The sequence below is a fragment of the Desulfovibrio sp. TomC genome, assembly GCF_000801335.2.
GTDB lineage: Bacteria > Desulfobacterota > Desulfovibrionia > Desulfovibrionales > Desulfovibrionaceae > Solidesulfovibrio.
On record NZ_JSEH01000002.1, the window covers coordinates 115,343 to 342,288 of the forward strand.

The 226,946-nt window shown below is 62.2% G+C and carries 217 protein-coding genes, 3 tRNA genes, 1 other RNA gene and 1 pseudogene; 115 read left to right on the forward strand and 107 right to left on the reverse strand.

Annotated features, from left to right (window positions below; all coding sequences use genetic code 11):
* Positions 1-17 precede the first annotated feature (17 nt).
* A complete protein-coding gene (locus NY78_RS02170) occupies positions 18-3,008 on the forward strand; it encodes an NAD-glutamate dehydrogenase domain-containing protein (protein WP_043631022.1) in 2,991 nt (996 codons plus the stop codon).
* Here NY78_RS02170 and NY78_RS02175 read toward each other — a convergent pair.
* The 4 genes from NY78_RS02175 to NY78_RS02190 all read right to left on the reverse strand — a co-directional run bounded on the left by NY78_RS02175 (position 3,005) and on the right by NY78_RS02190 (position 7,767).
* The gene (locus NY78_RS02175) at positions 3,005-3,742 is read right to left on the reverse strand and encodes a tetratricopeptide repeat protein (RefSeq protein WP_043631025.1); all 738 of its coding nucleotides are present in this window, start codon (positions 3,740-3,742) and stop codon (positions 3,005-3,007) included. The two genes, NY78_RS02170 and NY78_RS02175, sit on opposite strands and share 4 nt — an antisense overlap.
* 19 nt (positions 3,743-3,761) lie before the next feature.
* Entirely contained in the window at positions 3,762-4,841 is a 1,080-nt protein-coding gene (locus NY78_RS02180) for a tetratricopeptide repeat protein (RefSeq protein ID WP_043631028.1), read from the reverse strand.
* A 455-nt stretch (positions 4,842-5,296) separates the two neighbouring features.
* Entirely contained in the window at positions 5,297-7,198 is a 1,902-nt protein-coding gene (locus tag NY78_RS02185; protein WP_231583703.1) for a DUF2207 domain-containing protein, read from the reverse strand.
* Positions 7,195-7,767, reverse strand: coding sequence for a LemA family protein (locus NY78_RS02190; protein WP_043631031.1), 573 nt, complete (start codon positions 7,765-7,767; stop codon positions 7,195-7,197). Before NY78_RS02190 ends, NY78_RS02185 begins: the two co-directional genes overlap by 4 nt.
* A gap of 166 nt (positions 7,768-7,933) precedes the next feature.
* On the opposite strand from NY78_RS02190, the gene NY78_RS02195 reads away from it, so the two are divergent.
* From NY78_RS02195 to NY78_RS23460, 4 genes are all read left to right on the forward strand, one after another.
* The gene (locus NY78_RS02195) at positions 7,934-9,970 is read left to right on the forward strand and encodes a two-component system sensor histidine kinase NtrB (RefSeq protein ID WP_043631033.1); all 2,037 of its coding nucleotides are present in this window, start codon (positions 7,934-7,936) and stop codon (positions 9,968-9,970) included.
* A 79-nt stretch (positions 9,971-10,049) separates the two neighbouring features.
* A complete protein-coding gene (locus tag NY78_RS02200; RefSeq protein ID WP_043631036.1) occupies positions 10,050-12,005 on the forward strand; it encodes a molybdopterin-dependent oxidoreductase in 1,956 nt (651 codons plus the stop codon).
* Positions 12,002-12,328 (forward strand): antibiotic biosynthesis monooxygenase family protein, encoded by a 327-nt coding sequence (locus NY78_RS02205; RefSeq protein WP_043631040.1) that lies wholly within the window; start codon positions 12,002-12,004, stop codon positions 12,326-12,328. The genes NY78_RS02200 and NY78_RS02205 overlap by 4 nt, the downstream gene beginning before the upstream one ends.
* A gap of 246 nt (positions 12,329-12,574) precedes the next feature.
* Entirely contained in the window at positions 12,575-13,885 is a 1,311-nt protein-coding gene (locus NY78_RS23460; protein ID WP_082139860.1) for a HEAT repeat domain-containing protein, read from the forward strand.
* A 100-nt stretch (positions 13,886-13,985) separates the two neighbouring features.
* Here NY78_RS23460 and NY78_RS02210 read toward each other — a convergent pair whose 3' ends face one another.
* The 8 genes from NY78_RS02210 to NY78_RS02245 all read right to left on the reverse strand — a co-directional run bounded on the left by NY78_RS02210 (position 13,986) and on the right by NY78_RS02245 (position 22,037).
* Positions 13,986-14,291 carry a (2Fe-2S) ferredoxin domain-containing protein gene (locus NY78_RS02210; protein WP_043631043.1) on the reverse strand — a complete coding sequence of 102 codons (306 nt, stop codon included), beginning with the start codon at positions 14,289-14,291 and terminating at the stop codon, positions 13,986-13,988.
* 136 nt (positions 14,292-14,427) lie between these two features.
* Positions 14,428-15,813 carry a nitrogenase molybdenum-iron protein subunit beta gene (gene nifK / locus NY78_RS02215; protein WP_043631117.1) on the reverse strand — a complete coding sequence of 462 codons (1,386 nt, stop codon included), beginning with the start codon at positions 15,811-15,813 and terminating at the stop codon, positions 14,428-14,430.
* Positions 15,814-15,846: 33 nt separating this feature from the next.
* Positions 15,847-17,469, reverse strand: coding sequence for a nitrogenase molybdenum-iron protein alpha chain (gene nifD, locus NY78_RS02220; RefSeq protein ID WP_043631119.1), 1,623 nt, complete (start codon positions 17,467-17,469; stop codon positions 15,847-15,849).
* 52 nt (positions 17,470-17,521) lie between these two features.
* Positions 17,522-17,896 carry a P-II family nitrogen regulator gene (locus NY78_RS02225; protein WP_043631122.1) on the reverse strand — a complete coding sequence of 125 codons (375 nt, stop codon included), beginning with the start codon at positions 17,894-17,896 and terminating at the stop codon, positions 17,522-17,524.
* Between the two features lie 11 nt (positions 17,897-17,907).
* Positions 17,908-18,237, reverse strand: a complete 330-nt coding sequence (locus NY78_RS02230) for a P-II family nitrogen regulator (protein ID WP_043631125.1) — start codon at positions 18,235-18,237, stop codon at positions 17,908-17,910.
* Between the two features lie 55 nt (positions 18,238-18,292).
* Entirely contained in the window at positions 18,293-19,117 is an 825-nt protein-coding gene (gene nifH / locus NY78_RS02235) for a nitrogenase iron protein (protein ID WP_043631127.1), read from the reverse strand.
* 463 nt (positions 19,118-19,580) lie between these two features.
* Positions 19,581-21,731, reverse strand: a complete 2,151-nt coding sequence (locus NY78_RS02240) for a Tex family protein (RefSeq protein WP_043631130.1) — start codon at positions 21,729-21,731, stop codon at positions 19,581-19,583.
* A gap of 45 nt (positions 21,732-21,776) precedes the next feature.
* Complete coding sequence (locus NY78_RS02245; RefSeq protein WP_156180849.1) at positions 21,777-22,037, reverse strand: hypothetical protein; 261 nt, start codon at positions 22,035-22,037, stop codon at positions 21,777-21,779.
* Positions 22,038-22,313: 276 nt separating this feature from the next.
* Here NY78_RS02245 and NY78_RS02250 point away from each other — a divergent pair, with 276 nt between their 5' ends.
* Positions 22,314-22,802, forward strand: a complete 489-nt coding sequence (locus NY78_RS02250) for an SRPBCC family protein (RefSeq protein WP_043631132.1) — start codon at positions 22,314-22,316, stop codon at positions 22,800-22,802.
* Here NY78_RS02250 and NY78_RS25165 read toward each other — a convergent pair.
* The 8 genes from NY78_RS25165 to NY78_RS02285 all read right to left on the reverse strand — a co-directional run bounded on the left by NY78_RS25165 (position 22,792) and on the right by NY78_RS02285 (position 26,530).
* Positions 22,792-23,376, reverse strand: coding sequence for a DUF1571 domain-containing protein (locus NY78_RS25165; protein ID WP_197084193.1), 585 nt, complete (start codon positions 23,374-23,376; stop codon positions 22,792-22,794). The genes NY78_RS02250 and NY78_RS25165 overlap by 11 nt on opposite strands.
* An 808-nt stretch (positions 23,377-24,184) precedes the next feature.
* On the reverse strand, positions 24,185-24,568 hold the full coding sequence (locus tag NY78_RS25710) for a helix-turn-helix domain-containing protein (protein ID WP_082139861.1): 384 nt from the start codon (positions 24,566-24,568) through the stop codon (positions 24,185-24,187).
* A 43-nt stretch (positions 24,569-24,611) separates the two neighbouring features.
* Positions 24,612-24,884: a type II toxin-antitoxin system HicB family antitoxin gene (locus NY78_RS02260; protein WP_082139862.1), complete on the reverse strand. Its 273-nt coding sequence runs from the start codon at positions 24,882-24,884 to the stop codon at positions 24,612-24,614.
* Positions 24,881-25,099, reverse strand: a complete 219-nt coding sequence (locus NY78_RS02265) for a helix-turn-helix domain-containing protein (RefSeq protein WP_053062114.1) — start codon at positions 25,097-25,099, stop codon at positions 24,881-24,883. The genes NY78_RS02260 and NY78_RS02265 overlap by 4 nt, the downstream gene beginning before the upstream one ends.
* A gap of 31 nt (positions 25,100-25,130) precedes the next feature.
* Positions 25,131-25,472, reverse strand: a complete 342-nt coding sequence (locus NY78_RS02270) for a type II toxin-antitoxin system HicB family antitoxin (protein WP_043631138.1) — start codon at positions 25,470-25,472, stop codon at positions 25,131-25,133.
* 78 nt (positions 25,473-25,550) lie between these two features.
* A complete protein-coding gene (locus NY78_RS02275) occupies positions 25,551-25,937 on the reverse strand; it encodes a type II toxin-antitoxin system HicB family antitoxin (protein WP_043631141.1) in 387 nt (128 codons plus the stop codon).
* Between the two features lie 32 nt (positions 25,938-25,969).
* The gene (locus tag NY78_RS02280) at positions 25,970-26,188 is read right to left on the reverse strand and encodes a helix-turn-helix domain-containing protein (RefSeq protein ID WP_053062115.1); all 219 of its coding nucleotides are present in this window, start codon (positions 26,186-26,188) and stop codon (positions 25,970-25,972) included.
* A 9-nt stretch (positions 26,189-26,197) separates the two neighbouring features.
* Entirely contained in the window at positions 26,198-26,530 is a 333-nt protein-coding gene (locus NY78_RS02285; RefSeq protein ID WP_043631145.1) for a helix-turn-helix domain-containing protein, read from the reverse strand.
* 555 nt (positions 26,531-27,085) lie between these two features.
* Between NY78_RS02285 and NY78_RS24480 the strand changes: the two genes are divergently transcribed.
* The 16 genes from NY78_RS24480 to NY78_RS24485 all read left to right on the forward strand — a co-directional run bounded on the left by NY78_RS24480 (position 27,086) and on the right by NY78_RS24485 (position 38,103).
* On the forward strand, positions 27,086-27,535 hold the full coding sequence (locus tag NY78_RS24480) for a Rha family transcriptional regulator (protein WP_156180851.1): 450 nt from the start codon (positions 27,086-27,088) through the stop codon (positions 27,533-27,535).
* Complete coding sequence (locus tag NY78_RS22965) at positions 27,532-28,287, forward strand: antA/AntB antirepressor family protein (protein WP_053062116.1); 756 nt, start codon at positions 27,532-27,534, stop codon at positions 28,285-28,287. The genes NY78_RS24480 and NY78_RS22965 overlap by 4 nt, the downstream gene beginning before the upstream one ends.
* Positions 28,288-28,353: 66 nt before the next feature.
* A complete protein-coding gene (locus NY78_RS02295; RefSeq protein ID WP_231583705.1) occupies positions 28,354-29,322 on the forward strand; it encodes a replicative DNA helicase in 969 nt (322 codons plus the stop codon).
* Between the two features lie 9 nt (positions 29,323-29,331).
* Positions 29,332-30,963: a phage terminase large subunit family protein gene (locus tag NY78_RS02300; protein ID WP_043631148.1), complete on the forward strand. Its 1,632-nt coding sequence runs from the start codon at positions 29,332-29,334 to the stop codon at positions 30,961-30,963.
* Complete coding sequence (locus NY78_RS02305) at positions 30,960-31,616, forward strand: hypothetical protein (protein ID WP_043631151.1); 657 nt, start codon at positions 30,960-30,962, stop codon at positions 31,614-31,616. Before NY78_RS02300 ends, NY78_RS02305 begins: the two co-directional genes overlap by 4 nt.
* Positions 31,617-32,041: 425 nt before the next feature.
* Positions 32,042-32,599, forward strand: coding sequence for a transglycosylase SLT domain-containing protein (locus NY78_RS02310; RefSeq protein ID WP_043631154.1), 558 nt, complete (start codon positions 32,042-32,044; stop codon positions 32,597-32,599).
* Positions 32,592-33,122, forward strand: a complete 531-nt coding sequence (locus NY78_RS22970) for a hypothetical protein (RefSeq protein WP_053062117.1) — start codon at positions 32,592-32,594, stop codon at positions 33,120-33,122. The genes NY78_RS02310 and NY78_RS22970 overlap by 8 nt, the downstream gene beginning before the upstream one ends.
* Positions 33,112-33,591 carry a hypothetical protein gene (locus NY78_RS02320; RefSeq protein ID WP_043631157.1) on the forward strand — a complete coding sequence of 160 codons (480 nt, stop codon included), beginning with the start codon at positions 33,112-33,114 and terminating at the stop codon, positions 33,589-33,591. The genes NY78_RS22970 and NY78_RS02320 overlap by 11 nt, the downstream gene beginning before the upstream one ends.
* Positions 33,588-33,842, forward strand: coding sequence for a hypothetical protein (locus NY78_RS02325; protein WP_043631160.1), 255 nt, complete (start codon positions 33,588-33,590; stop codon positions 33,840-33,842). Before NY78_RS02320 ends, NY78_RS02325 begins: the two co-directional genes overlap by 4 nt.
* A 1-nt stretch (position 33,843) precedes the next feature.
* Complete coding sequence (locus NY78_RS02330) at positions 33,844-34,752, forward strand: patatin-like phospholipase family protein (protein WP_043631163.1); 909 nt, start codon at positions 33,844-33,846, stop codon at positions 34,750-34,752.
* Entirely contained in the window at positions 34,749-34,997 is a 249-nt protein-coding gene (locus tag NY78_RS02335; RefSeq protein ID WP_043631166.1) for a hypothetical protein, read from the forward strand. Before NY78_RS02330 ends, NY78_RS02335 begins: the two co-directional genes overlap by 4 nt.
* A gap of 1 nt (position 34,998) precedes the next feature.
* Positions 34,999-36,420: a hypothetical protein gene (locus NY78_RS02340; protein ID WP_053062118.1), complete on the forward strand. Its 1,422-nt coding sequence runs from the start codon at positions 34,999-35,001 to the stop codon at positions 36,418-36,420.
* On the forward strand, positions 36,417-36,755 hold the full coding sequence (gene gp10, locus NY78_RS02345) for a capsid staple protein (protein ID WP_043631169.1): 339 nt from the start codon (positions 36,417-36,419) through the stop codon (positions 36,753-36,755). The genes NY78_RS02340 and gp10 overlap by 4 nt, the downstream gene beginning before the upstream one ends.
* A complete protein-coding gene (locus NY78_RS02350; protein ID WP_043631172.1) occupies positions 36,745-36,990 on the forward strand; it encodes a hypothetical protein in 246 nt (81 codons plus the stop codon). Before gp10 ends, NY78_RS02350 begins: the two co-directional genes overlap by 11 nt.
* A 68-nt stretch (positions 36,991-37,058) precedes the next feature.
* Entirely contained in the window at positions 37,059-37,703 is a 645-nt protein-coding gene (locus NY78_RS02355; RefSeq protein ID WP_043631174.1) for a hypothetical protein, read from the forward strand.
* Positions 37,696-38,103, forward strand: a complete 408-nt coding sequence (locus tag NY78_RS24485; protein ID WP_043631177.1) for a helix-turn-helix transcriptional regulator — start codon at positions 37,696-37,698, stop codon at positions 38,101-38,103. The genes NY78_RS02355 and NY78_RS24485 overlap by 8 nt, the downstream gene beginning before the upstream one ends.
* On the opposite strand, the gene NY78_RS02365 is transcribed toward NY78_RS24485, so the two are convergent.
* The 3 genes from NY78_RS02365 to NY78_RS02375 form a co-directional block, all read right to left on the reverse strand.
* Positions 38,100-39,269, reverse strand: coding sequence for a tyrosine-type recombinase/integrase (locus tag NY78_RS02365; protein ID WP_043631180.1), 1,170 nt, complete (start codon positions 39,267-39,269; stop codon positions 38,100-38,102). The two genes, NY78_RS24485 and NY78_RS02365, sit on opposite strands and share 4 nt — an antisense overlap.
* Positions 39,270-39,375: 106 nt before the next feature.
* Positions 39,376-39,452: transfer RNA gene (locus NY78_RS02370), tRNA-Arg, on the reverse strand.
* Between the two features lie 88 nt (positions 39,453-39,540).
* Positions 39,541-41,040 (reverse strand): GGDEF domain-containing protein, encoded by a 1,500-nt coding sequence (locus NY78_RS02375; RefSeq protein ID WP_043631183.1) that lies wholly within the window; start codon positions 41,038-41,040, stop codon positions 39,541-39,543.
* A gap of 125 nt (positions 41,041-41,165) precedes the next feature.
* Between NY78_RS02375 and NY78_RS02380 the strand changes: the two genes are divergently transcribed.
* The 9 genes from NY78_RS02380 to rpoD all read left to right on the forward strand — a co-directional run bounded on the left by NY78_RS02380 (position 41,166) and on the right by rpoD (position 51,299).
* Positions 41,166-42,839: a glycosyltransferase family 4 protein gene (locus NY78_RS02380; protein ID WP_043631186.1), complete on the forward strand. Its 1,674-nt coding sequence runs from the start codon at positions 41,166-41,168 to the stop codon at positions 42,837-42,839.
* Complete coding sequence (rsmA, locus tag NY78_RS02385; protein WP_043631188.1) at positions 42,836-43,672, forward strand: 16S rRNA (adenine(1518)-N(6)/adenine(1519)-N(6))-dimethyltransferase RsmA; 837 nt, start codon at positions 42,836-42,838, stop codon at positions 43,670-43,672. Before NY78_RS02380 ends, rsmA begins: the two co-directional genes overlap by 4 nt.
* Positions 43,673-43,883: 211 nt before the next feature.
* Complete coding sequence (locus NY78_RS02390; protein WP_006918963.1) at positions 43,884-44,156, forward strand: HU family DNA-binding protein; 273 nt, start codon at positions 43,884-43,886, stop codon at positions 44,154-44,156.
* A gap of 21 nt (positions 44,157-44,177) precedes the next feature.
* Positions 44,178-44,360, forward strand: coding sequence for a hypothetical protein (locus NY78_RS02395; protein WP_043631191.1), 183 nt, complete (start codon positions 44,178-44,180; stop codon positions 44,358-44,360).
* Between the two features lie 153 nt (positions 44,361-44,513).
* Complete coding sequence (rpsU, locus tag NY78_RS02400) at positions 44,514-44,714, forward strand: 30S ribosomal protein S21 (protein ID WP_005990045.1); 201 nt, start codon at positions 44,514-44,516, stop codon at positions 44,712-44,714.
* Positions 44,714-45,160, forward strand: coding sequence for a GatB/YqeY domain-containing protein (locus NY78_RS02405; RefSeq protein WP_043631194.1), 447 nt, complete (start codon positions 44,714-44,716; stop codon positions 45,158-45,160). The genes rpsU and NY78_RS02405 overlap by 1 nt, the downstream gene beginning before the upstream one ends.
* A 28-nt stretch (positions 45,161-45,188) precedes the next feature.
* Positions 45,189-47,522 (forward strand): endonuclease MutS2, encoded by a 2,334-nt coding sequence (locus NY78_RS02410; RefSeq protein ID WP_043631197.1) that lies wholly within the window; start codon positions 45,189-45,191, stop codon positions 47,520-47,522.
* 287 nt (positions 47,523-47,809) lie between these two features.
* Positions 47,810-49,540 (forward strand): DNA primase, encoded by a 1,731-nt coding sequence (gene dnaG / locus NY78_RS02415; protein ID WP_043631200.1) that lies wholly within the window; start codon positions 47,810-47,812, stop codon positions 49,538-49,540.
* A complete protein-coding gene (gene rpoD / locus NY78_RS02420; RefSeq protein ID WP_043631203.1) occupies positions 49,533-51,299 on the forward strand; it encodes an RNA polymerase sigma factor RpoD in 1,767 nt (588 codons plus the stop codon). Before dnaG ends, rpoD begins: the two co-directional genes overlap by 8 nt.
* Positions 51,300-51,508: 209 nt before the next feature.
* On the opposite strand, the gene NY78_RS02425 is transcribed toward rpoD, so the two are convergent.
* Positions 51,509-52,234, reverse strand: coding sequence for an STM3941 family protein (locus NY78_RS02425; protein WP_043631205.1), 726 nt, complete (start codon positions 52,232-52,234; stop codon positions 51,509-51,511).
* 75 nt (positions 52,235-52,309) lie between these two features.
* Entirely contained in the window at positions 52,310-52,966 is a 657-nt protein-coding gene (locus tag NY78_RS02430; protein WP_043631208.1) for a TIGR00730 family Rossman fold protein, read from the reverse strand.
* Between the two features lie 160 nt (positions 52,967-53,126).
* Here NY78_RS02430 and NY78_RS02435 point away from each other — a divergent pair, with 160 nt between their 5' ends.
* Entirely contained in the window at positions 53,127-54,734 is a 1,608-nt protein-coding gene (locus NY78_RS02435; RefSeq protein WP_043631211.1) for an MBL fold metallo-hydrolase RNA specificity domain-containing protein, read from the forward strand.
* Positions 54,735-54,804: 70 nt separating this feature from the next.
* On the opposite strand, the gene infA is transcribed toward NY78_RS02435, so the two are convergent.
* The gene (gene infA, locus NY78_RS02440) at positions 54,805-55,023 is read right to left on the reverse strand and encodes a translation initiation factor IF-1 (protein ID WP_006918952.1); all 219 of its coding nucleotides are present in this window, start codon (positions 55,021-55,023) and stop codon (positions 54,805-54,807) included.
* Positions 55,024-55,202: 179 nt separating this feature from the next.
* On the opposite strand from infA, the gene NY78_RS02445 reads away from it, so the two are divergent.
* The 13 genes from NY78_RS02445 (at position 55,203) to NY78_RS02505 (ending at position 71,486) form a co-directional block, all read left to right on the forward strand.
* A complete protein-coding gene (locus NY78_RS02445; RefSeq protein ID WP_043631214.1) occupies positions 55,203-56,402 on the forward strand; it encodes an aminopeptidase in 1,200 nt (399 codons plus the stop codon).
* A 79-nt stretch (positions 56,403-56,481) separates the two neighbouring features.
* On the forward strand, positions 56,482-56,967 hold the full coding sequence (locus NY78_RS02450) for a hypothetical protein (protein WP_043631217.1): 486 nt from the start codon (positions 56,482-56,484) through the stop codon (positions 56,965-56,967).
* Between the two features lie 119 nt (positions 56,968-57,086).
* Complete coding sequence (locus NY78_RS02455; protein WP_024826793.1) at positions 57,087-57,563, forward strand: chemotaxis protein CheW; 477 nt, start codon at positions 57,087-57,089, stop codon at positions 57,561-57,563.
* Positions 57,564-57,734: 171 nt separating this feature from the next.
* Positions 57,735-61,184 carry a transcription-repair coupling factor gene (gene mfd, locus NY78_RS02460; RefSeq protein WP_043631221.1) on the forward strand — a complete coding sequence of 1,150 codons (3,450 nt, stop codon included), beginning with the start codon at positions 57,735-57,737 and terminating at the stop codon, positions 61,182-61,184.
* Positions 61,181-62,857: a peptidylprolyl isomerase gene (locus NY78_RS02465; protein ID WP_231583707.1), complete on the forward strand. Its 1,677-nt coding sequence runs from the start codon at positions 61,181-61,183 to the stop codon at positions 62,855-62,857. The genes mfd and NY78_RS02465 overlap by 4 nt, the downstream gene beginning before the upstream one ends.
* A gap of 185 nt (positions 62,858-63,042) precedes the next feature.
* A complete protein-coding gene (locus tag NY78_RS02470) occupies positions 63,043-64,050 on the forward strand; it encodes a SurA N-terminal domain-containing protein (RefSeq protein ID WP_043631223.1) in 1,008 nt (335 codons plus the stop codon).
* 67 nt (positions 64,051-64,117) lie between these two features.
* Entirely contained in the window at positions 64,118-65,554 is a 1,437-nt protein-coding gene (locus NY78_RS25715; RefSeq protein WP_043631226.1) for a RodZ domain-containing protein, read from the forward strand.
* Between the two features lie 169 nt (positions 65,555-65,723).
* Entirely contained in the window at positions 65,724-66,470 is a 747-nt protein-coding gene (recO, locus tag NY78_RS02480; RefSeq protein WP_043631229.1) for a DNA repair protein RecO, read from the forward strand.
* Between the two features lie 90 nt (positions 66,471-66,560).
* On the forward strand, positions 66,561-67,433 hold the full coding sequence (locus NY78_RS02485; RefSeq protein ID WP_043631231.1) for a glycine--tRNA ligase subunit alpha: 873 nt from the start codon (positions 66,561-66,563) through the stop codon (positions 67,431-67,433).
* A gap of 12 nt (positions 67,434-67,445) precedes the next feature.
* Positions 67,446-69,539, forward strand: coding sequence for a glycine--tRNA ligase subunit beta (gene glyS, locus NY78_RS02490; protein ID WP_043631233.1), 2,094 nt, complete (start codon positions 67,446-67,448; stop codon positions 69,537-69,539).
* 82 nt (positions 69,540-69,621) lie between these two features.
* The gene (rpsT, locus tag NY78_RS02495) at positions 69,622-69,891 is read left to right on the forward strand and encodes a 30S ribosomal protein S20 (protein WP_043631234.1); all 270 of its coding nucleotides are present in this window, start codon (positions 69,622-69,624) and stop codon (positions 69,889-69,891) included.
* Between the two features lie 350 nt (positions 69,892-70,241).
* Complete coding sequence (locus NY78_RS02500; RefSeq protein WP_043631237.1) at positions 70,242-70,778, forward strand: hypothetical protein; 537 nt, start codon at positions 70,242-70,244, stop codon at positions 70,776-70,778.
* A 135-nt stretch (positions 70,779-70,913) separates the two neighbouring features.
* Positions 70,914-71,486, forward strand: a complete 573-nt coding sequence (locus NY78_RS02505; protein WP_053062119.1) for a dienelactone hydrolase family protein — start codon at positions 70,914-70,916, stop codon at positions 71,484-71,486.
* A gap of 93 nt (positions 71,487-71,579) precedes the next feature.
* On the opposite strand, the gene selD is transcribed toward NY78_RS02505, so the two are convergent.
* Genes selD through NY78_RS02530 form a run of 5 tightly spaced genes read right to left on the reverse strand, consistent with a single transcriptional unit; the run spans position 71,580 to position 76,595 of the window.
* Positions 71,580-72,623, reverse strand: a complete 1,044-nt coding sequence (selD, locus tag NY78_RS02510; RefSeq protein WP_082139864.1) for a selenide, water dikinase SelD — start codon at positions 72,621-72,623, stop codon at positions 71,580-71,582.
* Positions 72,620-72,844: a hypothetical protein gene (locus tag NY78_RS02515; protein WP_043631626.1), complete on the reverse strand. Its 225-nt coding sequence runs from the start codon at positions 72,842-72,844 to the stop codon at positions 72,620-72,622. Before NY78_RS02515 ends, selD begins: the two co-directional genes overlap by 4 nt.
* A gap of 42 nt (positions 72,845-72,886) precedes the next feature.
* Positions 72,887-74,683, reverse strand: a complete 1,797-nt coding sequence (locus tag NY78_RS02520) for an ABC transporter ATP-binding protein (protein ID WP_047959987.1) — start codon at positions 74,681-74,683, stop codon at positions 72,887-72,889.
* Entirely contained in the window at positions 74,680-75,405 is a 726-nt protein-coding gene (locus tag NY78_RS02525; protein WP_043631241.1) for a hypothetical protein, read from the reverse strand. The genes NY78_RS02520 and NY78_RS02525 overlap by 4 nt, the downstream gene beginning before the upstream one ends.
* Complete coding sequence (locus NY78_RS02530) at positions 75,402-76,595, reverse strand: LeuA family protein (RefSeq protein WP_043631244.1); 1,194 nt, start codon at positions 76,593-76,595, stop codon at positions 75,402-75,404. The genes NY78_RS02525 and NY78_RS02530 overlap by 4 nt, the downstream gene beginning before the upstream one ends.
* A 140-nt stretch (positions 76,596-76,735) precedes the next feature.
* Between NY78_RS02530 and elbB the strand changes: the two genes are divergently transcribed.
* From elbB to NY78_RS02570, 8 genes are all read left to right on the forward strand, one after another.
* A complete protein-coding gene (gene elbB / locus NY78_RS02535) occupies positions 76,736-77,395 on the forward strand; it encodes an isoprenoid biosynthesis glyoxalase ElbB (protein ID WP_043631246.1) in 660 nt (219 codons plus the stop codon).
* A 30-nt stretch (positions 77,396-77,425) separates the two neighbouring features.
* Positions 77,426-78,202, forward strand: coding sequence for a carbohydrate deacetylase (locus tag NY78_RS02540; protein ID WP_043631249.1), 777 nt, complete (start codon positions 77,426-77,428; stop codon positions 78,200-78,202).
* Between the two features lie 52 nt (positions 78,203-78,254).
* Entirely contained in the window at positions 78,255-79,436 is a 1,182-nt protein-coding gene (gene ercA, locus NY78_RS02545; protein ID WP_043631252.1) for an alcohol dehydrogenase-like regulatory protein ErcA, read from the forward strand.
* Positions 79,408-81,126: a sensor histidine kinase gene (locus tag NY78_RS02550; RefSeq protein WP_043631255.1), complete on the forward strand. Its 1,719-nt coding sequence runs from the start codon at positions 79,408-79,410 to the stop codon at positions 81,124-81,126. Before ercA ends, NY78_RS02550 begins: the two co-directional genes overlap by 29 nt.
* A 78-nt stretch (positions 81,127-81,204) precedes the next feature.
* On the forward strand, positions 81,205-83,043 hold the full coding sequence (gene typA, locus NY78_RS02555; RefSeq protein ID WP_043631258.1) for a translational GTPase TypA: 1,839 nt from the start codon (positions 81,205-81,207) through the stop codon (positions 83,041-83,043).
* Positions 83,044-83,333: 290 nt separating this feature from the next.
* On the forward strand, positions 83,334-84,800 hold the full coding sequence (locus NY78_RS02560; RefSeq protein WP_331428902.1) for a PP2C family protein-serine/threonine phosphatase: 1,467 nt from the start codon (positions 83,334-83,336) through the stop codon (positions 84,798-84,800).
* Positions 84,801-84,864: 64 nt separating this feature from the next.
* A complete protein-coding gene (locus NY78_RS02565) occupies positions 84,865-85,785 on the forward strand; it encodes a hypothetical protein (protein ID WP_043631260.1) in 921 nt (306 codons plus the stop codon).
* Between the two features lie 10 nt (positions 85,786-85,795).
* Positions 85,796-86,617, forward strand: coding sequence for a nitroreductase family protein (locus tag NY78_RS02570; protein ID WP_043631262.1), 822 nt, complete (start codon positions 85,796-85,798; stop codon positions 86,615-86,617).
* A 200-nt stretch (positions 86,618-86,817) separates the two neighbouring features.
* Here NY78_RS02570 and NY78_RS02575 read toward each other — a convergent pair whose 3' ends face one another.
* Both NY78_RS02575 and NY78_RS02580 read right to left on the reverse strand, forming a co-directional pair.
* The gene (locus tag NY78_RS02575) at positions 86,818-87,546 is read right to left on the reverse strand and encodes a hypothetical protein (RefSeq protein WP_231583710.1); all 729 of its coding nucleotides are present in this window, start codon (positions 87,544-87,546) and stop codon (positions 86,818-86,820) included.
* A gap of 193 nt (positions 87,547-87,739) precedes the next feature.
* Positions 87,740-88,402 carry an NAD(P)/FAD-dependent oxidoreductase gene (locus NY78_RS02580; RefSeq protein ID WP_043631266.1) on the reverse strand — a complete coding sequence of 221 codons (663 nt, stop codon included), beginning with the start codon at positions 88,400-88,402 and terminating at the stop codon, positions 87,740-87,742.
* Between the two features lie 482 nt (positions 88,403-88,884).
* Between NY78_RS02580 and NY78_RS02585 the strand changes: the two genes are divergently transcribed.
* Entirely contained in the window at positions 88,885-89,409 is a 525-nt protein-coding gene (locus NY78_RS02585; RefSeq protein ID WP_043631269.1) for a hypothetical protein, read from the forward strand.
* A gap of 332 nt (positions 89,410-89,741) precedes the next feature.
* Here the strand turns inward: NY78_RS02585 and hisF are convergent, their stop codons facing one another.
* Positions 89,742-90,521 (reverse strand): imidazole glycerol phosphate synthase subunit HisF, encoded by a 780-nt coding sequence (gene hisF / locus NY78_RS02590; RefSeq protein WP_043631272.1) that lies wholly within the window; start codon positions 90,519-90,521, stop codon positions 89,742-89,744.
* A gap of 4 nt (positions 90,522-90,525) precedes the next feature.
* A complete protein-coding gene (hisH, locus tag NY78_RS02595; protein ID WP_043631275.1) occupies positions 90,526-91,155 on the reverse strand; it encodes an imidazole glycerol phosphate synthase subunit HisH in 630 nt (209 codons plus the stop codon).
* A gap of 138 nt (positions 91,156-91,293) precedes the next feature.
* Here hisH and NY78_RS02600 point away from each other — a divergent pair, with 138 nt between their 5' ends.
* Positions 91,294-91,641, forward strand: coding sequence for a hypothetical protein (locus tag NY78_RS02600; protein WP_043631278.1), 348 nt, complete (start codon positions 91,294-91,296; stop codon positions 91,639-91,641).
* A 145-nt stretch (positions 91,642-91,786) separates the two neighbouring features.
* Here the strand turns inward: NY78_RS02600 and glpX are convergent, their stop codons facing one another.
* The 6 genes from glpX to NY78_RS02630 all read right to left on the reverse strand — a co-directional run bounded on the left by glpX (position 91,787) and on the right by NY78_RS02630 (position 99,077).
* On the reverse strand, positions 91,787-92,770 hold the full coding sequence (glpX, locus tag NY78_RS02605) for a class II fructose-bisphosphatase (protein ID WP_043631280.1): 984 nt from the start codon (positions 92,768-92,770) through the stop codon (positions 91,787-91,789).
* Between the two features lie 150 nt (positions 92,771-92,920).
* A complete protein-coding gene (gene tkt / locus NY78_RS02610) occupies positions 92,921-94,912 on the reverse strand; it encodes a transketolase (protein ID WP_043631283.1) in 1,992 nt (663 codons plus the stop codon).
* Between the two features lie 33 nt (positions 94,913-94,945).
* Positions 94,946-95,401 carry a ribose 5-phosphate isomerase B gene (gene rpiB, locus NY78_RS02615; RefSeq protein ID WP_043631634.1) on the reverse strand — a complete coding sequence of 152 codons (456 nt, stop codon included), beginning with the start codon at positions 95,399-95,401 and terminating at the stop codon, positions 94,946-94,948.
* A gap of 40 nt (positions 95,402-95,441) precedes the next feature.
* Positions 95,442-96,266 (reverse strand): lipoprotein insertase outer membrane protein LolB, encoded by an 825-nt coding sequence (locus NY78_RS02620; RefSeq protein WP_043631286.1) that lies wholly within the window; start codon positions 96,264-96,266, stop codon positions 95,442-95,444.
* Position 96,267: 1 nt separating this feature from the next.
* Positions 96,268-97,971 (reverse strand): tetratricopeptide repeat protein, encoded by a 1,704-nt coding sequence (locus NY78_RS02625; protein WP_043631637.1) that lies wholly within the window; start codon positions 97,969-97,971, stop codon positions 96,268-96,270.
* Between the two features lie 77 nt (positions 97,972-98,048).
* Entirely contained in the window at positions 98,049-99,077 is a 1,029-nt protein-coding gene (locus NY78_RS02630; protein WP_043631289.1) for a sigma-70 family RNA polymerase sigma factor, read from the reverse strand.
* Positions 99,078-99,273: 196 nt separating this feature from the next.
* On the opposite strand from NY78_RS02630, the gene NY78_RS02635 reads away from it, so the two are divergent.
* The 7 genes from NY78_RS02635 to NY78_RS02665 all read left to right on the forward strand — a co-directional run bounded on the left by NY78_RS02635 (position 99,274) and on the right by NY78_RS02665 (position 106,178).
* A complete protein-coding gene (locus NY78_RS02635; protein WP_043631291.1) occupies positions 99,274-101,685 on the forward strand; it encodes a homocysteine S-methyltransferase family protein in 2,412 nt (803 codons plus the stop codon).
* Between the two features lie 86 nt (positions 101,686-101,771).
* Positions 101,772-102,245, forward strand: a complete 474-nt coding sequence (locus NY78_RS02640) for a TlpA family protein disulfide reductase (protein WP_043631294.1) — start codon at positions 101,772-101,774, stop codon at positions 102,243-102,245.
* Entirely contained in the window at positions 102,242-102,709 is a 468-nt protein-coding gene (locus tag NY78_RS02645) for an N-acetyltransferase (protein ID WP_043631296.1), read from the forward strand. The genes NY78_RS02640 and NY78_RS02645 overlap by 4 nt, the downstream gene beginning before the upstream one ends.
* Positions 102,710-102,747: 38 nt before the next feature.
* On the forward strand, positions 102,748-103,266 hold the full coding sequence (hpt, locus tag NY78_RS02650) for a hypoxanthine phosphoribosyltransferase (RefSeq protein ID WP_043631299.1): 519 nt from the start codon (positions 102,748-102,750) through the stop codon (positions 103,264-103,266).
* 61 nt (positions 103,267-103,327) lie between these two features.
* The gene (locus tag NY78_RS02655; RefSeq protein WP_043631302.1) at positions 103,328-104,377 is read left to right on the forward strand and encodes a DUF3426 domain-containing protein; all 1,050 of its coding nucleotides are present in this window, start codon (positions 103,328-103,330) and stop codon (positions 104,375-104,377) included.
* Between the two features lies 1 nt (position 104,378).
* A complete protein-coding gene (gene radA, locus NY78_RS02660) occupies positions 104,379-105,713 on the forward strand; it encodes a DNA repair protein RadA (RefSeq protein ID WP_043631304.1) in 1,335 nt (444 codons plus the stop codon).
* 306 nt (positions 105,714-106,019) lie between these two features.
* Positions 106,020-106,178: a hypothetical protein gene (locus tag NY78_RS02665; RefSeq protein ID WP_043631307.1), complete on the forward strand. Its 159-nt coding sequence runs from the start codon at positions 106,020-106,022 to the stop codon at positions 106,176-106,178.
* Between the two features lie 230 nt (positions 106,179-106,408).
* Here NY78_RS02665 and NY78_RS02670 read toward each other — a convergent pair whose 3' ends face one another.
* The 4 genes from NY78_RS02670 to rnpB all read right to left on the reverse strand — a co-directional run bounded on the left by NY78_RS02670 (position 106,409) and on the right by rnpB (position 110,583).
* Positions 106,409-107,143 (reverse strand): MBL fold metallo-hydrolase, encoded by a 735-nt coding sequence (locus NY78_RS02670; RefSeq protein WP_043631309.1) that lies wholly within the window; start codon positions 107,141-107,143, stop codon positions 106,409-106,411.
* A 116-nt stretch (positions 107,144-107,259) separates the two neighbouring features.
* On the reverse strand, positions 107,260-108,717 hold the full coding sequence (gene cysS / locus NY78_RS02675) for a cysteine--tRNA ligase (RefSeq protein WP_043631311.1): 1,458 nt from the start codon (positions 108,715-108,717) through the stop codon (positions 107,260-107,262).
* 267 nt (positions 108,718-108,984) lie between these two features.
* Entirely contained in the window at positions 108,985-110,187 is a 1,203-nt protein-coding gene (gene ispD, locus NY78_RS02680) for a 2-C-methyl-D-erythritol 4-phosphate cytidylyltransferase (RefSeq protein WP_043631313.1), read from the reverse strand.
* A 30-nt stretch (positions 110,188-110,217) separates the two neighbouring features.
* Positions 110,218-110,583: RNase P RNA component class A (gene rnpB, locus NY78_RS22980), an RNA gene on the reverse strand.
* A 129-nt stretch (positions 110,584-110,712) separates the two neighbouring features.
* On the opposite strand from rnpB, the gene NY78_RS02685 reads away from it, so the two are divergent.
* From NY78_RS02685 to NY78_RS24490, 3 genes and pseudogenes are all read left to right on the forward strand, one after another.
* Positions 110,713-111,114, forward strand: coding sequence for a surface-adhesin E family protein (locus NY78_RS02685; RefSeq protein WP_231583712.1), 402 nt, complete (start codon positions 110,713-110,715; stop codon positions 111,112-111,114).
* A gap of 190 nt (positions 111,115-111,304) precedes the next feature.
* Positions 111,305-111,508 (forward strand): annotated as a pseudogene (locus NY78_RS02690) (ArsR family transcriptional regulator); the annotation flags it as partial.
* Positions 111,509-111,741: 233 nt separating this feature from the next.
* Positions 111,742-112,971, forward strand: a complete 1,230-nt coding sequence (locus NY78_RS24490; protein ID WP_156180852.1) for a hypothetical protein — start codon at positions 111,742-111,744, stop codon at positions 112,969-112,971.
* Positions 112,972-113,380: 409 nt separating this feature from the next.
* Here the strand turns inward: NY78_RS24490 and NY78_RS02700 are convergent, their stop codons facing one another.
* The gene (locus NY78_RS02700) at positions 113,381-117,376 is read right to left on the reverse strand and encodes a hybrid sensor histidine kinase/response regulator (RefSeq protein WP_231583714.1); all 3,996 of its coding nucleotides are present in this window, start codon (positions 117,374-117,376) and stop codon (positions 113,381-113,383) included.
* Between the two features lie 373 nt (positions 117,377-117,749).
* On the opposite strand from NY78_RS02700, the gene NY78_RS02705 reads away from it, so the two are divergent.
* Both NY78_RS02705 and NY78_RS22845 read left to right on the forward strand, forming a co-directional pair.
* On the forward strand, positions 117,750-118,520 hold the full coding sequence (locus NY78_RS02705) for a DUF547 domain-containing protein (RefSeq protein WP_231583715.1): 771 nt from the start codon (positions 117,750-117,752) through the stop codon (positions 118,518-118,520).
* Between the two features lie 59 nt (positions 118,521-118,579).
* Positions 118,580-120,580 (forward strand): glycosyltransferase, encoded by a 2,001-nt coding sequence (locus NY78_RS22845; protein WP_047959989.1) that lies wholly within the window; start codon positions 118,580-118,582, stop codon positions 120,578-120,580.
* Here the strand turns inward: NY78_RS22845 and NY78_RS02715 are convergent.
* On the reverse strand, positions 120,562-121,104 hold the full coding sequence (locus NY78_RS02715) for a rhodanese-like domain-containing protein (protein WP_043631322.1): 543 nt from the start codon (positions 121,102-121,104) through the stop codon (positions 120,562-120,564). The two genes, NY78_RS22845 and NY78_RS02715, sit on opposite strands and share 19 nt — an antisense overlap.
* Positions 121,105-121,407: 303 nt before the next feature.
* Between NY78_RS02715 and NY78_RS02720 the strand changes: the two genes are divergently transcribed.
* From NY78_RS02720 to NY78_RS02750, 7 genes are all read left to right on the forward strand, one after another.
* Positions 121,408-122,187: a DsbA family protein gene (locus tag NY78_RS02720; RefSeq protein WP_043631324.1), complete on the forward strand. Its 780-nt coding sequence runs from the start codon at positions 121,408-121,410 to the stop codon at positions 122,185-122,187.
* A 90-nt stretch (positions 122,188-122,277) separates the two neighbouring features.
* Complete coding sequence (locus tag NY78_RS02725) at positions 122,278-123,630, forward strand: two-component system sensor histidine kinase NtrB (protein ID WP_043631327.1); 1,353 nt, start codon at positions 122,278-122,280, stop codon at positions 123,628-123,630.
* Between the two features lie 105 nt (positions 123,631-123,735).
* A complete protein-coding gene (locus NY78_RS02730; RefSeq protein WP_231583716.1) occupies positions 123,736-124,377 on the forward strand; it encodes a C40 family peptidase in 642 nt (213 codons plus the stop codon).
* A gap of 5 nt (positions 124,378-124,382) precedes the next feature.
* Positions 124,383-125,288 (forward strand): nitroreductase family protein, encoded by a 906-nt coding sequence (locus NY78_RS02735; protein WP_043631330.1) that lies wholly within the window; start codon positions 124,383-124,385, stop codon positions 125,286-125,288.
* 200 nt (positions 125,289-125,488) lie between these two features.
* Positions 125,489-126,388 (forward strand): L,D-transpeptidase family protein, encoded by a 900-nt coding sequence (locus NY78_RS02740; protein WP_197084194.1) that lies wholly within the window; start codon positions 125,489-125,491, stop codon positions 126,386-126,388.
* 63 nt (positions 126,389-126,451) lie between these two features.
* Positions 126,452-126,856 (forward strand): Hpt domain-containing protein, encoded by a 405-nt coding sequence (locus NY78_RS02745; protein WP_043631333.1) that lies wholly within the window; start codon positions 126,452-126,454, stop codon positions 126,854-126,856.
* 275 nt (positions 126,857-127,131) lie between these two features.
* Positions 127,132-127,833 carry an SPOR domain-containing protein gene (locus tag NY78_RS02750; RefSeq protein ID WP_231583717.1) on the forward strand — a complete coding sequence of 234 codons (702 nt, stop codon included), beginning with the start codon at positions 127,132-127,134 and terminating at the stop codon, positions 127,831-127,833.
* Positions 127,834-128,013: 180 nt separating this feature from the next.
* Here NY78_RS02750 and NY78_RS02755 read toward each other — a convergent pair whose 3' ends face one another.
* The 6 genes from NY78_RS02755 to NY78_RS02780 all read right to left on the reverse strand — a co-directional run bounded on the left by NY78_RS02755 (position 128,014) and on the right by NY78_RS02780 (position 132,829).
* A complete protein-coding gene (locus NY78_RS02755) occupies positions 128,014-128,943 on the reverse strand; it encodes a DMT family transporter (RefSeq protein ID WP_043631339.1) in 930 nt (309 codons plus the stop codon).
* Positions 128,944-128,979: 36 nt separating this feature from the next.
* Positions 128,980-129,840: an AraC family transcriptional regulator gene (locus tag NY78_RS02760; RefSeq protein WP_043631342.1), complete on the reverse strand. Its 861-nt coding sequence runs from the start codon at positions 129,838-129,840 to the stop codon at positions 128,980-128,982.
* A gap of 47 nt (positions 129,841-129,887) precedes the next feature.
* Complete coding sequence (locus NY78_RS02765; RefSeq protein ID WP_043631345.1) at positions 129,888-130,736, reverse strand: MlaA family lipoprotein; 849 nt, start codon at positions 130,734-130,736, stop codon at positions 129,888-129,890.
* Between the two features lie 134 nt (positions 130,737-130,870).
* Positions 130,871-131,461: a Tgt2/MlaC family protein gene (locus tag NY78_RS02770; protein WP_043631348.1), complete on the reverse strand. Its 591-nt coding sequence runs from the start codon at positions 131,459-131,461 to the stop codon at positions 130,871-130,873.
* Between the two features lie 50 nt (positions 131,462-131,511).
* Positions 131,512-131,961, reverse strand: coding sequence for an outer membrane lipid asymmetry maintenance protein MlaD (mlaD, locus tag NY78_RS02775; RefSeq protein WP_043631351.1), 450 nt, complete (start codon positions 131,959-131,961; stop codon positions 131,512-131,514).
* Between the two features lie 58 nt (positions 131,962-132,019).
* Positions 132,020-132,829 (reverse strand): MlaE family ABC transporter permease, encoded by an 810-nt coding sequence (locus tag NY78_RS02780; RefSeq protein ID WP_043631355.1) that lies wholly within the window; start codon positions 132,827-132,829, stop codon positions 132,020-132,022.
* 160 nt (positions 132,830-132,989) lie between these two features.
* Here NY78_RS02780 and NY78_RS02785 point away from each other — a divergent pair, with 160 nt between their 5' ends.
* The 4 genes from NY78_RS02785 to NY78_RS02800 are packed head-to-tail and all read left to right on the forward strand — an operon-like array spanning position 132,990 to position 136,676.
* Positions 132,990-133,640, forward strand: a complete 651-nt coding sequence (locus NY78_RS02785; protein ID WP_047959991.1) for a TetR/AcrR family transcriptional regulator — start codon at positions 132,990-132,992, stop codon at positions 133,638-133,640.
* Positions 133,637-134,620 (forward strand): HlyD family secretion protein, encoded by a 984-nt coding sequence (locus NY78_RS02790; protein ID WP_043631357.1) that lies wholly within the window; start codon positions 133,637-133,639, stop codon positions 134,618-134,620. The genes NY78_RS02785 and NY78_RS02790 overlap by 4 nt, the downstream gene beginning before the upstream one ends.
* Positions 134,617-135,534, forward strand: a complete 918-nt coding sequence (locus tag NY78_RS02795; RefSeq protein WP_043631359.1) for an ABC transporter ATP-binding protein — start codon at positions 134,617-134,619, stop codon at positions 135,532-135,534. The genes NY78_RS02790 and NY78_RS02795 overlap by 4 nt, the downstream gene beginning before the upstream one ends.
* Positions 135,534-136,676 carry an ABC transporter permease gene (locus NY78_RS02800; protein ID WP_043631362.1) on the forward strand — a complete coding sequence of 381 codons (1,143 nt, stop codon included), beginning with the start codon at positions 135,534-135,536 and terminating at the stop codon, positions 136,674-136,676. Before NY78_RS02795 ends, NY78_RS02800 begins: the two co-directional genes overlap by 1 nt.
* Before the next feature lie 127 nt (positions 136,677-136,803).
* Here the strand turns inward: NY78_RS02800 and NY78_RS02805 are convergent, their stop codons facing one another.
* Positions 136,804-138,480 (reverse strand): glycosyltransferase family 2 protein, encoded by a 1,677-nt coding sequence (locus tag NY78_RS02805; protein WP_043631365.1) that lies wholly within the window; start codon positions 138,478-138,480, stop codon positions 136,804-136,806.
* Positions 138,481-138,604: 124 nt separating this feature from the next.
* On the opposite strand from NY78_RS02805, the gene NY78_RS02810 reads away from it, so the two are divergent.
* Entirely contained in the window at positions 138,605-139,243 is a 639-nt protein-coding gene (locus NY78_RS02810) for an L-threonylcarbamoyladenylate synthase (RefSeq protein ID WP_043631368.1), read from the forward strand.
* Between the two features lie 74 nt (positions 139,244-139,317).
* Here the strand turns inward: NY78_RS02810 and NY78_RS02815 are convergent, their stop codons facing one another.
* Both NY78_RS02815 and NY78_RS02820 read right to left on the reverse strand, forming a co-directional pair.
* Entirely contained in the window at positions 139,318-140,136 is an 819-nt protein-coding gene (locus tag NY78_RS02815; protein ID WP_197084195.1) for a DUF2157 domain-containing protein, read from the reverse strand.
* Between the two features lie 368 nt (positions 140,137-140,504).
* Complete coding sequence (locus NY78_RS02820) at positions 140,505-141,437, reverse strand: glycosyltransferase family 9 protein (RefSeq protein ID WP_043631373.1); 933 nt, start codon at positions 141,435-141,437, stop codon at positions 140,505-140,507.
* A gap of 126 nt (positions 141,438-141,563) precedes the next feature.
* On the opposite strand from NY78_RS02820, the gene NY78_RS02825 reads away from it, so the two are divergent.
* The 5 genes from NY78_RS02825 (at position 141,564) to NY78_RS02845 (ending at position 148,258) form a co-directional block, all read left to right on the forward strand.
* On the forward strand, positions 141,564-142,031 hold the full coding sequence (locus tag NY78_RS02825; protein ID WP_043631374.1) for an NUDIX domain-containing protein: 468 nt from the start codon (positions 141,564-141,566) through the stop codon (positions 142,029-142,031).
* Positions 142,032-142,184: 153 nt separating this feature from the next.
* On the forward strand, positions 142,185-143,642 hold the full coding sequence (gene glgA, locus NY78_RS02830) for a glycogen synthase GlgA (protein ID WP_043631376.1): 1,458 nt from the start codon (positions 142,185-142,187) through the stop codon (positions 143,640-143,642).
* A gap of 215 nt (positions 143,643-143,857) precedes the next feature.
* A complete protein-coding gene (gene glgB, locus NY78_RS02835) occupies positions 143,858-145,786 on the forward strand; it encodes a 1,4-alpha-glucan branching protein GlgB (protein ID WP_043631378.1) in 1,929 nt (642 codons plus the stop codon).
* Positions 145,787-145,964: 178 nt separating this feature from the next.
* Positions 145,965-147,008: a 4-hydroxythreonine-4-phosphate dehydrogenase PdxA gene (gene pdxA, locus NY78_RS02840; protein ID WP_047959992.1), complete on the forward strand. Its 1,044-nt coding sequence runs from the start codon at positions 145,965-145,967 to the stop codon at positions 147,006-147,008.
* Positions 147,009-147,010: 2 nt separating this feature from the next.
* Positions 147,011-148,258, forward strand: a complete 1,248-nt coding sequence (locus tag NY78_RS02845) for an alginate lyase family protein (RefSeq protein ID WP_053062120.1) — start codon at positions 147,011-147,013, stop codon at positions 148,256-148,258.
* 39 nt (positions 148,259-148,297) lie between these two features.
* On the opposite strand, the gene NY78_RS02850 is transcribed toward NY78_RS02845, so the two are convergent.
* Both NY78_RS02850 and NY78_RS02855 read right to left on the reverse strand, forming a co-directional pair.
* Positions 148,298-148,786, reverse strand: a complete 489-nt coding sequence (locus NY78_RS02850; protein WP_043631380.1) for a universal stress protein — start codon at positions 148,784-148,786, stop codon at positions 148,298-148,300.
* 15 nt (positions 148,787-148,801) lie between these two features.
* The gene (locus NY78_RS02855; RefSeq protein ID WP_043631383.1) at positions 148,802-149,758 is read right to left on the reverse strand and encodes a serine/threonine protein kinase; all 957 of its coding nucleotides are present in this window, start codon (positions 149,756-149,758) and stop codon (positions 148,802-148,804) included.
* 281 nt (positions 149,759-150,039) lie between these two features.
* Between NY78_RS02855 and NY78_RS02860 the strand changes: the two genes are divergently transcribed.
* Positions 150,040-150,780: an SDR family oxidoreductase gene (locus NY78_RS02860; protein WP_053062121.1), complete on the forward strand. Its 741-nt coding sequence runs from the start codon at positions 150,040-150,042 to the stop codon at positions 150,778-150,780.
* Positions 150,781-150,891: 111 nt separating this feature from the next.
* Here NY78_RS02860 and NY78_RS02865 read toward each other — a convergent pair whose 3' ends face one another.
* Both NY78_RS02865 and NY78_RS02870 read right to left on the reverse strand, forming a co-directional pair.
* Positions 150,892-151,311 (reverse strand): PaaI family thioesterase, encoded by a 420-nt coding sequence (locus NY78_RS02865; RefSeq protein ID WP_043631389.1) that lies wholly within the window; start codon positions 151,309-151,311, stop codon positions 150,892-150,894.
* Between the two features lie 206 nt (positions 151,312-151,517).
* Positions 151,518-151,593, reverse strand: a tRNA-Ala gene (locus NY78_RS02870).
* A gap of 199 nt (positions 151,594-151,792) precedes the next feature.
* On the opposite strand from NY78_RS02870, the gene NY78_RS02875 reads away from it, so the two are divergent.
* From NY78_RS02875 to pgi, 3 genes are all read left to right on the forward strand, one after another.
* The gene (locus NY78_RS02875) at positions 151,793-152,242 is read left to right on the forward strand and encodes a 4Fe-4S binding protein (protein WP_043631392.1); all 450 of its coding nucleotides are present in this window, start codon (positions 151,793-151,795) and stop codon (positions 152,240-152,242) included.
* Entirely contained in the window at positions 152,229-153,995 is a 1,767-nt protein-coding gene (locus tag NY78_RS02880; protein WP_043631394.1) for an aldehyde ferredoxin oxidoreductase C-terminal domain-containing protein, read from the forward strand. The genes NY78_RS02875 and NY78_RS02880 overlap by 14 nt, the downstream gene beginning before the upstream one ends.
* A 417-nt stretch (positions 153,996-154,412) precedes the next feature.
* Positions 154,413-156,059, forward strand: a complete 1,647-nt coding sequence (pgi, locus tag NY78_RS02885; protein WP_043631396.1) for a glucose-6-phosphate isomerase — start codon at positions 154,413-154,415, stop codon at positions 156,057-156,059.
* A gap of 472 nt (positions 156,060-156,531) precedes the next feature.
* Here the strand turns inward: pgi and NY78_RS02890 are convergent, their stop codons facing one another.
* The 20 genes from NY78_RS02890 to NY78_RS02985 all read right to left on the reverse strand — a co-directional run bounded on the left by NY78_RS02890 (position 156,532) and on the right by NY78_RS02985 (position 176,047).
* Entirely contained in the window at positions 156,532-156,750 is a 219-nt protein-coding gene (locus NY78_RS02890) for a hypothetical protein (RefSeq protein WP_043631398.1), read from the reverse strand.
* 14 nt (positions 156,751-156,764) lie between these two features.
* On the reverse strand, positions 156,765-157,076 hold the full coding sequence (locus NY78_RS02895) for a type II toxin-antitoxin system HicA family toxin (RefSeq protein ID WP_043631400.1): 312 nt from the start codon (positions 157,074-157,076) through the stop codon (positions 156,765-156,767).
* Positions 157,077-157,305: 229 nt separating this feature from the next.
* Positions 157,306-157,962 (reverse strand): CBS and ACT domain-containing protein, encoded by a 657-nt coding sequence (locus NY78_RS02900; RefSeq protein WP_043631402.1) that lies wholly within the window; start codon positions 157,960-157,962, stop codon positions 157,306-157,308.
* Positions 157,963-157,987: 25 nt separating this feature from the next.
* Positions 157,988-159,778 (reverse strand): aldehyde ferredoxin oxidoreductase family protein, encoded by a 1,791-nt coding sequence (locus tag NY78_RS02905; protein WP_043631405.1) that lies wholly within the window; start codon positions 159,776-159,778, stop codon positions 157,988-157,990.
* 12 nt (positions 159,779-159,790) lie between these two features.
* Positions 159,791-160,501, reverse strand: coding sequence for an ABC transporter ATP-binding protein (locus NY78_RS02910; protein WP_043631408.1), 711 nt, complete (start codon positions 160,499-160,501; stop codon positions 159,791-159,793).
* A complete protein-coding gene (locus NY78_RS02915) occupies positions 160,488-161,216 on the reverse strand; it encodes an ABC transporter ATP-binding protein (protein ID WP_043631410.1) in 729 nt (242 codons plus the stop codon). The genes NY78_RS02910 and NY78_RS02915 overlap by 14 nt, the downstream gene beginning before the upstream one ends.
* Positions 161,213-162,217 carry a branched-chain amino acid ABC transporter permease gene (locus tag NY78_RS02920; RefSeq protein WP_043631412.1) on the reverse strand — a complete coding sequence of 335 codons (1,005 nt, stop codon included), beginning with the start codon at positions 162,215-162,217 and terminating at the stop codon, positions 161,213-161,215. The genes NY78_RS02915 and NY78_RS02920 overlap by 4 nt, the downstream gene beginning before the upstream one ends.
* Positions 162,218-162,227: 10 nt before the next feature.
* On the reverse strand, positions 162,228-163,112 hold the full coding sequence (locus NY78_RS02925) for a branched-chain amino acid ABC transporter permease (RefSeq protein ID WP_043631414.1): 885 nt from the start codon (positions 163,110-163,112) through the stop codon (positions 162,228-162,230).
* 66 nt (positions 163,113-163,178) lie between these two features.
* Positions 163,179-164,426: an ABC transporter substrate-binding protein gene (locus NY78_RS02930; protein ID WP_043631417.1), complete on the reverse strand. Its 1,248-nt coding sequence runs from the start codon at positions 164,424-164,426 to the stop codon at positions 163,179-163,181.
* Between the two features lie 52 nt (positions 164,427-164,478).
* Positions 164,479-165,804 carry a 4-aminobutyrate--2-oxoglutarate transaminase gene (gabT, locus tag NY78_RS02935; RefSeq protein ID WP_043631420.1) on the reverse strand — a complete coding sequence of 442 codons (1,326 nt, stop codon included), beginning with the start codon at positions 165,802-165,804 and terminating at the stop codon, positions 164,479-164,481.
* Positions 165,805-166,221: 417 nt separating this feature from the next.
* The gene (locus NY78_RS02940) at positions 166,222-167,922 is read right to left on the reverse strand and encodes a sigma-54 interaction domain-containing protein (protein ID WP_043631423.1); all 1,701 of its coding nucleotides are present in this window, start codon (positions 167,920-167,922) and stop codon (positions 166,222-166,224) included.
* Between the two features lie 119 nt (positions 167,923-168,041).
* Entirely contained in the window at positions 168,042-168,761 is a 720-nt protein-coding gene (locus tag NY78_RS02945) for an N-formylglutamate amidohydrolase (protein ID WP_043631426.1), read from the reverse strand.
* The gene (locus NY78_RS02950; protein ID WP_043631429.1) at positions 168,727-169,992 is read right to left on the reverse strand and encodes a carboxylate-amine ligase; all 1,266 of its coding nucleotides are present in this window, start codon (positions 169,990-169,992) and stop codon (positions 168,727-168,729) included. Before NY78_RS02950 ends, NY78_RS02945 begins: the two co-directional genes overlap by 35 nt.
* Positions 169,989-171,458, reverse strand: coding sequence for a RimK family protein (locus tag NY78_RS02955; protein WP_043631431.1), 1,470 nt, complete (start codon positions 171,456-171,458; stop codon positions 169,989-169,991). Before NY78_RS02955 ends, NY78_RS02950 begins: the two co-directional genes overlap by 4 nt.
* Positions 171,459-171,460: 2 nt before the next feature.
* Positions 171,461-172,225: a C39 family peptidase gene (locus NY78_RS02960; protein WP_156180853.1), complete on the reverse strand. Its 765-nt coding sequence runs from the start codon at positions 172,223-172,225 to the stop codon at positions 171,461-171,463.
* Positions 172,226-172,365: 140 nt separating this feature from the next.
* Complete coding sequence (gene fliM / locus NY78_RS02965; RefSeq protein WP_043631437.1) at positions 172,366-173,346, reverse strand: flagellar motor switch protein FliM; 981 nt, start codon at positions 173,344-173,346, stop codon at positions 172,366-172,368.
* Positions 173,347-173,505: 159 nt separating this feature from the next.
* Positions 173,506-174,087, reverse strand: a complete 582-nt coding sequence (locus NY78_RS02970) for an outer membrane beta-barrel protein (protein ID WP_043631440.1) — start codon at positions 174,085-174,087, stop codon at positions 173,506-173,508.
* 190 nt (positions 174,088-174,277) lie between these two features.
* Positions 174,278-174,934 (reverse strand): hydrogenase nickel incorporation protein HypB, encoded by a 657-nt coding sequence (hypB, locus tag NY78_RS02975; protein WP_043631443.1) that lies wholly within the window; start codon positions 174,932-174,934, stop codon positions 174,278-174,280.
* Between the two features lie 12 nt (positions 174,935-174,946).
* Positions 174,947-175,300 (reverse strand): hydrogenase maturation nickel metallochaperone HypA, encoded by a 354-nt coding sequence (gene hypA / locus NY78_RS02980; protein ID WP_043631446.1) that lies wholly within the window; start codon positions 175,298-175,300, stop codon positions 174,947-174,949.
* Positions 175,301-175,360: 60 nt separating this feature from the next.
* Complete coding sequence (locus tag NY78_RS02985; protein ID WP_043631449.1) at positions 175,361-176,047, reverse strand: DUF554 domain-containing protein; 687 nt, start codon at positions 176,045-176,047, stop codon at positions 175,361-175,363.
* 112 nt (positions 176,048-176,159) lie between these two features.
* On the opposite strand from NY78_RS02985, the gene NY78_RS02990 reads away from it, so the two are divergent.
* Positions 176,160-176,246, forward strand: a tRNA-Leu gene (locus NY78_RS02990).
* Between the two features lie 128 nt (positions 176,247-176,374).
* On the opposite strand, the gene NY78_RS25170 is transcribed toward NY78_RS02990, so the two are convergent.
* Together NY78_RS25170 and NY78_RS02995 are read right to left on the reverse strand one after the other, a co-directional pair.
* Positions 176,375-176,545, reverse strand: coding sequence for a hypothetical protein (locus NY78_RS25170; RefSeq protein WP_197084196.1), 171 nt, complete (start codon positions 176,543-176,545; stop codon positions 176,375-176,377).
* Positions 176,542-177,105: a hypothetical protein gene (locus NY78_RS02995; RefSeq protein WP_053062122.1), complete on the reverse strand. Its 564-nt coding sequence runs from the start codon at positions 177,103-177,105 to the stop codon at positions 176,542-176,544. Before NY78_RS02995 ends, NY78_RS25170 begins: the two co-directional genes overlap by 4 nt.
* A gap of 237 nt (positions 177,106-177,342) precedes the next feature.
* Between NY78_RS02995 and NY78_RS03000 the strand changes: the two genes are divergently transcribed.
* From NY78_RS03000 to NY78_RS03050, 11 genes are all read left to right on the forward strand, one after another.
* Positions 177,343-178,470, forward strand: coding sequence for a sensor histidine kinase (locus tag NY78_RS03000; RefSeq protein WP_043631451.1), 1,128 nt, complete (start codon positions 177,343-177,345; stop codon positions 178,468-178,470).
* Complete coding sequence (locus NY78_RS03005; RefSeq protein ID WP_043631454.1) at positions 178,467-179,147, forward strand: response regulator; 681 nt, start codon at positions 178,467-178,469, stop codon at positions 179,145-179,147. Before NY78_RS03000 ends, NY78_RS03005 begins: the two co-directional genes overlap by 4 nt.
* Positions 179,148-179,240: 93 nt before the next feature.
* Positions 179,241-180,152, forward strand: a complete 912-nt coding sequence (locus NY78_RS03010; RefSeq protein ID WP_043631455.1) for an ADP-ribosylglycohydrolase family protein — start codon at positions 179,241-179,243, stop codon at positions 180,150-180,152.
* 131 nt (positions 180,153-180,283) lie between these two features.
* Positions 180,284-180,589 carry a hypothetical protein gene (locus tag NY78_RS03015; RefSeq protein WP_043631458.1) on the forward strand — a complete coding sequence of 102 codons (306 nt, stop codon included), beginning with the start codon at positions 180,284-180,286 and terminating at the stop codon, positions 180,587-180,589.
* Positions 180,590-180,725: 136 nt separating this feature from the next.
* Positions 180,726-180,929: a hypothetical protein gene (locus NY78_RS03020; RefSeq protein WP_043631461.1), complete on the forward strand. Its 204-nt coding sequence runs from the start codon at positions 180,726-180,728 to the stop codon at positions 180,927-180,929.
* A 227-nt stretch (positions 180,930-181,156) separates the two neighbouring features.
* Positions 181,157-182,293, forward strand: a complete 1,137-nt coding sequence (locus tag NY78_RS03025) for an acyltransferase family protein (protein WP_043631464.1) — start codon at positions 181,157-181,159, stop codon at positions 182,291-182,293.
* Positions 182,294-182,440: 147 nt separating this feature from the next.
* Complete coding sequence (locus tag NY78_RS03030; protein ID WP_043631466.1) at positions 182,441-182,809, forward strand: response regulator; 369 nt, start codon at positions 182,441-182,443, stop codon at positions 182,807-182,809.
* 114 nt (positions 182,810-182,923) lie between these two features.
* Positions 182,924-183,685: an ABC transporter ATP-binding protein gene (locus NY78_RS03035; RefSeq protein WP_043631468.1), complete on the forward strand. Its 762-nt coding sequence runs from the start codon at positions 182,924-182,926 to the stop codon at positions 183,683-183,685.
* Positions 183,686-183,701: 16 nt separating this feature from the next.
* A complete protein-coding gene (locus NY78_RS03040; protein WP_043631471.1) occupies positions 183,702-184,859 on the forward strand; it encodes a SufB/SufD family protein in 1,158 nt (385 codons plus the stop codon).
* Positions 184,860-185,170: 311 nt separating this feature from the next.
* Positions 185,171-185,752: a DUF2087 domain-containing protein gene (locus NY78_RS03045; RefSeq protein WP_043631474.1), complete on the forward strand. Its 582-nt coding sequence runs from the start codon at positions 185,171-185,173 to the stop codon at positions 185,750-185,752.
* A 98-nt stretch (positions 185,753-185,850) separates the two neighbouring features.
* Positions 185,851-186,525, forward strand: coding sequence for an NlpC/P60 family protein (locus tag NY78_RS03050; protein ID WP_082139870.1), 675 nt, complete (start codon positions 185,851-185,853; stop codon positions 186,523-186,525).
* An 88-nt stretch (positions 186,526-186,613) separates the two neighbouring features.
* Here NY78_RS03050 and NY78_RS03055 read toward each other — a convergent pair whose 3' ends face one another.
* The 9 genes from NY78_RS03055 to NY78_RS03095 all read right to left on the reverse strand — a co-directional run bounded on the left by NY78_RS03055 (position 186,614) and on the right by NY78_RS03095 (position 197,097).
* Positions 186,614-187,456: a pseudouridine synthase gene (locus NY78_RS03055; RefSeq protein ID WP_197084197.1), complete on the reverse strand. Its 843-nt coding sequence runs from the start codon at positions 187,454-187,456 to the stop codon at positions 186,614-186,616.
* A gap of 3 nt (positions 187,457-187,459) precedes the next feature.
* Positions 187,460-188,593: a sensor histidine kinase gene (locus tag NY78_RS03060; protein ID WP_043631477.1), complete on the reverse strand. Its 1,134-nt coding sequence runs from the start codon at positions 188,591-188,593 to the stop codon at positions 187,460-187,462.
* Positions 188,594-188,709: 116 nt separating this feature from the next.
* Entirely contained in the window at positions 188,710-189,315 is a 606-nt protein-coding gene (yedF, locus tag NY78_RS03065; RefSeq protein ID WP_043631480.1) for a sulfurtransferase-like selenium metabolism protein YedF, read from the reverse strand.
* A 111-nt stretch (positions 189,316-189,426) separates the two neighbouring features.
* Positions 189,427-192,300, reverse strand: a complete 2,874-nt coding sequence (locus NY78_RS03070) for a fused MFS/spermidine synthase (RefSeq protein ID WP_043631483.1) — start codon at positions 192,298-192,300, stop codon at positions 189,427-189,429.
* A 75-nt stretch (positions 192,301-192,375) separates the two neighbouring features.
* A complete protein-coding gene (nth, locus tag NY78_RS03075; RefSeq protein ID WP_043631485.1) occupies positions 192,376-193,008 on the reverse strand; it encodes an endonuclease III in 633 nt (210 codons plus the stop codon).
* A gap of 67 nt (positions 193,009-193,075) precedes the next feature.
* Positions 193,076-193,630: a pyruvoyl-dependent arginine decarboxylase gene (locus NY78_RS03080; RefSeq protein WP_043631488.1), complete on the reverse strand. Its 555-nt coding sequence runs from the start codon at positions 193,628-193,630 to the stop codon at positions 193,076-193,078.
* 48 nt (positions 193,631-193,678) lie between these two features.
* Complete coding sequence (locus tag NY78_RS03085; protein ID WP_043631491.1) at positions 193,679-194,431, reverse strand: SPOR domain-containing protein; 753 nt, start codon at positions 194,429-194,431, stop codon at positions 193,679-193,681.
* Between the two features lie 55 nt (positions 194,432-194,486).
* Entirely contained in the window at positions 194,487-196,142 is a 1,656-nt protein-coding gene (argS, locus tag NY78_RS03090; RefSeq protein WP_043631494.1) for an arginine--tRNA ligase, read from the reverse strand.
* A 4-nt stretch (positions 196,143-196,146) separates the two neighbouring features.
* The gene (locus NY78_RS03095; RefSeq protein ID WP_043631496.1) at positions 196,147-197,097 is read right to left on the reverse strand and encodes an ACP S-malonyltransferase; all 951 of its coding nucleotides are present in this window, start codon (positions 197,095-197,097) and stop codon (positions 196,147-196,149) included.
* Between the two features lie 97 nt (positions 197,098-197,194).
* Here NY78_RS03095 and NY78_RS03100 point away from each other — a divergent pair, with 97 nt between their 5' ends.
* The gene (locus NY78_RS03100; RefSeq protein WP_043631499.1) at positions 197,195-197,890 is read left to right on the forward strand and encodes a 16S rRNA (guanine(527)-N(7))-methyltransferase RsmG; all 696 of its coding nucleotides are present in this window, start codon (positions 197,195-197,197) and stop codon (positions 197,888-197,890) included.
* Here the strand turns inward: NY78_RS03100 and NY78_RS03105 are convergent.
* Together NY78_RS03105 and NY78_RS03110 are read right to left on the reverse strand one after the other, a co-directional pair.
* Entirely contained in the window at positions 197,851-198,081 is a 231-nt protein-coding gene (locus NY78_RS03105) for a hypothetical protein (protein WP_043631502.1), read from the reverse strand. The genes NY78_RS03100 and NY78_RS03105 overlap by 40 nt on opposite strands.
* Positions 198,082-198,102: 21 nt before the next feature.
* Complete coding sequence (locus NY78_RS03110) at positions 198,103-198,567, reverse strand: 23S rRNA (pseudouridine(1915)-N(3))-methyltransferase RlmH (RefSeq protein WP_043631505.1); 465 nt, start codon at positions 198,565-198,567, stop codon at positions 198,103-198,105.
* Positions 198,568-198,711: 144 nt separating this feature from the next.
* Here NY78_RS03110 and NY78_RS03115 point away from each other — a divergent pair, with 144 nt between their 5' ends.
* From NY78_RS03115 to NY78_RS03125, 3 genes are all read left to right on the forward strand, one after another.
* A complete protein-coding gene (locus NY78_RS03115) occupies positions 198,712-199,284 on the forward strand; it encodes a DUF4390 domain-containing protein (RefSeq protein WP_156180854.1) in 573 nt (190 codons plus the stop codon).
* Positions 199,285-199,363: 79 nt separating this feature from the next.
* Entirely contained in the window at positions 199,364-200,293 is a 930-nt protein-coding gene (locus NY78_RS03120; RefSeq protein WP_043631511.1) for a TIGR01777 family oxidoreductase, read from the forward strand.
* Positions 200,286-201,638: an HD domain-containing phosphohydrolase gene (locus NY78_RS03125; protein WP_047959993.1), complete on the forward strand. Its 1,353-nt coding sequence runs from the start codon at positions 200,286-200,288 to the stop codon at positions 201,636-201,638. Before NY78_RS03120 ends, NY78_RS03125 begins: the two co-directional genes overlap by 8 nt.
* Here the strand turns inward: NY78_RS03125 and NY78_RS03130 are convergent.
* Positions 201,635-202,360: a polyphenol oxidase family protein gene (locus NY78_RS03130; protein ID WP_043631672.1), complete on the reverse strand. Its 726-nt coding sequence runs from the start codon at positions 202,358-202,360 to the stop codon at positions 201,635-201,637. The genes NY78_RS03125 and NY78_RS03130 overlap by 4 nt on opposite strands.
* Positions 202,360-202,995 carry a 5-formyltetrahydrofolate cyclo-ligase gene (locus NY78_RS03135; RefSeq protein ID WP_082139871.1) on the reverse strand — a complete coding sequence of 212 codons (636 nt, stop codon included), beginning with the start codon at positions 202,993-202,995 and terminating at the stop codon, positions 202,360-202,362. Before NY78_RS03135 ends, NY78_RS03130 begins: the two co-directional genes overlap by 1 nt.
* Before the next feature lie 73 nt (positions 202,996-203,068).
* Here NY78_RS03135 and NY78_RS03140 point away from each other — a divergent pair, with 73 nt between their 5' ends.
* The 3 genes from NY78_RS03140 (at position 203,069) to NY78_RS03150 (ending at position 206,380) form a co-directional block, all read left to right on the forward strand.
* Entirely contained in the window at positions 203,069-203,740 is a 672-nt protein-coding gene (locus tag NY78_RS03140; RefSeq protein WP_043631515.1) for a metallophosphoesterase, read from the forward strand.
* Between the two features lie 117 nt (positions 203,741-203,857).
* Complete coding sequence (locus tag NY78_RS03145; RefSeq protein ID WP_043631517.1) at positions 203,858-205,606, forward strand: response regulator; 1,749 nt, start codon at positions 203,858-203,860, stop codon at positions 205,604-205,606.
* 9 nt (positions 205,607-205,615) lie between these two features.
* Entirely contained in the window at positions 205,616-206,380 is a 765-nt protein-coding gene (locus tag NY78_RS03150; RefSeq protein ID WP_043631520.1) for an exodeoxyribonuclease III, read from the forward strand.
* On the opposite strand, the gene NY78_RS03155 is transcribed toward NY78_RS03150, so the two are convergent.
* On the reverse strand, positions 206,377-207,855 hold the full coding sequence (locus NY78_RS03155; protein ID WP_043631523.1) for a fused MFS/spermidine synthase: 1,479 nt from the start codon (positions 207,853-207,855) through the stop codon (positions 206,377-206,379). The genes NY78_RS03150 and NY78_RS03155 overlap by 4 nt on opposite strands.
* Before the next feature lie 217 nt (positions 207,856-208,072).
* Between NY78_RS03155 and NY78_RS03160 the strand changes: the two genes are divergently transcribed.
* The 3 genes from NY78_RS03160 (at position 208,073) to NY78_RS03170 (ending at position 211,300) form a co-directional block, all read left to right on the forward strand.
* Complete coding sequence (locus tag NY78_RS03160; protein ID WP_231583721.1) at positions 208,073-208,738, forward strand: carbonic anhydrase; 666 nt, start codon at positions 208,073-208,075, stop codon at positions 208,736-208,738.
* A gap of 84 nt (positions 208,739-208,822) precedes the next feature.
* The gene (locus tag NY78_RS03165) at positions 208,823-210,028 is read left to right on the forward strand and encodes an SLC13 family permease (RefSeq protein ID WP_043631529.1); all 1,206 of its coding nucleotides are present in this window, start codon (positions 208,823-208,825) and stop codon (positions 210,026-210,028) included.
* An 18-nt stretch (positions 210,029-210,046) separates the two neighbouring features.
* Entirely contained in the window at positions 210,047-211,300 is a 1,254-nt protein-coding gene (locus NY78_RS03170; RefSeq protein WP_043631532.1) for a diaminopimelate decarboxylase, read from the forward strand.
* Here the strand turns inward: NY78_RS03170 and NY78_RS03175 are convergent.
* From NY78_RS03175 to NY78_RS03185, 3 genes are all read right to left on the reverse strand, one after another.
* The gene (locus NY78_RS03175; protein ID WP_053062123.1) at positions 211,297-211,758 is read right to left on the reverse strand and encodes a hypothetical protein; all 462 of its coding nucleotides are present in this window, start codon (positions 211,756-211,758) and stop codon (positions 211,297-211,299) included. The genes NY78_RS03170 and NY78_RS03175 overlap by 4 nt on opposite strands.
* A 159-nt stretch (positions 211,759-211,917) precedes the next feature.
* Positions 211,918-212,724, reverse strand: coding sequence for a tetratricopeptide repeat protein (locus tag NY78_RS03180; RefSeq protein ID WP_043631535.1), 807 nt, complete (start codon positions 212,722-212,724; stop codon positions 211,918-211,920).
* A 31-nt stretch (positions 212,725-212,755) separates the two neighbouring features.
* A complete protein-coding gene (locus tag NY78_RS03185) occupies positions 212,756-213,358 on the reverse strand; it encodes a LysM peptidoglycan-binding domain-containing protein (RefSeq protein ID WP_043631537.1) in 603 nt (200 codons plus the stop codon).
* Positions 213,359-213,591: 233 nt separating this feature from the next.
* Between NY78_RS03185 and NY78_RS03190 the strand changes: the two genes are divergently transcribed.
* Positions 213,592-214,614 (forward strand): alpha-hydroxy-acid oxidizing protein, encoded by a 1,023-nt coding sequence (locus NY78_RS03190; protein WP_043631540.1) that lies wholly within the window; start codon positions 213,592-213,594, stop codon positions 214,612-214,614.
* Between the two features lie 227 nt (positions 214,615-214,841).
* Entirely contained in the window at positions 214,842-217,118 is a 2,277-nt protein-coding gene (locus tag NY78_RS22975) for a CHASE4 domain-containing protein (protein WP_053062124.1), read from the forward strand.
* A 63-nt stretch (positions 217,119-217,181) separates the two neighbouring features.
* Here the strand turns inward: NY78_RS22975 and NY78_RS03200 are convergent, their stop codons facing one another.
* The 8 genes from NY78_RS03200 to NY78_RS03235 all read right to left on the reverse strand — a co-directional run bounded on the left by NY78_RS03200 (position 217,182) and on the right by NY78_RS03235 (position 223,995).
* Entirely contained in the window at positions 217,182-217,445 is a 264-nt protein-coding gene (locus NY78_RS03200; protein WP_043631542.1) for an amphi-Trp domain-containing protein, read from the reverse strand.
* Positions 217,446-217,650: 205 nt separating this feature from the next.
* On the reverse strand, positions 217,651-217,971 hold the full coding sequence (locus NY78_RS03205) for a cupin domain-containing protein (protein WP_047959994.1): 321 nt from the start codon (positions 217,969-217,971) through the stop codon (positions 217,651-217,653).
* Positions 217,972-217,988: 17 nt separating this feature from the next.
* Positions 217,989-218,525: a GDSL-type esterase/lipase family protein gene (locus tag NY78_RS03210; protein ID WP_043631545.1), complete on the reverse strand. Its 537-nt coding sequence runs from the start codon at positions 218,523-218,525 to the stop codon at positions 217,989-217,991.
* A gap of 141 nt (positions 218,526-218,666) precedes the next feature.
* Entirely contained in the window at positions 218,667-219,905 is a 1,239-nt protein-coding gene (gene lysA / locus NY78_RS03215) for a diaminopimelate decarboxylase (protein WP_043631547.1), read from the reverse strand.
* A gap of 13 nt (positions 219,906-219,918) precedes the next feature.
* A complete protein-coding gene (gene mutS, locus NY78_RS03220) occupies positions 219,919-222,561 on the reverse strand; it encodes a DNA mismatch repair protein MutS (protein WP_043631680.1) in 2,643 nt (880 codons plus the stop codon).
* 36 nt (positions 222,562-222,597) lie between these two features.
* A complete protein-coding gene (locus tag NY78_RS03225) occupies positions 222,598-222,993 on the reverse strand; it encodes a LapA family protein (RefSeq protein ID WP_043631550.1) in 396 nt (131 codons plus the stop codon).
* Positions 222,994-223,006: 13 nt separating this feature from the next.
* On the reverse strand, positions 223,007-223,507 hold the full coding sequence (locus tag NY78_RS03230; RefSeq protein ID WP_043631553.1) for an HIT family protein: 501 nt from the start codon (positions 223,505-223,507) through the stop codon (positions 223,007-223,009).
* A complete protein-coding gene (locus NY78_RS03235) occupies positions 223,507-223,995 on the reverse strand; it encodes a TIGR00725 family protein (RefSeq protein ID WP_043631683.1) in 489 nt (162 codons plus the stop codon). The genes NY78_RS03230 and NY78_RS03235 overlap by 1 nt, the downstream gene beginning before the upstream one ends.
* Before the next feature lie 116 nt (positions 223,996-224,111).
* Between NY78_RS03235 and uvrC the strand changes: the two genes are divergently transcribed.
* Genes uvrC through NY78_RS03250 form a run of 3 tightly spaced genes read left to right on the forward strand, consistent with a single transcriptional unit; the run spans position 224,112 to position 226,892 of the window.
* Entirely contained in the window at positions 224,112-225,950 is a 1,839-nt protein-coding gene (gene uvrC / locus NY78_RS03240; RefSeq protein ID WP_043631556.1) for an excinuclease ABC subunit UvrC, read from the forward strand.
* Between the two features lie 52 nt (positions 225,951-226,002).
* Positions 226,003-226,689 (forward strand): class I SAM-dependent methyltransferase, encoded by a 687-nt coding sequence (locus NY78_RS03245; protein WP_043631558.1) that lies wholly within the window; start codon positions 226,003-226,005, stop codon positions 226,687-226,689.
* A gap of 5 nt (positions 226,690-226,694) precedes the next feature.
* Positions 226,695-226,892 carry a YwbE family protein gene (locus tag NY78_RS03250; protein WP_043631559.1) on the forward strand — a complete coding sequence of 66 codons (198 nt, stop codon included), beginning with the start codon at positions 226,695-226,697 and terminating at the stop codon, positions 226,890-226,892.
* The last annotated feature ends 54 nt before the right edge of the window (positions 226,893-226,946 follow it).

Here is a 226,946-nt window from a genome sequence, read left to right on the forward strand (position 1 = left end):
TCGCCAAGGAGCTGCCTGTGACCCTGCCTGAACGTCCCAATGCCGCCTCTTTCGCCCGGGTCGTCAACCGGGAACTGCGCAGCGAATCCGATGCACTGGTCCCCTGGTTTCTGGCCAACATGCCGGCCTATTATTTTCGCACCCACGCCCCGGCCGAACAGGCCCGCCATATCCGGGCCGTGATTTCCGGCGAGGTGCTCTCCGGCGGCCAGTCGGCCACCTTGTGGAATCACGAGCGGACCCGCGTCACCCGCATTGCCCCGGCCGGAACGCAAGCCCTGCTGGAGCATCTGGCGGAACGCGCCGGCGACAATATCCGCACCTCCCGCCTCTACGCCTCCCAGGATGGCCGGTTGCGCCTGGACACCTTTTTGCTGGAGCCGCAGGAGCCGGTCGGGAGCGGCAGCCGGGCCATGCGGCAGGCCGTTCGCCTCATGGAATCCGGCGGCCATCTCGACCCCAGGCTTCGCCAGGATTTCATCGCCTTTTTGCGCGGCGCACCGGCGGATTACGTGGAGAAGTTCGATCCTCTCCGGGCGGCCCGCCACTTTGCCCTGGCCAAAGAACTGGAAGGGGAGGACGGCGTGCGGGTTGAGCTGCACCTGCTGGCCGAAAATACCGAGAGCCGGCTGGTGGTGGCCATGCGCGAACCGCCGCGAAGCGGGCTGTTGTTGCAGGTGGCCCGCACGGTCCTGGCCGAGGAGCTCGACATCCTGCGCGGCTATTCCGACCGCTTTGTCCTCCCGGACGGCGATGTCTCGGTCATAAGCCTCTATGTGGCCAAGGACGGCCTGGCGATTGACGCCGGGCATCCAGCCTGGAAGCGGTTGCGGGTGCGCCTTCGCCGAGTCAAATGGACCGTGCCGATGGTCCTGGACGCCCTGACCCGGGAATACGGCCTGACCCCGGAAGAAACCGAGCTGACGGCTGCCGGGTGCGAATGCGTGCGCCAGTTTTTGGTCGGCCACAATCCCCATGCCTTTAGTTCCTACAACGTCAATCAGGCCGTGCTGCGTCATGTGCCCCAGATCCGGGCCTGTCTGGTCGCCTTCGACGCTAGGTTCAACCCGGCCCTGGCCGACCGCCATCGGCAGACCGAAGCCGCCGAGGCCGCAGCCCGGGCCGACATTGCGGCTGTCGAGGACGAGGTGGCCCGGCGCATCCTCTTGGGCCTGCTCGCTTTGTGGCGGCATACCCGGCGCACCAACGCCTACCTGCCAGAGCGTTTCGGACTGGCGTTTCGTCTCGACCCGGCGGTCATCGAGGCGATTTCCGGCCAATTGCCCGGAGATGGCGAGCAGCTGCCCCATGCCCTGTTTTATTTGAGCGGCCCGCACATGCGCGGCTTTCATGTGCGCTATCGGGAAATGGCCCGGGGAGGGGTGCGTCTGGTGCGGGCCAAAACCTCGGCCCAGCTTGAGGCCGAGGCCGGGCGTCTGTACGCCGAAGCCAAGAATCTGGCCCTGTCCCAGCAGTTTAAAAACAAGGACATTCCCGAGGGCGGGGCCAAGGCCGTGCTGCTGCTTGGTCCCGGGGCCGATGCCACGCTGGCGCTTAAAAGCGCTGTGGACGGCCTGCTCGACCTGCTGGTCCTGGATGAGGGCGGGGAGAAGAGCCTGCCTGGGGTGGTGGACCATCTTGGCCACCCGGAACTCGTCTATCTTGGCCCCGACGAAGGCATCACGCCGGATCACATCCGTTGGATCGTGCGCCGGGCCGTAGAACGCGGCTATGGCTGGCCGCGCACGTTTATGAGCTCCAAGCCCGAAGGCGGCATCAACCACAAACGCTATGGCGTCACCAGTCTTGGCGTGCTGGAGTTCGCCGATGCTTTTTTGCGCGAGGCCGGCATCAACCCCGACGCTGCGACCTTTACCGTCAAGCTGACCGGCGGACCGGCCGGGGATGTGGCCGGCAATGCTTTGCTTGAGCTTTTTGCCCGCTACGGCGACCGGGCCAGGGTGGTGGCGGTCAGCGATGGACACGGCGCAGCCTATGATCCGCGCGGACTGGATCATGCCGAACTGGCCCGCCTGGTTGCGGCCGAACACCACATTGCCGGCTTTTCCCCGGACCGGCTTTCCGGCGACGGCGCTTTTGTGGTGCGTTCCGACACCCCCGGCGGAGCCAAGATTCGCAGCAGCCTGCACAATACGGCGGCAGCCGATCTCTTCATTCCGGCAGGTGGCCGGCCCGACACCATAAACGACGGCAATTGGCGGGAATTTTGCGATTCTGCCGGCCGTCCTTCGGCCCGGGTCATCATCGAGGGGGCCAACCTGTTCCTGACCGGCCCGGCCCGACAGCATCTGGAAGCGGCCGGCGCGCTGATCGCGCCGGGCCCCTCGGCCAACAAGGCCGGGGTGATCTGCTCGTCATATGAAATCCTGGCCGGCATGGCCATGAGCGAGGCCGAGTTCGCAGCCTGCAAGCGCCGGTATGTCCCGGAGGTGCTTGCCATCCTGCGCCAGAAATGTCGGGCTGAGGCCGGGCTGCTGTTGCGCGAGCGGCGGCTTTCCGGCGGCCGGATCGGGCTTGTGGCTTTAAGCCGCGACGTCTCTGCCGAGATTACCGCCCTCAAGGACGCCATTGGTCAGGCCCTGGCCCGGGAGGCCCCGACCGTGGCCGACGTGATCGGCGACAAACTGCTGCGGCGTCTTGTGGCCGAACACTGCCCGCCGCTGGTGGCCGCCCGCTTTTTCGACCAACTGCTGGCCACGGCCCCGGCATCGTATCTCCATGCGGTCATTGCCGCCCATGCCGCTTCCAGCATTGTCTACGCCGAAGGGTTGGGCTGGCTGTCGCGGCTGGTCGGATTGCGGGATCTCATGTCCGTGGTGCGGACCTACTTTGCCACAGCCGACGTGTTGGCCGGCCAGCTTGCGGCCATTGCCAAGAGCCGGCTGCCGGGCCGTCTGGAGATAGCCCACGTTTTGGCCCGTACCGGGCACAAGACGCTGTGCGAGGAGGCGTTGGCTTTGGATGGTCCAAGGCCCGGAGAGGTTTAGATCTTGATCCGTGGAGTGTCCAGACGGACCGGGGTGTTCCAGATGCGTTCGAGCAGGCGTTTGGCCTCGGCCAGGTCGGGATTAAGCGCCAGGGCCTCTTTGGCCATGCCTTCGGCCTCGGGCAGCTGGTTTTGCTCGAAATAGACCCGGGCGATGTTGAGCAGAAGATGGTCGTCGTCGCGGGAGAGCTCGCGAGCCCGGAAATAGTACTTGAGGGCCTCGGCGAACAGGCCTTTTTTGCGCAGATTGATGCCGAATTCGTTGAACAGGTGCTTGTGCTGCGGTTCAAAGGCCTCTTCCAGCCGGACCAGTCGGTCGAAGATATAGGTGGCCTTGTCGGTTTTGTTCAAGGCCAGATAGACCAGTCCCAGGCCGAAATTGGCCCGGATGTTGTCTTCGTCGATGCGCTTGATCTTTTGATATTCCTGCTCGGCATTGGCGTACTTGGCCGTTGTGCGGTAGTGGTCGCCAACGAGCAGGGGCTGACTGAGCATGCGATAGCTCAGGTCAGGTTCGAGATGATATTCCTCAAAGAGCTTGTCGCGGGTGATGACAACGGCTTTGCCCTGGCGCTTGAAATCCATGTCCAGGCTTTGCACCTCGAACCGGTCATTGTCGATTTCCTTGACAAACCAATAGGTTTCGGAAAGGGCGGTATTTTTGGTAACGCCAAAACCGACCGTAATGGTCGTCTTGAGCGAAAAAATGCCGGTAATCCGGTTTTCCTGGGTCATGGGGGCGGCCTGTGTGTCCTCAGACGTCCATGGCCAGACGGTCCTGGCCGGCGTCGGTGGCAGCCGTTTTCGGGGGTGCGGAAAGTTGATCGTATTGCTTGGCGTGTAATTTGGCAAGGAGCTGGGCGGCTTCGGGGAAAGGATTGCGAACCTGGATGGCTCGCTCCAGATGCTTGATGGCCTGGGCATAGTCCTTGGCAAAAATGCAGGCCTTGGCGATGTTGTACAAGAGATTTTCGTCCTGGGGCGTCAGGGTCAGGGCCTGCGCATAGGCGTGCATGGCCCCGGCGTAGTCGCCCTTTTTGCGCAGGTCGATGCCCAGCGAATTGTATGGATTGATGGCGTCGGGATTGGCTTCAAGGATTTCGGCAAACAGTTCCTTGAGTTCGGCCAGGCGGTCCTGCAGGGCCAGAATTTCGGCTGATTTGTCCAGGAAAGCCCGGTAGTTGACATCGTCTCCCTTGCCTTTATAGGCCTGGGCCATGCCCTGGTAGGCCTCGGCGTACATGGAATTGAGGGCCACGGCCTTGTTAAAGGCCACGATGGCCTTGCCGAATTTCTGACGGTGCAGATAGTCCATGCCCTTGTCAAACCAGGCAAGCGACTCGTTTTCCTCTTCCACAATTTCGGAAAACTCCTGCAAGGCCTCGTCAAACTTTCCCTGTTGGACCAGTTCCTTGGCCGTATCCAGCTGTTCCGACTCGACGATGTCGGCGTTAGTCGTTTCAATAGCCAGCTGCAGATGGCGTTCAAAGGTGGTGCGGGAATAGGGTCGGATAATATAGCCGTTGCAACCAGCGGCAATGGCTTTGGTGACATGCTGAATTGTACTTTCCGGCGTGACCATGATGACGGGCAGCAGCTTGGATTTTGTGGCCTTTCGCAAGGCGCGCAGGCAGGCATACCCGTCCATGCCCTTGACTGCCGCATCGATGAGGACAACCTGGACCGTGTCTTCTTGAATCGGTTGGAGCAGGTCTTCCAGTTCATCGCTCACGAGAATGGTTTTGACCTTGAGCTCGAGACAACACTTCTTGTCTCTGGTGGCATGGTGCTGATTATTGGTCAGGATGGCGATGGAGAGGTCTTGCGTTTCCATGGTGCGCTCGGTTGGCCGGAGGATGTTTGTCCCTGTTGGTCTGGAGTCATAAGCAGGGGTAATCCCTGAAAAGAGCCCCGGAACCAAGGGAAAACCGGCAACCGTAGGCGAAAAACACTTTAGCATGGATTGCAGCGGAACCCAAGAGAAAAGCGAGAGCGTGCCTCACACCCGGGCCAGAGCCTCCTGCGCAAGCGCTGGTTCTGTCCTTGGCGCTGGATTCGTTTGTGTGGCAACCACCTCGTCTGAACTGCTGCAATCCCGCTTCGGCGTGCAGCACCGGCACAGTGCCAACGAGTCCCGATCTGTGCGTCGCTCTCCGGACGCACCGAGGCAAGGGGCTTCGTTACGCCAAGGCCGTACCTGCGGCATCCGTTCTTGAGACACACCCGGACGGAAGGATGGTCTTTGGGCGAAAGCAGGACTTTTGTTTGTTTCAGGAGCAGGCGGCGTACCTACCAACCGCCTCCACCTCCTCCCCCACCCCCGCCGCCGGAACTCCCGCCCCCGCCGCTGCCCGATACTGACCCCGGAGCTGTGGCCGAGGAACTGATGGCTGTGGAAAACCCCGAGCCCAGATTGTCGGCAAAGCCGGAGAAATCGCCCGAGGCAAACCCGTGGCCCACGTACCACGACGGGCTGTAGCCCTCGGCCGCTGCCCGGTTGAGGACATCGGCGAACTGGTCCGCCCAGGCGTTTTCCACATCCAGGGCCAGGGCGTAGGGCAGATAGCGCTCAAAAAGTTCCGGGGTGCGTTCGGGTGGGTTCAACAACTCCAGACGCTCGCGTTCCCCCACGGACAGGTACAGGCGAAAGCCTTCCAACGCGTCCATGATCCGGCGGCCTTCCTGGGTCGGGGCCTTGAGCAGATGCCAGAAGAGGGCGTTTAGCGCCGCGATAAGCATCAGACAGCCTGCGGCAGGGAGCGAAACGGCCACGGACAAAAAGGCCAGCCCGGCCACTTCGCCGATGAAAAACGGCACGGCGAGCAGGCAGGTGAAGACGGCGGCGAGAATGGTCATGAAACGTGGGCGCGCCCGGGCTCGGCGCAGGGCTCGCCAAGCCCGCAGGCCAAGTGCGGCCACGGCAAAGGTCCAAAAGCCGATCCAGGAAAAAAAGATGCCGGCCATTTCCGGGTCCTTGGCCCGAAATGCGGTCAGCCCGAAGGCGAGGAGCGACAGGGCCGCGCCCACGCAATAGAAACTCCGGTTGACCCGAAAAAACGACCCTTTATAGCTGCTCTGCAGGGCGCGTTCCAGACTTTCGCGGGCCTTGCGAATGCGGGCGTGATTTTCCTGTTCCATGCGCAAAGCCGGCAAGGCTCCCAGGAGGTCGTCGCGGATGTCGCGCTGCCAGGAGCCCTTGGGGAAGACGTTTTTGCCCCGGCCCACAATGTAGACGTCCTCGGCATCCTCAATGGTCACGCCGCCGGTCACGGCCATCTCCACCAGGCCGGCGGCAAAGGTTTTGTCGTCAAATCCCATGCGCCGCACATAGCGGGTAGCCGGGGCGGAAAGATCGGCCGGCGGGGTGAAAAGCGGGATGGTCAGGCCGCGCTTCGGGTCGCGCCCGACCAGATACCAGGCAGTCAGGAAAAAGACCGTCACCACCGCCAGACCGGCGGCTGCCATGTGAAAGGCCTGGCCGGACAGGGCTCGTTCCAGTGGCGTTGGCAGGGTGATAAAGCCTTTGGGAAAGGCCACGGCCACGGTCAGTCCCTGGCCGGGCGGCAGAGGCCGGGTTGTTTCGCAGAAAAAAATGCCCGGCGTGGTGTGGATGGTGTAGTCGCGGCCCTTGGCCCCGGCCGGGCCGGTGTAGGCGGCGGATTGCCTGATGTCGGCTCCGGGGGGCAGGTGGATTTCGGCGGCGGCCTTGTCGATGGGCAGGCGCCAGCCATTGCCGGTGACGTTCCAGTACAGTTCGTCGTAGCCGTCAAACAGGCCGATCTGGCCGTCGGTGGCGTAGGTCAGCTCGTAGACGTGCTCGCCTGGGGGAATGTTGACGCCTTTCTTGCCCATGTACACGTTGACGCCGTTTCCGGCGGACGCCGTATGATAGTCTTCGCTGTGGCCGTCGCGGCGCACGGACAGGACGCGAAAATCCACGGTCGCCGATTTGCCGTCGGGAGTGGTGTACCGGGTGGGAAATTCCCGGACGATGCCCTGGCGGATGCTGGCCCCGGTGGCCAGGACGCGGATGGTTTCGGTGACGGTCAGGTCCGCTGTCGCAGCGATGACGACGCGGCTGTCAAAGGACAGGATGCGTTCGGGGGCTGCGGCGGCCGGACCTGCCCAGGCCGCGGCGGGAAGGACGAGCGCGAAAAAGAGCTGGACGGCGGCGAAGGCGTTGCGGATCACGCCCCGGCTCCAGCATCGAAGCTGATGTGCGGGGCTGTTCGATCAGCCGGGTCGTCGAGTTCGAAATAGGGCAGAACGGAAAAACCGAATGGTCCTGAGACAAGATTGGCCGGAAATGTCTCGACTCGGTTGTTCTGGGCCCGAGCTGCGCCGTTGTAATAGCGTCTCGCCATCTGAATGTCCGTTTCGATGCTGGCCAGTTCCTGTTGCAAGGAAGCAAAATTCTCGCTGGCCCGCAGCTGTGGATAGCTTTCGGCCACGGCAAACAGTCGCCCCAGGGCCTGGGTCAGTTCGCCTTCCAGTCGGAAACGGGCACTGTCGTCCGGGGCGGCGGCAATTTTGGAACGCAGTCCCGTCACCGATTCCAGTACGCCGCGCTCATGCCCCATATACCCTTTGACGACGGCTACCAGATTGGGAATGAGATCGGCCCGGCGTTTGAGTTGCACGTCCACGCCGCTTTTGGCTTCCCCGGCCAGATTGCGGCCACGGACGAGACCATTGTACAGGGAAACGGCGTACAGGCCGAGCAGCACGAGAACGCCGAGAAGGACAAAAAGGGCGATCATGGGATTTCTCCTTGGCATAATGCTTGGGACAGGAACTCCGTTCTCTCTGTACGAGAAATCGGGGCGGCTGCGCAACTGGTGCGGCCTTGTGGGGAATTCTTCCCATGGCGGTCGACGGATGGTAGAGACCGAATGACGGGACGATCCGGCACAGGGGGCGGAAAACATGGGCGTTATCGGCATCTGGCCGGATGGATTGGAAGATACGGACGTGGCTGATCTGCTGCCTGCGGTCGGACACGAGATGATACGGATTGCGGTTGGTTCGGCTTTTCCCGGGGCCATTGACGTCCTCGTGGCCGACGTCCGGACCGTCCTGGCCCAGGCCGGCCAACTGGCTGCCTGCCAAGCCCGGGGTGGAGAACGCCATTTTTCCGTGCTCGCCGTCATGGCCGCAACAGCCAACGACGCTGCCGTGCAGGCCGTCTTGGCCGTGGCCGATGAAGTCATCCGCCGGCCGGTCGGAGCGGCGGAACTGACGGCCCGGCTTGGACGACTGCTTGCCTGTCGGGAACAGACCTTGGCCATGGGCAAACTGCGGGCATGCGGCGATGGCCAGCAGGCCGCTCTGGCAGCCGCCACAGCCGACCTGTCGCGTCGGGTCAAGGCCTTGCACTGCCTCTCCGAGGTCCACGCCGTGATCCAGCGTTTCGGCCAACCCCGGGAGCAGCTGTTCCAGGGAATCGCGGCCCTTATCCCGCCCGCCATGCACCGGCCCGAAGCGATCCATGCCCGGGTGTTGGCCGATGGCGGGCAGTTTGTCTCTCCGGACTTTCGCCAGGGACCGTGCCGGCTGCGCTTCCCGCTCGCCGGATCGGGGCAACCGGATGCCGCCCTGGAAGTCTTTTCCGACGAGGGAGATCCTGACTCCGTGGGGGGCTCCTTTCATGCGGACGAAGTCGAACTCGTGCGGCTCGTGGCCCAGCGGCTGGATCGCACCCTGGCCCGGCTGGGAGCCGAAGCCGCCTTGGCCCGGGAACGCGAATTTTCCGCCCTGCTCATGAACACTCTGCCCGGCGGGGTGGTGCGGCTCAACCGGGCCGGGGCCATTGTCTTTTGCAATCCCCGGGCTGCGGCTGTTCTCGAACTGCAAAATCGCAATCTCGGCTCTCCCGCATACGACGATCCAGGTTTCGGGACGAGGGATGTGGACGGAGGACCCCTGGCTGCGGGTGAGCACCCTTTTGCCCGGGTCCTGGCCACGGGCCGGCCGGTGTATGACATGGTGCTTTCCCTTGCCCGACCGGTGGGTGGCCGGCGTTTTGTCTCGATGAGCGCGGCTCCTCTGTTTGCCCCGGACGGCGCGGTGGATGAAGTCGTGTTGAGCCTTGTCGACGTCACCGGCCAGAAGTCCATGGAGCGCCAATTGGCCCATGCCCTCAAGATGGAGTCGCTTGGGCAACTCGCGGCCGGCATCGCTCACGAAATCAATACCCCGGTGCAGTATGTGGGCGGCAACCTGGAATTTCTGGGCAACACCTTTGGCCGTTTGCTGGAACTGCTCGACAAACTGGCGGCTTCGGCTCTGGCCGGGCAGGGGGAGCCACAGGGGAATCAGCGCCTGGCCGAGGAACTGGCCGAGCTTCTTGGCGACGAGGAATTGCGGTTTTTGCTGGAAGAAACGCCGGCCGCCATCCAGGAATCCAAGGAAGGCCTCGATCGGGTGGCTGCCATTGTCCTTTCCATGAAACGCTTTGCCCATCCGGGCAATGCGGCGGCCCTGCCTGTGGACGTGGCCCAGGCCGTGGCCGACACCCTGGCCGTTTCCCGCAGCGCCTGGAAGTTTGCAGCCGACGTCAGCGTGGAAATTGACGCCGATGTGCCGCCGGTCCTGTTTGTTCCGGGCGATTTCAATCAGATTCTGCTCAACATTGTGGTCAACGCCGCCCAGGCCGTTGAGGAAAAGTTCGCTCCAACCGGCCGCAAGGGCCATATCGCCATCCGGGCGGCGCAAAGCGCCGGCGGCGTGGAACTGGTCATTGCCGATGATGGTCCCGGTATTCCGGCCGCCATCCGCCAGCGAATCTTCGATCCTTTTTTCACCACCAAGCCCGTGGGCAAGGGGACCGGGCAGGGCTTGGCCATTGTCCACTCCCTTGTGGAGCGTCACAAGGCCGGGCTGGAGGTCCTCTCGAAGCCTGGGGAGGGGACCAGTTTCGTGTTGCGCCTGCCCGTGGCTGAGCAAGCCAAAATCGGCCTCTGATCACGGTTGCAGGCGGTCGCGCCGGCGGGTATCCTGGCCTGCGGCGTCGTGGCCTTTTGGGGCGACGCCAGGAGGATACATGCCAACCGGAGCAACTCCCGTTGTTGCCACCTGCACCCGCGATTGTCCGAGCGCCTGCGGGCTTCTGGCCCATGTCGAAAACGGCCGGGTGGTCAAACTGACCGGCAATCCCGACCACCCCGTCAACCTGGGCACGGTCTGCCGCAAAGTGCCGGCTTTTGTGCGCCGCATGAACAGCCCGCATCGGGTGCTCACGCCGCTTCGCCGCCGCAATGGTTCCTGGACGGCGGTTTCCTGGAAAGACGCCCTGGACGAGATGGCCGACCGGCTCAAGGATTGCGTGGAGCGGCTCGGGCCGGAGTCCATTCTCTATTATATGGGTTTCGGCGAGCGCACGGCGCTTAAAATCCTCAACGCCCGGTTTTTCGCCCATCTCGGAGGGGTCACCACCCTGCGCGGCACCTTGTGCGGCGGCACCGGCTACGCCGCCCAAAGCCTGGATTACGGTCCCCGCGTCTCCCACGATCCGGTCGATCTGGCCAATGCCCGCACCATCGTCTTGTGGGGCCGCAATCCCGCCGCCACCCAGTTCGGGCTTATGCCACACCTGCGTAAGGCCCGGCAGCGGGGCGCCAAGGTGGTGCTCATCGATCCGCGAAACAGCGAATCGGCCGCCTTGGCCGACGTCCATATCCGGCCAAAGCCCGGCCGTGACGCTTTTCTGGCCCTGGCCGTGGCCAAATACATCATCGAGCAAGGCTGGCAGGATCAGGAATTCCTGGCCAAACACACCGACAACCTGGAGGCCTTTTTTGACCTCCTGGCCCGGTTGTCCTTTGAGGAGTTGCTTGCGGCCTGCGATGTGGAGGCACTCGCCATTGACGCCCTGGCCCGCGACTACATCGTCGGACGGCCCACGGCCACGCTCCTGGGTTGGGGCCTGCACCGCTTCACCCTTGGCCATGAGATGATCCGGGCCGTGGACGCTCTGGGCGCGGTTTCCGGCAACATCGGCATCCCTGGCGGCGGCGTGTCCCAGGGCTTCGAGGAATGGGGACCCTACGATCAGGTGTTGTGGGGCACGAACCTCCATCCGCCCCGGCGCACTTTTCTCATGCCGCAGATCGGCCGGGAAATCCTGGAAGCGTCCGATCCGCCCGTGGCCATGGCCGTCATCTCCGCCGCCAACCCGGTGTGCATGGCCCCCAATTCCGATCTTGTGGCCCAGGCTCTGGACAGCGTGCCCTTTGTCGTGACCATGAACATGTTTTTAGACGACACGGCCGACCACGCCGACCTGTTTCTGCCCTGCGCCGCCTTTTACGAGCAGCGCGACATCGTGGCCAGCTTCGGCCACAACATGGTCGGGCCGCTTCTTCGGGCAGTCGATCCGCCGGGCGAGTGCCGCTCCCAGTTCGATATTTTCATGGATCTGGCCACGCGCTTCCCCTTTGCCGGCGAGTACGTCAAATCCGAAGAGGCATGGCTGCGTCTGCTTCTGCGGCCGCTCCTGGAAAAGGGCGTGGCCTGGGACGACCTGTGGCGCGGCCCGGTGCGCATCCCGGACACCCCGCTGGTTCCCTGGGCCGACGGCCGGTTCGACACGCCGTCCGGCCGCTTCCAGCTTTTGACCGAGGTCACGACTTGTGCCGACTGCCGCGATGCCGCCCGCTATCCCTACCATCTGCTGACGGTCGGCGGGGCGCGCCATCTGTGTTCCGAGCGCGAACCCGGCGACGGCGACGGCCCGGCCGATCTGTCCATGGCCTCCGAGGTGGCGCTGCGTCTGGGCATTGCCGACGGCAGCCCGGCCCGCCTGGTCAGTCCGCTTGGCAGCCTGATTGTGACCGTCCACCATGACGCGACCCTTCGCCCGGACGTCGTGACCTGTGCTCGTGGCGGCTGGCTCAAAGGCGGCCAGGGAATCAACCGGCTGATCCCGGACATGGTAAGCGAAGTCGGGCAGGGGACGCCGTATTACGAAGCCCGTGTGGATGTGGAGGCGCTGTCATGATCGCGCGAGAATGGAAATGCCTGTGTCCGGGGAAGCACCGCGACGGATTTCTCAAGCATCTCTACGCCACCGGCGTGGCCGAGACCGCGGCGCTGCCGGGCTTTTGCGGCTACCAGATTCTGGAGCGGGAGCTTGAAGGCGAAATGGAAGTGACGCTTGTCACCTACTGGACGTCGCTGGACGATGTGAAGACGTTTGCCGGCGAAGATATCGGGCGAGCGGTGCTGTATCCGGGGGATGAGGTGTACGAGATCGTGCCGGAGACGGTGGTGCGGCATTCTGGCGTTGTGGGGGCGGGGTGGCCGGCGGCAATGCAGAAATAGGCGCGGCCTCTCGACCAGCCTTAGAGATGCAGCGCCTAGCTGGAGATTCATTTTGTCAGCGCATCAAAGATGCCACTTGCGCCAAAGATAAGTTTTCCACCAAGTGAAAATAATAAAACTTCACAGTTGTTGTTTTTCTGGAAATTATTATTTATGTATTATTGTATGTAAATAGTCCATGGCTGTATTTTGTTGTATGTTGGTAAAATTTTTCTTCTTGCTTTGGTGCTGAAGGAGGTTTCTGGTATGTCATATGAATATGATGTTGTGCTCTCATTTGCCGGTGAAGATCGAGAGTATGTTGGTAAAGTTGCAGAATGTTTGCGAGTAAGTAGTGTGAAAGTTTTTTATGATGAGTTTGAAAAAGTATCGCTGTGGGGTGCGAACTTGTATGATAGGCTGCATGATGTTTACTGTAACAAATCTATATATATGGTCATGTTTGTGTCTTCTTTTTATGTGGATAAAAAGTGGACAAATCATGAACGCGTTGCAGCTCAGGAGCGGGCATTCTCAGAAAAAAATAATGAGTATATTCTTCCTGCAAAATTTGATGACGCTATTGTTCCAGGCTTGCCTAGAACAATTGGATATATCGATTTGAGAAAATTGTCTCCAGATGAATTTGCTGGTTTGATCGTTGATAAAATTAATTGTTATATGCCTGCTGCTGCCCGAGAACTAGTTTTGATGTTGCGCTCAGGAAGTGCAGCTGTTCGGAAAACTGCAGCGTCTGAATTAGGGGTGTTTAGAAATGCAGCTGTTGTGAACGAGTTGACTTGTTCTGTTGAAGATGCTGATTTCGAAGTTCGACTGGCTGTTGTTAACTCTCTTTTTCAGATAGGCGGTGAGGGCATAGCCGATCTGTTGCTTAAGTTGTTGTCTGATAGTGATGAAAGGATTCGCGGGAAATCTATTCAGCTCTTGGGGCGTATGAATAAACGCGAACATATTCAGAATGTGTTGTATCTGTTTAATGATGAATCGATTTTTGTTCGAACGAAAACAGCAGAATATCTAGGGGGATGTGATGATCCGACGGTTGTTCCAATGCTGGTTGGTATGATGAAAGACACTGATGTGAATGTTGCTTCGGCTGCAAGAGCTTCATTGAAGCAATTTGAGGATGAGGGAACTTTTCGATATATAGTGAATTTGCTGAATGATAAAGATGATATGGTTCGAGTTGATGCGTTAGAAATTTTGGAAGGTTTCGAAGAGATTTCCCCTTTTGAAGCTTTGATAGAGGCGTTGAAAGATTTTAGTCCGGTTGTGCGGAAAAGGGCTGTCAGAGCGATATGGTATGCTGATGATATTCGTGCTCTTCCTTTTTTATATAATGCTGTATGTGATGAAGATGTCGGTGTTGCAATGGCAGCGCTAGAATGTCTCGAGGACATTATTGAAGATCGATCTGTCGATGTTATAGAAAAAGCGACGGCTTCTGTTGATAGTAAAACTCTGTCTATTGTCGTTGATGCATTGGAAGAATTTGAAGAATCGTCAAATTTATCAATGTACATACAGCATTGTCGTAAGTCGCGTGTTGATAATTGATAGTTTATTGTAAATAAACCGCCCCGCTGCACTCGTGGCAGCAGGGCGGCCTCTCTCCAAAAAATCCAATCCAAGCCAAGCGGCTGGCAAACCGTCGTATCTAGGTGAACAAATAGTCTTCGCAGGCTTCGCCTTTTTCCAGGGCGTCGAGCAACTCATCCACTTTATCTTCGCTGTCGATCTCTTTGTACCACCAGTTGTTGGGCATAACGACCACAACCGGTCCGTCTTCGCACTGCTTCAGGCATCCGGTGCTGACCACCCGGGCGTCGATGTCCCGGTCGAGGATGCCTTCTTCCATGTAGCCAAGCAGGTTGTGCGATCCCTTTTTGTGGCAGATGCCCTTGGCCTCGCCCTTGACGCGAAAGCTCGCGCAGACGTTGATCAGGTATTGCGGCTTTTCCATGTTCCGTGCGTCTCCCTCATGTTGCGTCCAATAGAAATCCGACAGAATTTGAACTGGTGGAAACTTTGTCCCGGTGTGATGTCCTCGAAAGGGCGGTTTGCGCACTTCGAGGACATCACACCGGGCGTATTCGCTGTTACAGCTGGAGTTCGAACCGGGTCTCGGGGGCGTCGCGGTCCAGACGGTTCAGAAGGGCTTCCAGGAACTTTTCCATCAGCCGCATGGCTCCGGAGTAGCCGACGGTGGGGAAGTACTGGTGGCCGACGCGGTCAAGGATCGGGAAGCCGTGGCGAATGAGCGGGATGTCCTCATCGCGGGCGATGTACTTCATGTAGGTGTTGCCAATGAGCAGATCGACCGGATCGTTTTTCACCCACTGGTGCAGCAGGAACATGTCCGCTTCGCCGCCGCACTTGAACTTGCAGTCGTAGGGCACGTCCTTGAGCAGTTCTGTCATGCGCTCTTCAAAGTACTTTCCGGGAGTGCCCGTGACCGTGTAGGCCGGGATCATGCCCAGGGTGATGCAGAACTCGACCAGGGCCAGAAGCTGATCCGGATCGCCGGCCATGGCCACTTTCTTGCCGTAGAAGTACTGGCTGTAGTCGGAGAGAATGTCCACGACCTGGCCGCGCTCGAAGTTGATGGAGTCCGGCACGTCCTTGCCGGTCAGACGGCGCATCATGTCCACGAAGGCGTCGGTGGCCTTGAGGCCGATGGGCAGGGGCAGCACCTTGCCCGGAACCTTGAACTCGGAGTCGAGGTAGTTGACCGCCTCGGTGGTGGCCCAGCGGCCAAGGCCGATGGTGGCGATGGAGTCGCCCATGGTGGCGATCTCGGCCGGCGTGGCTCCGGCGTTGGGGTACATCTCGTAGTGGCCGGTCAGCGGGCCGTTTAAGACGCCGTTGGTGTCGGGCACCATGGTGATGTCGATGCCCATCATGGAGGCCAGGCGGCGCATCTCGGCCATGTCGGACGGTTCGCAAAAGCCCGGGATGATGTTGAGCTTGCCGTTGGGCGTACCGGTCTTTTTGACAAAGCCCTTGAGGATGCCCTTGACCATGTTGGCGTAGCCGGTGACATGGGTGCCGACGTAGCTCGGCGTGCTGGCATAGATGATGTGCTTGCCGTCGGGCACCTTGCCGTCGTCGATGGCCTTCTGGGAGATCTGGCGCAGATCGTCGCCGATGGTCTCGGAGAGGCAGGTGGTGTGGATGGCGATGACCGCAGGGTCATAGAGGGTGAAGATGTTGTCGATGGCCGTGATCAGGTTGGACTGACCGCCGAACACCGAGGAACCTTCGGTGAACGAGGAGGTCCCGGCCACGACCGGCTCCTTGTAGTGCCGGGTCAGGGCGGAGCGGTGGTAGGCGCAACAGCCCTGGGAACCGTGGCTGTGGGGGAAACATCCCTTGACGCCAAGGGCCGCGTACATGGCGCCGACAGGCTGGCAGGTCTTGGCCGGGTTGACGGTGAGCGCGGAGCGTTCCTTGATCTCGCCGGTGGTATGTCTTAAGAGAGCCATAATGCTTTCCTTTCTCGCAGATCGCGTTCGTTGCTAGGCCACGTAGGTGGCTTCGAGCTCGGGGCCGGTGGACTGCCAGGGGGCCTTGATAAGATTCCAGACCTTGGTGTTCACCATGCGGTCGATGTCGCGGTACCAGTTGATGGCTCCGTTGAACCCGGCGTAGGGACCGCCCATGTCGTAGTTGTGCAGCTGCTTCAGCGGAATGCCCATCTTCTGGACGATGTATTTTTCCTTGATGCCGGCGCAGAAGATGTCGGGCTTGTAGATCTCAAGGAGCTTTTCCGTCTCGTAGTGGTTGATGTCGTCGATGACCATGGCTTCTTTGCCCATGCCCTCGATCATGCCCTCGTAGCCCTTGAAGTCGACGCCCTGCTCGTTGAGCTTGGCCATCTGCGCTTCGGTCTTGCGGGGCTTGAAGCGCTCGGGATCGGGGAGGATCTCCAGTTCTTCGATGTTGCGCGAGTCGGCGTCGACCTTGATGCTGGGCAGGACGTGCCGGCCTTCATAGTCGTCGCGGTGGGCGAACTCGTAGCCCGCGCCCAGGATCTTCATGCCGAGTTCCTTGAACAATTCCTGGTAGTGGTGGGCCCGGGAGCCGCCGACAAACAGCATGGCGGTCTTGCCTTCGGTGCGCGGCTTGATTTCGTCCACGACCTTGTTGACGGCAACCAGTTCCTCGGCAATGACAGCCTCGACCCGGTCGATCAATTCCTGATCCTCGAAGTAGGCGGCCATGCGGCGTAGCGACTTTGCGGACGCTTCGGCCCCGATGAAGTTCACCTTGATCCAGGGAATGCCGAACTTGGTTTCCATCATCTCAGCCACGTAGTTCAGCGACCGGTGGCACATGACGGTGTTGAGGTCGGCGTTATGGGCCACCCGGAAATCCTGCACCGTGGAGTTGCCGGAGAAGGTGGCGACCAGGGTGAAGCCGCACTTTTCCAGAATACGCTCGATCTCGAAGGCATCGCCGCCGATGTTGTACTCGCCAAGCATGTTGACCTTGAACTTGCCTTCGATCGGAGTGGTGTCGTCCGTACCGATGACATGCTTCATGATCTGGTTGTTGGCGATGTGGTGGCCGGCGGACTGGGACACGCCCTTGTAGCCTTCGCAGGAGTTGGCGAAGATGGTGATGCCGAGTTCTTCCTGCATGGTGCGGGCCACGGCGTGGATGTCGTCGCCAATAAGGCCCACCGGACAGGTGGAGAAGATGGAAATGGCCTTGGGATGGAAGGTGTCGTAGGCTTCCTGGATGGCCGCGCGCAGCTTCTTTTCACCGCCGAACACGATGTCGTGTTCGGTCATGTCCGTAGAGAAGGAGTAGGGGATGAAGTTTTCGCCGTCCGGGCCGGCCTCGGTCTGGTTGCGGCGGGTCAGCCAGGAATAGAAGCCGCAGCCGATGGGACCGTGGGTCAGGTTGACGATGTCCCGGGAAGGGCCGAGAACGACGCCCTTGCAGCCGGCGTAGGTGCAGCCGCGCTGGGTGATGATGCCGGGGATGGTGCGGACGTTGGACTGTATTTCAGGAATCGGTTCGCCCATTTCGGTGCCCGGGAGGATGGACTTGGCCCGCTTGCGCGCAACCTTGGTGGGCATCTTGGCGATCAATTCCTTCTTGATCTCTTCGACATTGGTGGGCTTGGTGCTCATCTCGATGCTACCTCATTAGGTCTAAGGGGTCCGGGAACGTCCGCCGTGCCGGCTAGACGATAGCCGCTTCGCCGGCTTCGCCGGTCCTGACCCGGACAGAGTCGGAGACGGGCATCACAAAGATTTTGCCGTCGCCGGCCTGGCCGGTCTTGTTGACGCTTATAAGGGCGTCCACAGCTTCTTTGACCTGATTGTCCGGGACCACGATTGAAATGATGCGCTTGGGATAGAGGCGGCCCTTGGTGCCAAGAAGCGCAATGGCTTCCTCATTTCCGGCCGCCGCGCCGTCAAGCACGGCCTGATTGACCAGACCTTTGCCGCGTCCGTAGCCTTCGCGGGCCACGAAGGCCGGGATGCCGGCGTCGGCCAGGGCCTTCTTGGTCTGATTCATCTTGTTCATGCGGATAACCGCCATTATCTCCTGCATGACGCGCCCCCTTAGGCTTCCTTGACGCCGGAGGAGATGGTGTACATCTCGCCAACCGGGCTGATGAAGATCTTGCCGTCGCCGAAGGCACCCTTGGAGCCGGTGCGGGCGGCTTCCATGATGGTCTTGATCACGAATTCCTTGTCGCTTTCTTCCACGACGCAGATCAGCATGACTTTGGGAATTTCGTCGTACTGGATCTCGCCGATCTTGATGCCGCGCTGTTTGCCGCGGCCAGCCACGTTGAACTTGGTGACTGCGGGGAAACCGGCATCCATCAGGGCAGCCAGGACTTCATCGGTCTTCTCGGGGCGGACGATTGCTCTCACCATGGTCAGCATATCGAATACTCCTTACGTGTGTGCGTATGTGTTGCGTTGCAGGTCGGCGGCAGGCCTAGTTGGCGATGCCGAAGTCGACGAGCAGCTTTTCGAGCTGGGCCATTTCCAGGGGCTTGGGGATGACCAGCATCTTGTTTTCGTCGATCTTCTTGGCCAGGGCGCGGTATTCGTCGGCCTGGGGATGCTCGGGGGAGTAGTCGATGACGGTCTTGCGGTTGATCTCAGCCCGCTGCACCTGGTTTTCACGGGGCATAAAGTGGATCATCTGGGTACCGATCTGGCGGCACAGCTCTTCGATCATTTCCTTTTCGAAATCGACCTTACGACTGTTGCAGATGATGCCGCCCAGGCGCACGCCGCCGGTGTCGGCGTACTTGACGATGCCCTTGCAGATGTTGTTGGCGGCGTACATGGCCATCATCTCGCCGGAGCAGACGATGTAGATTTCTTCGGCCTTGCCGTCGCGGATGGGCATGGCGAATCCGCCGCACACAACGTCGCCGAGGACGTCGTAGAAGACATAGTCGAGGTGCTTTTCTTCCTCGTAAGCGCCGAGCTGCTCAAGGAGGTTGATGGAGGTGATGATGCCGCGACCGGCGCAGCCAACTCCGGGCTCGGGGCCGCCGGACTCGGTGCACATGGTGCCGCCGTAGCCTTCCTTGAGGATATCGTCGAGATCGACGTCCTCGCCTTCTTCACGCAGGGTGTCGAGAACGGTCTTCTGGGCCAGCCCGTGCAGGAGGAGCCGGGTGGAGTCGGCCTTGGGGTCGCAGCCGACCACCATGACCTTCTTGCCCATCTCCGCCAGGCCGGCGACGGTGTTCTGCGTGGTGGTGGACTTGCCGATGCCGCCCTTGCCGTAAATAGCGATCTTGCGCATTTTGTAATGCCTCCTGCTGCAAAGTTGGAATGTTCCTCCTTAGGCAAGAGTCATGCCAGCGCTGGTATGTCGTGATGTGTTTGATTTAAATATTTGATATTAAATGATAATTTAGTTTCAAACAAATTCTCGATGCTGGCGGCAGGGCGGCTTCGAACAAAATTGTCGGTCATGGCGCGACAAAATTGTTTGGTATTTGTGTAGGCTGTCGATGGCTTGTCGGGGTGGGGCGAAGCCGGGCTCCAGGGCCTGCGGTTTCAAACCTGCGCGGCACGCGACTGGCCTTCAGGGCTTTTGTCGTACTATTTTAGCAGGCTATGTATTTGAGCGGCTGGTGACAATGGCGCGACGCCGGGTCTTCGGCGTCGCGCCGTTGTTGTGGACGATGGGGAGTTTGCAAATTTGGGAAAATGTTGGATGAAGGAGCTTGCCCAGGACCAGCAACGGCTTGCCGCCCAGGGTGCTAGGCCCTGCCGCCCGCCTCGCCCAGAGGATCGCTTTTGAGACTCAGACTGATGCGTCCGCGCTCCCGATCGACCGCAAGGACGGTGACCAGCACTTCCTTGCCGACGCGCACCACTTTTGACGGGTCGGCCACGTAGGTGTCGGCCAGATGGCTCACATGGATCAGACCGTCGCGGTGGACGCCTATATCCACAAAGGCCCCGAAGCTGGCCACGTTGGTCACCAGCCCCGGCAGGCGCATCCCGGGCCGTAGATCGGCGATATCCTCCACGCCTTCGGCAAAGGAAAACGCATTGAAGGCCGGTCGGGGGTCACGGCCGGGACGGGCCAGTTCGGCCATGATGTCACTGAGCGTGGCGTCCCCCACGTCGTCGGAAACAAATTTCGCAACGTCGATGCGCGCCCGGGCTTCGGCATCGGCCACCAGCTCGGCCACGGCGCACCCCGCCTGGGCGGCCATACGCCCGACCAGGGCGTAGCGTTCAGGGTGCACGGCCGTGGCGTCCAGCACCGGCCCGCCGCGCAGCCGCAAAAACCCCGCCGCCTGCTCAAAGGCCTTGGGTCCCAGGCGTTTGACCTTGCGCAACTCGGCCCGTGACCGAAATGGTCCATGTTCCAGCCGGTAGGCCAGGATGTTGGCGGCCAGCGACGGCCCCAGCCCGGAAACGAAGGCGAGGAGCTCCAGGCTGGCCGTATTGAGGTCCACGCCAACGGCGTTGACGCAGCTGGCCACCACCTCGTCGAGGGCCTGCTTGAGGGCCGTCTGGTCCACGTCATGCTGGTATTGCCCGACCCCGATGGATTTGGGGTCGATTTTGACCAGTTCGGCCAGGGGGTCCATGAGGCGGCGGCCGATGCTCACTGCGCCGCGCACGGTCAGGTCCAGGTCGGGAAACTCCCGCCGGGCCACTTCCGAGGCTGAATAGATGGAGGCCCCGGCCTCGTTGACCATGATGACCGGCAACCCCAGACCAAGCCCGCCGACAAAACGTTCGGTCTCCCGGCCGGCCGTGCCGTTGCCGACCGCCACGGCCTGGATAGCGTATTTGGCGCACAACTCGCGCACGACGACCGCCGCCTCTTCGGCCTGGCGCGGCGAGCCGGTGGGATAGATGGCGGTATGGTGCAGCAGCGTCCCCTGAGCGTCGAGTACGGCCAGCTTGGCTCCGGTGCGAAAGCCCGGGTCCAGGGCCAGGACCCGGGACTGCCCCAGAGGGGCGGCCAGGAGCAGGTCGCGCAGATTGGCGGAAAAGACGCTGATGGCCTCGCTGTCGGCCCGAGTCTTGACCGCAGCGCGCAGTTCGTTTTCGAGCGACGGCCCAAGGAGGCGCTTGTAGCCATCCTCCACAGCCATGGCCACTTCCCTGCTGTCGGCCCTGTTGCCGGTGACGATCAGGCGATTGAGCAGGCCCAACGCTTCGGCCTCGGGCGGACGCAGACCGAGCGAGAGCACGCCCTCGCGCTCGCCGCGAAACATGGCCAGCACCCGGTGCCCGGCAATGGCCCGCACCGCCTCGTCCCAGTCGAAGAAGTCCCGGAAATTGGCCCCGGCGGCTTCCTTGCCCTTGACCACCCGGGAGATGAAGCGGCTTCGCCGCGTGAACAGCTCGCGCACGGCCCCGCGCACCCGGGCGTCCTCGGTGACCATTTCGGCGATGATGTCCCGGGCTCCGGCCAGGGCGGCGTCGTTGTCCGCCACGCCCTTTTCCAGGTCAACGAAGCGTCGGGCTTCGTGTTGCGGATCAAGGCCCTGCTGCACCAGCAGGGCCTTCGCCAGCGGCTCCAGGCCGCGTTCCCGGGCCATGGCCGCCCGGGTCCGGCGTTTGGGTCGATAGGGAAGATAAAGGTCTTCCAGCCGGGCCATATCCGGGGCGTCGGCGATGGCCCGGGCCAGAGCGTCGGTCAGCAGATCGCGTTCGCCCAGGGAACCGAGAATAGCTTCCCGGCGCTTGTCGAGTTCGGTGAGCTGGGCCAGCCGATCCCGGATGGAGGCCACGGCCACTTCGTCCAGGGAGCCAGAGGCCTCCTTGCGGTAGCGGGCGATAAACGGAACGGTGGCCCCGTCCGCCAGCAATCGGGCCACGGCCGCCACCTGGGCGTCCTTAATGGAGAGTTCCTGGGCGAGAAGGCGGGCGTACTTTTCAATCATGTGTGGAGAAACCTTTTTCAGTCTGTCGCCGACAGCAGGCGTTTATTAATCCATGTCCGGGAAAATGATGGTTGTGACAAATTTGCCGTCCGGGCCAATGGCGACTTTGAGCATCCGTCCGCCGGTATTGAGGATGCCGGTTTCCAGGGTAAAAACTTTGCCGTCAACGGAGTGCCACGCACCGACGTCATGTTTGGGTCTGTCGGTGTTCTTGTTTTTCTCGATGGTGTCCCATATCTCGCTTATATCTTGAGCATTTATTTCTAAAAAACACTGCATCAGCTTGTGAAAGTCTTTCGCGGCCACGGCTTCACCTCGCGTGTGTTCTGACGTTATCCGACTCCATGGGGCTGTTTGGGTCTTTTCCCGGCTGTCTTCGCCTTCCTGTCTGGCCAGTCGTTGACGAACTTGCCGGGCGTCTCCTGGTCACGAGGCCTGTGCCTTTGTCCCAGGCGCTTTGGACGGAGCGCAAGCAATCCAGCCAGATGAGAATTCTTAGAAAAAATTCCTGGTCATGACCAGTCAATTGGACGCATATGGGAGGGCAGTCTGGCTTTCCCGCTGCGGTCCGAGGGGTATGGTATGGTGCAATTTGATCTGGTCACGCTTTGGCGCATCGGCTCCGGCCTGACCGAAGTCTGGGACGCCATCACCCGGCCGGCGTCCTGGCCCCAATGGTGGCGCGGCTTGGAAGTTGCCGAGGAGTTGGACCGGGGCAGGGCGGACGGCATCGGAAACCGGCAGCGGTTCCAGTGGAAGGGGGCGCTGCCGTACCGGCTGACGACGGAACTGACGATCCGTCGGATCGACCCCCTGTCCATGATCCAGGGCGAAGCGTCAGGGGATGTGACGGGCACGGGGACCTGGCGGTTCGCCTGTGCAGACGGGATCACCCTGGTTCACCACGAGTGGCGGGTGCGCGCCACGGCTCCCCGGCTCAAGTTTCTGGCAAGCGTTGCCCGCCCGCTGGTCTGCTGGAATCACGGCCGGATCATGGCTTGGGGAGCCCAGGGACTGGCCCGTCATTTGGGGGCAACCTGCTTACGTGTGGAACGAAGGACTACGGCGTAAAAAAACGGTCGTCAAAGTGGACGTCGATTTGCAAGTCATCCATGAGCACTGCTTCGAGCAGCCTGTCTGCGGCGTCGTAGGTTCGTACCTGGAGCGGCAAAAACGTGTCTTTGTCGAGATTGAGGAGAAAGCGGTGCGTGCCATCCAGGGAGAAGCCATTCTGGCCTTCGATGCTGACCAGGATGGTCGATCTGCTCCCCAGCTTCTCTTCTCCCTGCACCGTCGCCTGCCCCTGGTTCTGGAGCAGGAGCGCCCGCCGCAGGAGCGCCCCAATGTCGGACTCGTTGACCTGATGGCCGGAGGGGCTTTTGATCAGCCGGCTGTCCGGACTCAGGGACAGGGCAAAGGCTTTGGAAATGCCGAACGGCTGGAGGCGGACCCGGTTGGTCGTAGGGTCGTACACCAGGACCGCACCGTTATGCGGTCGGATGAAATCCATGCGGACGAAGCCGGGCTTCTTGAAGGAATACGCAATGATCTCGTTGGATTTACCGTGCATGACCCGCAGGGTAACACGGTAGGAAACCACGTTTTCGTAGCTTTGAAGCGCGGCGGTCACCATGTCGCGCGGCATGGACGCCAAACTTGCCAGGAGGGCGAGGGCACAGAGCATGGGGTGGGTATCCGGGGTACTGTATTTCGAAGCGCAGCGCCGGGCAGTGGCGCAGCCCCGACAGCGACGGACGTGCGACTCGGCCGGATTGCGGGAGCGACTTTTCCGTTTATGTTCGGAGAATACGGGAGAGCGGCAGGGCTGTCCAGGCGTCAAGAAGGCGGCAGTCTGTAGCCCGTACGCCCTCGACCGGGAATGCTGGACTGGACTCGGCAACAGAGAGCGCAGGGCGCTGCTTTTCACGGATATTTGTTTGACCTGACACTCCTGGCCGGATTCCCTCTTTGAAGAAGGGCCTCGCCGCCCGCCAAACGCGCTCATGCCAAAGGATCCAATGCAGCCAACGCATATATTTCCGACGTCTCGACAACTTGCGATGAACACAGTCCACTTTGATCTTGCCGGGCAGGACGTTTTTTTATCCGGCGTCGTCGCCTGCGGTGAACTGCGTCTGTATCGCGCATCCGGGACCACCGACCCTGCTGCCGTGACCTGCCGACGCTGCCAGCGGACAAAGGTTTATCGAGCGGCCGTGAAGTGACATCGCAGAATTTGACATCGAAATGAGCCGCCAAAGAAAAAGGGCTGCGACTTTTGGTCACAACCCTTTGGAATCATTTGGTGGGCAATGTAGGATTCGAACCTACGGCCTTTGGCTCCGGAGGCCTGCGGGCGACTTTCCGACATTTCCCGAAAGCCACTGAAACAACTAGAATTTTTATCCATACCTCTGTGCCTGATTCGGGCATAGCAGGACACTTTTACATTGCTACTTATCCGCCTTCTTATCCACTGCCCAAACAACTGCATCCGCATCATGACGGCATGGTCGGGATATCATCGTGCGTGGCCTGATCGTCGATCTGTTTGCCGGGGGCGGGGGCGCGCTGGGCTGTTCCCATTCAACGCTCATGGCTTCCGCAATTATTTTCAGCGTTGCCACGCTGGGGCGTGCGTTGTTGGCCTCCATCTTTGCGTACGCCGGTTCGGAGATTCCCATGCGGCCGGCGACCTCGCGCGGCGAGAGCTTTAAATGCTCGCGCCAAGCGCGAATCAGGCTCCTACCGTGTTCGAGATGGAGGGTGACCACCTCATGGGGAATCCATATTTCCTCGTCAGGGCGGCCCCCAGGGGCAGCAGCATCAGAAACCATCGCCTACCTCGGCAAGAAAACCTTGTATGAGGTGTTCAGGGCCTTAGCCAAGATTTCGGTCAAGAAAGGACAGGTCCACTTCAACAAAGGCCAGGAGGCCGCCTTCGGCCTCGGCCATCCCCAGTACGTCAGTGGCCGGGCTGGCCTGGGGGGCTTCGTCGGCATCGAAGAGGCAGGCTTCCACCGCCTCTTGGACGGCGGCAAGAGCTTCGTCCAGGGAGTCGCCGGAAGTGAAGCAGCCGGGCAGATCGGGGATGGTCACGCCGTAGCCCGTGCCGTCGTCGGTGTGCAGGATGGCCGGATAGGGACGTTTCACAGAAAAACCTTGTACGAAGTGTTCAGGGCTTTGGCCAAACGCTCGGCCATGGCTTCGCCAATAGGACGCTTACCGGTTTCCATGGCGGAGATGTCTGCCTTGGTTACGTCGAGCATTACTGCAAGCTGTTCCTGGGTCAGCGCTTCGCGCCGTCGCATACCTCGCAAGATATTACCCGGACCCATGTCAGGAGAGGTGTCGGTGATGCCGTACATGCGGCCCTCCTACAAGAAAACCCGACAAAAATCACAGCACGGCATCCCGCGCCGCCCTTTCGGCTGCATCGACCACGAATTCGTTGAGGCTTTTGCCTTTGGCCTTGGCGGCGACGGCCAGAAGTCGATGGATTTCCGGAGACAGACGCAGCCGGAATTGCCCGGAGCAGGGCGTTTCAGGGGGTCTGCCTGCCTGGGCGCACAAGCCCAGATAATCCTCCACGGAATCGGCCAGGGCTTGCCGCAGTTCTTCGACCGAGCGGCCGGAGAAATGAATCACATCCCGGGTGCCTATCACCTGGCCGTGGAATTCATCGTCGCCGGGAATGAAATCAAAATATCCGGTGAAGCCCTTGTAAGTCATGGCGTTCATCGTTTTGGCCCTGGCGCTACGGCCTGCACCCGATTTGTCGAGTCGGCAACGAGTGTCCTGTTGGGGATGGCATATCGGCTATTGGCAGGCCATTTCACGCCGGGCTGCGCGGATCAGGAAAGCGGAGCGGTTGAGGCCGCGTCCTTTGGCGGCGCGGTCGATTTCCTCAAGTGTTCCGGCGGGAACCGTGATGTTCACCCGGACCGTGCGCTTATCCATGAACCCGAGATCCACATTGACCAAGGCCCACGCGGCATCCTTGTAAACCGGATCGTCCTTGTAGTGCTCCAGGCTGCTGGGAGCCGGCTTCTGGAAAGCGCCTTCAAGAATGAGTTCGACAGCTTCCGGGATGTTGCCCAGAGCTTCTTCCAGGGTGTCGCCGGCGGTGTTGCAGCCGGGGATGTCCGGCAGGGTAACGCCGTAGGCCTTGCCTTTTTCACTGAAGACAGCAGCGGGGAAATACATAACGCCCTCCTGCCTCTGTCGACTTTTTATTTCTACAGGAAAACCTTGTATGAGGTGTTCAGAGCCTTAGCCAAGCGCTCGGCCATGGCTTTGCCAATAGGACGCTTTCCTGTTTCCATTGCGGAGATATTGGCCTTCGTGGTTCCGATCTCTTCAGCCAGGCGTTCCTGGGTCAAGTCTTCGCGACGTCGCATGCCCCGCAAGATATTACCAGGACCCATGTCGGGAAAGGTGTCGGCGATGCCGTACATGCGGCCGTCCTACAAGAAAATCCGCCAGTTCATACCCAAGGCCTTGCCCAGTTTCTTGGCCATCTCCTTGCCAATGGGCCTCGTACCCCGTTCCATCCCGGAGATATGGGACTTGTGGACGCTGATGGCAGCCGCGAGCTGCACCTGGGTCATCTCGCGCAATCCGCGCGCGCCGGAAAGAATTTTCCCCGGCGTCGAGTCGGCAAAGAATTCCTCGGCAGGAATATTTGGTTCGGCAGCCTCTTCAATGGCCCGTGCCACAGCTTCTGCGCGATCCGCCGGAACGGCGGCGCTGACGATCACGTATCCGTCAGTACGGGGCGTTTTCGTGAGTTCCAACATAGGTCACCTCCACCAGTATGGCTACACTGCCCTTGACCTGCCAAACGACCACATAAGTGGGGCGGCCCTTGTTCAGGTGGCAATGGTATATTTCGCCTCGCTGGTTTTTGAGTTTGCCAAAATGAGCCATCGAGGGTTGCACTGGTCCTTCGAGAGCAATGAGCGCCCGCAAAGCGTCCAGGCGATTGCGGATGCGCTCGGGAAGTTTCGCGGCCTGCTTGGCAGCCTTGGGCGTAAGTTCAACTCTCCATACCATGGTTTGCAGGTAGTCATTTACTGGCTACCTGTCAACGCCGCCCTCTTGACGCCCCCGGCCCGCCTCATGCACGTTTGGTCAACCAATTTTGTGAGGCGTCCTGCCGCCTTGATCCGGTCCCAAGCCGGAACAATAGAGCGGGCTTTTTGCATTTGTCGCCCATGCACCTCCCTTCGGGGTGGGGCAATGAATTGGCGGTATGACGTCCGGGTGTCCGCGAGGCCCCGGCTGCTCGTAAGGCAGGGGAGCGTCATGCCGCCTTTTTTATTGCCCCAATCCCAACCTTACGGAGGTGCGCCATGAACAGTCTTTCCCCCAACCTGACCATCGTCGCGGGACGTCCGGTCGTCTCCAGCCTCACTGTGGCCGCGCATTTCGGCAAAGAGCATAAGAATGTTCTGCGGGATATCCGGGAACTCCTTGCCCATTTGCCCGACGAACTATGTGCGCTCAATTTTGAGCGCACGCAGGATGATTGCGTCCTCTTGACGCCCTCGGCCCGCCTCGGGCATGGTTGGCGTCCCTACAGTACGTGGCGTCCTGCCGCCACCGCCGTCCCTTCCCAGGGGGCAGCGAAAGAGCGGGATTTATTGTTTCGTCGCCCATGCGCCTCCCCTTTGGGGAAGGGCTCGTATTGGCGGCGGCATGACGTCCGGGTGTCCGCGAGGCCCCGGCTGCGTACTGCAGGGGAGCGTCATGCCGTCGCCTTTTTTCGTGCCCAAATCCCAACAGTACGAGGTGCATCATGACCAGACTCATCCCCATCCACTCCGGCCAGCTGGCCGGCGAAGTCGTCCAGACCATCTGTGCCCGTGACCTGCACGCTTTCCTGGAAGTCGAAACCCGGTTCGATGATTGGATCCGGCGTCGAATCGAGGAGTACGGCTTCGTCGAAAATCAAGATTTTGTAGCAGGGGATTTTTCCTCAAAATTGAGGAAAAATGGGCGAGGCCGGCCGGCCATCGACTACCACCTGTCCATCGACATGGCCAAGGAACTGGCCATGGTCGAAAAGACCGACAAGGGCCGGCAGGCCCGCCGCTACTTCATCGACTGCGAACGCCGGGCCAAGGCCGCTGCGCACCTCGCCTTGGGGCCTCAAACCCCATCCCACCCCGCCGAAAGCCCGTTGCTCATCCTGGAAGGCGAACTGGCCCGCATCCGGGCCAACGTCGCTTTTTTCAAGGACATGGCCGTGGTGCTCAACACCCTGGCCTTCACCCGCGACGCCGACGCATTTTCCAGAAGCATGGCCGGCGCGCTGAGGGACATCGCCCAAAGCAGCAGCGACATGCTCGGGCGGGTCGCCGCGGACGTGGGCCAAGTGCGCGGCCGGACGCTGGCAGCCGTCCAAACTGCCCTGGCTGTCGGTCTGGTCAGTCCGGCCGATGCCGCAGCTCGATCCGCCAAGGCAGCAAAAGCGGCCCGGGCGCGTTGGGACAAGGAACGGGATAAGAAAGCCGCCACGCCTAAAGGCAGGAAGGGCGGCACTGTGCATTAGCAGGGAGATTCCGCCCCGGCCGGTGGCTTTTGGGCCGGCCGGGGCGGGATAGCTAAGGGGGAGCGTATGGCCACGCCACGAAACCGGCGCCCTGAATCCGGGCCGGCAGACCTGACAGGGATGCTGCTGCGCAATGTGCCGCCGCACAACCTTGACGCCGAGCAGGCCGTGCTTGGCGGGGTGCTTATCAAACCATCGATCCTGGACAAACTGGGGATCGAACTGCGCCGTGTGGATTTTTACGATCCCAGCCACCAGATGATCTGGGACGCGATGGTGGGCCTGTGGCGTGAAAACAAGCCAGTGGATCTGATCACCTTGGCTACCGCGCTGACTGCCGCCGGGCAGCTCGAGAAAGCCGGCGGCCCGGCCTACCTGGGCCAACTGGCCGGCTGCATCCTTTCGGCCGCCAACACCCTGCACCATGCCGGCATTATGCGGGCCATGTCCAAGCGCCGGTCAATGGCGGTCATGGGCCGGCGCATCATCGAAATTGCCTACGATCCGGAGCGTGATCCGGCCGAGTTTGTGTCCATTGCCCAGACGGCGTCCGATGCGGTGCTCAAGGACCGGCTGGATACCCACGGCGAGACGCCGGATGAATTTCTGGACCCGTACACCGCGTACCTGGAGAAGCTCGAAGAGTCGGGCGGCGGCGGCGTTTCCACGCCGTTTTGGAAGCTCAACGGGCTTATACGCTCGTTCATGCCCGGGGAAATGATTGTCGTCGGGGCCCGGCCAAGCCACGGCAAGACGGCCCTGGCCCTGACCTTTGCCGAACACGCTATCGGGCTTGGGCATCCGACCGGGATTTTCTCCCTGGAGATGGGCAGGCATCAGCTGCTTAACCGCATGTTTTCCTCTGGGGCCGGGGTGGCGGCCCAGCGATTCCGGGACGGCAAATTTTCCGACGAGGACTGGTCCAGGATTTACGATCACTGCCAGCGCATGAAGCAGATGCCGCTTCGCATCTACGACAAGCCGGCGCGCAAACCTTCCGACATCCGGGCCGCCTACGCCTACGAGCTGGTGTGAGGAGGGATTATGGCTGGCAGCCGGCGGACATCGGGACTCATGGCAAAGGATGGGCGGTCGATCATGACCGACTTCCTGACCAAGGTGCAGACGGTGGTCCAGACGACAGAGCAGGCCCCCCCCGGAGGGGTGGGGGGGTGGGCCTGTCAGAAGGGGGTGGTGCTCGACCGGGGCCCCTTCTCCTTCTCCCGTCACGAATGTCTGCAGGAGCCGTATTCCGACGATCATCCCCGCCAGGTCGAAATGAAGTGCGCCCAGATGGGCAACACCACCCGGGCCATTTTGCGGGCGTTCTGGTGCGCCCTGTTCATGCCCTTTGTCGGCATCCTGTACCTGTTCCCGTCGTCCAAGGGCTCGGGCGACTTCTCGCGGACCCGCGTCGGGCCGCTGGTGGACCGTAACGCTGATACCCTGGGCAAGTGGGTGCAGAACACCGACTCCATCGGCGTCAAGCAGGTGCGGGGCAAAAACCTGCTGTTTCGCGGCACGAAGTCCACGGAAGGGTTGCGCTCGGACCCGGTGGACTTCGTGATCTACGACGAATTTGACCTGTTTCCGGCCGGAATCGACGCGGTGGCCCGGGAGCGCATGGCCCACTCGGACCACAAGTGGGAGCATTTCCTGTCCAACCCGACCCTGCCGGATTTCGGGATTGACCGCCTGTACCAGCTCACGGACCAGCGGCGCTGGCTGCTCAAGTGCCCGGCCTGCGGCGGCTGGACCGATCCGGTGGACGAGTGGGAAGCGGCGGCCTCTCCCCGGGAGCGTGGGGTGCCGGACCTTTTGTGGGAGCTGTCGGACGGGACGGTGGTGCTGCGGTGCATGCGCTGCCGCGACGGCGTGCTGCATCCGGCCCAAGGCGAGTGGGTGGCGCGCAAGCCCGGGGTGGCGGACTGGCGCGGCTACCAGTACAGCCAGCTCTTTTCGCAGTATGTGACCCCGGCGGAAATTCTCTCGCAGTACCGCACCACGCTTAGCATGTCCGCGTTTTACAACTACAAGCTCGGGCTGGCCTACGTCGAGGCGGATTGCCGCATCACCAAGGAGGAAGTGCTGGCCCTGTGCGGTTCCCACGGCATTGCCGCCTCGGACCAGGGGCCGTGCTGCATGGGGGTGGACCAGGGCAAAGGGCTGCATGTGGTCATCGGGCGGCGGGACGGCACCATCATCCACCTTGGCGAGTACCGGGATTTCGAGGAGCTTGATGGGTTGATGCGGCAGTTTAACGTGTCGCGGTGCGTTATCGACGGCATGCCCGAGACGCGCAAGGCCCGTGAGTTTGCAGCGCGTTTCCCGGGTCGGGTGTTCCTCAACTGGTACAGCCCGCACCAGAAGGGGGCCTATGCCTGGAACGAGGAGAAACTGCAGGTGTCGGTCAACCGGACGGAAAGCATGGACGCGGCCCATGAAGCCCTGACCGGAAAACGGCTGGTGCTGCCCAGACATTGCGGCCCGGTGGACGTGTTCGCTTCGCACTGCGCCGCGACGGCCAAGAAGCTGGAAGAAGACGAAGAGACGGGGAGCAGGACCTACACCTGGGTCAAGCTCGGGCCGGACCATTTTCGGCATGCGCTCAACTACTGGGGCATTGCGGCGGATTTCGCCAGCAACAGTTTTTATGCGGGGATGAACTTGCAATGAAGCTGGAAGCCTATGTCGAGCCGGTGAGCGGGCTGACGCGGATTCGGGACAGGGAGACCGGGATGCGGTTCACCCGGGTGGTGGCCGGGCTGTGCTGGCCCAAGGGGACCACGCCGGGTGCTGTGGTGGCCCTGGCCGAGGACGTGGCCGCCGATCCTGTAGATGGCTACCGCACGTTGCGGCTGGTGGACTACGAGTCCCACGCGGACGTGGAACGCCTCCTGGAGCTGGCGGCGGATGCGGCCCCCCTGGTGGGGGAGTGGGCCGGCCGCTCGGCGATAACGGTCTGGGTGGGCAACCCCTTCCACCCGTACGCCAAGCGGTTGCGGACGTTTAATGAGCGCCTGACGGCCAAGGGGCGGCCGCGCATCACCCTGCGCCCCGCCCCCGGGGTGGGGGCAGGGGGGCAGCTCCACGCCGACCTGGCTCCCTACCTGACGGCCCGGGTGGTGGGGCGCTCGGCCCTGGTTCTGGGCCGGCAGGACCTGGTTGCCCAGGTGGAGGATGCCGGCCGGGACATCCGGCGGCATATCGAGGATTTTCCGGCGGTGGCCGCATTGCTGTGGGGCATTGCCTACTGCGACGAACGCAAGCCGGCTATCGGGCGCAGGCAAACCCGGTCGGGTTCGGCCGATACTGTGGCGGGGTATTGAAATGGCGAAGCGCGACGTTAATGTGCTGGGGAGCAAAGAAGAGATTTGTAACGTACTTGGTATTGGACATCGACGGTTCAAACGATACTTCGGACAGGAGACATGTCCAATGCCGGTACGCTTTGATGGGTTTTCTTATGTCGCCGACAGGAGTGAGCTATTGACTTGGTGGCGTACATACACAGGGCAAGAAGGTAGTGCCATGAAATAATGTCAAGAAAAATCTTCATTGCCATTCTATACAATCTTCGCTTCATTCCCCCATTACTCCCCCACCATCCCTGACCGCTCGCGTGGTCAGGGATAAACCCATGGTACGGTTTGGCCTGCGAAAAGCGGGTCGCCAACCACACTTTTCATTGTTCCCTGTATCCATCGCCCTCTCCTGACCCTGGACATGGCGGCCGCCACTCAAGGAGGCCGCCATGTCCTTTTTTGTTGCTACTGAAGAACAGGTTCTCCAGATCGCGCATGAAGCGGCCAGCCGGCACGGGCTGCCGCCGCTCATGGTCCAGTCCGTCATCCAGGTCGAATCCGGGGGCGACGTCTGGGCCTGGAACCCTGAGCCACGCTACCGCTGGTTCTGGGACGTCCGGGCGGGCAAGCCGTTTCGCCCTGTCTCCGCCGCCGAACTGGCGGCCAAGGCACCGCCCAAGGATTTCAAAGCCTATCCGGGCGTGGACCCGGACGCCGAGTGGTGGGGCCAGCAGGCGTCCTGGGGCCTGATGCAGCCCATGGGGGCCGTGGCCCGGGAGCGCGGATTCACGGGCCGGTTCCTGAACGCCCTGCATGATCCGGTGGCCAACGTGGACATCGGGTGCAAGCACCTGGCTGCCTACGCCAAGAGCTACCTCGGCAAATACGGCTGGGCGGGCGTGCTTCGGGCCTACAACGGCGGCCCTTACGCTGCCGTGCACAATACCAATCCCGGATACCCGGCCAGGGTCTCCGCCCTCATCGACGGAGGGCTGCCCCATGCCTAGCCCCCTGGAATGGCTGCGGCATCGCTGCAACCCGCTGCATGTGTTTTGCCGGCTGAAGGATCTCGGATTTTCCGAGGCCGTTGCCCGGCGCAGTTGTGCGGTCTGGGAGTGGTTTTACACCCGGCCACGTGTGGCGCTGGTCGCCCTGGTCACAGCGATGGTGCTGTTCTCCTGCCAGTCGGCCCGGGCCGGGCATGACCACCTGGAGAAGTTCTATCAGGGCATCTGGTGCGCCGAGGCTGGCGGGGTGCTGGAGACACGGCCGCGCGACGGGCTGCGGGTGGATTGCGAGACGGCAACCCATGCCGTGGAATTCGATTTCGCCAGCAAGTGGGCGGAATCCATAGGCCAGTCCCTGGCCTATGCCGGGGCCACGGGCAAGCGGGCCGGGATCGTCCTGATCCTGGAACAGCCCGGCGACATCCGGTTTCTCGACAAGCTCCGGTTCACCATCGCGGCAAGCGGCCTGCCCATTGACGTCTGGGTCATGGGGGCGGGTGTGGAGGTGGGCGATGGACGCTAAGGCGTTGGCGCTCGGCTTGGTCAAGTCCAAGACGGCCTGGGGCGGCGTGGGGCAGTGGCTTCTGACGGCCGTTTTGGCCGCGCTGGCCTCGGGCCAGCCGCTTTTCGTTTGGTTCGGCGTGGACAAGGCCTCCGCGCAAGGCATTCGCCTGGATGCTCCGGTGCTTTTCGCCGTGGCCACGGCCCTGCTGGGGCTGGTGCTGTGGGGCCGCAAGACGGCCCGGGGTCCGTTGGGTGAGGCGGGGACAGAGGCTGCACAGCAGTATGGCAGCCTGCTTAAAGATTTTCAGCGCCATGTTGAGCAAGCCACCCCTGCATACCCTGCGTCGCCGCAGCCCCTAACGACGAGCGCCGACGTGGCCGCCGCTGTCTTCGGCCCTGCCGCTCTCCGCTGGCCCGAGCAGCGGTCCGCAGCCGATCCAAAACTCAAAATCGAGGGGAAGACCCTGGAGCAAGGAGCAACGTCATGAAGCGGTACGCCTCCCTTATCCTGATCGCCGTGCTGGTCATCGTCATGGGCGGTTGTGCCGGCATGGCCCCTGTATCCGTTGATGCCCTGGAGAGCCAGGCGTCCGGCGTTGTCGCGGCGCTGGAGGCGTTGCCCGCTGTCCCGGCCGACGCCAAGACCCAGGCCCAGGTGGACGGCTGGAAGCAGTGGCTGGTGTATCTGGCCAAGGTCGGTTCCACTGTGGCGGTGGCTGCGGTCAAGGCAGGGATGTGACGTGAAGATCCTCTCCATTGACGGCGGCGGCATGAAGGGGCTGGTTCCGGCCCTGGTGCTGGCCGCATTCGAAGCCAGCACCGGGCAGGCCGTTGCCGGGCATTTCGACCTCATCGCCGGAACGTCCACCGGGGGCATCCTTGCCCTGGGGCTGGCCGCCGGCATCCCGGCCGTCCGCATGGCCGAATTCTATCTGGAGCGGGGGCCGGCCATCTTCAGCCAAACCTTAAAGCAACGCTTGAAGTCTTTGGGTGGCATAGCTGACGAACTCTATGATGCCGGGGAGTTGGAGGTGGCCCTGTCCGATGTGTTCGGGGACCGTCTGCTTTCATCGACTAATACTCGGGCCATGGCCGTGGCCTACGACATCGAGGCCCGGGAGGTGGTGCTTTTTACGTCCTGGGGCGGTCGGGATGACTACCGGCTGGCCGACGTGGGCCGGGCGACCTCGGCTGCGCCGACATTTTTTGAACCCTTTGCCATCACCAGCCTGTCCGGACGGGTGACGCCTTGCATTGACGGGGGCGTGGTGGCCAACAACCCGGCGCGGCTGGCCCTGCTGGCCGCGATGGGGATGGATTCCCGCCTGGACGGCTTCGCCCTGATTTCCCTGGGAACCGGCCGTTGTGAAAAGCCCATTTTGTTCGAGGCGGCCCGGTCCTACGGACTGGCCCAGTGGGCACCGCAGCTGGTTGACGTCATGTTCTCGGGACAGTCCGAACTGGTGCATCAGGACTGCAAGGCCAGTCTGGCCGGGCAGTATGTCCGGCTCCAGGCCGAGCTTCCCGGTGTGGTGGACATGGACGCCACGGATGCCGGTTCCCTGGCAGTCCTGAAGCTCGCGGCCAAGCGGCTGGCTGAAAGCCCTGAGGCCGCCCGGGCCCTGGCCCTGGTGGGGGCGACGGCATGACCAAGGATGAGATTCAGTCGTGGGTCCGCGAGGCGGCCGGTGAAGCCGTTGCCGATGCCCTGAAGGCCGCAAACATTGTCGATGGCCCCACCCATCTGAAGCACCATCAATTCATCGAGGATTTTTGCTGTACCTATGGCCAGGTCAAGAAGGCCGGCATCACCGCCATTGTCACCGTAGTGGTGACGGGTGTGATTGCCCTGCTGGTTCTCGGGTTTACGCATTGGTCGGGGAAGGGGGCCTGACATGGCTGACGAACGTCTGCCGGCCCTGGCCAGGGAGCTGTCTTCCCAATTTGACGAAGACAGGCGCGACCGGGAACCGCTCGAAAAGCGGTGGCTGGAAGACTACCGCCTGTACATGGGCATCTACGATCCCGAAATCGAAACGGAAATCAAAAAGGGGCGCAGCCGGCTGTTCATGCGCCAGGCCAAGGTCAAGACGGATACCGTGGTGGCCCGGCTTATGGACATTCTCTTTCCCCGGGCCGGGGACCGGAACTGGGATTTGCAGCCCACGCCCGAACCGACGCTTGATGCGACGTTCATGGCCTACGTCGATTTTGTCCGCACATCGCTGGGCGAGGACCCGGTTGAGGAAGACTACTTCTGCAATGTCTGGCTGCTGGGCGACCAGATTATCAAGGCCGTGCGCACACCGATGCGCGGCGTCGAATTTCCCTTCCAGATTTTTTCCATCGAAAAAGACGAGTCCGGGCTTTGCGGCCAGGGCATTCCGCGCATCATGCGCGATCCGCACCGGGCCTACAATGCCACCATCCGCAGCATGATGGACAATGCGGCCCTGACCTCGGGTCCGATCGTCGGCATCAACATCGAGGCATTGCGCCAGGGCGAAGACCCTGACGACCTCTATGCACGCCGGATTCTCAAGTTCGATGACGGCAAGGACATGCGGGAAGCGCTCATCTTCTGGCAGGCCCAGAGCCATACCAGCGAGTTCCTGGCCATGGCCAAGCATTTTGAGGACGTCCAGGACGTGCTGACCGTGCCGCGCTGGGTGCATGGCGACGGCAATGTGTCCGACGCGGCCAAAACGCTTGGCGGGCTGTCCATGCTGATGGGGGCCATGAGCATCAATCTCGCCGAGATGGTCAAGACCTTCGACGACGACGTGACCAGCCAGTTCATCACCGCCCTCTATTTCTGGAACATGGACTTCAATTCCCGCGGCGACATCAAGGGCGATTTCAACGTGGTGGCCACCGGCTCCACGGCGCTCATGCAGAAGGAAGTCCAGTCGCAACGGCTTATGCAGTTCCTGTCCCTGGCCTCCCAGCCGGAGCTGGCCGGCATGATCAACTTTGCGGAACTGCTCAAGGAAATCGCCGTGTCCATGCAGGTGCCGGCCAAGCTCGTCAACGACGAGGCCACCATCCGGCAGAACCAGCAGCGCCAGATGGTCATGCAGGTCCAGGCCGAGCAGCAGTCGAAGCTGGAAACGCTGCTTAATGAAATGCACTCGCGCGGTATCGCGCCGGATGTTTCGTTGCAGCATCTGCTGGCCCGGGTGCTTGAACAGGCAGCCGGGGGCCAGGACGCAGCCGGTCCCGGGCAGCCGGCGGCAGTCGCCGGGATGCCCGGTGCGGGCTGGATGACTCAAGCCCTGCCGGCGGGATCGGAAGGGGAACCTGGGAGGGCGGCGTGAAGCAACTCGCCAGCATGGAACTGACCAAGGCCGAACGGAAACACGAGTCCGGCCTTGCGCCTGCCGCAGTGGATGAAAAACGGCAATTCCCCTGGGGTCTGTCGGTCAATCTCGACAAGACGGCGCTGAAAAAACTCGGCCGTACCGTCGGTGATTTTACGGCCGGCGGGTACGTGTTCCTGCTCTGCAAGGCCAAGGTCAGCCGCATCAATATTGAGGAAGCGGAAAGCAGCTCGGAAGGGCGTGTGGCCTTGCAGATCGAAGCCATGGATCTGCAGACCGAAGACGACAAGGCGGCGGCTGCGTTGCAGAAGGTCTACGGCCATGGCGATTGATACACGGACAGAATGCACGGCCAGGATCGCCAACAGCCGGTTTGATCCGTGCTGGCAGGCGGTCATGGACTTGGTCGAAATCGACCTGGAGCGTCTCCGCAGCAGACTGGAGACTGCCGTCGAAGCTGATGTGAAGCACCTGCAGGGGCGGATTTACCAGCTCAGGCAGCTTCGCAAGGCCATGATCGGCAGCCCCAGGGACGATGCCGCCAACCGGCCAGGCCGGAGCGAATAATACGGCACCTCGCAAGAGGCCCGAAAGTCCAGGCCCGGTCAACGGCACCTGGAATGATGGAGGCAGACATGAGCGAGCAAAGCGACAGCGCGGTCGAAGAGAAAGCCTTTGACAGCGTGTACGGGGATGCGGGCAGCGGCGCGGACAGCGACGCCCCGATTGTGCAGCCGCAAGACCAGGACAACGCCGCCGGCACGCAGGGCCTTGCGGCCGGGGGACCGGATGGCGGCGACGAAGATCCGGACGGCGACGATGATCCCGGGCAGGATCCTGATGCCGATGCGGACGACGACGATCCTGCCCTGGCCGATCCTGCGCAGTTGCGCGGGCACGCCAGAACAACCGCAGGCCGTTTGGCCGCCGCCAAGGCCGAGAAGGAACGCATCGAGGCCGAGAACCAACGGCTCCAGGACGAACTGGAGGCAGCCAGGTCCGGTCGGCCCGATTCCAAGGCTGCCGGCGGCGACACGGCCGCATCGGACAAACCGGCATTGGTGGAAATCCCCGAGGATCTCAAACACGATGTGGAAGAGTTCGACCAGCAGTTCCCCGAATTGTCGCCGTTGCTGCGCACGGCCGGCCCCCAAGGCGACCGGCTGCGGCGCGTGCTGCGGGATTCCGGTGCGGACATCGCAGGGATCATGGCCGAGAACATGCGGCTGCAGGCCCTGGTACCCGAAGAAGAAAACCGCGAGGAGGTTTCCCATGGCTGAGTCGCTCAAAATTGTCATAGAGTCCGTGCAAAACGGGGTGGTTGTCGATGCCAGCGGACGACGTATGGTTTACGAGCTGTGCCCGGGCCGACGCACTCAGGCGATGCATGATCTGTTGCTGGAACTGGCGGGAATCCTGGCCGCCCGTCTGGAGGTCCGGATTGAAGTGCGGGACAGGGATGGCGAGGAAGCGCCTGTTGAGGAAAGACCTGTGAAGTTGTCCCTGACCCAGGAGGATGTTGAAACGCTGTACGGTATCCCCCACAAAACCCTGGAGGACTGGCGGTGCTCCGGCAAGGGGCCTCGCTACATCAAGCCCGGTAAGCGTGTTTATTATCTGCGTGAGGACATTGAGGCTTTTATGAATGCCAGTGCGGTGGTCACAACCGGAAGGGTCTAGCTGTCATGATCAGGATCGAGCAGGGCATTGTCAATAATCGTCAATTTTTGCCGCTGACTGCTGGGAATGAGGTGTGCATAACGGATAGTCATCTCGATGCGTTTGTGACGCATGAGTCCCATAAGTTCATAGAGCGTGACCTGTCCGGATTGTGCCAACCAAGACGCAAACGTATGTCGTATCGTGTGAAAGCGTACGCGCCTTTTCGGATCGGTCAGCCCTTTATTGAAGCCCAGTTCGTCCACCACACGGTCGAAGGTTTCGGAAATGCCGTGCAGGATCGGGCCGCCGTTTTCCGACTGAAATACATGTTCACCCGGCAATCGTGGATAGGCGTACAATATGGCCAGAATGTCATTCGAAGCCTGTACGGTCTGCGCTTCGCCGCCTTTGGCAATGATGTGGATAACGCCGGCGGGTTTATCCAGATCCTGGCCACGAATGCCGAAAATTTCCGTCGCGCGCAGTCCGGTTTTAAGCGAGAGCAGCACCATGTCGTGAAGTTGCCGGGATCGCGGCCGCAAGGCGTCAAGCAGCAATCTGGCCTCCCGCCGCGTCAGGTAGCGGGTGGCCAGGTTGTCGGCTCGCGGCAATTTGAAAGATCCGTGACGCCTGATAGCGAATGGATTCTCTCCCTTCCAGAGGGCAACTTCAGTGGCGTGGTTGACTGCCCGTCGCAGCAATCCGAAACAATGCCGCACGGTTTGAGGCGACATCTGCCGGCGCAGGGACGTTTTGACATCCCAAAGCATTTGCAGGGTGATACTGCCAATGGGGACCGCGTCGAGGAGCGCTTTGAGGTGTTTCTCGTAACGATTTTTTTCCGGAGCAATATGTTTGGCTTCTGCCTCACCCCACTGGAAATAGCGGGCTATGGCCGTGCCAACTGTGCAGCTCCGTGGTTCGGCCGAGGCGGCAGTAGGGCTTTCCCGGTTATCAGGCCCCTGCGACTTATCCGACTTATCCGTAAGTTGCTTGCGGACCTCGTTGGCATAGGCGGCCCGGATGCCGTCCGAGTGCCAGCCCACGGTATGCCAGTGGGCTTTTCCTTGGGCGTCCGTGTACCAGACGACGTAGCAGCGGTCCGGCCCATAGGAGCAGGTTCGCGCGTTACTTTCCCGATAAAACACGCCCTTATGGCGCGTCTTGAGATACTTTCCGGCCATGGTTCCGGGATAGCGCGGGGGAAGAATTTTGGGAAGCTACTTATCCAAAACTTATCCGTCAACGCAAAAAGGGTTACGGCGTTAACCGTAACCCTTTGGAATCATTTGGTGGGCAATGTAGGATTCGAACCTACGGCCTTTGGCTCCGGAGGCCAACGCTCTATCCAACTGAGCTAATTGCCCAAAGAAAGATACACTTACGCCCCAGTCTGATCGCTGTCAACAACAACCTGATTTGGGCAGCACTTTTTCAGGCAGCCAACCCGGGGCGTCAGCCGGCCTGGGCCGCTTCCAGAGGCATTTCGCTAGCGCGGGATACGCCCCCAAGGGCCGTGCATACCTGATTGCGCCCCAGATGTTTGGCCTGGTACAAGGCCTTGTCCGCCTTTTCCAGCAACTCCTTGCGCTTGGTCAGCGCCCCGGGCAGGATGGTGGCCACGCCAATTGACACGGTGATGGCGAAGGGTTCGCCGTCATGGACGAACTGGGCCTCGGCAATCAAGCCGCGCAGACGCTCGGCCAGCAGGCGCGAGTGCTCCTCGACGGTCTGGGGCAAGATGACCACGAATTCCTCGCCGCCATACCGGGCCGTGAAATCCGTACTGCGCAGGGTGTCGGACAGGATGCGTCCGACCTCGCGCAACACGTGGTCGCCGACCAGATGGCCGTAGCGGTCATTAATGCCCTTGAAATGGTCGATATCAATCATGAGCAGGCTCATGGGGTGGTGGTAGCGCTGATGGCGGCGCAGCTCGTCGATGAGGCGTTCGTCAAAGGCCCGACGGTTATGGATGCGGGTCAGGCCGTCATGGTCGGCCCGGATTTTGACCTGACTGAACAGGGCGGCATTTTTAAGGGCCAGGGCAAGATGGTTGATGGAAGCGTAAAGCGCCTGGACCTGATCCTTGCCCAGCGGCCGCCCCTTGGCCCGGTATAGGACGAGCAGGCCGAACATTTGTCCGCCGGCCCGCAGCGGCAAGGTGATGAGTTCCTCGGGAGCGGCCGGTATGCCGACAGGAGCGTGATCCGGCGCGCCCTCCAGAAAGCTGGCCTTGTAGCTGTGAATGGGCTTGCCGGCGATTTTTGCCGCCTGGAACAGGAGCTGCTCGGTCCAGTGTTGTTCGGCGGCCTGTTCCATGTCGGGTTCGAGGAAGAGTTCCGCTTCCAGGTTTTCGGTGTCGCCGGTCTGCCAGAACGCGCCCATAAGCCCGTGCAGGGGCAGGAGCAGTTGCAGATCCTCCCGGGCGTTGTCCAGGATGACAACAGGGTCCAGCGATTCGCTGGCCCGGCTCAGGATGCGGTTTAAAAACAGCACCAAATCGGTCTTTCGGGCGAGCAGCTCCCGTTCGAGCATGATCTCGCGGGTCATGCGGAAAATATCGTCGTACAGGCTTTTGACTTCCTTGGCCCGAAAGATGACGTCGCGCACTTTCTTGTCGGTGAGCGGCTCGGAAATGGCGGAGAGAAACCCATTCTCCAGGACTTCCTCGAAATCGGCCACAGACTGGGACGCGCCAAGAACCAGGACGCGCTGGGGAATCTCCCACTCCTCAATGCCTTTGCGGGTGTCCGGCGGCAGGGCGTCCCAACCGTCCTTGACCACAAAGATGACCAGAGGGGTGGCCCGGGCGATGTCGCGCTCGGTGGGATGGGAACCGATAGGCCAGTTGCGAAGGACGTAGCCTGAGCCCAGGGCCGTGGAAACAGCTGTCCCGGCTTCGTCGGCAAGGCCGATGCCCCATACCTGTTCGGGTCGCAATCCGCGCGTCATGACAAGCCTCCTTGGGTCATGGACAGGAAGAAGATTCCTATCGGAAGTCCCATATGCAAAAGAGAGGCCATGGCAAATAAATAGAGCCATTTGACAACCGGCCACGGGTGTGGCTCCCTCACCGGATGCACACGCAACGCATTTTTGGCACCCTTGATCCGTTCATCGAATCCAGCGACATCATGGGCCGCAAGGTGGCCAATGCCGCCTTTTTGGACGCATTGATGCGGGCCGACCCGTATGACGCCTACCATTTTTTCATGCCGTCCAAGCACGAACGCATGAAACAGGAAACACTCCTGGCCGGGCGTTATCCCCAGGCGGCCGGGCGGGGCGCGTTCAAAGTTCTGACGCGCCAGGACCTGCCGCAAGCCTTGGCCGACACCGAGTACGCCGTCTTTCATCTCTCCGACTGCATAACGGCCCAGGCCCGGTTGGCCGCCGCCCGAAACGCCCTGGCCCGGTCGATCTTTCCCATTACCGGAACCACGCATTCACTCAGCAACGCTGTGTTTCAGCGGGATTTCTTGGCCCATCTCTGGCCCGGCACCACCCGGCGCGACGCCATTGTGACCACCTCGACGGCCGGCCGGGAAGCGGTGGCCGCGATCTTTGCCAGTCTGCGCCAGGGCTACGGCCTTTCCCCCGAGGCCTATCCTGCCCCCGAACTGGCCCATATCCCTTTAGGCGTTGATCCCGGCGACTGGTCGCGCCTGGAAGGGGAGGCCAGAAATAAGGCCCGGGCTGACTACGGCATCGACCCCGAGGCCACGGTGCTGCTGGTTTTCGGGCGTATCTCCCACAGTTCCAAAATGGACCTGCTGCCGCTTTTCCGGGCCGTGCAGCGGCTCATCGCCGCCGACGTCGACGTGTCGCGGCTCACCCTCGTCGTTGCCGGCTGGACCGACAGCGACGACGACAAGGACCAATTCCTGGTTACTCTGGCTAATCTGGCCGCCAATATCGGGCTGGCGCTGGTCCTGGTCCGCCGTCCGGACGAAGCGGCCAAGCGCCGGCTGTTCGGGCTGGCCGACGTGTTCGTGTCCCTGGCCGACAATCCGCAGGAAACCTTTGGCCTGACGTTGCTCGAAGCCATGGCCGCCGCGCTGCCGGTTGTCGCCTCGGATTACGACGGCTACCGCGACATCGTGGAGGAGGGCCGCACGGGCCTGCTGTTGCCCAGCCTGGGGCCTCCGGAGACCGGGCTGCGTGACGTGCTGGCTCCGCTTGGGTATGATAACCACACCCATCTGCGGCTGGCTCAGTCCCTGGCCGTCAGCATCCCGGCCCTGGCCGCAGCCCTGGCCGATCTGATCCGCAACCCCGGGCGCGGCCGGGCCATGGGGCAGGCCGGACGGGAACGGGCGCTTGGCCGGTTCACCTGGGACGTCTGCATCGACCGGCATCTTGCGCTGTGGGAGCGCCTTGGCCGCGAACCGGTTGCCGACCGGGAGCAATTGGCCCGGGTGCGCCATCCCCTGACCCTGGCTTACGGCGAAGTCTTTGCCGGCTATCCGACGGCCCGGCTGACCGATGAAATGTGTCTGGTCTGGACCAGGACCGGGCAGGCGGTCTATCATCGGCAGGATTTCCCCGTTATTTATCAGGAACTCGACGGGGAAATCCGGCCCGAGGCCCTTCGGGTTCTGGTCTTTCTGGCCCGGGGCGGCTGTCCCGGACTCACGTTGGCTAGGCGGCTGGCCGCCGCCGTATCCGGCCTCAACCCCCAGGCCGCGACATGGCATGTGCTGTGGGCGCTCAAACAGGATTTGCTGGAAGTGCAAAAGGAGTCTCTATGACGAGCCGGCAACGTGCCCAGGCGTCCGAGGGCCGGACCGGCGAGGCCTATGCCCCGGCCAAACGGAGCCTTGGGCAGAATTTTCTGGTCGATCCCAACATCGCAGCCAAGATCGTGTCCCGCCTGGGCATCACGGCAAAGGACACGGTTCTTGAAATCGGGCCGGGCCGGGGGGCGTTGTCCGGGGCTATCCTGGCCGCCGGCCCCCGGACCTATCTGGCCCTGGAAAAGGACCGGGAACTGGCTGCGCGTCTGCCCCTGGCCCATCCCGGAGCGCATCCGGCCCTGGTTGATGCCTTGCGCCTGGACTGGAGCCGGCTTGACCGGCTGCCCGGGATCAAGCTCATCGGCAATCTTCCCTATAATATCGCCTCGCCGTTGCTCTGGGACATTTGCTCCGGGTCGGCGCTGTTTGGGCGGGGCGTCTTTATGGTGCAGCATGAGGTGGCGCTGCGGTTGTGCGCCGCTCCGGGAGGCCGGCAGTATGGAGCCCTGACCGCCTGGACATCGGCTTTTGCCCGACTGGAATACGGCTTCAAGGTGCCGCCAACAGTTTTTCGGCCCCAGCCCAAGGTGGATTCCGCAGTGGTGGTGGTCACGCCGCTGCCGGTTGCAGAGCGTCCGGATGATCCGGCGAGCCTCTCCGCGCTGCTGAAGAAGCTTTTTTCCTTACGTCGGAAACAGTTAGCCGGTATTTTGAAACCGTATTGGACGGACTCGTTGCCGCAGGCCTGTGCCGACCTTGGCATTGATGGCAGGGACCGGCCCGAAGTTTTGTCGCCGAAGCAACTCAGCGCCCTGGCCAAATTGCTCAAAACGCGCCAGTCCCCTTGACTTTGCGCCTGAAATCGATTTTTGTTTGCCCACTCGTGCGCATCGCGTCTTGCCGGCTGCGGCAGCGCACCAGGGGCAGGAGGGCTGTCCTCGCCGCGGGGAGGCGAGGGGGGACGTCCCTGTTGACGTGTATGGATTGATGCGTCGGAGAGGTTCGGGAGCATTGCGCCGCCGCAGGGTCGGGGGCGATTAACAGAGGAGGAGAGGACTGATGACCAAGGCTGATCTGGTTGGAAAAATTGCCGAAAAGACCGGGCTGACCAAAGCCAATGCCGAGCGGGCGCTTAATGCCTTTATTGAGGCCATTGAAGAGACGCTGGTTGGCGAAGGTAAAATCACGCTGACGGGTTTTGGCACCTTTATGGTTGATGAGCGCAAGGCCCGCACCGGCCGCAACCCTCGCACCGGTGCCGAGATCAACATCCCGGCTTCCAAAGTAGTCAAATTTCGGCCGGGCAAGTTGCTGAAAGACGCCATCCAATAACCACTCTCGGGAGAAGTTTCCATGTTACACGGTGAAACCGTCCACAGCCCTTTGCCCCAGGATCTCCCCTGGTGGCAGCCTGATCATTTCGTTTTTTTCAGCGTGCTCTATCTGGTGCTTTTCATCATTGCCTCGGGCATGGGCTATTGCGTGTACAAGGCGTACTTGGATACCAAGAACGCTCCGGCTCACGGCCACCACTAAACCGTTGCCTGGTCACGGAAATCTGCCGCCGCCCGGTTCGCGCCGGGCGGTTTCTTTTGGCACTCCCAAGGCTGACGCTTGACAGTGGCGCGTCGCTCGGGTAAAAACACCGTCTTTGCCGCTAGGGAATTTTCCAAAGAGGGGGTGATGTAAATGCCCGGTGTCTATCTTGACGAATCCGACAACTTTGATGTGGCGCTTCGCCGCTTCAAGAAGCAGGTCGAAAAATCCGGGATTCTCTCCGAGCTGAAGAAACGTCAGCACTTTGAGAAACCCAGCGTCATGCGTAAGAAGAAAAAGGCCGCCGCCCGCAAACGGCTGCTTAAGAAAATGCGCAAAATCAATATGATGTAATGAATCTACAAGCCCGAATCGAATCCGACGCGCTGGCCGCCATGAAGGCCAAGGATGCCCTTACCCTGGGCGTTTTGCGAATGCTCAAGGCAGCCGCGAAAACGCTTCAGGTGGAGCTTCGCCGGCCTTTGACCGATGACGAGTTTTTTAGCGTCATGGCCAAGCAGGTCAAGCAGCGTCGGGAGTCCATCGATCTGTTCGCCAAGGCGAACCGGGCTGATCTGGTCGAAAAAGAGGAGCGGGAGTTGGGCGTCTTGTCTGCCTACCTTCCCGCTCCCCTGACCGACGACGAGCTTGCCGCCGCCGTCAACGCCGCCGTGGCCGAACTTGCCGCCAGCACCATGAAGGACATGGGAAAGGTCGTGCAGTCGGTTCTGGCCGCTCACAAGGGGCGGGTCGACGGCAAGCGAGTCAGCGACGCTGTCAAGGCGCGCCTCGCTTCCTGACTCCTCCCGCATCCACCCCCATTTTTCTATGGAATCCAGAACCCTTTCGTTGCTGGAGTTTCCGAAGGTTTTGGAACGTCTGGCCCAACTGGCCGCGTCCGAACCAGCCGCCGCCGCCTGTCGGGCCATAGTCCCGCTGGGCGACGTTTCGCTTGTGGCCAGGGAACAGCAAAAACTGGCTGAAGCGCTGCATCTGCGCCGGGACCGGGCCATTGTGTTTACGGCCTTCCCGGACATCGAACCGCTTTTCCCCATCCTCGACAGCGAGCGCCGGGTCCTCGACCTCGATGCCCTGGCGGCCTTGTTTCACGTCCTGTCCCGGGTGGCCGAACTGCGAGCGGCCCTGGGCCAGCCGGCGCCCGGCGACGAGGGCGCATCCGTGCTTGGGGCCATTGTCGCGGCCACGCCCTGGGCCAAAAAGACCCAGGCGGCCCTGGCCCGGTGTCTGGCTCCCGACGGACGGCTGCGCGACGAAAGTTCGCCCGAGCTCTTTTCCGTGCGCCAGGAAATCCGCACGATCAATCAGACGATCCTGACCAAGGTCAAGGAGTTCGTCTCCGAGCGCGAGATGGGACCGCTTTTGCAAGACGACTACGTCACCATCTCGTCGGACCGCTACGTCCTGCCGCTTCGGGCCAATTTCAAGGGCCGGGTTCCCGGCATCATCCACGACTATTCCCAGACCGGGGAAACCATCTACGTGGAACCGTTTTTTCTGGTGGAGATCAACAACCGCCTCCAGGAACTCAAAAACGAGGAGCGCGAGGCCGAGGCCCGGGTCATGGCCTTTTTAACCGGTCTGGCCCGTGATGAACGCCGCGAGATCATAGCCTCCTACCGGCTGCTGGTGGATTGCGACGTGTTGTGGGCCAAGGCGGCCCTGTGCGACGCCCTGGGCGGCACCTTGCCGGACGTGGCCGGCGGCCATGCCGTCCAGCTCCTGGCCGCCCGCCATCCGCTGTTGGCTCTGGCCGCTTCCGGCCCGGTGGTGGCCCAGGATCTGGTCCTGGATAAGGACCAGCGGGCGCTCATTGTCACCGGCGCCAATGCCGGCGGCAAAACCGTGTGCCTCAAAACCTTGGGCCTTTTGGCCGCCATGGCCCTGTCCGGCCTGCCCGTGCCGGCCGGGGAGGGCAGCAGCCTGCCCTTTTTCCGCAAGATTTTCGTCTTTCTCGGCGACGAGCAGAGCCTGGAAGACCATCTCTCCACCTTTACGGCCCAGATCCGGCATCTGTCGCGGGTGTGGCCCGCCATCGACGCCGACACCCTGGTGCTTCTCGACGAATTCGGGGCCGGCACCGACCCGTCCCAGGGCGCGGCTCTGGCCCAGTCCGTGGTGGACGGACTGCTGGAGCGGGGGGCCTATCTCGCTGCCGCCACCCATTTCCCGGCGCTTAAGGCCTACGGCCTGTCCCGGCCCGGGGTGCGCGCCGCCTGCATGCTGTTTGACCCGGCCACCAAAAAGCCGCTGTATCGCCTGGCCTACGATCAGGTCGGGGCGTCCATTGCCCTGGACGTGGCCCGGGAGCATGGCCTGCCCGAGGATATTCTGGACCGGGCCCACCGCTACCTGCTGCTCGACGGCAGCGATACCGGGCAGGTTTTCGACCGCTTAAACGAGCTGGCCCTGTGCCGCGAACGCGAACTGGAAGACATCGCCGCCAAGCGGCTGGTCGAAGAACAGCGCATCCAAAAGCTCAAGGACAACTTGAGAAAAGCCCAGGACAAGCTGGTCGAGGAGATCCGCGAACTGTCCCGGGATATCGTGCGCCGCCACGAAGCCGGACGTCTTGGCCGCAAGGAAGCCCAAAAGGCCCTTGCCGATGTCCGGAAAAGACTTATTGATGAGAGCAACGAATTGACTGGCGACCGGACAACCGATGCGCCGGTGGTTCCTTTTGATCTGGCGTCGCTTGCCCCGGGCGATACGGTCCTGGTCCTGAGTTGGAACAAACCGGCTATTGTGCGGGAAAAAGACCTCAAGCGGCAGGCCGCCAAGGTCGATATAGGCGGTGTGAGCCTGTGGGTTGGCGTGGCCGATCTGGCGGTTGGCGCGAAACCGGCCAAGGTTTCCGGGGGCACGGTCCTGGCCGTGGCCGCGTCCGACGCGGTCCGGGGGTCGGGGCTGGTCCTTGATTTGCGCGGGATGCGGGCGGATGCGGCCGAGAGCGAATTGGCCGCCTTTGTCGACAATGCCCTGCTTCGCGGCCACGGCGAACTGGAGATCATCCACGGCCGCGGCACCGGAGCCCTTCGCCGGGAGGTCCACCGGATGCTCAAGGAGCATCCCCAGGTGGCGGCATTTTCCCTGGCCCCGGAGGATCGCGGCGGCGACGGCATGACCATGGTGACGCTCAAATAAGGCGTTTTGGGCCGTTTCGGCGGTCTGTTTGGTTTTGCCGGCTGGGAGCCGGGGCAACGACTCTGGTGTAGGCTGTATTGCCGGGTTGTTTTCGGCGACCGGGGAATGGCTGGGACGTTTTGCCGGGCAACCGGCGGATGTGCGGCGGCCGGGCGAGACGGCCGGATGTTGCGAAAAAAACTGCATTTACCCTCCTTCCGCTTTGCGGGCATGCCGCCTTTGCGGCTGGAGGAGACGACGGGGGCCATGCGAGTGACCGACAAGGGTGATCCCGCCGGCCGGGCGCGATGAAAAACGATTCCGGCGTGGTGGCGGCGGTCAAGGCCCGGGCCAATATCGTCGAAATCGTTGGGCGTTACGTCAACCTGCGGCCTGTCGGCAGCCGGCTGGTTGGACCGTGCCCATTCCATCAGGAGACCAAGGGATCGTTTAACGTCCATCCCGACAAGGGTTTTTTCCACTGTTTCGGGTGTCAGGCCTCGGGGGACGTGATTGATTTTTATTGCCGTATAAACGGCCTGGAGTTTCGTGAGGGCCTGGAGCGGCTGGCTTCCGAACTGGGAGTGGATCTCGGCCGGGTGCGCAGCGATCCCCGGGCGGCGGCCAAAAAGCAGGCCCGCGACGCCTGTCTGGCCATGCACGAGCTGGCCGACCGGTATTTTCGTCATCTTCTGGGCCAGGGCGAGGGCCGTGTTGCCAGGGAATACCTGGAAAAACGCGGGGTCAGTCCCGAGATGATCGAGCGGTTTGCCCTGGGGGTCAGTCCCGAGGGGTGGCAGGGGTTGCAAAGCGTCCTGCGTTCGCGCGGATTTGACGACGACGGCGCGGTCACGGCCGGGCTGCTCACCCTGGGGAAAAACGGCCGGACCTGGGACCGGTTTCGCGGCCGGCTCATGTTCCCCATCCGCGACGGCGGCGGCCGGGTCATAGCCTTTGGCGGGCGGACCATGGGAGACGGCGATCCCAAGTACTTAAACAGCGCGGAAACGCCGATTTATACCAAGGGCCAGAACCTATACGGGCTTTTCGAGGCCCGGCCGGTGATGGCCAAGACACGGCGGGCGCTTTTGACCGAAGGCTACCTCGACGTCATTACGCTGCATCAGTACGGCTATGGCGAGGCCTGCGGCGTGCTCGGCACGGCCATGACCCATGAGCAGGCCCGGCGGCTGTCCGGGTTCGCTCCCCGGGTCGATCTGGTGTTTGACGGCGACCCGCCGGGACGCAAGGCCGCGCTTCGGGCTGCCCAGATGCTCTTAACCCTGGGCGGGGCCTGCCGGGTGGTGCCTTTGCCTGACGGCGAGGATGTGGACAGCCTGCTCCACGCCGCCGGTCGGGAAGGGTTTGAAGCGTGTCTGGCCCGGGCCGAGGACGGGTTGGGGTTTTGTCTGCGCATGGTGCGCGACGCTTTTTCGCCCAAGGAGATCATCACCTGGGCGATGGAATTTCTGGGCGGTCTGGCCGACGACGGCCTACGGGCTGTCTTTGTCCCGCGGGTGGCGTCAGGCCTTGGCCTGGCCGAGGTGGAGCTGCGGCGGATGCTGTCCGCGCCCGGCAAAAGGCCGCCCAGCGGCAATGTGGCGGCCGGCAGCGCGCCGCATCGCCCCCAGACCTTGGAACTGTCGTCCCGGGATGCCCAGATGTTGTCTTTTGCCGTGCGCCGTCCCGACTATGCCCCGTCTCTGGTCGAACAGGGACTGGCCGGGATGCTGGACAGTGCTGCGGCCCGGGATTTTTTCGCCAAGCTCGCCGGGGGGACCCCTGACGAGCCGGCTCCACGTTTGAGCGAAGCCGAAACGGCGTTTTGGACCAAGGCGCAGCTGGAGCCTGCCCTTGCTGACGAGGAAGCAGCCGCTTTTTTTGAGGAAATTTGCATATTTCTCCATGAGGCACGGGAAAACGACCGTCGGAGGGCCATCATGGAAGCCATCCGACGGGCGCAGCAACAGGGAGCAAGCGACGAAGCCCTGCGGCTTCTCGGGGAACTACAGGCCCTTTCCGGGAGGGGAGATGAGTAATCTCAAAGAGATACAACAAATCAAAAGCCTCATTGTCAAAGGCAAACAGAAAGGCTTTCTCACTTTCGACGAGGTGAACAAAGCCCTGCCTTCTGAGGTCAACAATCCAGAGCAACTCGAAGAGGTCATTGCCATCTTCGACCAGCTCGACATCAACCTTGTCGATACGGACAAAGACGGCCGCAAGATCGAAGCGGCTGTTGCCGAGCCAGACGACGCCCCGGACGCCGATCTGGAGCTGACCGAGAGCGAGGATTCCCTCGACTACTCCTCGCGCAGCACCGACCCCGTGCGTATGTATTTGCGCGAAATGGGGGCCGTGCCGCTGCTTGACCGCGAGGGCGAGGTGGTCATCGCCAAGAAGATCGAGAACGGCGAAATGGAGGTCCTCTACGCCCTGGTGGAAGTGCCGGTGGCGGTTGAGGAGCTCATTCAGGTGGGCGAAGACCTCAAAATCGGGCGCATCAAGCTCAAAGACGTGGTCAAGACCATCGAGGAAGACGATCCTTCAGAAGACGAGATGAACCAGCGCCAGCGGGTTATTTTCCTGCTGGAAGAGGTCAAGACGTCGTTTCGCAAGAAGCGCAAGATCTACAGCAAGTTCGATCAATGCGCCTGCCTGGACCGCCGGGTCTTCGGCATTCAGAAAGAGATCATGGTCTTTAAGGAAGAGATCGTCACGCGCCTGCGCGACATCAAGCTCGAAAAGACCTTGATTGATCGCATCATCGAGATCGTCGAGGACTACGTGCGGCAGATGCACAACTGCCAGCGCGACTTGTCCGCCTACATCCTCTCGGTTGGCAAGTCCCACTCCGAGATCCAGGAGATGTTCGCCCAACTCGACGCGCGCTCGGTCAACCCGATGGTTGCGGCCGAATCCCTTGGGCTGACGGTGGAAGAGCTGTTTTCCTTCAAGGAAATGCTCTCGGCCAAGATGGAGATTCTCGACCGCCTGCAGGACAAGTGCTGCCACAATGTCCACGAACTGGAAGAGGTGTTGTGGCGCATCAAGCGCGGCAACAACGCGGCCCAGCGGGCCAAGCAGGAGCTCATTCGGGCCAACCTGCGCCTCGTCGTGTCCATTGCCAAAAAGTACACCAACCGTGGCTTGCAGTTTCTCGATCTGATCCAGGAAGGCAACATCGGTCTGGTGAAGGCCGTGGATAAGTTTGAATACCAGCGCGGCTACAAGTTCTCGACCTACGCCACTTGGTGGATCAGGCAGGCCATCACCCGGGCCATCGCGGATCAGGCCCGCACCATCCGCATCCCGGTGCATATGATCGAGACGATCAACAAGTTGATCCGCACCTCGCGCTACCTTGTCCAGGAGCTCGGACGCGATCCTACGCCGGAAGAAATCGCCGAGCGTATGGATTATCCGCTGGAGAAGGTCAAAAAGGTGCTGAAAATCGCCAAGGAGCCCATCTCCCTTGAGACGCCCATCGGCGATGAGGAAGATTCGAGTCTTGGCGACTTCATTGAGGATAAAAAGGCTCTGGCTCCGGCCGAGGAAGTGGTCAACACCAAGCTTGGCGAGCAGATCGGCAAGGTACTCTCCGACCTGACCCCGCGCGAGGAGCAGGTGTTGCGCAAGCGTTTCGGGCTTGGCGAGAAGTCGGACCACACCCTTGAGGAAGTGGGCAAGCTTTTCAACGTCACCCGCGAGCGCATCCGCCAGATCGAGGCCAAGGCCCTGCGCAAGCTGCGCCATCCGGTGCGCAGCCAGCATCTGCGCTCGTACTACGAGGGCTAGGAGCTGGCCGGCGGCGGCAAGACGCCGGCAAACAGGCTGCTTGTATCGACGTCCCCCGGTCCTTGGCGACCGGGGGACGTTTTTTTGTAAGGGCAGCTGACAAAATGGGAACAATCACGCCTGCGGCAACGGCCGAATTGTCAGGGCAAAGTTCAAGAAACCGGATGGATGGTGTCATAGCGAACCGAACAGGTTCTCATTCGACGTGTTCAACGCTCCACGCCTGACGCCCGGTGTGACTCGGTCAGATAGTCTTCAAGAATTGCGACGAGCTCCTCGGCGGGCCGGCCGATCTCCTTGCTCGAGAGCGTCAGATCGTAGCCGGTTGAGAGCCTGGAGAAAAGCAGCGTCTGGACCATGAGGCCCACTGTCCCCGTGCCGGCGAAACCGGCCGGAATATCGAGACCAGCAAACCCGGACCAGAGTGAGGGCGGGGTCTGATTTACGAGCAGGGCCGGATTGCGGGAAAACACACGTCGGCTAAGTGGCGTAAGCCTGAGTCGCCGCAAGACCCACGAGAAGAGCAGGCCGCCTTCATAGGGTCGCTCGTAGATCAAGTACTGCATCAAGGTGGGAGGCATGCCCTCCAGATATCGATTATAACTGTTGAGTCGGATGCCAACCATAGTGTTTGTCGCGAACGAATACGTGCCGACTGCCTGAACATCAGGCCAGGGAATACGCACACTTCCTTGGTCGTATTGAAATTCCAGACCTTCGGGAGTGATCCTCAACGAGACGGTCTTTGGACTTCCAAACCTCTTGAGAATCAGCACAATGGCGAAAAGGGCGATGGGTAGGGAAATTATGGTGTTGCGAATCGGTTGGTCGATGTGCAGGCGGTACATGAGCAGGGCCGTGAAGGCCAGGCAGACGACAAGGAGGAACCAGTATTTTTTCTCTCTCGGGGCGATAGCGAGGGATTGCCATGCCATGCCGGTTGCTCCATAGGAACGTGCTGGCCTGTCGGGGCGTGTCCGGTGGTTGCCATTGGGACCGGCCCCGCCGGTCTAAATAATCACGTGCCGCCGGATATACGTCACTGCCTCTTCCGGGGTGTCGAGCACCGTAAAAAGCTCCAGGTCGTCGGCCGAGACATAGCCTTTGTCCAGAAGCGTCCCCTTGAACCAGTCAAGCAGCCCGCCCCAGAAATCCTTGCCCATGAAAATGATGGGGAAGGGCTTGATGCGCCGGGTCTGGATGAGCACCAAGGCCTCGCTGACCTCGTCAAGGGTGCCGAAGCCGCCGGGCATGGCGATGTAGGCCATGGCGTATTTGATGAACATGAGCTTGCGGATGAAAAAATAGCGGTAGTCGCTGCGGATGGTCAGGTACTTGTTGGGCTGCTGCTCCAGGGGCAGATGGATGTGCAGGCCGACCGATTCGCCGCCGGCCTCGTTGGCCCCCTTGTTGGCCGCTTCCATGAGCCCGGGGCCGCCGCCGGTGATGACCGAATAGCCGGCCCGGCAGAGCATATCGGCCAGTTTCGTGGTCTCCTGGTAGATGGGATCGTCAGGCAGCGCCCGGGCCGAGCCGAAAATGGACACAGCGGGTTTGAGGTCGCCGAGCTGCTCGAATCCATCTACGATCTCGGCCATAATCTTGAAAAGCCGCCAGGATTCGGACATGGACAGGTCGTTTATGAGATACTGGCGCGAAGCAGGCATAAAGGCTCCTTTGGTCGGGGTGGGGGCAGGTCTTCTCAGCGGCGTCGAAAGAGGGTAATTGGTGTTTACGGTGAAGGCATGACGCTCTCGCCGCTACTTGCCCGCTTGGGCGAGGTTAATCAAGACGTGGCCGGCTGCCCGGCCAATCTCCGGAGGCTTCATGAAGGTCAAGTTCCTCGGCGCGGCCGGCACTGTCACCGGTTCCTGCCATTGCATCGAAACTGCCGCCGCCCGGTTCGCCATCGACTGCGGCATGCACCAGGGCAACGAAACCATCGAGCGCCGAAACCTCGATACCTCGATCTACGATCCACGCCACATGGATTTTTTTATCCTGACCCACGCCCACATCGACCACACGGGACTCTTGCCGCGCATGGTCAAGACCGGCTTTTCCGGCAAGATCTACTGCACGCCGCCCACCCGGGATTTGCTCGGCATCATGCTTGAGGACAGCGCCCATATCCAGGAAATGGAAGCCGAGTGGGCCAGCCGCAAAAGCCGCCGGCATGGCGGGCGGGTGGTAGAGGCCCTTTACACCCAGGCCGACGCCCAGGCTGCGACCGATTTGCTCGTCCCCGTGCCCTACGGCCAGCCCTTTTCCCCGGCCCCGGGCATCACGGCCATTTACCACGACGCAGGGCACATCCTCGGTTCGGCCTTTATCGAGCTGACCCTGGAGGAAGACGGCAAGCGTACCCGGATGCTCTTTTCCGGCGACCTTGGCCGTCCCGACCAATTGCTGGTCAGCGATCCGGACAAGCCAGTCGACACCGATTACCTGTTCCTGGAAGGCACCTACGGCGACCGCGACCATAAAAACGTGGACGACAGCCGCGAGGAACTGGCCGAGGCCATCCGGATCAGCTATGAGCGCGGGGGCAAGGTCATCATTCCGGCCTTTGCCGTGGAGCGCACCCAGGAGATCCTTTTCTGCTTGCACAAGCTGCTCAAGGAGGGCCGGATACCATCCGACATGCCGGTCTACGTGGACAGCCCCCTGGCCATCAAGGCAACCGAGATTTTCAAGCGCAATCCCAGCTATCTCGACGAGGAGACGCGGGCCTATATCGACCGGGGCGAGGACCCGCTGTCCCTGCCCAATCTGCGCTTTACCCTGTCAACCGATCAGTCCCGGGAGATTAACGACCGGTCCGGTCCGGCCATCGTCATCGCCGCCAGCGGCATGTGCAACGCCGGGCGGATCAAGCACCACCTGCGCCACAACCTGTGGCGGCCCGAGGCCAGCATCGTGTTTGTCGGGTTCCAGGCCATGGGCACGCCCGGTCGCAAGATCGTGGACGGGGCGAAAAAAATCCGCATCCTGGGCGAGGAAGTGGCGGTCAATGCCCGCATCTTCACCATCGGCGGCTTTTCCTCCCACGCCGGGCAGAGCCAGATCCTCACCTGGCTGTCACACTTCAAGGTCAACCATCCCCAGGTGTTTTTGGTTCACGGCGAACAGAAGGCGCTGGATACCCTGGCCGGGCTTGTGCGGCAGCAGTTCGGGCTCAAGGTGCGTATTCCCCAGTATCTGGAAGAATACACCCTGACGCCCGGAGTCGAACCGACGGTGGCGGTGGACGAGGAAAAGGCCCGCCCGCATATCGATTGGGCGGTGCTTTTCACCGAGATGGAGGGCCGCCTGTCCCGGATGCGGGAACACACCACAGCGTTGGCCGGACGACCGGTCGAGGAACAGGCGGAAATGCGCCAGCGGCTTTTGGCCCTGGACCGGGAGTTGCTGGAGCTGCTCTCGGAGATGTGAGCCGGGGGAGCGGGCGCGGCTTCGGGAATAGTCCCGGGGCCGCGCCGCCCGCCGATGGGGGTGGGCGGCGTTACTTGAGGCGGTAGGTGATGCGGCCGCGGGTGAGGTCATAGGGCGAAAGCTCGACCTTGACCCGGTCGCCGGGCAGAATGCGGATGTAGAACTTGCGCATTTTGCCGGAAATGTGGGCCAGTACTTCGTGCCCGTTTTCCAGCTCGACGCGGAACATGGCGTTGGGCAGTGCTTCCTGCACCACGCCGTCAACCTCGATTGCGCCTTCTTTGGCCATAATCAGTATCCTCCTGACGGCGCGCCGGATGGGCACGGCCGTTCTGGTCGCGTTGTCGTGAACGTAGTACAATAGTCGTTTCTTCTAGAGATGGCAAGGGGCAGGGCGCGGATGTGCGCACAGTCCTTGCCGCGCCCCTGGCTTTCGGACTATAGACTGAGAAAAAAGGATAAACTGCCGTGCTTACGCGCCCTCAACTCGAAAAATACGCCGACGTCCTCGTCTGGGGACTGACCACCTCGCGCACCGAGCCCTACAAGCCCGGCGACGTCATTCTGGTCCAGTATGAATTGGCCGCCCTCAAACTGGCCGAGGCCGTCTACGCCAAGCTTCTGGCCCGGGGGCTCAATCCCGTGCCCCGTCTGGCGCTTACCCCGACCATGGAAACCGCCTTTTACGCCACGGCCGACGAGGCCCAGTTGGTATTTCAGGCCCCGGGCCAGGTCGAGCTCAACGAAAATCTGCACGGCGCCATGCATCTGCTGGCCCCGGACAGCCTCATGCACTTAAGCGGCATCGACCCCAAACGTATTGCTACGGCTGCCCTGGCCCGAAAACCCCTGCGCGACATCCTGGTCGGCCGGGAGGAGAAGGGCGAATTCGGCTGGACGTTATGTCTGTATCCCACCGCCGAACTGGCCGGCAAAGCCGGCATGACGAAAAAGGAATACGCCGCCCAGGTCGTGTCGGCCTGCTTTCTCAAGGACGCCGATCCGGTGGGGCGCTGGCGCAAACTGTATGACGAAGCCCGGGAGATCAAGGCCTGGCTGGGGAGTCTTGCGGCCGAATACCTGCATGTCGAGTCCGACAATGTGGACCTCAAGGTTACGCCCGGGGCCAGACGTCGCTGGCTGGGACTGTCCGGCCACAACATCCCGAGTTTCGAGATCTTCACCTCCCCGGATTGGCGCGGCACCTCCGGGCGGTACTATGCCGACCAACCCTCGTACCGCAGCGGCAATCTCGTTCGCGGCGTGCGTCTGACCTTTGCCGATGGTCAGGTGACGGAAATCGCGGCCGAGCAGGGGGAGTCGTTTGTGCGCAAACAGCTGGCCATGGACCCGGGGGCCTCGCGCCTGGGCGAATTTTCCCTGACCGATCGGCGTTTTTCCCGCATCGACCGCTTCATGGCCAACACCCTCTATGACGAAAATTTCGGCGGACCGAACGGGAACTGCCACGTCGCCGTGGGAAGCTCCTATTCCGACACCTACGCCGGTGATCCATCTGGTCTTGATGCCGCCAAAAAGGCCGCCCTGGGGTTTAATGATTCGGCCCTGCACTGGGATCTGGTCAACACCGAAGCCAAGCGCGTGCGTGCCCATCTGGCCGACGGCAGCGATGTGACCATTTATGAAAACGGACAGTTTGCATATTGACGCCTGAGGCAATGCGCCGTAATCGCGGCAAAGACGCGGCTTGATGATCGGTTCGCGAGGACGTTTTAAGGAGATGGGTATGCGCAAACTGGCGGTGTTGGCAGTTGTGGTGGCGGTGATGGCGCTGGCCGGTCTGGTCCAGGCCGGGTCCAAGGCCAATCCCGATCTCAAAGGTTGGGAGCGTGGCGGGGAGTACGACAGGCTTTTCGATGCCAAGGAAGCCGACGCCATCAAGGGGCGGGTGGTCAAAATTTACGATATCGTGCCGTCGCCGGGAATGGCCACGGGGATTGCGCTTCAGGTCGAGGACAAAAAGGATAAGACCCTGGAGGTTGTTCATCTGGGACCCAAGGATTTTGTTGATTTGTCTTCCATCGGTCTCAAGGAGGGCGATCAGGTCAAGGTGGCGGGTGTCTGGGCTGAATTTGACGGGCAGGATGTGCTGCTTGCCGTCAAGGTCAAAAAGGGTGAAGATAGCCAACTCAAGGTTCGTCGCACCAAAGACGGCTTTCCCTTTTGGAGTATGACCCCTGAGGAGCGACTGCGAGAAACCTCCGGGGACTAGTTTTTTTTGTGTCGCCTCGGATCTGTCTTGCGTTTTGCATGCCGTTTTCGATAGAAGGTTTTTAAGAGATGTACTTTGCCGCCAACGGTGCGGCCACACTATAAACGGGAGCTTGCCGCATGGAGGAAACCCTCAAGAAACAGGATGCCGAACTGCTTCAGCTCGTCACGTTCAGTATTGGCGAGGAAGAATTCGGCGTTGATATCCTCAGCGTGCAGGAGATCATCCGCATGATGGATATCACCAAGGTCCCGCGCGCCCCTGACTTCGTCGAGGGCGTCATCAACCTGCGGGGCAAGGTTATTCCCATTATCGATCTCAGGCGTCGCTTTGGCCTGTCTACCCGCGACCACGACAAGCACACCCGCATTATTGTCATTGAGATCAATAATATGATCGTGGGGTTTGTGGTCGATTCCGTCTCCGAGGTGCTGCGCATACCCGCCAGCACGGTGGAACCGCCGCCACCGGTGGTTTCCGGCCTGGAGTCCGAATACATCAGCGGCGTGGGCAAGCTTGAGGATCGGTTGCTTATCCTTTTGGATCTCAACAAGCTGCTTTCCGGCGAAGAACGCGACATGCTCGGTTCCTTCTAGGCTGCATCCGGCGTGGCTCGTCAGCGTCAGGAGTGGCGAGTCAGACGATTTGTGCGGCAGCGTCCTATCGTGTTCGACCGGCAGATTGGGCCGGCGAAGCGCAGATTGATGTCACGGCCGTCGTCACAGGTGTGACGGCGGCCATCCCGTATTTCCCCCACGAGGCCTGTCTTGTCCCGCATTCCCTCCCCATTGTCTGATCTCCTGGCTGGAACCGATTCCGCTTCCGTCTATAAAAGCGGTCCGGCCACGCTGGCCTTCCTGGCGGCCGAGTCCCTGGCCCGGGGCCAGTCCGCCGTGGTGGTCGCTCCCGGGTTGCACGAGCTGTCCCGCATAGCCGCCCTGCTCGAACTCCTGGCCCCGCCCGCGCCAGGCACCCTTTGGGGCGCGCCCTATGCCATGTTGCCGTCGTATGCCCCGGGGCGGCCAAGCGGGGCGTTTTGGGCCCGTCGCATGGCCTTTCTGGCCTTTGCCGCCATGGGCCGCGGGCCGCGGGTGCTCCTGGTCTCGGCCGACAACCTGCTCCCCAAATGGCCGCCGCTGCGCGCCCTGGAGGGCAACATCCTGAATGTGGCCCTGGGCGAGGAACTCCCCCGGGATCTCATTGCCGAGCAGGTCGTCTTGTGGGGCTACAAGCGTTCCCCCATGGTCACCAATCCCGGGGAATTCGCCCTTCGCGGCGACATCCTCGACATTTTTCCGCCGGGCTACGACAGCCCGCTGCGCCTGGAGTTTTTCGGCGACACGGTCGAGGCCATTCGCCGGTTTGACGCCGGGACCCAGCGGTCTCTGGCCGAACTGACCGAGGCCGCCTTGCTGCCGGCCGCCCCGGCAGTGCTCTCGGACACCTTCATGGACGAGGCGCGCACCTTGTGGGAGTCCATTGCCGGCACCGGCGAACTCCACCGGACGGCCAAGCAGCACCTGGAGACCTGCCTGGAAGCTCGTGACGGCGGCATCTGGCCGGGAATGTTTTACGAAAAACCCGTGGAACTGTCCGCCTGGTTTCCCGAAGACGCCGCCTACATCGTGTGCGATCCCACCAAGGTCAAAGAACGCCTGGAGGAAGCCGAACACGCCTGGCGGCGTTTTTTTGAGGCCGAAACCAAGGAACGCGGCCATCCCTGGCCGAACTCCCGGGTGCTGTGGCCGGAGAACATGGCCCGCAAGTCCCTGGTGGCCGGCCGGCGCATCCTGTTTGAGGATCTGGTTATGGGCCGGGGGCGCCATGGTCCGGATCTGCCGGAAAAGGCCGTCGAGCGCTTCGGCGACATTTTCTGGAAACCCGGCTCGGACAAACGCCCATGGACCACCCTGGTGGCGGCGCTCAAGGAGTGGAACGGCCAGGGCCAGACCGTCCTGTCGTTTCATGGCGAGCGGTCGCGCAAGAAATTTCTGCAGATGATCGAACCCGAGGGCTTGGTCTTTCGCACCAGCTACTCCCCGGGGGAGACCGGTCTTTTTGCCCTGCTTTCGTCGCTTCGCCACGGCATGGAACTGTCCTGGCGCGACACCCGCATCCTGGCCGAGGATATACTCCACCCCGAAGCATCCAAAGCCGGGGCAGAGCAGGGCAGCAAGAAGGATTTCAAGGGGCTGGCCTCTTTTGACGACATCAGGTCCGGCGATCTGGTGGTCCATCGCGACTACGGCGTGGCCACCTTCGAGGGATTGACCCGTATGACCGTGGACGCCACGGGCGGCGATTATCTGCTGCTGGTCTTTGCCGACGAGGACAAGCTCTACCTGCCGGCCGACCGGCTGGGGCTCATGCAACGCTACAAAGGCCCCGAAGGCATCTCGCCGCCGCTTGATCGTCTGGGCGGCGCGCGCTGGAAATCCGTGCGCGAACGGGCCAAGAAGGCCATTGAGCGCATTGCCGCCGATCTGGTCGAAATGTACGCCTACCGGCAGGTGGCCAAGGGCTATGCCTACGGTCCGACCAACGAACTCTATTTGGAGTTCGAGGCCACTTTCGGCTTTGAGGAGACGCCGGATCAGGAGCGGGCCATTGCCGAAGTCCTGGCCGATATGGAACGCCCCGAGCCTATGGACCGGCTGGTCTGCGGCGACGTGGGCTTTGGCAAGACCGAAGTGGCCCTTCGCGCCGCCTTCCGGGCCGTGCTCGACGGCAAACAGGTGGCCATGCTGTGTCCGACCACCGTGTTGGCCGAACAGCACTACCAGAATTTTGCTTCCCGCCTGGAAGGGTTTCCGGTGCGCGTGGAGATGCTCTCGCGTTTTGTTTCTCCCAAGCGGCGCAAGGTGGTCCTGGAATCCGTGGCCCGGGGGCAGGTCGATATCCTGATCGGCACCCACCGCATCCTGTCTTCCGACGTGACCATCCCCAACATCGGTCTGCTCATTCTCGATGAAGAACAGCGGTTTGGCGTCAAGCACAAGGAACGCCTCAAGGCCTTTAAAAAGAACATCGACGCTTTGACCCTGACCGCCACGCCCATCCCGCGCACCCTGCAGCTGTCGTTGTCCGGGGTGCGCGGGCTGTCGGTCATCGAGACCCCGCCGGTGGACCGCAAGACCGTGGACACGGCGCTCATCGAGCGCGACGAGGGGCTTTTGCGCGAGGTCATAAAACGCGAGCTGGAGCGCCAGGGGCAGGTGTTTTGGGTGCACAACCGGGTGCAGGGCCTGGAGGACGTAACAGCCTACGTCAAGACCCTGGCTCCCGAGGCCAAGGTGGCCATGGCCCACGGCCAGATGTCGGAAACCGCCCTGGAAGAGGCCATGCACGGCTTCTGGCATGGCGAGACCGATATTCTCGTGTGCACCTCGATCATCGAATCGGGTCTGGATTTTCCCCGGGCCAATACCCTTATCGTGGACAACGCCCACATGTTCGGCTTGGGCCAGCTCTACCAGCTGCGCGGCCGGGTGGGGCGATCACCCCGGCAGGCCTTTGCCTATTTCGTGGTGCCAAGCATCGAAAAAGTGCCGGAACTGGCCCGAAAGCGTCTGCGCGTGATTCTCGACATGGACTATCTCGGGGCCGGGTTCCAGGTGGCCATGGAAGATCTGCGCCTGCGCGGGGCCGGCAACATCCTGGGCGAGGCCCAGTCGGGCCATATCGCCCGCATCGGCCTGGACATGTTTCTGGAAATGCTGTCCGAAGAAGTGCGCCGGCTCAAGGGCGAGCCGCTCAAGGAGCGCACCGAACCGGAACTGACCCTGGGACTGGCTGCCCGCATTCCGGAACGCTATGTGCCTGAGGCCTCCGACCGGTTGCGGCTGTACAAGGCCTTGTCAACGGCCCGCACCGAAGAGGGGTTGGCCGAACTGGCGGCTGAAATGCGGGACCGGTTTGGACCGCCGCCGCCGGAAGTGGACAATTTCCTGGCGGTCCTGGGGGTCAAGCAGGTGCTCGCCCGCCTGGGAGTGGTCAAGGCGGAAATTACCCCGACAAAGCTGACCGTCTCCTTTGAGGGCGACGGCGTGGTCGTGACCACACAACGTCTGGTGGCCTTTGTGGGAGAACGAGACGGGCTGCGGCTGTTGCCGCCAGGAAAAATCGTCATGCCCCTGGACCAGAGTCTGCCCCTTCCCGACGCCCTGGCCGCCTGGGCCAGGGAACTGGCCGGTCTTGGCGATGAGGCGGCCGCGTGAGGCTGGCCCTTGTCCGGGCGTTGCGGGCCGTCCTCTGCCTGGGCCTGACCGCCGGGTTGCTTGGCGGCTGCCTGTGGGACCAGCTGGACGAGGCCGGGGTGGTGGCCGTAGTGGGCGGCTCGCCCATTCGCCTGGCTGAACTGGAGGCGCGATACGATCTCGGCCGACTGGGCCTGCCGCAGGTGGACAATCCAGCGGTGGAGGAACTGCGCCGCGAGTATGGGGCTTCACTGGCCGAATTGATCGTGGCCCGGCTGGTGGGCCAGGAACTGGACCGACGGAAGCTGGCTCTTTCCGCCCCGGAGCTTGCTGCCGCAGAAGAGGCTGTGCGGGCCGATTATCCGGGCGACGCCTTTGACGCCATACTCCTTGAGGAACATATTGACCTGCCGCATTGGCGGGAAATGCTGGCTGATCGGCTGCGCCTGGAGAAATTCACCCGGGATGTCCTGCGTCCTAACGTCCGGGTGGGCGTTTCCGAGGCAGCCAATTATTACAAAGAACACCTCGACGCCTTCACCCGACCGGCTTCGGTGCGGCTCCTGGTGGTGAACGGTCGGGATGCCGAAAGCGTCAAGGCGGCCTTGGTTGCAGTCCGCAAGGCCGATACACCCCAGAACACCGCCGGTGTCCATGAGGTCGTCCTGCCCGAATCCGGGCTGCCGCCAGCTTGGCGGGAGGCTTTGAAAGCGCGCAAGCCCGGCGAGGCAACACAGCCTCTGGCGGATGGGCATGACTTTCTGGGCTTGGTGCTGGTTGCGCGCCTGCCTGCCGCAGTCCTGGACCCAGCCAAGGCCTATGTCCGGGTTGAGTCCATGCTGACAACGGAAAAGCTGGCCAAGGCTTTTGATGCCTGGTTGGCCGAGGCCCTGGCCGGGGCGACCATCCGGGTCAACCGCCGCCTGTTCTCGGAAGGGCAGCCGGCCGATGCCGTGGCGGGCCAGGATGCGGCCAATGCCGACCAGGCGGAACGGCATGCCGCCAGATCCCAGAGGCAGGCCAGCGACGCGCTTGCGGACTCGGCCCGCAAGGTCCTGGCCGAAAAACAGGCCCCCCCCCCGACAGAGGGGCAGCAGCCGACACCGCCTGCGCCTGAAGTTGTCCCGGCTGCGGACATGCCCCGGTCGCCCGGAATCGAGGAGACCTCGTCCCCGGTTGCGCCGCCGGTTCCCGAAGCGCCGGCCGTCCAGACGCCGCCAGCCCCGTTGTCGGCGGAGCAGCCGGGTGTGGTGGCAGAGCAGCCGCCGGCCGCTGTCCCGCCACTTTCAGACAATGTTTTGCCGGGAGAACCAGAGCGTGGCGGGACGCCGGTCGGGGCTCCCGATCCGACCCTCGCTTCCGGTTCGCCTGAGGCATCGGTCCCGGCCGCCCCGGCGACCCAGGCAGGGGCCGCCCCAGCCGGATCCTCCCCCCCGCCGGTTGCTGGACAATCCCAATCCGGCCCGGGAGAAGTTGAATTCAACGCGGTCAAGGCGAGCTGGATATTGTATATCGTGGACGACGGGCGAGAAGAGCGGGTGTATCTCAAACCCGGCAAGCCCCACCGCATTGCCTACGCCCGTCGGCTGACCGTGCGGCTTGGCAGTCCGAGCGAAGTGGCCTATCGTGCCGGATCCCGGGAAGAGACCGTGGAAGTCGGGAAAAAAGAGAGCCGTGTGCTGGAATTTCCCTGACCCTTCCGTCCGGACGGGCTTGGGCCGTGATTGCCTGGGGTGGCAAAAATGTTTATAGGCCCCGGATGCGCGGCCGCGTCGCTCTGGGAGGAGATTGGAACGACCGCGCGAGTTTCCGGGGCGTCGCCGGACAGGTGCGACGTGTCCTTTGCACGCAGCCTGCCAGTTCTACCATGGAGGACACATTGCCGCATCTGCCTAAATTTTTCTGTGCGTTGGCACTTCTGGCCGCCCTGGCCGCACCGGCCGCACCGACCAGAGCCGCTGAACTGGTGGACCGGGTGGTGGCGGTGGTCAATGGCAAGCTCATCACCTTGTTTGACGTCAATACCCAGGTGGTGGATCTGGTCGCGCGCACGCAGGGTGTGACGCTCAAGCCAGGAGACCCCCGTGGAGACGAATTGCGCCGACAGGTGCTTGAAAGCATGATCACCGATCTGCTGATCGAACAAGAAGCGAACAAGCTGAAAGTGAATGTTTCTGAAACGGAAATCGATTCCCAAATCGACGAGTTAAAGAAAAAGAACAGCCTCACGCAGCAGCAGCTTGTGACAGAACTGGCCAAGGAAGGAATGACACTGAAGCAGTTCCGCGAAAAGATGCGTACTGATAGCATCAAGAAACGTCTGCTGGGATTTATGGTGCATCGCAAGGTGTTGGTCACCGATGATGAGATCCGTGATTACTACGAAAAGAATAAGGACAACCTGTCCACAACAAAATCGGTGCTTGGCCCGAAAGTCTCCGGTGGGTTGGGATTTATCATGGTCCCGTCCAAGAAGCAGGCCGAAGAACTGCGTGACAAGATCAATTCCGGTTCCATGACCTTTGCTGATGCTGCCAAGAAATTTTCCATCGGTCCCGGCCGGGATCAGGGCGGTGATCTTGGCGATGTGCAGGCCAAGGATCTGGCCGCCCCACTGCAGGCTGCCCTGTCGGCTGCGCCGGCCGGACAGGTCAGCGAGCCGGTCATGCTTGATGGCAAGGCCGTGCTGCTCATGCAACGCTCGGCCCAGGCCGCGCCGGCCAAGCCGGCCAAACCGGCCGCGCCTGCTGTCGCCGCCGGCGGCGCATCCTTTGAGGCAGCCAAAGACCAGATTCAGGAACTGTTGTACAAGCAGAAGTTTGATAAACTCTTTCAGGATTATATCGACAATCTGCGGTCCAAGGCCGTGATCGAAGTCAAGCTGTAGGACTTTCGATCCGGTCGTCCGGGAGTCCTCCCGCTCCCGGCGTGGCGGGCATAGAGGAGTTTTTTATATGGATTTGCGCGAGCTAGGGACGATGCTGCGTGAGGAGCGGGAGCGACAAGGCCTGTCTCTCGACACTGTGGCCGATAAGATCAAGATATCGCGATCCTGTCTTGCCGCCATCGAAGAGGGCAACGAACGTGCGTTGCCCCATCCGGTGTATGCCAAGGGGTTCATCAAAAACTACGCCAAGATTCTTGGCGTGGATCAGGACGAGTTTACAGCACAGTTATCAAGCCTTTATCAGCTGGAAGAGCCGGGACACGGCCGCGAGAGCACGCTGAACGCCGATATTGCGGACGAGGATTGCGGCTGTTCCATGCGTTCCGACGCACCTCGGCCGCCGGTCAAATTGCTGGCCCTGGGTGTGGTTGGCCTCTTGCTCGTGGTGGGTATCGTCTGGTTTGTGCTGCGCGCGGTCTTTTCCACTTCCCAGGGCGAAGCGCCGGATACGCCGGCGGCTCTTTCCGGTGCATCCGCCAAACCGGCCTCGCCGCCTGCCCTGGAATCCGCCGCGCCAGCGCCGGTTGTTGCGCCAGCGCCGGTCTTGCCGGCTACGCCACCGGCTCCTGCGGTTCCGGTCGCGGTGACGCCCACGGTGCCGGCCCCTCCCGGTGTTGGTCCGACGCCTGCCGAGCCGGCCAGACCGGCCCAGGAGACGCCCCAGAACGGGGCGTTGACCCTTGAGGACAAGGCCACCCAGGATATTGCCGTCAGCGGTCCCACCGCTCCGGTTCCGGCCGTGCCGTCGGCTCCTGAAGCAGCCCCGACGGCTCCGGCCGCGCCGACCCAGGCGGCGACAGCTGCGACCAAGACGTTTACCGTGGGCGAATCCGGCCCCCATGTTGTCGCCATCGTGGCCAATGAACGCTGCTGGCTGCAGGCCGGGGCTGACGGCGGCTCCATGCACGAGACCATGTTGGAAAAAGGCGACACCTTCACCGGGCGCTTCGCCGACTATCTCCTGGTGCGCCTGGGGAATGCCGGCGCGGTGGAAATCCATTTCGACAATAAGCTCTACCCGCTGCAGGCCGGCAAGGGGTCGGTCAAAACCCTCAAATTCGTTGCCAAAAAGACGGACGCGGCCTCGCCTGCTCCGGTTGGGGCCGCACCGGTGACGACCCCACCGCCTGCAACCACTTCAGCTGCAACCACTTCGGCCGTGCCTGCTGTTGCGGCGGTCCCTCAAACCCCGGTCGCCGAGGGGACGCCGGGCGGGAAGACCGTCGAGGTTTTCGGTCAGGACGGCAGTTGGGTCATTGTCAGCCCGGATAAGGCTCCGTCCAAGGAAATCTACGTCAAAAAAGGCCAGAGCATCAGCTTTCCCTTTAACGAGAAAATCGAGATCAAACTCGGCAATCCGAGCAGCGTCGTCTTTCGCTACGACGGCAAGGAGACGCCGGTCAGCACCGAGAAGGGCGGCAGTAAGATCATCCGCTTCCCGTAATCTCGTTTGCGATGCCGCGGCGCGGCTTCAAGGCTGCTTTGATGCTGGAGATTGTCGCCCCGATCAGGCGGTTGCCGTTTGGTCGGGGCGAAACATGTAAGGTTGGCTGTGATGCCGCTTTTCCGGGTTACCTGGGACCCGCGGCTGGCCCAAGGATGCGCGCAACGGCATGGAGTTTTGCGAACAGGCCCTGGTGCTGACCGTACGACGGTTTCGGGAAATCGACGCCTGGGTGCGGCTGTTGTCGCCGGTGCGTGGGGTCTACACCGCGTTCGCCTTCGGGGGCATGAAAAGCCGCCGCCGGTTCCTGGGCTGTCTTGATCCGCTCAACCACGTCCGGTTCAAGGTGCGGCGTTCGGGCTACAAAGGCTACCACTGCCTGACCGAAGGCCGCCTGCTCGACGCCCCAAGCCAGCTGCGCGTCAATCCGCAGCGCCTGGGCATGGCTGTCAATTGTTTGAAATTTTTTGAGGCCGTGCCCGTCAGTTCCCAGGGCGCGGCTGAGGCATATGGCCTGGTGCGCGCGATGCTGGCGGCTTTGGACGGCGCGGAGGCTCCGTCGCCTCTTTTCCCGTTGCTGTTTCGGGCCAAAATGACGTTTCTCCACGGCCTGATGCCCGAGTGCGGCGTCTGCGCGGCCTGCGGCGGCACGCTTGGCCGCGGGGCCGTGTGCCATGTGGAGGAAGGCAAGATTTTGTGCCCGGACTGCCGGACCGCCACGGTGGGCGGGGTGCGTCTGCCCCTTGGCTGTGAGGCGCTTTCGCTCCTGGAAGCGGCCGTGGGACAGAGCCCGGCCTGCTGGGTCAGCTGTCGGCCCGAGCCGGCGGCGGCCCGGGAGTTTTCCCGGGCGGTGGACCTGCTTGTGCGCTATCACATGGGATTGGCCTGGGAACAGGGCGGATTCGTGCGGGCTTGATCCGTCCGGAAGGCGCACCTCGGGCCGCATACCCCAACGCATCGCCGCGCCCGGCCCGGCTGGCGGCGAAACCTTGAAATTGGAGCGAGCATGTATTTTCAGGATGTCATCTTGACGCTGCAAAACTTCTGGGCCAAATCCGGCTGCCTCGTGGTCCAGCCCTACGACAGCGAAGTCGGCGCCGGCACCTTCAATCCGGCCACATTTTTCCGGGTCATCGGTCCCGAACCCTGGAAGGCTGCTTATGTCCAGCCTTCCCGCCGCCCGACCGACGGCCGTTACGGAGAAAATCCCAACCGCCTGCAGCATTATTACCAGTTCCAGGTGATCCTGAAGCCCTCGCCGGACAACATCCAGGACCTCTACCTGCAAAGTCTGGCCGCGATCGGACTTTCCGCTTCGGACCACGACGTGCGCTTCGTCGAAGACGACTGGGAATCCCCCACCCTTGGGGCCTGGGGCCTGGGCTGGGAAGTCTGGGTCGACGGCATGGAAGCCACCCAGTTCACCTACTTCCAGCAGGTGGGCGGCATTGATCTGTCGCCGGTATCCGTAGAGATCACCTATGGCCTGGAACGCATTACCATGTATCTGCAGCAGAAGGATTCCGTCTACGATTTGGACTGGAACGAGGACGTGACCTACGGCCAGGTGTTCCAGCGCGGCGAATACGAGCATTCGCGCTACAATTTCGAGGAATCCGACGCGGCCATGTTGCTGGCTCATTTCAATGCCTGCGAAAAGGAATGCAAACGGCTGTGCGAACTGGGCCTGCCCTGGCCGGCCTACGACTACTGCTTGAAGTGTTCCCACGCCTTCAACATGCTTGAAGCCCGGGGGGCCATCTCCATCACCGAGCGCACGGGCTATATCGGCCGGGTGCGCAATCTGGCCTCCTCCCTGGCCCGGCTTTACGCCGCCCAGCGCACGGAACTCGGCTATCCTCTTCTGAATAAAAGCTAAAGGACGCAAGCCATGTCCCATTTTTTGTTTGAGATCGGATTTGAGGAAATGCCGGCCCGGTTCCTCTCGGGCTTGACCGACGAGGTGAAAAGCCTGTTTGCCGAGGCCCTGACCCAGGCCAAGGTCGCATGCGGCCCGGTGGCCGCCTTTGCCACGCCGCGCCGGCTGGTGGTGAGTGTGGCCGACATCGCCGCGCGCGCCCGCCAGGAAGAGGAAGTCGTCACCGGTCCGCCCGAGCGGGTGGGCTACGACGCCTCGGGCAACCCGACCCCGGCTGCGGCCGGCTTTGCCAAGGGCCAGGGCTGCGACGTGGCCGACGTCTTTGTCATGGAGACGGGCAAGGGCCGGTATCTGGCTTTGCGCAAAAACACCGGCGGCGAGGCCACCCTGGACCTCTTGCCCGGCATCTGCCTGGAAGCCGTCAAGAAGCTTTCCTTCCCCAAGCGGATGCGCTGGGGCAGCCGGGAGTTTGCCTTTGGTCGGCCGGTGCACTGGTTTCTGGCCCTCTTCGATGACACGATTGTGCCCTTTGAACTCGACGGCATCGTTTCCGGCCGCCAGACCCGGGGCCAGCGCATCATGGGTCCCGGCCCCTTTGACGTGCCAACGGCGGCGGACTATTTCACCATCATCCGCGACCAGGGCAAGGTCGTCCTCGACGCCCGGGAACGCGAAAGCATTGTGCGCACCCAGGCTGAGGCCCTGGCCAAGGAAGCCGGCGGCACAGCGGTCATCAGCCCCTCGCTGCTGGTCGAAGTGACGGGCCTGACCGAGCATCCGGTGGTGCTTATGGGCCAGATCGACCGCAAGTTCCTGGATGTGCCCCGCGAAGTGCTCATCACCAGCATGGAGAGCCACCAGAAGAGCTTTGCCGTGGAAGACGGCAAGGGCGGCTTGCTCCCCGTGTTTCTGACCACGCTCGGCCTCGTCCCGGGCAATGTCGAACTGGTGCGCCGGGGCTGGCAGCGGGTCTTGACCGCCCGGTTGGAAGACGCCCGGTTTTTCTGGGAAGCCGACCTGGGCACCGATCTTGAGACCTGGCACAAGAAGCTTGAGAGCGTCGTCTTTCTGGCCGGGCTTGGCTCCATGCGCGACAAATCGCGTCGGCTGGAGCGGTTGTGCGGCGTCATTGCCGAGAAGGCCGGCAAGCCCGAGATCATGCTCGAAGCCTCCCAGGCCGGCGGGTTGGCCAAGGTGGACCTCGTGTCCGACATGGTGGGCGAATTCGCCGAGCTGCAAGGCATCATGGGCGGCATCTACGTACGGCGCAAAGGCCAGTCCAAGACCGTGTCCCGGGCCGTGGCCGAGCAGTACCTGCCGGCTGGTCCCGACAGCCCCGTGCCGGCCAGTCTGGCCGGAGCCATTTTGTCGATCGCGGACAAGGCCGACACCCTGGCCGGGTGTTTCGGCCTGGACATGGCCCCCACCGGCGCGGCCGACCCGTACGCCCTGCGCCGGGCGGCCCTTGGCATCTGCCGCATCGTGATCGAACATGATTTGCGCCTGGATCTCATGGAACTGCTGCAAGGGGCCATCGACGGTTACAGCGACGTCAAGTTCAAGGTGGATCGCACCCACGTGCTGGCCAAGCTGCTCGACTTCTTCGGCCAGCGCCTCAAGGCGTATTTCGCCGGTCAGGGCTACGACACCCTGGTGGTGGAGGCGGGCATTGGCGCGTCCTATACCGATATCGCCTCCCTGGCCGCCCGCATGGCTGCCCTGGCCACCTTTGCCGCCAAGCCGGATTTCGGGCAGGCGGTGTTGACCTTTAAACGCGCGGCCAACATCATCCGCAAACAGGGCGTCGGGGCCGGAGTGCCGCTGACCGGGACGATCAAGGCCGAGCTCTTGGAAGAGCCGGCGGAGAAGGACCTGGCGACGGTCTGCACGGATGTGTTCCCCCGCTTTGATGCGCTGTTTGCAAGCGGCGACTACGCTGCGGTGCTCGAACTGCTCTATGAGCTGCGGCCGTCTGTGGACGCCTTTTTCGACAATATCATGGTCATGTGCGACGACATGGATATGCGGCTTAACCGCCTCAATCTGCTTAAATCGTTGGTTGACCGTCTGGGCCGGGTGGCGGATTTCGCCGCCTTGCAGGTCTAGCGGCGGCTTAAACTGCTTGACAGGGTTGGGCCTTTGATTTAGCAAACCCTGCTTCAGCGAACATTTCACGGAGGAACGATCCTTGGCCAATCATAAATCTGCCATCAAGCGGCATCGTCAAAACCTCTTGGCTCGGGCTCGTAACCGGGCGGTCAAGACGCGTGTGCGTAACGTCATCAAGGCCGTGCGCGCCGCCCTGGTTGGCGGGGATGTTGCCACTGCCGAAGCGGCCCTGCTCACCGCCACCAAGGTGCTGGACAAGGCTGCCACCAAAAAGATCATTCACTGGAAGGCTGCGGCGCGGAACATCTCGCGCCTGACCACGGCCGTCAACAAGACCAAGACGGCCTAGCTTTCCGGTATTCTTGGCTTTTCCAAAGCCCGCTGCGGTGTTCCGTAGCGGGCTTTTGGTGTTTTTCCCGGCGGGGCCAGCCTTGGCGCGTGGGGTCGGACGGCCGGCCAGGGCAGCCGTTGCCTGGGGGTGGGTCTTGTGTGCGGCTGTGGCTACGGGGCTGGCGAGAGGCCATCCGGTTGTCGGGGCTGCCCCCGGGACCGGCTGACAGGGAGACCGGCCTTGGGCTATGCTGGGCGTTGCCCGGTCCTGGCGTCTCGGCGCGGGCTGGTGTTTACGGGGTGGGGTCGATTGTCCCCTGCGCTATGGGTGGCGTTGCCCGGTCCTGGCGACCGGTCTGGAGGGTCTTTATGGCACATGTGCTTTGGCTTCTGGTTGGCGTGCTGGCAGTGGTGGTTTTGGATCTGGGAGCAGGCCTGTCCGGACAGACGGCCGTGGCCCTGGCCTTGGGGCAGGGCGGGTATCACCGGGCGGCAACCGAGGCCGAAAAGACCCTGGACCGGGTGCTGCGGCTGTCGGAAAAAGACCCCGATCTGGTTGCATTTCTCCTGGCTACGCCGCAGTACAAGGCCAGGGCCGGCAAGGACTATGGGCGGTATGTAACGCCCCGGTTGCGCACGGACTTGGCGGCCCTAGAGCGGGCGACCGTTGCCGAGAACTGCCAGGGCAAGTATCTCGACGGCGAATTGTGCGGGCTGGATTACAATCCATTGACCTGCGCCCAGGACCTGGCTGACGGGGCGTATCTGTACCAGACGGCGTCCTCTGGCGACGGCCGGGCGGAGATCAGTTACAAGTGGCCGGGCGAGAAAGACAGTCTCGGCCGTTTTACCCTGGTCCAGGACGGCGGCGTGTGGAAGATTGATGCAGTGACCTGCCTGCCCTAGCCCGGGGCAGAGAGGGGCAACGCATCCCTCCTTCGTTTGGCTGGGAAGCGGGCAGCGCCGGTCTTGTCTGGCGTGACATTTGGGCGACCGTTGCCTGAAATCGTGTGTTTGTGAAACGAGCGTGTGTGCCCACCGATGAAGACCTTCATTGTCTCGGATATTTACGGCCTGACCCCGGTAGTTGAGGCCTTTGCCGGGCAGCTTGACCGGCAGGCCGTCGTCCTCTCTCCGTGGGACGGCGAGGGCTGCCCCTTTGCCACGGAACAGGAGGCGCACGCGGCTTTTGTAGCCGGCGAAGGCGTGGCCGGGTTTGCGGCCAGGGTTACGGCGGCGGCGGGGGGGGAGCCGGCTTTTCTGGTGGGCTTTAGCGCCGGGGCCACGGCGGTCTGGCTGCACGCGGCCGGGGCGGGCTGCCATCCGGACAGCCGGGCCGTGCTCTTTTACGGCTCCCGGATTCGCAACCATCTTGATGCGCGGCCGCGCTGCCGGGTGCAGGCGATTTTTGCCGAGGTCGAAGCCGCGTTTGACCCGAAGACGATCATCGCGCGGATGGCATCGGAGAATGTTGCCGTGCATATCGGGCCAGGGGCGGCCCATGGTTTTATGAACCCGCTGTCGCCGGGGTACTGTGAGGATTTTTTTCGAAAGTATAGGGAGATGGTGCGACAACAATACGTGGGCTGGACGCGCCGCCATGGGGCAGGTTAAGCGCCGTGGCGCTTGTGCGCGACGTTGCGGCTCTTTAGATGTGGTTTTGTTCTGGGCGCTTGAGGCACCGCAGGGAAGTCCCAACGGCCTGGATCAACCAAGGCGCAACCGTGCCTTTCCGTCCTCTTCCTCGACCACCCGCCCAATGACCGCCGCCAGATCGCCGGCATCTTCCAGCATCTGTCGGGCCGCCGCCACTTTCTCTTCCGGCACGGCCAGCACCAGCCCGCCGGACGTCTGGGCGTCGAAGACCAGATCGCAGCGGATGGGGTCCAGCCCGGCCGCCATGGCAACCGTGCCGGCGCAGTAGCGCTTGTTGGCGAAACTGCCGGCCGGCAGCATCCCATAGCCGGCCAGTTCCACGGCTTGCGGCAGGAACGGAATGTCGGCCAGCCGCAATTCCACGGCAACCCCGGACGCTGCCGCCATCTCCAGCACATGACCGCCCAGGCCAAATCCCGTCACATCCGTGGCCGCCTTGAGACCCAGTTCCCGGATCACCCGGCCGCCAGCGGCGTTCAAGCGCCCGGCCCAGGTAAATAAGAGCTCCTCCAGCGCAACTTTGTCGCCGAAATCGCCCTTGATAGCCGTAGCGATGACGCCGGTGCCGATGGGTTTGGTCAAAAGGAGCACGTCGCCGGGAACAAGGCCCGTGTTGGAGGCGAAATGGTCGGCATCGACCAGCCCGGACACGGCCAGCCCGTACTTGATCTCCTTGTCCTCAACGCTGTGCCCGCCGGCCGGCACGGCCCCGGCTTCCAGCACCGCATCCAACCCGCCGCGCAGGATTTCCCCCAAAATAGCGGTGTCCATGGTCTTGGCCGGAAAACAGACGATGTTCATGGCCGCCAGCGGCACCCCGCCCATGGCGTAGACGTCGGACAGGGCATTGACCGCGGCGATGCGTCCGAACTTGTAGGGATCGTTAACGATGGGCGTGAAGAAGTCCACCGTCTGCACCAGCCCCCGGCCGTCTGGAAGACGCACTATGGCGGCGTCCTCGTTGACTCCCTGGCCGGTGAGCAGGCGCGGATCGGAAATATGGGGCAGGCCCCGCAAGACAGCTTCCAGGTCCCCTGGAGCGATCTTGGCCGCTCAGCCGGCGGCGGTGACGGTCTTGACCAGTTCGACGGTCATTGTTGCTCCTCTTTCTCCTGGGTGATGGCCAGCAAGAGATCGGTCGTCAGAGTGCGGCGGTCAAGGCCGAATCGTGCGGCCAGACCGCTGACGGTCTCGAAAAGCCCCTGGCATAACAGGCAGCAGCCGGCCGCTGCGTCGAAGCGGCGAAAGACCGCCTCGGTGGCCGGATGGGCGGCTACGAGGTCCAACACTGTGGTTGTGTCGGGATCAAAGGACACGGGGTTGTCTCTGCGCAACGGAAGCTGCGCCGGAAGCAACGGTCACGCGCCCGTCTCCTCGCCGCTTTGCACCGCCCACATGCCGGCATAGACCCCGCCGGCAGCCAGCAGGGATTCGTGGTTGCCGCGTTCGACCACACAGCCCTCGACGATGACCAGAATCTGGGCGCATTGGCGCACGGTGGACAGGCGGTGGGCCACGGCCAGGGTGAGCCGGCCCTGGCGGAATTCGTGGAGGTTGTGCTGGATGACAGCCTCGGTGCGGGTATCGACAGCCGAGGTGGCCTCGTCAAGGAGAAGCAGGGCCGGATCGCGCAGGATGGCCCGGGCCAGGGACACCCGCTGGCGTTCGCCGCCGGAGAGCTTCATGCCGCGTTCGCCGATGAGCGTGTCGTAGCCCGACGGCAGGCGCATGATGAAGTCGTCGGCCCCGGCCATGGTTGCGGCCCGGCGTACGGCGGACAAATCGGCCTCGGGATCGCCGAGGAGAATGTTTTCGGCCACTGTCCCGTGAAACAGGAAGGCGTCCTGGGAAACATAGCCCAGACGCTGGCGGTAGCTGGCCAGGGTGATAGCCCCAAGCGGCGCGCCGTTGACCAGAATCTCGCCGTCGGTCGGCTCGAAATAGCGCAGGAGCAGTTTGACCAGGGTGGACTTGCCGGCTCCGGTCGGGCCGACCACACCGACCACTTCGCCCTGGGCCAGAGTGAAGCTGATGCCGTGGAGGACCGGCTCGCGCCCGGGATAGGCAAAACGGACATCGCGGAAAACGATCTCCCGGGGCCGCTCGGAAAGAGCCACGGCCTCGGGCCGGTCCACGATGCGGGGCTTGGTGGCCAACAGTTCGGCAATGCGCGCAGCCGCAGCCTCGGCCCGCTGGATCTGGTTAATCAGCATCCCGAAGACGAAAAGCGGCAGTACCAGACGCGCGGCAAAAAGCGTGAAGGTGGTGTAGTCGCCGACCGTCGGCCCGTTGCCGGCCGCCACCAGCCAGCCGCCGCCGGCAAAGACTGCGGCAAAGGACAATCCGGCCACGGCGTACATGGCCGGCAGGAACCGGGCCCGTTCGGCCTCGGCGGCCACGGCCTCGTCGCGGTAGGCGGCCGAGCGTTCGTCGACTGCGGCCAGAAGGCGCGCTTCGGCCGTGTAGGCCTGGATGACGCCCATGCCGGCGATGTTGTTTTCCAGCAGACTGGCAATGGCCCCAACGGCCTTGCGCGCCGCCCGGTAGCGGGGCTGGACCCGGGTGACGAAGCGGCGGATGGCGAAGACGGCCAGGGGCAGCGGCAGGAAAAGAAGCAGGGCCAGCCGCCATTCCAGGAAAAAGAGGTAGCCGTAAATACCCAGGAAGGTGACGACGACCCGAATGATCGAGGTGGTGGCGTCGGTCAGAAAGCTCTCCAGGGTGTCCACGTCGCCAACCACCACCGACATGATGTCGCCGGTCTGGCGATCCTCGAAATAGGCCGGGTCGAGCGACTGCAACCGGCCGTAGAGCGCCAGACGGATATCGTGGCGGGTGCGCTGGGCCATGGCCGACAGGACGTAATCCGAGCCGCTCTGGAAGATGGCCAGGAACACGAACGAGGCCAGCACGGCCAGCCCGAAGAGCACATAGGTGTGGGGTGACGTGACCCCATGGACAGCGGCGTCGATAACCTTGCCGGCCAGGGCCAGCGGCAGCAGGTCGCAAGCCCGGGCCAGGACGTTTAAGCCCAGGCCCAGGCCAAAAGACCGGCGGTAGGGGTGCAGGAAGCGAAAGAGCGTCCAGACATGGCGGCCGAAAAATGGACCATTGGGGGCATTGGCAGCATCGGAGGGAATGGTTGTTTTTTTCATACGAGCAGGAGCAGGGCGGCGTAGCCTGCCGCGCCGAGGGTGAAGGCCGGCGCATTGCCCGAGCCGTCCAGGGGTAATTCGTCTTTCATGGTGTTCATGACCACGCCGCCGGCCAGGAAGGCAAATAAAATGGCCAGCACGGCGTCGTGGACCTGGAAGACAACGCCAAATCCCCAGCCGGCAAGCACTGCCCCGGCCAGGGCCAGTCGGCCCAGATGGCGGTAGCTGTCGGTGAAGTGGCGGCGAAGGCCATAGTCGTTGCCGGCCATATGCAGCGCCATGGCCAGGAAATAGGTGACAAGGTTGGCCGGGCCGGGCGTCACCCGGTTGACGAGCAGATAGCCGATCAGGAAATTATACAGGCCAAACGAGGTCAGGTGGAGCCAGAAAACGCCTTGCCCGGGGCCGACCGGCGGCCTGTCCCGACCGCCTCGGACGCCCAGGGCCGCCCGTTCCAGGGCATAAAAGACCAGCAACCCGGCCAGGGCGATGAGAAAGACATGGCGGTCCAGGACCGCCACCCAGGCCCAGCCGGCCCGCAGCAGGGTGTCCTGGCCGTCGCACAGGCTGGGGAAGATGTGGACAAAGACGTAGGCTGTGGCCGCGCCGCCGGCCAGGGACAGCCAGAGGCTGCGCGGCGCGTCGAGAACGGGGCTGAGCAGACGCACGTAGAGATGGAGCAGGGCCAGACCGGCAGCCAGCAGGGCGCTCAGGGCGATCATGGGACTTCTTCCCGGGCCTTGGCGGCCGCCCGGCGAAGCAGGGCGTCGGCATCAAGCCAGTCGGCCTTGTCGGCGTTTTTGACGATGCGGCTGGCCCGGCTCAGTTCCTCCGGGGACAGGGTCAAGCCCAGAGCGGAAAAGTGCAGGGCCAGGGCCGCCTTGCCGGAGTGGGCCGAGAGCGGCAGGCGGATGCCGTCGGCTCCGACCAGTTCCGGGCGAAAGGGCAGGTAGGTGTCGGGGTGCTTGAGCAGGCCGTCCTGATGCACGCCGGCCGAGGTGGCAAACACATTGTCCCCGACAATGGCCTTGTTGGCGGGCAGGGCAACCCCTGAATGCGCGGCCACCAGTCGGCAAAGAGCCGTGAGCCGGGTGGTGTCGACCCGGATGGAGCGGCGGTACTGGGCTTGGTGCAAGCTCAGGGCCATGACCGTCTCTTCCAGGGCGGCGTTGCCGGCCCGTTCGCCGATGCCGCCGACGGTCAGATGGACGATGTCGGCCCCGGCCGCCACAGCCGCCAGGGTGTTGGCCGTGGCCAGCCCCAAGTCGTTGTGGAAATGCACCCGCACCTTGACTCCGCGCGGATGGGCCAGCTTTGCCAGGATTGAGGTCAGACGGCGCGCGGCTTCCGGCGTGAGCACGCCGACGGTGTCGGGAAAACCAATGCCCGTGGCCCCGGCGTCCATGGCCGTTGTATAGGCTTGGCGCAAAAAAGCCGGCTCAGTGCGGCTGCCGTCCTCGCAGCTAAACGTCACTTTGGTGAAACGCTGCCGGGCATAAGCCACGGCCGAAGCAATCATGTCCAGGCATTGGGCCTTGGTCTTACCCAGCTTGTGGCGACGATGCAGCGGGCTTGTGGCCAGAAAGACGCCCACGCCCCGGCGCTCGGGCGGGGCCTTGCCCAGGGCGTCCCAGGCGGCGTCGATGTCGGCGGCCATGGCCCGGCACAACACCATAATCAGGGGGCCGGGGACTTCAGTGACGATGCGGCGCACGGCCTCGATCTCATTGTCCGACACAGCCGGGAAGCCGGCTTCAATGACGTCCACCCCGGCCTCGGCCAGGGCCTTGGCGATACTCACCTTGTCGGCAATGGAAAAATGGACGCCTGGCATTTGCGCGCCGTCGCGAAGCGTGGTGTCGGAAATGATCAGCGGCGAAAGCGGTGCGGGAACTGACAAACGCTTGGGCATGTCCGTTCATGCGCCGTTTTCCCCGCAAAGGCAACGCCCCAGCCGCCTAACGGTTTGACGTAGCAGGGACCAGAGGATACGTTTTGGCGCAGCCGGCGCTGTCCGGCAGGGCATTTCATACGATCATCATGGAGCGGAGCATGACGACCATCGGCGTACTCCTGTCTGGCTGCGGCGTTCTGGACGGTTCGGAAATCCACGAAGCCACGCTGACCCTGTATTTTTTGAACAAGGCCGGGGCCAAGGCAGTCTGTCTGGCTCCCGATCTCACGGTTGCCGCCATGGACCATGGGACGAAAAAGCCCATGGGCGAAACGCGCAACATCCGGGTGGAAGCCGCCCGTATCGCCCGGGGACCGGTGGCGGACGTGGCCCAGGCCACAGTGGCCGATTTCGACGGCCTGATTTTGCCGGGGGGCCTTGGCGCGGCCACCAACCTGTGTGATTTTGCGATAAACGGCGCCAAGGGCACGGTTGAACCGTCGGTTGCGGCCTTTTTGCAGGCCATGCACGCTGCTAAAAAGCCCATCGGCGCCATCTGCATCGCCCCGACCGTGCTGGCCCTGGCCCTTGGCGAACACCATCCGAAGCTGACCATCGGCAATGATCCCGGCACGGCCCAGGGGCTGACCCAGGCCGGCGCCAACCATGTGGACTGCCCGGTGGACAGCATCGTGGTGGATGCGGCCAACCGGCTGGTGAGCACACCGGCCTACATGCTTGGTCCCGGCATTGCCGATATCGCCCTTGGCATTGAAAAGCTGGTTTCGGCCGTGCTTGATATGGCCAGGGCTTCCTGACCATTTTCTCGTAACGGCCAGGGAGGGCGGATGCGGCGGCTTTTTATCAATGCCGATGATTTTGGATTGACCGAGGGCGTGACGAGCGGCATTGCCGAGGCCATGGCGGCCGGGGTGGTGGGCGGGACCACGGCCATGGTCTGCGTGCCTGGGGCGGTGGAGCGTATCATACGCCATGGTCGGAGGTTTGCCGGCCGGGTGGGACTCCACCTGCAACTGACCGGCGGCACGCCCTGCCTGCCCGGGACAGACGTGCCCAGTCTGGTCGGCAGCGACGGCCGGTTTCCCCGCAAAAAGGTCGCGGTGGCGGATGTGAACCCGGATGAGGTAGCTCGTGAATGGCGGGCGCAGTTGGCTCGTTTTCGGGAGACCGGATTTGAGCCCAGCCACCTCGATTCCCATCATCATATCCACAAGCGTCCCGAGGTGTTCGGGGTGTTTCTGGAACTGGCCCGGGAACTGGGCATCCCGGCCCGGGCGCTGTCCGACGACATGCGCCTGGCCATGGACAACGCCGGGGTGGCTCATGCCAATGTCTGCGTGACCCGGTTCTTCGGGGAAGACCTGACGATCGTCCGGTTCCTGTCCCTGGTCGATGCGGCCTTTGCCGCCCTTGGCGGGCAGGGGACGGTGGAAATCATGTGCCACCCCGGGCGAAACGACGACGCCCTGGCCGCGATCAGCACCTATGCTGCCGGCCGGGAGGACGAACTGCGGGTGTTTTGTGTTCCGGAGCTGCCGGAGCTCTTGGCCGGGCGCGGGGTGACGCTTCTTGACGCGGCAGCGCTGGCACAAGTTGTGACCTAAACGATATTTCGGATCAGGCGGCTTTGGGTGAGAGCCGTCAAAGGATGCGCGCATGCCGGAGAGACTGCTGCTGTCCATGCGCAAATTTGTGGCCCCGGAATTTGTTTTCGGCCGGGGATCGCTGCATCTGGCCGGCCGGCAGGCGGCGGGACTTGGGGTACGCCGGGCCTTGCTGGTGGCCGACCCCGGGCTTTCCCGCTACGGCTGGACGCAGCGTGTGGAGGAGAGCCTGACGGAAGCCGGGGTCGCCACCGAGCGTTTCGAGGCTTTGTCCTCCAATCCCCGCGACCATGAAGTGATGGCCGGGGCCGCAGCTTTTGCCGACTGCGTTTGCGACGCCATTGTGGCTGTGGGCGGCGGTTCGGCCATGGACTGCGCCAAGGCCATAGGTATTGTTTCGGCCAACAAACGCCACATCCTGTCTTTCGAGGGCGTGGATAACGTCGAGCGCCCGGGGCCGCCGCTTTTGTGCGTGCCGACCACGGCCGGCACCGGGGCTGAAGTCTCCCAGTTCGCCATCATCACCGACACGACCCGCCAACGCAAGGTCGTCATCGCCAGCAAGACGCTTATCCCGGATGCGGCGCTTATCGATCCGGATGTCACGCTGACTATGCCGCCCGAGCTTACGGCGCATACCGGACTCGATGCCCTGACCCATGCCATGGAGGCGTATGTTTCCAACGCTCAGGGACCGGTCACCGATCTTTTTGCCTTGGAAGCCGTGCGGCTCCTTGCCGCCAATCTGCCCATAGTCATGACTGCTCCGGCCGATATTGAGGCACGGGGAGCGGTGCAGTTGGCCAGCCTGTATGCGGGCATGGCCTTTTCCAATGCCATTCTCGGCGCGGTCCATGCCCTGGCCCACAGTCTCGGCGGGCTGCTCGATCTGCCTCATGGCCTGTGCAACGCCATTTTACTCGATCATGTCGTGGCTTATAATTACGAAGCCGCTTCAGAACGTTTCGATATCCTGGGGCGCTGCCTTGGGGCTGTTCTAGACGACGATGCTCCGGCCGCTGTCCGCAAAAACGCCGTCATCGAGCGTCTGCGGGCGCTCAAGCGTTCTGTTGGCATCAATCAGGGACTGACAGAACTCGGCATTGCCCGGGAGACGTATGGCGATCTGGCCAAGCGCGCCCTGGATGATCCTTGTATGCTGACCAATCCGCGCCAGCCCTCCCAAGCCGACCTCGAAGCCATCTATGAAAGCGCCAGCCAGCCCCTTGCCTGAGTCCGACGACCGGCGCATCCGACTGCTCGGGTTTGGCGAGCACTCGGTCAGCAAAAGTTATTACCCGGAACTGCGTCGCCGCCTGGAGGAGTTGGAGCGGTTTCGCTCCCTGTTGGATCAGACCGGCGACGCCATCTTTTTGGTCGACGTGGACAGTGGGCGCATCACCGACGCGGCCGGGGCGGCCGGGGCCATGCTGCGTTTGGACAGCCCCGAACTGGTGGGCCGGACCTTTGAAGATCTTTTGCCCATCGATGCGGTCTGCCGGCTGCGCGGCCTTTTTTCCGGCGATTTCGCGGCTGGGCGGATTGAAACCTCTCTGGTGCGGCCAGGGGATCTTCCAGGCGGCAACCTGCCGGTGGAAATGACCTTTCGCTTGGCCCAGGGCGGCGGCGGCCCTATGGCCGTTATCGTGGCCCGCGACGTCACCGAACGCAAAAAAAGCGAAGAAGCCCTGCGTCGGGCCGAGGAACGCTACCGGGGCATCGTGGAAAATGCCGCCGAAGGCATTTTCCAAAGCACGTTGTCCGGCCGGCTTATGAACGTCAACCCGGCCTTGGCCAGTATTCTCGGCTACGAGTCACCGGCTGAACTTATGCGCCACGTCAAAAGCGTAGTGGACGAGGTCGTGGCCAGTCCTGAAGATCGCCACCGCATCCGCTCGGAGCTCGCGCGCTACAACCATGTCAAAAATCTGGACGTCCAACTCCTGACCAAAAGCGGCACGCGCATCTGGGGGCTCATAAACGCCCGGCGTATCTGTGATGACGCCGGCGTGGCCGAACGCTTCGACGGTTCTGTCCAGGACGTGTCGATTCGCAAGCAGGCGGAACAAACGCTGCTGCGTTATCATGACGAACTGGAGCAACGTGTGGCCGAGCGGACGGAGGAACTCACCCGCATAAACGAGCGCCTTGTCCATGAAGTGACCATCCGCAAACGGGCCGAGGAAGCGGCCGAGGCGGCCAACCGGGCCAAATCCGATTTTTTGTCCATGGTTTCCCACGAAATCCGTACGCCGCTGACCTCGGTGCTGGGCTTTGCCGTGCTCATCCAAAAGCGCCTGGGGCAGCTGCTGGCCCCCCTGGTCGAAGGGCATCCCCGCCAAAGGAGACAGGCTGAACAGGTCCAGGAAAATCTCGGCATCATTGTGGCCGAGGGTGAGCGCCTCAAACACCTGATCAACGACGTCCTCGATCTGGCCAAACTTGAAGCCGGCAAAGTGGCCTTCACCAAAGAATCCGTGGATGTAGCCGAGGTCATCCGCCACGTCATGAGCGCCTCGGTGGGGCTTTTGCAGGACAAGAAGGTCAGTCTGACCACCCGCATCGAGGGCCGGTTGCCGGAAATCGTGGGCGACCGCGACAGGCTTATCCAGGTATTGGTCAATCTGGTCTCCAATGCGCTGAAGTTTACCGAGTGTGGGTCGGTCGCCTGCCGGGCCAGGGTGCAGGGGCGGTCCATTGTCATCGAGATCGTCGACACCGGTATCGGTATCCCCGAGGCCGAGCAGCACAAGGTCTTTGAGAAGTTCAACCAGATCGGGGCGACCCTGACCAACAAGCCCAAAGGCACCGGACTTGGGCTGGCCATCTGCAAACATATTGTCGAGTCACACGGCGGTCGCATTTTTTTTGTATCAAAGCCCGGGATCGGCAGTACCTTTACCTTCACGCTGCCGATTGCCTAACTTCGGCCATTGCGGTATGTCCCCGTCCCCCGGCGACGTTCCCGACGTTCGCCCCCAACGCCCTTCAAGGATTCCTGCATGAAAAACGCGACCAGAAACGAAGCCCTGCGCAATATCGCCATCATCGCCCACGTCGACCACGGCAAAACCACGCTGGTTGACCATATGTTCCGTCAAAGCGGTCTGTTCCGCCAGAACCAGGAAATGACGGACCGCATTATGGACAGCATGGATTTGGAGCGCGAACGCGGCATCACCATTGCCGCAAAAAATTGCGCCGTGATCTGGAACGGGGTTAAAATCAACATCATCGACACCCCGGGCCACGCCGACTTCGGCGGCGAAGTGGAACGGGCCTTGTCGATGGTCGACGGCGCAGTCCTGCTGGTCGATGCTTCCGAGGGGCCGCTGCCCCAGACGCGCTTCGTGCTCAAAAAAACCCTGGACCGGGGACTGCCGGTTATCGTGGCCGTCAACAAGATCGACCGCAAAGACGCCCGGGTCGAGGAAGTCCTCAACGAAATTTACGACCTCTTTATTGATCTCGACGCTTCCGAAGAGCAGCTTGAGTTTCCGGTGCTCTACGCCATCGGCCGTGAAGGCATGGCCAAGCGCAGCCTGGATGACGAGAGCGGCGACCTTTCGCCCTTGTTCGAGACGATCCTGAGCCAGATTCCCGGCCCGGTCCACGATGCGTCCGAACCGTTCCGGATGCTCGTGTCCGATCTGGGCTATTCCGAATTTCTGGGACGTCTGGCCGTCGGCCGCGTCGTCTCGGGCACGGCCCACATCAACCAGACCCTGGTGTGCATCGATGCCAACAATGCGCCGCGTCCCCTTCGCGTCTCCAAGCTCCAGGTCTATCAAGGCCCCAAGCTCACCGAGACCGAGGCGGCTGATCCGGGCGATATCCTGGTGCTCTCCGGCGTCGACGACGTGACCATCGGTGACACCATCACCGTGGCCGATTCGCCCAAGGCCCTGCCGCGCATCAATGTGGACGAACCCACCGTGTCCATGCGCTTTGCCATCAACTCCTCGCCCTTTGCCGGGCGCGAGGGCAAGTTTGTGCAGTCGGCCAAACTGCGCGAGCGCCTCTATAAAGAGACCCTGCGCAACGTGGCCATCAAGGTGGAGGAGACCGAGGACAAGGACGCTTTTACGGTCAAGGGCCGGGGCGAGTTCCAGATGGCGATTATCGTCGAGACCATGCGCCGCGAAGGCTTCGAGCTGTCCGTGGGACGGCCCGAGGTCATCTACCGCACGGAAGACGGCGTGTGCAAGGAACCCATCGAACACCTGTTTATCGACACCGACGAAGCCTTTGTCGGCGTGATTACGGAGAAGCTGTCCGTGCGCAAGGGCCGGATGCTCAATCTGGTCAACCATGGTTCGGGCCGGGTGCGCCTGGAGTTCTCCATTCCCGCCCGGGGACTCATCGGCTACCGCGATGAATTTCTGACCGACACCAAGGGCACCGGCATCATGAACTCGTCGTTCTCCGGGTACGACGACTATCGGGGCGACTTCCCCAGCCGTTTCACCGGTTCCATTGTCAGTGACCGCGAAGGGGTTGGCGTGCCGTATGCCCTGTTTAACCTCGAACCGCGCGGCCGGCTGTTTATCACCCAGGGCGAGCCGGTCTACGAGGGCATGATCGTTGGCGAGCACAACCGCGACAACGACATCAACGTCAATCCGTGCAAGGAAAAAAAGCTCACCAACATGCGGGCTTCCGGCAAGGATGAACATGTCATTCTCACGCCGGTGCTGCCTATGACCTTGGAACGGGCGCTGCATTTCGTGCGCGAAGACGAGATGGTGGAGATCACGCCGCTGTCCATTCGCCTGCGCAAGAACGTGCTGCCGGCCAAGGATCGTCACGTCCTCGACGGAGCCAGGAAAAAGGGCAGCTAGAGCCTTTTCCCTGGGGATTGCACGCCCCAGGCGTGTCTTTTGGGCGGCGGTCTGTGCCTGGGTGGTTGCTCCATCCCGGCGCAGGCCGCCGTCCCTTTTTGTGGTTTCGCGCCACGGGTACAGTGCGGCTGACGGCCGTGGCAACAGAGGGCATTGCCAGCTTCGCTCCCTTCAGGCATGACGATGGAATGAACGTACACCAGCCCATGCCCGGTTTCCTGGCCGTCGCTGTTCGTTATCTCGGCGTTATCGTTCTGCTGACAGCCTACGGCGGTCAGGTCTGACCTTTCATTGAAGCTGTGCCCCCCGTGCAGCTGGGGGCCATGCTGGCTGCTTCCTTTGCCGTGCCTCTGGCGCTGCGGGGCTTTTTTACGCGCTGGTATGTTTTGGTTGGCCCCGTCCATGACCAGCCTTCGCGCCAGTTTCAGCTGGAAATGGGGGCGTGTCTGCTGGCCGGGGTGCTGGCTGGCCTTGGCATGGAGGCCCGGATCGGTTTTCTCTGGGTTTCCGGCTGGAAACTTGTCATTGGATCGCTGGCGGGCGGGTTCTACCTTGGCCTTGAGGGCGCGTTGTTGCGGCTTCGGTCCCTGGTGCTGCGGGCCAGGGAGGCGGTCGAGGCAGGGGAGTCTGCCGCCCGGCCGCGCCAATTGCGCAGCCTGAGCCGGCGCTTTCTGCTCATGGCCGCTGCGGTCGCCTGCCTGCTCATGGGTATTTTCGGGTTGATCTGGGCCGGGGACGTGGCTTGGCTGTCGAGTCTTGAGCGTGATCCGGCCGTACTGGCCCGGGCCAGGGAGTCGGTTGTTCTCGAGATCGCCTTTGTCATGGCCGTGCTGCTGGTCTCTGTTTCCCGGTTGATTGTGCTCTACGCCGGCAATCTGAAGCTGCTCTTCGGCACCATCACCCAGGGACTGGCCCGGGTGCGCCAGGGGGATCTGAGCGTCCGTTTGCCGGTGGCCACGTCCGACGAGTTCGGGCTGATCGCGGGTGAGGCCAATGCTATGATCCTGGGGCTATCGCACCGGCTGGCGCTGCTTGATGCCCTCAAGGTGGCCGAGGATGTGCAACGCAATCTGCTCCCTGCGGCGCCTCCCCTGATTGCGGGCCTCGAAATCGCGGCATCGAGCGATTACTGCGATGAGACCGGTGGGGATTATTACGATTTTATTGAGCTTGGACGGGGAAAGACTGTCGTGGTGGTGGCCGACGTGGCCGGCCATGGCGTGGGACCGGCCCTGCTTATGGCCTCGGCCCGGGCCACGGTGCGCATGGCTGCGGCCATGTACGCCGATCCCGGGGCTGTGGTCAGCGCGGTCAATTCCCGGGTGGCCGAGGATGTCTATGGCACGGGGCGGTTTCTGACGCTATTTTATCTGGAAATTGACACTGCCGCCAAACGCCTGCGCTGGGTCCGGGCCGGTCACGATCCGGCCATGGTCGTGCATGCCGACCAGGAAGGATTCTCGGAGTTGGGCGGCGGCGGTCCGCCGCTCGGCGTGGTGGAGGGGTTCCGGTACGTGGCCCAGGCCGGCCCCTGGCCGGTTGACGGCATTGTTTTCATCGGCACTGACGGTATCTGGGAAACCACCGGCAATGCGGAAAGAATGTTTGGCAAACGTCGGCTGCTTGATCTGCTGCAAAAAAATGTCGGCAAACCAGTGACGCAGATTCTTGCCATTGTGGCTCACGACCTGGAGGCCTTTGGCCAGGGGCATCCCCGGGAGGACGACATTACCATGGTGGCCATCCGCTTCCCCTAACCAGCCCGGTCGCGGCCTTGCCCGGCAGCCGACCATGGGCTATGACGCCGGTCAGGCTGTCCCTATGAAAGCACGCATTGTCGATGTCGCCATCAATGTTTTTGGCAAACCGGCCCAGACCGCCCTGGCGCTGGTCTCGCTGCTGGCCCACAGCGGTCGTTTCATTGACCGCATCTATTTCAATGAAGAGGCGGATGGTCTTAATGCCGTTTTTGCCCATGCCGACATCCTGGCCGCCATGGGAGACCGCATCGTCCATCACCGGCCATCCTTCATGAACTGGCGCTATGCCGTCGAACCCGGCCGGCTCGGTGACCCGGCCTACCGCCATGCCCTGCGCTACCAGTGGGCCTTTGAGCGCACGGACAAACGGTATTTGTTGCTCATCCACAATGATTGCGAGTTTGTCGGCGACGTTGTCGGGTTGTTGCTCGGCGGCCTGGGCAGCCAGTCCGGAGCCGGGGAAATCGGCCAGTGCTGGCTGTGTCCGGCGGGGATGGTTGGCCACTGCGGACCAGGGCGCTATCTGGACTACCGCCCGGATTTCGCGCAGCTGGCCGCGCTTTATGCCGACCTGGACCCGTCCGTGTACCGTCGCAGATATTTGGACGAGCCGACCGAAGCCCTACGCAACCGCCCCTGGCCCTTGCCGGAGTGCCGGCTCAATGAGTTTTGCTGTCTGCTGCGCATGGACGCAGTGCGGCCCGATACCTGTCCCCAAGGTCCGGCCCGGCCTTTTGGAGCTTACGTCGATGTGGGCAATCCCTGGACGGGAAACGGCATTTTGGACATCGGCGTGGCTTGGTTTGGCGACATGGTGCATCTGGGCCATGCCTTTGCCCATGTGCCGCTGTCGTCCTGCGTGCGGCACAGCGTCGGCCATAAGGCCCTGTTTACCCCGGACCTGTATGTGCGCCGCGAGGAAGAGGCTTTGGCCATTCTTCGCGACAAGTACCAGCGCCTGATACCATCCTCGCTGGCCTGAAGGATTCGCCATGGAACTGTTCACCGTCACCGACGGCTGCACCGGCTGCGGCCTGTGCGTTGCGGCCTGCCCGGCCAGCCTTGTGCGCCAGCGGACCCCGGGGCAGCCGCCCCAGGCTCTGGCCGGCCGCGAAGCCCACTGCATCCGCTGCGGCCACTGCGTCATTGCCTGCCCGACCAAATCCTTTGTCCACACCTTGCTGCCCCAGGACGCCTTCGAGCCGATCCGGCGCAAGGAGTTCCCCAGTCCGGCCTCCCTGCGCCATCTGCTCATGGCCAGGCGCTCGTGTCGCGCCTACGATCCCGCGCCTGTCCCCCGCGACGGCATCCTGGCCCTGATCGAGTCCGTGCGCCATGCCCCGACCGGCCACAACATGCGGCAAGTCGGTTATGTGGTGGTGGACGGTCCGGCGCGCATGGACGCGGCCCGCCAGCTTGTCCTCGACTGGATCGGCCTGGAAGTGGCGGCGGATTCGCCTCGTGCGGCCGAGCTGCATCTGGCCGGAGCGGCCCGGGCGGCGGCGCGGGGAAAGGATGTTATTTTCCGGGGCGCTCCCCATGTCGTCGTGGCCCATGCGCCCATCGAAGGGATAAGCCCGGAGGTGGATGCCACCATCGCCGCTTCCTGGCTGGAGATTGCGGCCACGGCTTCAGGCTTTGGAGCCTGCTGGTGCGGCTATCTCATGTTCGCTCTGGCCGCCCATCCGCAGGTGAATGCGGCCCTGGGCATCCCGGCCGGCCACCGGGGCTACGCCGCACTCTTGCTCGGCCGTCCGGCCACGCGGGTCGGGCAGATACCGCCCCGGGACATGCCGGAGGTTCATTTTTATTAGACTGGGCGACGGTGGGATGGGTGCGGGGAGAATGAAAGACCATAAGGGGGCATGCGGGCGGTCGGGGGACGCAGGCAGAGGGCAGAGGGCAGAAGGCGGAAGGTAGAAGGCGCAAGTTGGAAGGCAGAAGAGGCCTCCGGCGGCCAAAGGGCAGTGCCCTTTGGAATCCCACCTGGGGTTCGTCTGATTTTGACCGGGTACTATTCACTCACATAGGCAATTTCCTTGTGCCCGTCATGGGTGATGCAGCCGGATTGCTGCAAGCCGAACCTTTCAATAATGCGTTTCCCCTCTGGAGAAACGACAATTGCAGCTAGAGCGCATTTTTGAGCCAAGGCAAGGTCGTTTGAAAATTCCTTGACGAGCCGTCTGCTGGCAGTCGATCTGTGAAACTGCTTTATGATTCCGACACTGTAGATGTAATAATAATCCTGTCCGGAATTTGACGCTGGCTCTGGCGTTATCTGCTTTCGATTGGTGATGCTTTCCGGCGCGGTCTTCAGTCTGTAAAATGTATCTCTGGCGATGGGATGGAAACCGCTGTATCCGATCGGGATGCAGTTTCCGTCCAGTTGCGCCATCCACAGTCGAAATCCTCCTGGGAATACGGTGACAGCTTGTTGTAAATGGCTGTAGTCCTCTCGATCCGCCTGGGCGTCATAGCAGGCCCAATCTGCCAACAAGAGCGCAAGGGTGAATTGGGCGAGAATCCTTGCGGCCGATGGCGGATTTGCGTGGCAGAGGTCACTTCCGGTGAAGGAGAAGATCTCGACGGCGTCAGGATTGCTTATCGGCAATGCATGTATCAGACGGATTTCTTCTTCCATCCAGGAGAGGAGAGCGTCTTCTGTGTGGAATTCAGGGATGCCCGCAAGGGGGCTTTCGGCCGACATCATTTTTCTTCTGTTCTCTGGTACTGGATTTTTCATTGGGTCGTGCAGCAGTATGCTCGACTCTTTCTTATGAATCGAGGGAGGCTGCCTGCGTCCCGCGGAGTGCTCGCGCCGCAACCACCTGGCTTTCCACAATACTGCCGCCCAGTGGCCTGCGTGTTTGAAAACACAACAAACCGCCCCGGAAAAACGATCAGCCGGGGCGGTTTCGCTGCAATACGGCGTCAGATCAGCCCAAGACGGCCTGCTTGATGGCCTCGATGCCCAGCCGCTCGACGAACCGGGCCGCACGCTCGCGCTTCTTGGCGTTGGCAGCGTAGTAACTGATGAGCTTTTCCGACAGGTCAATGACCTGCTCCCGGGTCAGATCCTCGGCCACAACGTCGCCGATGCGCGGCCGGGCTCCGGGATGGCCGCCGAAGATGACTGTCCAGCCGGATTTTTTGCCCAACACGCCAAGATCGCGGACAAAGCTCTCCGAGCAGCAAAACGGGCAGCCCGACACCGACAGCTTGAACTTGCCCGGCAGATCGCGCCCGACAAAGAGTTTTTCCATTTCAAGGCCAAGTCCGAGCGAGTCCTGGACTCCGAACTTGCACACGCTGGTGCCTGGGCAGGCCTGGACGAAATGGACGCACAGCTCCATGGCCTGCCCCACGTCGGTGCCGAGATCCTTCCAGATGGCGTCCACATCCTCGGGTTTGATGCCAACCAGGGCCAGACGTTGGCCCGAGGTGATTTTGACGATGGGGATGGCGTATTTCTTGACGACGAGATTCAGGGCCTCCAGTACCTCCGGGGAAATCAGCCCGACAGGGGTGCGTGGGACGATGGCGTAGGTCTGCTGGTCACGCTGCAAGATGGCCCCGGTGGGGGCTTCGTTGGTGCTCATTGTGGCTCCTCAGTGAGGGTAGTCGTGATGGGAAAATATGGGCCTGCGCAAGCTGCGATAGAGGGCCGATCCGAGGTCGAAGGGCGGCCGGTGCATGGCAATGCATGACCGCCAAAGTCCAGTGTCTACACAGCCCGGGCCTTGTTGTCACCTTGAAAAAAGTTCCAAGAATACTGTGCCGTTTGCAGTGACGATTTTGCATAAACTGAAACGGGAGGGTGGCTTCCCTCGTTCGTTTAACCCGGGCCGGCATACGATCCGGTCAGGGGGTCCCTGGTCTCGGGCGCAATGCAGTCGGTCGCCTCAGAACTGGAGGGTTCTCTGGAACTGCGGCTGTTTCCTTGCCAACTTGCGTGGAGTAACGGCCCCTTGCCGTAACCCAGGTCTGTTTTCCCCTCCCCAACGGACCTTTGGGCCGCTTCTGGCCTTGAGGTCGGACCCGGCCTGGGCTACACCGGGCAAAACCGTTTCGGGAGGATGTCTTGGGCAAGCTCAACGCAGAAAAACTGTCCCCCAATCCAGAGTTCGACCTCTTTTTGTATCTGCGGGTTTCCGGAACCGCCAAAGTCGAACAACATGTTATCGACCTGTGTGAAGAGCATTGGGAAGCCTTCAAGGAGCACCTGAAAGGATACCGCTTCGCTGAATCCGGCTCCAAACGCGGGGTGGTGCTCTTCTTCCTGGAACCAGCCGCCGAAGGACTTGTCGAAGAAGCCTGGGCCCGCTCGCCCACTGAAGGCTTTGCCCTGCATAACCTCGCCGTGACCATGGTCATGGCCGCTGCCGCCCAGCAGGTGCCCGAAATTGAAGCCGGCGCCTGCGCGCCGCTGCCCACCCCGGACCGCGACCTCAAACGCCGTATCGAACGCCTGGGACTGGTCTGGAACGAAACCGGCAACGTCAGCGTTCAATTCGCCGTCATGACCCACGATCCCTACGCCGGCGGCTGCGCTGTCTGCTATCTGCGCACGTCCTGCCCGAAGAGCGACGTGCCCAAGGGTGCGTAGGGGAGGCTAGGAGAGGCTAGGAGAGGATGAAAATCGGGCTCTGCCCGAACCCGCCGGGGGGATGATCCCCCCGGACCCCTCGTCTGAGTGAGGGAAGCGGGGGAGTGTGGTAGTCGGCGGCGGAGAGAGAAGACGGGGGGGGCGGAATTTGGGCGCTGGAGCACCCGTCAAAGCCCGGCTTCTCCAGCGCCCAAATTCCGACCCCCAACTCGCCAGCGGCCCGGAGGCCTTGCGCAATCAAAGCCTTGCGCAAGGCCTCCGGGCCGCATTTCGTTGGAGAAAGATCAACCAGAATCGTTGAGAAACCAACTTCTGGATCTTCTTTCCATGTATTACCAGATGGTTCTGACCTTGATGCCGCGCGCGGCCATGTGGTCCTTGCACTGCTTGATGCTGTATTCGCCGTAGTGGACGATGGAGGCGATCAGCGCCGCCGAGGCCTTGCCGGTGGTGACGGCGTCGGCCATGTGGTCGGGGTTGCCGGCTCCGCCCGAGGCGATGACCGGGATGGTGACGGCTTCGGCGATAAGCCGCGTCAGCGTTAATTCGTAGCCGGTCTTGGCTCCGTCGGCGTCGATGGAGTTGCAGCAGATTTCGCCGGCGCCCAGCGCCTCGACGGTTTTGGCCCACTCCAGGGCGTCCAGGCCCATGGCTTTGCGGCCGCCGTGGATGACGATTTCGTAGCCCGAGGGGATCAGTTCCGAGACGGGAACCTGTTTGACGTCCATACCGACGACTACGCATTGGGAACCGAAAGCGGCCGCGCCCTGGCTTATAATGTCGGGATTTTTGACGGCAGCGGAGTTGACCGAAATCTTTTCCGCGCCGGCGAGCAGGACCGCCCGCATGTCCTCGACGGTGGAGATGCCGCCGCCGACGGAAAACGGGATAAAGATCTCCCGGGCCACCCGGTCAACGACGTCGAGCATGATGCCGCGGCCTTCGCTGGAGGCGGTGATGTCGTAAAAGACCAGTTCGTCGGCCCCGGCTTCGTAATAGAGCCGCGCGGTTTCCACGGGGTCGCCGATATCGACGTTGCCTTTGAACTTGATGCCCTTGGTGAGCTTGCCGTCGCGGACGTCGAGGCAGGGGATGATGCGTTTGGAGAGCATGGCGTTAGGCCTCCCGGCAGTAGGCGGCGAAATTGCGCAGCAGGGCGAGTCCCGGACGGCCGCTTTTTTCCGGGTGAAACTGCACGGCCCAGAGGCCTTCCCTGCCGTGGACCGAGCAGAAGTCCAGGCCGTAGCGGGTGACGCCGATGACGTATTCGGGGCTGGGCACGGGGTAGTAGCTGTGAACGAAATAGAATTCGGCTTCCGGGGCGATGCCGTCGAAAAGGGTGCAGGTCTTGTCCAGGCGCACCTGATTCCAGCCCATGTGGGGGATGCGGATGGGGATGTCGTCCTCGTCGGTTAAGGCGGCGTTGAACATGGCGCAATGCCCGGACACGATCCCCAGGGCCTTGGTGTCGTTTTCAGCGCTGTAGTCGAGCAGGATCTGGCAGCCGACGCAGATGCCGAGCAGGGGCTTTGCGGCAGCGACCTGCTCCGTTAAAAGCGCATCGAGTCCGGTGGTGGTCAGTTCGCGCATGGCCTGACCGGCGGCTCCGACACCGGGAAAGATGATGCCCGAGGCGTCGGCGATGACGGCCGGATCAGCGGTTATGCGACAGTCGATGCCGAGGTGGTCCAGGGCGCGTTGGACGCTGGTCTGGTTTCCGGCTTTATAGTCTAAAATGGCAAGCATGACGTTCTCCTTCTCCTGGGGACTGTCCCGGGAGCGGTCCCGGCCGGGGCAGGGAAGCGGCTTGGCGGCCGTTTGGGGCCTGTGTTACGCAGAAGGCGGTTGTGAACATTTTAGGCATTTTTGGCAAGAGAGACGGGCATGATCATCGTCACCGGCGGGGCCGGCTTTCTGGGCAGCGCCCGGGCTTTATGGCATAAAGTCGCCGGGCCGGACGACATTATGGTGGTGGACAACCTGGCTCGCGGCGAATTGTGGAGAAATCTCGTCAATCGTCGGTCTGCCGAGTATCTGCGCAAGGATGTGCTTCTGGCCGCCATTGCCGACGGCGACGATCCCTTTGATGACGGCGAGTATGCACCTCGGGGCCTGTTCCGCCAGAGGCCGCCGGACTGTACACCGGTATATCGAAACGACGTCAGCCCACGGCTGTGGGTGGCTCAAAATGCGGCGGGCCAGTCTGGAGTATGTCCAACTGGCCCGCCGTGAATTGTTCGGAAGTCTTCTGGCCTGCTGCTTCCCGGTCAGATTCTGGGTACGGCCTTACCATGCCTATCCTAACCAAGTGGGATTCCAAAGGGCTGTCACTCCCTTTGGCCGCCGGAGGCACTCTTCCTGCCTTCTCTCCCCCTCACTAATCGTACTTCACCGCGCTTATTTCCATAAGTTTGTCCAGGCGAATGCGCGTTTCGATGCGGCGCATGGTGCCGGTTTTGCCGCGCATGACGAGCGAGCGGGTGATGGCGTGGGTGCCGGTGAATTCGACGCCGTCGAGGAAGGTGCCGCCGGAGATGCCGGTGGCCGCGAAGTAGGTGTCGTCGCTGCGCACGAGGGTTTCTTCGGTGAAAATCTGGCTGCAGTTGATGCCGGCCTCGACCAAGGCCTGGGTTTCGGCTTCGGACTGGGGATCGAGCCGGGCCAGCAGCCGGCCTCCCAGGGCGCGGATGGCGCAGGCCGTGAGCACGCCCTCAGGGGTGCCGCCGGTGCCGAACATCACATCCACGACGTTTTCCGGGTCAACGGCCATAAGCGAACCGGCCACGTCGCCGTCGGTATGGAGCTGGATGCGTGCGCCCACGGCCCGGATCTCCTGGATCAACGTCTTGTGGCGGGGCTTGTCCAGGACAAAGACCACAAGATCGTCCACATCCTTGCCGAGGGCCTTGGCGATTTTTTTGAGGTTGTCGCTGACCGGGGCGTCGAGATCGGCCACATCCTTGGCCTGGGGCGGCACCACCAGTTTTTGCATATAGTAGCTGGGGCCGGGATTGAACATGGAACCGCGCGGGGCGATGCCAACCACGGAGATGGCGTTGGGGCGGCCGTAGGCGAGCAGGTTGGTGCCCTCGACCGGATCGACGGCCACATCCACGGCGTGGCCCTGGCCGCTGCCCACCCGTTCGCCGTTGTAGAGCATGGGGGCTTCGTCTTTCTCCCCCTCGCCAATGATGATGACGCCATCGAGCGGCAAGGTGTTAAACGACAGACGCATGGCGTCCACGGCGGCCTGGTCCCCGGCGTTTTTATCACCCCGGCCAAGCCAGCGCGAGGAACTGAGTGCCGCCGCTTCGGTCACCCGTACAAGATCCAGCCCGAGATTTCTGTCCGGCGCTTCCATGGACATCGCTCCTTGTGAAGAAGAGGGAGAGGATGGCCGGCCCGTCGAAAATAGGGGAGCGGACGGGCCGTGATTCCAAACGGCCCCGCAAGCTCAAGCTTGCGGGGCCGCATCAATGGCGAGCCGGCGGAGACTTCCCCGCCGGCGTGGCTACTTGTTGTCCCAGGCTTTGCGGATGGCCGCTGCCAGGGCCGGTGGGGTGAACCCGTAGGCCTCGGCCAGCTTTTCGGCCGGGGCCGAGGCGCCGAAATGGGAGATGCCGTGCACGCGGTCCAGGCTCCCGGTGTACTGGCACCACAGTTCCGGCCGGCCGGCTTCGGCGGCGAAGCGGAAGGAGACTTCCGGCGGCAGCACGGACTTCTTGTAGTCTTCGGGCTGCTCGTTAAAAAGCTCCATGCAGGGGATGCTGACAATGCGGATGGCCAGATCGGGCAACAACTTGGCTGCGGCCATAGCCAGGGAGACTTCCGAGCCGGAGGCCAGCAGGATCAGGTCTGGCTTGCCGCCGGGCGCCTCCACCAGTACATAGCCGCCCCGGGTCACGCCTTCGGCCAGCCCCGGATAGGCGGCAGGGTCGAGAACGGGCAGGTTCTGGCGGGTGAGGAGCAGGCAGGTCGGCCGGTTGGTCCGGGTCAGGGCCACCTGAAGGCAGGCGCAGGTCTCATTGGCGTCGGCCGGGCGCATGACCAGCATGTTGGGAATAAGGCGCAGCGAACTGGTCTGCTCAATGGGTTCGTGGGTGGGGCCGTCTTCGCCGACATAGAAGGAGTCGTGGGTGAAGACATGCAGGGCCGGAATGCGCTGGAGCGCGGCCATGCGCAGGGCGTTTCGCTCATAATCCGAGAAGATGAGGAAGGTGGCCCCGAAGGCCATGAGTCCGCCGTGGAGCACGATGCCGTTGACGATGGCTCCCATGGGGAACTCGCGGACGCCAAAGCACAGGGTGCGGCCAAGCGGCTTTTCCGGGCTGAAGACGCCGGTCGTCTTACGGAATTTTTCGGTCTGGTTGGACGGATCGAGGTCGGCCGAACCACCCACCAGCAGCGGGAAGCGGTCGGTGATGGCGTTCAGGGCCGCGCCCCAGGCGGAGCGGGTGGCCACGGACTTGGCCGGATCAAAGGTCGGCCAGGCAAAGCTGCGGTTGCCCGGAGCGCGTTTGGCCTGCCGCCACAGATCCTCGAAGGCGGCATCGGAGGCGAGCTTGGCCTCCAGGGCCTTGTTCCAGGCCTGACGCGCGGCGGTCAGTTCGGGATAGCGGGCGCGGAAGTGCTGGCCGACTTCGGGGGGCAGATAAAATGCTTTGTCTTCAGGCAGGCCCAGCAGTTTTTTCGTGGCTTTGATCTCGTTTTCGGAAAACGGCGCACCGTGGGAAGCAGAGTCGCCTTCCATGGTGCAGGCGCCTTTGGCGATGGTGGTGTGGCCGATGATCATGGACGGCCGGTTGGTTTCGGCCCGGGCGGCGTCCAGGGCGGCGTGGATGGCGTCGTGATCGTGGCCTTCGATCTCGACCACATGCCAGCCCATGGACTCGAAGAGTTTTGTATAGTCGGTGTGGTCGCAGATGGCCACGGGACCGGAAAGCTGAATCTGGTTCTTGTCCAAAAGGACGATGAGCCGGCCCAGGCCCCAGAGACCGGCCAGGGCGGCGGAACCCTGGAACACCGGGGTCTGGACGTCGCCGTCCGAGGACAGGACATAGGTGTAGTGGCCGGCAATGTCGTCGCCCAGGCGTTCGCGCAGCATGGCTTCGGCCACGCCCATGCCGACGGCCATGGAAAAACCCTGGCCCAAGGGGCCGGTCGTGCACTCGACGCCCGGGGTTTCGTAATTTTCCGGATGCCCCGGGGTCTTGCTGCCGAACTGACGGAAATGCTGCAGGTCTTCCATGGTGAGCAGACCGCGCAGATGGAGCAGGGTGTAGAGCAGCATGGACTCGTGGCCGGCGGACAGGACGAAGCGGTCGCGGGCGAACCACTGGGGATCGGCTGGATCAAAGCGCAGATAGTCTTTGAAAAGCACATACGCCATATCGGCCGAAGACATGGCTCCTCCCGGATGGCCGGAGTTGGCCTTGTGGGTGGCGTCCATGATGAGGCCTTTGATGGTGTTGACGGCCTTGGCGTCGATGGCGGTGGTGGTCATGGAGGGTATCCTCACAGGGAGCAGGTTGATGGTTCAGGCATCCAGGGCCGGGCAGCACGTTTCAATCATATCGACGCGGCGTTGATGTCGGCCGCCCTCGAAGGCCGTATCCAGAAAGACGTCGGCGATGGAGGCAGCCAGTCCCTGGCCGATGACGCGTTCGCCCAGGCACAGGACATTGGCGTCGTTGTGCAGGCGGGTCATACGGGCCAGATACTCGTTCACGCACAGGGCGGCCCGGATGCCGGGAATGCGGTTGGCTGCCATGGACATGCCAATGCCGGTGCCGCACACTAAAATACCGGCGCTGCCGGGAGTTTCGAGCACCTTGGCGCAGACCGCCTTGGCGAAATCGGGATAATCAACGCTTTTGGCCTCGCTTGGGCCAAGATCGACAACAGTATGGCCGGCGGCGGCAACATGGGCGGCAAGGCCGGCCTTGAGTTCCAGGCCGGCGTGGTCGGAACCGATGAAAATGGTTTTGGGCATGGTCGTCATGGCTGTGCAATCCGGTCGCCGGGGGGGCGGTTTAGAGGTCAGGCAAGAGATTCCCGTCCCCGGCTGCATCAAGGGGGCGCACAGCAACATTGGGCGGGACAGGCAGTTCCAGATCGGCCCCCGGGTAGGGGGTCGGGCGCGGCTGGATGGTTTTGACGCGAAGGGTCAGGGTCGCACCGCCCGGCGTCGTCAGCACAAGCCGTCTGGCGACAATCAAGGCCAGACCGGGCACGGCTTCGTCGTCTTCAAAGGCGACCTGCCAGGGCTCAATGCCACGGCCGGTCAGATGTCGCGGTTTTCCCTGGAAGTCAAGGGTGAGGCTGGACAGACGCGGATCGTTGGAAAAAGCGTACTCATAGCCGTCAGCAACCTTTTTCGACGCGGCGTAGCGGCCCGGGGCCAGTTCGCCCAGGCGTCCCGAGAGGATGGCGGCCAGTTCGCGCAGGGTAAAGGGCAGGGGCATGCCCAGGCGCGAGGCTCCGGCCCGGGTGTCGGCATGGGTATAGACCGTGTCGCGGCCTGGGACAAAGGCGGTGAATTCACCGCCGGTTTCGCGCAGATGGGCATAGGCCCCGCCCAGAGGCGTGGTCAGATCCAGACGCACGGGGTTGGCGTAGTTGCCGAAGAAGCGGTAGTTTAAGCGGCCGCTTTTGCCGCCTCGGGCAAAACTCAGAGAGCCGGACAGGGAAAAGGCCTGGGTCGGCTCAAGGTGGGCCTGGGCGTCCAGAAACGTCTGATAGACGGTCTTGGCCTCGTCGGCAACCGGCGGCGCGGTCGGCTTAATGCCGGCGCAGCCGGAAACCCACGCCGCGAGGACGGCCAGCAGGAGAAGGCGCAGCAGGACCGGGCACGACATGTTACAGGGCCTCCAGTTTCTTTTTTACGGCGCCCGGCGTTTCGGAACCCAGCTCCAAGGCGCTGCGGTAGGCTTTCTGGGCTGTGGCCTTATGGCCGGCGGCTGCAGCGATATCGCCGTAATGTTCCCAGATGATGGCGTCTTTAACCTTGTGCGCAATGGCTTTTTCAATAGTGGCCAGGGCTTCATCCATGCGTTTAAGCCGGTAGAGCGCCCAGGCCTTGGAGTCGAGGAAAAAAGGATTGTCCGGCTCTTTTTCCAGAGCCTTGTCGATCATGGTGAGCGCACGGTCAAGGTCCTGACCTTCCTCAGCCAGGGAATAGCCAAGATAATTGAGGGCATCGGGATGGCCGGCGTCTTTGGCCACGATGCGCTCCATGACGGCTTTGGCCTCGGCCCGTCGCTTGAGCTTCTCCAGGACCACGCCGTATCGGTAGAGCAGATCGAGGTCGTCGGGCCAGGTGACCAGGGCTTCTTCCAGCGTCTTGGCCGCACCGGCACTGTCGCCGGACTTGTCCTTTAGGGCGGCTTCCATGCCGGCGAACTCGCGGCGGTCCGGGAAGCGTTCCCGGGCTTCGCGCACGAGTGTCCGGGCTGTTGGCAGATCGCCGATATCCGAGGCAATCTGGATACGAAAAGTGAGGCTTTTGTCGTAGTTGGGATTATCCGGCGCAACCTGGGCCAGAACATTCATGGCTGCTTTGGGGTTCTTGTCCCCTTCATAGGCCAGCACGGCCTTGTAAAAGGGCAGGTCGGGGCTACTCGGCTCGGCGGCCTGAAGCAGGTCGAGGACTTGCTTGGCCTGCTTGGGATAGCCGGCCTCGACCAGGGCGGACATGGCGTCGAGGTACTGGGATTTGCCGGTTTGCCCGTCCTTGAGCAGGGCAATGGCCTTAGTCGGATTCTTTTGCAGGATGGCCAGCCGCACGAGCTTGGCCCGAACTTCCGGGGACTCCTCGCCCAGGGTCAGCATCCGCTGGTAGGCTTCCTGTGCCCCTTTGAGGTCGCCTTCGGTCTCAAGCAGGCCGGCCAGCTCGGCCCAGGCTACCATGAGTCCGGCATCCTGGGCCACAGCGGCCCGCAGATACCGGATGGCTTCCTTGTTATGCCCGGCTCCGTTGGCAGCCTTGGCCATGAGATAGGAAACCGTGGCATCGCGGTTGGCCTCGGGAATGCGCCCCAGCAGTTCGGCAGCCTCTTTGTGACGACCGGAATCGATACAAAGCGAGGCCAGTTCCTGGATGGCGGACTCGTCTGCGGCGTGACTGGCCAGGAACGTCTCCAGCACCTTGATCGCCTGGTCATTGAGGCGTCGCATCTGATAGGCGTTGGCCAGATAAAAGACGATCTGGCGGCTGCCGGGAAAGGCTTTTCGGGCATTTTCCAGGGTTTCGGTGGCTTTCTCGCGGTCGTTTTGGCCCCAGTAGAGGTTGGCCAGTTCCACGGCGAGATCCGGGGACGGGTGGGACGCGGCCAGTCCTGCCAGGATTACGGCAGCCTCTTCCTTGCGGTCTTGGCGCAGGAGATCCTGGTAGACCAGGAACTGGTAGCTAACCTCAGCCGCCTGGGACAGGCCGCGCGCCGCATAGGCGTTGCGAGCCAGCCGGCTTGAGGCGCAGGAATTGGACAACAGGCAGGGCAAAAGGGCCAGTACCAGGAAAAGCGGCAATCGCGCCGGGGAAAAACGCTTGTGTACTTCAGACATGGCCGGCATCCGTTGCGGCGGGGCGGACGCCTGGCTCCGGTTGACAGCCGGGAGCAGATCGTCCGACAGACGCGCCGCTATTCGTCCTTATGGATCCAATCCGAGGAAAAGTCCTCGATGCGCTTGGACAGATGGTCCTTGAGCTTTTCCAGGAGCCGGGATTCTATCTGGCGCACCCGTTCCCGGGTGATGCCGTATTTGGCTCCGATTTCCCGCAGGGTCACCGGGGAATCGGAGAGAATGCGGTTATCAAGAAGTTCAATTTCTTTTTCGTTGAGCTTGGGGCGGATGCTTTGGATATGCTTTTCAAGTTGTTGGGAAATCTCGTCGCCGGCCAGGATTTCCTCGATGCCGGGCGTCAACGCCGGGAGAAAATCCAGCCGGGTGGTGGTGGTATCATCGCCCAGAGACACATCCAGGGACAGGTCGTTGCCGCTTAGGCGCTGGTCCATCTCCACAATGTCGGATTCGGTCACGTTCAAGGCCAGGGACAGCTGGGAGGCGCTGGGATCAAAGCCCAGGCTTTGCAGCCGCTGGCGCTCTTTATTGAGGTTGTAAAAGAGTTTGCGCTGGGCCTGGGTGGTCCCGATTTTGACCATGCGCCAGTTGTCCATGATATATTTGAGGATATAGGCCTTGATCCAGTACGCGGCATAGTAAGAGAACTTGATACCTTTGTCGGGATCGAACTTGGTCACAGCCCGCATGAGGCCGACATTGCCTTCCTGGATGAGGTCCAAAACATTTTGCATCCAGCGGCGCTGGAAATCCATGGCGATTTTAACCACCAGGCGCAGATGGGAGGAGATGAGGCGGAAAGCGGCTTTCTGGTCGCCCGCATCGCGTACGCGCCGGGCCAGTTCCTGTTCCTCCTCGGGCTTTAACATGGGAAACTTGCCGATTTCGCGCAGGTAGAGGTGCAGCGGATCGCGCGTGGAGAGCGAGCCTTCGGACCGGGTGCGCGGCGTGGGCAACTGGAAATCGTCGATGGAATCCGGGTCGAGGGGAAGTTCGTCGTCGGCGTCAGCGCTGTCGAGGACTTCGGGTTCGACGGGGTCCAGGTCCGTATCTTCCGGGGAAATGTCTTGATCGTCTTGGAGTTCCATCAGATAGTGACCGGGTTTTAAGGGTGCGGCCGCACCGCTTGGGTTGGCCCGGGCAGACTGCCCGAGGCTGCAAAGGCGCTGTCTCGCATGACTACCACACTCTGTAAAGTTTTGGTTTGTCCTTTTCAATGTTTTTCAGTAGACCGACCGCGTTTCGGATGCGGCGCGAGACTGCGGATGAGCATAAGGAGGCTGCGTGGGCGATTTCAGAAAGGCGCTTGGCGATGATGGGCTGCTCATTTTCGATGGGGCCATGGGCACCCTGCTCCAGGGGCGGGGGCTTTCTCCCGGACAGTCTCCGGAACTCTTCGGTCTGGCCCACCCCGAGGCCATCATGGCCACCCATCGGGAATATGTCCAGGCCGGCTCCAGAGTCATCACCTCCAATACCTTCGGCGGCAGCCGCTATAAGTTGCCGGCCGGAACGGATGTCGTCGCGCTGAACCGCGAAATGGCCCGGGCGGCCAGACAGGCCGCCGGTCCGGGCGTATTCGTGGCCGGCTCAGTCGGTCCGACCGGGCATTTTGTCGCGCCGCTTGGCAAAGCCTCCCTGCGCGATCTCGTGGACGCTTTCGCCGAACAGATCCGGGGGCTGGCCGAGGGCGGCTGCGACCTGATCATCGGCGAAACCCATTTCGATCTGGCCGAGGCCAAGGCCGTCATCCTGGCCTGCCGGCAGGTGTGTTCCCTGCCTGTGGCCATGTGCATGACCTTTGAGGGCGCGGCCAGCCTGACCGGGTCGAGCCCCGAGGTTTTTGCCGACGCCATGGAGAATCTCGGCGTCGATCTGATCGGCGTCAACTGCGGCCAGGGACCGGACGACATGCGTCTGGTCGGCGAGGCCTTTTCCCGCCGCCTGACCACGCCTTTTTTCGTCAAGCCCAACGCCGGGATGCCGCGCCTGGAAAACGGCTGCACCGTTTTTCCCATGGGGCCGGAGGAATTCGCCCAAAAAACCGCCCGGTTCGCCGACCTCGGGGCCAAGGCCCTGTCTGGTTGCTGCGGCACCACCCCGGCCCATATCGCCGCCCTGGCCGGGAGTCTGGCCGGGCGCAGCTGGAAACGCGCGGACACGCCCGACCGCCCGGTGCTGGCCATCACCTCGCGCTCCCTGACCGTGCCGGTCGGAGGGGGCAGTCCCTTGGCCCTTATTGGCGAGCGCATCAATCCCACCGGCAAACCCGAGCTGGCCGCCGAGCTGGTGGCCGGGGAATACGCCAAGGCGCTGGCCTTTGCCGAGGAGCAGACAACTGCCGGAGCCCATGTCCTTGACGTCAACGTCGGCGCGCCCATGGTCGACGAGGTGGCTGTGCTGCCTGGGCTGGCCCTGGAGTTGGTCAAACGCCAGCAACTGCCGCTGTGCCTGGATTCCAACAACGCCGATGCCCTGACTGCGGGCCTGTGGGCTTATCCGGGCACGCCGCTGGTCAATTCCATCAGCGGCGAACCCGGACGCATGGAACGGCTTGGGCCGGTCTGCCGCGATCACGGTGCGCCGTTTATCCTGCTGCCGCTTAAAGGCCGGAAGCTCCCGGTCACCGCGGCCGAACGTCTGGCCATTATTGAGGAACTGCTCGCCCAGGCCGATTCCCTGGGCATTCCGCGTCGCCTCATCCTGGTCGATGCCCTGGCCCTTACGGTGTCCTCCAAGCCTGAGGCTGCGGTGGCCTGCCTGGAGACCATCCGCTACTGCCGCGAGAAATGGGGCCTGCCGACCGTCCTTGGCCTGTCCAATATTTCCTTTGGGCTGCCGGCCCGGGAACTGGTCAACAGCGCCTTTTTCGCCATGTGCCTGGGAGCCGGCATGGCGGCGGCCATCGCCAACCCCAATGTGCCCCGGCTCATGGAAACGCTGACGGCCGGCGAGGTGCTCCTGGGCCGCGATCCCCAGGCCGGGCGGTTTATCGGCCGCTATGCCGGCTGGAAACCGAACCAGGGCGGCGGAGGGGCGACGGCGGCCGCGGCCGGAGCCTCTGACGACGGGGAAAGTCCGCTGCGCCGGGCCGTGGTGCACGGCCGCCGGGAAGAGGTGCTCGCGCTGGTGGAAACGGCCCTGGCCGAGGGCCGGGACCCGGCCAAACTCTTAAGCGACGAGCTGATTCCGGGCATCATGAGCGTTGGGGAGCGCTACGAGCGCAAGGAATTTTTCCTGCCCCAGCTTTTGGCAGCGGCCGAGGCCATGCGGGCGGGATTTTCCCGGCTCGAACCGCTGCTGGTGGAAACAGCCGGAGCGGCCAAGGCGCGCATCGTCATGGCCACGGTCGAGGGCGATATCCACGACATTGGCAAAAATATTGTGTGCCTGATGCTGAAAAACCACGGCTTCGAGGTCATAGACCTCGGCAAGGACGTGTCGGCCGAGCGGATCGTGGATGCGGCCAGCCAGCACGGCGCTGCGGTCATCGGCCTGTCCGCCCTTATGACCACCACCATGGTGCGCATGGAAGACACGGTGCGTCTGGTGCGGGAGCGGGGCCTTGCCGCCCGGATCATGGTGGGCGGGGCAGTGGTCACTGAGGCCTTTGCCAAATCCATAGGAGCCGACGCCTATGCCGCCGACGCCGTGGATGCCGTGCGTCAGGCCAAACTGCTGGCCGGCGGCGTCTAGGAAAAAACCGCTGGCGCGCCCCGCCGTCTTTGGAGTAAAAAATAACTGGCGGCTATGCCGCTCAATCGTTTTCGTGGAGGACGCCGTTGCGTATTCGCCCCCTCATCCTCACTTTGCTGCTCCTGCTTGCGCCTGCGACCCTGGCCTGTGCCCAGGACGCCGGCACAATAAACGGCCAGGGCGTTCTTGACGCCGTGGTCGCTGCCCAAGGCAAGGTGGTGGTTATTGATTTTTTTGCTTCCTGGTGCAAACCTTGTCTGATGGAGATTCCGGACTTCATTGAAGCCAGGAAGCATTATCCCGCCGACCAGGTCGTCTTTATCGGCATCTCCCTGGATCAGGACCAGGGACAGTATTTCCGCTTTGTCAAACAGACCCCATTTAATTTTCCGGTGCATCTGGCCGATCCCGACATCATCAACACCTTTGGCGTCACAATGATCCCCAAAACCATCATCTATGACCCGACCGGGCAGCAAGCCCTCAATCATGCCGGGTTCATGCCTGGCGAGATGTTGCGTCAAGTACTCGACAAACTGCTGGCCGGCGGCGGGAAATGAGCGAGTATTTCATTCGCAAGGCGAGGATTCAGGACGTCAAACCGATCCACGCACTGCTCATGAGCTGCGCCCGCAAGGAATTCCTGTTGCCGCGTTCCTTTAACCAGCTCTACAGCCATCTGCGGGATTTTTTTGTCCTGGCCGAGCACGACGTGCCCGGTATTCGCGGCTGTTGCGCCCTGTCCATCTGCTGGGACGACATCGCTGAAATCCGTTCCCTGGCGGTGGACGAGAACATCCAGAAGCAGGGGTGGGGCGGCAAGCTCGTGGAAGCCTGCCTGTCCGACGCTGTGACTCTTGGCATTTTCCGGGTTTTCACCCTGACCTACCGGCCGCACTTTTTTGAGCGTCTCGGTTTTGTGCCGGTGGAGAAGGAGCAGCTGCCCCAGAAGGTCTGGGCCGACTGTATCCATTGCCCCAAGTTTCCAGAGTGCGACGAGAACGCACTGCTCATGGAAATGTAGGGCGTTTGACGACTTCAGAACAAACAGCGCGGGGAAGAATGTCGGAGACGTTGCGGGAAGTGATTAGCGAGGCGGCGATTGCCGCCCGCGTGGCCGAACTGGGACGGGAGGTGTCGGCGCACTATGCCGGCCTGGATGTGGTCATGGTGGGCGTGCTCAAGGGTGCGCTGCCGTTTATGGCCGATCTGCTGCGGGCGCTCGATTTCTGCCCGGACCTGGATTTCGTGCGGGTGGCCAGCTACGGCGCCGGCGTGGCTCCCGGCGAGCTGCGTTTTCTCATGGATCTGGAGTCGGACATCAGCGGCCGCCACGTGCTCTTGGTTGAGGACATTGTGGACACTGGCCGCTCCTTGGCCTATCTCTCCAATATGCTTGAGAAGCGAAATCCGGCCAGTGTCAAGGTCTGTACGCTTCTGGACAAACCGTACCGGCGCGAGGCGGCGGTGACGGTGGATTTTGTCGGATTTTCCGCCCCGCCCGTGTTCCTGGTGGGCTACGGCATGGACATCGGGGAGCGGTTGCGGCGGCTTCGCGGCGTGTACGAATTGATCCGGTAGCAAATGGCCTTGTAATTGCATAGGTTGGCCAAAAACCGCAACCGGCGTGGGAAAAAACACCATGATTGTACAATGCCCGAAATGCCAGGCCAAGTTTGCGCTTCCTGACGACAAGATCGGCTCGTCCGGAGCCAAACTGCGTTGCGGCAAATGCCGCAATGTCTTTCACGTCGATCCGCCGGATCTGCCCGATGCCGGCGGTCTGACGGATTTTGATTTTCCCGACGATCTGGCCCCCACGCCCCCCAGGGCTGGCGGGGCCGGCGCAGCCGACCGTCCCGGCCCGGCCATGCCCGATGACGACATCCCGGCCGGGCTGTTTCATTCCGAATCCTATGACGGCGGGCCAGCCCCCAAAAAGGGGCGTGAACCTGAGCCGGACCTGGAGGACGATTTCCCGGGCGGTCCGGTCAAACCGGGATTCAGCCTTGACGATGTGGCTGATCTGCCCTTGCCGGGCAGCCGACCGTCAAAAGAACGACGCAAACGCGTGCTGATCCTTGGCAGCGTGCTGGTTGTCCTGGTGGCTGCGACTCTGGCTGCCGTGTATTTCCTGGATCTGTGGCCCGGCAAAAAAGCCGCCAAGAACGCTGCCGAGCCGCCGGCTGCCGAGACAGCTGCCCCGGCGGCTGATGCGGCCAAGCCGGCCGTCGACAAGCCGGCCGCCCCGACCGCCCCTGGCGCACCGGCCGCCCAGAAGCCTGAGGAGACGGCCAAGGTCAAGGACATCATGCTGCAAAACGTGCGGCAATATTACGTGTCCAACGAAAAGGCCGGCCAACTCTTTGTCATCGAAGGCAAGGCCGTCAACAATTTCAAGTCGCCCAAGGAAATGATCAAGCTTGAGGCCAGCCTGTTTGACGAGAAGGGCGGGACGATCATTGCCAAGGAAGAACTGGCCGGCAACACGGTTTCGCTTTTTCAACTGCAGGTCATGACTCGCGACGAGCTGAAAAACGCCCTGGCTTCCCAGGTCGGCGTGCTCACCAACAACACCAATATCGCACCAGCCGGCGAAGTGCCCTTCATGATGGTCTTTTTCGATCCTCCTGAGACCGTCAAGGAGTTCGGAGTCAAGGTCGTTGACGCCAAGGACCCGCCCCGGCAGTAGCATGGCGGTCAAACCGAAGCGGGTTTTCGTCTGCAGTGATTGCGGCGGCACGGCGCCCACCTGGCGCGGCCAATGCCCCCGGTGCGGAGCCTGGAACACCCTGGTGGAAAAGATCAGGCCTGCCCACACCTCCGGCCCGGACGGCTTGCCGTCCGGGCTGCCCATTGTCCTGGGGGATCACCCGGGCGGCGATTTCAAACCCTTTCCCACCGGCATCGAAGGCCTGGACCGGGTGCTCGGCGGCGGTCTGACCCCGGGCGGGGCCGTGCTCCTGGGCGGCGAACCGGGCATCGGCAAATCCACCTTGCTGCTGCAACTGGCCGGTCTGGCTGCAGCCGCCGGGCGGCGGGTGGTCTATGTCTCCGGCGAGGAATCCCTGCCCCAGCTCAAGTCCCGGGGCGAACGGCTGGGCGTGCTCCACGACGGGCTGCTGGCCGCTTCCACCACCGACGCCGGGGCCACCGTGGAGATCCTCGGCGGGACGCCCGCCCCAGACCTCGTCATCCTCGATTCCGTCCAGACCATGCACGCTGCCGGCGTCGAAGGCGCAGCCGGGTCCGTGTCCCAGGTCCGAGCCGTGGCCGCAGCCTGCGTGGAAGCAGCCAAGCGCGGCGACGCCTGTCTGGTCCTGGTCGGCCACGTCACCAAGGACGGCCAGATTGCCGGTCCCAAGCTGCTCGAGCACATGGTCGACACGGTGCTTTACCTCGAAGGCGAACGCCGCCATCTTTTTCGCATCCTGCGGGTGCTCAAAAACCGCTACGGTCCGACCGACGAGCTGCTGGTCATGGAGATGCGCGAGGCTGGGTTGTGCGAAGTGCCCGATCCCTCGACCTTTTTTTTGGGCGACCGCGACCCGGCCGTGTCCGGCTCGGCCGTGGTCATGGCCATGGAAGGTCGCCGGCCCTTTGCCGTGGAGGTCCAGGCGCTGGCGGCCAAGTCCTTTCTTTCCATGCCGCGCCGGGCCGCTCTTGGCCTCGACGTCGGCCGGCTCCATCTGCTCCTGGCCGTGCTCGAAAAGCGCCTGCGCCTGAACCTCGGCCAGACCGACATCTACGCCAAGCTCGGCGGCGGTCTCAAAATCGCCGATCCTGGCCTGGACCTCGGCATTGCGGCAGCGGTCCTGTCCTCGTTTTATGACCGGCCCCTGCCGGCCGGGGCGGTCTTTTGGGGCGAAGTGGACCTGTCCGGGCGCATCCGGCCGGCTGCCGCCCAGGAAACGCGTCTCAAACAGGCCGAACGCCTGGGCTACGGTCCCATCATTTGCCCCGACAGCGGCAAAGGCCGGCCCAAGGCCGACAATCTCGGCGATCTGGCCCGGCTGCTTTTTTCCTGAGAGCGTGAGGGAAGAGTGCCTCCGGCGGCCAAAGGGCTGAGCCCTTTGGAATCCCACCTGGGGGAAGTTTGATTTGACCGGGTGCGTTGCCAAGTCGAGACGCGAAAGTTGCTTTTTGAGCTTGACGGGAACCACCGTTGCTCCGGTGGCCGGGATGATCCCGCGGACCCCTGCAAAGGGAGAAATTTGTCATGGGGTTTTTGGCGATGGCCGGTCATCCGGTCGGCTGTGGACCGGACAGCACAGCGGAGCGTCACGGGCCGCATCCGGGCGGATGAAACGTCGCGGAAAGCAACTGGAGTGGCGATGAGCGAACAGGTGTGTTTCTGCTTTGGCTACACCGTGGCCGACATCGAGACCGATCTGACCCGAAACGCCGGTCGCTCCACCATTCTGGAGCGGATCGCGGCGGAGAAATCGTTCGGGGCCTGCCAATGCGCCCAAAAAAATCCCAAAGGCCGCTGATGCCTGCCTGACGTCCGCCAGGTGGCGGCGGCATGGAACAGGGAGCGGGGAGGCTTTCCAGGCGGGTAAAGCGGGCAGGCTCGTTGTCTTGCGGCTGGCCCGATCCCGGTTGGCTCTGTCCCAGCGGCGGATGCCGCTGCCCAGGCCATATCGCCGCCTTGGTTCGGGGCAAAAGCGGCGGCGAGGGGGAGCCGGCTTGCGTCCGGCCCGGCCTGGGCGGCCCCCGATGGTCAGGCCGGCGCTGCGGCTTCGATCTCGAGCACATCGCCCGGCCGGGCATAGCGGAAAAGGGTCGTCCCGGGCCGGCTGAGCCGGTCGGCGTATTGATCGATATACGCGACATGCCCACCCAGGTGCATAGGCACGAAGACCCGCGGACTGAGGCGCTCGACCAGTTCCGGCGCGCCGGACAGGCTTCCCGCCAGCCTCGGGTCCATGTTGGTGAAAGCTACATCAAGCGGCCGCGCAGCCAGACGGGTCAGGGTGCGTCGCCAGGACATCCCCACCGCCCGATTGGCGGCCGGCGAGTTGCCCGGCCAGTCCCACAAGGCCAGATCCCCGCCGAAATAGACGGCCAGCCCTGTCACGTCGATGCGGTAGGCCAGCCCCAGGTCGTTGCTCTCAAGGGCTTCCACGACAATATCCCCGACCTCCCGAACCATGTCCGGTTCCATAACCAAGGTATCCGCCGGCAGGACGTCGCCATACAGATCGGCCACGTCGTCGGACACGACAAACCGGCGCGAGGCCGCCCCGGCCGTGGCCGCCACGATATTCGGACCAAAATGGTCGTCGTGGCTGTGGGAGACAAAGACGGTCAGATCGGAGCCGGCTAGGTGCGAAGCGGCGGCCCGGGCCGCCGCTTCGGGCAGATAACTGGGTGCGGGGTAGTCAAAGAGCAGGCTTGCGCCGCCCGCTTCCAGGATAAAGCAGTCGTGGTGGATGTAGACGATGCGGGCCGGCATGGCGGTAGGCTAGCGCGGCATCCCTAAAAAAATACGAGCGTATTTTTTTAGAATATTTGTCGTCTCGTAGACCATCGGCTTGGCTTCATGCCGCCGGGGGGGCCGAGGATGCGACACTAGGCAATATCCCACTGGGGGCCGGTCGGGGTGTCCATGACCGTCACGCCAAGGCCGGCCAGTTCGTCGCGGATGACGTCGGAACGGGCGAAATCCTTGGCCTTGCGGGCTTCCTGGCGTTCGACTACCAGCCCGTCGATCCGGGTGGCGTCGATGCCCAGGCGCGCCAGACGGCAGGTTTTGAGATCGGCCAGAAAGCTTTGGCTGTCGCTGCCAAGCACCCCGAGGATCGTTGACCAGACCGCCAGAGCATCCAGGATGCGGCGTAAAATTGCCGCCGTTTCCCGGCTTTTGCCAAGCGTCTTGTCCTCCATGAGCCGGCCGGCCAGCCGGACCACCCCAAACACATGGCCCATAGCCTGGGCGGTGTTAAGGTCGTCGTCCATAGCCGCTGTGAAGCCGTCCTCGTGCCGGGTCAACTCCTCAAGCACGTCGGCCGGGAGTTTCGTCTCGCTCCATTTGGCCCGGGTGAGGGCCTGCTCCATCTGGGCTTTGGCCGTGTAGACGCGCTTGATGCCCTTTTCCGCCTCGTCCAGGCCCTGGTCGGAATAATCAAGCGGGCTTCGGTACTGCGACGACAAAAGGAAAAAGCGGAGCACTTCCGGGAGATAGCAGGCGTAGATGTCGCGGATGGTGACAAAGTTGCCAAGCGACTTGGACATCTTTTCGGTGTTGATGCGCACGAATCCGTTGTGCACCCAATAGCGGCAGAATTCCCCGCCAATGGCCGCCTCGCTCTGGGCGATCTCGTTTTCGTGGTGGGGAAAAATCAGATCCTGGCCGCCGCCGTGAATGTCGATGGGCATGCCCAGGAGCTTTTCGCTCATGGCCGAACATTCGAGATGCCAGCCGGGACGACCCGGGCCAAAGGGGCTTTCCCAGACCGGCTCGCCGGGCTTGGAGGCTTTCCACAGGGCGAAATCCAGCGGATCTTCCTTTTCCTCGCCAGGGGCCACCCGGGCTCCCGAACGCATGTCTTCCACGTCGCGGCCTGAGAGCTTGCCATAGCCCTCAAAGGAGCGCACCCGGAAATAGACGTCGCCCGACGGGGTGCGGTAGGCGTGGCCGCCGTCGATGAGGCGCTGGGCCAAGGCAGCCATTTCGTCGATATATTCCGTGGCCTTGGGTTCGGCGTCCGGACGCAGTATGCCGAGTCTGTCCATGTCTTCGTAAAAAGCCGCGATGTAGCGCGTAGCGATCTCCGTCGAGGTCGTGCCTTCGCTATTGGCCTTCTTGATGATCTTGTCGTCCACATCGGTAAAATTGCGAACGAATTTTACCTCGTTGCCGATGTGGCGCAGATAGCGCACGAGCACATCAAAGACCACCGAGGACCGGGCGTGGCCGATATGGCACAGGTCGTAGGCGGTGATCCCGCAGACGTACAGGGCCACCTTGCCCGGCACGCGGGGAACGAACGGCTCCTTGGCCCGGGTCATGGTGTTATAAAGCTGCATCCTCGCCTCCCGTCAAAAAGTCATCACCCTTTGCAAAGGGGAGTAGTAAAGTCAACCAGGGGGAGAAAACCCCGGGCCAAGCGGCCCGCAGCAACCGGGAGCCGCCCCATGTTTCCGCCTTCCACCGACAACGTCCAACGGGTGTGTATCCCCCCCCCGCAGACTGCCCGAACAAGGCAGTCAATTGTGGGAAAACAACCACTTTCCCGGCCAAGGGGTCCGGGGGGATTATCCCCCGGCGGGGTGCAGGGGCAGCGCCCCTGATTATTATTCCAGCCGCCAGCCGGTGACCAGGGCCACGGCCTTGATGCCTTTTTTCTCGCCGGTAAAGCCCAGGCCCTCTTCGGTGGTGGCCTTGAGGTTGACGTGGGATTTGTCCAGGCCAAGCAGCGCCGCCACGTTGACCCGGATGGCTTCGGCGTGGGGGCTTATTTTGGGAATCTGGGCAATGATGGTCAAATCGACGTGGGTGATGGTCAGTCCCCGGCTTTTGGCCAGGATCAGGGCTTCGCTTAAAAATACGCCCGAGGCCATGTTGTCGAAATCGGGGTTGCTGTCTGGAAACAGCCGCCCAATGTCGCCGCCGCAAACGCAGCCCAGCACCGCGTCGACCAGGGCATGGAGCAACACGTCGCCATCGGAATGGGCCAGGACTTCGGGCGCGCCGAGGATGGGATAGCCCCCGAGTTTCATGGACCGTGCCGGCTGTTTGCCCGGCCGGGCCGGGTCGGCGTAGCGGTGTACGTCGTAGCCGTAGCCGGTGACGGGCAGGGGGCGGGTCGAGGCGGCTTCCAGCCGGAGCAGGTCTTCAGGGTTGGTGATCTTCATGTTGTGCGGTGCTCCGGGAACGGTGAAAACGGGCTGGCTCAGGTGTTCGACCAGACTGGCGTCATCGGTGACGGTGAAGTCCTCGCCAGCCTGGGCAAAGGCGGCCAGGAGCAGGGCTTTGTCAAATCCTTGCGGCGTCTGCACGGCGGCCAGGGCGTGGCGCGGCAGGGTGGCCACAACGGTCGTGTCGGCCACTTCCTTGATGGTGTCGGTGACGGGCAAGGTCGGAATGACGGCTTGGCGTCCGGCGGCCAGGGCCTCGGCCACACGGCCGATCAGGGCGGCATCGACAAAGGGCCGGGCCGCGTCGTGAATGAGGACCTGGTCGGCCTCACGGGGCAGGGCGGCCAGACCGTTTCGCACCGAATCCTGGCGTCTGGCTCCGCCGACGGCGGTCAGGACCGGGATGCCCGGGTGGGTGCGTTCCAGCAGTCCGGCCAGTTCTGCGGCAGCCTGCGCCAGTTCGTCCGGCGGAAAGACGACGACCAGGCCGGCGACCGTGGGGGATTTGGCGAAAACGGCCAGGGAGTGCCAGTACAGGGGGCGACCGGCCCAGGCTAAAAACTGCTTTTTGACGCCGCCCGAGGCCTCGGCCAGACGGGTGCCGGAGCCGGCGGCGAGCAGCACGGTCCACAGGGACACAGGGCATCCTTTGGTTTACGTGGAAAAAAAATGGGGAGTCGGCCGATAAGCCGGGTTTTGTTCCCCGGAAGTTCCGGGGCGGCCATCATTCCTCTAGGACCGCAGTTGCCTGCGGCCTCAAGCAACCTACCCGAGGGCACGGCCGGGCCAGCCTTAACGCCCTCCTATTTGGTCTTGCTTCGAACGGGGCATGCCGAGCTTGCCGTGTCACCACGGCAACTGGTGGGCTCTTACCCCACCGTTTCACCCTTACCTGCGCTTGTGGCGCGGGCGGTTTGTTTTCTGTTGCGCTCTCCCGAGATCGCTCTCGCTGGACGTTATCCAGCGTCCTGCCCTGTGAAGCCCGGACTTTCCTCCCCGGGCCATACGGCCCGCGACGATAGCCTGTCCGACTCCCCGACGACTTCATAAGGCCCTTTTGGCGGTCCGTCAAAGGGCTTGCCCGATAATTGGCATCTTGAGGACCGGCCGGGCCGGTGGTAGGAGGGACATGCCTTCCCCTGTCGCACACCCTGGAGGCTCCTGATGCGCGCTTTTCTTGCCTTGCTCCTGCTTCTGGGATCGGCCAGTCCGGCCCTGGCCACGGATTGGCGGTTTCTGGCTGCCCATGACGACCAATCCGTGGCCCTCTACTATGACCGCCATTCGGTGCGTACTGCCGGCGATTTGGTCAAGGTGCGGATCAAACGGGTCTTTGACGAGGCCGAAGGGCTTGAAATCGCGGCCGAGCAGGGCTTTACCGAAGGCGTGGCCTATGTGGTGGAGCGGGTGGCCGTGGATTGCGCCCAGCACCGTATTTCCCGGCAGCAGGCGGCCTGGATCGGCGTCGGCGGCAAGACCCTTGACCGCACGGTGGCCCCGTCGCCAGGATGGCGGGCTATGCGTCCCGGCGGCCTTGGTGAAGCCCTTTGCCGCGAATTGGACTGACGCCGCACGGTGGGGCGGGGGAGTTTCCCGCTTCCCGTCTGCTCCTGGGCGTAGAAAGGGTCGGCTCCATCCTCCGGTTGACCAACTCCGTGGCCGGCCGGCCCCTGGGCGCGAGGACTTGGACAACGAAAACCGTCCTCCTCGCTTGAGGATTATAGCTTAACCGACTGTCCAGTTTTCCGCGACCACCTCACATCTGACGAAGCTGATGATGGACGAGAAGTTCTATAAGATCGAAGGAATGGATGAACGGTGTGTCTCTGGAAACGTCAAGTATGCCGCAGATGGAATCCCTATGAGCCCAACGATGCTGAAGAATTATGGGTATGTCCTGGGAGACGAGTTCAAGATCCTTTGCCCTGAGGGTGGGACAATTATACTGGAAAATATTTAACGGGCAATATTTTTTGGATAGTTTTGCTGAAATGGGCCATGTCTTCAAGGAAAATCGGTTGGCTCGGGTCTTTATTTGTTAGCGGGAAGTAGATATCGATGAGAACAATACGTTGGGTGAGATAAATAATATACAGAGGATTTGGCAAAACTAGATATAGGCGAAGTATCAAGATTATGCTGCGTTGATCTTCCTCCAAAATGAAACGGAATAACTACCAGGAGCCATTTGCAATGAAAAGCGTAGTGATGCTAATTCCAGTAGTTCTGTTATTGTTTGCTTGCCAAGTTGAGAAACATGTTGAACAAGATTCTCTTTCAAAGAGCAATGTCGTTCAGAAATTTTCGTACAAGAATAAGTCAATCCAAGGCCCATTAGTTGTGGTGCTGCCTGGTAAAATTTCGAGCAATGACTTAGCGTTCTCCATGAAAGTTTCTAATAATAATATAGCTGATTTTGCTGCGATTGAACTTTCGGACGCCAATTTTCAAGTTGTTGAAGCATCAAGTCACCCAGCATACCTGGATGAATACCTTCTTGCGCTTCGGCAGGGAGATGAGAACGCTGTGAGGATTTTTCGAGAAAGATACTTTTCACAGGTTAAAATGATTTTGTCTTTCGATGTAGTAAAGGCTGAACCTGTTAGTGGTGTTAACAAATCTTTTAATGGGGTAGCTATTGGCTCATTAGTCTCAATGGCTATGGCATTTGCAGGAAAAGCTGATGTAGGCAGAGCTACTGGTGCAATTATTTCCTCGGTAAATTCAAATGAGAATTCATCTGTTTGGGTTGTTGGGATGCGATATAAAGTACTTAGTCCACACTCAGGTACGCAAGTGTCAACTAATTATCTTGAAGATAAACTCGAGGTTTCATCCCAAAGCCAAAGTTTTCTATGTATTACTAAAGGTGAGGCAAAACGAGATGGTTTTGATTCCATCGTTGAACGATTAATTCAAAAATCAGTTGAAGAACTAGATACATCATTTAAAACATCTCAGATAGATGAGGCCGATATTAAACTTAAGAGAAAAGAATCTGTGAAGGGAGATGAGAAAGTTGTTGATGAGTATGTAGGCAAGGTTAAAAAGAAAAAGCAAGAGACAGCAGATGCTTTAGTCTTTGTCGAAAGGTACAAAAATGGTCAAGTTAGCTTAAGTGATCCGTTGGTTGTTTACTGTGCCTCAACTCGTGCGCTTTTAGAGGAAGCAATGAAAAATCCACAGATGCCACGCTTGGATGAACTCGAAAAGCAGAGCGCCAAGTTGACTGGCGATCTTCGAGAAACACATAGCTATAAATATCAAATAGTAGAAAGCGGCGTTGAAACATGCAAGATTCGATGCACAGATCGCTATACAATCACAGTTATGGGCAGCCTGAGTCAGGGATATTACAGTGTGACTTATTCTCTGGCGAAAGAGAATGGTGAATGGAAAATTTGTGATATAGTGTTTGGCTAATTTAGAAATGGGTACGTTCTGCATTTCCGGGGCAGCTGACTTGTGTTTTTGCTTGTGATGATTCATTCATCTATGCGAACTTTGGTCAGTTTTCGTTTTTATTTAAAGTACACATTCCTGGATGTCAGGATAACCCATTAACACTTGATTGATATGATAAGAATTACCCTCTTTTGAAATACACATAAGTGCTTTTCGGTATGATTGACGCCGTCAAAAGATGAAAGGATTAAAGCAGCCCTTTTTGTGTTTTCATCGGTGAGTGCACCGATGGCAATGGACCACATGTTTGAGTCTTGCAGCTCTTCCTCGCCATCGTTGAATTTTACCAAACGATAGGGGGGATTTTATTTGTAGGTATTGTTAAACATTCTTCCGTAGACATGCATTTTGTAGCTTAGATTTTTCATCAGGCCGGCCTTCGGAGCAGCCTGTTCATGGCGGCGAGGAGGGTGGTGCGGCGAACCGGCTTGCTTAAGTAGGCCGAACAGCCGGCATCCAGGCAGGCGGCTTGATCCTCGGGGAAAGCCCGGGCCGTGATGCCGATGATGGGGACCGGGGTGGTTCCGCTGCCGCGTTCATAGGCGCGGATGGCCCGGGTGGCGCTCATGCCGTCCATGACCGGCATGACATGATCCATGAGTACGATGTCAATGTCGCCTTTTTTATAGCGCTCCAGGGCATCGAGGCCGTTGTCCGCTTCTTCCAGGATGACCGGTTCATTTTCCAGAAAAAGACTCACCACCTGCCGGTTGCCGATCGAATCGTCGGCCAGAAGAACGCGCCAGGGGGCGCCGTTGTTGTCGACCAAGCCTGATTGGGGGTGGTCCGGCTGTCTGGCCGCAACCGCGGGTTCCATCCTGGCGGGAGCTTCCTCGAGCTGGACAGTTGCCGTCACCGTGGTCCCCTGTCCCAGCACGCTCTCAATGGTCAGTTTGCCCTGCATGAGTTCGGTGAGGCGTTTGGCGATAGCCAGGCCCAGGCCGGTGCCGCGCCGCTGGTCTGCATTGCCCTGAAAAAAGTTGTCGCAGACCCGGTCAAGGTCCTGGCGGGGGATGCCGATGCCTGTATCCTGGCAAACAAGCCGCAACAGAAAATGGCCGCCGTGCAGGGGAGTTGCCGACGCCGTCAGCCGGATTTCGCCCTCGTGGGTGAATTTGCAGGCATTGGCCAGCAGATTGGCCACGATCTGGGTCAGCCGGATCGGATCGCCCAGAGCGAACTGGGGAATGGTTGGGGCGATATCGCAATACAGAGGGAGATGCTTCTCTTCGGCCTGGGAGGTGAAAATAGCACAGGTCTGAAACAGGGCCTCAGGCAGATGAAAGGGTTCGGTCACCAGAGGCAGTTTGCCGACTTCCAGTTTGGACAGGTCGAGAATGTCGTTGATGATGCGCATGAGGATTTGGCCCGAGTGCTGGAAAATATCCACATAGCGCTTCTGGCGGGGAGAGAGCGGTGTCCCGGCGAGCAGTTCGGCCATGCCCAGGATGGCGTTCATGGGGGTGCGGATTTCGTGGCTCATGTTGGCCAGGAAATCGGATTTGGCCCGGCTGCCTTGTTCGGCCCGTTCTCGGGCGGCCATGAGTTCGCCTTCCAGGCTCTTGCGTTCGGTGATGTCGGCAATGAGCATGAGCAGGCAGCGCTTTTCAAAGGCGTCGATGATGACGCACGAACACAGACCGACGATACGCCGGCCGTCAACGTGGCGGAAGGTCAGCTCCCGGTTGATGATGGATTCGGCAACCTGGAGTTCAAGGACGAGGTTGTCGCGGTTCTCAAAGTGTTCCCAGAACCCAAGTTCAAGGGAGGTGCGCCCCAGGGTCTGTTCGGCCGGGATGCCTGTCAGCTGGGTGAAGGCTTCGTTGGCCCGAAGCATCAGGGCCGACTCTTCTTCGCTGATGGTGACGGCCAGGGGGGAAAACTGAAAGATGGTGGAAAAGCTCATGCGACTGCGGTGTAAGGCTTCTTCTGCGGCTTTTCGTTCTTCGATCTCGTTTTCCAGATCAGCGGTGCGGAGTCGAATCGTTTCCTCAAGCTCCAGGCGGCGGCGCTCCATGGCGGCTACGCGCCAGCGATACCCTTGGTTGAGCAGGGCGATGGCGGCCAGGGCGGCTAGGGAGCGGAACCACCAGGTGCCCCAGAACGGCGGCGCAATGGTGATGGCCAGGGTGGTCCCGGTGTCGTTCCACAGGCCGTCGTTATTGGACGCCCGCACCCGCAGCCGATAGTATCCGGGATCAAGGTTGGTGTATGTAGCTATATTGCTGGGAGAGGGCGGCGAGAAATCCGTGTCGAAGCCTTCCAGCTTGTGACTGAAACGGTTGCGCGAGGGGTCGGCAAAGTCCAGGGCGGCGAAAGTGAATTCCAGGATGTTGTCTTCGTAGCGCAGCCCGAGCTTCGTGGCCACAGCTGGATTGCCGGCGTCTTCGTAGGGTTTGTTGCGTACCGAGAGTCCGGTAATGACCACGGGCGGAACATGGGGATTGGGCCGGATGCGGTCCGGGGGAAAAACTGTCAGCCCGTTTGTGCCGCCAAAAAAAAGCTCACCGGTTGGGCCTTTGGCAAAGGCGTTCATCCAGAATTCCAGACCGGTCAGGCCGTCGCGGTCGCTGAAGTTATGAATTTCCCCGGTGGCCGGCGTATAGCGAAAAAGGCCACGGAAGGTGCTGCACCAGAGATTGCCGTCGCCGTCGCGCAAAAGGCCCTGGATGCCGTCGTTGACTAGGCCGTTGTTGATGGTCAGGCGTAGAAATTTGCCGGTTTGCGGATCAAAATGATTGAGCCCGGCGTCCGTGCCGATCCAAAGCGTTCCGGACGGATCAAGGAGGATGGGGGTGACGCGGTTGTTAGACAGTGAATCTTCCACCCCGGGGGTGTGCTCCCAGTGGGTGAAGGTCTGGCTTTTGCCGTCGAAGCGGTTCAGCCCGGCATTGGTGCCGATCCACAGAATGCCGTCCGGGGCCGGGGTAATGTGGCGCACGCGGTTGTGGCTGATGCTGCCCGGATCATCGGGATTGTGGCGATAGGTTTTGGCTTTGCCTGTCTCCGGGTCAAAGCGCACCAGTCCCCCGGAACTGGTGCCGAGCCACAACATCCCGTCTGCATCCTCGGCGATCCACCAGATCTTGTCCTGGCTGATGCTTTCCGGGTTGTCGGGATTGTGCCGGAAATGGGTGAATATTCCGCGACTCGGATCGTAGCGGTCCAGGCCCTTGTCGATGGTGCCGATCCACAATCGGCCTTTGCGGTCAAAATGCAGGCAATTGATGCCGTCGTCGGCGATGCTGTCAGGGTTTGATGGATCGGCGCGAAAAACGGTGACCTTGCCGGTGCGACGATTGACGTGGTTCAGGCCGCTATAACGGGTGCCAACCCACAGGCTGTCGGCGCTTTCCAGGGCAATTGCGCTGACGGCGTTGCCAGACAGTGCCCCGGGTTGCCCCGGGCCGCTGCGATAGGGCACGAACACCTGATAGGCGGGGTTGTACTTGCCCACCCCCCCGGAATAGGTGCCAAACCACAGGAGGCCCCCGGCATCCTCCACCACGCTCATGACTTCATTTTGGGGCAGACTTTCCGGATCAAGCGGGTTGTGGACCGCCATGACCGCTTGGTAGTCTCCAGGGTGGCCGGCGACAGGGCGCATCTGGGCCAACCCCTGGTTCGTCCCGATAAAAAGCTCTCCCCTGGAATCACGGAAGGCAAACCAGGTGGCGTACCCGGGCAGGTAATGGTCGACATGGCCTGATGCGAGGTCGAAGCGATAGGCTCCATGGATTTCTGTGAGCACCCACAGGGTATCCGGGCCGTCGCAGTCCAGGCCGTTTATGCGGACATCAGCCGGCAGGTTGCCCAGGGAACCGGCAAGCAGGGGGGAGGTTTGGGCCGTGGCATCGGCCACGACATAAATACCGCGGGTGGTGGCGGCGAAAATGCCGCCTTGGACCCGGGTACGAACGGCTATGATCGGGCTTTTATCCGGCAGTCCGTTTTCATTGGATAAAACGATTGAAGCGGCCGTGTCGTTCGTTGGTTCCAATCGGGCCAGTCCGTTTTCGCCTCCCACCCACAACTGTCCCCCGGCTTCGCGGACGATGGCCCGGATTTCCTTGTCCTCGTTGCTGCCAGGGGAGGGATTGACTGTCGGGAAGGGGCGGAACGTGTCGGATGCGCGGTCGTAGGCAACCAGACCGCCGTTTTTAGTGCCGACAAGCAGCGTCCCGGTCTCGGGATCAACGTATAAGGCGCGGATACTGTTGTCCGGCAGCGAACCGGCGTTGCCGGGCTGATTGCGATAGACCTTCACCCGGATTCCGTCGTACCGGTTGAGGCCATCATACGTGCCAATCCAGAGAAATCCCTGCTTGTCCTGGGCCATGCAGACGACGTACGATTGGGACAAACCCTGCTCCAGCGAGAGTCGCTGGAAACGGGGGGGTGGTTCACAGTATGAAGAAAGCGGCAGGGAAAGGCAGAAGAAGACGCAGAGAAGCCCTTGCCAGCAAGAGAGACGGAAATGGTTTGTGAGATTGCCGGTGTTGGGAGGTCTGGATGGTATCATAGCATGAGGGTCAGCTTTTCGTTGTGTTGGAGAGCGGTCCCGAGCTAAAAAAACACCAGCTATTCTTGGGTGAGTATGCGGCAATCAGAAAAGGAATTCAATTGGTTTTCTGCTATACCGCACGAATGGTCCGGTGATGCTCGTCGGGATGAAAAAGATCCGGGCACGCACACCCGGCCGCGGGGAGGAACGTATGGCTAGGCGAGTAAGACTGATGTTGTTGCCGCTGCTTATCGTATTGGCTGGTTCGGCGAACGGTCAACAATCCTATCAGGATGCGTATGCCACGCTTTTAGCTGCTTATGTTCGAAATGGCATCGTAGAGTATGCCGGGTTGAAAAAACAGGAAAGACAGGTTCAGGCGGTTTTGGACAGTATGGCCGCCATTGATCCGGCTGATTTTTCTGGTGCTGATCGGAAAGCATATTATATTAATGTCTATAATGTTTGGACCATTGAGCTAATTTTGGAGCATTGGCCGGGTATCCGTTCCATAAAGGAAGCCGGGAGTTTCATTCGTTCTCCCTGGAAACGAAATTTTGTGCATCTGCATGGCGATGTCGTCAGTCTTGACGCCATCGAGCACGACATACTGCGTCGTAATTTTCCAGATCCCAGGGTGCATTTTGCCCTCAATTGCGCTTCTCGCAGCTGTCCGCCTCTGGCTGAACAGCCCTATCGAGGTGAAACCCTTGATGCCCAGCTCGAAGACAGGACATCGTCTTTTATTAATAATCCGGCCAATACATTTGTCAGGGAATCAAGACTCCATGTCAGCAAGATATTTGATTGGTACAGTGCAGATTTTGGCGGCCAGGATGGGGTCTGGTCCTTTATCCGGCACTATGCCGGACCACAACTTGCCGCCTCGCTCGACACGGTAACCGACAAGCGTCTTGTTTTTACAGACTACGACTGGTCGCTTAACGACCGTCCCCTGCCAACCAGACCTCCCGAAGACGGGGATACGGCGGAGCGTCCGTAATGGACGCATGTCCCGGCCTCGACTGTGCTTGCAGGCCTCTGCCCTTGGATCCGGAGGGTGTGACTCCAGCGCAAACGGCGGTGGATTTTTTGCGGTTTGCCGTGCTCCTGGCTGCCTTGGCAGGACTTGCCCTTTGTGGTCGGTTTGCGGCCGGCCGGCTGGTTTACGGCAGTTGTTTCGCGGCCGCGTTTGCCGCCCTGGTCTGGAGCGTCCGGCATGTCCCGGCCAACCGGCCCAGGGGGCGGATCACCGCGATTATTCTGACCCTGGCCGTACTCATCCGGCTGCTTTTTTTCTGGGCCTGGCCGGCTGATTCCGACATCAACCGCTACATTGTCGAAGGCAATATGCAGTCTGCCGCCGGCAACCCCTATCAGCTTGCCCCGGGTGATCCGGCGGTATTGCCCCTGCTTTCGCCGACGGGACGGGAACTGCTTAGCCGGGTCAATCATCCCGAACTCTCGGCCGCCTATCCGCCCCTGGCTGAACTCGTCTGCCGGCTCACGGCGTTTGTCTCGCCCACGCCGGCAGCCTTCAAGACCGTGGCCCTGCTGGCCGATCTGGTCGCCTGTCTGCTCCTGGTCCGTATCCTGGCTGCCCGGTGTTTGCCGCCGGTCTGGCTGGCCTTTTTCGCGCTCAACCCCCTGACCCTGGCCATGGGCGTCGGCGAGGGGCATCTTGATGCCCTGGTTGCCCTGGCCGTGGTTTTGGCTCTTGGGGCTTTTGACCGTCGGCGCGACGGTTGGGGATTTTTCTGGCTCGGGGTAGCCGGTATGGTGAAATATCCGGCTTTGCTGCTTATCCCGTTTTTCTGGCGACGCGGGAATGTGGCCAGGACGGTCTGGTGCCTCCTGCCTCTTGCCTGCTTCTGGCCCTACCGGGAGGCCGGCGGGGACGTGTTTCGCTCCTTGACCGTTTTCGCCGGCTATGTTTCTCACGGCGGGCCGCTGACAGCCGTTTTTCAGCCGCTCCTCGGGGGCCTGGCCCCGGCCGTGTCCCTGGCCATTGGCGCGACAATCCTGGCTGTCGGCTGGCTGGCCGTGCAGGACCGGCTGCGCGGCGGTCTTTGGGCCATGGTCACGGTGCTTGCCTGTCTGCCGACTGTCTACCCTTGGTATTGGTTGGTTGTTGTTCCATTTTGGCTGCTGCGCCCCGGCTGGCCGGTGCTGTGGCTGCTGGCTGGCCAGGGATTGGCGACCGCGCCGACTTGGCTGCGCGGGTCGGGCCTTGGGGGGGAAGGGACGGCCATGGCAGCCGTCTGGCTGCCGTTTGCCCTTTTACTGATCCTGGCGTTGCGCCGGCCGACCTTTGTGGCCAAGCTCCAGGCCTTTGGCCCGGTGCGCACGTTGTCGGTCATTGTGCCGACCCGTAACGAACAGGTGGTGATTGGCCGTTGTCTCGGCTCGTTGCTGGGGACGGGAGTGGCTGAAGTAGTGGTGGCGGATGGCGGCTCAGGCGATGCCACGGGAGCCTTGGCCAAAGGGCAGGGCGCTCGGGTGGTTGTGGCCGACGGCGGCCGGGGCGGGCAGATTGCAGCGGCCCTTCGCCACTGCCGGGGGGATGTTGTGCTTGTGCTGCATGCCGATGCCGTCCTTGCGCCGGATGTGCCGACCCGCATTGTCCGGGCGCTTAATGCTTGGCCCCAGGTTGCCGGCGGCGTGGTCGGGATGCGGTTTGACGTCCCGGGACAGGGACTTTTTTTGCTCACGAGGCTTAACGCCCTGCGATCTGTGGCCATGGGCATCGGTTTTGGCGATCAGGGCCAATTCTTTCGACGCGAGGCCTTGGCGGCGGCTGGGGGATTTCCGAATATGGCTCTGATGGAAGATGTGGAGGTCTCCCTGCGGCTGCGCAGCGTCGGGGAGACGATCAGTCTGGGGGGCGGCATCGTGGTGTCCGGGCGGCGCTGGGCCGGCCCGGGGTTTGGCGGCAAGGCCGTCGGGGTGATCCGACTTTTTCTGATCTATCTGGCCGGCCGGCGGCTGGGGTTGGCCGACCCTACCGGCTGGTGGTATTACAAACGCTATTACGGCCGGCCGCCTCACCATACGGCAGTGTAGGCCAGGGGGGCCAGATCCCAGGTCCGCCCATAGACATGCACCCGCCTCGTCGGCGCGCCGGCGGCGTCGACCAACGTCCCTCCAGCGTGGAGCCAGCCGAGCAGGCCGGCCTCCAGATTGGCCACGGCAAGGCCTTGCCGGTTGAGTTTCCGGGTGAGCAGGCCGCTGCGGTAGCCGATGGTGCAGTAGGCCACTGCGGTCTTGCCGGCATACCGGCCGGGGTCAGCGGTAAACTGCTCCACGGTGACGGCCCCCGGCAGGGTCGATACGGCCCGTTCCGCGTCGCTGCGGGCGTCGATGAAGACCGCTTTGCCCTCGCGCCACAGGGAGAGGGCCGCAGCCGGGGCCATCTCCGGCACATCCGGGAAATCCTGTCGGTAGCCGGCAAACAGTTCGTTTATCCGCTGCGCCCGGGCGGCGTCGTCTGTGGGCGGATGTTGGCAGGCGGTGGCGAGCAGGCAGAAAACAAGGACCAGCAGGCCGGAACGGCAGGCTCGGCTGGGCCGGATCGGATAGGGCGGCATGGTCAGGTCCTACTGGCGAGGCTGGGTGGTTTTTGCGGCCTTCTCTGGCTTGTCCCCATCCGTTTCCGGCCGCCTCCGGCGGCAGGTCCCGGGCAGTCAGGCGCCGCTCGAACCTGGGCGCGATCCGGTCAGGCAAAAGGCCAGCAGTCCGATAACCAGGGCGGCCATGGCCAAAATGTATTCCATAAACCTTTCCTACCATTTCCGAGCGCCTTCGTCGATGGCCGGTTGATGACAGCCCCGGGGAAAGGGGCTATGAAGCGACCAGATTAATACGCCGTTGCGGCGGCTATCGGAGGAAGCATGGGCAAATGGAGTTTACTGGTCGCGGCAGCGCTCGTCTGTACAATAGCGCAGCCGGCCAAGGCTGAAGATGATGTTGACCGGGTTCGCAAGGTGTTGCGGGAGCATCCTGACATCGTGCTGGAGGCCATCCGGCAGCAGGGACCGGCTGTCCTCGAAGTGATCGAAACCACCGCCCGGGCACGCCAGAAGGACCTCGAGCGGATTCGTTTCGCCCAGTCCCTGGCCAAGCCGTTGACCCCAAAGATGGAAGCCGGCCGGGCCTCGCTTGGACCGCAGAACGCCCCGGTGACGATTGTCGAGTATTCCGATTTTCTGTGCCATTTCTGCGGACAGGCCTCGGGTACGGTCAAAAGCCTGATCCAGAACCATCCGGACGATACCCGGCTGGTCTTTAAGCACTTTGCCACCGGCAAAAACAGCATCCGGGCCGCATTGTATTTTGAGGCCATAAACCTCCAGGACCCCAAAAAGGCCTGGGAGTTCATGGATGCGGTCTTTGCCCGACAAAAGGATGTGACTGAAAAGGGCGACGAAGTCCTCGACGCCATTGCCAAGGAAGTCGGCGCTGACGCCAAAAAGCTGGCCGAGGACCTCAAGCACAAGGATCTGGCCGACCGGGTGGCTGCGGACACCAAAGAAGCCCGGGATTTCGGGTTCGAGGGAACGCCGGTATTTCTTATCAACGGTGCGCCGGTTCGCGGTGCTGTGCCTCTTGAAATCCTTGACGAATTCGTTGGGGTTGCAGCCAAGGCCGGCAAAGCGCCCACTGCCCAGTAGCCAATCAACCTTTTGCTTCGGCCCGGGGCTTGTCTTCGGGCCGAAGCAGGCCTACCAGGGGACGATATCCGTGCAGGCCGGGACCGTGCCATGCCAAGCATCAGACAGATACTCGTCCAGAACGTCATCAAGACCATTCCGATAGGGCTGCTTGTCATCAGCCCGCGCGGAATCATCATTGCCGCCAGCCCGTCGGCCGCCCAATTGCTCGGTTTGTCTCCCGAAACACTGGAGGGGCGTGATTGGCACACACTTCTGACGGACGGGCCGGTTAACGAATCGTTTAATTGCAATCTCATCGAAGCTGTGGAAAAAGCGCGGCCGTTTCGGCATTGTCTGGCGGATTACCAACGCCCGGACGGTGGGCTGCGGCGCTTCTCTATGACCGCCTCCTGTCCGCGTATCGAGGACAGGCCGGTGGGGGTGACGCTCCTGTTTGACGACGTGACTGCCCTGTACCGAAGCCGGGAACGGGAAACGGCCGCACTTCGGGAGAAAAATCGGCTGCAGCACGACATGATCGAGAGTTTAAACAACCTCGCCCTGTCCGTCGCCCACCAGATACGCAATCCGGCTGCGGCAATTGGCGGATTTGCCCTCAAGCTCCTGCGTGACCACAAAGAACGGCATCTTTCCACAGACCACCCCGACATTATTTTTCAAGAAGCCAGACGGCTGGAAGATCTCGTCGGCGCCGTGGTGCGCCTGGCTTCCCTGGCCCAGCCGCGCTTTGCTGCCGTACAACTTGGCCGGGTGGTCGAGGAAGCGGTCAGCCGGGCCACTGAAACGGCGGCCGGGCTGCACAAACGGGTGGACTGTCGGCTGTCGCTGGAAACAGTCGAGATCGTTGCTGACGAGTCCCTGCTTGGACAGGCGTTTGATGAAATATTTTTGAATGCGGTGGAGTTTGCCGGACGGGAAGCCGTAACCATTGCCGTCAATCTCGCCCGACGGGACGAAGCCTGCCAGCTCACCATTGCCGATGACGGACCAGGGGTGCGAAACGAGCTGCGGCCTTTTGTTTTTGACCCCTTTTTCACCACCAAGGCCCGGGGAGCCGGCATTGGTCTCAGTCTGGCCCGCAAAGCTGTGTTGGAACACAACGGGGAGATCGATCTGCACGGGGACGCGAGCGGTGGAACGGCCGTGGTCATTCGTCTTTTCGATACCCCTGAGGCCGGCCTTGGCCGCGAGGCCTTTTACGGGCGCATGGGGCTTGACGTGCGGGAGATTAAGACCAAGGCCCGGGAACTTGGTCTGGACATTTCGGGTCTGACCACGATCGACGCCGTGCGGACCATCCAGAAACGCGAAGGCTTTTCCCCGTGTTTCGCTTGGGGGGTCCACGACCGTTGCGGCCAGGAATTGTGCGCCTTTCGGCGTGAATGCGTCCTGACCATGCGCATCGACGATGGTCGGCGCATTATCTATGGCGGGGTCTGATGCGCGTCAAAGCCGTTTTTGCCGACCGGGTGCGTCGGCGTGTCGTTGCCGGGCTTTTGGGCTGCCTGTTGCCTGTCTTGGCCGCCGGGCCGGGGGGCCCGGACCGTGTACGGGTATGAGGACAGTCTGGGGATGCTCCACACCAGCTCCACCAAGGTCAACGAGCACTACAAGCCGCTTTTTGAGGGCAAGGCCGAGCATGAGGCCCTTATGCGGGCGCTTCGGGAACAAAATGCCCTGGGCGGCCCGCCCCTGGCCCAGGTCATGCCTGTTGACCTGGGACCGCTGTCTGAAGCCGGCGAGCGGATCATGCGGCAGGCTGCGCCGTATATGGGCGCTCCGTATCTTTTGGGGGGCGACACCGCAGCCGGCATCGACTGCTCCGGTCTGACCCGGGCTGTTTATGCCGGTTTTGGCTGCAAGCTGCCCCGCCAAAGCCGGTTGCAGGCCGGGCTTGGCGCACCGGTGTCCGCCGCCGAGCTGGCCCCCGGCGACCTGCTTTTTTTCAGTACCAATCGGGATGTGGGCATCAGCCACGTGGGCATCTATCTTGGCAACGGCCGGATGCTGCATTCAAGCCCCAGGCGCGGCGGGGTCGGCGTGGACCGCCTGTCCGGCACGGATTACGAGCGCTGGTTCGTGGCCGCCAGGCGTCTGACCCGGCCCGAGAGTGTCGGGACTGTCAGTGCGGCCGGCCCACCGGGCCGCAGTGTCGACCCAAAGAGACGAGCAGCAAAAGGGGATTGAGGTCTATGCGGGAGAGGGTGTCGGGCATTGACGCGAGCATCTGCGTCGGCTGCGGGGAGTGTGTTTCGGTGTGCCCGTCCGGTGTGCTGGCTGTGGCGAATGGGTTGGCCAGGGTGGTTGCCGAGCACTGCATCGGTTGCGGCCACTGCCAGGCCGTATGCCCGGCCGGGGCTGTCTCCCTGGCCGGGGCCGATCCTTGGGCCGGGATGTACGCTGTGATCAAACCGACGGGCGCGGTGATCGCCCCGGGGGCATTTCCGGCTGGGCAACTGGTCGATCTGCTGCGTTCACGGCGTTCCTGCCGGCGCTTCACGGACCGGGGCGTGCCCGGACCGGCGCTCGAGGATCTGGTGCGGGCGGCGGTGACCGCGCCGTCGGGCACCAATTCCCAGGCTTGGACCTTTACGGTGTTGACGTCGCGGGCGGCGGTCCTGGACCTGGGGCAGGCCGTGGCCGGCTTTTTCACGCGACTGAACAAACTGGCCGCCAAGACACTTTTGCGTCGTGTGTTCAGCCTCATCGGTCGCCCGGAGCTGGAAAATTATTACCGTGAGCATTATGCTTCGGTGGCCGCCGCCCTGGTCGAGTGGGAACGCGATCACACGGACAGACTTTTTCATGGGGCCACGGCGGCCGTCATAATTGGTTCCCGGCCCGGGGCGAGTTGTCCGGCCGAGGATGCTCTGCTGGCCGCCGGGAATCTGCTGCTTGCCGCCCATTGCCTGGGTCTGGGAAGCTGTTTGATCGGCTATGCCGTGGAAGCCATGCGCCATGATCGGCGGGTCAAGGAAGCGGCGGGCGTGCCGCGCACGGAATCGGTCTACGCGGTGGTGGCTTTGGGCTGGCCGGATGTGACATATGTGCGGTCGACTGGACGCGGTCGGCCGGTCGTGCGTTACAAGACGGCCTGAGGCGTGGATCGTGCGGGGTTGGGTGTATCAGGATGCGATTTTTTATGGCACGACCCGGGTAGAAAGGGTCGGCGGGGTGCCTCGGAGGGATGGGAGCGATGCGGAGATTGGCTGTATTGGCACTGGTGTTGGGACTGTTTTATGCCGGCCCCTGTGATGCGTCGGCCGAGCGGACGGAGGCAGTGCGTTTGCAGGGGCTGATGTTGCGGCGGGAACCGGATGGCGCGTCGCCCAGGATCCGGGCGCTTCGGGCCGGCGAAGTCGTGACTGTGACCGGACGCAAGGGCGAGTATGTGGCCGTCACATTGGCTGACGGCGTATCCGGGTATGTCCATGGCGGCTTTCTGACCGGTTTTGACGATATTGCGCCCATGCCGGCCTATGCCGCCCGCATTGATCCCGGGGTGGCGCGTCCAGGGCAGGCCCCTGGGAGGGCTGGGAAGCCCGAGGCGGCTAAGCCTGTTGCGGCCAAACCGGCTCCTTTGCCTGCCGTCACAGCTCGGGAGACTCCGGGCAAGCCTGGGCCGGCCCCGGCCATGCCGGCGTATGCGCCGGTTGCCGACGGCGGCGGACTGAACCGTTTCCTGGCCACGCTTGCCCAAACAGGCGGGGCCGACACCTCCGTGGATTCGGAAGACGCAGCCGCGTACAACGCCCGCAAGAACCGCTACTCCATTGAGGTTCACCTCTCCCAGCGCAAGCTCTATCTGTACGAGAATCTCCCGGACGGTTCGCGGCAACTGGTGCGTCTGTATGTTGTGGCCGTGCCGGGGCGGGAGATGGAAGCCCCACAAGGCTGGGGCGTGGTGACGGGCATAAATTTCGAGCCGTCCTGGCGGCCGACCCCGGCCATGAAAGAGCGGGCGCTCAAAAAGGGCAAACCGTTGCCGGAGTACGTGGGACCGGGCGTCAAGGACAACCCCATGGGACCGTTTAAAATCATCTTGTCCCACGGCTACGGATTCCGTATTCACGGCAATAACAATCCCAATTCCATCGGTCGGCCCGTCACCAGCGGGTGCATTCGAATGCGCAATGATGAAGGCAAGGACATGGCCAAAATGATTGACGTCGGTACGGAAGTGGTCATTCTGGACTAATGCCGACGCCAGAATGAGCGGCAGGTCCGAGGGGAACGCGGGGGTGTTTCCCATGGAGGTTCCATGAAAGGGTTGTTCCCATGCGGGGAGCTGGCGGCAGACGCCGGCGAGGAGCATCGGGTAACCGGGACCGGGAGGCCGGCGACCTTTGATCCGGAAGGCGCCCGGTTGCATATGGGCGTGGATCCGGAAGGGTTCAGGCGGATTTTTGACTGCATCTGGCATGAAGTGGCCAAACGGCGCACGCTCCTTGACGAGGCTTACGAGGCTGGCGATATGACCAGTGTGATCTTGCAGGCCCACACCATCAAAAGTTCCGCTGCCTCCATCGGTGCGCTGGGCCTGGGTCGGGCCGCTGCCGCCGTGGAGGAGGCCGCACGTGACGGCGCGACAGACGCTCTGGCCGCTGCCATGGTGCGTTTTCACGCCGCCAAGGAAACCTTGAGCCGGCTCGTGGGCCTCGGCTGAGCCAGGTCCACGCCACTTGCGACAGGGAGGAGGCGTTCTTGAAGCGTCGTTGTATTGCCGTCTCGGCCCTACTGGCCGTATGTTTGTCCGGATGCGCTGCCAATAAGGATTTTGAAAAAGAAATCCTGGGCCATCCCGCCCCTGAATCGCCAAGCGACACAGGTTGGTCGCGTCAGGCGCCGACTGCGCCGCCCGCAAAACAGGTCCCGTCCGCCCCGTATGCTCCAGGGCCCAACTCCCAGGCGCCGTTACCGGAGCAACCGGCAGCGCCAGGTGTGCCGGTTCCGGTCACGCCGCCGCCGGCTCCCGTCGCCCGGCCCCAGGGGACGGCGAAGCAGCCCATTGCCCCACCTGTGGTGGACGGTCCTTCGCCTGTGACCGATGCCAGGTTCGCACCCAAGCCCTTTACTCCTGGTGCGGTCGATGGGCAAAATCAGCCGCCGGCGTCCCCTGGAGCCGGGGCGACCGGAGTGGCTGGGGGGCAGCCCAATGCCGCGCCGACGCCCACGGCCGTCCAACCGCAAGCAACCGCCTCCTCGGCCCCGCAACCGGCCGGCGCACCATCGGATCGGGCCACGTTCACTTTCATGGTCGGTTCCTTTGCCCACAATGAAAAAGCCGGGGAACTCATGGCGACCCTGGAGGCTCGGGGATTTTCCACCCGCATGGACCAGGGCAAGCTCAACAACAAGACCTTTTACAAGGTGTACGCGGTCAAGGAAGGCAACCGGGCCGAGCTTGAAGGGGAGTTGTTCGCTGCCGGCGTGACCGAGCCTCGGTTGACCGAGGAACGGCCTGTGGACCGGGTGGCTCCGGCCAAGGCCTTCGGCGGCGCCAGCGCCAAAGTGGCTCCGGCGGCCTCGCCCAAGGGCACCTCGCCCAAACCCTCCGGGAATATCCCCCCGCCCATTGTCGAGCCGGCCCCGCCCCTGCCCGACGGCTACGTGCCCCCACCGCCCAAGGCGTCGGGTTCCTAGTCATTTAGGGAGGAGCCTCCGGCGGCCAAAGGGCTGAGTCCTTTGGAATCCCACCTGGGGTTCGTTTGATTTGACGGGAACCGCCGTGGCTCCGGCGGCCGAGGGAGAGGAGCCTCCCAGGACCCCTCAAAAGGGGGAAGCGTTTCTCCCATGGATTTCATGGATGCGATAGTGTCATGATCATAGCGCGCGGCCACGGGATTTCCCCGTGGCTGCACTGGTTTTGCCCTTGCCCCCCAGTGACAGGCACAGGATGCCGGCCAGGACGCCAGCGCAGCCGGCCATTTCCTGCCAAGCAACCGTCTCTCCGCACCAGATCGCCGCGAAACACAGCGCCGCTACCGGCATCATGCCGGTGGTCACTCCGGCTGTGGCCGCATCCACCCGCACCACGCCGTAAAACCACAGCATATAGGCCGCTGCCGTCACGCCAAGGGCGTAGTAGACGACCTCGCCGAGGCTTTTGAGACTGACGGCGTGCAGGTCAAGCGCCTGTCCCTGCCACAGGCCCGGTCCCAGAAAGAGCAGACAGCCGAAGACGGACACCCACATGGCCGCGGCCAGGGGGGAGAGCGGTTCGCGCACTGTGCGGCGAAGCAGTAAAAAGACGGCCTCGAATCCCACGGCGCACAAAACGAGCAGGTTGCCAAGGAGGGGCGACGGTCCAATCGGAGCGACTTTGGCCTCGGCCCCCAGGATGGCGATGCCGCAGGTGGTGCAGGCAATGCCGACCACAGCGGCCTTGCCAAGCCGTTCACGGAAGACAAGCCAGCCCAGGAGGGCCACGGCTGCCGGCGTGGCTGCCGCGACAACGCCGGCCGAAGCCGCTCCGGTCAGGGCCAGACCGGAAAGCAGACAGGCCGTAAAGAGAAACGAGCCACACACAGCCTGGGCAAAAAGGGCGACCGCCGTTGGCCAGGTCACCCAGGGGAAGCGGCCCTCAAGCCGGATAACCAGGGGCACGAGCACGAGGCTGGCCAGGGTGAATCGGGCCAGGGAGGCGAAATAGAGCGGCAGGGTCGTGATCATGGTGCGTCCGACGGCAATCGACGAGCCGACCAGCACCATGGCCGCGAGCAGAGCCGAGACGGCCTTTAGGCGAGACGACATGGGATACAACCTCCGTCATGGGTGAGATGACGGAAGCTACCGGGACGTCGACCGGTTCTCTTGAACAATCTTGCGCCATGCCCCGGGCGTCAGGCCGAATCGAGCCCGAAAGACACGGGTCATGTGGCTTTGGTCGGCAAAACCGACATCCGCTGCAATGTCGGCCAGGCGCTGCGGCCCGGCCAACCGGTCCCGGGCGGCCCGGCAGCGAAATTCCAGCAGATGGGCATGGGGCGGCAGTCCGGTCTGGCGGGTCACCGCCCGGGCCAGGTGCCAAGGCGAGAGTCCGGTAGCGGCAGCCAATTCCTCCAGCTGGATATCCTCGGCATAGCGCGCGGACAAAATCTCCAGGACGAGGCGCACGGCCCGTGGTTCGGAGCGGCTGGGCGGGGCGAGCGGGTGGTCGTCGCCGTGCCGGGCGATCCAGGCGGCAAGAAGGATGAGCAACTGGGTCTGTTTGGCCAGGGTGGCTGGAGAGGAGGCCAAGAGCAGATGATGGGTGCGGGAGAACAGGGCCGAGAGGGGCGCGTCTTCCACCATGCCCGGGCGGAAATGCGGCAATGGCGCGCCCGGCGGCAGCACCAGGGACAGAGCCGTGGCCGGTAAATAGAACATGCGGTAGCGCCAGCCCTCGGGCACGGCCGGACCGCCGTCATGGGGCACGCCGGGCTGGGCCAGACTGAGACTCCCTGGCGCGGCAACCACCTGACTGCCCCGATACCGAAAGGTCAGCGCACCGGAATCGATGCGGCCAAGCGCATATTCCTCGTGGGCATGGCGGGAAAAGCGCTGGGTGCGATAGCGGGCGCGCAGGGCCAGGATGCCGCCGCAAATGGGCAGCTCCATGGCGGTGGCCGCATCGGCCGGGGGTTGGGCTGGGGGAGTGTCCATGACCATGAAAAACGCCGCCGCGCAGAGGCGCGGCGGCGTTGTCACAGTGGTTGCTACTCAGAGATGGCGTTTCGCCGGTACTGGATGTAGGCGTCCTTGACGGCGGTGTAGGGATCGACCGCCGGTTTGACGATCGTATCGTAGTTTTCAAGGGTATTTGGCAGGTTGTTGAACACATCGGCGCCCTTGATGATGTAGGACCAGTACCAGGGATTGTCGTCGCCGGCGATGGACCAGGGGCCAAAAATCCAGGTGAGCGGATTGGCTGCGGCGTCACCGGCCATACCGACCGTATCGCGCAAGGTGGAGGGGCCAAGCAGCGGCCACACGATATAGAAGCCGTCGCCTGCGCCGTAATGGCCAAGGGTCTGGCCGAAGTCTTCATTGCCCGGGGCGAGGTTGGGATCGGCCTTGGCGACGTCCACGAGACCGCCGATGCCAAGCGTGCTGTTGATCATGAAGCGCCCGAATTCCTTGGAGGCCTTCTTGAAATCCAGCTGCAGCAGGGCGTTTAAGAAGCGAATCGGGAAAATGAAGTTTTGATAGGCGTTGGTCAGGCCGGAGCGCACCTGTTTGGGCACCACGAAAGCATACCCCTTGGCAAAGGGACGCATGAGACCAGAGTAGAAAAGATCATTGAAGCCGAACCAGAATTTGTTCCAGCGGTACAGCGGGTCCGGAGTCGGCGCGTAGGAGGCCTCGGCCGGGGCGTAGTCGGCGTCAGAAGCCGCAGTGGCCGGGGGGGCGGCCGGGGCGGTTTGGGCCGGGGAGGCCGCAGGAGTCGATTCGCCAGCCTTTGCGAAATCCTTGCCGGTCTGGTTGCGAGCATGGCATCCGGTCATGGCAAGCACCGACAGCATGAGCAGGATCAGAATACATTTTTGAGGCAGGGCGGCGGTCATGGCAACTCCACACGGGTTATTGCGTTGCAAGAGAAAGCGAACTCAATTGCGGGACATTCCAACATCTTGTGTATCGCCTTCAGCCGGTGGTAAAACAAACTGGAGGCAAGGGAAAACGTGATTGTCGTCAAAACTCAGGAGTTTTTCCCTGAAATCTTGGAGATCAGGGTGTCCGGGCTTTCATTCATAAGGATCTGGCCGAACTGGCTGCGATAGTTCTGGACAAGGCTCACCCCTTCGATGACCACGTCGTACACTTTCCAGCCACTGCGATCCACCAGACGGTAGGATATGGGAATCTCCTTCCCTTTGCCCACCACTTTGGTGGCCACTTCAGCCTTGTCGCTGCCAAGATCCTGTTCTTTGAGATACTGCACCTTTTCATCGGTGTAGCTTTCAATTTTGTCAAGATAGGTGTTTTCCAGCAGACGACCGAAAGCCGTGACGAACCGTTCCTGCTGTTCCGGAGAGAATTTGTTCCACTCTTGGCCAAGAGCCCGGCGGGAGAGCTCTTTCATGTCGAAGATTTCGCCGATGGTGGCAATGAGTTTGACCCGCATTTCGGGACGGGTATTGGGGGTCTTGTAGGCCGGATCGGCCAGCAGGCCGATAATACGGTCCACCGACGCGCTCAGGGTCTCCGTGGCCGAGCCAGCCAGGGCGCTGGCAACGGTTGCGACCACAATGAGAAGGCTCAACATGAGGCGGGTTGCAAAACGCTGCATACGTAATTCCACCACAAAAAAAGGTAAGGGTCCGGGGGCCGCTCGTTCGGCTATTTTACCCCGCCAAAAACATATTTGCCAATGAGGTCGCCCAGATCAACCGATGATTCCGTTTCGACGATCATACCGCCGGGCTTGAGCGGATCGTCTGACCCGCCAGGGGAAATCTTGACGAACTTGTCACCGATCAATCCGCTGGTTTTAATTGAGGCAATGGCGTCGTCGGTCAGGTGTACGTCCTTGTCCAGAGTCAGGGCCACCAGGGCGCTGTTGTCCTTGGGATCAAGGCCAATAGAGGACACCCGGCCGATGCGTACGCCCGCCATCTCCACATAGGCGCCGCTTTTAAGGCCTGTGACATCTTTGAATCTGGCCGTGACCCGGTAGCCGTCCCCGCCGATGACTTCGAGTTTGCCGAGTTTGACAGTTAGGTAGGCAACACACAAAAGGCCTGCCAGGACAAAGATGCCAACCGACGTTTCCATCGCGTACTTTTTCATACGACAAGCCTTTTACGGCGAACCCGCGCAACATGCAACACGTCAGCCGCCTTCTCCGTTACAACAAAAACGAGGTCAGGATATAATCTGAGACCAGAATGACCACACAGGACAGAACCACGGCGGAGGTGGTGGCCAAGCTGACGCCCTTGGCCCCGAACCCGCCCTGGCGGGTGTGGGTGAAATAGCCTTCGTAGCAGCAGATGGCTGCCACGAGCAGGGCAAAGACCAGGGACTTGACAAATCCGCCGGTCACATCGGCCAGGACCACCGTGGCGTCGATGCGGTCGAAATACACGCCGGGGTTGATGCCAAGCAGCACACAGCCGCTGACATAGCCGCCCAAGATGCCGACCACGTCGAAAAGGGCGGTCAGCAAGGGAAAGCAGATCAGCGCCGCAGCCAGGCGCGGGGCCACCAGGAACCGCATGGGGTTGATGTCCATGGTGGTGAGGGCGTCGATCTGCTCGGAAATGCGCATGATGCCAAGTTCTGCGGCCATGGATGAGCCGGCCCGGCCGGTGATCATGATGGCGGTCAGCACCGGGCCGAGCTCACGGATGATGGACAGGGCCACGGCCGCGCCAAGCAGGCCCTCGCTGCCGAATTTGACCAGGGTATAATAGCCTTGCAGGCCGAGCACCATGCCGGTGAACAACCCGATCAGCCCGATGACGAAGATGGATTTGACCCCGATGAAATAGACCTGCTGCATGATCTTGGTCCACGACGGGGCCGGGACCACAATGCGCCACAGGCCCTGAGCCAGGAAAATGGCCAGACCGCCAAGCTCGGCCACAAAGGCCAAAACGACGCGGCCGAGAGCGGCAAATGGGGAGCACAGTAGGGAAAGGGCGGTATGTGTCATCGCATCCAGGCTCGGCAATTGGTCTTTCACGGGCCGGCCGAAAATCGGGTTACACTTCTTTAAGGCAAATGGGAAGCAGGGCGGCAGGGTCGGGAGTTGACGCCTGTAACGGAACGGTTTAACCATTTGTTTAAACCGAATAGTCAAACCGGAGATTCCAATGGCCGAAGCCCCCGATGTCCTGACCCGCATTCTTGATGCCGCAACCGAAGCATTCGGCCGGCAGGGCTATGCCGGAGCCAAGGTTGAGGCCATCGCCCGGAAGGCCGGCGTCAACAAGGCAGGGCTCTATTACCATGTCGGCCCCAAGGAAAAGCTCTACGAGGCCGTGCTGTTGCGCCTTTTCGGCCAGGTGGCCGGCACCCTGGAGCAGGCCGCCGCACCCGGGGCTTCACCTGGCGAAGACTTGGCCGCTCTGACGGCCGCCCTGGCTGATCTGTTTTCCCGTCTGCCCATGTTGCCCCGGATCATGGCCATGGAGATGGCCTCGGGCGCGGCCAATATGCCGGCGGCGGCTCTGGCCGAGTTTCGCCGCATTTTTGCCGTGACCCGGGGCATTCTGGCCCGGGGGCAGGCGGCAGGACTGCTTGTCCCGGCCGAACCGGTGTTTGTCCATCTCACCCTGGTCGGGTCGCTGATTGTCTATTCCCTGTCCGAGCCGCTACGCCTGCGTTTTGCCGAGGAAGGCCGGGGTCTGGGAATGCGTGTGGATATGCCTTTGGCCGATATGGCGGCATTTCTGGCCCAGGTCGTGGGGCGCGGCTTGTCTGCGGCCGACAGCGGCAACCTTCTGCTTGGAGACGGCGCATGAGACAGTTTCCCCTGTTGCTCCCGCTTCTGTGGCTGCTGGCCGGCGTTGTTACGGGCTGCACCAAGCCTGCACCGACAACCTACCAGGGATATATTGAGGGCGAGTTCGTCTATGTGGCCGGCAAACTGGCCGGACGCCTGGATCAACTGCTGGTTTCGCGCGGGGAGCGCGTCACGATCGGGCAGTCCCTCTATGCCCTGGAACATGGCTTTGAGGCGAAGGGCTTGGCCCTGGCCGAGGCGGACCTCCGGCAGGCCGAGGCCATCCTTGATGACCGCAAGAAAGGGCTGCGTCCTGACGAGATCGACCAGATCCTGGCTGAACTGCGCCGGGCCGAGGCCGCCCATGAACTGTCGCGCCTGGAGTATGAACGCCGGGTCAAGCTCTACGCCTCGGCCACCATTGCCAAGGAAGAACTGGATACGTCCCGCACCACCAACGCCAAGGACAAGCATCAGGTCAAGGAGTTGGAAGCCAAGCTGGCCACCGGACGATTGCCGAGCCGTATTGACCAGATCAAGGCGGCAGCCGACGCCGTTGAGGCCGCCCGGGCGACTGTCGGGCAGGCGCAATGGAACCTCGACCAGATGACCCAGGCGGCCGGGGTAGCCGGGCTGGTCTACGATGTCGTGCATTATCAGGGCGAATGGGTGGCGGCCGGGAGTCCGGTGGTGGTGCTTCTCCCCGAGCAAAACGTCAAGGCTCGGTTTTTCGTGCCCGAAGCCGTGGCCGGCGCATTGGCCGTGGGCAGCGCCATCCAGGTCGCCTATGACGGCGGCAACGGCCCGATGGCGGCCACGGTCACGTATATCGCGCCCAAGGTGGAGTACACCCCGCCGGTCATCTACAGCCAGAATTTTCGGGAAAAACTGGTCATTATGGTCGAGGCCGCCTTTGCCCCGGCCGACGCCGCCCGGATGCATCCGGGCCAGCCCATCGACGTGTCTTTGGGCGCGGTCGGCAGCGGAGGCGGAAAGTGACGCCTGAGGCCCCGGTCATCGACGTCGTCGGCCTGACCAAGGTGTTCGGCCGCAAGACCGTGGTGGACCATTTGGACATGCGGGTGGCCAAGGGGGAAATCTACGGTTTTCTCGGTCCCAACGGCTCGGGCAAGACCACCTTTATCCGGATGCTGTGCGGACTGTTGCGCCCGGATGACGGCCATGGCGCCTGCCTGGGTTTTGACGTGCGCACCCAAGCCGAGCTGATCAAACCCCATGTCGGCTACATGTCCCAGAAATTTTCCCTCTACGAGGACATGACGGTGCGGGAAAATCTCGATTTCATTGCCCGCATGTACGCAGTCGGCAACCGCGCAGCCGCGGTTGACCGCACCATCGGGCGTATGAACCTGGGGCGGTTCCGCGACCAGCTGGCCGGCACGTTGTCCGGCGGCTGGAAGCAGCGTCTGGCCTTGTCCGCCTGCATGATCCACGAGCCGAAGCTCTTGCTGCTGGACGAACCAACCGCCGGCGTCGATCCCATGGCCCGGCGCGATTTCTGGGACGAGGTCCACAAGCTGGCCGGCGAGGGGATCACCGCCCTTATTTCCACGCATTATATGGACGAGGCCGAGCGCTGCCACCGCCTGGCGTATATTGCCTACGGCCATCTCCTGGCCACGGGCACGGTCCAGGAGATCGTGGCGGCCGAGCGCCTGATCACTTACGAAATCGCCGGGCCGCAACTCTACGGCATCATGGACGCGATTCGCGTCCTGCCCGGGGTCGAGCAGGTGGTGGCCTTTGGCGTCACCCTGCACGTCAGCGGCCGCGACGCCGACGCCCTGGCCCAAAGCCTCGCTCCCTACGGCGCGGAGCCGCTGACGCTGCGGCAGATCCCCTCCAACCTCGAAGAGGTGTTTATCAGCCTCATGCGCAAGGCGGTGGTGTGATGGTGCGTGTCTTTGGTCTGTCGCCGGCCCGGTTTGCAGCCATGGTGTCCAAGGAATTCACCCAGATGCGTCGGGACCGGGTGACCTTTGCCATGATGGTCGGCATCCCGCTGCTCCAACTCATTCTCTTTGGCTTTGCCATCAACTCCGACCCCAAAAACCTGCCCACCGCCATCCTGGACAACGATCGCACGGCTTTTTCCCGGGACATGGCCACGGCCATGAAAAACAGCGATTATTTCAAGTTCACCAAGGCGATCAGCACGGAAGCCGAGGCGGACGAACTGTTGCGTCTGGGGCGCATCCAGTTTGTCCTGACCATTCCCCAGAATTTCGGCCGCGATCTGGTGCGCGGCGAGCGTCCGGTAGTGCTGCTTGAAGCCGACGCCACCGACCCATCGGCCACTTCCAACGCCGTGGCCGCCATCCGACAAGCCGCAACCGATGCCTTCAACCGGGATCTGACCGGCCCCTTGCTGCCGCTGCGGGCAACCGATGGCCCGGTGACCCTGCGCCTGCATGCCCGCTACAATCCAGAAGCCGTCACTCAGTACAACATCGTTCCCGGCCTCATGGGCGTGGTGCTGACCATGACCCTGGTCATCATCACTTCGCTTGCCATCACCCGCGAACGCGAACGCGGCACCATGGAAAATCTGCTCATTACGCCGGTGCGGCCGGTGGAAGTGCTGCTCGGGAAGATGCTGCCCTATATCGTGGTGGGCTACATCCAGATGGGGCTTATCATTGTCGCGGCCAAGGTGATCTTTCAGGTGCCGTTCGTCGGCAGCCTGCCGCTGCTCTTTCTGGTGTCGTTTCCGTTTATCGCGGCCAATCTGGGCGTTGGCATCACCTTTTCCACTATTGCCCAGAATCAGTTGCAGGCCGTGCAGATGTCGTTTTTCTTCTTTTTGCCGTCGATTCTGCTGTCCGGCTTCATGTTTCCCTTTCAGGGGATGCCAGAGTGGGCGCAGTGGATCGGTTCGGTGCTGCCGCTGACCCATTTTTTGCGGGTGGTGCGCGGCATTGTGCTCAAGGGCAACACCTTTGCCGACATCGTGCCCCATCTGCTGCCCATCTGCCTTTTTCTCCTGGTCTCGCTGGGTGTTGGGGTCAAGCGCTATCGCCAGACGCTTGATTGAAGGGAGAAGGGCGGGTATGTCTGGTGCAGAAAGCAGCCCTTTGCCTCCCCCTTGTCCCCTTCCGGGGGGCTGGGGGGATGATCCCCCCGGCGGGGCCTGGGCCAGCGCCCCAGTCTTCTCTCTCCTCTCACAATCCATCCACCACGTTGGCCTTTTCCAGCAGATCGCGGCCGATCAGGGCCAGATTTTCGCGCCACAGGCGGTCGGCGTCGGCGTCGGACACGGCGTATTCCAGCTTGATCTTGTTGCCGAGCACCTGGCTTACCTGGGCCTGCGTCTGGGCTTTGGCCAAACTGGACCCTTGTTTGTGGGCTACGCGCACGGTGCCGTCGTAGACGCAGGGATAGCCGGCCAGAAAGGAGCGGATGTCGCGTTCGAGGTCGTCAAACTGGGTGGGATTGAACCGGATGTCGAAGGGGCCGGCCTTTTCAAGAGCTTGGCGCGAGAGCAGGTGACAGCAGCCGGACACGGACAGGCAGGGCCGGGCGTAGGCGAAAAGGCTCAGGTCGGGCGCACCCCGGCAGGGTTCGCAGACAAACAGGCGTTCCTTGACCTCGGCCATGGAGGGCTGGCCCATGTCCGGGGGGAAGAGGTTGAAGTCGGCGGACTGGTGGTCGCGCGGGGCGTCCATGTCGGTGATGGCGCAGCCGACAGCCCCGCTGGCGGGATAGTCCCGGGCGGTGGCCAGCAGTCGGGAGAGCCAGTCGGTTTCCGGGAAGGCGTCGTCGTCGAGGAAGGCGACATGGCGGCAGGCAACCACTTCGGGTAGGGCCAGCAGCCAGTTCCTGGCCCCGGGAGCGCCGATGTTGACCGGCAGGCGGACGCTGACAAACCGGTCGGCCGGGAAGCGGCCGGCCATCCCGGCCAGCATGTCCGGGGTGGCGTCGGTGGAACCGTTGTCCAGCACGGCGATAATCGCCTCGCCGAGATCGGTCTGGGCCAGATGCTGCAGACAATCGTGAAAGAGTTCGGCCTTGTTCAGTGAATAGAGGCACACGGCCGCCTCGCCGGCCTTGGCCGGGAGCGGGGCGGACACCGGTCTGGCCAACTCGAAGGCCCGCAAGGTGAGATTGACGTGGCAGGGCAGGGCGCGCCGGGCAGCCAGACAGGCGGCCAGCGCCCCGCCCCGGTCGCCCAGGCGGTCCAGACAGTGCGAGGCGGCCACAGCGGCAAACAGGCCCCATATCTCGGTATCCAGAGTAGCCAGGCGGTCCAGGGCGACCTGGGGCGGTAGGCGCAGCACGGCGAATTCGGCAGTAAGCCGGGCGAAAAGCGGCGGCGGCAGGAGGGGGGCAAAGGCGGCCAGCAGCCCTTCGGCCTGCTCGGCGTCGGGCAGCCGGCACAGGGCGCCAAAGGCCGGAGCCAGCCGGGCAAGTCCGGCGGCACGATCCCGGGCGGACACTTCCAGATAGCGGGCCAACAGCTCGTCGTCGCCGCTGGCCCGGATGGCTTCAAAGGAGATGTCGTCGTTGTCCAGGTTGGGCAGGCCGGCCAGCAGACCGGCCATGCCGGCGGCCCGGGGCGGCAGGAACGGGGCTTCGGCCTGGGTCCGGGCCAGCAGGGCCAGACTTGGCGCGTCAAAGGGGTCGAACTGGCAGCCGTAGGCGAGGAGCCCCTTGGCGGCAGCGGCGAAATCCGGCTGGTTCGGTCCCTGGGCCAGGAGCAGACCGGCCAGGGAGCGGCGCAGTTCGGGTTGCTGGGAGGTCAACGCCCAGATCGGCAGGGCGTTTACGATGCCGGCCAGAAACTGCGGGCCAGGTTGCGGCAGGGGGGGGATGGCGATGCGGTGCGGATCGATAGGCATGGCGGTCCTTTTCCCTTGAAGGCGATGGTGCTAGGTTGCCTGTCGCAATTACCCGGTCCTTCGGGCCAAGTCCAATTCCGGTCCCGGCGAGCCGGAGACCGTCACCATCCAGGGCGGCACCATCATGCAGGCGAGTTCTCCGGCCCAGGCGGCCATGATTGTGCGCGGCGGCGGCTGCGTCATCTATCCGACGGAAACCTATTTCGCCCTGGGAGCGTTGGCAACCGATGCGGCCGCCCTGGCCCGCATCGTGGCCATCAAGGCCCGCCCGGCGGCCAAGCCGCTGCCGCTTCTGGTCGGCGACATGGCCCAGTTTGCCGCCGTGTTGCCGGACGGTTTTGTTGACGGTCCGCTCGGGAGGGATTTCACCGCTCTGGCCGCCCGATTCTGGCCCGGGCCGCTGTCGCTGGTGGTGCCCTGCCGGGAGAGTCTGCCCGGGCTGGTCAAGGACGGGCTGGGGCGGGTGTCGGTACGCTTTACCCCGCATGAAACGGCGGCGGCCCTGTGCCGGCTGGCCGGCGGGGCGCTGGTCGCCACCAGCGCCAATGTCAGCGGCGGCGCGCCGGCGGCCGTGCCGGACGACCTTGAGCCGGCCGTGGTGGACGCGGCGGATGCCCTGGTGACCCAAGGCCCTCCCCCGGCCGGCGGCCCGGCCTCGACCGTGGCGGGGTTGCTTGGCCGGGGGCGGCTACAGATTTTTCGCCAGGGCGCGGTGGCGGCAGCGACGCTTCTTGAGGCGGGGTATCAGCTCATCTACGGGTAAGACGTCTGGCCGCGACCTCCCCTGGCCACAGGCCCCAGGAAGGGGCATGGACAGCCGGGGGTGAGAAGACATGCCTAGGCTTCCTTTTTTTCCCCAATGCGCCACAATTTTTCCGCCACATGGCCCAGGCCCCAGAAGCTGGCCGCCAGCAAGACGAAGAAAATAACCTTGTTGGTGGAATCCCAGAAGTATTCGAAAAACCGCGTGTAGCAGTTCAGCAGCAGAAAGGTCAGGCCGAATCCCTTGACCGTGGCGTTGTCGTGACGCAGACCGTAATAGATGGCCCAGCCGGAGGCAATGGCGAACAGTAAGGACCAATGAAACAGCTCGATCTGCTTGACCTGCTCCCAAGTTGTTTCATCCCCGTGATTGCCGAAGATGGACAGTATCCACAGGGCGATAAACAGATAGAGCAAGCCCATGACCATGGTGGTGTGTTGAAACGGCCGCAGCTTTTCCTGACTTTGCAAAGCCAGGGCCGCAGCGGTGAGCAGCCCGCCAAAGAGCGTAAAACGCAGCGGATAGTTCATGCCCAGATAGTACGCGCCCCAGCCCGACACATAGCCGGTTTCGGCCCCGAGCCAGCCCCCCAGGGAAAGCAGGGCGAACAGCCAGATTAACCTCGACCGGAAGCAGTAGCCCAACACGCCGTAGGTGATGCAGGACAGTAAGATAAGCAGGGAGAAGTGGCCGTTTCCTGTATCAAGCGCCAAACCGAGAAAATACACGGCCCCGGCCACGGCCAGGACCCCGAGAAAGAATATTGCTTCGTTGCTGAAACTTTTTTCCGGGTGCTTGCGCCGCCTCCTCAGGCCGAAACCAAAAATGCTTCCGGCTATCGTGACCATACCGGTGCATTTGAGCAACGGCGGGGAATCGAAAAGGATATGCAAGAGCTCTCGCAGAAATTTGTCATGACTGATCGAAACAACAGCGATAATTATGCAGGTGATTGAAATCAAAAATGAATACTTGCCGAGAGTCTGCCAGTCAAATGATATTATCTGAATGCTGTCATTTAGCCGTTGTGCTGTTTTATCGTCAAGTTGTTCGTTTTGTTTCCAGTCAGCAATTGCCCTGCGTATTATAGACGCTTCCAGTTTGTTGACATGCATGTCGCATCCTCACACTCGTTTTCTAAATATGTCGGCGTATCTGTCAAAGAGCTCTTTAAAGAGTGGATGTAATAAGTGCGCTTTAACGTCGTATCCAAATTCTAGTTGGTTACCGTGTCCTCTGCCAGGGTTTTTTATTTCTCCGCTTAACGCCTTGCCGGGCTTCGCGACAGCAGATCCTGCACCCGCTCCCAGACCGCCGCAATGCTGACGCCGGTCAGACACGACAGTGGGCGCAGGCAGTTGGCGGCAAATTCCCCGGAGGTCATGCCGGTGCACGGCGAGCAGGGCAGTCCGGCCGTGACCACGGCCAGCCCGTCCGGTCCCCATTGATCCGGCGCGGTCGGCCCGAAAATCGCCACGCCAGGGACGCCGTGCATCCCGGCCAGATGCAGGGGGCCGCAATCCGGGCCGACGACACAGCGCGCGGCACAGAGGGCCTGCGAGAGCGCTTCCGTGCTTGGCGGCGAAAGCGTCTCGCCAGTCTTCGGGGCCACGCAGCGTTCCAGTTCCGCCGGCCCCAGGACAAACACGGGCTTGCAGCCATATGTTGCAATGAGGCCGGCCAACGCTTCAAAGTGGTCCATGGCCCAGCACTTGTCGGTATGGCCAGCCCCCGGAAAAAGCAGCACCGTGTCGCCAATCGGCCTACTGCGACCGAATAACACCTGAAAAGTTTCGCGCCAGTCCTCGGCAAAAGCAATCCCGCGTCGGGCGAGTCCCTGCCGGTAGAGGTCGCGGGGCGAATCCCAGCGGCCCGGGACGACGCCGTGCAAAAACACGAAATCCGGGCTATCAGTCATTTCCGGCCGAATGGCCAAGCCTGGGCGCACCACCAGCACGTTTTTGAGGGCATCCGGCCAGCCGTTGTCGTGAAACCGGGCGTCAAGCCCCCGTCGGATGTCGGGCGGGCAGGGGGAAGCCAGGGGCGAAAGAAACCGGGCCAGGGACGGTCGCACGGCGAAATAGGCGGGAACTCCGGGAAATTGCCGGCTGATGGACAGGAAAGCAGGCCAGGCCAATAAAAAATCTCCAAGGGCTCCGGCATGTTCCAAAACGATCTTGTCAGGGGTTTTCATTTCGCGTACTCTTCCTAATGGAAAAAGACGATTCTTTATAATTGGTTGAGACAACTTCCCGAAAAGGGTTGGGCATCGTGTGCAACCCGGGGATAAGCCTCCAGTATCCTTTACGGAGTCTGCGCCATGGCCCTCGTCAAACCCTGTCCCCAGTGCGGCCACCCCATTGTCCACTATCGCAACCCCGTGCCCACGGTGGATACGCTGATCCATCTGCCCGGACGCGGCGTGGTCCTGGTCGAGCGTCTCAATGAACCCTACGGCTGGGCCTTGCCCGGCGGCTTTGTCGACTACGGCGAAGCGGCCGAGGCGGCGGCCATCCGCGAGGCCAAGGAAGAGACCGGGCTGACCGTGGAATTGACTGCCCTGCTTGGCGTTTATTCCGATCCGTCCCGGGACCCGCGCCAGCATACGTTAAGCGTCGTCTACATCGCCCAGGCCCTGGACCCCGACGAACTGGCCGCCGGCGACGACGCCAAGGGCGTGGACGTTTTCCCTGTCGGGAAGTGGCCGGAGCCGCTGTGTTTTGACCATGCACGCATACTCAACGATTACGCCATGCTTTTAAAGCGGATCAAACCGCGGGAGCGATAACGGATAGGGCTTTACAGCCTTGCGCCGGCGGCGGTTTCCTGAAAGACCGGACCGGGTCGCCGTGTACGCGGCGCAAGGATGCTCGACACGATACGCGATCAAGGGGCGCTGTCCCGTTGTCGCGGATTGCAACCGGCCATGCCGAGGAGTGCGATGAAGTTTCATCACAAGGTCCTCTTCGTTGCTTCGGAAATGTATCCCTTCTCCAAGACCGGCGGTCTGGGAGACGTCATGGGGGCATTGCCCAAGGAACTCAAACGCCAGGGCGTCAACGTCGCCCTGATTGCCCCATACTACGGCCGTCTCAACCACGGCGACCACCAGCTGCGCCTGATCTATTCCAAGTGCCGCGTCGGCTATCCCTGGGCTCCGATCACCGCCGACATCTACACGGCCACCTGCGATGACGTGCCGGTCTATTTCGTCCAGCGCGGTGAATATTTCGACCGCCGTTTTTATTACAATACCCATGACGGCGATTATTTCGACAACTGCGAACGTTTTCTGTTCTTCTGTCGGGCCACCATGGCCTGGGCCAGCCGCCTCGACGGCGCGCCGGCCATTGTCCACGCCCACGACTGGCAGGCCGCCCTGGTGCCGGCCTATCTGCACTTCCTGCGCCCGGCTGCCCCGTTTTGGCGCAACACCAAGACGGTGATGACCATTCACAACTTGGCCTTCCAAGGCCGGTTCGCTTCTCGTCTGTTTTTTGATTCAGGCCTGCCCAAGGAAGCCTGGGGCATGGACGGTGCGGAGTTCTGGGGCGATTTCAACCTGCTCAAGGCCGGCATTGCCTATTCCGACATCATCACCACGGTCAGTCCCACCTATGCCCTGGAAATCCTCTATCCGCAGTTCGGCTGCGGCCTGGAAGGCATCCTGACCAAGCGGGCTCCGCAACTGCGCGGCATTTTAAACGGCGCTGACTACACCGTCTGGGATCCGATAAACGACCGCCATCTGCCAAGCACCTACAGCCCCGACGATCTGTCCGGCAAGGACATCTGCAAGCGCAACCTCGTGGCTGAACTGGGCTTGGACCGCCGGTTCCTCAAGCGGCCCATCCTGGGCTTTATCGGCCGCATCCGCGACCAGAAAGGCATCGATCTGCTGATCGACATCATGGGCCGCATCATGGCCAAGGACGCAGCCGTCGTGGTCCTTGGCGAGGGCAGCCTCGATTACGAGGCCGTGCTGCTCGACATGATGGAAAATTATCCCGGCCAGCTGGCCGTGCGCATCGGTTATACCGAAGACTTGGCCCACCGCATCCAGGCCGGTTCCGATATCTTTCTCATGCCGTCCCGCTACGAACCGTGCGGGCTGACCCAGATGTACGCCCTGCGTTTCGGCACACCGCCTGTGGCCACGGCTGTTGGCGGCCTGCGCGACACCATCGTGCCCTGGCCTGATCCGGAAGCCACCGGGTTCACCTTTTCCGACACCGACCCGGAACTGTTTTATCGGGCCATCCTCGATGCTCTGGAGATGTGGAACCAGCCCGAAGCGTGGCGGACCATGGTGGTGCGGGCCATGCGGGCGGATTATTCCTGGGAAAAAGCGGCCAAGAACTATATCAATCTCTACCGGGAACTTGGGGCGGACATCTAATATCGCGTTCCCAACAAAACAGTGCTGTTTTGTTGCGAACACCTGTTATGATTCCGATCTACTGTCACGCCAACAAGGATAACGGCGTTTCTTATACGTGACACGAGGCGCGCCCCTCTTCCGTCTCCCGGCGCGAACGACGCCGGTTGTCTACGGTTCGACGCCGTCGCCGACCCATGACGGCATTGCCGCTCGCGCGGCCCAAAGGAGTCCCCATGCCCACATCCGCTGCGTCCATACTGCCGTGCCTGCCTGTTGCCCTCGGCGAATTGGATATTTTTCTGTTTGGCCAGGGCAAGCACTGGGACCTGTATCGGGTGCTGGGCGCTCATGGCCATAACGGTCCTGACGGGGTGGGCTATCGGTTCGCTGTCTGGGCGCCCAACGCCCAAGCGATCTCGGTCGTCTGCGATCAAAACGACTGGACCCCGGGTCGTCATGCCCTGTATCCCGTGGCCGCTTCGGGCATTTGGGCCGGATTCATCCCGGGGTTTGAAAAAGGCTGGCTCTACAAGTTCGCCGTCAAACAGAAGCACGGCGAAACCGTGCTCAAAGCCGATCCCTTCGCCCTGTGCACGGAGATGCGTCCCGGCATCGCCGCCCGGGCCTGGGACCTCGACGGCTATGTCTGGCAGGACGAGGCCTGGATGGCCATGCGTCGGGAAAAAGGCCTGCCGCTTAATGACGCCATTTCCATCTACGAGGTCCACCCCGGATCCTGGCGCTGGAAAAGCGAGGAGTACGGCTCGTTTTATTCCTACCGCGATCTGGCCGAAACCCTGGTGCCCTATGTGCACGACCTGGGCTTTACCCATATCGAATTCATGCCCCTGGCCGAGCATCCCCTCGACGAATCCTGGGGCTACCAGACCGGCCATTATTTCGCCCCGACCTCCCGCTTCGGCAGCCCGGAAGACCTGCGCTATCTGATCGACGTCTGCCACCAAAACGGCATCGGCGTCATCCTCGACTGGGTGCCGGCCCATTTCCCCAAGGATGCCTGGGGGCTTGGCCGCTTTGACGGCACAGGTCTTTTTGAACATGAAGACCCCCGCCAGGGCGAGCATCCGGACTGGGGCACCTATGTCTTTAATTACGACCGCCACGAGGTCAAAAATTTCCTGCTGGCCAATGCCCTGTATTGGTTTAAGGAATTCCATGTGGACGGGCTTCGCATCGACGCCGTGGCCAGTATGCTCTACCTCGATTATTCGCGGGAGGAGGGCCAGTGGATTCCCAATAAGTACGGCGGCAAGGAGAATATCGGGGCCATTGAACTGTTGCGCGAATTAAACGGCGTCGTCCACGAGCATTTCCCCGGCGCGTCCATGATCGCCGAAGAATCCACCTCCTGGCCCGGCGTCTCCCGGCCGGTCTACACCGGGGGCCTGGGATTCACCTTTAAGTGGAACATGGGTTGGATGAACGACACGCTCGACTACTTCGCCAAGGACCCCATCTACCGGGCCTATCACCAAAACCAGCTCACCTTTTCCATGCTCTACGCCTTTCACGAGAATTTCATTTTGCCGCTGTCCCACGATGAGGTCACCCACGGCAAAGGCTCGCTCATAAGCAAGATGCCCGGGGACCAGTGGCAGCAGATGGCCAATCTGCGGCTGTTTCTGGCCTACATGTGGGCCCATCCCGGCAAGAAGCTTATTTTCATGGGCTGCGAATTCGGCCAGTGGAAGGAGTGGAACTCCCGGGAACAACTTGATTGGGTGCTGACCGAGTTTCCCAGCCATCAGGGCGTGGCCGAACTGCTGCGGGCGCTCAACCGCGTGCACAAGGAGCACCCCTCCATGCACGCCAAGGACAATGACTGGACCGGGTTTGAATGGGTGGACCTGTCGGACTACGCCGCCTCGGTCATCACCTTTTTGCGCAAATCCCCGGACGGAGCCCCGATTCTGTGGGTCTTTAACTTTACCCCCATCGTGCGCGAGAACTATACCGTCGGCTGCCGTATCCCCGGCTACTGGCGAGAGATCGCCAATACCGACGCGGCCCTTTTCGGAGGCACCAATGCCGGCAATGGCGGCGGCGTCATGGCCCAGCCCGCTGCCTACGGCGGCTGGCCCCACTACCTGTCACTGACGCTCCCCCCCCTGGCCGCCGTGGCCCTGACGCCTGAAGGATAAAAGACTGGGAGGAGGCGTTGCCTCCTCCCAGACCCTCCTCCACCGGGGGGGATAATCCCCCCGGACCCCCTTGATAAGGGTGGGCCGGGTGTTGGCAAGTGTTTCGGGGGGAGACCCGGGACGGGGAGTTGACTCGCCTGGGAAGCGAAGCCCAACCCCAAGAGAAAGATGGAGTATTATGACCGCGTCTGCCAATGCCGCCGCCTCTGCCGGAGCTGTCCCGATTCTGCTCACCCTCGGCGATGCCAACGGCCTGGGGCCGGAGCTGGCCTGCCGACTCCTTGGCGGCCAGGACGCCGTCGCCTGTGATCGTCCCGTTGCCCTGGTCGGACCGGAGTCGGCCTTGCTGTGGCATTGTGAGCGCCTGGGGCTGGCCCCATTCTGGACACGCCTGGAAGACGGTGGAGCCTTGGCTGGAGCCGCGCCCGGCGTCTGGCTGCTGGAACCGCCGCGTCTGGCCGGCCTGCCCGTCACCCCGGGGCAGGAAACGCCGGCCGGTGGGCTGGCCGCCGGGGAAAGCCTGGAATACGTCGTGACGCTCCTGGCCGCCCATCCCGACTGGGGGCTGGTCACCGGGCCGCTGTCCAAGGCAGCGCTCAATGCCGCCGGCTTCGTCTTCCCGGGCCACACCGAATTTCTGGCCGAACGCTCGGGCGTAGGGCGAAAGGGCGTGTGCATGCACCTGTGCGGCCCGATTTTGCGGGTGAGCCTCGTCACCACCCATCCGCCCTTGGCCAGGGTGCCGTCCCTTGTCACCTACGACCGGGTGACCCGTTGCCTGGAACTCACCTGGAACTATGTGCGACGCCTGGGCGTGGCCGACAAGCCCATTGCCGTGTGCGGCTTAAATCCCCATGCCGGTGAGGGTGGACTGCTCGGCCACGAGGATGAGGACGTGGTGCGCCCGGCCGTGGCCGCGGCCGTGGCCAAGGGTGTTTCGGCTGTCGGGCCGTTGCCGGCGGATACGGTTTTTTATCGGGCCGCCCAGGGCGAATTTTCCGCCGTCCTGGCCATGTACCATGATCAGGGCCTGCCGCCGCTCAAGCTCCTCCACTTCAAAGACACGGTCAACGTGACCCTGGGCCTGCCCTTTGTGCGCACCTCGGTCGGCCACGGCACGGCCTTTGATCTGGTCGGTACGGGCAAGGCGGCCGTCAGCAGCTTGCAGGCAGCTTTGCTTCTGGCCAAACGGCTGGTCGGTTCGAGAACTCCCAGGAAATGACCATGATGCGACGACATCCGTTGGGTTCGTCGTCTTTCAAGGCGGCGTATGCCTTGAGTGTTGTCGTCCTTTTGTGGGCGGCCGGACTCTTTGCCGCCACGGCCGAACAGCCCTTGCTGTTTCTCTCCGCGCCCGACCTTCTCCAGGCGCGAAGCGCCGTGGCGGCGGGGGACGCCAGGCTTGCCCCGGCCCTTGAACGCCTGCGCGACGAGTGCCGCGAGGCCATGGCAGTGGGACCTTGGTCGGTGGCCGATAAAAAGACGTTGCCGCCAAGCGGTGATGTCCATGACTACCAAAGCCAGCCCCCGTATTGGTGGCCCAACCCGGCCACGGCCGATGGCCAGCCTTCGGTGCAGCGTGACGGCGAGGTCAACCCGCAGTCCCGGGAAGGCGACGTTGCGGCGCTGGAACATCTGATCGAGACCGTCGACACCTTGTCGCTGGGCTACTTTTATACCGGGGGCACGGCGTTGGCCGAGCGGGCGGCCCTGTTGTTGCGGACGTTTTTTCTCGATCCGGCCACGGCCATGCACCCGCATCTGCGTTTTGCCCAAGTCGTGCCGGGCAAGGCGCAGGGTTCGGGGTTTGGCCTCATCGATACGCGCATGCTTCCGGTCGTGTGCGACGCCGCCACCTTGTTGCTCGGTTCCCCCGCCTGGAGCGAACGGGACATGCAGGGCTTGCGGGCCTGGTTCGCGGCCTATCTGGCATGGCTCCAGAACAGCCCGGAAGGGCGACAAGCCAGGGACGCCAAAAATAACCACGGCACCTGGTATGACGTGCAGACGGCGGCCTATGCCCTGTTTTGCGGACAGATCGATGCAGCCAGGACCGCCTTGGCCCGTTTTCCCGATCGTCTGGCCGTCCAGATCACTGCGGATGGGAGCCAGCCGTTGGAATTGGCCCGCACCCGGTCGTTGAGCTATAGCTTGAGCAATCTGGAAGGGCTGTTTCGCCTGATGCTTCTTGGCGACCGCCTTGGACTTGACCTGTGGCGGGCCGGACGGCCGGAGCAGGGCACTCCCCGGCAGGCCCTGGATTTCCTGGAACCCTATCTTGGGGATCGGACTCCCTGGCCTTACAGACAAATCGCGCCCGTGGGCCATGCCCGGGGGATGGCCCTGGTGCTGCGGCTGGCGGCCAGGCACTATGCGAACCCGGCCTATGAAGCGACTCTGGCCGCAGTGTTCGGGGAAAAGGCTTCCAAGCGCCGGGTCTGGCTGCTCTATCCTCCAGCTGCGGCCAACTGATCCAAAGACCGTGTCGGTCTTCGGGCTGTGGGTGGCGGCTTAAGCCACCACCCACACGGCCAGCCCTTTGGCGGCGTGGATGATCTTGGTCGAGACGCTGCCAAACAGAAATTCCTCCTGCTTCGACACCCCTCGCCGGCCGACCACCACCGTGCCAAAGCCGCCTTCAGTGGCCAGCCGCAGAATTTCCAGCGCAATGCTGGTGCCGATGCTGCATTCCTGGGCGTCACGCAGCGGCGAGCGGCAACTTTCCACAAAGCGCGTGGTCACTGCCGCCTCGGCTACGCCGGCGGCAACGAGCATGTCCCGGGCCTGGACCAAGGCAGCCTGCATGGTCTCAATGCGCTTGGCGCATTCCGCTTTCCAGGCCGCGTCGTCGGCAAACAGGTCACGGTCCGGCGGTCGCTCGATAGCCACCACCTCCACCTGTCGTCCGCCGTCGCAGCCGACCATGGCGGCTGTGTAGGCGACAGAACGTTGCGCATTCTCCGAACCATCGTAGGCAATGAGGATTTTATCCGTGTTCATGATTGCTCCGGTTGCTCAAAGCATTGGCTTGGACAGGGCATCGCGGACGCGCGACAGATCGTCGATCAATTCCCGCGTCGTGTCGTAATAGACCTCCGCAGCCAGGGAGTATCGCAGCAGGATCCGATTGAGACTGTCCGGGATGTAGGGAAACAGTTTTTGAAGATTGACGATGCGATTGGGGAACATGATGGAGCAGTCGTCAGTGCTGATCTCGGCGCGCTTGGCTGGGGTCAGAGCCTGGGTGGTGTGCTGTCCCATGCCGACCAGAAATTGGATGATGTTCCCCAAGCCGAAGAGATCGAGGCCAAAGGGACTTTCCCGGAAATCAAAGGTGTAGTCGAAATCGATCCAGCAATAACGGCCGGTGTCGTAGAGCACGTAGAGATGGTCGCGTCGGATGTCGCCATGTTTTTCGCCCCGGTCATGGAGCCACTGTATTGCCTGGCAGGCCTCGATGAAGCGTTCCAGTACTTCCGGGAACAGTTCATGGAAATAGTCGCGGTGGGGCATCTCCAGGGCTTCGATTTTTTCATCGAGGCGTTTGCCTGAGACGACGTCCAAAATGCGGACCGGGTTTCCCACTGTATCGTAGATGGTCACCCCCTGCATGAACCGGCTGTCACCGTGGACCAGATCGAGGATGCGGGTCTCCTTGCGCGGGCTTCGGGTGCAGGTAACCACCATGGAGCCAATGGTCATGGGGAATGTTTCGTGAAAGACAAGCTTTAAGATGTTGCGCTCCCCGGTTTCCAGGCAGCGGCAGCGCTTGACCCAGAACTTGGGGTCTTCCATGCCGAATCGGCGCTCGGCCTCGTCGCGAAGGACCAGAAAATGGCGATCTTTCAGGACGATGACGTCGCCATGGCTGATACGCATGAACTCGGTCGTGTCGGTGTAGAGGTCGCCGACGTGGCGGGCCGGAAAATCCGGGGCCATCTTTGTGAGCAGTTCGCGGGCTGATGGGGCCAAGGATGCCTCCGTATCGCAAAAGGAGTTCCCATATCTTTTGCCCCAATTGCCACGCTTCGGCAATGCCCAACCCCGGGGTACGCCTGGGGAAAAGGAGAAGGATACCGGATTTGCGGCCAGACCGGCCCGTTTCGCAGCGACCGGACTTGTCGACAATTCCTTGGCAGTGTTACACTGCAAGCAAGAAGACGCAGTCGGGCCGCGTCCCTGTCGCATGGGGCGACTGCGGCCCGGGCTGACAAACGTGTCGGCCGGCGTCGGACCCAGGAGTGGAAAACAGTATGGATCAGAAACGGGTTGCCATTGTGACGGGAGCGTCCCGGGGTATCGGCGCGGCCATTGCCAAGCGGCTGGCGGCCGACGGGCTGGCTGTGGTCGTCAATTACGTCGCTGGCGAGGCCAAGGCCCAGGCTGTGGTCAAAGACATCGTGGCTGCCGGCGGGCACGGCGTGGCCATCCGGGCCGACGTATCCGATTCCGGAGATGCCGCCAAACTGTACGAGGCGGCCGAAGCAGTGTTTGGCGGGGTGGACGTGCTCGTCAACAATGCCGGGGTGATGCAGCCCGGATTGGTTCCTTTGGCCGACACCGACGACGCGCTTTTTGACCGGTTGGTGTCGATCAATCTGCGCGGCAGCTTCAACATGCTGCGTCTGGCCGCGTCGAAGTTGCGCCAGGGCGGGCGCATCGTCAACTTTTCGTCGAGCGTGGTCGGTCTGGCTCCTGCGGGCTATTCCATCTACGCCGGCACCAAGGCAGCTATGGAGACCATCACCGCTATCTTTGCCAAGGAGCTGCGCGGCCGGGATATTGCTGTGACGGCCCTGGCTCCCGGGCCGGTTGGCACCGAGCTTTTTCTGACCGGCAAGACGCCGGAGATGGTGGAAAAAATCGCCCAGGCCACACCCATGGGCCGCCTGGGAACACCTGAAGACATCGCCGGGGTGGTGGCCTTTCTGGTCGGGCCGGAAGGCGGCTGGATCAACGGCGCGGTCATCCGGGCCAACGGGGGCATGGTCTAGGGGCGGAGCTCGTCGCTGCGTCCCTCAAAAATACGTCAGTATTTTTGATAAAAATAATTATATGAGCATATTATCCTGGGGAAAAAGGTGCACTTTTTCCAGGACGCGACACTACTCGCTGCGGCGGATGTTGTAGACGCCGCGGCCCTCGGCCACATGCGCCTCCGGGCTGCCGTCGGACCACAGGACGACCTGGGCGTTGCCCACCCGGTTGCCCAGGAGCCTGACGGTTGCCTCGGCGTAGAGATCGTGGGCCGTGGCCGGGCGCAGGTAATCCACCCGCAGATCGATGGTGGCGATGCGGTCGCTGAGCTTGCAGCGCGTCCAGACCGCAAATCCGGCGCAGACGTCGGCCAGGGTGGAGATCACCCCGCCGTGGATGGCCGGACGGCGGGCGTCGCCGATGAGGTCCTCGCGAAAAGGGATGAAAAGTCGCACGCGCCCTTCTTCGATTTCGGACACCCGGATGCCGAGCATTTTCTGAAACGGCAGTCCGTTTTCAATCAGATCGGCCAACACCTTGAAATCCATAGTGTAACCTCCACAGCGTACGGTAGCCCCGGTCAGGCAGGGGGCGCACGATAGCGCGGTCGGCCGGTCGGGGCAAGCCGCCAGGATGACGCGTCAGCCAATATGGAGAGGGTGGAGGAGATAACGAGAGCAGGGGGAGTGGCATCTCCCTGTACAACACGAAAAAAAGGCCTCGCGACAAGCATCGCGAGGCCCTGGAAATCCGGTGGTGGAGGCGATGGGACTCGAACCCACGACCTCTGCGTTGCGAACGCAGCGCTCTCCCAGTTGAGCTACGCCCCCATCGGGAAGACGGTTATTAAGCGTAATCGCCCGTCCGGTCAAGAAGACCTTTCACGAAGATCGCTGCCAATTGCATCCGTTAACCAAATCGTCAGGCCGTCCCTGTTGACCTCACCCGGACCTGATGCCACTATGCCAGTTGAAACACCCCTGAAACCATTATGTCTTTTTTGGCGGACCACCCGCCAGGAGCTCTTTCATGAAGATCCATCGCGCCCTGCGCATGGAGCGCTGCATCGGTTGCCATTCCTGTTCCCTGGCTTGCGCCCGGCTGGTCTACAAGTCTGTGTCCTGGGACAGGGCCGGCATCCGCATCCGCTCAACCGGCGGCGTCTCCAGCGGTTTCCAAGCCATTTTGTGCCTGGCCTGCGATCCCGCCCCCTGTGCCGCGGCCTGCCCGACCGGGGCCATGGTCCAGCGCAAATCCGGCGGCGGCGTCCTGCTGAAAAAATCGCTTTGCATCCAATGCGGCAAGTGTGCTGCGGCCTGCCCGGTGGACGCCATCGCCCTGGACGTTGCCGGCAATCCCAGCGTGTGCGTCCATTGCGGCCAATGCGTTGCCTATTGCCCCCACGATTGCCTGGAGCTGGTTGAGGCTGACCAGACCACGGCCGCCCCCTGCCTGGAGAGTTGCCATGTCGAGCGATAATGATCTCTTTCGCGTCCTGATCTACGACCTTGAGCGCCAACGCGGCGACCTCGTCCTCATTCCCGGCCGGCGGCGGTTTATCGGCGGTTCGGGCTTGGCCGCGCTCCTTTATGAAAAATACGGTCTGCCCGGGGCCGCGCCCTTTGATCCCGGCCAGCCGCTCATTTTCGCCATCGGCCCGGCCACCGGCTATTTCCCGCTCATGAGCAAGACCGTGTGCGGCTTTAAATCGCCCTACAACAGCAACTACGCCGAATCCCACGCCGGCGGCCGCTCGGCCCTGGCCCTGCGCTTTGCCGGCTACGATGCCCTGGTCGTCACCGGCAAGGCGGCCCAGCTGTCCACTCTGGTGGTCGGGTCGCGGCGCATCGAACTGATCAACGTCCACTATCTGGCCGGGGCTGATGTCTTCACCACTGGCAAGCTCCTGCGCAAGATCGCCTCGGGCGCCTCCGGCCATCGCAGCATCCTGCGCATCGGCCCAGCCGGTGAAAACGGCTCAAGCTACGCCTGCATCAATGTCGACACCTACCGCCACTTCGGCCGGCTCGGAGCCGGGGCGGTCATGGGGGCAAAAAACCTCAAAGGCATCGTCCTGATGGGCGACAGCGATCTGCCGCTCCCCGACGACAAGGGCTATGCCAAGCTTTTTAAAGACATCCACGAAAAGGTCACCTCGTCCGGGATGATGGAAAAATACCATAATCTCGGCACACCGGCCAACGTATTGCCCTTGAATGAATTGAAATCCCTGCCCTGGCGCAATCTGGCCGCCACCTCAGATCCCGATGCCGACAAGATTTCCGGCGAGGCCTTTGCCGAAAAACTCCTCATGCACAACGCCGCCTGCTCCGGCTGTCCGGTGGGCTGCATCCACGTCGGCATGGTGCGCGAGATGTTTTCCACCTCCCACCGCTTCGCCATCCATCAGGTGGCCTACGACCACGAGCCGAATTTTGCCGCCGGCCCCATGCTCGGCGTGGTCGATCCGGTCGAGGTGTTGGCTATAAACGATATGTGCGACCGGCAGGGACTGGATATTATTTCCGCCGGCGTGGCCCTGGCCTGGGCCGTGGAAGCGACCGAAAAAGGGCTTATTTCGGAAAAGGAAACCGAGGTGAAGCTGACCTTTGGCGACGCTGCGGCCTTCAAACGGGCCATGTGGCTCATTGGGCACAAGGCCAACGAGTTCTATGCTCTCTTGGGACAGGGCACCATGGCAGCGGCGGCGCACTACGGCGGCGGGGACTATGCCTGCGTCCTTGGCCAGGAGATGGCCGGCTACGCCACCGGGGAAACCTATTTTGCCTCCCAGACCGTCGCCTTCCGTCATTCCCATCTCGACACCGGGGCTTACTCCTATGACCAGAAGCACAAGGAGCAGGATGTCGACGCCGTGGTCAAATTCCTCGTGGACGACGAACGCGAGCGCGTGCTCCTGACTTGCCTTGTGGCCTGCCTGTTTGCCCGGGAGGTCTACAAACCCCAGACCATGGTCGATATCATGGCCTGTCTCGGCCATACGGAGCTGGCCGCCAATCTCGACACGGCAGCCGAAAACGCCCGCCGCGCCCGGTGGCGGCTCAAAATTGCCACCGGCTTTGATCCCATGGCCACACACATCCCCAAACGGTTTTCCGAAGTGACCACCTGGAAGGGGCCAGTGGACGCCGTCTACATGGAGGCTCTGCGCCAAGGCTACGCCCGAGCCGTGGCCGAACTCGGCGCACCTGTTGCGGCGCATGAAGCGTGATGAAAGCGTGTTCCGGCGGCCGGAGCAGTGAGGGAAGAGGGTGATGCCTCCGGCGGCCGGGGCGATGATCCCCCCGGACCCCCCGACTGGGTTAAGGGAGGGGCGTTACCGCGACGGTGAGCGGGAGCGGGGAAATAAACGCGCTGACGGGAACCACAGTTGCTCCGCCGGCCGGGCCGAAAGCCCAAAGAGTGCCGACGGCCTGGGTTCACGGACCCCTCGAAGAGAGAAATTTTTCCTGGGGATACTGCCTGATCGGGCTTTTTCTAGAGGACTGGAGGGACGTTCTGGTCTACGATACTTCGGCCTGGACCGGCCGCATCAACAGCGGTTTTCCGGCCGGGCCAACCGGCTGCTTAATCCCCGGCCGGCCGGGAGAAACCGCTTACGCCAGCATATCCATAAGGAGCACGGCTCATGGCACTTATGACGGAACTGCCCGCCCACGCGGCCCTGGCCGAGCATTACCAGTCGGCCCAACATCTTCACATGCGCGAACTCTTCGCTGCCGATCCCGACCGTTTTGCCAGGTATTCCCTGCGTCTGGGCGATATTCTGTTTGATTATTCCAAAAACCGGGTGACCGACGCCACCATGGGGTTGCTGTTTGATCTGGCCCGGCAGGCCGGGGTCGAGGCCCGGCGCGACGCCATGTTTGCCGGCGAAAAGATCAACCGCACCGAGGACAGGGCCGTGCTCCACGTAGCCCTGCGCAATCGGGCCAACCGGCCCATCGTGGTCGACGGCGCAGACGTCATGCCCGAGGTCAATCGGGTGCTCAATCAGATGCGCATTTTTTGCGGCCGCATCCATTCCGGTCAGTGGAAAGGGTACACCGGCAAGCGCATCACCGACGTGGTCAATATCGGCATCGGCGGCTCGGACCTGGGACCGCAGATGGCTTCCCTGGCCCTGGCCCACTTTGCTGAGCCGGGCATCACGTCGCATTTCGTCTCCAATGTGGACGGCACCCACATGGTCGAGACACTGAGGCGCGTCTCGGCGGAGTCGACGCTGTTTATCATTGCCTCCAAGACCTTTACCACCCTGGAAACCATGGCCAATGCCCATGCGGCCCGGGACTGGTTTCTGGCGCAAGCCGGGGACGAGGCCGGGGTGGCCAAGCATTTCGTGGCTCTGTCCACCAATGCCAAGGCCGTGGCTGCCTTTGGCATCGACACGGCCAACATGTTCGCCTTCTGGGACTGGGTCGGCGGGCGGTATTCGCTGTGGTCGGCCATTGGCCTGTCCATTGCCCTGGTGGTCGGGTTTGACAATTTCGAGGCCATGCTCGAAGGGGCCTTTGTGGCTGATGAGCATTTTCGCACGGCTCCCCTTGAGCGCAACATCCCCGTCATCATGGGACTGCTCGGCATCTGGTACAATAATCATTTCGGGGCCCAGACCCAGGCCATCCTGCCCTATGACCAGTACCTGACGCGCTTTGCCGCCTACTTCCAGCAGGGCGACATGGAGAGCAACGGCAAGTCGGTGGCCACCGACGGCCGCCCGGTTCCCTATTCCACCGGCCCGGTCATCTGGGGCGAACCCGGAACCAACGGCCAGCACGCCTTTTACCAACTCATCCACCAGGGGACCAAACTCATTCCCTGCGACTTCCTGGCTGCCGCCCGGACGCAAAATCCCCTGGGCCGCCATCAGGACATGCTCCTGTCCAACTTCTTTGCCCAGACCGAGGCGCTTATGCGCGGCAAGACCGTGGACGAGGCCCGGGCGGAACTGGCCGGCAAGGGCCTGCCCGACGAGCAGTTGGAGCTGCTGGCCCGGGCCAAGTCCTTTAGCGGCAACCGGCCCACCAATTCGTTTCTATATGCCGCGCTTGATCCCAAGACGTTGGGAACGCTCATTGCCCTGTACGAGCACAAGATATTTACCCAGGGCACCATCTGGAACATCAATTCCTACGATCAGATGGGCGTTGAACTGGGCAAGGTGCTGGCCGGGGCGATCCTGGATGAGCTTTCGGACGAGAAACCGGTGGCCGGGCACGACGGCTCGACCAACGGGCTGATCAATTACTACAAGGAATTGCGCGGCGAATAGGCTTTTTTCGTCTGCTCTGCTGATCCGGGGCGGCCGCAGTGTCCTTGCTTTGGACGGTGCGGCCGCTGCTTTTGTATCGGCATGGAGCCGGGGGCAGGCCGGGTCTGGTTCGCCAGGAGATGTCGGTTCGTGTCCTGACCAGGACCGCCAACTGGTGCCAGGAGAGCAGACAGGCAGCGTGAGGCGTTGGGATGCCTTGCTGCGGTGAACTCCGGGGGAAAGAAAATATCCCGGAACGCCGCCGTTTTTGGAGCAGGAGCGCGGAAAGCGGCCTGGCGCGGACTTCCACGCCACCTGACGCGCCGGGCAGAGCCACCGTCCGGCAACGCTCCGGGATGGATTCTTGGTAATGAAATTGAAAATTATTGTCAATTGTGGTGAGGCGTGAGGGGAAAGACGAAAATTGAATCTTCCAAGCGGGATTCCAAAGGGCACTGCCCTTTGGCCGCCGGAGGCTTCCTATTTACGTCATTCAGGCCGGCAGGTCCGGGAGCAGGCAGGCGTCGCCGCAGACGGCCAAGTAATCGTCGACGGCTTCTTCAAAGGCGCGTTGCAGGGCTTCGGGGCTGTCGCCATGAAAGGTGACGATGTCGCGAATGCCGTGGACGCGGCCGTGCAGGACGCCGTCGGCTTCTTCGGTGCACAGCAGGCAATAGCCCTTATACGTGGCGTAGCAGACAGGAGTGTCCATGGCGGGGAAGTCCTTCAGACGGCCATGCCGGAGCGGATGAGAAATTCCCGGATATCGGCGGCGCAGCCTTTGTCGAGCACCTTTTCCGGATGGGGGCGGTGGAAAAAGCCCTTCACCCCGCCAAGAAGAAACCGCACCCGTGATCCGGCGGTCTTCTGGTGGTGGTGGATTTCCTGTCCGCCCAGGGCGCGGATCAGCGCGGCCACGTCGTCCCAGAGGATGTCCGGACGGGCGGGGGCGGTAAAAAGCGCTTCCCAAGTGCGCTGCCGGGCGCTGTTGAGCTTGACCGGCGGCTTATGGGGCAGGGTTTGGGTGGATGCGGCCATACATCTTCAGAGAAGCAAAAGGTGCACATGGCGTCAAGGGGTATGGCTGCACTGGTCTGTCGGGTGTGAGGTGCGTCTTTCCGCCCAAACCATGAAGCTGTTGGCCACCGCCGCCCTGCCCAAGGGCGATGCCCTGTCCATTGCCGGGTGTGGACAAAAAGCCCGGACGGCCTGAGCAGGGATGGCCGTCCGGGACGAGGCGAGAACAGGAAAGACCGGGACTGGCAGGCTAGTCGCGGGTCCAGTACAGCAGGTGACCGGTTTTCTCCAGCACGGCGCGCAATTCGCGCTCCCGGGTTTCGGGCAGTCCCTGGATGCGCACGGCCACTTCCCGCTGGCCCGGGGTCACCCGGCCGTACGACGACAGGATGCTGATGATACGGGCCTCGAACCGACGCAGTTCGTCGAGAATGGGTTTGAGGCTGCCTTCGGACATATCGAGGCGAAGCCCGATCTGGATGCCGCCCTGGTCGATGCCGGTGATGGAGACGAACAGCCGGAAGATGTCAGTGTCGGTGATGATGCCGACCACCTTGTTCGCTTCGTCGACCACGGGCAGGCTGCCAAACTTGCGGTCGCGCATAATAAGCGCCGCCCGTTCCACCGTGTCCGTCGACCGGATATACACCGGCTCCCGGGTCATGATGCCTTTGACCTTCAGTTCCGAGAGCAGATAGGTCATCTCGTACATATCCAGGGAGGTGGCCGAAGAGGGTGAGGCGGCCTTGAGGTCGCGTTCGGACACAATGCCGACGAGCCTGCCTTCCTTGTCCACCACCGGCAGGCGGCGAATCTTTTTGTCGCGCATGATCCGTCCGGCCTTGATCATGGAAACGTCCTCGGTCACCGTAGCCACATCGGTGGACATCCAATCGCCGACAAGCATTTGCTGCTCCTTGGGAAAACAGGGTTTACAGGACGGGCTGGCCGGGCGCGCCAAGGCCGGGAACGCCTTCGGGCGACCAGGAGCGCAGCCGGTAATAGTCGGCCAGCATGGTTTCCAACGATTCCAGGGGCAGATGTTTGCCACTAGGCAGCGACTCGCGGTGCAGCCGGGCCGGCAGGCGGTCATCGGCCGGGGTCAGGCCTTCACGCAGATTAAACGTCCGGGTCATGTCGGCAATGGCCGCCGCCCGGCGTTTGAGCGCGGCCTCGGAAGCGTCCAGGCCCGTGGCCAGGGAGATGACCTGGGACAATTCTTCCCAGGTATAGAGGTCGCGGAAAAACCGGCACAGGATCAGCGTGTCGAAGATGGTGAGCCGGTCTTCGAACTCGATGAGCAGGGCCGCCTTGTTTTCGACCTGATCGGTCGGGATCATGCCGGCCAGCTCGGGTTTGTAAAACGTGGTGCGCAGATGGCAGGCCCCACGGTCCGAAGTGGCATAGGCCAGCCCCATGCCTTGGAGTGTGCGGGGATCATAGCCGGCCGGCTCCAGGCCTTTGACGTGGATGGCCAGATCCTCAAGCCCCCAAGCCTTGGCCGCAACCTTGATGCCCTGGCCAAGGAGCGCCCCTATGCCGGTTCCGGCGGCGATGTCGGCAATGAGCCGGGCCGCGCCGTCAGGGTCGTTGTAGCTGATGGGGTACTCCACACGTCCGAGCTTGACCGCCTCAATGACAAAGCCGCACAGGTTGCCAGCCGAGATGGTGTCGATGCCCAGGCGATCGCACAGATCGTTTAGGTAGACTATCTCGGCCATGTCCTCAATCATGCACAGCCCGCCAAAGGCATAAATGGTCTCATATTCCGGGCCTTCAAGGACCATGCCCTGGTGGCGGCCCGAGGAGAGCTTGGCCATGCGGCCGCAGGACATGAAGCACTTGGCGCAGGCATGGGCCTTGACCTCGTGCTCTTTATGAAACCGCTCGCCCGAGATTTTTTCCCAATGCTCGCAGTTGCCTTGCGTCCAATACTTGGCCGGGAAGGCGCCGGCGGCGTTCATGATGCCAACCATCATGGTGGTGCCCAGGGCCTTGTAAGCCGCCACGCCCTTGTTTTCCGCCCCGCGTTTGGCAAAAGCGGCGGCATAGGCGGCCAGACCCTTGGCATCGGCCGGCTCGCGCTTGCGGTCGCCCTGGAAGACAATGGCTTTGATCCGCTTGGACCCCATGACCGCGCCAACGCCGGTACGGCCGGCACAGCGCCAGCGTTCATTGGCGATCATGGCCAGCCGGCACAGGTTTTCCCCGGCCGGGCCGATGACCACCACGCCCACGCGCTTGGCGTCGGGACGCGGCAGGACGAATGTGGCTTTGGCCAGGTCGTCGGCCTCGTAGACGTCCAGACCGGCCAGGGCGGTCGCGTCGTGGAAGTCGCAGCCGTCGGGGTGGATGGTCAGGGCGGTCAGGCTATCGGCCGCGCCGGTAAGGATGACGGCGTCAAAGCCGGCAGCGTCCACGGCTTGCGGGGTGCGGCCGCCGGCATAGGATTCGGTGTAGAATCCGGTCTGGGGCGATTTGGTGAACACGCCGTAGCGGCTGGCTCCCCAGGACACCCCGCCGCACAGGGGGCCGGTGGCGAAGATGAGGTTGTTCTCCGGGGCCAGGGCATCGACCCCGGCCGGATTGCGATCGAGCAGCAGGCGCGTGGCCAGCCCCTTGCCGCCGAGATAGGCGTCGAGGTGGGCCGGGTCGGTCGCTTCGATGGCAAAGGTGCGCCGGGTGAGATCGACGGTCAGGATACGTCCGTAAAAGCCGTGCATGGCTTTTCCTCTTTATATGCCAAGATAGGCGGATTTGACGTGCGGATTTTCGAGCAGTTCCTTGGCCGGACCGGACATGGCCACCCGGCCGTGTTCCAGGACGTAGCCCCGATCCGACAGCCGCAGGGAGTGGTTGACGTCCTGTTCGACCAACAGCACCGTGGTGCCGGTGTCGGCGATCTTGCGCAAGGTGTCGAAGATGGACTTGACCAGGATGGGGGCCAAGCCCAGGGACGGCTCGTCGAGCATGAGAAGGCCGGGCAGGGCCATGAGGCCACGGCCGATGGCCACCATCTGCTGCTCGCCGCCGGACAGCGTCATGGCCAGCTGAGTCTGGCGCTCCAGCAGGCGCGGCAACATTTCGTAGACCTGATGCAGGGTCTTGCGGCGATCCTTGTAGGCCCGGGTGTTAAAGGCCCCGATGTCCAGGTTTTCGGCCACGGTCATGAGTGAAAACAGCCGTCGGCCTTCGGGAACGTGGACGAGGCCGCGTTCGACGATTTTTTCCGGGGGCAGGGCCTGGACCGGCTCGTTGCGAAAGCGGATGATGCCCGAGGTCGGGGGGACCAGACCGGAAATGGCCTTGAGCAGGGTGGATTTCCCAGCCCCGTTGCCGCCGATGATGCTGACAACCTCGCCTTCCTCGACGGTGAGCGACAGGTCGTTGATGATCTGGACGTCGCCGTAGGCGACGTTGATGTGTTCCACGCTAAGCAGCGTCATACTCGCCTCCCAGATAGGCCTTGATGACGTTTTCGTCTTTGGTGACAGCCTCGGGCGTGCCTTCGGCGATCTTCTGGCCGAACTGGATGACCACCACCCGGTCGGACAGGGCCATAACGGCCCGCATGATGTGTTCGATGACAAAGACGGTCACGCCGCGGTCGCGCAGGCCCCGGATGATGCCGATCATGTCGTCGACCTCGGTTGGCCGCAGGCCGGCCATGACTTCGTCTAAGAGCAGCAGCTGGGGATCGGTGGCCAGGGCCTTGGCAATTTCCAGACGTTTGCGGTCGGCGATGGTCAGGTTGCCGGCCAGCTTGTCGCGCATATGGTCAAGCTGGAGGGTGACGAGGACCTCATCAGCCTTTTCCTGGGCCTTTTTGGGGGAATTGGTGCGCAAAAAGGCCCCGACCATGACGTTGTAGAGCACTGTTTTGGCGGCAAAAGGTTTGACGATCTGGAAGGTGCGGGCCAGTCCCAGCCGGCACAGATCCCAGGGCTTCTGGCCCTGGATGGTATGCCCGTTGAACTTGATCGTACCTTCGGAGGGGGCAAAGACCCCGGCCACGAGGTTAAATACCGTGGATTTGCCCGCGCCGTTGGGGCCAATGAGCGCCAGGATCTCGCCCTTGGCGATATGCAGATCCAGGGCGCTGACGGCGGTCAAGCCCCCGAAGTGTTTGGTGAGGTTGGTTATTTCCAGGATATTGCTCATTTCGCGTCTCCCTGGACGGTGATTTTGCGGGCCAGCCGGTCGTAGATGGCGGCCAGCGGCGCGGTGAGACCCTTGGGCAGGTAGAGCATGACCAGGATGAGGATAAGCCCGAAAATGACCAGATGCAGGCCGGGCAACATGTCGCTTAAATAGATGCGGGTGAACTCGTTAAGCGGTCGTAGGAGCAAGGCGCCAATAACCGGGCCGGCAATGGTGCCGCGTCCGCCGATCAGCGCAATGAAGGCGATTTCAAACGAGAGATCGAGGCCCATGAGTCCCTTGGGATAAAAGTACAGCATGAGCTGGGCGTAGAACGTGCCGGCCAGGGCCGTTAAAAAGCAGGACATGGCCATGGCGAAGAGCTTGTAGTTGGCCACGTTGATGCCAAGGGCCGCAGCAGCTTCGGGTTCTTCGCCGCCAGCGGCCAGATAGTAGCCGATCTTGGAGCGGGAGATGAACCAGGTCAGCCCCAGAACCAGAATGAGGAGTATCAGGATGATATAGTAGTACGGCAGCTTCGACATGAACTGGTAGTTCCAAAACGACGGATCTTTGAGCGGTATGAGCAGGCCCCGGGGACCATTGATGCGCAGAGGGCCGATGTTGTCGATGTTCTCGATCATGACCCGGATGCCCTCGGCAAAGGCGATGGTGCACAGACAGAAGTACGCCCCGCGCATGCGGAAGGTGGGCAGGCCGATGATGATGCCGATCAGGGCGGCGAGCAGGCCGCCGACCAGCATGCCGATCCAGGGCGAGATGCCGTATTGGAGGGTCAGGATGGAGGAGGCGTAAGCTCCGATGCCGACGAAGACCGAATGCCCGAGCGGCAGCACGCCGGCGAAACCGCCGACGAGGTTCCAGGAGGTGGTCAGGTAGGCATAGAAAAAGAGCAGGATAAGGATTTGCAGATAGGTGGGCGAGGTCACCACCAGGGGCAGCGCAAAGGCGACCAGTGCCGCCAACACAAGGAGCGTTCGGTCGAGTTGTTTTCGGCTCACAGCGCGTCTCCTACCAGTCCTGTTTGTGGCCGAAGAAGCCTGATGGTTTGACAAAGAGAATGATCAGAAAAATGGCGTAGATGATGGCTTCCGTCCAGGTCGAAGCCATAAACTGCGAGAACACGGATTCAATAAGGCCGATGACCAGGCCGCCGAGCAGCGCCCCCGGGATGCTGCCCAGGCCGCCGAGCACCACGATGATAAAAGCCCGGATGTCGAAGACCACGCCCACCGACGGATAGACGTAGTAAAAGGGGATGAGCACGCAGCCGGCGATGCCGGCAATGGCCGTGCCCAGGCCAAAGGCGATGTTGTAGACGCGGTACTGGTCAATGCCCATGAGGTTGGCCGCCTCGCGGTCAAGACTGGTGGCGCGCAAGGCTTTTCCGGTCTTGGTCTTGCGCATGAAGATGGCAAGACCGACGGCCGTCAGGATGGCCACGACAAAACCGGAGAATTTCGGAATGGAGATGATGTATTGCCCAAGGGCGAAAGATTTATTGGAAATGGCCGTGCGAACGGTGCGGTACTCGGCGCCAAAGAGCATGAGCGCCAAGTTGTCCAGGACATACCAGACGCCTGTGGTGACGATGATGACCGTCAGCGGTTCGCGGACCTGGCCTTCGGCTTTAAACACGGGTTTGATGACCACGTCCTGCAGATAGTAGCCGAAAACGAACAGGACGGGCGGTACAATGACAAGGGCCAGATACGGGTGGATGCCCGTGAGACGAATCAGCCAATAGGCGCTGAACATGCCGACCATGAGCAGTGAGCCGTGGGCGAAGTTGACGACCTTCATCACGCCGAAAATCAGCGTGAGTCCAAGGGCCGTCAGCCCGTACATGGCTCCCATCATGGCGCCGTTAAGCGTCGCCTGAATCACCGCGGTCATGAGGCCTCTCCGGACGTTTGGCCCCGGACCGGCACGGACCGATCCGGGGCGTTGGTGCCATGAATGCTATTTATTGGCCGGGAAGACCGGGGTGTAACCGGCGCGGCGGGCGGCTTTCGGCCATACGGTGACGCGCTCGGGCTTGCCGTTCACATTGGCCACCTGGACAATGACGATGCCGGCGTTCTTGTTCTGTCCGGTCTCGTCGAACTGGACGCCGTCGTAGGAGACGACCATACCCGGTCCGGTGGTCAGGTTGGTGGTGGCCAGGGCCTCGCGGATCTTGGCCGGATCGGTGGAAGCAGCGCGCTCCAGGGCGTCGGCGATGACGTACATGGCGACGTAGGCGTCAACCGACTCGCCGGTCAGGTCGTAGCCGTACTTCTTTTTGAACTTCTCGTTGGCGGGCTTGGCCTGGGGCTTGTTGACGTCGGTGTTCCACTCGACTTCGTCAAAGATGCCAAGGGCGTTGGTGTCGGTATTGTCCAGGAAGGTGGGATCGGCATGGCCGCCGCCGCTGGCCAGGACGACTTTGGGCTTGAGCTGCATTTCAGCCATGGTGTTGGTCAACAGGATGGCGTCGGCCGCGTTGGAGACCAGCATGACGATGTCGGGGTTGGCCGACTTGAGCTTGGTCACGACCGGGGTCAGGTCGGTGGCGGTTGAGGGATACGGCTCGTCCAGAACGATCTCGTAGCCGTCTTTCTTGGCCAGCTCGCGCCATTTCTCGGCAAAGCCGGTGCCCCAGTCGCCGTTTTCAAAGAGGAAGGCGATCTTTTTGAGCTTCACGCCGGTTTCTTCCTGCATGTCTTTCAGGAAGCGGAATTGGTCGCGCACCCACCAGGAGTCCTTGGCGGCGATGCGGAAGACGTTTTTAAAGCCACGCTCGGTAATGGTGTCGCGCACGGCAACCGGCACCACAAAGGGGATGCCGTAGCGCTCGGCCACCTGGGTGGCCGGGTAGGTGACGGCGGAGTTCCAGCAGCCGGTCATGAGGTTGACCTTCTCGGTATTGATCAAGCGCTCGGTCTCGGTGACGCCGACGGTGGGGTCGGACTTGCTGTCGGCATAGACCAGCTCCAGCTTGGCTCCGCCCAGCGACTTGATGCCGCCGGCGGCGTTGATCTCTTCCACAGCCATTTCCCGGGCCTGCTTGCCCTGGACGCCGACCGAGGCCGAGGGGCCGGAGAGCGGCTCGACGTTGCCGATTTTGACGGTTTTGTCAGCGGCCAGGGCCGGGACGGCGAACAGGGCGGCGGAGAGGGCCACGCCCATACAGCCGGCCAAAAGCGACGTAAAAGAACCGTTTTTCATGCCTACACCCCTTTGTTGGTTGTCGGTTGCCTGTGTCGGACCGTGTTGCCAGCTATTTGCCGAGGGTCTTGGACACCTCGCGGATGCCTTCTTCCATGATGTCGAGGCCGCGTTCGAGCTGCTCGCGGGTGATGACCAGAGGCATAAGCACTCGGATACAGTTGCCGAAGTTGCCGCAGGACAGCACGAGCAAGCCGTTGTCCTGGCAGAACTTGGCCACGCCCTTGGCCGCTTCCGGGCACGGGGTCTTGGCGGCGCGGTCCGAGACGAATTCCAGGGCGCGCATGGCCCCCAGGCCGCGTTCGTCGCCAATCAGTTCGTACTGTTTCTTGAAGGCGGCAAAGCGCCGTTTGACGGCGTTGCCCAGGCGCTCGGCCTTGGCCAGCAGGTTGTCCTGCTCAAAGATGTCCATGACGGCAAGGCCAGCCCGGCAGGCCAGCGGATTGCCGCCATAGGTGCCGCCGATGCCGCCGGGAGCCACGGAATCCATGATTTCGGCCTTGCCGACCACGCCGGCGAGCGGCAACCCGCCGCCCATGGACTTGGCCACGCACATGAGGTCGGGAGTGACGCCGAAGTGTTCCATGGCAAAGAGCTTGGAGGTGCGGCCAAAGCCGGACTGGATCTCGTCGGCCACGAACACGATGCCGGTCTCGTCGCAGATGGCCCGTATTTTTTCGAAGAATTCCTTGGGCGGGACAACAAAGCCGCCTTCGCCCTGGACCGGCTCGGCCACGATGCAGGCGATGTTCTCGGCGGCGGCAGTGCCTACGAAGAATTCACGCATCTTGTCGGCGCAGGCTACGCCGCACTTGGGATAGGTCAGGCCCAGCGGGCAGCGGTAGCAGTAGGCGTAGTAGGGGTACTGGTAGACTTCAGGAGCCATGGGACCGAAGCCGAACTTGTAGGGTTTGACCTTGCTGGTCATGGACATGGCCATCAGGGAGCGGCCGTGGAAGGCGTTTTTCATGGCTACGACGCCGCTGCGGCCGGTGTGGCAGCGGGCAATCTTGACGGCGTTTTCCACCGCCTCGGAGCCGCTGTTAACGAACATGGCCTTCTTGTCGCCCTCGCCCGGAGCCGCGTCACAGAGGCGTTTGGCCAGCATGACGTAGGGTTCGTACATGGTGACCATGGAGCAGGTGTGGAGATAACGCCCGGCTTGGTCCTTGATGGCGGCCACGACTTTGGGGTGGCAGTGTCCGACGTTGAGTACGCCGATGCCGCCGACGAAATCGATGAACTCGCGTCCGGTGACGTCGCGAAGCAAAGCGCCCTTGGCAGATTCGACGAAAAAGGGCGTGGCGTTGGGATGTCCCTTGGGGACATAACGGTCGCGCAGTGCTTGCAGTTCTTGCGCCTTATCGGTGGTGTTCACGGATCATCCTCGGATGTTTCGGTTTATGGCGACAGTGCCTCGTACTAAAATGCACATAGACGGTAACAGGTCTTTCCAGCAAGAACCGGGCCTTCTTTGTAAATTGTGTTATTTTAGTGAGTTGATAATTTCATGTTGCTTTGAAGTGCAGTTGTTGATTCATGACTGAATCAACAAAAATGCAAAAAAATAATCATAACAGGATATTAGTCGATGAACAGTTCTGACTCAGGATGAATCACAGCGATACAGCCGCTCAAACCACTCGAAATCCCGCATGAATATTTTGCACATTGACCGGAAATTGATGATAATATCAATAGATCCTGGATGTTATCCGCAAAACGGGAAAAACCGGGACAACGCCTGAAAAGGCGTTTCCCGGTCCTGGCTCAACGAGGCTGATGCAAAAATGAATCAGGCCCGGGACAGGCCGTAGCGTTTCAATTTGCGCACCACGGTCGCCTGGCTCACCCCGAGGTGGGCGGCCATCTCACGGGTGGTGCGACAGACGGCCATGGCTTCGCGAAGGCGGCGGATACTGGCCTGCTCGGTGGACTGGACCAGAGGGCGCGGTTCGGACGGGGCGGCGGGCAGGGGCATGTCGCCGGCCAGGGCTTCGATCAACGCTTCCGTGAGGTCGTCGTCGTCGCTCATGACAAAGGCTTTCTGGATGATGCTGACGAGTTCGCGGACGTTGCCGGGAAAATCGTAGGCTTCAAGGTGGCGCATGGCCCGGGCCGAGAGGCGTTTGGCCCGGCCGTGGCGGGTGTTTTGCTGGGCCAGATAGAATTCGGCCAGACCGAAGATGTCCTCGCGGCGTTCGCGCAGCGGGGCGATGCGCACGACAAAGGTATTGAGCCGATAGTAGAGGTCCTTGCGAAACTGGCGGCGCTCCACCAGCCCTTCGAGGTCGCAGTTGGTGGCGGCCACCACCCGGCACTCGACAATGCGCGGATCGGCCCCGCCCAGACGCCGCAGCTCGTGATCGTCGAGATACTTGAGCAGTTTGGCCTGGACCGAAAGCGGGATGTCGCCCACCTCGTCGAGAAACAGCGTGCCGCCCATGGCCAATTCGATCAATCCGGCTTTGCCGTCTTCCTTGGCCCCGGTAAAGGCCCCTTTCTCGTACCCAAACAGTTCCGCCTCGAAGAGGTTTTCCGGGACGGCCGGGCAGTTGATCTGAATAAAGGGCTTGGGCGACCGGGGGCTGACCTGATGCAGGAATTTGGCCAGCAGGCCTTTGCCAGTGCCGGATTCGCCCAGGAGCAACACCCGGGAGGCATCCATTTGGGCGAGTTTGAGCAGGGTGCGCAGGGTCCGTTGCATCTGTGGGCTCTGGGCCACGATGTCTTTTTGCGACAACTCAAACAGGGAGAGTTCGGCCAGCTCGCTGCGGTAGCGTTCCTCCACCTTGCGAGCGTTTTGCAAGCCCTGGCGCAGGTTCTGGAGTTCCGTCACGTCGCGTTCGTTGACCACGACCAAGGCCACCTTGCCCTGGTCGTCAAGGACCGGCGTGGCCGTGACCAGCAGTTGTTTGCCGGTCTTGGTGATGTGCTGGATCATGCTGGACTGGCGCTTGGTCTCCAGGACATCGAGGGTGGCCGAGCGGTCGACCATGCGTTCAGCCACGATACAGGCCACGTTTTTGCCGATGTATTCGGCCGCTTCAATGGAATTGAGGCGTTCGGAAGCGGCGTTGATGTCCAGGATGACCCCGGTTCCGTCGCATATCCAGATACCGTCGGAAACGGAGTCGAGAATGGAACGCAGTTGTCCTTCCATGGCCGGATGGGCATCGCCGGCACTTGGACGGCAAATGGTCGTCGCCCCGACCACGCGGCCGTCGCGGCGCACGGGAAAGGCCGAGAGAACGATGGTTTGGGTTCCGACGGCAAGGCGATCAACGATCGGGGCGGCTTCTTTGAGGCAGCGGGCCAGATGCTGCCACAGGTCGGGTCTGGCCAGCCGCAAGGCCGCGCCGGGGCTGGCCGCCTCCGGGCCGAACAAGGTCAGGGCGGCAGGATTGGCCATGGCCACCCGGCCATCGGCGTCCACGGCCAGTACCGGCCGGGAGAGCGACCCAAGGATGTCGGAAGCGGCGAAGGGTGCGGCCATGGCGGGTATGCATTCTCCGTCGGGTCAGATCGTTTGAGGCGGTACAGATGGTGGTACGGCTCACATGGCACGAAAGGCGGGCCGGGCGCAACGCCGGGGTGGAGTCTGGGCCTGCCTGCCTACAGGCAGACCGTCTTCCTGCCCAAGGCCCGGACGAGCGCGTCGGCCAAGTGGTCGCTGACACTTGTAAGCGACTCCTCGCCGCCCAGGGCAAACCGCTGGTTCACCTCCAATTCCACGCCCATGTACCTCTCACCGAAGCGGCGGCGCAAGGCGGTCGCCAGTCCGTCGGATACCCCGCGATAGGGATAGTTGCGCCGCACAATGAGATCATTGTCCAGACAAGCCAGCTCACGCAACCAGCGGGCGCAAAACGTTTTTTCCGCTATCCTGCCGGGATCGTAGAGAAAGCCAACATCGCAATGGCGGGTTACTTCGCCCAAGCGCGGGGTGAAGCTGTGGCTGGCAATGTGGAGCACGGTTGCCCCGCCGGCCAAGCCGTCGGCCACCAAGCGAGCCACGGCCTCGCGGTGGGGATGGTAGTGGGCGGCCAGGATGGCCTGCCTGGCGGCGCGGGGCAGGCCCTTTGTCACACCCGAGAAAAGCCGGGGATGTCCGACCGAACGGTTGAGGTCCACGAGCAGGCGGCTGACCGTGGCGGCGAGCAGCGGGGCGGCTACGGCCCGGGCCAGCGCCTGGGCCGTGGCCAGCGCGCCGAGGTCGAAGCCCCGGTGGCTGGCCAGGACCTCGCCCCAGTCGGCAAAAAACGGGGCATAGTCCCCGGGCACGGCATTGCCGCCGTGCTCACAGGTAATAAGAAGCGCCCAGGATGCCGACATTGAACGGCTCGTTTCGGATGAGGCAATCCGCCAGCTGGCCGTAGATGCGTTTGATGGTGCCCGGGCGATAGTCCCCGTCCACGGCGGCCAGGATGCGCCGGGCCAGACTCGATTGATCGACCAGGACGCCAAGCGCCTTTTCCCAGTCCGGATCAAAATCCATGGTCGGCAGGGCGCTTAGGGCCAGCCGCCGCCAGATGACCCTGGCTGGGATGTATGACGGGGCATAGACGCCAAAGAGCCGGGCATAATCTTCGGAAACCTTGGTGCGTCCGGCGTCGTGGACCGTCTTGCCCAGGATGTCGGCGAGTTCGCGAGTGCCCCAGGCCTTCTGCTCCTCGTAGGTGGACCAACGTTCTTCAACCAGACCTTTAAGAGCGGCCACCACCACCCCGGCCAGGGCGAAATCGGCAGCCGGGCACTCCTGGGTGTCGAGCACCCGGATTTCGATGGTGGAGCGCTCGAACCGGGGGATCGCCCCGCGGGCATTGAGAAAATCACCGTGGAGCAGGCCGTCCGGGTCCAAGGGGGCAATGTCGCGGTAGAGGGGCTCAAGCACGCGCTGGTGGTATTCATCCATGGAAAACACCGCTTCCGGGATGACCAGGCCCATGACCGAGGGGACCCGATCGGCGTTGTGGGCATAGTATTCCATCCGGGTGTCCAGAAAACCCGTGGCCTTGCCGTTGAGAATGGGCGTGGAGGCGGCTAGGGCCGGCATGATGGGCAGGAGCACCCGAATGGCGGCATGGAGCCGGCCGAACTCGTCATCACCCTTGAAGGGCAGGTTGATGTGCATGCTTTGCAGGTTGGCCCAGCCATGACCCTTGCAATTAAAGATACTGTCAAAGGTCCGGTAGAGGTCGCCATTCTCGTGGGGCCACAGCACGGTTTCCTTGAAAGGGTCCATGAGGGGGTGGGCGCCGGTGGGCAGCAGGCGCGCGCCAAGCGGTGCCAGCAATGCGTCGGCTTTCTCCACGCTCTTGGCAAAAGCGGCAGCCAGGCCCTTGAGACTCTTGGCCGGCTTGGTCACTTTCATTTCCAGCACATGGGCCACCAGTTCGTTGGACCAGGTGACCGGCCCCATGACCGCGTCGCAGGCCCCTTGCTGGCCGGCGGCTGCCGCCAGCAGGGCGTCGGCCACGGGTTTGATCTCAAGCGTTTCCCGATCCACGATCATGTATTCGATCTCGATGCCGAAAGCGGAAAAAAGCGGTCTGGCCTTGGTCATATATTGAGGCTCCCGGTTTTACGGCGTTCAATGCGTTTGAGAAAGACTTCCATCACCCGCAGATAGAGTTCATCCTGCAGGACTTCGTCTTCGTAGCCGACATCGATATTGGGGTTGTCGTTGACTTCGATGACGTAGACCTTGTCCCCAACCTGCTTGAGATCGACGCCATACAGGCCGTCGCCGATGGCCGAGGCCGCCTTGAGCGCCGCGTTGATCACTTTTTTGGGTACCTTGGCCACCGGCAGGGTTTCCACCCGGCCATAGATGTCCTTGCCGGACTTTCCCTTGAGGAGAATCTGCCAGTGCCCGGCGGCCATGTAATACTTGCAGGCGAAAAGGGGGCGCTTGTCCAGAATGCCGATGCGCCAGTCATAGTCCGAGGGCAGGTATTCCTGGGCTATGACCAGATCGGATTTGGCCAGGAGGCGTCGGGCTTCCTGGATAAGGGCGTCGGATTCGCGCACCAGGACCACGCCCTGGGAAAAGGCGCTGTCGGGTTGCTTGAGCACGCAGGGCAGGGACAGCTCTTCCAGGATGTGGTCGATGTTCTTGCAGTGGGCGATGATGGTGCGCGGGGCCGGTATTTTGTGCCGAGCCAGCACCTCGGCCAGATAGACCTTGTTGGAGCAGCGCAGGATCGATTCCGGATCGTCGATGACAACCAACCCTTCGGCTGCGGCTTTTCGGGCCATGCGATAGGTGTGGTGGTCGACGTTGGTAGTTTCGCGGATAAAAAGGGCGTCAAACTCGGAGAGCCGGTTGGAATCCTCCCGGGTGATGATTTCAACGCCAAGTCCCAGGTTCTCGGCCGCCTTGGTGAAGCGCTTGATGGCCCGGGCGTCCGAGGGGGCGCGCTGTTCCTCGGGATCGTGCAAGATGGCCAGGTCGTAGCGGCTGACCTGGCGTTTGGGGATGCTGACTTTCTTGCCGGTGAAATAGTCGGCGGACACGGCTTCGGCGAAATCGCGCTCCTCCTCGGGAATATCGCGTACGGACAGGGGGGAGACGTTTTGCAGCTGCCAGCCATTTTGGAAACTGAGATCGGCCCGCAGGAAGGGAGCCGGGAAGAGCTTGAACAGCCGTGAGGCCAGTTGCTCCAAACCTTTTTCCGGCGTCTTGCCGAAATAGGCCGAGAAGCTTGTTTTCTCGGGCGCGCGCTCGGCCAGCACCCGGTCCATGAGCTCGGAGAGTTCTTCCGAGGCCAGCCGGATGATGCCGACCGACTTCATGTCCTGGATGGCGGTAATGGAGGGCACGGGCCTGTGGCCACGGGCCTCGGCCAGAAGCGAAACGTAGTAGCCCATGGACTGGTAGCGGTAGGAACGGCAGATATTGATGATTTTGACGCCGCGCAGGGTAGTGAAGGCCTCGTCGGCCAGATAGCTGCGGGCGGCAACGGATTCGACGCCGGAAAAAACCAGGGAACAGTCCTCGGGGTTTTCGATGACCACCAGAACGGACACGCTCACAAGCTCCTTTGCCGGTCTTCGGACCGACTTTTCTTTTTGGGGGATAAGACGAGCAGATTGGCGTCACAGGTAATGATGCCAAGCATGACGGCGCATACCAAGTGGTTGAGGGTGACCTCGTAGTACTGGCTGGCGCTTATGGGATTGGGCAGCAGCGGATCGGCGATATGGGTGGTGCGGCTGGCTGCCTCGTAGCCGTTTAAGACCACAAAATGGCCGGCCGGGCGGCCGCGCAGATCGTCAAAAACCGTGATGCCGTTTTTTTCGCGCTCCCGGGGGGTGCGGTAAAGATAGGTGGCCGAGAGACCGGCCAGAATGGGGCGGTTGCGTTTGAGGATGGAACGAATGAGCCCGGCCGTGAGATCCTCGAACCGGATTTTGCCGCCGCGCTGCAAAAAGGCCTGATAGGCAACGGTTGCTTCGCGCAGGCGCGGTTCAGTCTTGTAATGCAATTGATCGGTCAGTTTCCGGGCGAGATCGACGTCCGGGGAATCAAACCAGGTGATGTCAAAGACTGTCAGATCAAAAGAATACAGTTTGGCGGCGTAGCCCCGATCCAGGGCGTGGCAGCCAAGGTGGGCGGCCAGGGTGCCGCCGCCGGGCAGGGTGGTGACCCCGGCGATGACCGAGTCCAGGGAGACCGCGTCGCCGTAGTAGCCGTACACGGCCTGCAGGCAGGTCGGCCCGCAGGTGGTGTCGTCGGGCTGGGCCTGGATGGAAAGGGCAAGTTTGCTTGATTCCACGACTGTGGGGACTAGCACGGGCCGGGTCGGCTGACCATGGCCCGATTTGTCATATTCGCAGATTTTGCCTGGAATCGCATTGGTTTGGAATGATTTTGACGGGCAGGAAGTTTTTTTGCACCGGACAAAACCCCCGCTTCCCGGGGAGGGCGGGGCGGCTATTCCAGGCGAATTTCCTCTTCCTTGACGATCTGGAAGGCCTTGTTGGACTTGACCATGCCGGGAATGCCCTTGAACTTGCGCACGCCCTGGATTTCGGCTTCGAGCAGGTCGTCCACGTCGTTGTTGAGCATGAGGATGTCGCCAGGTTTGAGCGACAGGAGCTGGCGGCCGGTGATTTGCGACCGGCCAAAGCGCACGAGCAGTTCCACCGGCGTCTCCATGAGCCGCTCTTTGAACCGGGCGATCCAGGCGTGGTCCACTTCCAGGCGCTCGGTCTGGAAGGAGGCGTAGAGCTTGGAGCGGATGGGTTCGATGGTGGCGTAGGGCAGGCAGACGATGAGTGACCCGATGGCGTTTTCCAGTTCCACTTCAAAGGTGACGACGACCACCACGTCGCTTGGCGGCACAATGGCGGCAAACTGGGGGTTGACCTCGCTGCGCACCAGTTCGATGTGCACCTCGTGTACCGGTTGCCAGGATTCCTCCATGTTTTCCAGGGCGATGCGAACCACGCGATTGATGATGGCCTGCTCGATGGGGGTGAAATCGCGGCCTTCTATCTTGGGCTGGGATCCGGCTCCGCCGAAAAAGCTCTCCACCATGGCAAAAACCAGCCGCGAATCAACAACCAGGATGGCGTTGCCGCGAAGCGGGTCGAGCTTGAAAATATTGATCGAGGTGGGCACGGGCAGGGAACGCATGAAGTCCCCGAATTTGGACATGTCTATGGAGATCGGGTTGACGTCGGCGCGCTTGCGCATGGCATTGGCCATGGCGTTGGAGGCCAGCCGGGCAAAACGGTCATTGATGATTTCCAAAACCGGCATCCGGCCCCGGATGATGCGGTCCTGGTTGGACAGGTCGAAGACCACGACCCCGGAGTCGTCCTCCAGAATGTCGTTTTCCGCCTCGATTTCGCCGCCCGAGAGCCCTCGCAGCAACGCATCAACTTCGTCCTGATCCAGTATTTTGCTCATGCCCGTACCTTTCGGCCGTTGATTTTTCCACTATAGGGCTATCAGCCCGAAATGAAAAGGGGAGCCGTAAAAACGAAAACCGGCCGCCTGGGGCGGCCGGTCGCATCCGTTGTCCGGGAGCGGCCCCGGACGAGGGCACGGCGGAAAAGCCGCCCCGGTCTAGAAGTTGACGTTTATGCCAAGCGTGCCGCCGAAGGCGTTGACGCCCTGTTCGCTGAACTGGCCGATGTGCAGGTACTTGACCGAACCTTTGAGGCTCAACTGCTGGCTCAGGGCATAGGTTGCGCCGAGTTCGCCGTTTTCGGTCACGCTGTTCTCAAAGCCGTTGTAGGGCACCTTGGCGTCGGCCCACAAGCCGCCAACACCCGCGCCGGCGAACATCGTGGCCTGGCTGGTGGCCACGAAATGCCAGCGGACGTTTAAGCCCGCGCCAATGCCGTTGGCCGGATCAGACTTGGTGCCAACGCCGTAGGCGGTTTCGAAGTGCTTGGTCTGGTCCACATAGACGCCCATGCCTTCGGCTTCCACGGCAAAGTTGTCGAGGACGTAGTAGTTGATCGCGCCGCCGTAGCTCATGATGGAATTGACGCGCGGGTTGGTGGTTCCGTAAGCGCTGAACCGGGGTTCGAAGTTGAAACTTCCGGCGGTGAAGTTCTGGGCCATGACCCATCCGGCCGTCGCGGCCAGGACCAGGCAGGCGGCGGAAAGGACAAACAGCATTTTTTTGAGTAACGCATCCATAGCCTTCTCCCTGTGTACCTTTTGGGGACTTTCTCGGAGGTTTACAATTGTTGTGCCAATAGTATTCGTCGAATTAATTCAATGATATCTGTAGGAAAGAAAAAAGACCCGGGCCGGGGAAGCCGAGCCGGGTCTTTGGAATGTTTCGTTTTATAAAAAAATTATACGACTCGTGGGGTTGCGCAGTGATTCAGGACCGTTTGCCCTGAACTTTTTCCCGCAGCCAGTCGTACCAAGCCCCGAGTCCCTCGCCGGTGCGGGCCGAGAGCGGAAAGAGGCTGATGTCGGCGTTGAGCGTGCGGGCGTGGCGGCCAGCTTTGTCCAAATCGAAGTCGACGTAGGGAAGCAGGTCGATTTTATTGAGCAGCATGGCGGCGGAAATATGGAACATGAGCGGATATTTTTCGGGTTTGTCGTCACCCTCGGCGACGCTTAAAAGCGTTACCTTGAAGTCTTCGCCGACATCGAACTCGGCCGGGCACACGAGGTTGCCGACGTTTTCGATAAAGAGAATGTCCAGCCCGGTCAGGTCAATGCTTTTGAGGGCTTCCTGGACTTGGGAGGCGGTCAGATGGCAGCCGCCCTCGGTGTTGATCTGTACGGCCTGGGCGCCGGTTGCGGCCACTCGGCGGGCATCATTGTCGGTTTGCAGGTCACCCTCAATCACGGCCATGCGCAGTTCGCCGCGAAGGTCGGTCAACGTGCGTTCGAGCACGGTGGTCTTGCCCGCGCCCGGGGAGCTCATGAGATTTAAAACGAGAATGCCCTTTTGCCCGAAAAACGTCTTGAGTTCAGCGGCAACATTGCTGTTGGCCTCCAGGATGTTGCGCACCACGGGGATTTGCATGGCCAGTCTCCGCTATTCGAGTTCGAGGTATTCGATATAGAGTTCGCGGCCGGACAGGACCGTATGGCCCAGTTCCTCACCGCAACCCGGGCAGGGGGCAAAGGCGGCCGAGGCCTGCTCGGGAGAAAACTCCCGCTGGCAGGTCCGACAGCGCAGCAGGACAGGGGTTTCTTCAATGACCAGTTGCGCCCCGGCCAGCCTCGTGTCGGTGGTCAGGACTTCAAAGGCCATGGACAGGGCTTCCGGCACCACGGCAGAGAGCCGGCCGTGTCGGATCTTGACCGTCACAAGGGTTTTTTTGTCGTGCTTGGCCATCTCGTCTTCGATGAGGGCGAGCAGACTTTGGGCAATGGAGAGTTCGTGCATGGCCGGTCACCTTTACGGCAAAACCCCGGCCACGTAAAGAAATCCCGGCCGGCCTACCGCCTAGTCAACGAAAAAAGGCGCCAGAGCGGCGGCCAGGAGCATAGCCGGCAGGAGATTGGATACCTTGATCTTGAGCAGCCCCAGCATGTTGATGCCAATGGCGATGATGAGCAGACCGCCCACGGCCGACAGTTGGGCCAGACGGGGCGGGGTGAAGGCCGCCTGGGTGGCCCCGGCAAACAGCGTCAGCCCGGTTTCGTACAGGGCGACCGGCAGAAAGGACAGGGCCACGCCGGCGCCGTAGGTGGTGGCCAGGATCATGGCCACACAGCCGTCGAGGATGGACTTGGTGAAAAGCAGGGTGTGGTCGTTTCGAAGGGCCTCGTCAAAGGAGCCGAGGATGGCCATGGTGCCGGAGCAAAAGATCACCGAGGCCGTGACCAGCCCATCGGTAAAAAGCGCGTTGTCCGAACGCAGCATGCCCTTTATGGCGTCGCCGGCTCGGGCGAACTGGCGTTCGAAGTCGAGGGCCTCGCCGACGACAGCCCCGACGAGCATGGAAACGACAACGAGGATGGGCGAGGTCATGGACATGGCCATCTTGATGCCGATGGCCAGGATGGACAGGCCCAGGGCCTGGAACATGATGGTGCGCACGCGGTCTGGAAACCGTCCGTGCAGGGTGAGGCCAAGGAGGCTGCCGGCAATGATGGCTGCGCCGTTGACGAGTGGTCCAAGCGGAAACATGGCAGCTCCTTTTTGCTCATGGGCAGGTGAGGGGCTATCAGGTTGGGCGATCCAGGACAAGGCATAAGGATATTGACGGGTGGGAGGATGTCGCGTAGTGTAACCAATCCGTGCCGGGATGGCGGAATTGGTAGACGCAGCGGACTCAAAATCCGCCGGTCGCAAGGCCTTGGGGGTTCGAGTCCCCCTCCCGGTACCAGAATAAAAACAGTGGGTTACTTGTCTGCGAACAGGCAGGAGTAGCCCATTTTGTTTTTTCGACGCCAGCCCAGCCCCGCTATCGCCCCGGTCGACTATCCGTTCCGACGTCTCCCGAATAGTCCGGTATTACCGCCACTTGGTCTTATCAAACACCCCGCGCTGGACGATCTCCCGGGTTTTATAGCCATCGAAATTGAAATCCCCGGGCAGATGCGTCCGGTTGGGCCGCCCCCGCTTCCCCAGACGGACGACTATAAGCAGCGCCAAGCCGGCCATGATCCACCCCAGCGCGGTCATGGCCGGCCTCCTTGGCGTAAATGGGCATGGCTCCCCCGGGTGATGCCCAGGGCAAGGCCTCGGGCGAAGGCCAAGGCAAGCGTCCGCGCCCCGGCGCCGTCACCGGAAACCGACACCCCGGGGTGTCCGCCCTGGCGGGCCGACTGTCGGCCGAAGCTCTCCAAAAGACCTTCGGCGGTGGGCAACATTTCCTGGTCAGGGTCCAAAAGTTCCAGGTCGATATGCCTGACGCCCCGCTCCAGCGCCCCCACCAGACAATCGCCGAGATTGGCTATGCCTGCTTCGCCAAGCACTCCTTCGATGCGGATGGCGCAGCGCTCCGGCCAGCGAACGGCCCAAATCGTGCTGCCTTCGGCCGGAGACAGATAGACGTCCAGGTCCGGATTGGCATCCGGTATGCTCGCCGCAACGTACCAGCGGTCGGGGCCAAGCGGGCGGACAAACAATCCGGGTGTGCCGGACGGCGTGAAGCGGCATTGCGTCCCGGCCAGGAAGCCGGGACGCCCATTGGTTAACCCGGCGGCATCGATTCCGGGGACAACTGTTTCAGGCTGCGACATAAACGACCTCCCTCCGGCTCCAGGCGGGCCGGAATACGGGACATCCTACGACGGGGCGGGCGTGGTGCAATCAGGCCGGCTCCTGAGATAATCCGGGATATCCTCCCGGGATTTTGGGATCGTCTCCCGAAATCCCGGGGGGCGGGCGGCCTGGTGCGGCCAGGGCTGACAAGGGCCTGGGAAAAGGCTATTGGTCCGACATCTTCAGGTGCCCTTACCGCCAAATTCGACACCAGCATGAACGCTCCTGCACCCCCCGATCCCCTTGCCGTCGTACGCGAAGCCGAACACGCCAAAACCGTGGCGGCGCTTTGTGAACGCATCAAGGAACTCGATTGTCTCTACGAGATCACGCGCCTGTCTCAGCGCCAGGATACCGCCCTGGACGACATCCTGGCCGGGGCATGCAGCGTGGCCGCCAGGGCCTGGCAGTATCCGGCCGTGACCTGCGTGCGGGTGACCATTGGCGGGCGCAACCGGGCTACAGCCAACTGGCGTCGACCCGTTGCCCGCCAGGAAAGCCCCATCCGTATTCAGGGCGAATCTGTCGGGCGTATCGAGGTGGGGTATCTGGACAAGTGCGCCGAGGCCGACGAGGGACCGTTTCTGCGCGAGGAACGCCATCTTCTCGACGCAGTGGCCGACCATCTTGGGCGCATCATCGAGGCCCGCAAAGCCGAGGAACAGGTGCTCCGCCTCTCCCGGGAACTTATCAGAGCCCAGGAAACCGAGCGCCAGCGCATCGCTCGGGAACTCCATGACGATGTGGCCCAGAATCTGTCCCTGGTCCGCCTATCCCTGGATCGGCTGGCTGTTGTGCCGGAGGCGGGCGTGAATCCGGGCTCGGACTGCCGGGACGCGATTCAGGAGAGTTCCGCTCGCCTGGGGGCGGCCATTGCCTCCCTGCGCAATCTGGCCAGCGACCTGCTCCCCCCGGCCCTTGACCGTCTGGGGCTGGCTGAGGCCGCCTCGAACCTCTGCCGCGAAACCGCTGTCCGCACCGGCTTGGTCGTGGAATTTTCCGCCGACGGGCTGGAGGTGGCACGGGTCGATTTTGAAACCGGGCTGAACCTGTATCGTGTGCTTCAGGAGGCCCTGGCTAATGCCTGCCGCCACAGCCGCTGTTCCCGGATTGTCGTTCGTCTGATTGCGTCCCATCCCCTGCTGCTGCTGCGTGTTGACGATGACGGCATGGGCTTTGAACCCGAGGTTCGACTGGCCGAGGCGCTGGGACAAAAGCGCATGGGCCTTTGGAGCATGGGGGAGCGGGTGCGCCTGCTCGGCGGCAGGTTGCGCATCCGGTCGCGGCCGGGGCAGGGGGTGCGGATCAAGGCCGAGATACCGCTTGGCCTGGGGGGAGCATGAGCGACAGCGTCAGGATTCTCATTGTCGACGATCATGGGCTGATGCGCCAGGGACTGACGGCGCTTTTGGTCGGCCATGCCCGGTATGCCGTGGTTGGGGAGGCGTCTGACGTGGCTTCGGCTGTAACGGCCGTCCGGGAATTGGCGCCGGATGTGCTGCTCCTTGATATCGGGCTGGGGCAGGGCAGCGGCGTCGAGGTTTTGAGTCGACTGGAAGGGGTGCATCCGCGTCCGAGAGTGCTTGTCGTCACCATGCACGTCCGCCTTGATCTCGTGGCCGAATGCTTCCGGACCGGGGCCATGGGGTATGTTGTCAAAGATTCGGCAGCATCAAGTCTGTTGGCCGGCATCGACGCGGTGATGCGCGGCGAACGCTACCTTGACGCGACTATTACGCCGCAGGTGCTCATGCGCCTGGACGAATACGCAGCCCGTCGGCCCCAGCCCCGTGACCCGGCCTATGAGGGGCTTACCCGGCGCGAACAGCAGATACTGCGCCTGTTGGCCGAGGGCAGAACTCCATCGGCCATCGCTGCAGAGCTGTTTGTATCCAAAAAAACCGTGGAAAATCATCGGGGCAATATTTTCGGCAAACTCGGCCTGACCAATCTGGCCGAACTGGTGCATTATGCTGTGCGCCTGGGCATTGTGGATCTGGATGACAATCCTGCCCAGTGAAGACGGCCGGGGCGCACCGAGGTTCGGCCTCCGTTCGAGGCTTGGTTATTTCCTAGTTCTCCGGTAGATTGGCGCGCGAACTCTGGAGGCGATATGTCTGATTCGGCAAAAGCCATGGTTCTGGGCTCATTTATCGGCGACGCATTGGCGCTTGGGCCACATTGGGAATATGACACGACAGCCTTGGCCCAGCGATTTGGGTCGGTGACCGGGTATATCGACCCGCCCGAAGACAGCTTGCATGCCGGGAAAAAAGCCGGCGAGCTGACCCATTACGGGGATCAGACTTTGGTGTTGCTCGACTCCCTGGCCGCCCGGGGCTGCTTTGACCTGGATGATTTCGCCGCCCGCTGGCAGCAGCTTTTTGCGACCTACGACGGCTACGTCGATGGCGCTACCCGCATGACGCTCAACATATTCAACTTCGGCGAAGGACCAGCCAATTCCGGCTCCAATTCCAGTGATCTGGCCGGGGCGGCCCGGGTTGCGCCATTGGTTTTCGCGTTGCACGGCGACTTGATCGCCCTGGTGGAAGCGTCCCGAGGGCAGACCAAAATGACCCACAATCATGCCCGGGTCATTGAAGCCGCTGAATTTTTTGCCCGCACCGCCTGGGCTGTCCTTGGCGGCAAAACTCCGGTAGCTGCTCTGGAACTGGCGGCCGAGGCCGGATACGCCAGCGCCCCCATCAGCCAGTGGCTGCGCCTGGGACTGGCCTCGGCCGGTCAGGAGACGGTGGAAGCCATTGCCGGCTTTGGCCAGACCTGCCACATCGACGAGGCCATGCCCGGTGTGATTCATCTCATTGCCAGATACCCCCGTGATCTGGCTTCCTGCCTGACCCAAAACGTCATGGCCGGCGGCGACAGCGCAGCCCGGGGGCTGTTGGCCGGCATGGTTGTCGGCGCGGCTGTCGGCATGGCCGGACTGCCCAAAGCCTGGGTCGGGGGACTGGCCGCCGGGAAAACCATTGCCGAAGATTTGCAGATCATTGCGGCACATTGACCCCGATACTTGGCGAACAGATTTTACAGCGTTCCAGGGTTGGGGTATAGAGCTTGCTGCATCGTGCCAAACCCGCCCGGCGCAGGTCCGGGCGCGACCGGTCGCTTTTGCCGGCGGCCAGGGGGGAGGACATGGAAGATTGCAAGGCGCATTTGCCGGAACTGGTGCAGTCGAGGATCGATGATCTGGTCAATGTCCAGGACGTCGACGGGGAACTGGCCGTTCATATGAAAGAACTTGAGGCCCGGATGGCGGCCCTGGAAGCCCTGGTTCGGGAAGAGGCCGGCGAGGAAGCCCGGCTCCTGGTTGAGGACATGGAGCGTCTTATCGACCGCATCCGCCGGGATTATGTGGCTATTGCCTACCGCCAGGGTGTTGTGGACGGAGCGGATTTTAAAAAGCTTGTGACCGGTCCGGGTGTTGCCGTCTCACTCTGATTGTTGTTTCCGAACAGCGAGATCTTGTTTCCCTTGTAAAAAAGTGGGCGAGAAGACGGCTGCAACGTCTCCCAGACGGTTTGGCGACGTTGTCACCGGGCGCATGGTCGGGCTGGCGATAGGATGAAGAGACATTATGGCTGACAAGGACATCAAGGACATTGCCCACTGCGTCTATATGATCGACCTCGTCTTGCGCGAGATCATGCATTCAGCAAGCATTACCAAAAAAGAGTTTGCAACCCAGTGCATCATTGACAGTTTCGTGACCATTCTGCGGGAGGAGGGCTATGCCGTCACCCCGGCCCGCCTCAAAAAAATGCTCGCCTACGCCCATTGATTCATGACGTGTTGCGTGGCACACCCGGTTGGCCGCCCCCTGTGCCCAAGGACCCTTGGGGCATCCGGCGGCTATGGTTGTGTGCGGCTTTTAACGAAAGCCGGTGAACGCGCCGGGAGGTGGACTGCCCGGCTCGTGCTCTGCCGTTTCCCACCCGGGATACCGCGCCGTTTGGGCTGCGGTCCTGGTGGTCAGGCAACCCCGGTCCCATCCCAGGAGTTCCCCTCGTGACCGAAACCGTCAAACCGGCCTGGAGACTCGGGCCGGCCCGTGAACCCCTTGATCGCGACGTTTCCAAACGCATTGATGTGTTGCGTATCATCCTCATCGGCCTGATTGTCTTGGCCCACGGCGCACGCGGCATCACCGTGCGCATCGCAGGCGAAACCGCCCCGGGCGCGGCGATCATGCTCGACATCTTAAACGGCCATGTGGATTTTGTGGCTGTGCCGCTGTTTTTCACCATCTCGGGCTTCTTGTTTTTGCGCAAGTTCGAATTGTCATTGGCTGCCTACGGCGAAATGCTGCAAAAGAAATTCGCTTCGGTGCTCGTGCCCTACATTCTGTTCAATGTCGGCTTGGTTGCCTGGTTTTACTGCGTCGGCAGTATTGAGATGCTGGGGTCATGGAACTTCGTCCTCAGCGAGGGACTTGTCGCCAAGACCCTCGGTCTGGGCACCACGCCGATCAACTATCCCCTCTGGTTTTTGCGCGATCTCCTTGTGGTTTTTCTTGTGTCGCCGATCTTCCTGGTCTTTTTCAAGGAAGCTCCCGGTGTTGGTCTGGTGACGTTTTTTTGCCTCTGGACCGGCCTGTCGGAAGGGCCGTATTCCTACGGCGGCGACATGTTCGCCTTTTATCTTGGCGGCTATCTGGCCCGGTGCCGCCTGCCCCTGGCCGGGGTCAGCTGGTGGCAGCGAGCCGGGACCTGGATCTTTTGCCTGCTGACCATCGTTCTGATCTGCTCTTCCTCACTGGGCCTGACTGACGAAGCTGTGCGCCAGTTTCTGTTCAAAGCCAATCTTGTCTTCGGCATCATTGCCTTTTGGAGGTTCTCGGCCATTGCCTGCATCCGCGACAGCAAGGTGCTTGCGCGCATGGGTCGACACAGTTTTTTTGTTTATCTGGCTCACGAGCCGACCATTTCCATGTTGCAGACGCGCTTGCTTGCCGTCTGGCGACCGGTTGGCAATGTCCAGCAGATTGTTTTTTATTTGGGCAGCGGCCTGACCACCATTGTCGGCCTGTGGCTCTTGGCGGAACTGCTTTCCAGATTCGCGCCTATGGTCTACAACTTTGCCACCGGGGCCAGAACGCGGCCAGGACGTGCCCCGGGTGCCCGAGTTCCGGCTGGCAGCAGTTGATTGCATTTCCTGTTTTACTGTAAAGCAGGACATTCAAGAGCCGCAAAATTCTGAGAGTGAAAAAGAATATTTCTGTTTTCAACGTGTTAGGAGACGTGGTATAAGGCATGATTCCTGCTTGCCGGGCAGGAGGGAGGACCAGCATTTATGCTGCGCATTCTGCTTGCCGAAGATGACGTCAACCATGCCACCCTGGCCCGCCAGACGCTGGAAGACGAAGGCCACTGCATCACCGCCGTTGCCGACGGAAAATTAGCCCTGGAAGCCGTTGTCCAGGAAACCTTCGACCTTGTCCTCCTTGATATGCGTCTGCCTGAACTTGACGGACGGGAGCTGATTGGCCGGATCAGAGCCGCCGACACCGCTGTCAGCCGTATCCCCATCGTGGTCGTTACGGGTTACGGCGTCAGGCAACACATGGATTTTTTTAAACATTCTGACGTTCGCCACTACCTCGCCAAGCCCTATGACTGCGACGAGCTGGCCTCGATTATCCGCAGTTACGACAGTCACTGACGTCAGCCGCGTTTTCTGCGGACCTTTCCGACCGGGTGAGTGGACTTTGCCGGGGTTTTTCCGTAGACCCCAGGCGGAGCAACGCCCGTATTGGGCGCAAAAAGCGAGGGAATCATGCTTCGCATCGAAGATTTGCACGTGAAAATCGGCGACCGGCAAGTCCTGGCCGGCATCAATCTGCATATCGCCGACAACGAAACCTTCATTCTTTTTGGTCCCAACGGCTCGGGCAAGACGACCTTGCTCATGACGCTCATGGGCTTTGGCAACTACGAAATAACCAAGGGCCGTATCCTGTTTCGCGGCCATGACATCACCCACGCCCCGATCTATGAGCGGGCGCGCCTGGGTATTGGCATGTCGTTCCAGCGGCCGCCCACCATCCATGGCCTCAAAACCCGCCAGATGGTGCGCATGTGCGCCCGCGACGCCGAAATCGACGTGGACGCCCTGGCCCGAAAGGTCAATATGGACGAGTTTTTGGAGCGCGATGTCAATGCCGGCTTTTCCGGCGGCGAGATCAAGCGCTCGGAACTGCTCCAGCTTATGGCCCAAAAGCCCTATCTCCTGCTGTTTGACGAGCCGGAATCCGGCGTCGACCTGGAAAACATGAAGCTCATCGGCCATACCGTGCGCGATGTGCTGACCGGCGGCATCGAACCCCGGCCCAATTCCAGCATGAAGCAGCAGCGGGTGCTCAAGCGTCCCGTCTCCGGGCTGATCATCACCCACACCGGCTATATTCTCGAGTATTTAAACGCCGACCGGGGGCAGGTGCTTTTCAACGGCCACCTGTGCTGCGAGGCCAATCCCCGCAACATCCTGGATCACATCAGCCAGTACGGCTACCAGGAATGCGTGCGCTGCCTCAACTAGCCAACGGGAGCCTGTCATGGAAAAGATTGATCTGAACGCCTTCCGGTTTAGCGGCTCGACGCTTGGCGAAATTCCGGATCTGCGCACCATGGATGCGGCGGACAAGGCCGAAATGCTCATGTCCGGCATTGATGTCGAAGAACGCGAACGGGCCGGCACCTATCTGCAGGTGGACCACGGCCGGGTCCACTGCAAGAGCCTGCAAAAAGGCGTCGAGGTCCTGGACATCAAGGAAGCCCTGGCCAAATACGACGGGCTGCCGGACTATTTCTGGACCCAGGTGGACAAGGACAAGGATGAGTTCACCCGGTCCGCGGCCGGCGACCTGCACGGCGGGTACTTCATCCGCACCCAGCAAGGAGCCAAGATCGCCGAACCGGTGCAGTCGTGCCTGTTTCTCAAAGGCGACATGATCGGTCAAAACGTCCACAACGTCATTATTGTGGCCGACGATTCCGAGCTGCACATCATCACCGGTTGCTCGGTGGCCCATGGCTCCAAGGGCGCGGCCCACCTCGGCATCACCGAAATCTTTGTCGGCAAGAACGCCAAGCTCACCTTCACCATGATCCACAACTGGGCCGAGTCCACGGTTGTGCGGCCGCGTACCGGCGGCGTGGTGGATGAGGGCGGGGTTTTTATCAATAATTACGTGCTGCTCAAGCCGGTCAAGGATCTGCAGTCCTATCCGGCCATCCGGCTCAACGGCAAGGGGGCGGTGGCCCGCTTTAATTCCGTCATTGTCGCGCCCAAGGGGTCCTATGTGGACACCGGCAGCCGCATCGAACTCAATGCGCCCGATACCAAGGGCGAGATCATCTCCCGCACCATTGCCTCGGGCGGCACCATCATCGCCCGTGGATTTATCGGCGGCAATGCCGTGCCGGCCAAGGGCCATCTGGAGTGCAAGGGCCTCATCCTTGGCGGCGGCGTTATTCATGCCATTCCGGAACTGCTGGGCTCGGTCGACGGGGTGGAGTTGTCCCACGAAGCCGCTGTCGGCAAGATCGCCCAGGAAGAGATCGAATACCTCATGGCCAGGGGCATGGACGAAGAGGAAGCCACCTCCACCATCGTGCGCGGCTTTCTCAACGTGGACATCATGGGCCTGCCCAAAGAACTGCAGGATGTCATCGAGGCGACCATCAGCGAGTCCGAAAAGGACATGTTTTAGCTCGGCCGCCTGAAAAAGCATGTTTTTCCGGTGGCTGGCGTGACGGCAAGGCTGTCGCTCTGCTGACGGCATAAAAAACGCCGGGACTCGCGCGAGTCCCGGCGTTTTTATGCCGTCCGGCGGTTGCCAAGAAACACAACCTGGGATAAGCCCAAAACCGGTCGGCAGTTCACCCAGGCGTCGCCGCCCCGAAAGGGGTGCTAAACCTGCCGCATTGTTTCATTCCGCACCGACACCTTATCCCGTGCCGCGTCGGAAGACGGCGACCACCGACATCCCTCCAAAGGACAGGCACGCTTGAAGGATAAGCGATGTCACGAGAGCCTTTTCCCTTTCAGGTAGATGACATAGCCACTCTGGCCAAGTCCTTGCGCGCTCGTCTGGTCGCGTCCGAGGAGACGCCGGGGCATGTGGAACTGCTCAACATTCTGGCCAAATCGGCCGGATGCCGCAATTTCCAGCACTTCCGGGCCAATGCCAAGGCCCGCGAACAGCTGGCCCAACTCCCGACCATGCCGCCGCCGTTGCAGGCGCCGGTTGATTTCGTGCGCGTCAAACGCCTTCTGCGCCACTTCGACCAAGCCGGTCGGCTCATCCGTTGGCCGGCCAAGCACAGCGAGCAGCAGCCGTGCCTGTGGCTCCTGTGGTCGCGGATTCCCGGGCGGCGCATCCTCAATGAGCGTGAGGTCAACGAGTCCTTAAATGCGCAGCACAGTTTCGGCGACCCGGCTTTGCTGCGTCGCCAGCTCTGCGACTCGGGCCTGCTGGTGCGGACCCCGGACTGTCGGGAGTACCGTCGGGTGGAAGGGCGGCCCACGCCGCTTGGGCTGGAACTGATCCGGCAGTTGGCCCGGTCGGGCGCGCCCCAGGCTTCCCCCGCTGCCGCGTCCTGATCCGCGACCGAGGCAAACGCCCGCATCCGGCTTTGGCTGGTGCGGGCGTTTGCCTTGGTACGGCTTGCCTGCCCGGCCTGGCCATGCCATGACGGGACATGGAGAAAACCAGTCTGACTTTCTGCCGGACCCTGGCGCTGCTGACGGGTATGTTCCTGTTGATCGGCCATGCCGCCCCGATGTCGTCCCGGGCCGCATCGGCCATTCCCCAGGAGGCGGTGACCGCTGATTTCCCGGAACGTGACCGTCTGCCCCAGTCGCCCCTGCCGCCAGAGGCGTGGTACGGCAATTCCGGCCTGGGCAGTTGGGGACCAAAGTCGGCCGCCTATCCGCCAGTGGCCGTCCCGGCCGGGTATGATGCCCTGGCCTGGAAGCGGGCGCGGGTGGCCGCCGTTGCCCGCCGGTATAGCGGGCTGGCCTATCGCCACCACCACATCCCGGCCTACGACCCGCCGGGCGAGGGGGCGGGGCTGGACTGCTCCAACTTCACCTCCTGGGTCTACAACTACGCCCTGGGGCTGCGCTTCACCTCGGCCATCACCGCCCAGGCCGATGGTCCCAAGGCTCCGGGCCGGCGGCTGGTCCCTGATGAACCCTGGAAAGTGGGTGATCTGCTTTTTATCACCAGCCGCGATGGTTCGCGGGTCTCCCATGTGGCCGTGTGGCTGGGCGACGGGCAGCTGATTGATTCCCACAAGACCGGTGTGGCCGTGCGACGCTATGCAGGCTGGTACCGGGACTGTCTGTCCCATGTCCGGCGGGTGATCGAGTAGTCCCAGGCGGAATCGGCCTGGTGCTGTGGCATTGTCGGTTGGGAACCCCTGTCCGGCGTCGGATCGGATGGCCGCAGGCAGCTTAGGCTTAGCGCTGGTGGGGCCGGGGCGGGGCGGTTTCCCCGGACGAACGGGCCGGGGGGAAGCCTGGCTTTTGGGGCGGGGCCTGGGGGTCCAGCTCCACGGCTCGGTTCAGGGCGGCGGTTTCGTTGGGGGTCAGCAGCCGGTATTGGCCGGGCGGCAGATCACCGAGAATAAGCGGCCCCTGGGCAATGCGCACCAGGGTAAGGACAGTGAGCCCAAGGTCGCGGCACATGCGTCGGATCTGCCGGTTGATTCCTTGGGTCAGCTCCATTTCCAGGACAAAACGGTCGTCGGACGGGCGACCGACCAATTCGGTCCGCACCGGGGCGAGCAACTCCCCTTCGGCCAGACGCATCCCGTTGCGCATGACGTCCAGGGCCTGGGGCGTCACCCGACCGCGTACCGCCACCTGATAGCGTTTGGGTACGTGCCAACGGGGATGGGCCAGCCGGAAGGCCAGTTCGCCGTCGGTGGTCAGCAGGAGCAGGCCTTCGGAATAGTAGTCAAGCCGGCCCACGGAAAAAAGCCGTCGGTCGCGCCAGGGTTCTGGCAGATGGTCAAAAACCGTTGGCCGGCCATCGGGGTCGTTGGCTGTGGTCACCACGCCGGCTTTCTTGTGGTGCATGACGGTCAGCGGCGCGGCGTCGGTCGCGGCCAGGACTACGGCAACGCCGTCCACAGCCAGGCTGTCTCGGGCGGGATCGATCTTCAATCCTTGCTCGGTGACGGTGGTCCCGTTGACCGTGACCCGACCAGCGGCAACGAGATCGTCGGCATGGCGGCGGGAACAAACCCCGGCGGCAGCCAGGGCCTTGTTGATGCGCAAGAGAGAAGCTGAGGCGCTCATACATTACACCGGAACCACAAGTTCAAAGCGTGTGCCGGTGTTGCCGGAGGATGTGAAGGTCACGTCCGCTCCCAGGCATTGCCGGGCGAAAAGACGCATGCTGTAGGTGCCAAATCCTCGCCCTTCGCCTTTGGTGGAATAGCCTTTTTCAAAAATGCGCATTCGGGTTTCCTCGGACAATGCAGCCGGGTTGTGCACCCAAAAAACGATGGTCCCCTCGATGGCGTCGCAGCCTACGGTCACGCATTCACCCGGAGCCGCGGCTTCCAGCGCATTTTTGATCATGTTGACCATGATGCGGTTGATGATGCGGGCGTCTGAGAAAAAAGTCCTGGCCGCCGTCTCGGGAGCAACGACCAGACGTCGTTTGCCGCTATGATTGAATGCCTGGCAATAGGCCGCAAGATAGGTCAGGACTTCATGGGTTTGTATCCAGGAAAAGGATTCCCGGTATTCCCTGGTCTCCACGGCCAGGAAATCGCGCTGGGTCTCAACGATATCCTGGATGTCGTCGATGGCCCGCCGCAGCAAATCCAGCTCGGCGGTATAGTCCGCAGGCAGGTCCAGGGCCATAATGTCGTGGATCCCTTTGATGCCGGTGACGGCATTGATGATATCGTGGAAAAAGATGCGTTCAAAGCCACGCAGGGCTTTTTCATGGGCGATGTCGAGAATGGAATTGATGATGAGCTGATGGCCTTCGATGACCATGGGCGCGGCCCACACTTGCAGATTGAGCGCTTCAAGGGTGGTGCTGGTGGTACGGTTGATGGAACATTCCTGCGTTCCACGGTCGCCCCCCAGGCTTTTTACGATGGCCTGGGCTGCGCCGCAGTATTGGCAAAACCGCGTGGTGCCGCAGCCTCCAGGCATATCGTCAGCGTGTTCACAGCCCAGGGCCTCGCCGATGCGAAGGCCGATGACCTCGTTTTCATCGGTCATGTTGGCCAGGGAAACGAAGCGGGCATTGGCATAGACGATCTGGCGGGTGTCATTGATGATGAGGATGGCCATTGGCATGAGCGACAGGGTGACGGCCGAAGGGGATCGGGCGATTTTCCTGGAGATGCGTTCGATGCTTTGGGGGTCGAGACGCTCGGCTGGTAAAAAAAAGGTGGAGGGCGTTTCGTCCGGCATTGCTGATTCCTGAAAACTGCTTCGGTCGTGGGGCGACCTGAAGGGTCGGGCTGCGCCCCGAAAGATGGACAACGGGCCGCTTGAACGACAACAGCCCGTATGCAAAGAGCCTGTTGTTAAATTTGGATAATCTTGTCTGCTACATCGAGGCTTGTGACCACATCGAGCATGTTGGTCGTCTGGCCAACCTCTTTCTTGTCCAAAATGCCGTAAAAGTCCAGGCAGGTGCCACAGACGAGAATCGACACTCCGGCATCAGACAGCGCCTTGAGTTTGTCCAGGGCCGGACTGCCGGTTACGGCCAAACGGACGCCGCCGTTGACCAGGACAATACGCCACAGGCGATCACCCATTTCCGGCAGAGTGCCCAGAAAGTTGACCATGAGTCTGGAACCAAGGGTCTCGTCGCCCCGGCCGATGGTGTCGGCGGTAATAAAGGCCACGGTTTTGCAGCCGCATTCGAACGGGTTGACCGAGGGTGCGGAGGCCGTGTCCGGGACAGTTCCCCCGGCAACAGCTGTCAGTATGGACAGGCCGTCCGGGGCCTCGGCGATGGTGACGTTGTAGCCGCGCATCCCGAGGAATCGGGCGACATTTTCCCGGGCCGCTTCATTATCGACGGTCACGGTCAGCGTCGCCGGGCTGTCTTTTTCGACGCATTCCTTGCAGCGAAGGACCGGACCGGGGCAGGCGAGGCCCCGGCAGTCAAGGGATTTATCCATGGCAAGCACTCCTTTCAATTTGCCCTACGGTAGACGACAAGCCCATACCCAGGTCAAATCGATAGATGTGATGCCAAGGTGGTCAAGGAATAGGTGGCACTGATGGCAACCTCAAAACGGGCTGGTAAAGCCAAATGTCTTGGCCAGCCATTCCATGTAGGTCCGGGCCGAAGGGCTGGCTTGCGCCCCGTTGAAGGCGACCCGGGCCAGATCTTCGGCCTGGGAGAGCATCCCGGCCATGCACAGGGTGTAGACCCGGGCCGGAGCGAGATTGCTCGGGTAGCCCAGCTCCTGGGCGCGCTTGAATTTGACTTCGGCTCGCAGATAGTTGCGATCGCCCAGGGCCTTGACCCCAAGTTGGAACTCGGTCTCGGCCGATGGCGGCATCCCGGCGGCCAGCGCCTTTTCCACGATTTCGACCTTTTTGGGGTCGGATTTCATGAGCCAAAGGGGCAACACGGTCAAATCCGTTCCCGAGAGCACATAGTTGACGGCAGGCAGCGGCGGCGGCGGCGGGATCATATTGTTGAGGAAGACGTTCATGATCTGCTGGGTCTCGAACCAGGCGTCTGCCTCGGCCTTGACCGGCGGCGGCAACAGCAGGTCGGCTTCGGCCGACTGGGCAAAGCGGTCACGCGAGGCCAGTGCGTCCATGAGGGTGTAGTGGGTGGCGACGTCGCGCTGCTGGACTTGCGGATTTTCCGGGTAGCCGGTCAGGCGTTTGGGATAGTTGTCGGTCAGCGGTTTGGCGTCGCCGAGGTAGTCGGCCAGGGCTTTTCCGTCGAGCATGAAAAGCGCGCCAAGCTGGGCCGGTTTTTCAAGAGCGATCTGGCGCAGGCCGTCGGCAGTGGGACCAGCCGTCCACAGGGTCGGGAAGTCAACCGCCGGCTTGGGGCCTTTGGGGTTTTTGACCCCCACCATCATCCAGTTGAAGTTGTCGCCCATCCACAGGGACGTATGTTCGAAGACCTCGCTAAACGCCTTGAGAATGGCCTTGGCGTCGCCAGGGGACAGCTCGAAGACCGGCAGCCAGTAGGTGACCATGCCGCCGTCGTTTAAGCGATCCCGCATGAGGGCGAAGTATTCGCGGGAGTAGAGGTTGACCACCCCGGCCATCATGGGCGGCGGCGGTTCGGCGGTAATGATGTCGAATTTCTTGCGCGTCGCCAGCAGGTAGAATCGGCCGTCCTCGACATGGGCCGAGACGCGGGGATCGTCCAGGGGATTGGCGCCGGGCTGGGGATAGACCACCTTGCTGCCGGCCAGGACGTCGCGGGAAATGTCCACGATGTCGATATGCTCCAGGCGCTTGTCCTCGACCAGGGCCGAGGCGGTCGAGCCGGTGCCGAAACAGATGAGCAGCGCGGATTTGGGATTGGGCAGCACGGCTTCGGGAAAATATCCGAAGAGTTTCATATAACGCCGCGCGCTACGGTCCGTGGAAGACATCGAATAGCCGTCGGTGACCAGCCGGTAATACAGCGGCTGGCCGAGATAATCCTTGCGCAAGTACTGCAGTGTGCCGGCCACGCCCTCAACGGTTTTGACCAGTGTTTCGCCGTCCTTGAGGAAGTCCAGGCAGGCCCGGTTCAGGTAATCCCGCATGGAGCCAAAGGGAAAAAGGGCCAGGAACAAGGCGAAAGCGGCTGCCGCTCCTTGAAGGAAACGGTTGGTTCGGAATGAGGGCCAGGGCGGCGTGTCGCCGGCACACAACACGGCCGGCAGGAGGTAGAGCAGGCACAGGAGAAACAGCGATTTCTCCATGCCGATGGCCGGGATCAGCACAAAACCGGCCAAAAGCGGCCCGGCCATGGCTCCCAGGGTGTTGGCCATGGCCACCAGCCCGGCGGAACGGGCCCGATCGCCCACTTCGCGGTGAAAGGCTTCGGCCAGGGTCGTAAAGAGGATGCCTGAGAAAAAGGCGGCCGGAAACATGAGCGTAACCGAGAGCAGGGCCACATAGCGCCAGTCCAGGGCCTGATAATCGGCGATGGACACTCCTGAAATCGCTTCAAAGAGCCGGAATGAGGCCAGTGCCGCCGCCGCCACCAACAAGGTCAGGGGGGCGGTAATGCGCCGTCCGTCCGCCTCCCGGCGCAGCCACCAGCCGGCGAACATGCCGCCCAGGCCGATCCCGGCCAAAATCACCGACAGCATGACGGCAAAGGCCAGACTGGTTGAGCGCACAAAGAGTTGTAAAAACCGGGTCCAGGCCACTTCCAGAGCCAGGAAACAGCCGCCGGCCAGGAATCCGGCGAGCAGGAGCCGTCTGGCCCGGCCGGTGAGCGGCGCGGGAACGGGAATGGCTGGAGCATCCTCGCGGATCGGTTCGTCCCGAAAGCGCGCGGCAATGGTCAAGGCGCCGACCGCCGCCAGCACATTGAGGCCGGCCGCAAACAGTCCGGTGCCGACCAGGCCAAGCGGCGCAATGAGCACGGCCTCGCCGAGCAGCGCCCCAAGACAGGCCCCCAGTGTGTTGACGCCGTAGAGGCGTCCAAGGGCCTTGCCGAATTCGCCGGGACGGCGGGCCAGGGCTTTGACCAGAAGGGGCAAGGTCACGCCCATGGCCGTAGCCGGCAGCAGAAAGAGCAGGAAGGAGAAGGCAAAGCGCAGGGCGTTGAGCAGCGGCGGCGTCTCCAGGGCCGGATGGAGCATGGCCCCAAGCCAGACCGAGAGCATGGGGAAGCAAACGACGAGCAGCGCGCCCCACAGGCCGACCAGCAGTTCCATGGCCGCGTAAAAGCGGACCGGATCGGTGACGTCGCGCCCAAACCGGGAGATCAGCGCATTGCCAAGGGCCAGTCCACCCATGAAGCTTGACAGCACCAGGGCACTGGCATGGATGCTGACGCCAAAGGTCAGCCCGGCCAGATGCAGCCACAAGGTTTCGAAAAGAAGCGCCGATGCTCCGGAAACCAGGAACACGGCAATAAGGACAAGACGGTCGCTGCGCGAGGCAGCGGGAGCAGGGGTCATGGCTGGCATACAGGGCCTCGGGGTGGACCGACGCCGGATCGGCAGGAGGAATGTCTCGGGCGTCGTCGCATGGGCATATGGCGGTCAAACCCCGATCTTGGGGCAGATATCATCCAGGACGCAGCTGTGGCAGCGGGGGGAGCGGGCTTTGCACACATCGCGTCCAAAAAGGACGAGCAGATGGTTGATCTCTCCATAACTGTCCCGCGCAAACAGCGGCATCAAATCTTTTTCAATGATGACCGGGTTTTCCGATGTCGTCAAGCCCATACGGTAAGCCAGACGGCGCACGTGGGTATCAACGGCAATGCCTTCGTGTATGCCCAGGGCATTGGACAACACGATGTTGGCGGTCTTGCGGGCGACTCCGGGCAGGGCGGTGAGTTCGGCCATGCTGGCCGGGATGTCGCCGCCGTGTCGGGTGACCAGGAGGTTGGCGGCGGCCACAAGGTTCTTGGCTTTTTGTCGGAAAAAACCGGTGGAGTGGACGACCATTTCGACTTCGGCGATCGCGGCCTGGGCCAGGGTCGTCGGATCAGGCCAGCGCCGGAAAAATTCGGGCGTGACCGTGTTGACCCGGGCGTCGGTGCACTGGGCGGCAAGCACGGTGGCCACAAGAAGTTCGTAGGCGTTGCGATGGACAAGGGCCGGCTCGGGGGCAGGGTACAGCGACCGAAGCCGGGTCTGAATCAGCCTAGCGCGAGCAGCCGCGTCCATCACCGGAGTCTCCGGATGGGCGCGGCTGCCGGCCAAGCAAGGAATGCCCAGGGAAATCCCATACGGGCTAAGGGATGAACACCACCGCCGAAATGGTCGTGGTCCACATACCCGTTTCACCGGTGGTGACGCAGGGCATGGAGGCGGAGTCGATGATTTTGCCGCTCATAAGGTAGGTCTGGCGACGTTCGTCGTAGGCCGTCTCGGGATCAAAGTCGATGCCAAGGGTGGTGGCCAGCATGGTGGAGGCCAGATCCTCGGCAAAGTCGCCGATCTCCTGCTCTTCAGAGCCAAAGCCGGTGTGCTCGGAGATATAGCCGTAGTTCGACTTGTCCGCTGGAAAGGCCATGCCCACGGCAGAGCCGACAAGGCGGTTTTTTTCGTCGGTAGCATTACGCGCCATGACGCAGAAGGTGATCTGCCCGGGGCTAAGCAGCTTGACGCCCTCTTCCGGGGTGAGCAACTGGCAATGGGGCGGGTAAATGCTCGACACGTAAACCAAGTTCAGCTTTTCAATGCCAGCCTCACGAAGCGCCAGCTCGAAAGACTGCAGCTTGTTTTTGTGGCGGCCGACGCCCTTGGTGAAAAACGCCTTGGTGGGAACGGAAGAGCCTGGAAGCATGGGCAGTCCTCTTTATGCACTCAGATTTGCCGCGAAAGCGGGCAATCCTCATAAGGGTTTTTTGCCGAGAAGTATAGGGCCTTTTTCGCCGGTCTGTTTGAGGGCTGCGGCTATTTCCGCCTCAGACCCCTTGAACTGGATATTGACCCGGAAAACCGGGGAGTTGCCGGATTTTCCCTCGACCACGGTGGCCGTCAGGCCCTTTTTGGCCAAGGCCTTGACCTGGGTTTGCGCCTGTTCCCGGCCTGGGAACGAGGCAACCTGATAGGTGGCAGTATAGCGCTGCGGCGCTTTCTTGTCGAAGGGTGTCTTGGGATCGACTTTGGCCGCTGTTTTGGCGTCCTCGGCGGCGGTTTTGGACGCCTGCCGGGTCGGGGACACGGCCGCAGCCGCCCCGGGCGCCGGGCGCACCTCGGTCTGGTCGTGGGGCTTTTGCGCCACCGCCTGTTTTTTGGTTTCAGCCGGAGTCTTGACTGGTGCGTCGGCCGCCTCGGCGCCCGGCTGGTTGTGGACTTCCTCCATAAACTGGAGGTCTTCGGGTTTAAGGACCGAGGGCGGAGCCTGGGGCGTAGTATTGTCCGGCATTTTGGCCTCGGTGGTCGGCATCATCTGGGCGATCTGCGGCACGGCCGCCTCGGGCCGGTAGCCCCGGCCGACCAGGATGCCGAGAATAAACACCCAGCACATGCCAAGAACCACCACAATGCCGACGGATATGACGCCGGACATGCTGATTTCGAAGGTGAACTTGCGTGGTCCGCCGTTGTCGCGGGACACGTTCAGTCTGCTCAAAAGCTTCATAGGCACAGTTCCTCGCCGAGAGAAAAGGGCTAAACGCGAGGCGATGTCAAGACGGTTACATGGTGTCCGGGGCACAGACGCCAAGCAGGTCAAGGCCGTTTCGCACCACCTGGGCCACGGCCTCAAGCAGGCGCAGCCGGGCCGCAGCGAGCCCTTCATCGCCGGCAGTCAGTACCGGATTTATGGTGTAGTAGCGGTGCAGCCGGGCCGCCAGATCGCGCAGGTAAAAGCTCACCAGATGCGGCGAGAAGGACCGGGCGGCAGCAGCCACGGTATCCGGGTATTGTTCAAGGAGCTTTAACAGTTCAATATCCTCGGTGGTGGTCAGGCACGACAGCAGTTCGGGACTGGCCTGCGGCACAGTCAGCCCGCGCTCGGCCGCCTTGGCAAAAAGCGAGCGCACCCGGGCATGGGCATACTGAACGTAGTAGACCGGGTTATCCATGGACTTTTCCTTGACGGCGTCAAGGTCGAAATCCAGGTGGCTGTCTGATTTGCGCGACAGGAACATGAAGCGGGCGGCATCGGCCCCGACTTCGGCCACCACATCGGCCAGGGTCTCGAACTTGCCGGCCCGGGTGGACATGGCGATCTGTTCGCCGCCTTTGAGGAGGTTGACGAGCTGGACCAGAATGACCTTGAGGCTTGCTTCGGGATCGCGGCCCAATGCGGCCACGCAGGCCTTCATGCGCGGCACGTAGCCATGGTGGTCGGCCCCCCAGATGTCCACCACCACATCAAAACCCCGGCGGAATTTGTCGGCGTGATATGCGATGTCCGAAGCGAAATAGGTCAGTTCCCCGCCGGATTTGACCAGCACCCGGTCCTTGTCGTCGCCAAAGGCGGTGGTGGCGAACCAGAAGGCCCCATCCTGGTCAAAGGCCAGCTTTTTGTCGCGCAACTCGGCAAAGGTGGCCTCGACGGCTCCGGCCTTAAGCAAATTCGATTCCGGGAACCAGACATCATGGTGGACCCGGAAATCCTCCAGATCCTTTTTGATGCCGGCCAGGATCTCCCGTTCGCCGTGCAGGCGGCACAGGTCGGCGGCCTCGTCTTCAGGCATGGTCAACAGGGTGCGGCCATGGGCGGCGACTAGCTCCCGGGCCAGATCCTTGATGTAGTCGCCCCGGTAGTAATCTTCAGGCTCGGCGACCGTTTCACCCAGCAGTTCCCGGCAGCGGTAGAGGATCGACTGGCCAAGGATGCGCATCTGCCGGCCGGCGTCGTTGATGTAGTACTCGGTCTCGACGGTGAAGCCGGCGGCCCGCAGCACCCGGGCCAGACAATCGCCTACGGCCGCGCCCCGTCCGTGGCCGATATGGAGCGGTCCGGTGGGGTTGGCCGAGACGAATTCCACCTGGATCTTGACGCCCTGGCCGATGGTCAGCAGGCCGTAGCCGGCTGCGGCGCGGATGATGTCCAGGACGGTTTCCTGCCAGACGGCCGGGGCGAAGGTCACATTGAGAAAACCCGGACCGGCCACGCCGACCTCGGCCAGCAGGGGATCGGCAGCGAGGGCCTGACGCAGGATCTCGGCCAGTTCGCGAGGCGGCTTCTTGGCGGCCTTGGACGCCATCATGGCCACGTTGGTGGCCAGATCGCCATGGGCCTTGTCCCGGGGCGGTTCGATGGTGGTCTTGGCCGGCCAGGGGATGCCATGGCTGGCCAGGGCGCTTTCGAGCAGCCCCCGTAAAATCTCGGTGGCGCGCATAGAATCAAATCTCCAGGGCGGCGGCGTCGGCAGGCGAGGCCACGGCCAGGGCGGTATAGGGTTCGTCGAATGCCTTCAGGTTGGCAGCCAAAAGCTTGGTCAGGACGCCTTTGGGACCAAGCTCGACATAGGTGCGCGCTCCGGCCTGCCACAAGGCGGCGACGGTGTCGATCCAGCGCACCTGGGAGGTCATCTGCCGACACATGAGGTCCAGGGCCTTGGCTTCATCGGGCTCGGGCGCACCGGTGACGTTGTGAAAAACCGGGGCCACGGACGGGGCGCGAAGCCCGCTGCGGCGAAGGACTTTTTCCAGTTCGGCAGCCGGTTCGGCCATAAGCGGGCTGTGAAAAGCGCCGCTGACGGCCAGGGGCACGGCCCGGCCCTTGCGCTCCTTGACCAGGACGCCGGCGGCCTCGACGGCCGGGGCAGCGCCGGAGATCACGAACTGGCCCGGGGAGTTGTAGTTGGCGATAAGGAGCACCTGGCCGCTCGACTCGGCCGCCGTGCGCACGACATCCTCGATGTCGTCCAGGGACAGCTTCAGCACCGCGGCCATCTTGCCGTCGCCGCCGTCAGCCTCGGCCATGAGCCGGCCGCGAAGACTGGTCAGTTCAAAAACAGCCGGGACTTCGAGCATTCCAGAAGCGGCCAGGGCGGCATATTCCCCCAAGCTGTGGCCGGCAAACCCCACGATGGGGGACAGTTTCGATTTGAGATGAAACCACAGGCCGAGCGTCACGGCGGTCATGGCCGGCTGCAAGGCGCGCGTGTCGGCCATGGCCGATTCATCGCCTTCCCAGTAGATTTCCCGAAGCGGCAGGCCGGAAGCCTTTTCCGCCAGGAGCCACAGTTCGGCCGCTTCGGCCGACGTCTCGGCCAGGGTACGGCCCATGCCTTTTTCCTGGGAACCCTGGCCGGGGAAAAGGACAGCCAGACGGTTTTGGGTTGCGCTCACGTTCGAGTCTCCTTAGAGCTTTTCGCGTCATTTCGGCCGCGATTGGTAGAGCAACGGGCTCAAATGTGCAATGGTCAATTTAGACAGGGAGGAGCGGATGAGGCAAGGACTAACGGGACCGGACGCTCCGGCTGTTCGGCGTGAGGCGGCCCGGCTGGGCCGGGAGCTTCTTCCGGAGCAGGCCGGGTTGCTCGCGGGCTATCTGGCGCTGCTTGGCCGCTGGAGCAGCAAAGTCAATCTGGTCGGGCCGTCGCAGTGGCAGGACGTCCTGGAAACCCTGGTGGCCGATTCCTGGCATGTGGCCGATTTTCTTGCCGGGCCGGGGGCGGGTATCCTGCCCATGGCGGGCCAGACCCTGCTGACGCTGGATTTCGGGGCCGGGGCCGGCTTGCCGGGCATCCCCTTGCGGGCTTTTTGGAACCGCGGCGACTATGTCCTGCTTGAGGCCAGACAAAAGCGTTCCGTTTTTCTGGGCGAGGCCGTGGCCCGGTTGGGCCTTGCCGGCATGAGCGTGGCCGAGGGACGGGTGGAGGCCACGGCGCCGCCGATTCTGGCTGCCCGGCCCGAGGCCTTTGTTCTGTGCATCAGCCGCGCCTTTGCCCCGTGGCCCCAGTTTCTGGGCATCTGCCGCGGGCTGGTGCGCCGGCCCATGGCTGTTTTGACCATGACCGGCTCGCCGACGCCGGCAACGGAAACGCCGCCGGAGTTTGCCGTGGCGGCCACGGGCAGCTATGCCGTCGCCGGCAAACCCCGCTATATGTCGCTGTTTACGCCCTCGGCCGCTTCCATATAGGCGTCCTTGAAGATGAGGCGGGTGGCTGTGGCGTCGGCGACCTCGGCCAGATCCATGAGCGCTTCCAGAAAATCCAGGATTTCGCCTTTGTCGGCTTCGGCGGCGTTTTCAAAGTCAAAGGCCAAGTCGCCGGATTCGAAATACTGGCGTAGTTTGGTCAGATAGTTCGCATCAATAAGGGGCAGAGGCATAGCTGGTACCGCCTGGATGTGTTAGTGGTGATAGGGCGCGCCGGCATTGATGGCCGCTGCCCGGTAGAGTTGTTCGTACAGGACCACCCGGGCCAGTTCGTGGGGCAAGGTGCCCGGCCCCAGGGCCAGCGTGCAATCGGCCCGGGCAAGAACGATCGCGTCCAGGCCAAACGCGCCGCCGACGACAAAGCATGGGGCGCGGCCCGGGTCTTCGATCATGCCGCGAAGCTTGCCCGCCAGTTCGCGCGAGGGCAGGGAATGGCCGTGCTCGTCCAGGACCACCAGGAAATCGCGGGGACCAAGGCGCGCCAGCAGGCTCTTGGCCTCCTCGGCCTTCCGCCGGGCCGGGTCAGCGGATTTGCCGTCGCGCACCACCACCTCCTCGGCCGGCAGATAGCGGCGCAGGGCGTCCAGATAATGAGCGCAGGCGTCGCGGAAATACGGGGCCTTGGTCTGGCCGATGACGATCAGGCGAATCGGTTTCATGGGAGATGGCGTCCAATGGGCTGGCTTTCGGCGGGTGTTAGCCGAGGGGGCGGGCAGTTGTCAAAGCGGCCGCCATGGATTAGGCGGGTATGCGCCGGATATGAACACACGGTGTTTGGGAGAGGCATGTCTTTTTTGGCAGGTATGGGCAGACAGCTTCGGTGCGTTGCCGCCATCAGTGTCCTGGCTCTGACCATGGTCGCCTTTTCTGGCGCGTTCTCCCCGGCACAGGCTCAGGAACTGTTACTGACCAATCTGGTGCTCAACAACTATGAAGGCCGGATTCGGGTGCGCTTTGGCATCGAACCTTCCGGGTTGGAGCGCATCACGCAGTTTTTGGCCTCTGGCGAACGCCTGGCCCTGCATTGTCGTGCCCGACTGGCCCAGAAACGCGACTATGTCTGGAACCAGGAAGTCAGCAGCGCTGTCTGGGAAAGCGAACTGCGTCGGCTCAAAAGCGGCGACTTCGTCGTCACCCTGCCCGGCCAGGGACCCATGGCCGACAAGGATCTGGGAGTCCTTTTCCGCAAGCATCTCAATGAAATACTGATTGATCTCGGTTCCTGGGACCGTCTGGAACGAGGGGTGACCTACGTCCTTACTCTCGATTTGGCCCTGGGCCGCCCGGATGTTTCCCCGTGGATTAAAAAGGGTCTTTTTTTCTGGTCCTTCGACGCCGTCCGCCCTGTTTCCTACCAGCTCGATTTCACCTACTGAATCCTGCAGTCAGTTGCCATCCTCCCGGGATCACGTATAATGGGCCTCAACCGTCCTGGTGCGGCAAGGGGGCTCCTGTATGCGCGTGGTCATCCTCGGCGGCTCGGGCTTTATTGGCCGGGCATTGACCCGTTCGCTGGTCGGGGACGGGCACGAGGTCGTGGTCGTCTCGCGCCGCGGGGGGAATCGGCCGCCGGCCGGCGGCGTGGTCTTCGCCCCTTTTGACGGGAAGAGCGGACAGGGATGGGCGCACCATCTGGAGGGGGCCTTCGCCCTGGTCAATCTGGCCGGGGAGAACATTGCCTCGGGCTATTGGACCAAAGCCAGGAAGGCCCGCATTCTGAACAGTCGCGTGGCGGCCGGCCGGGCCGTCATGGACGCCCTTGGACGCGTGGACGCCAAACCGGCGGCGCTGCTCCAAGGCTCGGCTGTCGGGTATTACGGCGACCGGGGCGAGGTGCTGACCGTTGAGGACGCTCCCCGGGGGCGGGGGTTTCTGGCCGATGTGGCTGGAGAGTGGGAAGCCTCCACGGCCGTGGCTTCGGCCCTGGGCGTTCGTCGGGTCCTGTTGCGAACAGCCGTCGTTTTGGGCCGCGGCGGCGGGGCTTTGCCCCGGATGCTGGCCCCGTACCGCTTTTTTCTCGGCGGTCCGCTGGGCTCTGGCCGCCAGTGGTTTCCCTGGATTCACCTTGACGACGAAGTTCGGGCCATCCGCTTCCTCCTTGAGCGCGAGGAGGCCGTGGGTCCCTATAATCTGGCCGCTCCTGAAGCCGTGACCCAGGAAGATCTGGCCGCCGCCATCGGCAAGGCCCTGGCGCGCCCGTCCCGGCTGCGTATTCCGGAGACCGTGCTGCGCTTGGCTCTCGGCCAGATGGCCCAGGAACTTTTTTTACAGGGTGCGCGCATCGTGCCCCACGAGTTGCTGCGCCTGGGATTTTCCTTTCGTTTTCCAACCCTCGCCGCTGCCCTGGACGATATCCTCGGCGGTCCGGATGCCCCCCATGCCTGACACCGATTCGGACGCGACCAGCGCAGCGCGCGTCCTCGTCGTCGAGGATGAAGCCGTAGTGGCTATAGACGTGCGTCACCGGTTGACCCGACTGGGCTACGCCGTGGTCGGCATTGCCGACACCGGCGAGCAAGCGGTGGACATGGCAGGGGAACTCGTCCCGGATCTGATCCTCATGGACATCATGCTGGCCGGGAAGATGGACGGCGTTGAAGCGGCGGCGTGTATCCGTGATCGCTACGCCGTGCCAGTGGTGTTTTTGACCGCCCACTCCGACCGGGCCACGTTGCGCCGGGCCGGCGGGGCTGGTCCGTACGGCTACCTCATAAAGCCCTTCGAAGAGCGTGAATTGCAAAGCGCTCTGGAAATTGCCCTGTACAAATCGCGTATGGAACGCAAGCTGGCCAAGACCGAGCGGCTCACTGCCGTTACCCTCAAATGCCTGGGCGAAGGACTGCTCACCGCAGACGAGACAGGCCATGTCGTGTTTGCCAACCCGGCGGCCGAACGCCTGCTGGGCGTACCTGCCGCAGCCATCGTCGGCCAACCCTTGGACGTGGTGTACCGGGCCACCCCGGGGGAGGCCAATGGCGCGACTGAACGGGAAGTTGCCGTACTGCACTGCCCGGGAGGACACGATGTGCCGGTGGAACAGACCACTTCGCCGATCCTGGACGCCCGGGGGACGAGTCTTGGCACGGTGGTGGTCTTTCGCGACGTCAGCCTGCGGCAGGCGGCCGAGCGGGCCTTGCGTGACTCCGTGGCCAACCTGCGCTGTGCCCTGACCGAGACCGTCAACGCCCTGACCGTGACCTCGGAAAAACGGGATCCCTTCACTGCCGGACATCAGCAGCGCGTGTCCCATCTGGCCGCCGCCCTGGCCGGCCGGCTCGGTTTGTCCGAAGAAGAATGCGAAGGCATCCGGGTGGCCGGCCTGGTCCACGATATCGGCAAGATTCACGTGCCTTCCGAAATTTTGGCCAAGCCCGAAGCCTTAAATGCCATGGAAATGGGCATCGTGCACGGCCACTGCGCCGTTGGCCATGAAATCCTGAAAGACATTCCCTTTCCCTGGCCCGTGGCCCGCATGGTCCTTGAGCATCACGAACGCATGGACGGGTCCGGCTATCCCGGCCGCCTGGGACCGGAGGCCGTGCTTATGGCCTCGCGCATCCTGGCCCTGGCCGATGTGGTCGAGGCCATGAATTCCCATCGCCCTTACCGGGTGGCCCCAGGGCGCGAGGCGGCTCTGGCCGAAATCCGGTCCGGCCGGGGCCGCCTCTACGACCCTGACGTGGTCGATTGCTGCCTGGAGCTCTTTCTGCGCGACGGCTACCGGTTCTAGGTCGCCGGATTCCCTTGTTCCCGAATCCAGATGAGACTGGCCTGCCGGCCGGTGGTCTTGTCGCGGCGGTAGGAAAAAAACTGCGGCAGGCTTTTGGTGCACAGATCCAGGGCATAAATACGGTCCCGATCCAGGCCGGCGGCAATGAGCTGGTCCCGGGTCAGACGCCATAAATCGACCCGGCAGGTGCGGTGGTCGTAGTAGGGCCGGAACTTCTCGCCGAATTCGCTTGCAAAGGCAGTGAACTGCGACTCCCCCGGGCCAAGGCTCGGGCCGCGCACGGCCGAAAGCTCATGCGGAGACAGTCCGTAACGCACGCAAAACGAGCGTACGGCCCGGGCGCAGAAATTCTGGACATTGCCCCGCCAGCCCACATGCAGGGCCATGACGTAGCGCCCTGAGGCATGGGCGACAAGCACCGGCTGACAGTCGGCCGTCTTGATGGCCAGGGCATGGCCGGGACGGGTTTCGGTCAGGCCGTCGCCGGCCTCGATGCTGGGGCGGTCGAGCGTCTCGAACTCCGGCTCGAAAATTAAATCCACGCCGTGCACCTGGCGCAGGGAATGCCAGGCGGTAAAACCCAGTTCGGCCTTGAGGGCGGTGCGCAGCGCCGTCACTGCAGCCGGATCGGAACCGCCGGCAAAGGCCATGGTGTCCGGACCCAGGCCAAAGGCGCAGGCCACGTTCGGGATGTCGGGGAAGACAAAGGGAATGCAGTGCATCATGATGGTATGTGGAGGGTTTGCCGGTCGGTGACGACGGCGTTGACCGGCCGGTCCCAGGACTCGGCTGGAAGGTGGTCGAGGAGCTGGAAGGCGTAGCCCAGGCCGACGACAAAGGCAGCGGCTGCTATGGGCAGGGCCAGCAGCCGGTCGTAGTAGCCGCCGCCAAATCCCAGCCGGTTGCCGGATTGGTCAAAGGCCAGTCCGGGGACCAGAATCAGATCCGGGGCAAAGGCTTCGGGCGGGCGACAGATCGCCTGCCGGGGTTCCAGGATGCCGTAGCGGCCGGGGACGACATCGGACAGGCAGGCGACGCAGCCCAGGTCGAGCAGGCCCGGGGCGTCCTGGCGACATCGGGGCAAGAGCAGCCGCTTGCCGTCGGCCAGGGCCTGCCTGCCCACGATGGCAGCGTCCACTTCATTTTTAATCGGCAGATAGGCGGCAATTTCCCGGGCGTTGCGGTACGCGGGCAGGGACACCACCTGCGCGGCCACAATCTGGCTGGCCTTGGCCGCGTCCTCATCTGAAAGGGCGGCGCGCCTAGCCAGCATCCGGCGGCGCAACACATCCTTGTCGGCAGAGTCGCTGTGCCGCTGGCCGCCTCCGGCAGGCTGATCTGGTTGCAATGTTTTCACAACCGTTTCATACTAGCAAGGGAATCCCGCCAAGGGAAGAGCGGGAGCGTGTAATAGGCTGACGGAGGCAGGGATGACCGGCAAGGCTTTTTGGATAGGCGTGGGCGATATCCACGACGACGTCTCGATTCTGGGGCGAATCCCCGACTTTGGGAGCGCCTTGGGCATTGTTGTGAGCGGCGATCTGACCATCAAAGGCGGCGTGGCCGCAGCCAAACGGGTCATTGAGGCCGTTCGCGGCGCAAACCCCGTCATCCTGGCCCAGATTGGCAACATGGATAAGGCCGAGGTGGACGGCTACCTCACGGCGGAAGGCATCAACATGCACGCCACCGGCCGGGTCACTGCCCAAGGCGTGGGATTTTTCGGCTGTGGCTGGTCCACGCCAACCCCTTTCGGCACGCCAAGCGAGGCTGGTGAGGATCAGATCGCCGCCTGGCTTGAAGCTGCCTATGAAACCGTGGCGCATTGTCCGCATTTGGTGCTCGTTTCCCACACGCCTCCCATCAACACCGCCGCCGACAAAGTTGGCGCCGGCGCCCATGTCGGCAGCCAGGCCGTGCGCGATTTCATCGAGCGCGTCCAGCCTGAGGTCTGTCTGACCGGTCATATTCACGAATCCATAGCTGTGGACACCCTTGGCCGTACGCTCGTCGTCAACCCCGGAGCCCTGGCCGCCGGCGGGTATGCCCGCATCGAACTGGGACCGCAGGGACTAACCGCCCGTCTGGGCCGTATTGTATGACCCTTGCCGACGCCAACGCGCCAGGGGCGTGCTCTTGAACGGGGGGCAGCCCTGGGTCGCTTCGATCCTGCGGCAAGAGGCGGCGGCTAGGCGGGGACTGCCTTTTCGGAGTTGTCGATGCGTGTCTTAAGCATCATCGATATCGTCTTTTACCGGGCGTTTCTCAGCAAGATCTACCTCACAACCGAGGTTGAGTACGCTTTTTTGTCTCCGGAAGAGGCGACCACCGCCTTGGCCGCCGCTGATCCCCCGCCTGATGTCGTGCTTATCCAGGATTCCTATGCCGGTATCGAGTGCGGCCAAATTCTTGAGCATGTCCGGGCTGCCGGCGCGGTTTGGGGCCGGGAGCTGCCGGTACTCTGTCTGCGTCCGTTTGATGAAACCCAGGAGGAGCGCGACCTAGCCTGCCATCCTCTGGGCGACGACGTCCACCCGGTCAATCGCCTGAATCTGGCCCAGGTGATCGGCGAATGCAAACAAACGCTGACCCAGCGCCTGCCGGCAACAGGGGCTCGGGAGATTTTATTCGTCGATGGCGGCCGGACGCTGCTCCATGTGGTCCGGGCGGCCCTGGCCGGGAGCGGTTTCCGGGTCGTGTCCGCCCATCATGCCGAAGCGGCCCTGGCCCTATGCCGCAAACGCTCCTTTGAGCTGGTGCTGACCAGCGTCCTGCTCCCGGGCATGTCGGGACTCGAACTGTGCCGTCGCCTCAAGGAAGACAACCACGAGCGCTATCTGCCGGTCATTATCCTGTCGAGCAGCGACAACCCCATCGACATGGATACGGCCTTTTCCTGCGGAGCCGACGACTATCTGCTCAAATCCTTTACCGCCGAGATGCTCGCCAGCAAAGTTTCCGAACATCTGGATGTGGCCGAACGCAAACGGCACAATAAAATTTTGGTCGTTGACGACAGCAAGCTCATTCGCGAGCTCTTGCGCCACAGCTTCATCAAAAACGGTCATTGTGTCCTGACGGCCGAAAATGGGACCACAGCCCTTCAAATCGCTTTGGCGGAACATCCCGACGTGGTCGTGACCGACATCGAGATGCCGGAAATGGATGGGTATGCCCTGTGCGAGCGCATTCGGGACCATCCGGAACTGCGCAACACCCTGGTGGTCATCATGAGCACCCGGGGGCATGTCAGCGACATCAAACGCGGCGAACGGCTTGGGGTGTCGCGCTATTTCGTCAAACCCTTTGATGTGGAAAAGATGCTGCTTGTGGTGGAGCAACTCCTGGGCGAGAGCTATCGCCATCTGAAAAAAGAGCACGAGCACGTCTTGTCGAGTATGTCGGCTCTGATTACCGCGCTGGAGGCCCGGGACGAGTACACCAAGGGCCACACCGCCCGGGTGTCGCGCATGGCCATGCGTCTGGGCCGGGCCATGGGCCTTGACGACAACGTGCTGCGCAATCTGGAAATCGGGGCCAATCTGCACGACATCGGTAAGATCGGGGTGCGCGACGCGGTCCTGCTCAAACCCGGCCGGCTGACGCCCGAGGAATATGCCAGTATCCAGGAACACGCCGTCATCGGCGCGGAAATCCTGCGTCCCATTGTCTCTCTGTCCCCTGTCCTGCCGCTTATTTTGCTCCATCACGAGCGGTGGGACGGCCAGGGGTATCCAACCGCCATCATGGGTGAGGAAATCCCTGTTGGGGCACGCATCATCGCCATCGCCGACGCTTTTGACGCCATGACCACCGACCGACCGTACCGCCAGGGTATGGAGCTCGACCGGGCCTTGGCTATTCTTCGGGAAGAGGCTGGGCGACAGTTCTGTCCGACCTGTGCAGCCTCGTTTCTGGCCATGTTTGATGCAAGCAGCGAGGCGCATGAGCTTACGAAAGCGGAATAGGATTTTTTTATGATTTTACTCAGTTGGAATGTCAATGGCCTGCGGGCAGTGGTGCAGAAAGGATTCTGGGAATGGCTTGCCGGCAGCGGCGCGGATGTGGCCGGGGTGCAGGAGTCCAAGATTCAGCCCGGGCATGAGGCGGATTTTGCCGGTACGAACGACTATAAGGCCGTCTGGTCGAGTTCCACAGTAAAAAAAGGGTATTCCGGCGTGGGCTGCCTGTACCGGGTGGAGCCGTTGTCGATTGCCATGGAATTGCCCGATGCCGCTTTTGGCGGAGAGGGGCGGCTGTTGCAGCTGGAATTCGAGGAATTTTATTTTTTTAACGTCTACTTTCCCAACGGTGGCCGGGGACCCGAGCGTCTGGCCTACAAACTTGGCTACTACGAGGCTTTTCTGGCCCATGCCGAGGCCCTGCGTCGCCAGAAGCCCATTGTGGTCTGCGGCGACTTCAACACCGCCCACACCGCCCTTGATCTTAAAAACGCCAAGGCCAACGAGAAGACGTCGGGGTTTCTGCCCGAGGAACGGGCTTGGCTCGACCGGTTTACGGCCGCCGGCTACGTGGACACCTTTCGCCTGTTCGAACCCGGTCCAGACCACTATACGTGGTGGGACTACCGCTTTAAGGCCCGGGATCGCAACGTGGGCTGGCGCATCGACTATTTCTTTGTGTCCGAGGAGCTGCGGCCCAAGGTCAAACGGGCCTGGATCGAGTCTTCGGTCCTGGGGTCCGACCATTGCCCGGTCGGACTTGAGCTCGACTGCCGTTAGTCGTTTTTAAAAAGCCAGGCGCACATCCATTCCACCGGCGCATACTCGTCGGTAAGCACCACGCCATCGGCCCCCAGAGCGGGATCAAGACGCTGGTCCAGAAAACGCCGCAATTGCGAATCCTTGGATTCAGGCATGGGGGTGGGGTGGTTTCTGGCCACCAGGATGACGTTTTGGGCCGCCATGGCTGCATCGGGACGGCCCAGGGCGTAGAGGGCCACATCGGGAAAGACGGCGGCAAAGGTGGCGGCCAGGGAGCGGATGAACCGCGATCCGTCGCCCGCAATTGGGCCGATGGCATTGACCATGACTGTGCCGCCCGGGGCGAGCTGGGCATTAAGACGCATGGCCGCCTCCCGGGTCACCAGATGAAAGGGGGGGGCGTAGTCCGTGCCAAAGGCGTCGAGGTAGATGAGGTCATAGGGGCCGCCTGAACGGTTTATGACCATGCGGGCGTCCTCGTGGAGGATGGTCAGGCCCGGATGCGGGGCAAGACCGAAGTGCCGGGAAGCCAATGCCGTCACCCCGGGGTCGAGTTCGACCACTGTGACGACGGCTTGGGGCCGTTTCGCCAGGACATGGCGGGGGAACGTGTAGGCCCCGCCGCCGATGATGAGCACGCTGGGGGCTGACGGGGCCATTTCCAGGCCCAGGGCAAAGAAGTGGGCGTAGTCCAGGGCCAGTTCGTCCGGGGCATCGGGATACATGGCGGATTGGTAGCGCGCCGGGCCGGTCGTCATAACCCGGATGGGCCGGCCCGAGGCCGGGTCCATTCCCTGATAGACCAACACCCGGCCATAGGCGGTGTCCACGTCGTGGATGCCGGCCTCGGCCAGCATGGCGTCCTGAGCCGTCAGCCACAGGCCGCACAGCAGGATTATCCCGGCAACGGCAACTTTGGCCCGGATGTCCGTGCGGGAGAGGGCCAGGGAAAGGGCGGCCAGAAATCCCGCCGTGACCAACAAAATGGTGGTGGACCCCAGAGCGGCCACCAGGACGAACCCGGCAGCGAAGGTGCCGACGATGCTGCCCAGAGTCGAAAGGGCATAGAGACGTCCGGCCGTAGCTCCGGCCGTGGCCGCGTCCCGCAGGGTCAGGCGTACGGCAAAGGGCGACACCATACCAAGCAGCCCGGCCGCCGGGGCAAACAGGAGCAGGGCGGCGGCAATGACTCCCAGGCGCGGTCCCAGGCCGTGCCCGGCCAGGAAGGCCAGGAGCAGGGCCTTGGTAACGGCGGTGGCGGCTGTCAGGACAGCGGCCAACAGGATGACCACGGACAAGGCCCGGACCGTGGGATGGCGGTCGGCGATGCGCCCGCCCTGCCAGTAGCCCAGGGACAGGCTGGCCATGACCACGCCGATCAGTCCGGTCCAGACTATAATCGAGGTCCCGAGAAACGGGGCCAGGATGCGTGCCCCGACAATTTCCAGGACCATGACCGCCGCGCCGCAGCCAAAAACGACAAGTTGAAGCATTACAGGCTCCGCTATGCCCTACGATCCAGGCATTATTCAGCAATACCCGATGATACCCGGCGGCCCCCCTGGACGTAAAGGGGCCTTGGCGAAATGTTTTTGACCAGGACCGGGCCTGTGCGCTAGGATGGGAAAATTTCCATTTTACACCCAGGCAGGGAGGAATCGGATGAGACGGAACATGACAGCGATGACTGTGGTGATTTGGACGCTTTGTATGGCGACAACGGCCCTGGCCTTTTCCGGCGGGGCCGGCATCACGGCCGACGAGGCCCTGAGCCGCCTCAAGGAAGGCAATACCCGCTTTGTGGCCGGCGCTGCCGTGACCCCCCGCCAGGACGCCGCCCGACGGCACGAGACGACGGTGGGCGGCCAGCATCCCTTTGCCACGGTCCTGGCCTGCGCCGACTCCCGGGTTCCGGTGGAAGCAATTGTCGACCAGGGCGTGGGCGATGTTTTCGTGGTGCGCGTGGCCGGCAACGTGGCCAACACCGATGAGATCGGCACCATCGAATACGGGGCCGAACATCTGGGCGTCCCCCTCGTCGTGGTCCTGGGCCATACCAAATGCGGCGCGGTGACGGCGGTGGTCAAAGGCGAGCATGTCACGGAAAACATCGGCAAGCTCGTGGCCCCCATCGTTCCGGCGGTGGCTGGCGTGAAAAATCGTTTTGCCTCGGCCGATCTGGACGAGCTGATCAACCGTTCCATCGAGGCCAATGTCTGGCAGTCAATCAGCGACATGTACGCCAACAGCCCGCTGCTCAAGAAGATGGCCGCCGATGGCAAATTGAAGGTCGTCGGGGCGCTCTATGATATTGATTCCGGCGACATCCACTGGCTGGGCGAGCATCCGTCCAACGCCAAGCTGCTTGGCAACTAGCCTTCTGTTGTCCTCTCCGGGCGGCTCCTTTGGGGCCGCCTTTTTTTTGGACTTTCCCGGCGAACCTGATTAGGGCCTTACCCCGTGCCTATCGTTGTCCTCGTCGTTTTCATTGTGGTCTATGCCGCCATGATCCTTGGCCGCCTGCCCGGGCTGGCCCTGGACCGGACCGGCGCGGCCGTACTCGGGGCGCTTGTCCTGGTGGCCGCCGGGAACATGACCGTGGCCGAGGCCTGGGGCGCGGCCGACGTCCCGACCCTGGCCCTGCTGTTCGGACTGATGGTGGTTTCAGCCCAGTTGCGCCTGGGCGGTTTCTACTCCCGGGTCAGCCGGGCGCTCGTGGCCAGCGCTGCCACTCCGGCCGGCCTTCTGGCCCGCGTCATGGCCGCCGCCGCAGTCTTGTCCGCCCTGTTGGCCAATGACATCGTCTGTCTGGCCATGACGCCGATTCTCGTGGAAGCCACCCTGGCCAGGGGACTCAACCCCTTGCCCTACCTTATTGGTCTGGCCCTGTCCGCCAACATCGGTTCGGCCGCCACCCTTATCGGCAATCCCCAGAACATGCTTATCGGCCAAGTGGCCCGCCTTTCCTTTGGCGGCTATATGCTTGAGGTGTGGCCGTGCGTGGCGGCAAGCCTGCTTCTAGCCTATGCCGGAACGGTATGGGGGTTTCGAGGACGCTTCAGCGGTCCTACGGTGGTGCTGGCCATTGCCTCCCCGATATTTTCCCGGTGGCAGTCGGGCAAGGGACTGCTGGCCCTGGGCTGTTGCATGGCGGTTTTTGTCTGGGGCGGCATGCCCCGGGAGAACGCAGCCCTTGGCTGTGCGGCCGTCTTGTTGCTCAGCCGGCGCATGGCCTCGCGCGAGACCCTGGCCCTGGTCGACTGGCAGTTGCTGTTGCTGTTTCTTGGCCTGTTCGTGGTCAACCGCGAGGTGGCGGCTGCGGGCCTGTTGGATGCAGCCTACCGGTGGGTGGCGGCCGTGGGCATCGACCTTGGCCAGCCGGTGTGGCTCTTTACCGTCACGACCGTGCTGTCCAACATCGTCTCCAATGTCCCGGCCGTCATGCTGCTCCTGCCCGGCCACAGCAGCCCACAGCAGGCAACGCTCCTGGCCGTCTCCAGCACCCTGGCCGGCAACCTGATTCTTCCAGGCAGCATCGCCAATCTCATTGTGGCCGATCAGGCCGCGTTGCTCGGCGTTTCCATGAGCTTTGGCCGTCACGCCAGGGTGGCGCTGCCCGTCACCCTGGCCACGCTGGCTGTTTCCGGCCTGTGGCTCATGCGTTAAGCCCAGGAGGCACTCCCCGTGGACCACGTCAGACAGGCTCTTGAGGCCGGTTTCTTTCGGGAGACGGACACGGCTATTCTCCTCTATGATCTCGACCGGCTGGAAGCCAACGTGGCCCGGCTGGTCAGGGCTTTTCCGGAGCGCAGCCTCCACGCTTTTGCCGTCAAGGCCTGCCCGCTGCCGCCGATCCTGTCCTTTCTGGCCGGGCTTGGCCTTGGGGCTGAGGCGGCCTCATTGCCGGAGATCCATTTGGCCCTGACCGCCGGCTTTCCTCCGGCGCGTATCGTGTTCGACTCGCCGGCCAAGACCGGGGAAGAGTTGCGGTTGGCGCTTGAACTGGGGATATATATCAACGCCGACAATTTGGCAGAGTTGGGGCGCATCGCCGCCCTGGCCGCCGCCACAGGCGTCACGCCCCGGGCCGGATTGCGAGTCAATCCGCAAGCCGGGGTTGGGGGCATCAAGGCCACGAGCGTGGCCGGGCGCTATTCGAAATTCGGCGTCCCGTTGGAGCAACGGGCGCTGATCCTGGACGCCTTTGCCCGCTATCCCTGGCTTGGCGGACTCCACGTCCATGTCGGCTCCCAGGGCTGCCCCCTCGACTTGCTGGTGGCCGGGGTGGGGGCTGTCTTTGATTTGCGGCGTACCATCGATCGGGAGCTGGGCCTGGGACGGATTACGACCTTTGATCTGGGCGGCGGACTGCCGGCCGGGTACCGCGACAGCGACGTGCCGCCGACTCCGGCCGCCTATGTCGCGGCCCTGACGCAGCGCTGCCCGGGGCTCTTTACCGGCGATCTGGCCCTGGTCACGGAATTTGGCCGGATGGTGGCTGCACCCTGCGCCGTGGCGGCCAGCCGGGTGGAATACGTCAAGCGTCAGAAAGGGCATCGCACGGCAGTGATCCATCTCGGAGCCGACCTTTTTGTGCGGGAATGCTACAATCCCAAGTCCTGGCCGCATCGCAGCCTGCTGCTCGACCCGACCGGGCGCGAAAAGACCGGCCGCGCCGGGATCTGGCATCTGGCCGGACCGCTGTGCTTTTCCGGGGATTTTCCAATCCGGCAGGCCCGGTTGCCGGACATTGAACCGGGCGACATCGTCCTTGTCCGGGACGTCGGGGCGTACACCCTCTCCATGTGGTCGCGCTACAACAGCCGGCAGATGCCCCGGATTTTGGGGGTGCGCCAGGGGCGATTTGCCGTGCTTCGGGAGCGGGAAGAACCGCAGGATGTGGTGCGGTTCTGGCTTGGCCGGGAAGAATCTGTCTAGGAGGTTGGTCGGCTGCTGACCGGGCGGTCGATAAAGGGTCGACCGATCAGGAAATCGACCTCCTCACGGGTCAGGATGGCGCGGCCGGGACGCAGGCTGGCGGCGGCGAGGTCAAGGCCCAGGAGTTCCCGGGTCTTGGCCTGTAAAGCAGGCGGGGCCATGGGAAGCTGGCACACGCCGTCAAGGCTGCCGCAGTTGGCCGCCCGGCCCACGGTGTCCGGGCAGGACGGGTGGACCAGGGCGTAGACAGGGGTGGCGCTGCCGCTCACGTCGCGGACCAGACGGACAGCGGATTCGCAGTCCTCGTCCAGGGTCAGGTAGGCCAGCCGGCAAGGGCCGAAACGTTTGACAAGGCGAGCGGCTTCGTCGGCGTCATGGGCGGCGAGCACCGAAAAATGCCCCGATAAGGCCCCGGCCAGGAACGCCAGTTCCATGGTGTCCGGGCAGACGATGAGCACGCTGGCAGGCAGATCGTACCTCCTTGGATCACACGTGGCTTGAGTCCGGGAAAAGGACGGGGGCTGCAAGGCTGCCTGTGCTTTAGCAAGAAACGATCCACGTCAATACTCTCAAGGGGAGGCAGTCAGAATGGACGCTCCGGTGGCAATTTCTGCCGGTCAGCGGCAGTTCCCCTCGCTCTTGTAGCTTTTATAGAACTCGCAGTCACCCAGGTCACAGGCTTTTTTATAGTCGGTGCAAGCCCGATCCCGGTTCCCAAGACGTTCGTGGGCCAGTCCCCGGTTGGTGAAAAAAGCCGGGTCCGTCGTTTTGGCGGCAATAGCCCGGTCATAATCGACCAGGGCGTCCTTGGGCCGGCCCAGGTTGCTTATGACATTGCCCCGGTTGTTGCGCAGGTCTGGATCATTGGGGTCGGCGGCAATGGCCTCGTCAAGCATGGTCAAGGCGGTCTGGTAGTCGCCGCTGGCCTGGGCTTTGGCGGCCATGGTCGCCAGGGAGGAGGCTGTTTTGGGATCGCGGGGAGGGGGAGCAACCGCCCCGGCCGGTTGCTGGAGCGGAGGCGAGGCCGGCGGCGCTGTCTTGGCCGAAGCGGTCGATTGGGGCTGCATCGCCGGCTGTGCGGCCGGCGGTGGCGCCATGGGCGGCGACGAAACCTGGGGAGTCGGTTGGGCCGTCGGTTTGGTTTTGGGGTCAAACAATCCGCTTTTGGGTTCCGGGTGGGGTTGCCGGACCGGATCAGGCATGACGAGGGTCTCGGTGGGCGGCTTGGAAGCACCGATGCCAAACCCGGCCGTGGTTTCCTCCATCTGTTCCTGGCGCTGCTGCTCCTCGACGCGGATCTGGGAATCGACCTGCTGCATCCTGTCCAGGCGGCGTTTCAGGATTTCCTCCTGGGTCAGGGCGTGCGCCGAGGTCGCGGCCAAAATGACAACCGATGCCAGCGTCAGGGAGACGAGCCGTCGCATGACGAATCCTTTCATGAAATCCGGTGGCGTCTTAGGGACGAGCCGGAATGTTGAGCACCTGACCGTCACGCAAGGTGTCGGGATGCATGTCGCCGTTGGCCCGGGTGATGTCTTCCACCGTGACGCCGAATTTATGGGCGATGCGCGAAAGATTGTCACCGCGAAGCACGGTATAAGTTGTAGTTTCGACCTTTTTACCGGTTTCGGGCTTGGCTTTGGCGTCCTTTTGATCCTTGTCTTTCCGGCCCTTTTCATTCTTGGCCTTCGTGGCCGGTTCACTTGACGGCGCGGGGATCTCAATGACCTCCTCGCCCTTGAACGGCACGGCCATCTGCTTGCCGTCACCGGGACGCACCGGAGGCAGACTCGGCGCGGCCGGTGTTTTGGCGGCAGTCTTGGCGTCGCTTTGCATAAAGGCCGCATATTCGGCTTCGGAAAGTCCGCCATCGGAATCGGTGTCCTGGCGGGCGAACAGGTCCGGGGTCATGTCTGGGAAGACGAACAGGAGTTCCTCGTAGGAGATCCTGCCGTTTTTGTCGTGATCAACGGTGCGGAAGGAATCCTTGTCCCCTCCGGAACATCCGCTGACCATGACGACAAGCATCAGGGCAAAACAGGCAATGAGTGACCGCATAGGCTCCTCGTTTTGGCGTTGGAGAAGGCGGCGCAAACGCCAGCATTCGAAGCAGGCGCTTACCATGGGGGCAATCGGCAAGTCACGTGAAAAAAAAGTCGGAATTGAGCTCGTAACCGCTTCACCGAATTGAGAGTCCGGGCTTGTCTCCGCCATCGCCCGGGCGTAGGACGACCATGAGCGGTCGGCGCTGGCCGGCAGTTCGTATTACTGATGCTTTACGGGAGGCTGTGATGGATCTTTCGACGCTTCGCAAGACTGCCAGGGAAGAACTGAAGGGATACTGCCGGGTGTGTCCGGTGTGCAATGGCCGGGCTTGTGCCGGAGAAGCTCCGGGCATGGGCGGCATGGGGACTGGTTCGGCCTTCACGGTCAATCTGGAGGCGCTTGCCCGGGTCCGTCTGGTCATGCGCACCCTGCACAACGTCAAGGAGGCGGACACGGGCCTGACGCTGTTTGGCCGCAGCCTGTCCATGCCTATATTGGCAGCCCCCCTGACCGGTGTGGTCTATAATATGGGTGGTCGACTGACCGAGGCGGAATTCATTCGGCGCATGATCGACGGCGCGGTTGCGGCCGGCACGCTCGGCTGTTGCGGTGATGGGGCTGATCCAACCATGTTCGACAGTGGATTGGCGGCCATCACCGCCCAGGACGGGCACGGCATTCCCTTTATCAAGCCGCGTGGCCAGGAGGCTGTGCTGGCGCTGTTGGCCCGGGCCACCCAGGCCGGGGCGGCGGCTGTGGGCATGGATGTGGATGGCGCCGGGCTGGCCGTCATGGCGCTCAAGGGGCAGCCCGTGTCGCCGAAAACGCCGGATGAACTGCGGGCTTGCGTTGCCGCCACGCCGCTGCCGTTTATCGTCAAAGGGATCATGACGCCGGATGAAGCGGAAATAGCCTTTGCGGCCGGAGCTGCCGCCATCGTGGTCTCCAACCACGGCGGCCGTGTGCTCGACCACACCCCGGGAGCCGCCGAGGTCTTGCCGGGCATTGCCCGTGCGGTCAAAGGCAAGGGGGTGATTCTGGTCGACGGCGGGGTGCGCTCTGGAGCGGATGTCCTCAAATATCTGGCCCTTGGGGCCGATGCGGTGCTGGTTGGCCGACCTCTGGTCGTTGGGGCTTTTGGCGGCGGGGCCGAGGGCGTGGCCTTTTTACTGAAAAAAATGCAGGCCGAACTCAAGGCCGCCATGTTGCTCACCGGCACGGCCTCGGTCGGCCAAGTTTCCTCGACCATCGTCTCGCTGCATCCCTGATTTGAGGTCTTTCTTTTGTTTGGGTCCGAGACGGACTCAGCTCGTGACTGGCCTCGCCCTCCTGTGCCACAAGTGCAGATGGGCGAGGCCTGTGTTTGGATTGCCGCCGATCAGTGAAGTGTGGTAGAAGGATAATGCGTGTTTAGGCTGAACCGCAGGATCTGAACTGGCGGGATGTCTTCGTTGGCATAAGACAGTTTCCCCTGGTTCATGGTCAGGGAGTTGGGATGGGTTTGCGCTACCAGACATTTCGCATCATCAGTATGACAATTGCCCTGACTGTTGTCGGTCTGTATCTGGTTTCCAGATTCTTTTTTCTTTCCAATATTGTCGAAATGGAACGAAAATTGGTGGCCAATGATGTCGAACGCGCTCAGAATGCCTTAACCATCAGTGTCAATCGCATTGGACTGCTGACGACAGACTGGGCCACCTGGGACGAAGCCTTCCGCTTCATGGCTGAGGGCGGCCAGGAGTTTCTGGATTCCAATCTGACCCGGGAAACCTTCATCAAGCAACGCCTGGCTTTTATCGGGCTGTTCGATCTCAAGGGGCAATTGGCTGGCGGCCGGTATTTCGATGCCGACGCCGCTGCCTTTGTCGCCATTCCCAAGGACATCTTGGCCCTTTTTACCCCGGGCGGCGGGCTTTTGGCCGAGGCTGCAAGCGATACGGGGCACCAGGGCGTGATCATGGTCGGGGGGCGGCCCCTGCTTCTGGCTGCCCTGCCGGTGCTCAACAGTGAACACCAAGGCCCGGCCCGGGGAACCCTGGTCATGGGGAGCTGGCTGGATGCGGCCACAGTGCAGGAGCTTGCCGCTGCAACCGTCCTGGATCTGGGTGTCCTCCCCCTCGACGGGCCTGGACTGCCTGTCGCGTCCACAGCCGAGGCGATAGAAATCCTGCCGCCGGCAGAAGATGCCGCCACCTGTGTCGGGCTTGGGTTGGTGCGTGATATCTTTCAGCAACCAGCCTTCTGGGTGTCCGTGACCGCCGATCGGGATTTTTTCGTCCAGGGACTCGGACTCATCCATTCCAGCCTTGGACTGTTTGCCTTGGCCGGCGTCGTCCTCTTTCTGGTGCTGCTGCTGTTTCTCGAACACCGTATTCTGCGCCCTTTGCATCATATCAGCGCACTTTCCGGACGCATTGCCAAGGGCGAATCGGCGCTTCGCCTCCATCTGCCTAACAACGATGAGCTCACAAGTCTGGCTTTGGATCTAAACGTCATGCTCGACAGGCTAGACGGGGCCAAACGGTCGCTTGTCGCTTCAGAAAACCGCTACAGGACCCTGTTTCTGGGCATCGGTGCGCCGACGGTTCTGGTTGGTCCTGACAGCTGCATTGAATTGGCCAATCCGGCCTTCATCCGACTGGCCGGGGTTCCCCGGGAAGAGCTTGAAGGCCTGCGCCATTGGACCGACTTCTGTCCGGACATGACGGCAGCCCTCTCGGCTGGCCTAACGGGACGACCCGAGGGCGCCGCCACTGCCCTGCAGACCCGGTTTGTGCGCAACAACGGCGAGCACCGCTTCGTCCTGCTGACGTTGGCCAGTCTGGACGGCGGCACGGCTTCCATCGTCTCGCTTGTCGACAATACTCCGGCCAAACAGGCTGAGCAGGCCCTGGCCGCTTTGACCCGGGATCTTGAGGCCCGGGTGGCGGCGCGTACCGAAGAGGCCAAGACCAAGGCCTTGGAACTCGAGACGGCCAATCAGCGGCTCCTTGAGCTTGATCGGATCAAGTCCGCCATCCTGTCTTCGGTGTCCCACGAATTGCGGACGCCGCTGACTTCCATCCGAGGTTTCACCAACATTATTGAGCGGGACCTGGAACTCTTGGTGGGGGCCACCAGTGCATTGGATCTGGGAGGCCATCCCCGAATCCGGCGTATCCGAAACAATCTGCACATTATAAACGAGGAAAATCAGCGTCTGACTGAACTGATCAATGATTTTTTGGACCTGTCCAAGATCGAATCCGGGAAAATGGAATGGCGCGACAGCGCCGTGGACGCCCTGGAACTGGCCAAGCGCGCCGAGCGCGCCACTGCCGCGCTCTTTGCAGACGGTCCCGTCGTCCTTACGGTCGAGGTTGATCCGGCAACGCCCACCCTTTTTGCCGATTTCGACCGCATGGTGCAGGTGAGCATCAATTTGTTGGCCAATGCCCGCAAGTTTACCGAACTCGGCTACGTCCGGCTGCGCATTGCACCTGACGCCGCCGGCGACTGGTGCATGCGGGTCGAAGATACGGGACGCGGCATTGCACCCGATGACCTGGAACGGATTTTTGATAATTTTACCCAGGCCGCGACCAACAGCCAGGAAGCTGAAATCGGCGGCACCGGTCTTGGCTTAAGCATCTGCCGTACCATCGTCACCCATTACGGCGGCCGCATCTGGGCGGAATCGAAGCCGGGCCAGGGCAGCGTCTTTTCCGTGTCCATCCCGCGTAAACAGCTGTTTGCCGATCCTCTGATCCAACCAGGCGACACAGGTTAGGACGCAAAAGGCGCGCGGCCAACGTTATCGGCCGCGCGCCTTATAGGCAAAGAGACTTGAGGCCTAGCCGTCAAGGCTGGGGGCGTCGCCTTCTTTCCAGGAAATTTCAATGGAGAGTTTCTTCTTGCTTTTCCCGGGCTTGCTTTTGTCCTTGAAGCTGATTTCCATCTCGGCGACCAGCGGCAGATCGACACAGACCGGGCCATCCTGGCCCGTAGCGGTCAGTTTGCGCTGTTTAAGGCCATCCACAATTTTTTCCAGCACCACCGCAGCGTCGTAGGTCAACATTTTTTCGTCGCACTGAAACAACTTTGATTTCTCACCCATGGTATGCTCCTTTGGCTGGGATTTGCGCAGCCCTGATCAAGGCAAACCCTAGCCCCTTCCCATGCCATTGTCATGACGTCTGCAAGAAAAAAGTACGTCGCCCCGGCCTGGAGCGGGCTGTCTGGATGGGCCGGGCGGCGAGATCAGGCAGGCCGGGCACTCGTCGACCCTTCCCACGCCGCCGAGGCAGCGGCTGCCTCGGCGGTCAGGCCGACAGAAAGTCGTAGCGGCCCGGCCCCTGCACCAGCAGCAGGCGACAGGGAATCGTGCCGATATTGGACACGCGGTGGACACGGTCTGGAGGCGCCACGGCCCGTTCGCCGGTAGTCAAGCGCAAACCTTCGTCCGGATCAAACAGCTGCACCAAGGCAATGCCGGCCAGACAGAAGGTCGTATCCGTGACCTGACTGTGCCGGTGGACCGGGATCGCCTGCCCGGGGGCGAGCGTCATCACCGTCACCCGGGCGTCGGCCGTTTCCAGGATGCGTTCCTTATCGGCAATGCGGTAGGGCGGCTGGTTGGTCATGGCTGTACTCCCTGGCGTTACATCCGGCTGAGGATGAGTTTTTTCCAGAGGGAATAGGCGTTTTTGGTCAGATGGATACCGTCTTCGGTGAAATTGGGGCCGAGTTTGCCGTCTTCGGCCAGGAACGGATCATAGATGTCGAGGTAGCGCACAAAGCCGTTTTTCCGGTCGCAGAGGGCTTTGAGCCGGGCGTTGGCGGCCAGGATGACGGCATTGTCGATGGATTGGCTGCGGGTTGGCAGGATACTTTGCACATAGATGAGTGTGTAGGGCGAGATGGTCTGGATGGTGGTTATGATCTTTTCATAGTTGGTCAGAATGCGATCCGGAGCGGCAATTTCGTTGATGCCGATCATGAGAAAAAGTTTGTGTGGTTTTTTGCGGGCAATTGGCTCGATACGCTTGAGAAGATCAGCACTGGTGGAGGATTCCACGCCGCTGATGAAGACCTTTTGGGGCTGTTCGAAAAGATTATAGATTTCCCATCCCTTGGTGATGCTGTCGCCGCAAAAGACGATTTGCATGGCCAAAAGGACTGGGAGGGCGGGGTTCACGCTCGGTATCCTCCAACCAATGGCGATGTCGATCCGTGGTGGTTGGGCAACTGCGCCCGACAGGCTGTTTCGGACACAGCCGATCGCGCCGTGGCGGCGGCCCCGGGGAGAGGCCGCCGCTGGCGGAACAGGCCACCTAAATCAGCGTTCCAGGGCGATGAGATCGTCGTAGCTCTCGCGCCGGCGGGCCACGATGACCTGATCGCCGTCCACCAGAATTTCGGCCGCCCGGGGGCGGGAATTGTAGTTCGAGGACATGGTGAAGCCATAGGCGCCGGCCGAGTACACAGCCAGCAGTTCGCCCGGGGCCACGGCCGGCAGATTGCGGTCGCGGGCCAGGAAATCGCCGGATTCGCAGATGGGACCGACCACGTCCACGTTGAGTTCGGGACGATGGGCCGGGCGCACCTCGCGGATGGCGTGGTAGGAATCATAGAGCGAGGGGCGGATCAGGTCGTTCATGCCCGCGTCCACGATGATGAAATCCTTGCTCGGGGTCTTTTTGGTGTAGACCGCCTCGGTGACCAGGATGCCGGCATTGCCGACGATGACCCGGCCGGGTTCGAGGATGAGCGTGATGGGCAGATCACCCAGCGCCTTAGTGAGCGCTTGGCCGAATTCGCGGGGGTGGGGCGGTTCCTCTTCGTTGTACTGGATGCCAAGGCCACCGCCGAGGTCGAGGTACGTGGTCTCGATGCCCATGGCGGTGAGCTTTTCCCGGAAGGCCAGGATCTTGTCCAGGGCTTCGAGAAAGGGCGCAATGGAAGTCAGCTGGGAGCCGATGTGGCAGTCGATGCCGACCGGGGTCACGCCCGGCAGGTCCCGGGCCTTGGCGTAAGCGGCCAGGGAATGTTCGATGTCCAGGCCGAATTTGTTCTTTTTTAGGCCGGTGGAAATATACGGATGGGTCTTGGGGTCCACGTCGGGGTTGATGCGAATGCTCACCTTGGCGGTCTTGCCCAGGCGTTCGGCAATGGCGCTTATGCGTTCGAGTTCGCCGGTGGATTCCACGTTGAACATGAGGATGCCGGCATTGAGCGCCGCTTCGATTTCAACGGCCCGCTTGCCCACGCCCGAATAGACGATCTTGGCGGGGTCCACGCCGGCGGCCAGGGCGCGGTACAATTCGCCGCCCGAGACAATGTCCATGCCTGCGCCCTGGGCGGCCAGGGTTTTGAGCACGGAGAGGTTGGAATTGGCCTTGACCGAATAGCAGGTGAGATGCGGCAGACCGGCAAAGGCCGAGTCAAAGGCCGTGAAATGACGGCGCAGGGTGGCGGCGCTGTAGACGTAAAGCGGGGTGCCGTAGGCGGCGACAAGGGTCGAGACAGGTACGTCTTCGGCGTACAGTTCGTCGCCCCGGTACTCGAAATGATGCATGGTGAAACTCTCCTTAACAGGCATTGCCGCCATAGCGGCCTTTCCAGTCGCAAAGCAGGGTCAGGGCCTCAAGGGGCGTCATCCGGTCTAGTTCGAGGCGCGACAGTTCGTCAAGAAGCAGGCCGGCCGTTTGCGGCAGGTCCGGGGCGTCCGGCCCGGTTTCGGCCGGCGGCACGGCGAAAAGTCCGGGCAGCGAAGGTTGGCCGCGTTCCCGCGAGGCTCGGCCGTCCCGGGCCGGATCGCGGCTCCGTTCCAGTTCCTCCAGCAATTCCCTGGCCCGCTTGACCACGTTGCGCGGCACGCCGGCCAGTCGGGCCACTTCCACGCCGTAGCTGCGGTCGGCCGGACCAGGGAGCAGGCGGCGCAGGAAAATGATGTCGCCCTTCCATTCCTTGACCGCGATATTGAAGTTGCGAAGTCCCGGCAGCCGGCCTTCCAGGGCGGTCAGTTCATGGTAATGGGTGGCAAAAAGCGTCCGTACCCCCTGGCCGTCGTCGCGGCTGCACAACTCCTCGACAACGGCCCAGGCCAGGGCCAGCCCGTCGAAGGTGGCCGTGCCGCGTCCGATCTCGTCGAGGATGACCAGACTGCGCTTGCCGGCCTGGCGCAGGATGCGGGCGGTTTCCATCATTTCCACCATGAAGGTGGACTGCCCCTGGGCCAGATTGTCCGAGGCCCCGACCCGGCAAAAGACCCGGTCAACCAGCCCGATGGTCGCCTTGCCCGCCGGCACGAAGGAACCGATCTGGGCCAGGATGGCAATGATGGCGGTCTGGCGCAGCACGGTGGATTTGCCGGCCATGTTGGGACCGGTAATCAACAGCACCTTGGTGGCTTCATCAAGGCTGACGTCGTTTGGGATGTAATTGCCAACGCCCTGGACCGCCTCGACCACGGGATGGCGGCCGGCCCGGATGCTGATGGCCAGCCCCGTATGGAGTTCCGGCCGGGTCCAGTCGCCGATGACGGCCGCCTCGGCCAACCCCTGCCAGACGTCGAAGCGGGCCACCCGGGCGGCGGTGTCCATGATGCGCTGGCGAAGAGCGGCGATATGGTCGCGCAGTTCCCGGAACAGATTGTATTCCAGCGTCTTGCGTTTTTCGCCTGAGGCCAGGATCTTTTCTTCGAGGGTCTTGAGCGTCGGTGTGACGTAGCGTTCGCAGTTGGCCAGGGTCTGGCGGCGCTCGAAATGGGCCGGGGGGTAGCCGGCGGATTTGGTCAGCTCGAAATAGTAGCCAAAGACCCTGTTGTAGCCGAGTTTGAGCTTGGGCAGATTGCCGTCGGCCTGTTCCTGGGCGAGGAGTTCCTGGAGTTTCTGCTCGCCGTGTTCGGCCAGATCGAGGAGCTCGTCGAGTTCGGGATGATAGCCCGGCCGGAAAAGCCCGCCTTCGGTCACCAGCACCGGCGGGGAATCGACCAGGGCACGGGAGAGCAATTCACAGACGTCTTCGAGATCGTCCCAACCGGAAAGCAGGTCGGTTGCCGCCTTGGGCGCTTGGGCATTGGCGGCGGCCAGCAGTGTGCGCAGCCGGGGCAGGGCGACCAGGGACTGGCGCAGGGCCGTGAAATCGCGCGGCACGGCCCGGCCGAGAAAGATGCGGGTAATGAGCCGCTCCAGGTCGTAGACCCCGGTCAGGGCCTCGCGGCTCTCCCGACGCAGGCCCTCGTCCTCGACAAACAGGGCCACCACGGCCTGGGTGTCGTGGATGGGAGCCAGATCAAGCCAGGGCTGGCGCAGCATGATTTCCAGCATCCGGCCGCCCATGGGCGTCTGGGTGCGGTCCAGGACATGCCACAAGGTGCCTTGCCCCTTGCGACCGTCCAGGCGGCGGAAAATTTCGAGATTGCGCTCCGTGACCTCGTCCAGCAGCATGTGCCGGCCGAGGTTGACGGGTTTAAACGGGGCCAGATGGGCCAGATCGCGCATGTAGGTGGCGCTTAAATAGGTGAGCAGGGCGCCCATGGCCCGCACCAACTGCGGCTTGTCGCTGCAGTCAAGCGCGGCCAGATCGGCCACCGACTGGGCCGAGAGCACCTTGTCGCGGCCGGCGGCGAAATCGAAATGGGGACGCAGGGGGACGCGGGTGATCTGCACCCCGGAAAGGGGTGTTTCCCGCGGCGGCGCAAGGCCGTCCGGCAGCAGCAGTTCCCGGGGGCCGATCTTGGCCGTCCATTGCCACAACCGGGCGGCGTCGCGGGAAAAGAGCCCGGACCATTCGCCGGTGGAGCAGTCGACCCAGGCCAACCCGCCGGCCCGTTCGTCGGGGTCGTAATAAAGCGCGGCCAGGAAATTGTGTTCCTTGGCCTTGAGGTTGCCGTCTTCGACGGCCGTACCCGGAGTGAGCACGCGGGTGACGGCCCGTTTGACCAGCCCCTTGGCCTGCTTGGGGTCTTCGATCTGGTCGCACACGGCCACGGAAAAACCGCGCTCGAGCAGCACGGTCAAATACCCCTCGGCGGCGTGGTGGGGCACGCCGCACATGGGGATCGGGGACTCGGCCCCGGGATTGCGCGTGGTCAGGGTGATTTGCAGTTCCCGGGCCGCCGTATGGGCGTCCTCGAAGAACAACTCGTAGAAATCCCCCATGCGGTAAAACAGCAGCGCGTCCGGATGCTCGGACTTGGCGCGCAGATACTGCTCCAGCATGGGGGTCATCTTGAAATCCCCCACGGCAGACAAGGTCGCGCCGGCCTAAGCTTCGGCCTTTTTAGCCGGCTCGGCAACAGCCGGGGCCGGGGTGGAGGTCACCGAGGGCGCGGCAGCGACATAGCTCGGCGGCGTGGCCACAGTGGATTTTTTCTGCTGGGCCATCTGCTTTTCCAGGGCGTTGACCTTGTTTTGCAGGCTGCGCATTCCGGCGGCCAGACGCACTTTTTCGGCCAGGAAGTACAGGGTGCAAAACAGGCCGCCGGCCACGAAGCTCATGAGCAACACGACGTAAAAGGGAACGCCGGGGGACTGGATCTGATAGCCGAACGCGCCGAGCTTGAGCAGCAACGGGGTTTCCAGAATGGCAGTGTTCTGCACGAAAAAGAGCATGCAGACAAAGAAGAAAGCCAGCAGGAAAAGCACTTTGATCACGCGCATCGAGGCCTCCTTGTCACGACGTGACGGTTGCGAGGTAATCCGAAAAAAACGGTTCGAGCCGGTCATAGGTGGAAACGAGCAACTGCGGCATGACCCGCGTTTCGCTAAAAACAGCCATGAACGAGGAGTCGCCGTTCCACCGGGGCACCATCTGATAGTGCAGGTGGGCGGCGATCCCGGAACCGGCAGCTTCGCCCAGGTTCAGGCCGATATTGATGCCCTGGGGCTTCATGCACTCTTTGATCACCCGGGTACAGTAGGCAAGGCCCCGGGTCAGTTCCAGGTTTTCCTCGGGCGCAAGCTCCGTCAGGCAACTGGCATGACGCAATGGGGTAACCATGAGGTGGCCGGAATTATAGGGAAATTTGTTCATGATCACGAAGCTGTGCCGGCCCCGGGCCAAGACCAGCCGCTCCCGGTCCTCGTCACGGGTCTGGGGCAGACAGAACACGCAGGCATCGGGTTTGGGTCCGAGAATGTAATCCATGCGCCACGGCGCCCACAACACTTCCATTAAGACGACCCCGCATGCTCCTGGGCGGCCAGAAGGGATTTGACCAGCGAAACCGCCTGCTGCGGCGACTTGGCCGGTACAACGCCTGCCAGCGTGCCAAAATGTCCCAGCGCCACGACCGGACGCCCGATTTTAAGCGCCAGCCCGATTTCCGAAAGCGTTCCGGCTCCGCCGGAAACAGCCACCGCCGCCTCGCCGTTTTTGACCACCAGCACGTTCCGGGCGATGCCAAGGCCGGTGACGACAGGCACATCCACAAACGGGTTGGCGGCAGCCGCGTCGTCGCCGGGCAGGATGCCGACAGTGCTCCCGCCGGCCTCTTTGGCCCCCTGGCAAACGGCCGTCATCACGCCGCCAAGGCCGCCGCATACGACCGTAAAGCCGCTGCCGGCCAACAAGGCGCCAAGCGTGCGGGCCGTCTCGTAAAGAATCGGGTCGCACGTGCCTGCGCCGATGACCGAAACCCGTCTGGGCCGTACCACGTTCATGTCCGCCATTGCTTACACGCCTCTTTGTCCAAGAGCAAGGGAGCCTTAGCAGTCTGGCGACAACTCGGCGTCCCGGGGCTTGAGTCAACGGGGCCGACAGGGTAGCATTGGTCCTTATGTTCATCTTTGATCTAAAAAATTTCCCAACGTCTCCAGGCGTTTATTTGATGAAGGGGAGTCGAGGGAAGATTCTCTACGTGGGCAAGGCAAAAAATCTGCGCGCCCGCCTTTCCTCCTATTTTCGCAACGACGCCAGCCACACGCCCAAGACGACGGCCCTGGTGGCGCGCATCGAGGGTGTGGACGTGCTCATGACCGCCTCGGAAAAAGAGGCGCTGCTCCTTGAATCAAGCCTGATTAAAAAGCACCGGCCCCGCTATAACGTGGTGCTCAAGGACGATAAAAACTACATTCTTTTCAAGCTCGATAAACGCTCGGCCTACCCGCGTCTGGCCTTTACCCGCCGCGTCGAACGCGACGGCGCAGCCTATTTCGGCCCATTTACCTCGGCCTCGGCCGCCCGGGCCACCTGGAAGGAGCTGGGGCGGATCTTTCCCTTGCGCAAATGCGGCGACCGGGCCTTGGCCAACCGGGTGCGGCCGTGCCTGTATCATTTCATCGGCCAGTGTCTGGCCCCGTGCGTCCTCCCCGTGGACGGCGGGGAGTACGCAGCCCTGGTGCGCCGGGTGGAAGCGTTTCTGACCGGCCGCTCGGGCGAGGTGCTTAAAGCCGTGCAGCGGGAGATGGAGCAGGCGGCCGAGGAACTGGCGTTTGAAAAAGCAGCCGGGCTGCGCGATCTGCTGCGAGCCATGCGCAAGACCGTGGAAGGGCAGGCCACCGTGCTCACCCGGCTGGTGGATATGGATGTGGTCAATCTGTCCGTGACTGATGCCGGGGTGGGGTTGTGCGTCTTGTTTGTGCGGCAGGGCCGTCTTTTGGACCGCAAAACCTTTTTTTTCCCGGGCGTGGACGCCGGAGAGGCGGTTTCGGCGGCGCTGACGGCGCTTTTGCAGTTTTATCGGCCGGAAAGCTTCATCCCGCCCCGAATCGTGGTCCCGGAGGGCCTGGCTCCGGGCGACGGCGAAGGTGAAGCAGCCGGCGACGGGCAGGCCCTGGCCGAAATTCTCGAAGAGCGTCGGGGCATGGCCCTTCGCCTGGGTCCGGCCCGTGGCCGCGAGGAGCGACAACTTCTGGAGATGGCCGGGGTCAATGCCGCCCGGGCCGCCGAGGAAGCGGCCAAGGCGGCCGAGAGCGATGTTTTGCCGACATTGGCCCGGGCTTTCGGATTATCCGGTCTGTCGCGGCTGGAGGCCGTCGACGTGTCGCATCTGGGCGGCAAGGGCGTGCGGGTGGGACTGGTGGTTTTTGAGGACGGCGCGGCGAAAAAAAGCGACTACCGAACCTATGCTTTTGCTGAGGCCGAAGGGACGTCGGACGACTATCTGACCCTGGCCGCCTTTGCCGCCAAACGGGCGGCCGCCGGGCCGCCCTGGCCCGATCTGCTGCTGATTGACGGCGGCAAAGGGCAGCTTGCGGCTGTTGGCCGGGCCTTGGATGAGGCCGGCGTCGGCGGGGCTTTCGCCATCGCCTCCATTGCCAAAGGCGACCGCCGTTCCCAAAATGAAATGGATGACGTGATATTTGTGCCGGGCCGCAAAAATCCCCTGGCCTTGCGCTCGGGATCGCCGGAGTTGTTGTTTTTGCAGCGGGTGCGCGACACGGTCCACGACTATTCCATCGGCCGCCAGCGCCAAGCCCGAAACAAGGCGGGCCTTAGCAGCGATGTGCTGGCTCTGCCCGGGGTGGGACCGAAGACGGCGAAGCTTCTCTGGGACGCCTTCGGATCAGTGGCGGCCATGCGGGCGGCGTCGCTGGAGGATATCCGATCCAGGACCGGACTTGGTCCCGGGCGGGCAACTGCGGTCCAGGCAGCCCTGGCCAGTCTTGCCCATTGATTTTTCCGAATTTGTCAGGAAGTATAACCGATCTTTTTGGAGTGGAGTCCCCATGCCCTTGCAGCAATTCCTGACCCTGGCCCAAGGCATCGAACCCGAGCACCGCTACCGCACGGTGTACGACACGGATTTTTCCGTGCTCGTGCCCGGCAAGGAAATCATCGACCCGGACACGCTGGCCGCGTTTTCCCGCATCGACTTCGCCGGCCGCACGGTGGTGGACCTTGGCTGCAACTTCGGTTTCTTCACCTTCCAGGCTCGGCGACTGGGCGCGGCCGAAGTCGTAGGGGTGGACCGCGAGTCGCGGGTCCTCGATGGCTGCGAACTGCTGCGGCGTCATTTTGACGCCGATGGGGTGGCCTTTGCCTGCCACGACATTGACGACCCGGCCTGCACGTTGCTCACGCGCCGGTTTGATATTGCCATGCTCGTGGAGTTTATCGGCAAATCATTTATTCTGGAAAATCGGGTGGGGCCGGCCCTGGCGTTTCTGGAAAGACTGTCCGACCGGGAACTGATTGTGTCGGTGCAAAAGATTTACTGGATCAGGAAGGAACTCGGCGCCACGCCAGAGCAGCTTCGAGCGCTGTATCCGGCCAAATATGTCGTTGGCGGCGATTTTCTGCTGCTCGACTATGTCCGCGACGCCCTGGCCCCGCGCTGGCGTATGGAGCCGTTGTCTCCCATGGTTGAGGGTTACGAAAAACCCCGAAAATTCCTGCGCTTCGTGCCGGCCTGACAGCCATGGCCGATCCCACCAAGCGCGCCGATATCCGGCCCGGGCTGGCCGTGGCCATTGTCCTTAAAAAAGACCAACGCACCGGAGTCCTCACCCGGGGTGTGGTCAAGGACCTCCTGACCAAGGCCCCGGTCCATACCCGGGGCATCAAGGTGCGCCTCACTGACGGCCAGGTCGGCCGAGTGCACCAGATTCTCGACTGAGGCGAGGCTATCTCTGGGGAGAGATGCCCGGCGGCCGGGGACGAAGGCAAAAGA

What these genes read in the sequence shown, in the direction of transcription:
- NY78_RS02175 (WP_043631025.1), bottom strand. Translation starts at nt 3,742, where the DNA reads ATGACCCAGGAAAACCGGATTACCGGCATTTTTTCGCTCAAGACGACC.
- NY78_RS02180 (WP_043631028.1), bottom strand. Translation starts at nt 4,841, where the DNA reads ATGGAAACGCAAGACCTCTCCATCGCCATCCTGACCAATAATCAGCAC.
- NY78_RS02190 (WP_043631031.1), bottom strand. Translation starts at nt 7,767, where the DNA reads ATGATCGCCCTTTTTGTCCTTCTCGGCGTTCTCGTGCTGCTCGGCCTG.
- NY78_RS02195 (WP_043631033.1), top strand. Translation starts at nt 7,934, where the DNA reads ATGGGCGTTATCGGCATCTGGCCGGATGGATTGGAAGATACGGACGTG.
- NY78_RS02200 (WP_043631036.1), top strand. Translation starts at nt 10,050, where the DNA reads ATGCCAACCGGAGCAACTCCCGTTGTTGCCACCTGCACCCGCGATTGT.
- NY78_RS02205 (WP_043631040.1), top strand. Translation starts at nt 12,002, where the DNA reads ATGATCGCGCGAGAATGGAAATGCCTGTGTCCGGGGAAGCACCGCGAC.
- NY78_RS23460 (WP_082139860.1), top strand. Translation starts at nt 12,575, where the DNA reads ATGTCATATGAATATGATGTTGTGCTCTCATTTGCCGGTGAAGATCGA.
- NY78_RS02210 (WP_043631043.1), bottom strand. Translation starts at nt 14,291, where the DNA reads ATGGAAAAGCCGCAATACCTGATCAACGTCTGCGCGAGCTTTCGCGTC.
- nifK (WP_043631117.1), bottom strand. Translation starts at nt 15,813, where the DNA reads ATGGCTCTCTTAAGACATACCACCGGCGAGATCAAGGAACGCTCCGCG.
- nifD (WP_043631119.1), bottom strand. Translation starts at nt 17,469, where the DNA reads ATGAGCACCAAGCCCACCAATGTCGAAGAGATCAAGAAGGAATTGATC.
- NY78_RS02225 (WP_043631122.1), bottom strand. Translation starts at nt 17,896, where the DNA reads ATGCAGGAGATAATGGCGGTTATCCGCATGAACAAGATGAATCAGACC.
- NY78_RS02230 (WP_043631125.1), bottom strand. Translation starts at nt 18,237, where the DNA reads ATGCTGACCATGGTGAGAGCAATCGTCCGCCCCGAGAAGACCGATGAA.
- nifH (WP_043631127.1), bottom strand. Translation starts at nt 19,117, where the DNA reads ATGCGCAAGATCGCTATTTACGGCAAGGGCGGCATCGGCAAGTCCACC.
- NY78_RS02240 (WP_043631130.1), bottom strand. Translation starts at nt 21,731, where the DNA reads ATGATTGAAAAGTACGCCCGCCTTCTCGCCCAGGAACTCTCCATTAAG.
- NY78_RS02250 (WP_043631132.1), top strand. Translation starts at nt 22,314, where the DNA reads ATGGTGCAATTTGATCTGGTCACGCTTTGGCGCATCGGCTCCGGCCTG.
- NY78_RS25165 (WP_197084193.1), bottom strand. Translation starts at nt 23,376, where the DNA reads ATGCCGCGCGACATGGTGACCGCCGCGCTTCAAAGCTACGAAAACGTG.
- NY78_RS25710 (WP_082139861.1), bottom strand. Translation starts at nt 24,568, where the DNA reads ATGGTTTCTGATGCTGCTGCCCCTGGGGGCCGCCCTGACGAGGAAATA.
- NY78_RS02265 (WP_053062114.1), bottom strand. Translation starts at nt 25,099, where the DNA reads ATGTACGGCATCACCGACACCTCTCCTGACATGGGTCCGGGTAATATC.
- NY78_RS02270 (WP_043631138.1), bottom strand. Translation starts at nt 25,472, where the DNA reads ATGAACGCCATGACTTACAAGGGCTTCACCGGATATTTTGATTTCATT.
- NY78_RS02275 (WP_043631141.1), bottom strand. Translation starts at nt 25,937, where the DNA reads ATGTATTTCCCCGCTGCTGTCTTCAGTGAAAAAGGCAAGGCCTACGGC.
- NY78_RS02280 (WP_053062115.1), bottom strand. Translation starts at nt 26,188, where the DNA reads ATGTACGGCATCGCCGACACCTTTCCCGACATGGGTCCTGGTAATATC.
- NY78_RS02285 (WP_043631145.1), bottom strand. Translation starts at nt 26,530, where the DNA reads ATGTTGGAACTCACGAAAACGCCCCGTACTGACGGATACGTGATCGTC.
- NY78_RS24480 (WP_156180851.1), top strand. Translation starts at nt 27,086, where the DNA reads ATGAACAGTCTTTCCCCCAACCTGACCATCGTCGCGGGACGTCCGGTC.
- NY78_RS22965 (WP_053062116.1), top strand. Translation starts at nt 27,532, where the DNA reads ATGACCAGACTCATCCCCATCCACTCCGGCCAGCTGGCCGGCGAAGTC.
- NY78_RS02295 (WP_231583705.1), top strand. Translation starts at nt 28,354, where the DNA reads ATGGCCACGCCACGAAACCGGCGCCCTGAATCCGGGCCGGCAGACCTG.
- NY78_RS02300 (WP_043631148.1), top strand. Translation starts at nt 29,332, where the DNA reads ATGGCTGGCAGCCGGCGGACATCGGGACTCATGGCAAAGGATGGGCGG.
- NY78_RS02305 (WP_043631151.1), top strand. Translation starts at nt 30,960, where the DNA reads ATGAAGCTGGAAGCCTATGTCGAGCCGGTGAGCGGGCTGACGCGGATT.
- NY78_RS02310 (WP_043631154.1), top strand. Translation starts at nt 32,042, where the DNA reads ATGTCCTTTTTTGTTGCTACTGAAGAACAGGTTCTCCAGATCGCGCAT.
- NY78_RS22970 (WP_053062117.1), top strand. Translation starts at nt 32,592, where the DNA reads ATGCCTAGCCCCCTGGAATGGCTGCGGCATCGCTGCAACCCGCTGCAT.
- NY78_RS02320 (WP_043631157.1), top strand. Translation starts at nt 33,112, where the DNA reads ATGGACGCTAAGGCGTTGGCGCTCGGCTTGGTCAAGTCCAAGACGGCC.
- NY78_RS02325 (WP_043631160.1), top strand. Translation starts at nt 33,588, where the DNA reads ATGAAGCGGTACGCCTCCCTTATCCTGATCGCCGTGCTGGTCATCGTC.
- NY78_RS02335 (WP_043631166.1), top strand. Translation starts at nt 34,749, where the DNA reads ATGACCAAGGATGAGATTCAGTCGTGGGTCCGCGAGGCGGCCGGTGAA.
- NY78_RS02340 (WP_053062118.1), top strand. Translation starts at nt 34,999, where the DNA reads ATGGCTGACGAACGTCTGCCGGCCCTGGCCAGGGAGCTGTCTTCCCAA.
- NY78_RS02350 (WP_043631172.1), top strand. Translation starts at nt 36,745, where the DNA reads ATGGCGATTGATACACGGACAGAATGCACGGCCAGGATCGCCAACAGC.
- NY78_RS02355 (WP_043631174.1), top strand. Translation starts at nt 37,059, where the DNA reads ATGAGCGAGCAAAGCGACAGCGCGGTCGAAGAGAAAGCCTTTGACAGC.
- NY78_RS24485 (WP_043631177.1), top strand. Translation starts at nt 37,696, where the DNA reads ATGGCTGAGTCGCTCAAAATTGTCATAGAGTCCGTGCAAAACGGGGTG.
- NY78_RS02365 (WP_043631180.1), bottom strand. Translation starts at nt 39,269, where the DNA reads ATGGCCGGAAAGTATCTCAAGACGCGCCATAAGGGCGTGTTTTATCGG.
- NY78_RS02375 (WP_043631183.1), bottom strand. Translation starts at nt 41,040, where the DNA reads ATGACGCGCGGATTGCGACCCGAACAGGTATGGGGCATCGGCCTTGCC.
- NY78_RS02380 (WP_043631186.1), top strand. Translation starts at nt 41,166, where the DNA reads ATGCACACGCAACGCATTTTTGGCACCCTTGATCCGTTCATCGAATCC.
- rsmA (WP_043631188.1), top strand. Translation starts at nt 42,836, where the DNA reads ATGACGAGCCGGCAACGTGCCCAGGCGTCCGAGGGCCGGACCGGCGAG.
- NY78_RS02390 (WP_006918963.1), top strand. Translation starts at nt 43,884, where the DNA reads ATGACCAAGGCTGATCTGGTTGGAAAAATTGCCGAAAAGACCGGGCTG.
- NY78_RS02395 (WP_043631191.1), top strand. Translation starts at nt 44,178, where the DNA reads ATGTTACACGGTGAAACCGTCCACAGCCCTTTGCCCCAGGATCTCCCC.
- rpsU (WP_005990045.1), top strand. Translation starts at nt 44,514, where the DNA reads ATGCCCGGTGTCTATCTTGACGAATCCGACAACTTTGATGTGGCGCTT.
- NY78_RS02405 (WP_043631194.1), top strand. Translation starts at nt 44,714, where the DNA reads ATGAATCTACAAGCCCGAATCGAATCCGACGCGCTGGCCGCCATGAAG.
- NY78_RS02410 (WP_043631197.1), top strand. Translation starts at nt 45,189, where the DNA reads ATGGAATCCAGAACCCTTTCGTTGCTGGAGTTTCCGAAGGTTTTGGAA.
- dnaG (WP_043631200.1), top strand. Translation starts at nt 47,810, where the DNA reads ATGAAAAACGATTCCGGCGTGGTGGCGGCGGTCAAGGCCCGGGCCAAT.
- rpoD (WP_043631203.1), top strand. Translation starts at nt 49,533, where the DNA reads ATGAGTAATCTCAAAGAGATACAACAAATCAAAAGCCTCATTGTCAAA.
- NY78_RS02425 (WP_043631205.1), bottom strand. Translation starts at nt 52,234, where the DNA reads ATGGCATGGCAATCCCTCGCTATCGCCCCGAGAGAGAAAAAATACTGG.
- NY78_RS02430 (WP_043631208.1), bottom strand. Translation starts at nt 52,966, where the DNA reads ATGCCTGCTTCGCGCCAGTATCTCATAAACGACCTGTCCATGTCCGAA.
- NY78_RS02435 (WP_043631211.1), top strand. Translation starts at nt 53,127, where the DNA reads ATGAAGGTCAAGTTCCTCGGCGCGGCCGGCACTGTCACCGGTTCCTGC.
- infA (WP_006918952.1), bottom strand. Translation starts at nt 55,023, where the DNA reads ATGGCCAAAGAAGGCGCAATCGAGGTTGACGGCGTGGTGCAGGAAGCA.
- NY78_RS02450 (WP_043631217.1), top strand. Translation starts at nt 56,482, where the DNA reads ATGCGCAAACTGGCGGTGTTGGCAGTTGTGGTGGCGGTGATGGCGCTG.
- NY78_RS02455 (WP_024826793.1), top strand. Translation starts at nt 57,087, where the DNA reads ATGGAGGAAACCCTCAAGAAACAGGATGCCGAACTGCTTCAGCTCGTC.
- NY78_RS25715 (WP_043631226.1), top strand. Translation starts at nt 64,118, where the DNA reads ATGGATTTGCGCGAGCTAGGGACGATGCTGCGTGAGGAGCGGGAGCGA.
- recO (WP_043631229.1), top strand. Translation starts at nt 65,724, where the DNA reads ATGGAGTTTTGCGAACAGGCCCTGGTGCTGACCGTACGACGGTTTCGG.
- NY78_RS02485 (WP_043631231.1), top strand. Translation starts at nt 66,561, where the DNA reads ATGTATTTTCAGGATGTCATCTTGACGCTGCAAAACTTCTGGGCCAAA.
- glyS (WP_043631233.1), top strand. Translation starts at nt 67,446, where the DNA reads ATGTCCCATTTTTTGTTTGAGATCGGATTTGAGGAAATGCCGGCCCGG.
- NY78_RS02500 (WP_043631237.1), top strand. Translation starts at nt 70,242, where the DNA reads ATGGCACATGTGCTTTGGCTTCTGGTTGGCGTGCTGGCAGTGGTGGTT.
- NY78_RS02505 (WP_053062119.1), top strand. Translation starts at nt 70,914, where the DNA reads ATGAAGACCTTCATTGTCTCGGATATTTACGGCCTGACCCCGGTAGTT.
- NY78_RS02520 (WP_047959987.1), bottom strand. Translation starts at nt 74,683, where the DNA reads ATGAAAAAAACAACCATTCCCTCCGATGCTGCCAATGCCCCCAATGGT.
- NY78_RS02525 (WP_043631241.1), bottom strand. Translation starts at nt 75,405, where the DNA reads ATGATCGCCCTGAGCGCCCTGCTGGCTGCCGGTCTGGCCCTGCTCCAT.
- NY78_RS02530 (WP_043631244.1), bottom strand. Translation starts at nt 76,595, where the DNA reads ATGCCCAAGCGTTTGTCAGTTCCCGCACCGCTTTCGCCGCTGATCATT.
- elbB (WP_043631246.1), top strand. Translation starts at nt 76,736, where the DNA reads ATGACGACCATCGGCGTACTCCTGTCTGGCTGCGGCGTTCTGGACGGT.
- NY78_RS02540 (WP_043631249.1), top strand. Translation starts at nt 77,426, where the DNA reads ATGCGGCGGCTTTTTATCAATGCCGATGATTTTGGATTGACCGAGGGC.
- ercA (WP_043631252.1), top strand. Translation starts at nt 78,255, where the DNA reads ATGCCGGAGAGACTGCTGCTGTCCATGCGCAAATTTGTGGCCCCGGAA.
- NY78_RS02550 (WP_043631255.1), top strand. Translation starts at nt 79,408, where the DNA reads ATGAAAGCGCCAGCCAGCCCCTTGCCTGAGTCCGACGACCGGCGCATC.
- typA (WP_043631258.1), top strand. Translation starts at nt 81,205, where the DNA reads ATGAAAAACGCGACCAGAAACGAAGCCCTGCGCAATATCGCCATCATC.
- NY78_RS02565 (WP_043631260.1), top strand. Translation starts at nt 84,865, where the DNA reads ATGAAAGCACGCATTGTCGATGTCGCCATCAATGTTTTTGGCAAACCG.
- NY78_RS02570 (WP_043631262.1), top strand. Translation starts at nt 85,796, where the DNA reads ATGGAACTGTTCACCGTCACCGACGGCTGCACCGGCTGCGGCCTGTGC.
- NY78_RS02575 (WP_231583710.1), bottom strand. Translation starts at nt 87,546, where the DNA reads ATGAAAAATCCAGTACCAGAGAACAGAAGAAAAATGATGTCGGCCGAA.
- NY78_RS02580 (WP_043631266.1), bottom strand. Translation starts at nt 88,402, where the DNA reads ATGAGCACCAACGAAGCCCCCACCGGGGCCATCTTGCAGCGTGACCAG.
- hisF (WP_043631272.1), bottom strand. Translation starts at nt 90,521, where the DNA reads ATGCTCTCCAAACGCATCATCCCCTGCCTCGACGTCCGCGACGGCAAG.
- hisH (WP_043631275.1), bottom strand. Translation starts at nt 91,155, where the DNA reads ATGCTTGCCATTTTAGACTATAAAGCCGGAAACCAGACCAGCGTCCAA.
- NY78_RS02600 (WP_043631278.1), top strand. Translation starts at nt 91,294, where the DNA reads ATGATCATCGTCACCGGCGGGGCCGGCTTTCTGGGCAGCGCCCGGGCT.
- glpX (WP_043631280.1), bottom strand. Translation starts at nt 92,770, where the DNA reads ATGGAAGCGCCGGACAGAAATCTCGGGCTGGATCTTGTACGGGTGACC.
- tkt (WP_043631283.1), bottom strand. Translation starts at nt 94,912, where the DNA reads ATGACCACCACCGCCATCGACGCCAAGGCCGTCAACACCATCAAAGGC.
- rpiB (WP_043631634.1), bottom strand. Translation starts at nt 95,401, where the DNA reads ATGCCCAAAACCATTTTCATCGGTTCCGACCACGCCGGCCTGGAACTC.
- NY78_RS02620 (WP_043631286.1), bottom strand. Translation starts at nt 96,266, where the DNA reads ATGTCGTGCCCGGTCCTGCTGCGCCTTCTCCTGCTGGCCGTCCTCGCG.
- NY78_RS02625 (WP_043631637.1), bottom strand. Translation starts at nt 97,971, where the DNA reads ATGTCTGAAGTACACAAGCGTTTTTCCCCGGCGCGATTGCCGCTTTTC.
- NY78_RS02630 (WP_043631289.1), bottom strand. Translation starts at nt 99,077, where the DNA reads ATGGAACTCCAAGACGATCAAGACATTTCCCCGGAAGATACGGACCTG.
- NY78_RS02645 (WP_043631296.1), top strand. Translation starts at nt 102,242, where the DNA reads ATGAGCGAGTATTTCATTCGCAAGGCGAGGATTCAGGACGTCAAACCG.
- hpt (WP_043631299.1), top strand. Translation starts at nt 102,748, where the DNA reads ATGTCGGAGACGTTGCGGGAAGTGATTAGCGAGGCGGCGATTGCCGCC.
- NY78_RS02655 (WP_043631302.1), top strand. Translation starts at nt 103,328, where the DNA reads ATGATTGTACAATGCCCGAAATGCCAGGCCAAGTTTGCGCTTCCTGAC.
- radA (WP_043631304.1), top strand. Translation starts at nt 104,379, where the DNA reads ATGGCGGTCAAACCGAAGCGGGTTTTCGTCTGCAGTGATTGCGGCGGC.
- NY78_RS02665 (WP_043631307.1), top strand. Translation starts at nt 106,020, where the DNA reads ATGAGCGAACAGGTGTGTTTCTGCTTTGGCTACACCGTGGCCGACATC.
- NY78_RS02670 (WP_043631309.1), bottom strand. Translation starts at nt 107,143, where the DNA reads ATGCCGGCCCGCATCGTCTACATCCACCACGACTGCTTTATCCTGGAA.
- cysS (WP_043631311.1), bottom strand. Translation starts at nt 108,717, where the DNA reads ATGCAGCTTTATAACACCATGACCCGGGCCAAGGAGCCGTTCGTTCCC.
- NY78_RS02685 (WP_231583712.1), top strand. Translation starts at nt 110,713, where the DNA reads ATGCGCGCTTTTCTTGCCTTGCTCCTGCTTCTGGGATCGGCCAGTCCG.
- NY78_RS24490 (WP_156180852.1), top strand. Translation starts at nt 111,742, where the DNA reads ATGAAAAGCGTAGTGATGCTAATTCCAGTAGTTCTGTTATTGTTTGCT.
- NY78_RS02705 (WP_231583715.1), top strand. Translation starts at nt 117,750, where the DNA reads ATGTTGTTGCCGCTGCTTATCGTATTGGCTGGTTCGGCGAACGGTCAA.
- NY78_RS02715 (WP_043631322.1), bottom strand. Translation starts at nt 121,104, where the DNA reads ATGCCGCCCTATCCGATCCGGCCCAGCCGAGCCTGCCGTTCCGGCCTG.
- NY78_RS02720 (WP_043631324.1), top strand. Translation starts at nt 121,408, where the DNA reads ATGGGCAAATGGAGTTTACTGGTCGCGGCAGCGCTCGTCTGTACAATA.
- NY78_RS02725 (WP_043631327.1), top strand. Translation starts at nt 122,278, where the DNA reads ATGCCAAGCATCAGACAGATACTCGTCCAGAACGTCATCAAGACCATT.
- NY78_RS02735 (WP_043631330.1), top strand. Translation starts at nt 124,383, where the DNA reads ATGCGGGAGAGGGTGTCGGGCATTGACGCGAGCATCTGCGTCGGCTGC.
- NY78_RS02740 (WP_197084194.1), top strand. Translation starts at nt 125,489, where the DNA reads ATGTTGCGGCGGGAACCGGATGGCGCGTCGCCCAGGATCCGGGCGCTT.
- NY78_RS02745 (WP_043631333.1), top strand. Translation starts at nt 126,452, where the DNA reads ATGAAAGGGTTGTTCCCATGCGGGGAGCTGGCGGCAGACGCCGGCGAG.
- NY78_RS02755 (WP_043631339.1), bottom strand. Translation starts at nt 128,943, where the DNA reads ATGTCGTCTCGCCTAAAGGCCGTCTCGGCTCTGCTCGCGGCCATGGTG.
- NY78_RS02760 (WP_043631342.1), bottom strand. Translation starts at nt 129,840, where the DNA reads ATGGTCATGGACACTCCCCCAGCCCAACCCCCGGCCGATGCGGCCACC.
- NY78_RS02765 (WP_043631345.1), bottom strand. Translation starts at nt 130,736, where the DNA reads ATGACCGCCGCCCTGCCTCAAAAATGTATTCTGATCCTGCTCATGCTG.
- NY78_RS02770 (WP_043631348.1), bottom strand. Translation starts at nt 131,461, where the DNA reads ATGCAGCGTTTTGCAACCCGCCTCATGTTGAGCCTTCTCATTGTGGTC.
- mlaD (WP_043631351.1), bottom strand. Translation starts at nt 131,961, where the DNA reads ATGAAAAAGTACGCGATGGAAACGTCGGTTGGCATCTTTGTCCTGGCA.
- NY78_RS02780 (WP_043631355.1), bottom strand. Translation starts at nt 132,829, where the DNA reads ATGACACATACCGCCCTTTCCCTACTGTGCTCCCCATTTGCCGCTCTC.
- NY78_RS02785 (WP_047959991.1), top strand. Translation starts at nt 132,990, where the DNA reads ATGGCCGAAGCCCCCGATGTCCTGACCCGCATTCTTGATGCCGCAACC.
- NY78_RS02790 (WP_043631357.1), top strand. Translation starts at nt 133,637, where the DNA reads ATGAGACAGTTTCCCCTGTTGCTCCCGCTTCTGTGGCTGCTGGCCGGC.
- NY78_RS02800 (WP_043631362.1), top strand. Translation starts at nt 135,534, where the DNA reads ATGGTGCGTGTCTTTGGTCTGTCGCCGGCCCGGTTTGCAGCCATGGTG.
- NY78_RS02805 (WP_043631365.1), bottom strand. Translation starts at nt 138,480, where the DNA reads ATGCCTATCGATCCGCACCGCATCGCCATCCCCCCCCTGCCGCAACCT.
- NY78_RS02810 (WP_043631368.1), top strand. Translation starts at nt 138,605, where the DNA reads ATGCAGGCGAGTTCTCCGGCCCAGGCGGCCATGATTGTGCGCGGCGGC.
- NY78_RS02820 (WP_043631373.1), bottom strand. Translation starts at nt 141,437, where the DNA reads ATGAAAACCCCTGACAAGATCGTTTTGGAACATGCCGGAGCCCTTGGA.
- NY78_RS02825 (WP_043631374.1), top strand. Translation starts at nt 141,564, where the DNA reads ATGGCCCTCGTCAAACCCTGTCCCCAGTGCGGCCACCCCATTGTCCAC.
- glgA (WP_043631376.1), top strand. Translation starts at nt 142,185, where the DNA reads ATGAAGTTTCATCACAAGGTCCTCTTCGTTGCTTCGGAAATGTATCCC.
- glgB (WP_043631378.1), top strand. Translation starts at nt 143,858, where the DNA reads ATGCCCACATCCGCTGCGTCCATACTGCCGTGCCTGCCTGTTGCCCTC.
- pdxA (WP_047959992.1), top strand. Translation starts at nt 145,965, where the DNA reads ATGACCGCGTCTGCCAATGCCGCCGCCTCTGCCGGAGCTGTCCCGATT.
- NY78_RS02845 (WP_053062120.1), top strand. Translation starts at nt 147,011, where the DNA reads ATGATGCGACGACATCCGTTGGGTTCGTCGTCTTTCAAGGCGGCGTAT.
- NY78_RS02850 (WP_043631380.1), bottom strand. Translation starts at nt 148,786, where the DNA reads ATGAACACGGATAAAATCCTCATTGCCTACGATGGTTCGGAGAATGCG.
- NY78_RS02860 (WP_053062121.1), top strand. Translation starts at nt 150,040, where the DNA reads ATGGATCAGAAACGGGTTGCCATTGTGACGGGAGCGTCCCGGGGTATC.
- NY78_RS02865 (WP_043631389.1), bottom strand. Translation starts at nt 151,311, where the DNA reads ATGGATTTCAAGGTGTTGGCCGATCTGATTGAAAACGGACTGCCGTTT.
- NY78_RS02875 (WP_043631392.1), top strand. Translation starts at nt 151,793, where the DNA reads ATGAAGATCCATCGCGCCCTGCGCATGGAGCGCTGCATCGGTTGCCAT.
- NY78_RS02880 (WP_043631394.1), top strand. Translation starts at nt 152,229, where the DNA reads ATGTCGAGCGATAATGATCTCTTTCGCGTCCTGATCTACGACCTTGAG.
- pgi (WP_043631396.1), top strand. Translation starts at nt 154,413, where the DNA reads ATGGCACTTATGACGGAACTGCCCGCCCACGCGGCCCTGGCCGAGCAT.
- NY78_RS02890 (WP_043631398.1), bottom strand. Translation starts at nt 156,750, where the DNA reads ATGGACACTCCTGTCTGCTACGCCACGTATAAGGGCTATTGCCTGCTG.
- NY78_RS02895 (WP_043631400.1), bottom strand. Translation starts at nt 157,076, where the DNA reads ATGGCCGCATCCACCCAAACCCTGCCCCATAAGCCGCCGGTCAAGCTC.
- NY78_RS02900 (WP_043631402.1), bottom strand. Translation starts at nt 157,962, where the DNA reads ATGCTTGTCGGCGATTGGATGTCCACCGATGTGGCTACGGTGACCGAG.
- NY78_RS02905 (WP_043631405.1), bottom strand. Translation starts at nt 159,778, where the DNA reads ATGCACGGCTTTTACGGACGTATCCTGACCGTCGATCTCACCCGGCGC.
- NY78_RS02910 (WP_043631408.1), bottom strand. Translation starts at nt 160,501, where the DNA reads ATGACGCTGCTTAGCGTGGAACACATCAACGTCGCCTACGGCGACGTC.
- NY78_RS02915 (WP_043631410.1), bottom strand. Translation starts at nt 161,216, where the DNA reads ATGAGCAATATCCTGGAAATAACCAACCTCACCAAACACTTCGGGGGC.
- NY78_RS02925 (WP_043631414.1), bottom strand. Translation starts at nt 163,112, where the DNA reads ATGACCGCGGTGATTCAGGCGACGCTTAACGGCGCCATGATGGGAGCC.
- NY78_RS02930 (WP_043631417.1), bottom strand. Translation starts at nt 164,426, where the DNA reads ATGAAAAACGGTTCTTTTACGTCGCTTTTGGCCGGCTGTATGGGCGTG.
- NY78_RS02940 (WP_043631423.1), bottom strand. Translation starts at nt 167,922, where the DNA reads ATGGCCGCACCCTTCGCCGCTTCCGACATCCTTGGGTCGCTCTCCCGG.
- NY78_RS02945 (WP_043631426.1), bottom strand. Translation starts at nt 168,761, where the DNA reads ATGTCGGCATCCTGGGCGCTTCTTATTACCTGTGAGCACGGCGGCAAT.
- NY78_RS02950 (WP_043631429.1), bottom strand. Translation starts at nt 169,992, where the DNA reads ATGACCAAGGCCAGACCGCTTTTTTCCGCTTTCGGCATCGAGATCGAA.
- fliM (WP_043631437.1), bottom strand. Translation starts at nt 173,346, where the DNA reads ATGAGCAAAATACTGGATCAGGACGAAGTTGATGCGTTGCTGCGAGGG.
- NY78_RS02970 (WP_043631440.1), bottom strand. Translation starts at nt 174,087, where the DNA reads ATGGATGCGTTACTCAAAAAAATGCTGTTTGTCCTTTCCGCCGCCTGC.
- hypB (WP_043631443.1), bottom strand. Translation starts at nt 174,934, where the DNA reads ATGCAAATCCCCGTGGTGCGCAACATCCTGGAGGCCAACAGCAATGTT.
- hypA (WP_043631446.1), bottom strand. Translation starts at nt 175,300, where the DNA reads ATGCACGAACTCTCCATTGCCCAAAGTCTGCTCGCCCTCATCGAAGAC.
- NY78_RS02985 (WP_043631449.1), bottom strand. Translation starts at nt 176,047, where the DNA reads ATGTTTCCGCTTGGACCACTCGTCAACGGCGCAGCCATCATTGCCGGC.
- NY78_RS25170 (WP_197084196.1), bottom strand. Translation starts at nt 176,545, where the DNA reads ATGACCGCGCTGGGGTGGATCATGGCCGGCTTGGCGCTGCTTATAGTC.
- NY78_RS02995 (WP_053062122.1), bottom strand. Translation starts at nt 177,105, where the DNA reads ATGTCGCAGCCTGAAACAGTTGTCCCCGGAATCGATGCCGCCGGGTTA.
- NY78_RS03000 (WP_043631451.1), top strand. Translation starts at nt 177,343, where the DNA reads ATGAACGCTCCTGCACCCCCCGATCCCCTTGCCGTCGTACGCGAAGCC.
- NY78_RS03005 (WP_043631454.1), top strand. Translation starts at nt 178,467, where the DNA reads ATGAGCGACAGCGTCAGGATTCTCATTGTCGACGATCATGGGCTGATG.
- NY78_RS03010 (WP_043631455.1), top strand. Translation starts at nt 179,241, where the DNA reads ATGTCTGATTCGGCAAAAGCCATGGTTCTGGGCTCATTTATCGGCGAC.
- NY78_RS03015 (WP_043631458.1), top strand. Translation starts at nt 180,284, where the DNA reads ATGGAAGATTGCAAGGCGCATTTGCCGGAACTGGTGCAGTCGAGGATC.
- NY78_RS03020 (WP_043631461.1), top strand. Translation starts at nt 180,726, where the DNA reads ATGGCTGACAAGGACATCAAGGACATTGCCCACTGCGTCTATATGATC.
- NY78_RS03030 (WP_043631466.1), top strand. Translation starts at nt 182,441, where the DNA reads ATGCTGCGCATTCTGCTTGCCGAAGATGACGTCAACCATGCCACCCTG.
- NY78_RS03035 (WP_043631468.1), top strand. Translation starts at nt 182,924, where the DNA reads ATGCTTCGCATCGAAGATTTGCACGTGAAAATCGGCGACCGGCAAGTC.
- NY78_RS03040 (WP_043631471.1), top strand. Translation starts at nt 183,702, where the DNA reads ATGGAAAAGATTGATCTGAACGCCTTCCGGTTTAGCGGCTCGACGCTT.
- NY78_RS03045 (WP_043631474.1), top strand. Translation starts at nt 185,171, where the DNA reads ATGTCACGAGAGCCTTTTCCCTTTCAGGTAGATGACATAGCCACTCTG.
- NY78_RS03050 (WP_082139870.1), top strand. Translation starts at nt 185,851, where the DNA reads ATGGAGAAAACCAGTCTGACTTTCTGCCGGACCCTGGCGCTGCTGACG.
- NY78_RS03055 (WP_197084197.1), bottom strand. Translation starts at nt 187,456, where the DNA reads ATGAGCGCCTCAGCTTCTCTCTTGCGCATCAACAAGGCCCTGGCTGCC.
- NY78_RS03060 (WP_043631477.1), bottom strand. Translation starts at nt 188,593, where the DNA reads ATGCCGGACGAAACGCCCTCCACCTTTTTTTTACCAGCCGAGCGTCTC.
- yedF (WP_043631480.1), bottom strand. Translation starts at nt 189,315, where the DNA reads ATGGATAAATCCCTTGACTGCCGGGGCCTCGCCTGCCCCGGTCCGGTC.
- NY78_RS03070 (WP_043631483.1), bottom strand. Translation starts at nt 192,300, where the DNA reads ATGCCAGCCATGACCCCTGCTCCCGCTGCCTCGCGCAGCGACCGTCTT.
- nth (WP_043631485.1), bottom strand. Translation starts at nt 193,008, where the DNA reads ATGGACGCGGCTGCTCGCGCTAGGCTGATTCAGACCCGGCTTCGGTCG.
- NY78_RS03080 (WP_043631488.1), bottom strand. Translation starts at nt 193,630, where the DNA reads ATGCTTCCAGGCTCTTCCGTTCCCACCAAGGCGTTTTTCACCAAGGGC.
- NY78_RS03085 (WP_043631491.1), bottom strand. Translation starts at nt 194,431, where the DNA reads ATGAAGCTTTTGAGCAGACTGAACGTGTCCCGCGACAACGGCGGACCA.
- argS (WP_043631494.1), bottom strand. Translation starts at nt 196,142, where the DNA reads ATGCGCGCCACCGAGATTTTACGGGGGCTGCTCGAAAGCGCCCTGGCC.
- NY78_RS03100 (WP_043631499.1), top strand. Translation starts at nt 197,195, where the DNA reads ATGAGGCAAGGACTAACGGGACCGGACGCTCCGGCTGTTCGGCGTGAG.
- NY78_RS03105 (WP_043631502.1), bottom strand. Translation starts at nt 198,081, where the DNA reads ATGCCTCTGCCCCTTATTGATGCGAACTATCTGACCAAACTACGCCAG.
- NY78_RS03110 (WP_043631505.1), bottom strand. Translation starts at nt 198,567, where the DNA reads ATGAAACCGATTCGCCTGATCGTCATCGGCCAGACCAAGGCCCCGTAT.
- NY78_RS03115 (WP_156180854.1), top strand. Translation starts at nt 198,712, where the DNA reads ATGGGCAGACAGCTTCGGTGCGTTGCCGCCATCAGTGTCCTGGCTCTG.
- NY78_RS03120 (WP_043631511.1), top strand. Translation starts at nt 199,364, where the DNA reads ATGCGCGTGGTCATCCTCGGCGGCTCGGGCTTTATTGGCCGGGCATTG.
- NY78_RS03125 (WP_047959993.1), top strand. Translation starts at nt 200,286, where the DNA reads ATGCCTGACACCGATTCGGACGCGACCAGCGCAGCGCGCGTCCTCGTC.
- NY78_RS03130 (WP_043631672.1), bottom strand. Translation starts at nt 202,360, where the DNA reads ATGCACTGCATTCCCTTTGTCTTCCCCGACATCCCGAACGTGGCCTGC.
- NY78_RS03140 (WP_043631515.1), top strand. Translation starts at nt 203,069, where the DNA reads ATGACCGGCAAGGCTTTTTGGATAGGCGTGGGCGATATCCACGACGAC.
- NY78_RS03145 (WP_043631517.1), top strand. Translation starts at nt 203,858, where the DNA reads ATGCGTGTCTTAAGCATCATCGATATCGTCTTTTACCGGGCGTTTCTC.
- NY78_RS03150 (WP_043631520.1), top strand. Translation starts at nt 205,616, where the DNA reads ATGATTTTACTCAGTTGGAATGTCAATGGCCTGCGGGCAGTGGTGCAG.
- NY78_RS03155 (WP_043631523.1), bottom strand. Translation starts at nt 207,855, where the DNA reads ATGCTTCAACTTGTCGTTTTTGGCTGCGGCGCGGCGGTCATGGTCCTG.
- NY78_RS03160 (WP_231583721.1), top strand. Translation starts at nt 208,073, where the DNA reads ATGGCGACAACGGCCCTGGCCTTTTCCGGCGGGGCCGGCATCACGGCC.
- NY78_RS03180 (WP_043631535.1), bottom strand. Translation starts at nt 212,724, where the DNA reads ATGCGACGGCTCGTCTCCCTGACGCTGGCATCGGTTGTCATTTTGGCC.
- NY78_RS03185 (WP_043631537.1), bottom strand. Translation starts at nt 213,358, where the DNA reads ATGCGGTCACTCATTGCCTGTTTTGCCCTGATGCTTGTCGTCATGGTC.
- NY78_RS03190 (WP_043631540.1), top strand. Translation starts at nt 213,592, where the DNA reads ATGGATCTTTCGACGCTTCGCAAGACTGCCAGGGAAGAACTGAAGGGA.
- NY78_RS22975 (WP_053062124.1), top strand. Translation starts at nt 214,842, where the DNA reads ATGGGTTTGCGCTACCAGACATTTCGCATCATCAGTATGACAATTGCC.
- NY78_RS03200 (WP_043631542.1), bottom strand. Translation starts at nt 217,445, where the DNA reads ATGGGTGAGAAATCAAAGTTGTTTCAGTGCGACGAAAAAATGTTGACC.
- NY78_RS03205 (WP_047959994.1), bottom strand. Translation starts at nt 217,971, where the DNA reads ATGACCAACCAGCCGCCCTACCGCATTGCCGATAAGGAACGCATCCTG.
- lysA (WP_043631547.1), bottom strand. Translation starts at nt 219,905, where the DNA reads ATGCATCATTTCGAGTACCGGGGCGACGAACTGTACGCCGAAGACGTA.
- mutS (WP_043631680.1), bottom strand. Translation starts at nt 222,561, where the DNA reads ATGACCCCCATGCTGGAGCAGTATCTGCGCGCCAAGTCCGAGCATCCG.
- NY78_RS03225 (WP_043631550.1), bottom strand. Translation starts at nt 222,993, where the DNA reads ATGCGCGTGATCAAAGTGCTTTTCCTGCTGGCTTTCTTCTTTGTCTGC.
- NY78_RS03230 (WP_043631553.1), bottom strand. Translation starts at nt 223,507, where the DNA reads ATGGAAGTGTTGTGGGCGCCGTGGCGCATGGATTACATTCTCGGACCC.
- NY78_RS03235 (WP_043631683.1), bottom strand. Translation starts at nt 223,995, where the DNA reads ATGAACGTGGTACGGCCCAGACGGGTTTCGGTCATCGGCGCAGGCACG.
- uvrC (WP_043631556.1), top strand. Translation starts at nt 224,112, where the DNA reads ATGTTCATCTTTGATCTAAAAAATTTCCCAACGTCTCCAGGCGTTTAT.
- NY78_RS03245 (WP_043631558.1), top strand. Translation starts at nt 226,003, where the DNA reads ATGCCCTTGCAGCAATTCCTGACCCTGGCCCAAGGCATCGAACCCGAG.
- NY78_RS03250 (WP_043631559.1), top strand. Translation starts at nt 226,695, where the DNA reads ATGGCCGATCCCACCAAGCGCGCCGATATCCGGCCCGGGCTGGCCGTG.